This window comes from Coprococcus sp. TM115-187, from assembly GCF_027679115.1.
In the GTDB taxonomy this organism is placed as follows: Bacteria; Bacillota; Clostridia; order Lachnospirales; family Lachnospiraceae; genus Allocoprococcus; species Allocoprococcus comes.
Window position 1 is genome coordinate 1 of the sequence record NZ_JAQEKS010000002.1, and the last position, 230686, is coordinate 230686.

General features: G+C 43.0%; 202 protein-coding genes, 2 tRNA genes, 1 other RNA gene, 4 pseudogenes, 2 riboswitches and 3 other annotated features (1 of these 214 cut by a window edge). Of the genes and pseudogenes, 31 read left to right on the top strand and 178 right to left on the bottom strand.

All coding sequences use genetic code 11. From position 1 onward, the window contains the following. Positions 1–292 (bottom strand): MerR family transcriptional regulator (locus tag PGW42_RS01825; protein ID WP_270235104.1); only part of this gene is annotated, 292 nt, incomplete at its 3' end. Between the two features lie 264 nt (positions 293–556). Here PGW42_RS01825 and PGW42_RS01830 point away from each other — a divergent pair. Further along, complete coding sequence (locus tag PGW42_RS01830) at positions 557–1432, top strand: YitT family protein (RefSeq protein ID WP_117824615.1); 876 nt, start codon at positions 557–559, stop codon at positions 1430–1432. Here the strand turns inward: PGW42_RS01830 and PGW42_RS01835 are convergent. The 6 genes from PGW42_RS01835 to rho form a co-directional block, all read right to left on the bottom strand. After that, positions 1401–2294: a LysR family transcriptional regulator gene (locus PGW42_RS01835; protein WP_270202768.1), complete on the bottom strand. Its 894-nt coding sequence runs from the start codon at positions 2292–2294 to the stop codon at positions 1401–1403. The genes PGW42_RS01830 and PGW42_RS01835 overlap by 32 nt on opposite strands. Before the next feature lie 594 nt (positions 2295–2888). Then, positions 2889–3965 (bottom strand): peptide chain release factor 1, encoded by a 1077-nt coding sequence (gene prfA, locus PGW42_RS01840; RefSeq protein WP_117824617.1) that lies wholly within the window; start codon positions 3963–3965, stop codon positions 2889–2891. 14 nt (positions 3966–3979) lie between these two features. Next, positions 3980–4837: a peptide chain release factor N(5)-glutamine methyltransferase gene (gene prmC / locus PGW42_RS01845; RefSeq protein ID WP_117834252.1), complete on the bottom strand. Its 858-nt coding sequence runs from the start codon at positions 4835–4837 to the stop codon at positions 3980–3982. 5 nt (positions 4838–4842) lie between these two features. Continuing rightward, the gene (locus tag PGW42_RS01850) at positions 4843–5778 is read right to left on the bottom strand and encodes a DUF1385 domain-containing protein (RefSeq protein ID WP_008369553.1); all 936 of its coding nucleotides are present in this window, start codon (positions 5776–5778) and stop codon (positions 4843–4845) included. Positions 5779–5858: 80 nt separating this feature from the next. Beyond that, a complete protein-coding gene (rpmE, locus tag PGW42_RS01855; RefSeq protein WP_008369554.1) occupies positions 5859–6059 on the bottom strand; it encodes a 50S ribosomal protein L31 in 201 nt (66 codons plus the stop codon). Positions 6060–6167: 108 nt separating this feature from the next. Further along, entirely contained in the window at positions 6168–7493 is a 1326-nt protein-coding gene (gene rho, locus PGW42_RS01860; protein ID WP_270202769.1) for a transcription termination factor Rho, read from the bottom strand. Between the two features lie 223 nt (positions 7494–7716). Here rho and PGW42_RS01865 point away from each other — a divergent pair, with 223 nt between their 5' ends. From PGW42_RS01865 to PGW42_RS01875, 3 genes are read left to right on the top strand one after another with little or no spacing between them, the layout of a single operon-like run. After that, entirely contained in the window at positions 7717–8865 is a 1149-nt protein-coding gene (locus PGW42_RS01865; protein WP_270202854.1) for an NAD(P)-dependent malic enzyme, read from the top strand. 4 nt (positions 8866–8869) lie between these two features. Further along, entirely contained in the window at positions 8870–9871 is a 1002-nt protein-coding gene (locus PGW42_RS01870) for a TIGR01212 family radical SAM protein (protein WP_270202770.1), read from the top strand. Positions 9872–9883: 12 nt separating this feature from the next. After that, the gene (locus tag PGW42_RS01875) at positions 9884–10396 is read left to right on the top strand and encodes a DUF4364 family protein (protein ID WP_117558920.1); all 513 of its coding nucleotides are present in this window, start codon (positions 9884–9886) and stop codon (positions 10394–10396) included. 364 nt (positions 10397–10760) lie between these two features. On the opposite strand, the gene PGW42_RS01880 is transcribed toward PGW42_RS01875, so the two are convergent. The 14 genes from PGW42_RS01880 to PGW42_RS01945 all read right to left on the bottom strand — a co-directional run bounded on the left by PGW42_RS01880 (position 10761) and on the right by PGW42_RS01945 (position 25245). Then, positions 10761–11603: a sensor histidine kinase gene (locus PGW42_RS01880; protein ID WP_270202771.1), complete on the bottom strand. Its 843-nt coding sequence runs from the start codon at positions 11601–11603 to the stop codon at positions 10761–10763. Further along, positions 11596–12318, bottom strand: a complete 723-nt coding sequence (locus PGW42_RS01885) for a LytR/AlgR family response regulator transcription factor (RefSeq protein ID WP_270202772.1) — start codon at positions 12316–12318, stop codon at positions 11596–11598. Before PGW42_RS01885 ends, PGW42_RS01880 begins: the two co-directional genes overlap by 8 nt. Before the next feature lie 33 nt (positions 12319–12351). Further along, complete coding sequence (locus PGW42_RS01890; protein ID WP_270202773.1) at positions 12352–13278, bottom strand: SPFH domain-containing protein; 927 nt, start codon at positions 13276–13278, stop codon at positions 12352–12354. A 3-nt stretch (positions 13279–13281) separates the two neighbouring features. Next, positions 13282–13740 (bottom strand): NfeD family protein, encoded by a 459-nt coding sequence (locus PGW42_RS01895; protein ID WP_117558982.1) that lies wholly within the window; start codon positions 13738–13740, stop codon positions 13282–13284. A gap of 96 nt (positions 13741–13836) precedes the next feature. Continuing rightward, the gene (locus PGW42_RS01900) at positions 13837–15156 is read right to left on the bottom strand and encodes a replication-associated recombination protein A (RefSeq protein ID WP_270202774.1); all 1320 of its coding nucleotides are present in this window, start codon (positions 15154–15156) and stop codon (positions 13837–13839) included. Positions 15157–15169: 13 nt separating this feature from the next. Next, positions 15170–15787, bottom strand: coding sequence for a polysaccharide deacetylase family protein (locus PGW42_RS01905; protein ID WP_179960473.1), 618 nt, complete (start codon positions 15785–15787; stop codon positions 15170–15172). Positions 15788–16088: 301 nt separating this feature from the next. Then, positions 16089–17237: an iron-containing alcohol dehydrogenase gene (locus tag PGW42_RS01910; RefSeq protein WP_055156811.1), complete on the bottom strand. Its 1149-nt coding sequence runs from the start codon at positions 17235–17237 to the stop codon at positions 16089–16091. A 297-nt stretch (positions 17238–17534) separates the two neighbouring features. Next, a complete protein-coding gene (locus tag PGW42_RS01915; RefSeq protein ID WP_022221152.1) occupies positions 17535–18128 on the bottom strand; it encodes a flavin reductase family protein in 594 nt (197 codons plus the stop codon). A gap of 30 nt (positions 18129–18158) precedes the next feature. Then, complete coding sequence (locus PGW42_RS01920; RefSeq protein WP_022221151.1) at positions 18159–19811, bottom strand: putative manganese-dependent inorganic diphosphatase; 1653 nt, start codon at positions 19809–19811, stop codon at positions 18159–18161. Between the two features lie 97 nt (positions 19812–19908). Next, entirely contained in the window at positions 19909–21204 is a 1296-nt protein-coding gene (locus PGW42_RS01925; protein WP_270202775.1) for a GTP cyclohydrolase IIa, read from the bottom strand. A gap of 116 nt (positions 21205–21320) precedes the next feature. After that, positions 21321–22655, bottom strand: a complete 1335-nt coding sequence (locus tag PGW42_RS01930) for an amidohydrolase (protein WP_055247826.1) — start codon at positions 22653–22655, stop codon at positions 21321–21323. Positions 22656–22671: 16 nt separating this feature from the next. Then, positions 22672–23781 (bottom strand): M20/M25/M40 family metallo-hydrolase, encoded by a 1110-nt coding sequence (locus PGW42_RS01935; RefSeq protein ID WP_008369593.1) that lies wholly within the window; start codon positions 23779–23781, stop codon positions 22672–22674. A gap of 18 nt (positions 23782–23799) precedes the next feature. After that, positions 23800–24489 (bottom strand): hypothetical protein, encoded by a 690-nt coding sequence (locus tag PGW42_RS01940; protein WP_117558936.1) that lies wholly within the window; start codon positions 24487–24489, stop codon positions 23800–23802. Between the two features lie 21 nt (positions 24490–24510). After that, positions 24511–25245, bottom strand: a complete 735-nt coding sequence (locus tag PGW42_RS01945; RefSeq protein WP_118218042.1) for a DUF5058 family protein — start codon at positions 25243–25245, stop codon at positions 24511–24513. Between the two features lie 289 nt (positions 25246–25534). Here PGW42_RS01945 and PGW42_RS01950 point away from each other — a divergent pair, with 289 nt between their 5' ends. After that, entirely contained in the window at positions 25535–26221 is a 687-nt protein-coding gene (locus PGW42_RS01950; protein WP_118218040.1) for a S1 RNA-binding domain-containing protein, read from the top strand. Between the two features lie 111 nt (positions 26222–26332). Here the strand turns inward: PGW42_RS01950 and PGW42_RS01955 are convergent, their stop codons facing one another. The 10 genes from PGW42_RS01955 to PGW42_RS02000 all read right to left on the bottom strand — a co-directional run bounded on the left by PGW42_RS01955 (position 26333) and on the right by PGW42_RS02000 (position 37360). Further along, complete coding sequence (locus tag PGW42_RS01955) at positions 26333–28249, bottom strand: NAD(+) synthase (RefSeq protein WP_118218038.1); 1917 nt, start codon at positions 28247–28249, stop codon at positions 26333–26335. Positions 28250–28261: 12 nt separating this feature from the next. Then, the gene (hslO, locus tag PGW42_RS01960; RefSeq protein ID WP_008369602.1) at positions 28262–29140 is read right to left on the bottom strand and encodes an Hsp33 family molecular chaperone HslO; all 879 of its coding nucleotides are present in this window, start codon (positions 29138–29140) and stop codon (positions 28262–28264) included. Positions 29141–29159: 19 nt separating this feature from the next. Further along, the gene (locus PGW42_RS01965; protein WP_270202855.1) at positions 29160–29942 is read right to left on the bottom strand and encodes a class I SAM-dependent DNA methyltransferase; all 783 of its coding nucleotides are present in this window, start codon (positions 29940–29942) and stop codon (positions 29160–29162) included. 241 nt (positions 29943–30183) lie between these two features. Beyond that, on the bottom strand, positions 30184–30819 hold the full coding sequence (locus PGW42_RS01970; protein ID WP_117834270.1) for a lactate utilization protein: 636 nt from the start codon (positions 30817–30819) through the stop codon (positions 30184–30186). Further along, on the bottom strand, positions 30819–31844 hold the full coding sequence (locus PGW42_RS01975) for a branched-chain amino acid aminotransferase (RefSeq protein WP_008369610.1): 1026 nt from the start codon (positions 31842–31844) through the stop codon (positions 30819–30821). The genes PGW42_RS01970 and PGW42_RS01975 overlap by 1 nt, the downstream gene beginning before the upstream one ends. Before the next feature lie 155 nt (positions 31845–31999). Then, entirely contained in the window at positions 32000–32509 is a 510-nt protein-coding gene (ilvN, locus tag PGW42_RS01980; RefSeq protein ID WP_022221140.1) for an acetolactate synthase small subunit, read from the bottom strand. Positions 32510–32527: 18 nt separating this feature from the next. Beyond that, positions 32528–34258 (bottom strand): biosynthetic-type acetolactate synthase large subunit, encoded by a 1731-nt coding sequence (gene ilvB / locus PGW42_RS01985; protein ID WP_008369614.1) that lies wholly within the window; start codon positions 34256–34258, stop codon positions 32528–32530. An 88-nt stretch (positions 34259–34346) separates the two neighbouring features. Then, positions 34347–34605: a binding site (T-box leader), on the bottom strand. A gap of 80 nt (positions 34606–34685) precedes the next feature. Beyond that, on the bottom strand, positions 34686–35174 hold the full coding sequence (locus tag PGW42_RS01990) for a dihydrofolate reductase (RefSeq protein ID WP_195254756.1): 489 nt from the start codon (positions 35172–35174) through the stop codon (positions 34686–34688). A 17-nt stretch (positions 35175–35191) separates the two neighbouring features. Beyond that, positions 35192–36040, bottom strand: coding sequence for a thymidylate synthase (gene thyA, locus PGW42_RS01995; protein ID WP_008369620.1), 849 nt, complete (start codon positions 36038–36040; stop codon positions 35192–35194). A 33-nt stretch (positions 36041–36073) separates the two neighbouring features. Beyond that, positions 36074–37360 carry a homoserine dehydrogenase gene (locus tag PGW42_RS02000; protein ID WP_270202776.1) on the bottom strand — a complete coding sequence of 429 codons (1287 nt, stop codon included), beginning with the start codon at positions 37358–37360 and terminating at the stop codon, positions 36074–36076. A gap of 219 nt (positions 37361–37579) precedes the next feature. On the opposite strand from PGW42_RS02000, the gene PGW42_RS02005 reads away from it, so the two are divergent. Continuing rightward, the gene (locus PGW42_RS02005) at positions 37580–38458 is read left to right on the top strand and encodes a hypothetical protein (protein WP_270202777.1); all 879 of its coding nucleotides are present in this window, start codon (positions 37580–37582) and stop codon (positions 38456–38458) included. 425 nt (positions 38459–38883) lie between these two features. Here PGW42_RS02005 and PGW42_RS02010 read toward each other — a convergent pair. After that, positions 38884–38956: transfer RNA gene (locus PGW42_RS02010), tRNA-Gly, on the bottom strand. A gap of 260 nt (positions 38957–39216) precedes the next feature. On the opposite strand from PGW42_RS02010, the gene PGW42_RS02015 reads away from it, so the two are divergent. Beyond that, positions 39217–39289 (top strand) — tRNA-Gly (locus tag PGW42_RS02015). 190 nt (positions 39290–39479) lie between these two features. Here PGW42_RS02015 and PGW42_RS02020 read toward each other — a convergent pair. From PGW42_RS02020 to rfbA, 18 genes are all read right to left on the bottom strand, one after another. Then, positions 39480–40649 (bottom strand): M20 metallopeptidase family protein, encoded by a 1170-nt coding sequence (locus PGW42_RS02020; RefSeq protein ID WP_195254759.1) that lies wholly within the window; start codon positions 40647–40649, stop codon positions 39480–39482. 139 nt (positions 40650–40788) lie between these two features. Further along, positions 40789–42588, bottom strand: coding sequence for an aspartate--tRNA ligase (gene aspS, locus PGW42_RS02025; protein WP_270202778.1), 1800 nt, complete (start codon positions 42586–42588; stop codon positions 40789–40791). A 30-nt stretch (positions 42589–42618) separates the two neighbouring features. Further along, on the bottom strand, positions 42619–43890 hold the full coding sequence (hisS, locus tag PGW42_RS02030) for a histidine--tRNA ligase (RefSeq protein ID WP_195250590.1): 1272 nt from the start codon (positions 43888–43890) through the stop codon (positions 42619–42621). Then, positions 43875–45374: a coproporphyrinogen dehydrogenase HemZ gene (gene hemZ / locus PGW42_RS02035; protein ID WP_195501906.1), complete on the bottom strand. Its 1500-nt coding sequence runs from the start codon at positions 45372–45374 to the stop codon at positions 43875–43877. The genes hisS and hemZ overlap by 16 nt, the downstream gene beginning before the upstream one ends. 12 nt (positions 45375–45386) lie before the next feature. After that, positions 45387–46010, bottom strand: a complete 624-nt coding sequence (locus PGW42_RS02040; protein ID WP_008369645.1) for an MBL fold metallo-hydrolase — start codon at positions 46008–46010, stop codon at positions 45387–45389. Positions 46011–46016: 6 nt separating this feature from the next. Beyond that, the gene (locus tag PGW42_RS02045) at positions 46017–48341 is read right to left on the bottom strand and encodes a RelA/SpoT family protein (RefSeq protein ID WP_181988839.1); all 2325 of its coding nucleotides are present in this window, start codon (positions 48339–48341) and stop codon (positions 46017–46019) included. Positions 48342–48360: 19 nt separating this feature from the next. Further along, positions 48361–48885 (bottom strand): adenine phosphoribosyltransferase, encoded by a 525-nt coding sequence (locus PGW42_RS02050; RefSeq protein ID WP_022221132.1) that lies wholly within the window; start codon positions 48883–48885, stop codon positions 48361–48363. Positions 48886–48956: 71 nt separating this feature from the next. Then, on the bottom strand, positions 48957–50717 hold the full coding sequence (gene recJ, locus PGW42_RS02055) for a single-stranded-DNA-specific exonuclease RecJ (protein ID WP_270202779.1): 1761 nt from the start codon (positions 50715–50717) through the stop codon (positions 48957–48959). A gap of 79 nt (positions 50718–50796) precedes the next feature. Further along, positions 50797–52962, bottom strand: coding sequence for a protein translocase subunit SecD (gene secD, locus PGW42_RS02060; RefSeq protein ID WP_117823006.1), 2166 nt, complete (start codon positions 52960–52962; stop codon positions 50797–50799). 15 nt (positions 52963–52977) lie between these two features. Further along, a complete protein-coding gene (scfB, locus tag PGW42_RS02065; RefSeq protein ID WP_117558972.1) occupies positions 52978–54375 on the bottom strand; it encodes a thioether cross-link-forming SCIFF peptide maturase in 1398 nt (465 codons plus the stop codon). 115 nt (positions 54376–54490) lie between these two features. After that, complete coding sequence (scfA, locus tag PGW42_RS02070) at positions 54491–54634, bottom strand: six-cysteine ranthipeptide SCIFF (protein ID WP_008369659.1); 144 nt, start codon at positions 54632–54634, stop codon at positions 54491–54493. Positions 54635–54846: 212 nt separating this feature from the next. Continuing rightward, positions 54847–55218: a TIGR04086 family membrane protein gene (locus PGW42_RS02075; RefSeq protein WP_008369690.1), complete on the bottom strand. Its 372-nt coding sequence runs from the start codon at positions 55216–55218 to the stop codon at positions 54847–54849. 52 nt (positions 55219–55270) lie between these two features. Then, the gene (gene spoVT / locus PGW42_RS02080) at positions 55271–55819 is read right to left on the bottom strand and encodes a stage V sporulation protein T (RefSeq protein WP_022220492.1); all 549 of its coding nucleotides are present in this window, start codon (positions 55817–55819) and stop codon (positions 55271–55273) included. Between the two features lie 104 nt (positions 55820–55923). Beyond that, positions 55924–56946: an aminoglycoside phosphotransferase family protein gene (locus tag PGW42_RS02085; protein WP_117823002.1), complete on the bottom strand. Its 1023-nt coding sequence runs from the start codon at positions 56944–56946 to the stop codon at positions 55924–55926. 1 nt (position 56947) lies between these two features. Further along, positions 56948–57493 (bottom strand): dTDP-4-dehydrorhamnose 3,5-epimerase, encoded by a 546-nt coding sequence (gene rfbC, locus PGW42_RS02090; RefSeq protein ID WP_044998736.1) that lies wholly within the window; start codon positions 57491–57493, stop codon positions 56948–56950. 7 nt (positions 57494–57500) lie between these two features. Continuing rightward, positions 57501–58424, bottom strand: a complete 924-nt coding sequence (rfbD, locus tag PGW42_RS02095) for a dTDP-4-dehydrorhamnose reductase (RefSeq protein ID WP_118199006.1) — start codon at positions 58422–58424, stop codon at positions 57501–57503. Beyond that, positions 58418–59416 carry a dTDP-glucose 4,6-dehydratase gene (rfbB, locus tag PGW42_RS02100; RefSeq protein ID WP_270202780.1) on the bottom strand — a complete coding sequence of 333 codons (999 nt, stop codon included), beginning with the start codon at positions 59414–59416 and terminating at the stop codon, positions 58418–58420. Before rfbB ends, rfbD begins: the two co-directional genes overlap by 7 nt. 16 nt (positions 59417–59432) lie before the next feature. Next, the gene (rfbA, locus tag PGW42_RS02105) at positions 59433–60329 is read right to left on the bottom strand and encodes a glucose-1-phosphate thymidylyltransferase RfbA (RefSeq protein WP_270202781.1); all 897 of its coding nucleotides are present in this window, start codon (positions 60327–60329) and stop codon (positions 59433–59435) included. Between the two features lie 191 nt (positions 60330–60520). Between rfbA and PGW42_RS02110 the strand changes: the two genes are divergently transcribed. After that, the gene (locus PGW42_RS02110) at positions 60521–62815 is read left to right on the top strand and encodes a rhodanese-like domain-containing protein (RefSeq protein ID WP_270202782.1); all 2295 of its coding nucleotides are present in this window, start codon (positions 60521–60523) and stop codon (positions 62813–62815) included. A gap of 114 nt (positions 62816–62929) precedes the next feature. Here the strand turns inward: PGW42_RS02110 and PGW42_RS02115 are convergent, their stop codons facing one another. The 23 genes and pseudogenes from PGW42_RS02115 to PGW42_RS02225 form a co-directional block, all read right to left on the bottom strand. Further along, positions 62930–63838 (bottom strand): sulfurtransferase, encoded by a 909-nt coding sequence (locus tag PGW42_RS02115; protein WP_270202783.1) that lies wholly within the window; start codon positions 63836–63838, stop codon positions 62930–62932. 110 nt (positions 63839–63948) lie between these two features. Then, positions 63949–65283 carry a glycosyltransferase gene (locus PGW42_RS02120; protein WP_270202784.1) on the bottom strand — a complete coding sequence of 445 codons (1335 nt, stop codon included), beginning with the start codon at positions 65281–65283 and terminating at the stop codon, positions 63949–63951. Beyond that, complete coding sequence (locus tag PGW42_RS02125; protein WP_270202785.1) at positions 65283–66212, bottom strand: rhodanese-like domain-containing protein; 930 nt, start codon at positions 66210–66212, stop codon at positions 65283–65285. The genes PGW42_RS02120 and PGW42_RS02125 overlap by 1 nt, the downstream gene beginning before the upstream one ends. 15 nt (positions 66213–66227) lie before the next feature. Beyond that, positions 66228–67517 (bottom strand): LCP family protein, encoded by a 1290-nt coding sequence (locus tag PGW42_RS02130; RefSeq protein ID WP_243002752.1) that lies wholly within the window; start codon positions 67515–67517, stop codon positions 66228–66230. After that, positions 67510–68445, bottom strand: a complete 936-nt coding sequence (locus PGW42_RS02135) for a glycosyltransferase family 2 protein (protein WP_117555923.1) — start codon at positions 68443–68445, stop codon at positions 67510–67512. The genes PGW42_RS02130 and PGW42_RS02135 overlap by 8 nt, the downstream gene beginning before the upstream one ends. Continuing rightward, on the bottom strand, positions 68442–69791 hold the full coding sequence (locus tag PGW42_RS02140) for an undecaprenyl-phosphate glucose phosphotransferase (RefSeq protein WP_118217986.1): 1350 nt from the start codon (positions 69789–69791) through the stop codon (positions 68442–68444). Before PGW42_RS02140 ends, PGW42_RS02135 begins: the two co-directional genes overlap by 4 nt. An 18-nt stretch (positions 69792–69809) precedes the next feature. Beyond that, a complete protein-coding gene (locus PGW42_RS02145) occupies positions 69810–71603 on the bottom strand; it encodes a glycosyltransferase family 2 protein (protein WP_270202786.1) in 1794 nt (597 codons plus the stop codon). 3 nt (positions 71604–71606) lie between these two features. Continuing rightward, complete coding sequence (locus tag PGW42_RS02150) at positions 71607–74063, bottom strand: glycosyltransferase (RefSeq protein WP_118217982.1); 2457 nt, start codon at positions 74061–74063, stop codon at positions 71607–71609. Positions 74064–74084: 21 nt separating this feature from the next. Next, the gene (locus PGW42_RS02155; protein WP_270202787.1) at positions 74085–74666 is read right to left on the bottom strand and encodes a hypothetical protein; all 582 of its coding nucleotides are present in this window, start codon (positions 74664–74666) and stop codon (positions 74085–74087) included. Positions 74667–74675: 9 nt separating this feature from the next. Continuing rightward, on the bottom strand, positions 74676–75413 hold the full coding sequence (locus tag PGW42_RS02160) for an ABC transporter ATP-binding protein (protein ID WP_022221069.1): 738 nt from the start codon (positions 75411–75413) through the stop codon (positions 74676–74678). Between the two features lie 8 nt (positions 75414–75421). Then, on the bottom strand, positions 75422–76198 hold the full coding sequence (locus PGW42_RS02165) for an ABC transporter permease (RefSeq protein WP_117555911.1): 777 nt from the start codon (positions 76196–76198) through the stop codon (positions 75422–75424). Positions 76199–76337: 139 nt separating this feature from the next. Continuing rightward, positions 76338–77015, bottom strand: a pseudogene (locus tag PGW42_RS02170) (TIGR04283 family arsenosugar biosynthesis glycosyltransferase); the annotation flags it as partial. A gap of 5 nt (positions 77016–77020) precedes the next feature. After that, positions 77021–77908 carry a nucleoside hydrolase gene (locus PGW42_RS02175; RefSeq protein ID WP_270202789.1) on the bottom strand — a complete coding sequence of 296 codons (888 nt, stop codon included), beginning with the start codon at positions 77906–77908 and terminating at the stop codon, positions 77021–77023. Positions 77909–77923: 15 nt separating this feature from the next. Further along, a complete protein-coding gene (locus tag PGW42_RS02180) occupies positions 77924–78949 on the bottom strand; it encodes an ABC transporter ATP-binding protein (protein WP_117834324.1) in 1026 nt (341 codons plus the stop codon). Between the two features lie 13 nt (positions 78950–78962). Continuing rightward, entirely contained in the window at positions 78963–79772 is an 810-nt protein-coding gene (locus PGW42_RS02185; RefSeq protein ID WP_117834326.1) for an ABC transporter permease, read from the bottom strand. Positions 79773–79785: 13 nt separating this feature from the next. Next, positions 79786–80649: an ABC transporter permease gene (locus PGW42_RS02190; RefSeq protein ID WP_270202790.1), complete on the bottom strand. Its 864-nt coding sequence runs from the start codon at positions 80647–80649 to the stop codon at positions 79786–79788. 1 nt (position 80650) lies between these two features. Beyond that, a complete protein-coding gene (locus PGW42_RS02195) occupies positions 80651–81910 on the bottom strand; it encodes an ABC transporter substrate-binding protein (protein WP_117555899.1) in 1260 nt (419 codons plus the stop codon). Between the two features lie 105 nt (positions 81911–82015). Further along, a complete protein-coding gene (locus PGW42_RS02200; RefSeq protein ID WP_117822966.1) occupies positions 82016–82897 on the bottom strand; it encodes a LysR family transcriptional regulator in 882 nt (293 codons plus the stop codon). Between the two features lie 18 nt (positions 82898–82915). Next, positions 82916–83893 carry a (Fe-S)-binding protein gene (locus PGW42_RS02205; RefSeq protein WP_022221076.1) on the bottom strand — a complete coding sequence of 326 codons (978 nt, stop codon included), beginning with the start codon at positions 83891–83893 and terminating at the stop codon, positions 82916–82918. Then, the gene (locus tag PGW42_RS02210; RefSeq protein ID WP_022221077.1) at positions 83886–84569 is read right to left on the bottom strand and encodes a TIGR04282 family arsenosugar biosynthesis glycosyltransferase; all 684 of its coding nucleotides are present in this window, start codon (positions 84567–84569) and stop codon (positions 83886–83888) included. Before PGW42_RS02210 ends, PGW42_RS02205 begins: the two co-directional genes overlap by 8 nt. Beyond that, the gene (locus PGW42_RS02215; RefSeq protein WP_117555895.1) at positions 84570–85004 is read right to left on the bottom strand and encodes a C-GCAxxG-C-C family protein; all 435 of its coding nucleotides are present in this window, start codon (positions 85002–85004) and stop codon (positions 84570–84572) included. 197 nt (positions 85005–85201) lie between these two features. Continuing rightward, complete coding sequence (locus PGW42_RS02220) at positions 85202–87181, bottom strand: sodium-translocating pyrophosphatase (RefSeq protein ID WP_022221079.1); 1980 nt, start codon at positions 87179–87181, stop codon at positions 85202–85204. A 167-nt stretch (positions 87182–87348) separates the two neighbouring features. After that, a complete protein-coding gene (locus PGW42_RS02225) occupies positions 87349–88206 on the bottom strand; it encodes an aldo/keto reductase (RefSeq protein ID WP_227084492.1) in 858 nt (285 codons plus the stop codon). A gap of 308 nt (positions 88207–88514) precedes the next feature. Between PGW42_RS02225 and PGW42_RS02230 the strand changes: the two genes are divergently transcribed. Further along, entirely contained in the window at positions 88515–89642 is a 1128-nt protein-coding gene (locus PGW42_RS02230) for a glycerate kinase family protein (RefSeq protein ID WP_270202791.1), read from the top strand. 421 nt (positions 89643–90063) lie between these two features. After that, entirely contained in the window at positions 90064–91134 is a 1071-nt protein-coding gene (locus PGW42_RS02235; protein ID WP_330676970.1) for a CdaR family transcriptional regulator, read from the top strand. 198 nt (positions 91135–91332) lie between these two features. Here PGW42_RS02235 and PGW42_RS16040 read toward each other — a convergent pair whose 3' ends face one another. From PGW42_RS16040 to PGW42_RS02250, 3 genes are read right to left on the bottom strand one after another with little or no spacing between them, the layout of a single operon-like run. Next, complete coding sequence (locus PGW42_RS16040; RefSeq protein WP_334304012.1) at positions 91333–91464, bottom strand: helix-turn-helix domain-containing protein; 132 nt, start codon at positions 91462–91464, stop codon at positions 91333–91335. A 31-nt stretch (positions 91465–91495) separates the two neighbouring features. After that, a complete protein-coding gene (locus tag PGW42_RS02245) occupies positions 91496–92149 on the bottom strand; it encodes a YkgJ family cysteine cluster protein (protein WP_270202792.1) in 654 nt (217 codons plus the stop codon). Positions 92150–92163: 14 nt separating this feature from the next. Next, complete coding sequence (locus PGW42_RS02250) at positions 92164–93057, bottom strand: radical SAM protein (RefSeq protein ID WP_270202793.1); 894 nt, start codon at positions 93055–93057, stop codon at positions 92164–92166. Between the two features lie 167 nt (positions 93058–93224). Here PGW42_RS02250 and PGW42_RS02255 point away from each other — a divergent pair, with 167 nt between their 5' ends. Then, the gene (locus PGW42_RS02255; protein WP_008369771.1) at positions 93225–93671 is read left to right on the top strand and encodes a GatB/YqeY domain-containing protein; all 447 of its coding nucleotides are present in this window, start codon (positions 93225–93227) and stop codon (positions 93669–93671) included. A gap of 44 nt (positions 93672–93715) precedes the next feature. Here PGW42_RS02255 and PGW42_RS02260 read toward each other — a convergent pair whose 3' ends face one another. After that, the gene (locus tag PGW42_RS02260) at positions 93716–94015 is read right to left on the bottom strand and encodes a type II toxin-antitoxin system PemK/MazF family toxin (protein WP_022221087.1); all 300 of its coding nucleotides are present in this window, start codon (positions 94013–94015) and stop codon (positions 93716–93718) included. Between the two features lie 3 nt (positions 94016–94018). Beyond that, on the bottom strand, positions 94019–94261 hold the full coding sequence (locus tag PGW42_RS02265; RefSeq protein ID WP_044998617.1) for an AbrB/MazE/SpoVT family DNA-binding domain-containing protein: 243 nt from the start codon (positions 94259–94261) through the stop codon (positions 94019–94021). A 160-nt stretch (positions 94262–94421) separates the two neighbouring features. Here PGW42_RS02265 and PGW42_RS02270 point away from each other — a divergent pair, with 160 nt between their 5' ends. Beyond that, the gene (locus PGW42_RS02270; RefSeq protein ID WP_270202794.1) at positions 94422–95636 is read left to right on the top strand and encodes a DUF4317 domain-containing protein; all 1215 of its coding nucleotides are present in this window, start codon (positions 94422–94424) and stop codon (positions 95634–95636) included. A 177-nt stretch (positions 95637–95813) separates the two neighbouring features. On the opposite strand, the gene PGW42_RS02275 is transcribed toward PGW42_RS02270, so the two are convergent. The 5 genes from PGW42_RS02275 to PGW42_RS02295 all read right to left on the bottom strand — a co-directional run bounded on the left by PGW42_RS02275 (position 95814) and on the right by PGW42_RS02295 (position 99314). Continuing rightward, entirely contained in the window at positions 95814–96512 is a 699-nt protein-coding gene (locus tag PGW42_RS02275) for a site-2 protease family protein (protein ID WP_243006388.1), read from the bottom strand. A gap of 140 nt (positions 96513–96652) precedes the next feature. Next, the gene (locus PGW42_RS02280; RefSeq protein WP_270202795.1) at positions 96653–97357 is read right to left on the bottom strand and encodes a TVP38/TMEM64 family protein; all 705 of its coding nucleotides are present in this window, start codon (positions 97355–97357) and stop codon (positions 96653–96655) included. Between the two features lie 12 nt (positions 97358–97369). Then, positions 97370–98056 carry a TVP38/TMEM64 family protein gene (locus PGW42_RS02285; RefSeq protein ID WP_195502000.1) on the bottom strand — a complete coding sequence of 229 codons (687 nt, stop codon included), beginning with the start codon at positions 98054–98056 and terminating at the stop codon, positions 97370–97372. Positions 98057–98220: 164 nt separating this feature from the next. Then, positions 98221–98505: an RpiB/LacA/LacB family sugar-phosphate isomerase gene (locus PGW42_RS02290; RefSeq protein ID WP_082421164.1), complete on the bottom strand. Its 285-nt coding sequence runs from the start codon at positions 98503–98505 to the stop codon at positions 98221–98223. Positions 98506–98525: 20 nt separating this feature from the next. Then, a complete protein-coding gene (locus PGW42_RS02295; RefSeq protein ID WP_270202796.1) occupies positions 98526–99314 on the bottom strand; it encodes an SseB family protein in 789 nt (262 codons plus the stop codon). 180 nt (positions 99315–99494) lie between these two features. Between PGW42_RS02295 and PGW42_RS02300 the strand changes: the two genes are divergently transcribed. Further along, positions 99495–100883 carry an MATE family efflux transporter gene (locus PGW42_RS02300; RefSeq protein WP_270202797.1) on the top strand — a complete coding sequence of 463 codons (1389 nt, stop codon included), beginning with the start codon at positions 99495–99497 and terminating at the stop codon, positions 100881–100883. A 166-nt stretch (positions 100884–101049) separates the two neighbouring features. Here PGW42_RS02300 and PGW42_RS16045 read toward each other — a convergent pair. From PGW42_RS16045 to PGW42_RS02400, 20 genes and pseudogenes are all read right to left on the bottom strand, one after another. After that, positions 101050–101172, bottom strand: a pseudogene (locus PGW42_RS16045) (5-methyltetrahydropteroyltriglutamate--homocysteine methyltransferase); the annotation flags it as partial. Positions 101173–101251: 79 nt separating this feature from the next. Further along, entirely contained in the window at positions 101252–101794 is a 543-nt protein-coding gene (gene rbr, locus PGW42_RS02310; protein WP_117649977.1) for a rubrerythrin, read from the bottom strand. A gap of 15 nt (positions 101795–101809) precedes the next feature. After that, positions 101810–102426: pseudogene (locus tag PGW42_RS02315) on the bottom strand (flavin reductase). Beyond that, on the bottom strand, positions 102419–102826 hold the full coding sequence (locus PGW42_RS02320) for a Fur family transcriptional regulator (protein ID WP_117822940.1): 408 nt from the start codon (positions 102824–102826) through the stop codon (positions 102419–102421). The pseudogene PGW42_RS02315 and the gene PGW42_RS02320 overlap by 8 nt, the downstream one beginning before the upstream one ends. A gap of 126 nt (positions 102827–102952) precedes the next feature. Beyond that, positions 102953–103705 (bottom strand): peroxide stress protein YaaA, encoded by a 753-nt coding sequence (gene yaaA, locus PGW42_RS02325; protein ID WP_118217956.1) that lies wholly within the window; start codon positions 103703–103705, stop codon positions 102953–102955. Beyond that, positions 103705–104160, bottom strand: coding sequence for a thioredoxin-dependent thiol peroxidase (gene bcp, locus PGW42_RS02330; RefSeq protein WP_270202798.1), 456 nt, complete (start codon positions 104158–104160; stop codon positions 103705–103707). Before bcp ends, yaaA begins: the two co-directional genes overlap by 1 nt. A 3-nt stretch (positions 104161–104163) precedes the next feature. Next, positions 104164–104376, bottom strand: a complete 213-nt coding sequence (locus PGW42_RS02335) for a DUF6219 family protein (RefSeq protein WP_117649891.1) — start codon at positions 104374–104376, stop codon at positions 104164–104166. A gap of 478 nt (positions 104377–104854) precedes the next feature. Further along, positions 104855–105139 carry a hypothetical protein gene (locus PGW42_RS02340; protein ID WP_330676973.1) on the bottom strand — a complete coding sequence of 95 codons (285 nt, stop codon included), beginning with the start codon at positions 105137–105139 and terminating at the stop codon, positions 104855–104857. A 33-nt stretch (positions 105140–105172) separates the two neighbouring features. Continuing rightward, a pseudogene (locus PGW42_RS02345) lies at positions 105173–105346 on the bottom strand (DUF4186 family protein); the annotation flags it as partial. Then, positions 105310–105468, bottom strand: coding sequence for a DNA-binding protein (locus PGW42_RS02350; RefSeq protein WP_173826267.1), 159 nt, complete (start codon positions 105466–105468; stop codon positions 105310–105312). The pseudogene PGW42_RS02345 and the gene PGW42_RS02350, both read right to left, overlap by 37 nt. Before the next feature lie 194 nt (positions 105469–105662). Further along, positions 105663–108488, bottom strand: coding sequence for a transporter substrate-binding domain-containing protein (locus PGW42_RS02355; RefSeq protein WP_270235106.1), 2826 nt, complete (start codon positions 108486–108488; stop codon positions 105663–105665). A 146-nt stretch (positions 108489–108634) separates the two neighbouring features. Beyond that, a complete protein-coding gene (locus PGW42_RS02360) occupies positions 108635–110785 on the bottom strand; it encodes an ATP-binding protein (protein ID WP_270202800.1) in 2151 nt (716 codons plus the stop codon). Between the two features lie 146 nt (positions 110786–110931). Beyond that, entirely contained in the window at positions 110932–112776 is a 1845-nt protein-coding gene (locus PGW42_RS02365; protein WP_270202801.1) for an ABC transporter substrate-binding protein, read from the bottom strand. A 99-nt stretch (positions 112777–112875) separates the two neighbouring features. After that, positions 112876–112951, bottom strand: a riboswitch (cyclic di-GMP riboswitch). A gap of 141 nt (positions 112952–113092) precedes the next feature. Next, the gene (locus PGW42_RS02370; protein WP_117822922.1) at positions 113093–113410 is read right to left on the bottom strand and encodes a helix-turn-helix domain-containing protein; all 318 of its coding nucleotides are present in this window, start codon (positions 113408–113410) and stop codon (positions 113093–113095) included. 284 nt (positions 113411–113694) lie between these two features. Continuing rightward, complete coding sequence (locus tag PGW42_RS02375; protein ID WP_270202802.1) at positions 113695–115470, bottom strand: LPD25 domain-containing protein; 1776 nt, start codon at positions 115468–115470, stop codon at positions 113695–113697. 213 nt (positions 115471–115683) lie between these two features. Continuing rightward, complete coding sequence (gene leuS, locus PGW42_RS02380; RefSeq protein ID WP_117834351.1) at positions 115684–118110, bottom strand: leucine--tRNA ligase; 2427 nt, start codon at positions 118108–118110, stop codon at positions 115684–115686. A gap of 118 nt (positions 118111–118228) precedes the next feature. Continuing rightward, positions 118229–118466 (bottom strand) — a binding site (T-box leader). Between the two features lie 87 nt (positions 118467–118553). Beyond that, positions 118554–119096 (bottom strand): M48 family metallopeptidase, encoded by a 543-nt coding sequence (locus PGW42_RS02385; protein WP_008369795.1) that lies wholly within the window; start codon positions 119094–119096, stop codon positions 118554–118556. Further along, entirely contained in the window at positions 119087–120922 is a 1836-nt protein-coding gene (gene recQ, locus PGW42_RS02390; protein ID WP_270202803.1) for a DNA helicase RecQ, read from the bottom strand. The genes PGW42_RS02385 and recQ overlap by 10 nt, the downstream gene beginning before the upstream one ends. Beyond that, the gene (locus PGW42_RS02395; protein ID WP_008369798.1) at positions 120915–121856 is read right to left on the bottom strand and encodes a TIGR03943 family putative permease subunit; all 942 of its coding nucleotides are present in this window, start codon (positions 121854–121856) and stop codon (positions 120915–120917) included. Before PGW42_RS02395 ends, recQ begins: the two co-directional genes overlap by 8 nt. A 15-nt stretch (positions 121857–121871) precedes the next feature. Beyond that, positions 121872–123044 carry a CobW family GTP-binding protein gene (locus PGW42_RS02400; RefSeq protein WP_117555839.1) on the bottom strand — a complete coding sequence of 391 codons (1173 nt, stop codon included), beginning with the start codon at positions 123042–123044 and terminating at the stop codon, positions 121872–121874. A 201-nt stretch (positions 123045–123245) separates the two neighbouring features. On the opposite strand from PGW42_RS02400, the gene PGW42_RS02405 reads away from it, so the two are divergent. Beyond that, the gene (locus PGW42_RS02405; protein ID WP_008369803.1) at positions 123246–123668 is read left to right on the top strand and encodes a DsrE family protein; all 423 of its coding nucleotides are present in this window, start codon (positions 123246–123248) and stop codon (positions 123666–123668) included. Positions 123669–123882: 214 nt separating this feature from the next. On the opposite strand, the gene PGW42_RS02410 is transcribed toward PGW42_RS02405, so the two are convergent. The 4 genes from PGW42_RS02410 to PGW42_RS02425 form a co-directional block, all read right to left on the bottom strand. Beyond that, positions 123883–125493, bottom strand: a complete 1611-nt coding sequence (locus tag PGW42_RS02410) for a CvpA family protein (protein ID WP_270202805.1) — start codon at positions 125491–125493, stop codon at positions 123883–123885. A gap of 39 nt (positions 125494–125532) precedes the next feature. Continuing rightward, a complete protein-coding gene (locus PGW42_RS02415) occupies positions 125533–126978 on the bottom strand; it encodes a TrkH family potassium uptake protein (protein WP_270202806.1) in 1446 nt (481 codons plus the stop codon). A gap of 12 nt (positions 126979–126990) precedes the next feature. Continuing rightward, entirely contained in the window at positions 126991–128352 is a 1362-nt protein-coding gene (gene trkA, locus PGW42_RS02420) for a Trk system potassium transporter TrkA (RefSeq protein WP_117555833.1), read from the bottom strand. A gap of 165 nt (positions 128353–128517) precedes the next feature. Next, positions 128518–130593, bottom strand: a complete 2076-nt coding sequence (locus tag PGW42_RS02425) for an elongation factor G (RefSeq protein ID WP_022220725.1) — start codon at positions 130591–130593, stop codon at positions 128518–128520. Positions 130594–130777: 184 nt separating this feature from the next. Between PGW42_RS02425 and PGW42_RS02430 the strand changes: the two genes are divergently transcribed. Continuing rightward, a complete protein-coding gene (locus tag PGW42_RS02430; RefSeq protein WP_117555831.1) occupies positions 130778–131875 on the top strand; it encodes a prephenate dehydrogenase in 1098 nt (365 codons plus the stop codon). 179 nt (positions 131876–132054) lie between these two features. Beyond that, positions 132055–133368: a 3-phosphoshikimate 1-carboxyvinyltransferase gene (aroA, locus tag PGW42_RS02435; protein ID WP_195250832.1), complete on the top strand. Its 1314-nt coding sequence runs from the start codon at positions 132055–132057 to the stop codon at positions 133366–133368. A 258-nt stretch (positions 133369–133626) separates the two neighbouring features. Here aroA and PGW42_RS02440 read toward each other — a convergent pair whose 3' ends face one another. After that, positions 133627–134979: an MATE family efflux transporter gene (locus PGW42_RS02440; protein WP_195501938.1), complete on the bottom strand. Its 1353-nt coding sequence runs from the start codon at positions 134977–134979 to the stop codon at positions 133627–133629. Between the two features lie 231 nt (positions 134980–135210). On the opposite strand from PGW42_RS02440, the gene PGW42_RS02445 reads away from it, so the two are divergent. Next, positions 135211–136230: a M42 family metallopeptidase gene (locus PGW42_RS02445; protein ID WP_117555825.1), complete on the top strand. Its 1020-nt coding sequence runs from the start codon at positions 135211–135213 to the stop codon at positions 136228–136230. A gap of 140 nt (positions 136231–136370) precedes the next feature. On the opposite strand, the gene PGW42_RS02450 is transcribed toward PGW42_RS02445, so the two are convergent. The 37 genes from PGW42_RS02450 to PGW42_RS02630 form a co-directional block, all read right to left on the bottom strand. After that, a complete protein-coding gene (locus PGW42_RS02450) occupies positions 136371–137639 on the bottom strand; it encodes an L-cysteine desulfidase family protein (RefSeq protein WP_270202807.1) in 1269 nt (422 codons plus the stop codon). A gap of 273 nt (positions 137640–137912) precedes the next feature. Further along, positions 137913–139109: a glycine C-acetyltransferase gene (locus PGW42_RS02455; RefSeq protein ID WP_117555821.1), complete on the bottom strand. Its 1197-nt coding sequence runs from the start codon at positions 139107–139109 to the stop codon at positions 137913–137915. Positions 139110–139135: 26 nt separating this feature from the next. Then, on the bottom strand, positions 139136–140188 hold the full coding sequence (tdh, locus tag PGW42_RS02460) for an L-threonine 3-dehydrogenase (RefSeq protein ID WP_117555819.1): 1053 nt from the start codon (positions 140186–140188) through the stop codon (positions 139136–139138). A 271-nt stretch (positions 140189–140459) separates the two neighbouring features. Then, entirely contained in the window at positions 140460–141842 is a 1383-nt protein-coding gene (locus PGW42_RS02465) for an MATE family efflux transporter (RefSeq protein ID WP_270202857.1), read from the bottom strand. Continuing rightward, positions 141823–142323 carry a GNAT family N-acetyltransferase gene (locus PGW42_RS02470; RefSeq protein WP_008371757.1) on the bottom strand — a complete coding sequence of 167 codons (501 nt, stop codon included), beginning with the start codon at positions 142321–142323 and terminating at the stop codon, positions 141823–141825. The genes PGW42_RS02465 and PGW42_RS02470 overlap by 20 nt, the downstream gene beginning before the upstream one ends. A gap of 2 nt (positions 142324–142325) precedes the next feature. Then, entirely contained in the window at positions 142326–142997 is a 672-nt protein-coding gene (locus tag PGW42_RS02475; protein WP_270202808.1) for an HAD family hydrolase, read from the bottom strand. Between the two features lie 289 nt (positions 142998–143286). Further along, on the bottom strand, positions 143287–144087 hold the full coding sequence (locus PGW42_RS02480; protein ID WP_044998928.1) for an SDR family NAD(P)-dependent oxidoreductase: 801 nt from the start codon (positions 144085–144087) through the stop codon (positions 143287–143289). Between the two features lie 274 nt (positions 144088–144361). Further along, positions 144362–144991: a precorrin-8X methylmutase gene (locus PGW42_RS02485; protein ID WP_117555814.1), complete on the bottom strand. Its 630-nt coding sequence runs from the start codon at positions 144989–144991 to the stop codon at positions 144362–144364. Then, positions 144988–145389 (bottom strand): bifunctional adenosylcobinamide kinase/adenosylcobinamide-phosphate guanylyltransferase, encoded by a 402-nt coding sequence (locus tag PGW42_RS02490; protein ID WP_117822896.1) that lies wholly within the window; start codon positions 145387–145389, stop codon positions 144988–144990. Before PGW42_RS02490 ends, PGW42_RS02485 begins: the two co-directional genes overlap by 4 nt. Next, complete coding sequence (locus PGW42_RS02495; RefSeq protein ID WP_270202809.1) at positions 145386–145937, bottom strand: bifunctional adenosylcobinamide kinase/adenosylcobinamide-phosphate guanylyltransferase; 552 nt, start codon at positions 145935–145937, stop codon at positions 145386–145388. Before PGW42_RS02495 ends, PGW42_RS02490 begins: the two co-directional genes overlap by 4 nt. After that, positions 145925–147463, bottom strand: coding sequence for a cobyric acid synthase (locus PGW42_RS02500; RefSeq protein WP_270202810.1), 1539 nt, complete (start codon positions 147461–147463; stop codon positions 145925–145927). The genes PGW42_RS02495 and PGW42_RS02500 overlap by 13 nt, the downstream gene beginning before the upstream one ends. A 1-nt stretch (position 147464) precedes the next feature. Continuing rightward, on the bottom strand, positions 147465–148520 hold the full coding sequence (locus tag PGW42_RS02505; protein WP_117555808.1) for a pyridoxal phosphate-dependent aminotransferase: 1056 nt from the start codon (positions 148518–148520) through the stop codon (positions 147465–147467). 15 nt (positions 148521–148535) lie between these two features. Further along, entirely contained in the window at positions 148536–149498 is a 963-nt protein-coding gene (cbiB, locus tag PGW42_RS02510; RefSeq protein ID WP_117834375.1) for an adenosylcobinamide-phosphate synthase CbiB, read from the bottom strand. Then, positions 149495–150121 (bottom strand): histidine phosphatase family protein, encoded by a 627-nt coding sequence (locus PGW42_RS02515; protein WP_270202811.1) that lies wholly within the window; start codon positions 150119–150121, stop codon positions 149495–149497. The genes cbiB and PGW42_RS02515 overlap by 4 nt, the downstream gene beginning before the upstream one ends. A 34-nt stretch (positions 150122–150155) precedes the next feature. Continuing rightward, positions 150156–150932, bottom strand: coding sequence for an adenosylcobinamide-GDP ribazoletransferase (locus PGW42_RS02520; protein ID WP_117822888.1), 777 nt, complete (start codon positions 150930–150932; stop codon positions 150156–150158). Continuing rightward, positions 150929–152002 carry a nicotinate-nucleotide--dimethylbenzimidazole phosphoribosyltransferase gene (gene cobT / locus PGW42_RS02525; protein ID WP_195501945.1) on the bottom strand — a complete coding sequence of 358 codons (1074 nt, stop codon included), beginning with the start codon at positions 152000–152002 and terminating at the stop codon, positions 150929–150931. The genes PGW42_RS02520 and cobT overlap by 4 nt, the downstream gene beginning before the upstream one ends. A gap of 46 nt (positions 152003–152048) precedes the next feature. Next, entirely contained in the window at positions 152049–153431 is a 1383-nt protein-coding gene (locus PGW42_RS02530; RefSeq protein WP_270202812.1) for a cobyrinate a,c-diamide synthase, read from the bottom strand. Next, complete coding sequence (gene cbiE, locus PGW42_RS02535) at positions 153428–154648, bottom strand: precorrin-6y C5,15-methyltransferase (decarboxylating) subunit CbiE (RefSeq protein ID WP_270202813.1); 1221 nt, start codon at positions 154646–154648, stop codon at positions 153428–153430. The genes PGW42_RS02530 and cbiE overlap by 4 nt, the downstream gene beginning before the upstream one ends. A 2-nt stretch (positions 154649–154650) precedes the next feature. Then, a complete protein-coding gene (cobJ, locus tag PGW42_RS02540) occupies positions 154651–155385 on the bottom strand; it encodes a precorrin-3B C(17)-methyltransferase (RefSeq protein WP_117555972.1) in 735 nt (244 codons plus the stop codon). A 1-nt stretch (position 155386) separates the two neighbouring features. Next, on the bottom strand, positions 155387–156163 hold the full coding sequence (gene cobM, locus PGW42_RS02545) for a precorrin-4 C(11)-methyltransferase (RefSeq protein WP_117555796.1): 777 nt from the start codon (positions 156161–156163) through the stop codon (positions 155387–155389). Further along, positions 156160–156897, bottom strand: a complete 738-nt coding sequence (locus PGW42_RS02550) for a precorrin-2 C(20)-methyltransferase (protein WP_118217529.1) — start codon at positions 156895–156897, stop codon at positions 156160–156162. Before PGW42_RS02550 ends, cobM begins: the two co-directional genes overlap by 4 nt. 20 nt (positions 156898–156917) lie before the next feature. Next, complete coding sequence (cbiD, locus tag PGW42_RS02555) at positions 156918–158054, bottom strand: cobalt-precorrin-5B (C(1))-methyltransferase CbiD (RefSeq protein WP_118217530.1); 1137 nt, start codon at positions 158052–158054, stop codon at positions 156918–156920. Positions 158055–158063: 9 nt separating this feature from the next. Then, positions 158064–158591: a cob(I)yrinic acid a,c-diamide adenosyltransferase gene (locus PGW42_RS02560; protein WP_270202814.1), complete on the bottom strand. Its 528-nt coding sequence runs from the start codon at positions 158589–158591 to the stop codon at positions 158064–158066. Beyond that, positions 158581–159687, bottom strand: coding sequence for an ABC transporter ATP-binding protein (locus PGW42_RS02565; RefSeq protein ID WP_270202815.1), 1107 nt, complete (start codon positions 159685–159687; stop codon positions 158581–158583). The genes PGW42_RS02560 and PGW42_RS02565 overlap by 11 nt, the downstream gene beginning before the upstream one ends. A gap of 2 nt (positions 159688–159689) precedes the next feature. Continuing rightward, positions 159690–160727, bottom strand: a complete 1038-nt coding sequence (locus tag PGW42_RS02570) for a FecCD family ABC transporter permease (RefSeq protein WP_117834389.1) — start codon at positions 160725–160727, stop codon at positions 159690–159692. Between the two features lie 15 nt (positions 160728–160742). Continuing rightward, on the bottom strand, positions 160743–161948 hold the full coding sequence (locus PGW42_RS02575; protein ID WP_173825593.1) for an ABC transporter substrate-binding protein: 1206 nt from the start codon (positions 161946–161948) through the stop codon (positions 160743–160745). 31 nt (positions 161949–161979) lie between these two features. Then, on the bottom strand, positions 161980–164826 hold the full coding sequence (locus PGW42_RS02580) for a hypothetical protein (RefSeq protein ID WP_270202816.1): 2847 nt from the start codon (positions 164824–164826) through the stop codon (positions 161980–161982). 276 nt (positions 164827–165102) lie between these two features. Next, positions 165103–165298, bottom strand: a riboswitch (cobalamin riboswitch). 295 nt (positions 165299–165593) lie between these two features. Next, on the bottom strand, positions 165594–167294 hold the full coding sequence (locus PGW42_RS02585; protein WP_117822865.1) for a [FeFe] hydrogenase, group A: 1701 nt from the start codon (positions 167292–167294) through the stop codon (positions 165594–165596). Between the two features lie 12 nt (positions 167295–167306). After that, complete coding sequence (locus PGW42_RS02590; protein ID WP_008371805.1) at positions 167307–169175, bottom strand: NADH-quinone oxidoreductase subunit NuoF; 1869 nt, start codon at positions 169173–169175, stop codon at positions 167307–167309. Next, positions 169165–169650 carry a complex I 24 kDa subunit family protein gene (locus PGW42_RS02595; protein ID WP_022220742.1) on the bottom strand — a complete coding sequence of 162 codons (486 nt, stop codon included), beginning with the start codon at positions 169648–169650 and terminating at the stop codon, positions 169165–169167. The genes PGW42_RS02590 and PGW42_RS02595 overlap by 11 nt, the downstream gene beginning before the upstream one ends. A 253-nt stretch (positions 169651–169903) precedes the next feature. Continuing rightward, complete coding sequence (locus PGW42_RS02600; protein WP_182420262.1) at positions 169904–170827, bottom strand: LysR family transcriptional regulator; 924 nt, start codon at positions 170825–170827, stop codon at positions 169904–169906. A 62-nt stretch (positions 170828–170889) separates the two neighbouring features. Continuing rightward, positions 170890–171651: a precorrin-6A reductase gene (gene cobK / locus PGW42_RS02605; protein WP_270202817.1), complete on the bottom strand. Its 762-nt coding sequence runs from the start codon at positions 171649–171651 to the stop codon at positions 170890–170892. After that, positions 171648–172706, bottom strand: a complete 1059-nt coding sequence (locus tag PGW42_RS02610; RefSeq protein WP_055246531.1) for a cobalt-precorrin 5A hydrolase — start codon at positions 172704–172706, stop codon at positions 171648–171650. The genes cobK and PGW42_RS02610 overlap by 4 nt, the downstream gene beginning before the upstream one ends. A gap of 5 nt (positions 172707–172711) precedes the next feature. After that, positions 172712–173050: a cyclic-di-AMP receptor gene (locus tag PGW42_RS02615; protein WP_008371815.1), complete on the bottom strand. Its 339-nt coding sequence runs from the start codon at positions 173048–173050 to the stop codon at positions 172712–172714. A gap of 277 nt (positions 173051–173327) precedes the next feature. After that, on the bottom strand, positions 173328–174518 hold the full coding sequence (locus PGW42_RS02620; protein WP_101629279.1) for a site-specific integrase: 1191 nt from the start codon (positions 174516–174518) through the stop codon (positions 173328–173330). Between the two features lie 77 nt (positions 174519–174595). Continuing rightward, positions 174596–174802, bottom strand: a complete 207-nt coding sequence (locus PGW42_RS02625) for an excisionase (RefSeq protein WP_101629282.1) — start codon at positions 174800–174802, stop codon at positions 174596–174598. A 12-nt stretch (positions 174803–174814) separates the two neighbouring features. Next, positions 174815–175864, bottom strand: a complete 1050-nt coding sequence (locus PGW42_RS02630) for a replication initiation factor domain-containing protein (protein ID WP_257963366.1) — start codon at positions 175862–175864, stop codon at positions 174815–174817. Between the two features lie 566 nt (positions 175865–176430). Here PGW42_RS02630 and PGW42_RS02635 point away from each other — a divergent pair. The 4 genes from PGW42_RS02635 (at position 176431) to PGW42_RS02650 (ending at position 180413) form a co-directional block, all read left to right on the top strand. Next, a complete protein-coding gene (locus PGW42_RS02635) occupies positions 176431–176997 on the top strand; it encodes a helix-turn-helix domain-containing protein (RefSeq protein ID WP_412659886.1) in 567 nt (188 codons plus the stop codon). A gap of 411 nt (positions 176998–177408) precedes the next feature. Further along, positions 177409–177723 (top strand): hypothetical protein, encoded by a 315-nt coding sequence (locus PGW42_RS02640; RefSeq protein WP_009243730.1) that lies wholly within the window; start codon positions 177409–177411, stop codon positions 177721–177723. A gap of 81 nt (positions 177724–177804) precedes the next feature. Next, the gene (locus PGW42_RS02645; protein ID WP_101629281.1) at positions 177805–179760 is read left to right on the top strand and encodes a hypothetical protein; all 1956 of its coding nucleotides are present in this window, start codon (positions 177805–177807) and stop codon (positions 179758–179760) included. Between the two features lie 2 nt (positions 179761–179762). Continuing rightward, positions 179763–180413 (top strand): ATP-binding cassette domain-containing protein, encoded by a 651-nt coding sequence (locus PGW42_RS02650; RefSeq protein ID WP_161172319.1) that lies wholly within the window; start codon positions 179763–179765, stop codon positions 180411–180413. Between the two features lie 210 nt (positions 180414–180623). On the opposite strand, the gene PGW42_RS02655 is transcribed toward PGW42_RS02650, so the two are convergent. Further along, the gene (locus PGW42_RS02655) at positions 180624–181310 is read right to left on the bottom strand and encodes an ABC transporter ATP-binding protein (RefSeq protein WP_270202818.1); all 687 of its coding nucleotides are present in this window, start codon (positions 181308–181310) and stop codon (positions 180624–180626) included. Positions 181311–181528: 218 nt separating this feature from the next. Here PGW42_RS02655 and PGW42_RS02660 point away from each other — a divergent pair, with 218 nt between their 5' ends. Beyond that, positions 181529–182683: a double-cubane-cluster-containing anaerobic reductase gene (locus PGW42_RS02660; protein WP_055246529.1), complete on the top strand. Its 1155-nt coding sequence runs from the start codon at positions 181529–181531 to the stop codon at positions 182681–182683. Positions 182684–182747: 64 nt separating this feature from the next. On the opposite strand, the gene PGW42_RS02665 is transcribed toward PGW42_RS02660, so the two are convergent. The 7 genes from PGW42_RS02665 to PGW42_RS02695 form a co-directional block, all read right to left on the bottom strand. Next, positions 182748–184139 carry a peptide MFS transporter gene (locus PGW42_RS02665; protein ID WP_270202819.1) on the bottom strand — a complete coding sequence of 464 codons (1392 nt, stop codon included), beginning with the start codon at positions 184137–184139 and terminating at the stop codon, positions 182748–182750. A 229-nt stretch (positions 184140–184368) separates the two neighbouring features. Continuing rightward, positions 184369–185058 carry a GntR family transcriptional regulator gene (locus PGW42_RS02670; protein WP_270202820.1) on the bottom strand — a complete coding sequence of 230 codons (690 nt, stop codon included), beginning with the start codon at positions 185056–185058 and terminating at the stop codon, positions 184369–184371. Positions 185059–185263: 205 nt separating this feature from the next. Next, complete coding sequence (locus tag PGW42_RS02675) at positions 185264–186580, bottom strand: M18 family aminopeptidase (RefSeq protein WP_270202821.1); 1317 nt, start codon at positions 186578–186580, stop codon at positions 185264–185266. A gap of 26 nt (positions 186581–186606) precedes the next feature. Next, positions 186607–188043 (bottom strand): APC family permease, encoded by a 1437-nt coding sequence (locus PGW42_RS02680; protein ID WP_270202822.1) that lies wholly within the window; start codon positions 188041–188043, stop codon positions 186607–186609. A 55-nt stretch (positions 188044–188098) separates the two neighbouring features. Beyond that, a complete protein-coding gene (gene pepT / locus PGW42_RS02685) occupies positions 188099–189316 on the bottom strand; it encodes a peptidase T (protein ID WP_055157951.1) in 1218 nt (405 codons plus the stop codon). Positions 189317–189445: 129 nt separating this feature from the next. Continuing rightward, on the bottom strand, positions 189446–189991 hold the full coding sequence (gene yfcE / locus PGW42_RS02690) for a phosphodiesterase (protein ID WP_117834413.1): 546 nt from the start codon (positions 189989–189991) through the stop codon (positions 189446–189448). A gap of 114 nt (positions 189992–190105) precedes the next feature. Continuing rightward, entirely contained in the window at positions 190106–192343 is a 2238-nt protein-coding gene (locus PGW42_RS02695; protein ID WP_270202823.1) for an excinuclease ABC subunit UvrA, read from the bottom strand. A gap of 164 nt (positions 192344–192507) precedes the next feature. Here PGW42_RS02695 and PGW42_RS02700 point away from each other — a divergent pair, with 164 nt between their 5' ends. The 4 genes from PGW42_RS02700 (at position 192508) to PGW42_RS02715 (ending at position 196278) form a co-directional block, all read left to right on the top strand. After that, positions 192508–193329, top strand: coding sequence for a transporter substrate-binding domain-containing protein (locus tag PGW42_RS02700; RefSeq protein WP_270202824.1), 822 nt, complete (start codon positions 192508–192510; stop codon positions 193327–193329). Positions 193330–193350: 21 nt separating this feature from the next. After that, complete coding sequence (locus PGW42_RS02705) at positions 193351–194037, top strand: amino acid ABC transporter permease (RefSeq protein WP_055246525.1); 687 nt, start codon at positions 193351–193353, stop codon at positions 194035–194037. 15 nt (positions 194038–194052) lie between these two features. After that, complete coding sequence (locus tag PGW42_RS02710) at positions 194053–194838, top strand: amino acid ABC transporter ATP-binding protein (RefSeq protein ID WP_022220749.1); 786 nt, start codon at positions 194053–194055, stop codon at positions 194836–194838. Positions 194839–194931: 93 nt separating this feature from the next. Continuing rightward, positions 194932–196278, top strand: coding sequence for an MATE family efflux transporter (locus PGW42_RS02715; protein ID WP_270202825.1), 1347 nt, complete (start codon positions 194932–194934; stop codon positions 196276–196278). 149 nt (positions 196279–196427) lie between these two features. Here PGW42_RS02715 and PGW42_RS02720 read toward each other — a convergent pair whose 3' ends face one another. From PGW42_RS02720 to glgX, 14 genes are all read right to left on the bottom strand, one after another. Beyond that, the gene (locus tag PGW42_RS02720) at positions 196428–197090 is read right to left on the bottom strand and encodes a Crp/Fnr family transcriptional regulator (protein ID WP_270202826.1); all 663 of its coding nucleotides are present in this window, start codon (positions 197088–197090) and stop codon (positions 196428–196430) included. A gap of 486 nt (positions 197091–197576) precedes the next feature. Next, complete coding sequence (gene queA, locus PGW42_RS02725; RefSeq protein ID WP_270202827.1) at positions 197577–198602, bottom strand: tRNA preQ1(34) S-adenosylmethionine ribosyltransferase-isomerase QueA; 1026 nt, start codon at positions 198600–198602, stop codon at positions 197577–197579. Between the two features lie 19 nt (positions 198603–198621). Further along, positions 198622–201042, bottom strand: coding sequence for a phenylalanine--tRNA ligase subunit beta (gene pheT, locus PGW42_RS02730; protein WP_270202828.1), 2421 nt, complete (start codon positions 201040–201042; stop codon positions 198622–198624). Positions 201043–201154: 112 nt separating this feature from the next. After that, entirely contained in the window at positions 201155–202174 is a 1020-nt protein-coding gene (gene pheS, locus PGW42_RS02735; RefSeq protein ID WP_008371846.1) for a phenylalanine--tRNA ligase subunit alpha, read from the bottom strand. 215 nt (positions 202175–202389) lie between these two features. Beyond that, positions 202390–202610, bottom strand: a binding site (T-box leader). A 125-nt stretch (positions 202611–202735) separates the two neighbouring features. Next, entirely contained in the window at positions 202736–203569 is an 834-nt protein-coding gene (locus tag PGW42_RS02740) for a YihY/virulence factor BrkB family protein (protein ID WP_082421134.1), read from the bottom strand. A gap of 115 nt (positions 203570–203684) precedes the next feature. Continuing rightward, a non-coding RNA gene (ssrS, locus tag PGW42_RS02745) (6S RNA) lies at positions 203685–203865 on the bottom strand. An 87-nt stretch (positions 203866–203952) separates the two neighbouring features. Beyond that, entirely contained in the window at positions 203953–204426 is a 474-nt protein-coding gene (gene moaC, locus PGW42_RS02750) for a cyclic pyranopterin monophosphate synthase MoaC (protein WP_055261333.1), read from the bottom strand. Positions 204427–204440: 14 nt separating this feature from the next. Next, positions 204441–205376: an MOSC domain-containing protein gene (locus PGW42_RS02755; protein ID WP_055157405.1), complete on the bottom strand. Its 936-nt coding sequence runs from the start codon at positions 205374–205376 to the stop codon at positions 204441–204443. An 8-nt stretch (positions 205377–205384) separates the two neighbouring features. Then, positions 205385–206359 (bottom strand): GTP 3',8-cyclase MoaA, encoded by a 975-nt coding sequence (moaA, locus tag PGW42_RS02760; RefSeq protein WP_270202829.1) that lies wholly within the window; start codon positions 206357–206359, stop codon positions 205385–205387. 18 nt (positions 206360–206377) lie between these two features. Next, the gene (locus PGW42_RS02765; RefSeq protein ID WP_173825613.1) at positions 206378–207409 is read right to left on the bottom strand and encodes an XdhC family protein; all 1032 of its coding nucleotides are present in this window, start codon (positions 207407–207409) and stop codon (positions 206378–206380) included. Positions 207410–207655: 246 nt separating this feature from the next. Then, positions 207656–208000, bottom strand: a complete 345-nt coding sequence (locus PGW42_RS02770) for a hypothetical protein (protein ID WP_022220753.1) — start codon at positions 207998–208000, stop codon at positions 207656–207658. An 18-nt stretch (positions 208001–208018) separates the two neighbouring features. Next, entirely contained in the window at positions 208019–209509 is a 1491-nt protein-coding gene (thrC, locus tag PGW42_RS02775; RefSeq protein ID WP_173825616.1) for a threonine synthase, read from the bottom strand. A 105-nt stretch (positions 209510–209614) separates the two neighbouring features. Continuing rightward, complete coding sequence (locus PGW42_RS02780) at positions 209615–211933, bottom strand: VaFE repeat-containing surface-anchored protein (RefSeq protein ID WP_270202830.1); 2319 nt, start codon at positions 211931–211933, stop codon at positions 209615–209617. Between the two features lie 96 nt (positions 211934–212029). Next, on the bottom strand, positions 212030–214114 hold the full coding sequence (glgX, locus tag PGW42_RS02785; protein ID WP_243272606.1) for a glycogen debranching protein GlgX: 2085 nt from the start codon (positions 214112–214114) through the stop codon (positions 212030–212032). A 123-nt stretch (positions 214115–214237) separates the two neighbouring features. Between glgX and PGW42_RS02790 the strand changes: the two genes are divergently transcribed. Continuing rightward, on the top strand, positions 214238–215134 hold the full coding sequence (locus PGW42_RS02790; protein WP_195501973.1) for a putative ABC transporter permease: 897 nt from the start codon (positions 214238–214240) through the stop codon (positions 215132–215134). A 105-nt stretch (positions 215135–215239) separates the two neighbouring features. On the opposite strand, the gene PGW42_RS02795 is transcribed toward PGW42_RS02790, so the two are convergent. The 5 genes from PGW42_RS02795 to pth form a co-directional block, all read right to left on the bottom strand. Beyond that, the gene (locus tag PGW42_RS02795; protein WP_117555728.1) at positions 215240–216073 is read right to left on the bottom strand and encodes a PHP domain-containing protein; all 834 of its coding nucleotides are present in this window, start codon (positions 216071–216073) and stop codon (positions 215240–215242) included. Between the two features lie 152 nt (positions 216074–216225). Next, positions 216226–216936 (bottom strand): transmembrane protein, encoded by a 711-nt coding sequence (locus tag PGW42_RS02800; protein WP_008371870.1) that lies wholly within the window; start codon positions 216934–216936, stop codon positions 216226–216228. A gap of 46 nt (positions 216937–216982) precedes the next feature. Then, a complete protein-coding gene (locus PGW42_RS02805) occupies positions 216983–218026 on the bottom strand; it encodes a peptidylprolyl isomerase (RefSeq protein WP_270202831.1) in 1044 nt (347 codons plus the stop codon). Between the two features lie 113 nt (positions 218027–218139). Beyond that, complete coding sequence (gene mfd, locus PGW42_RS02810; protein ID WP_270202832.1) at positions 218140–221490, bottom strand: transcription-repair coupling factor; 3351 nt, start codon at positions 221488–221490, stop codon at positions 218140–218142. Between the two features lie 16 nt (positions 221491–221506). Then, on the bottom strand, positions 221507–222082 hold the full coding sequence (pth, locus tag PGW42_RS02815; protein ID WP_117555720.1) for an aminoacyl-tRNA hydrolase: 576 nt from the start codon (positions 222080–222082) through the stop codon (positions 221507–221509). Between the two features lie 151 nt (positions 222083–222233). Here pth and PGW42_RS02820 point away from each other — a divergent pair, with 151 nt between their 5' ends. After that, positions 222234–222665 carry an FMN-binding protein gene (locus tag PGW42_RS02820; protein WP_055246492.1) on the top strand — a complete coding sequence of 144 codons (432 nt, stop codon included), beginning with the start codon at positions 222234–222236 and terminating at the stop codon, positions 222663–222665. Between the two features lie 22 nt (positions 222666–222687). Here the strand turns inward: PGW42_RS02820 and PGW42_RS02825 are convergent, their stop codons facing one another. The 3 genes from PGW42_RS02825 to sigG all read right to left on the bottom strand — a co-directional run bounded on the left by PGW42_RS02825 (position 222688) and on the right by sigG (position 224512). Further along, on the bottom strand, positions 222688–222951 hold the full coding sequence (locus tag PGW42_RS02825) for a hypothetical protein (RefSeq protein ID WP_008371877.1): 264 nt from the start codon (positions 222949–222951) through the stop codon (positions 222688–222690). Positions 222952–223000: 49 nt separating this feature from the next. Beyond that, complete coding sequence (locus PGW42_RS02830) at positions 223001–223651, bottom strand: HAD family hydrolase (protein ID WP_117555718.1); 651 nt, start codon at positions 223649–223651, stop codon at positions 223001–223003. Positions 223652–223729: 78 nt separating this feature from the next. Continuing rightward, a complete protein-coding gene (sigG, locus tag PGW42_RS02835) occupies positions 223730–224512 on the bottom strand; it encodes an RNA polymerase sporulation sigma factor SigG (RefSeq protein WP_117822829.1) in 783 nt (260 codons plus the stop codon). 217 nt (positions 224513–224729) lie between these two features. Here sigG and PGW42_RS02840 point away from each other — a divergent pair, with 217 nt between their 5' ends. The 3 genes from PGW42_RS02840 (at position 224730) to sigE (ending at position 228117) form a co-directional block, all read left to right on the top strand. Beyond that, on the top strand, positions 224730–226349 hold the full coding sequence (locus tag PGW42_RS02840; RefSeq protein WP_270202833.1) for an MBL fold metallo-hydrolase RNA specificity domain-containing protein: 1620 nt from the start codon (positions 224730–224732) through the stop codon (positions 226347–226349). 222 nt (positions 226350–226571) lie between these two features. After that, entirely contained in the window at positions 226572–227363 is a 792-nt protein-coding gene (locus PGW42_RS02845) for a sigma-E processing peptidase SpoIIGA (RefSeq protein WP_008371882.1), read from the top strand. Between the two features lie 10 nt (positions 227364–227373). Continuing rightward, entirely contained in the window at positions 227374–228117 is a 744-nt protein-coding gene (gene sigE / locus PGW42_RS02850) for an RNA polymerase sporulation sigma factor SigE (protein WP_008371883.1), read from the top strand. A gap of 54 nt (positions 228118–228171) precedes the next feature. Here sigE and ftsZ read toward each other — a convergent pair whose 3' ends face one another. The 3 genes from ftsZ to PGW42_RS02865 all read right to left on the bottom strand — a co-directional run. Continuing rightward, a complete protein-coding gene (gene ftsZ / locus PGW42_RS02855) occupies positions 228172–229380 on the bottom strand; it encodes a cell division protein FtsZ (RefSeq protein ID WP_022220760.1) in 1209 nt (402 codons plus the stop codon). 149 nt (positions 229381–229529) lie between these two features. Next, a complete protein-coding gene (locus PGW42_RS02860; protein ID WP_173686717.1) occupies positions 229530–230288 on the bottom strand; it encodes a cell division protein FtsQ/DivIB in 759 nt (252 codons plus the stop codon). A 44-nt stretch (positions 230289–230332) separates the two neighbouring features. Then, positions 230333–230686, bottom strand: the end of a protein-coding gene (locus tag PGW42_RS02865; RefSeq protein ID WP_008371889.1) for an FtsW/RodA/SpoVE family cell cycle protein. It continues 732 nt past the right edge of the window; 354 of the gene's 1086 nt are visible here — the last part of the coding sequence; its start codon lies beyond the right edge, outside the window — the gene reads right to left on this strand; its stop codon occupies positions 230333–230335.

The window sequence follows — 230686 nt, forward strand, 5'->3', positions numbered from 1 at the left end:
TTATTATCTCAAACGGCTGTCCTTTTGCTAAAAGATATGTCTTAACATTATCAATCTGTTGTTCCAAATCATCTTTTTGTTTATGGCTGGAAACGCGACAATATCCAATTGTAATACGATTTTTAGGCTTTACATTTATTATCTGGTTGAGTTGCTCATCAGAATAATATCTATAGCCACTTACTGTAGTATGATGCGGATGAAGTTTTCCATTTGCATCCCAATTTCGTAATGTCTGAGCAGATACGCCTATAATTTTTGAAAATTCGTGTATAGAATAATATTTACTCAAAGTATCAACTCCTTTCAATAATATTCTAGTCTAATATCTTATAAAACTCAATATCTACTTATATGATTTTATAATTTATCTTTAACTGTTAATGACCTCCTCATGTTCTCTCATTTATGTCAATTTTAGCATATTTTGATTTTTTCAAGGACACAGTGTCAGTCACAATATAAGTTTTTCTTATATCGATATTCATATTATGTATTTCCCATTTACTCCCATTTCTCCTAAATTAAAGATATCGACTTATGGAGGTACTGTCCAATGAATCTTACTGAAAAAAGAAAAGAACAGATCGCTTCTGTTCTCATCATCTGTCTGGGAAATATTCTCAACGCTTTCTCTGCAAGAGTTTTTCTTCTACCCGCTGATCTTGTTGCCGGAGGCACAACCGGAATCGGACTGATCCTGCAACGCATAACCGGTATCCCGCTTTCCTCGCTGGTACTCGCTTTTAACATTATCATGCTGGTGCTTGCCTATATTTTTCTCGGGAAAAAATATACTTTTTCTGCAATTTTAAGTTCTTTTATGTATCCGATCGCACTAGAATTTTTCAATCAGATCCTTGGAGATTATGTTCTGACGGACAACCTGATCCTCTGCACACTCTTTGCAGGAATCGGAATCGGAATCTCTCTTGGGATGATCATTCGTACCGGCGCTTCTACCGGCGGCGTTGATGTTCCTCCGCTGATCCTGAATAAATATTTCCGTTTCCCGGTTTCAGTCGGTCTGTATATTATCGATTTCTTTGTCATCCTGGGACAGGCGCTTTATCAACCGGTTGACAAAGTACTCTATGCGATTTTGTATGTGATCATTTATACACTTGTCATGAATAAGCTGATCGTCAGCGGTACTTCAAGGATTGCCGTCCAAATCATCAGCAAACATTCGGATGAAATCCGCAATTTTGTACTCAGACAGATCGACCGTGGTGCAACCATCATTCCGGTTCAGGGTGGCTATCTGAACCAACAGCTGAATATGGTGCTCACTGTCATATCTAACCGTGAGCTTGTCCAGCTTGAGAAAAATGTCCACCTGATCGATCCGGAAAGCTTTATCATCGTTTCCCAGGTACAGGAAGTCCAGGGACGCGGATTTAATCTGGACAAACACTGGAAACCAGAGTAGTCAGGTATCTTTGAAAATCCCTTATTTCCGGTTCTTTTTTCTTTGATTTCAGGCAGGCAAAATACAGGCTGTCCTGCCTGGCAGGAACCAGCGGCACTGCCGTGACACCATAGTATTCCGCAAATGACTGTGGTCCGATCGCGATCCCGCTTCCGCTTTTCACCATCTTCATCACTGTATCAATACTATCCGATCGGATGACTCTCTTCCATGTAATATTCTGCTCTCCATATGTTTTTCTGAGCAGACGGTCTTCCACAGAATGCTCCAGCCCTGTGAGCATGGTATATTCCCTGCAGTCCAGAATCGAAGCCTTTCCTTTTTTACCCAGCGGATGATCCGGTGCTGTCAGTACACACTGTTTCTCACGGATCAGTTCTTTTGCGAAACAGACGCATTTTTCCATGCCAATTTCATTTTCCGGCATTCGATCCAGTGCCATATCAAGGGAACCGTCCTTGATCGCTGCATATGCATCCAGCCCAGCCTCCGTATAAAATGTCACTTCGAGCTCCGGATGCTTCTCAAAATATCCTACAATCCTTGGAAACAGTCTGTTGGAATAGACTCTGGCACCAAGTCCGATTTTTAATTTTTTATGTTCTGTTCCCGAAATCACTTCTTCTTTAAAACGACTCCAGTCTTCCAGCATTTTTTGCGCTTTTTGGTAAAAAAGATTCCCTTTTTCGGTAAGCTCCAGTCCTTTTCTTGTCCTGCGAAATACGCAGTATCCCAATTCCTTTTCCAGATTTCGGATCTGCTGGGACAGAGCAGGCTGCGAAACAAAGAGATACTCTGCCGCGCGGGAAATGCTGTTGCATTTTGCGATTTCTACGATATAAGTTAATTGTTGTATGTTCATTCAACGCCTCTGTTTTATTTTTCGGTATATAAAAATCCCCCCATACGGGACATTTCTGTTTTCTTGACCTGTATGAGGGTATCCTATTACTATTTTTAGCAGGAGTGCGTCCTGCAAGCCATCCTCTGACAGTTTCAATATTTACTTTTATAATTTCAGAAATATCCTCAACACTCATTTTCCTGTCAGCGAGAGAATATGCTACATCTTTCTTCTCGTCCATTCTTGCTTCATCATCCATAATAATTCGAAGAACATACTCACAGGCTTTCCTGTCTTTAAAAACATTCCGCGCAAGGATATCGCTCATCACAGTCAGATTTTTATCGTCTCTTTGTATCTTTCCTTATGCTTTAAGAGCGATTCATCTTTAGTCATCGGTAATTATCACCTCCTACTTTTCTGTACCCATCACTCCAAAATCATTTTACAAGAATCCACGAAAACAATCAATATACTTAGAGTATAAAATCTATACTGTGATTTTCTGAATCTTTGCTTTCTTTGTAAAGTATCACTATAAACAAAAAGGAGTATGAAAGCCTCTCTCCCAGCTTTCATACTCCCTTTAATTTCTCTATCGATTTTACCAGCTTATACTGCCTCATTCATCGATGCCAGCTTTGCTGCCTGGTCTGCTGCGATCAGGCTGTCAATGATTTCATCCAGATCTCCGTTCATAATGCTGTCCAGCTTATGAAGCGTAAGCTTGATTCTGTGATCGGTCACACGTCCCTGTGGGAAGTTGTAAGTACGGATCTTCTCAGAACGGTCTCCGGTACCGATCTGGCTTCTTCTTGCCTCAGCCTCTGCAGACTGCTTCTTCTCCAGTTCCAGTTCATATAACTTGGAACGCAGAAGACGGAATGCCTTTTCCTTGTTCTGCAGCTGTGATTTTTCAGTCTGGCTGTAGATCACGATTCCTGTCGGATAATGAGTCAGTCGTACAGCAGAGTCTGTGGTATTGACACACTGACCACCGTTACCAGATGCACGCATAACATCGATACGAATATCTTTTTCATCGATCACAACGTCAACTTCTTCTGCTTCCGGCATCACTGCTACGGTAATGGTTGAAGTATGGATACGTCCGCCGCTTTCTGTCTCCGGCACACGCTGTACACGATGTACACCACTTTCATACTTCATACGGGAATATGCTCCCTGTCCTGTGATCATAAATACAACTTCCTTGAATCCGCCGATTCCGTTTTCATTGAGGGAGATCATCTCTGTCTTCCAGCGTCTGCTATCTGCATAATGTACATACATACGGTAGATCTCAGCCGCAAAAAGGGCAGCTTCATCTCCACCTGCACCTGCACGGATCTCCACGATAACGTTCTTGTCATCGTTCGGGTCTTTTGGAAGAAGGAGGATCTTGAGCTCCTGTTCCAGCTCTTCGACTCTCTTCTTAGACTCACTGAGTTCTTCTTTTGCCAGCTCTTTCATCTCTTCATCGGATTCTTCCTCCAGAAGAGAAAGACTGTCTTCAATGTTCTGTTTACAATTTTTATATTCTTTATATGCCTCAACAATCGGGGTCAGATCATTCTGTTCTTTCATCAGCTTGCGGAAACGTGACTGGTCATTCACCACGTCCGGTTCCTGAAGCTCACCCATAATCTCCTCATAACGAATGAGCAGATCTTCTAATTTATCAAACATTTCTTTTCCTCCTGTTATTTGCTATGCCTATTGTACACGCCACATACCACACGGTCAAGACCTGCCAGATCCTTTTGCGTTGAAACCTGTTCAAATCCAGTCTCTTTCAGCAATTTTTCCACATCTGCACTCTGGTCATATCCAATCTCCATCACAAGCCAGCCGCCGTCTGTCAGATATTCCGGAACCTTTTCTGCCAGGATCCGGTAAAAATAAAGACCGTCCTCTTTTCCGTCCAATGCCTCATACGGGTCATGAAGACGTACCTCTGCTTCCAGCTCTTCGATCACTTTTGTCGGGATATAAGGTGGATTCGATGTGATCATGTCAAATGTTCCTGTAATATTTTCAAACATATCAGTCTGGATCCACTTACCGCTCACTCCCAGCTTTTTGGCATTTTTTTCAGCCACTTTCAAAGCTTCTTCTGAAATATCTGCACCTTCTATGACAATCTGCGGATTTCTCAGTTTCAGGCTGATTGGGATACAGCCTGAACCGGTACACATATCCAGCACTTTTACCGGATTTTCCTTTTTCATAAGAAGCAGTCTTTTTTCTGCTTCCTCTACAAGAATCTCAGTATCCTGTCTTGGCACAAGTACATGTTCATTGACTGCAAATTCATATCCCATAAATTCCTGAACCCCGGTCAGATGCTGCACCGGAATCCGGGTTTTTCTGCAGCTTACCAGCTCAAAGAACCGGTCTTCTTCATTTTTCGGCATTCTTTCAAAACCATCCACATAATATCTGGTCCTTGTCATGCCGGTCACATGCTCCAGCAGGATCCAGGCATCACTTTCCGGCTCCGGAATCCCCGCCGCTTTCAATTCACCTGTGGCTTTCTGATATGCTTCCTGATAGGTCACAGCTTTTACTCCTCTTCCTTATATCCGAAATTCTCTCTCAAATACGCTTTCCAGTCAAACACCGCTTCTACAGCCGCAATCCCGACCTCGATCATCTCATCGTCCGGTTCCTTTGTCGTAAGCCCCTGCAGCCAAAGTCCCGGCTTACTTAAGATACACACGACCGGATTCTCACTGCTTCCTGCCCATTTGATCAACTCATAAGAAATACCAGCAATCACCGGAAGAAGTGCAATTCTCACAATCACTCTCATCAGCGGAGATTCTACCCTTACAAAAAATAAGAGAACGATTCCCACGATCATGACAAACAGCATGAAGCTGGTTCCACATCTTTTGTGTTCTTTAGAGCTCTTTCTAACATTTTCAACAGTCAGTGGAAGTCCATGTTCAATACAGTTGATACACTTATGCTCCGCGCCATGATAGCGATACAAACGCTTAATATCGTTCATTACCGAAATTCCGCCCACATAGGCAACAAAAATCGCAATGCGGATGATTCCCTCAATGATAATCCGAACTGTATAGGAAGAAATCCATTTCTTCAGCAGATCTGACAAAAAATACGGAAGTACCATAAAAATACCGATCGCAAGTGCAAAAGATACAACCATCGTCAGCGTCATCAAAAGCTTTTCCGTACGCTCCTGCTTCTTTTCTTCGACTTCGGTCATCTCTTTTTCTTCCTCTTCCTCATAGAAGCTTGCTGACCAGGTCAAAGTCTTCATCCCCAGCACCAGAGAATCAACAAAATTAAAGATTCCTCTGACAAAAGGTAGCTTCGTAAGTGCCGTATATTTTCCAACTACACTTTTATATGTATCTGTTGTAACTTCTATCTCTCCGTCAGGCTTTCTCACCGCAACCGCATAACGGTCTTTATTCTTCATCATCACGCCTTCGATGACAGCCTGACCACCAATATTCGAAGATTTCATATTCTGTTATGTCCTTTTTAATTCATCGTATACACAAAATAGGCTGAGATTTCACAATCCCAGCCTGTTGAATTCTCTTATTACTGAATTCCGTATTTCTTGTTAAACTTGTCAACACGACCTCTGGCCTGAGTTGCTTTCTGCTGTCCTGTGTAGAACGGATGACATTTAGAGCAGATTTCTACGTGGATTTCTTTGCTTGTAGAACCTGTTACGAATGTATTCCCACAGTTGCAAGTTACAGTTGCCTGATAGTAATCTGGATGGATTCCTTCTTTCATGATTTTCACCTCTTCTTGTTTTATTCGTTTTACGCGCTTTCACGCGGCTAATATCTTTAAACAGCTATGTTAGCATAACATAGTTTTTTTCTAAATGCAAGTAATTTTCTAAATAAACTTTGTTTTTTTGACCATTTGGACAAATTCTACGTTATTTTTCGTGCGGTCAAACATATTCAGAATGCTGTCTACCGCTTCATCTGACTTCATTCCGTTTAATGCACGGCGCATAATATCCACTGCTTCCTGCTCCTCTTTCGTAAGAAGCAGATCCTCTCTTCTTGTTCCGGATTTCGGGATATCGATTGCAGGAAAGATTCTCTTTTCAGAAAGCTTCCGGTCAAGCACCAGTTCCATATTACCGGTTCCCTTAAATTCTTCGTAGATGACATCATCCATCTTGCTTCCGGTATCTACAAGTGCGGTTGCGAGGATAGTAAGGCTTCCGCCCTCACGCATATTTCTCGCTGCCCCAAAGAAACGTTTCGGCATATGAAGTGCTGCCGGATCAAGACCACCGGACAGGGTTCGTCCGCTCGGTGGAACAACCAGGTTGTATGCTCTTGCCAGACGGGTAATGCTGTCCAAAAGGATCACAACGTCCTTTTTGTGCTCAACCAGACGTTTTGCACGCTCGATCACCATCTCTGACACACGTTTATGATGCTCCGGAAGCTCATCAAAGGTCGAATAAATAACTTCCACATTATCCCCTTCAATGGCTTCTTTGATGTCGGTTACTTCTTCCGGACGTTCATCGATCAGAAGGATCAGAAGATGGATCTCCGGATTATTCTTCCTCATAGAAAGCGCCACCTGCTTCAACAGGGTTGTCTTACCTGCTTTCGGCGGTGATACGATCATGCCTCGCTGTCCCTTACCAATTGGAGAGATCAGATCCATAACACGCATTGCAGTGCTGCTCTTTCCCGCTTCCAGTCTGAGACGTTCATTTGGGAAAATCGGTGTCATATTTTCAAAGTTCATTCTGCGTCCTGCTTCTGCCGGAGACATTCCATTGATCTTGGTCAGATACAGAAGCGCACTGAATTTTTCAGACTGTGTCTTTACTCTTGTATTTCCTGTCAGGATATCCCCTGTCTTCAGGCTGAATCTGCGGATCTGCGATGGTGATACATATACATCTTCCTCGCCCGGCAGATAGTTCTGGGAACGGATAAATCCGTATCCATCCATGACTTCCAGAATTCCATTCACCGTATGTCCACTGTCGAGCTGTTCAATATCTGCGGTTCCGGCTTTTTCGGATTTTACTTCCTCCTTCGCCTCTTTTATTGAAACTTTGTCATCTTCTTCCAGCATAAGATCGATCAGATCTGCTTTTTTCATCGTTGAAATTCCGCGAAGTCCGCGCGTTTTTGCCACCTCTTTTAATGTAGAAAGAGGCAGGGACTCATATTTTTCTCTCGTCATATGTTCTATATTCCTCCTTTATTCCAATTACTTTTCTTATCCAAAAAAATATTAAACTTTTAACATTGGGAAATCTTGTCTGAACTGACTAATCTGCTTTTGATAAACCCAAGTATACAACATTTTGCACAAAATGGAAAGAAGTTTTTTGATTTGCTTTCATATCAGAAGAATGTTATCATAAAAGAGCAGCAAAACTGTAATCAAAGGAGGACGTATGAAAATGTCAGCAATTGAGCAAGCACTTGAAATGCATGAAAAATGGAATGGAAAAATTGAAACTACTGCAAAGTCACACGTAAACTCTCGTGAAGACCTCGCAATCGCATATACACCAGGCGTTGCCGAGCCATGCAAGGTCATTGCAAAGGACCCGGATGCAGCCTACAAATACACGATGAAAGCCAACACAATCGCTGTAGTATCCGACGGTAGTGCCGTTCTCGGACTTGGTAACATCGGAGCCAAAGCCGCCATGCCTGTTATGGAAGGAAAAGCAGTTCTTTTTAAAGAATTCGGCGGAGTCAACGCTGTTCCAATCTGCCTGGATACCCAGGATACAGAAGAAATTATTAAGACCGTTGTCAATATTGCACCTGCTTTCGGCGGAATCAACCTGGAAGATATCTCTGCCCCACGCTGTTTTGAGATTGAGAGCCGTTTAAAAGAACTTCTTGATATTCCTGTATTCCACGATGACCAACATGGAACCGCCATCGTCGTTTTGGCAGGTATCATCAACGCCCTTAAAGTAACCGGCAAGAAAAAAGAAAACTGTAAGATCGTTGTAAATGGAGCCGGAAGCGCCGGAGTTGCAATCACAAAGCTTCTTCTTACCTACGGATTCCCGAAGATCACTATGTGTGATATCAACGGAATCATCTCTGCTGATTCACCGAATCTGAACTGGATGCAGAAAGAGATGACCAAAGTGACCAACCTTGACCATGAGACCGGTACACTTGCTGATGCACTCAAGGGCGCAGATATCTTCGTCGGTGTATCTGCCCCGAACATTGTTTCCCAGGAAATGGTTGCTTCTATGAATAAGGATGCAATCCTTTTCGCAATGGCAAACCCGGTACCGGAGATCATGCCGGATCTTGCAAAAGCTGCTGGCGCAAAAGTTGTCGGAACCGGACGTTCTGACTTCCCGAACCAGGTCAACAACGTTGTCGCTTTCCCTGGGATCTTTAAAGGTGCATTAGAGGGACGTGCGTCACAGATCACCGAAGAGATGAAGCTTGCCACAGCAAAAGCAATCGCTGGACTTGTTCCGGATGAAGAGCTGAACGAGGACAATATTCTTCCGGAAGCTTTTGACCCTCGCGTATCACAGGTCGTAAGCGAAGCTGTCAAAGCTCTGATTTAATCTTATGAATACAAGAACCTATGATAGCAATCGCCCGCAGGAAATATCCTGCGGGCTTACTTACAAAAAAGGAACTCCTCAGCGCTGGGGAGAACGGCGCTACTATGCACTGGACTACTATCTGAAACAGAATTTCGGTGAAAAACTGTACAAGATTTCTTTAAACGGAGGCTGTTCCTGTCCGAACCGGGACGGAACCTGCGGCACACGCGGTTGTATCTTCTGTAGCGAAGGCGGATCCGGCGATTTTGCCGCTTCTTCTTCTCTTTCTGTTGCCGACCAGCTTGCCTATGGAAAAGGCCTTGTCCGCCCCAAATACAACGGACACAGCTATATCGCCTATTTTCAGGCATATACCAATACCTATGCACCAGCCTGTCATCTGCGCCGGATCTTTACCGAAGCGATTTCTGATCCAGAAGTACGCATTTTATCTATCGCAACGCGTCCGGATTGCCTTTCACCTGAAATCCTTACACTGCTTGCCGAACTAAATGCCATTAAACCGGTCTGGGTAGAGCTTGGACTTCAAACGATCCACGAACGCACTGCCAACTGGATGCGCCGTGGTTATCCACTTTCCGTCTTTGAGCAGGCGGTCCATTCCCTTCACGCGATTGGGGTACAGATCATCACCCACGTAATTTTATTTCTTCCGGGAGAATCTGAAGCAGATATGCTCGCAACCATCCATTATCTGAACGCTCTTCCGATTGACGGAATCAAGCTGCAGCTTCTCCACGTTCTGGAGCATACCGATCTGGCAGATTTTTACAGGCAGGAACCTTTTTATATTCCAGATATGAACTCTTATTTTCATCTGCTCGGAAAATGTATCGCTTCGCTCCGTCCGGATATTGTCATTCACCGTCTGACCGGTGACGGACCAAAATCTCTTCTTATCGCACCGCTCTGGACCGGCAATAAACGGTTAGTACTCAATCAGATGCAGCGCTATTTAAAAGAGCAGAATCTCTGGCAGGGAAAAGAATATACTACATTTTAAGGAGGCAGCCCTATGGCAGAAGCATTTACACTTTATAAACTCATCATTCTATACATGCTGGACAAAGTTGATTTTCCTCTGACCAACTCCCAGATTTCTGAATTTGTCCTGGACAAAGGATATACCGATTATTTCAAACTCCAGCAGGCTCTTTCTGAACTTGCGGACGGTGGTCTCATCCTGAAAGAATCCACTCACAACCGCACTCTTTTCCATCTGACGGAAGATGGGAAAGGGACGATTCATCTTTTCCAGGATAAAATCTCAAAGCCAATCCAGGACGATATTGACCACTTTTTACAGACAAAACAGTATGATCTGAAAAATGAAGTTTCCGTAAAAGCGGATTATATGAAAAATGCAGGAGAGGAATATTCCGTGCGCTGTCAGGTCTTTGAAAATCACGAACCCCTGATCGATCTGACCCTTTCTGTACCGACTGAAAAAGAAGCGGCGGCAATTGCACTCAACTGGCAGAAAAAAAATCAAGTCGTCTATGCGTGGCTGATGTCTCAGTTATTGTGATGGATGTGAATGATACGGTTCGCAAATTAAGGCTGTGATTGGACAATGATACACTTGAATCTCACGACATGAAAACTCTACGTTGTTCTTTGGGCAGATCTCAGCTACGTTCTTGAAAGCTTGCAAGCCTCATGCCTGCTCCAAAAGAGCTGAATCCCGGGCGCGGACAGAAAACAAATGGATAAGGATTCCATGTTTGTGCTATGGAGATGAGACACAAAAATTGTGGAAGCCCTTGCTGACACAATTTTCGCCTTAAGTGGCTCATCGGAATGGTCAGCACAAAGGAATCTGCTCTATTTGTTTTCTGTCCGCGTCCGACCACAACCTACAAAAAAGCAGACCGTCCCATATTCCGATCTGCCTAAATAACCACCACAAAACTGATGTATTTCCTTTCTTCTATTCCCACCGTAATTTCTCCGTGGTAACGGTTCACAAGCATCTTTGCATTATAAAGTCCCAGTCCATGCTTTTTTCCATCTTCTTTCGTAGAAAATCCTTTTTCAAAGAAATGACTGATCTCACCAAGTCCTATATTTCCGACCTGATTCTTTATCGTGAAGATAAGCTTATCATTCTGGGAATCAATTTCGATCAGTACCTGATTTTTTTCTTCAGTACAGGCTTCGTATGCATTGTCGATCAGGGTTCCCACAATCTCGATCAGATGATGTTCGGAGATTCCGGATACGATTTCTTTATTCCATACCCGGATATCGGTCTGGACATATTCCGGTGCACGGACAATTTTACTGTAAATAAACCCTGCCAGGATTTTATCGCTGATTTTCAGAAGCGGGAGATACTTTCTGCTGTCATCTTCTCTGGCGATTTCCGTAATGTATTCAGACTGCTTTGCCACCAGTTCTTCATAATTATCGATAGTTAGATGCATATTCAGGATTGCATTCAGATGATTGTCAAATTCATGCTGTTTGGCACGGATTTCTTTGACCAGTTCTTCCAGCGGAATCAGATAGTTCTGATAAAGCCGCAGTTCATTTTCCTTCTGGCGTATCAGTACATAATTACTTCTCCAGTCCACAATTCCCCATATCACAACGATCACCATCAGAACAAACATAATAAACACCCGGTAATCGAAGGTACCGCTGATCAGGAAATCCACGATCAGATAGACTGATACCATAAGTGCCGTTACGCAGAAAATACGATATAGAAATTTGCGTACCCAATCAGCCATTTAACAGTCCTCCGATCACCGATTTGTAAGTCACACCGATTTCTACCGTATCCGGACAATTTTTGATCCGGATGATCCGGTTGACGGTATCGTAATATTCAACTTCATTTTTATTGACCGCATACATCCGATGGCACTGCGCAAACATCCCTTTTGGCATCTTAAGCATCATCTGTCTGAGAGTCACATAAGGGACATCCCAGTTTTCAGTCACAAGATGCAGTCTTGTTCCTCTCGGTATCGCTTCCAGATAACGGATATCCTCGCATTTCAGCTGATAATTGATCCCGTCTTTTTTCACAACGATCACCGGTGTTTTCTCCCTGCTCTCTTTTTCCAGCACCTTCTGAACAACCTCTTCCACCTGCTCCCTGCGAAATGGCTTCATAATGTACTGGTAACAGTGCAGCTCCCGGTAAGCCTGCATTTCCATATTGCCAATGGCAGTCACCATCACGATCGGGGTAAAAGTATATTCAAACCTCTCCCGTATCTCTCTTGCGAACAAAATCCCACCGATATCCTCCCGGTCCTCGCCGCTTAGATTTACATCCAAAAGGAAAAGACCATACCGGATTTCCTGATCCAGCAGGTCTTTTGCTTCTTTCAGGGAAGATGCCTTGTGGACACGGATATCATCTGAATATGTGGTAAGAATCTCTGACAATGCCTGCAGCGAAGTCAGTTCATCTTCCAGAATCAATACATCCGTCATCTATTTGTCACCTTTCCTCTCTCTTTTTTTAATCTAATCTTCCTTGATCACTTCTTTAGCACTCTTTACAAGCCCCGCAAGTGACTGCAGTTCTGACGGAATGATGATTTTCGTTGCCTTGCCGTCTGCAGCCTTTTCAAATGCCTCCAGACTCTTGATCGTAAGCACTGCCTGGTCTGCACCCGCTTCACGGATGAAACGGATACCGTCTGCATTTGCCTGCTGTACTTTAAGGATGGCTTCCGCTTCACCTTCAGCCTCTTTGATCCTCTTTTCTTTTTCTGCTTCTGCCTGGAGGATCGCTGCCTGTTTTTCAGCTTCCGCTTTCAAGATCACAGATTCTTTTTCACCTTCTGCAACAAGAACAGTAGATTTCTTTTCACCTTCTGCACGGAGAATGGCTTCACGTCTTTCACGTTCTGCTTTCATCTGTTTCTCCATTGCATCCTGGATTGCTGCCGGCGGAATGATATTTTTCAGTTCCACACGATTAACTTTGATTCCCCATGGATCCGTTGCCACATCCAGAGATGCGCGCATCTTCGTATTGATCGTCTCTCTTGATGTCAGTGTCTGGTCAAGTTCCAGATCACCGATGATGTTACGAAGGGTAGTCGCTGTCAGATTCTCGATTGCCATGATCGGGTTCGCTACTCCGTAGCAGAACATCTTCGGATCTGTAATCTGGTAGAATACAACGGTATCGATCCGCATGGTTACGTTATCCTTTGTGATAACCGGCTGCGGTGCAAAATCAACTACCTGCTCTTTTAAGTCTACTTTTCTTGCCACGCGTTCAATGATCGGCAGTTTAAAATGAAGTCCTACACTCCATGTTGCCTGATATGCACCAAGACGTTCGATAACCAGTGCCTTTGCCTGCGGCACGATCTTAATGCAGGAAGTCAGAAGCAGTAATGCGATCACAATAATAATTACTAAAATAATAAGTCCCGTCATCTTTTAGTCCTCCTCATATTTTTTTACAATTAACTTTACTCCGGATATATTGACCACCTTCGCCAGTGTTCCGGGTTCCAGGATCACGTCATCCTGTTCGGATCTTACCGTCCACTCCGTACCATTTACCACCGCCATACCAGTCTGCCCGATGTTATCTACTTTCTGGCTGATCCGGATCGTCTTTCCGATGATTCCTTCATAGTTCGTCTTTAGACGGCGGGTGTTGATAAAACGCATTGCAAATGGTCTGGTAAATACAAGCAGTAAAATTGTCACAACAAAAAATGCAACTACCTGTCCGGCAAACGGTATATCCAAAATATTCAGGATCAGTGCCGCCAGCGCACCTCCTGCTCCCCAGATCGTCGTAAGTCCCACCGTTATGATCTCGATCACCAGAAGTGCTACCAGAAGAACCAGCCATGCAACGGTAATATAGCTGTCCTGAACTGCTCCCATATTCTTCACTCCTTTCTGCTTACAGATATGGTAGCAAAGTGTCTGTGTCAAATCAATCCCTTCTGCGCGAATGCAGTGATTTCCTGTGCGAATAAGTTACGCTTCATCCTTGATCCGCTTCATATGCGCTTTGATCGTTTGTTCGTAGCCATTATCGCTCGCTTCATAGAATACGGCATCTTTGATCTCATCCGGCAGATACTGCTGTTTTACATAATGATTCGGATAATCATGCGCGTATTTGTAACCAATTCCATGCCCCAGCTTTGCAGAACCTTTATAATGTGCATCCTGCAAATGCACCGGAACAGTCGTTTTATATTTTTTCACATTGTCCATCGCAGCAAAGACAGCATTACATGCTGAATTACTCTTCGGCGCTGTTGCCACATAAAGAACTGCCTGTGATAAAATGATCTGTGCCTCCGGCATTCCGATCCGCTCCACTGCCTGTGCTGCACTGACTGCAACATTCAGTGCCATCGGATCCGCATTTCCCACATCTTCCGATGCACAGATCATAATCCTACGGGCAATAAACTTAATGTCTTCTCCGGCATACAGCATCTTTGCCAGATAATATACGGCTGCATCCGGATCAGAACCGCGCATACTTTTAATAAATGCGGATATGGTATCATAATGATTATCTCCTGTCTTATCATATCGCACAACCCGCTTCTGTATACATTCGGATGCAACATCCAGCGTGATATGGATCATTCCATCCTCACTTCTTGGTGTGGTGAGGATACCCAGTTCCACCGCATTAAGCGCAGATCTGGCATCTCCACCGGCAAGGTCTGCCAGGAAATGCAGGGCGTTCTCCTCGATCACCGCATGATAACTTCCCATTCCTTTTTTCTCATCCTGCACCGCTCTCAGAATCAGGGTCTCTACTTCTTCCTGTGAAAGCGGACGGAGTTCAAATACACTGGATCTGGAAAGAAGCGCACCGTTCACCTCAAAGTAAGGATTTTCTGTCGTCGCACCGATCAGAATGATCGTGCCGTCCTCCACAAACGGGAGCAGATAATCCTGCTGTCCTTTATTAAACCGGTGAATCTCATCGATGAAAAGGATTGTCCTTTTCTGGTACATCCCTTTCAGTTCTTTCGCCTTATTCACCACTTCTTCCATATCTTTCTTCCCGGCAACCGTAGCATTGATCTGTGTAAATTCTGCACTTGTAGTATTGGCGATCACCTTTGCAAGCGTAGTCTTTCCGGTTCCCGGAGGTCCGTAAAAAATAACAGAACTCAGTTTATCCGCCTTGATCGCACGGTATAAAAGCTTGTCCTTTCCGATAATGTGCTGCTGTCCAACCACTTCATCCAGAGTCGTCGGACGCAGTCTGGAGGCAAGGGGCGATTCTTTCTCCTTTGTCGTCTCCCGCATATAATCAAATAAATCCATCAAAACCTCTCCTTTAATCCAGCAGCAATTCATCGACTGTCACAAATTCATATCCCTTCGCCTGCATGATATCGATAATGCGAAGTGCCGCCTTTACTGAAGACAGATAACAGTCATGTAATAAAATAATATCATTTTCCTCCGTTTCCGTCACTACTTTATTGACAATTTCTGTCTCGTTATCCGTATTCCAGTCAAGCGGATCCACATTCCATAGCACCGCAATCATGCCGGTATTCTCTTCCATCTCCTTCTTCCAGGCTCCATAAGGCGGTCGCATATATTCCGTCTTTTTTCCGGTAATTTCTTCAATCGCGGTATTGGTCTTTCCGAGTTCGCACTCTGTCATTTCCTGAGACATTTTTGTGAGATCTACATGACTGTAAGTATGATTTCCAATAATATGCCCTTCTTCAGCCTCTCTGCTCACAACTTTCGGATATTTTACTACATTTTCCCCGATCACAAAAAAAGTAACCTTCACATTCCGCCCGGCAAGCCCGTCAAGGAGCACTGGCGTACTGGAAGGATTTGGGCCATCATCAAATGTGAGGGCGATCTTGGGCTTTTCCTGATACTGCTCGTTTGTTCCACCTGCCTCATAGGATGCTTCTACCGTTTCATCATTCATTCTTATCAGTTTGATCTTTCCGTTATCGATCACTCCCCAGGTAAACAGAAGCCATGTAAAGCATAAAAAACTGATTGTTCCATAAAGCAGTCGGTACCACATACGGATATTCCTCTTTTCCCATTCTCTTTTTACTATATGCGGGAGATTCTTTTCCTATGTACTCACATTTATGCTTTCTTGCCTCCGGTACTCTTGCATTAAAAAATATATACAGGACACCAGTCTTTTCCTGTTTTCTATACTCAGATCAAAAAAGGGATATCAACCAGCTTCTGCTGACTCATATCCCCTGAATGATCTACATTGCTTTTTTATAAAGTTCAATGATATCCCTGATCGTAGACTGTCTCGGATTTGCCATAATATTTCCACTCTTCATGGCATCGGCAGCCATCAGTTCAATCTTATCTTCCGTTACACCAACATCGGCAAGATGCTGCGGAATGCCAAGATCACGAAGCAGATCTCTCGCTTCATCTACAAGCATTTCCGGTACAAAATCGATCACCGGGTCTTTTTCTTTGCTGATATAATTGTAGATTTTCTCATAACGTCCATGATCTGCAAGTGCATTATATTCCACAATCGTTGGAAGAAGAATCGCATTTGCCACACCGTGTGCCACATGGAAATAGGCGCTTACCGGATGGCTCATAGCATGGATATTTCCAAGTCTTGCCCATGCAAATGCGATACCTGCGAACATGCTTCCGGAGAGCATGGCTGCCGCCGCCTCTTCGTCCTGACGGTTTGCTACGAATCTGCGCAGATTTGCACCAATCAGTTCCATTGCCTTTTCTGCCATTGCATCAGAAAATGGAGATGCATCTCTTGAAGTGTAAGCCTCCCATGCATGGATCAGTGCATCTACGCCACATGCTGCGGCTACCGATGCCGGAGAAGTCATAACAAGCTCCGGATCCAGAAGTGCATAGCTTGGGATCAGCTCATAGCTGAACACAGTCAGCTTATAATTTCTTGCTTCATCGGTAATAACAGAAAATGCCGTCACTTCACTTCCTGTACCTGCAGTTGTCGGGATCGCAATGATCGGAACGATCGGTCCCGGTACCTTGTGTGCACCTTCATAATCTCCGATCTCTCCGCCGTATTTTGCAAGAACACCAACTGCCTTTGCCACATCCATCGGACTTCCGCCACCGAAAGCTACAATACTGGTTGCTCCTGCTTTTTTGTATGCTTCTGTTGCTTTATCTACCGTTGCAACAGATGGATTTGCTTCTACATCAGTAAATACTTCCACTTCGATACCGGAAGCCTTCACGATCTCTTCGACTTTCTCGACCATTCCGATCTTCTTCAAAACCGGTCCGGAGATCAGAAGCATCTTCTTGGAACCACTTTTTTCAAGAAGCTCCGGAAGTCTTTTTAAACTGCCTTTTCCAAAAATAATATCCTGTGGTACATTGAATGTAAAATCTTTCATCATCTACTACTCCTTTTAAATAAGAATGTGCCTCGGCACATTCTCGCGCCGAGTGCGTTGCTGAGCGCCAGTGGCGCTCGTTAAGCAACGACCGAAGCAGAGCGTAGACCGCTTGCGACATTCTTCATCTTCGTGCGAGTGCGCCTCTCCGGCACGCAGTGCCTTTTTTTCATAGGAAGTTCCTTCGGAATTTCCTATAAAAAAAGACGAGACCGCACCTTAGCAGTCTCGCCCTTGAGTTTCTACTTACACAGCATATACCCTCTGTCATTTTCTTGTCAAGAGGATTTTCTGTTTTTATTTCTTCTTTTTCTTTCCATTCTTCTTTGTCGGCTTTTTCACGCTATAGCCAAATGTTCCGAGCAACTTACCCAGACTATAATACTGTCCGTGCACATATACGATCGGATCGGTCTTTTCCAATGCAAATCGCCCTTTCTGATCCATATAGGCATCATCTACATGAACCGCTTTTACCTCGGCAAGGAAAATATGATGCGACCCCGGCGTTTCTTTTTTGACCACCTTGCACTCGATGTTGACCGGACTCTCCGCGATCAGTGGTGCGCTCACATATTCTGCCTTTTCCGGTGTCAGATGCAGCTCTTTGAATTTGTCCACATCTTTTCCCGAACGCACACCGCAATAATCCGTTGCATACGCAAGTTTTTCCGTCGTCAGATTGATCACAAACTCTCCGGTCTCATCGATCATGTGATAAGAATACCGCTCTGGTCTCACGGAAATCGAAACCATCGGCGGGTTTGTGCAGACCGTTCCCGCCCACGCCACGGTAATGATATTTGGATTGCCTTCTTTATCTGCCACACTGACCATAACTGCAGGCAGTGGATACAGCATATTTCCCGGCTTCCAGATCTGTTTTGCCATAAGCCATCTCTCCTATAAAGTTATCTGTTTTTATTTTTGCTGCAGGTAAGTTACCAGAACAGGGATCATCTGTTTCTTTCTTGATACTACACCTTTCAGGAGAATTTTTTCCGTATCTCCCGGCAGTTCAAACGCTTCAAGAACCTGTTCCTTTGCATTTTCACCACAGCAAAGGAGTTCTGTAGACTCTTCCAGAATATTAGTCATCATCAAATACAACATATGCAGTCCCTGGGTCTTTCTCGCCTCTTCCAGATATGGGATCAGACGTCCTTTCACCTCATCCAGTTCATCCTGATTCATGGATGTGATCTGTCCGACTCCAAACATGATATCTTTTACATTGAACACCTTAAAGTCCTGGAAACAGATCTCTTCTACGGATTTGCCACGCAGATTGCTTCCCGCATTGAACATCTCTTTTGCATGTTCTTCCATATCAATCCCGGCAATCCGCGCCAGTGCCTCTGCAGCCGCCTGATCAACCATCGTACAGGTTGGTGAACGGAACAGTAACGTATCCGAAATAATTGCAGAGCACAGAAGTCCCGCCATCTGTGGCTCTACCTCTACACCGCTTTCCTGATACATCTGGTAAATGATCGTAGCGGTACATCCAACCGGCTGATTCCGGAAATATACCGGTCCGATTGTCTCCAGACCGCCCAGTCTGTGATGATCAATGATCTCCTGCACCTCTGCCTCTTCAATTCCATTCACAGCCTGTGATTTTTCATTATGATCCACAAGAATCACCTGTTTTTTACGGGATGTCATAAGTCTTCGTCTGGAGAGGAAACCACAGAACTTTCCTTTATTATCCAGAATTGGGAAATCTCTGTACTTCGTCTTTGACATAACTTCTTTCACATGTTCCACATAATCATTCAAATGAAAAATCTCCAGATTATCACGGCTCATAAAATACTTGACCGGAATACTCTGGTTAATCAGCCTTGCAGCAGTAAAGGTATCATGTGGTGTCTGAATAATCACGATATCTCTCTCCTCTGCCATCTTCTTGATCGTCTTGGAAATATTGGCTCCCTGGCAGATGACCAGACAGCTTGCATCCATCTCGATCGCGCACAGCTGTGACTCATAACGGTTTCCAAGAATGACAAGATCATCCTTCTCAATAAAATTCTCCATCAGATCCGGACTGGATGCGGCAATGACAACTTTTCCATTCAGGAAATAGCCATGCTCATTCCCGGAGATCAGTGTTCCGTCCAGTGTTTTGACGATATTGCGGTACTGGGTTCTCGCTGTTGCAAGGATATTATTATCGTACACTTCCATATATGACGTAGCAATATCTCCGATAGTGATCAGCCCTTCCAGCTTCTCACCTCTTGTTACCGGCAGTGTCTTAATATTCTCATCTTTCATTCTTGCCCATGCGTCTTTAATGGACATGTGACCAGATACACCCTCAATATGACGGATATCCATATCTTTTACCTGAAGGTGTACATTGTCCAGAAGAGACGGCACACTTACCTGAAATTTATCCAGAACATACGCTGTCTCACCATTTACCTCGCCCGCTCTTTTCGCTATGTATTTTTCTCCTGTGATTTTATTTTTCAGATTTGCATATGCAATTGCCGAACAAATAGAATCTGTATCTGGATTTTTATGTCCGATCACATATACTTTCTTTGGTTTTTTCTGATCCATTTTATATTACTCCATTACTATCTCTTGTTCCTTTACTTTTCAGAATGCCATTTTTTTTACTGTTCGTCAACCCTTGTTCGGATAAAAGACCATTACACTAAATTTTAAACAATATCTCTACCAGTGCCTTCGGTCTGCCACCCGCTGCCGCTGTCTTCTTTGCATACACTTTTCCATAACCGGCTTCCATGATCTTATTCATGATCCGGCGCGCACTTCTGACCGTAATTCCCAGACACTCCGCCAACTGATGTGCATCGAAAATATAACTTTTTCTTACATCTGCAATGGCAATGATCTTCAGAATTGACGTTGTGCTGAGCCCGGTTTTTTCTGAAATTTCCTGTAGCTTCGGATCGGAAGAAATGAGCTGATATTCCAGCTGGATCTCCTTTCCAAGCGGTCCGTGCTGTGTCTGACCGGCATCAATCCAGAAAATCTCCTGCTTTGCATTTTTCAGGGAAAAATCCAGTGCACGTCTTGCGTTCATTTCCGCGTCATTCATCGTGCCTCCGGTTCCGATCCCTACATTCAGGCTGATTTTATTCTCCTCCTGCACTTTTTTTTGCAGATTCAGAAGCTTCCGCTGGTTAAATTCTTCTTGTACAGCCCCGGAATTGGAAAATACAATATATTCTCTTCTTCCTGATGCAAAAATTGCACCTTGAATCCCTTCTGTATATTTGATGATTTCTTTTTCAATATCTGCTTTTGCAAGCATACTTGAATAATAATTCTCTTCTCTGCTCTTATAATCCGTCAGCTGAAAAATCTCAACTGCTGCCTGCGCATATTCTGCTTCCTGAAGCGCACATTCATTTTTTAATTTCTCCAGTGCCACTCTCACTTTTGCCCTGGTCGGAGGCAGATAAATTGCATGGTATCCCTTTTCCTGCAGTATCTTATACACCCACCGAAGAGAAGTCAGTGCCACATTGACCTTTCCTTCATCCAGAAGCTTCATGTGCCACTCCACATACTGTTCTTCTTCCACTCCTGCCTGAAACGGACAGGAATAAATGTTTCTTGCCAGGATGTCAAATGCATCCAGCAAATCCTCAATGACCTGTTTTTCTACAATATCAATACTAAATGCATCCAGTTCAATATTACTTTTCTGCATCTGCAGAAATGCTCCCGCAATGCTGACTACCGATTTTTCCACCGACACATGTGGCCTGGTGAAATGATAGTTTCTCCCCACAAAACTTTCGATCGCACAGCCCGTAAACAGTACCGCATCACACTCCTGTTCACATTCCTCAATCAGCCGGTCACTTCGGTTAACCTGTTCCTCTTCATAAGAAGCTACTTCTACTGAACTGTCGATTTCTTTTATACTCTTCTTAACAACCTCACAAGATGATTTTGATCCGATAACTCCAACTTTCACAAATTTGTCCCCCGTATTGCGATCTTCTATCCAGAGAACCTGCCGTTGGCAGCTTCTCTCTCTATATCTGAATAATTGCTTTAAAAAAGGAACCCCTTAAACGGGATTCCTTTTTATTATAACTCAGAGCCATCAAAAACCACAAGCTTAGAATGCTCTTTTTTTAATTCCAGATAACTTTCTTTTGTCAGCGTCGGTTTGAAATTGTCAAGAATCTGTTTTGCCTTTTTTGCGTTATCATAAAGAAGATCAATGATCGTAAGCGCCATCATCTTTGCCGGAACGATATAAGCAAGTTCCGGGTCCGCAAGACGGTAATCCTTGGAGTGAAGTCCTCCGGTTATTCCCTCTGTCCAGATGTGCATACACGGCATGATCTGAGAAAGATCCCCCAGATCTGTAGAACCTGCTGTCTCATAAAGCTCTACAAATGAATCTTTTTCCGCCCCTGTATATTCGATCATATTTTCTTTATATAATGCTGAAAGCTCACGGTTGGTATTCATCGGAAGATATCCGATCTTATCGTCAATCTCGACTTTTCCTCCGATTGCAAGTGCTCCGGCTTTTAACGCACGGTTCACTTTTTTACTGGCATCCAGCATTCCATCAATTGTGAAAGCACGTACCATGATCTGCATCTTCACAACAGCAGGAACTACATTTACCAGATCTCCGCCTTCTGTAATGATTGCACTTACACGAACCTTTTCTTTCTCCTGAAAAGTCTCACGGAGTGCATGAATGTTGTTCAGTGCCAACTCTGCCATATTTAACGCATTGATTCCTTCATGTGGTGCGAAACCTGCATGCGCAGCTTCTCCGATAAATGTTACCGTCTTTGTCACAAATCCGTTGCAGTCGGTATCAATCGTGCAATGTCTGCCATTTCCAATTTCCATCATGTGACACTGCAATGCCATATCCACATCATCAAAGCCACCACGTTTTAAATATTCCTGCTTGCCGCCGTAAAAACTGATCTTATTTTCACGGATCAGACTGTCACGATAATCATAATCTACGCATTCTTCCGCAGGGATCGCAATAAAATCAACCGCTCCACCCAGTTCCTTCATCACTCCGGATCTTAAAAGACCAATCGCACATCCATACAGATCTGCAAGCTGTGCATGATGACCGCAGGCATGAACATTTCCTTCTGGCGTACTGTCCGGATGTTCTTTGCACTGGATACAGTCCAGCTCTCCGATCACGGCAATTCTTGTATTCCCTTTTTTCGGAGTTGAAACCTTACAGCCAGTATATGCAATTTCCGTCTCCGGCTCTTCTCCAATCTCCTGAAATGCCTTTATCATTCTTTCTGTAGTCTTAAATTCTTTGTAGCCAAGTTCAGGCGTTTTATATACATCATCACCAAGCTGAATGATCAGATCTCTGTTCGCGTCAATCGCGTCCAGACATCTCTGCTTCAGTTCTTCTTTTTCCATCTATGTCGTCCATCTCCTATTCTGCACCCATCAGTCTTCTCAGTACTTTTGTCACTTTCCAGGTCTCATCTGTATCAAGCGCTTCTTCTACTGTGTGTACATTGATCATTCCACATCCCAAAATGACGCTCTTATATCCGTGTCCCGCAAGCACATTTGCATCACTTCCGCCACCGATGATCATTTTATTTGCTGTAATTCTTTCTTCTGCCATTGCATTTACAGTATCCTGGATCAATTCACAGTCTTCTTCCAGCGACAGGACCGGGTAAGCCATCTCATGCTTCATCTCATAACAGGCTCCCATTTCCTCTACAGCTTCCTTGCAGCACTGTTCCATATGTGCAACCTCTGCAGCCAGCTTTTCCATACTGTGTGAACGGATCTCTGCGGTAAATGTAACCTCATCTGTTACGATGTTGGTTGCAGATCCACCTTCAATATGTCCGATATTAGAGGTTGTCTCATAATCAATACGTCCGATGTGCATCTTACTGATTGCCTTTGATGCCACAACAATTGCATTGATTCCTTTTTCCGGTTCAATTCCGGCATGCGCTTTCTTTCCTTTGAAAGTAATCTCAATCGCTTCCATTGCCGGTGCTTTGTATGCGAGAGTCTCTGCTCCACCGGTTGCATCTACAACAACCAATTCCTTGCATGGCAGCATAGACATATCCATGTGCTTTGTTCCCATCATACTAATCTCTTCGGAGCAGGTAAATACAAGATAAATATCTCTGTGCGGTACACCGCTTTCAATGATATCTTCTACCGCTTCCATGATTGCTGAAATTCCAGCTTTGTCATCTCCGCCAAGTGTTGTTGTCTTGTCGGTACTGATGATGTTTCCATTGATCACCGGATTTACATTTCTGCAAGGCTCAATCTGATCCATATGTGCTGCAAATCCAAGTGGACGTTCCTTCGTATTTCCTTTTACAAATGCAACGATATTTCTGCCGTTTCCACCATAAGCTTCCCCGGCATGATCTGACTGGAACGGAATGTTCCGTTCTCTCAGCCAGTTTTCTATCCAGTCCGCCATCTCTTTCTCCCCTTTTGACGGGCTGTAGATCTTGATCATCTCAATAAATCTTTCCTGTAATCTTTCTCTCGATAACATCGTTTTTCCTTTCCGGACTTAGTCCTCAAGCTCTTTCTTGTAGATAATCTTTCCTGCGAAAATAGATCCAAATACGGCTACCAGGATAACAACGTATGACGGTGTTCCAGGGAAGAAGGATAAGAATCCGTTTTTCATCAGCCAGTTCATTGCAAATGCAATAACTACTGCAACTACACCAAGCTTCGGTCTTGTGATTGCGAACTGTCCGAATACAGCTCCGTAAAGTGCCGGAAGAAGGAAGTTGAGGGCCTGCTTGAATCCTTCTGGCATCATACCGATAATTGCGTTTCCTGCAATTGCTCCGATTGTCAGAATCACAATATTTACGATGATCGATACAGCGATACCGATGGTTGATACAACAGAACCTTTGTCGCTTCCCATTTCAACACCTGCTGCTTCCTGTGCTACCGAAGAACATGGAACTCGCATGTTGGATGTATTTCCTGAAAGGAATGTCAGGTAGGTTCCCGGGATTCCAAGAATCGGGAAGTAAGAAATCGGTTCTACAATGTAAAATGCTCCACTTACACTGATCTGTGCAATTGTACCTGCGATGATTGCTGATACCGGCGGCATACATCCGTAAATGACCGAGATAACAAGTGCCGGTCCGAAACATGTAATGATACCTAATAACATGGTGATTTTCCCCCATTTGACAATATCAGGTATATAGACTTTGTTGTAGTATTCTTTATTCATATCTTTATCCTCTCATTCCTATTAAAATACAGTGTTCCAAATGTAACCAATGAGCATGCCTGAGAACATGGAAATTGCAAAGGCCCATTCTCTGAGCCATCCAATATTCTTTTCTTTCGCTAACTTTGTCAGGATCATCATAAGAATGCATCCTACGATTGTTGCGATTGCCGGTGCTCCGCCAAATGCAAACTGATTCTTTTCGTTGAAGAAGTTTCCTGATGCAAGGTTTGCAAATGCACCAAGCATCGCTCCTGCTGAAATGATCGGAACCATTTTGGAATTTCCTTTTGACATCAGATGGTTTACTTTATCCATCTTATCTGTGAAAAGGAGTGTGAAGATCAGCCATCCAAGTGAACCACAGATCATGGTCCATACACCACAGGCGAATGCAATCGGTGTCAGATTCTCCAGTGTAGCGCCCATTGCCTGTGCGCCAAATCCGGCTGCCATTGCTTCATAGTTAACGGATCCGATGAAAGAAAGTCTCATCCATGAAACAGGTGCTCCCATTGATACGATCAGGGAGATCATTGTTACCAGGATTACAATAGATGGTCCAATTGAGGAAATGGCACTACTCTTAATTGCCATATTGATCTTTTCCTGTTCAATTCCAATCTCTTTTGCTGCTTTGAGCGACTTTCTGAAAAACAGTACGGACTGAAAAACTACGATTCCTACTGCTATTGCGGCACTCACCCACATCAGAGGGCTGTTTGCCAGTTCCAGATAATTCACGTTTCCCTTCATTTTAAATTCTCCTTTGCCTTTTAGTTTAGGACATTATCCTTAATATGTCCTTATGTTGGTAATATACAATTTATTTTTTCTTTTGTCAACTTTTTTCACAAATTTCACTATTCAAAATATACACAAATTTTTACCACAATTTTCGTACATAATAACGATTTTTTCTCATTAAGCACAATTTAACCGTCTAACCATCTGGAATCCATACTTTTTATCTATACAAAAATGTGTTATACTAATAAACATATTGAGCATACGTTCAGAAAAATAAACTAACAGAGGTGTTAAGATGGAAAACGAAAAATTACAGGAACAGACAGAAAGCATGGCAGACTACGAAGATCATTTCGATGATGCCAATCCATGGAATGTGGTCGCACGTTATCAGGAAGAGGGAACCAATCTTCACGTAAAAGTAGAAGGAATCGTAAATGGTGGTGTCATCGCCATGGTCGAAGGACTTCGAGGATTCATCCCGGCATCCCGCCTTTCTCTTTCTTATATCGAAGATCTGGAGACTTATCTTCTAAAAGAAATTGATGTCCGCGTGATCGAAGCAAACCAGGCAGAAGGACGCCTGATCTTATCTGCACGTGAGATTTTAAGAGAACAGAAAAAAGCAGAAGATGCAAAAAAACTTGCATCTGTACAGGTTGGAAGTGTTGTAAAAGGTACCGTTGAATCGCTTCAGTCCTACGGTGCTTTTGTACGTCTCGAGAACGGTCTTTCCGGTCTGGTTCACATTTCCCAGATCAGTACCCAGAGAATCAAATCAGCAGACCAGGTACTTCACGTTGGGGACGAAGTAGATGTCAAAGTCATCGGTATCAAAGACGGTAAAATCAGCCTCAGTATCAAGGCTCTTGCCGAAGATACTGAAAACGAACAGGAGGAAGAGCTGGAACACGTAGAAATTCCGGAAACTGAAGCAATCGGAACCAGCCTTGGGGATCTGTTTAAAAATATCAAGCTTTAAAAATTATAATTAAAAAAAGGGAAGCCTGCACTTTCGCAGACTTCCCTTTATCATTGCCTGATAAGTGTCACTGACACTTTATGCGAGAATGTACCCCCTGTACATTCTTTTCTATTTTTCCAGTGCTTCCAGATCCTGCATCCAGACTGCCGCACACGCATCGCTCGGCATTCTCCAGTCTCCTCTCGGTGAAAGTGCCACCGTACCGATCTTCGGTCCGTCCGGCAGGCAGGAACGCTTAAACTGCTGTGCAAAAAATCTCCGGTAAAATGTCTTCAGCCATTTCATGATCGTCGCGCTGTCATAGATTCCTTCAAAAGCAAGCTTTGCAAGGCGGTAGATCTTCGATGGTTCAAAACCAAACCGAAGAACATAATACAGATAGAAATCATGCAGCTCATACGGACCTACAAGGTCTTCCGTCTTCTGAGCGATTTCGCCATCCTTCGGTGGAAGAAGTTCCGGACTTACCGGTGTGTCAAGAACATCCAGAAGTACCTCCTTCAGCTCCTGATCCTCACAGGTATCCGCATAATACTGAACCAGATGGCGTACCAGTGTCTTCGGAACAGATGCATTGACTCCGTACATAGACATATGATCTCCATTATAAGTCGCCCACCCAAGAGCCAGCTCCGACATATCTCCGGTTCCGATGACCATGCCCCATTCCTGGTTAGCAATATCCATCAACACCTGGGTACGCTCTCTTGCCTGTGAATTCTCATAGGTCACATCATGCACCGCTTCATCGTGTCCGATATCGTGAAAATGCACATGGACTGCATCCGCGATCGGCACCTCTTTTAAAGTGACTCCCAGCTTTTTTGACATCAGGCAGGCATTCTGATAGGTTCTGTCCGTCGTACCAAAACAAGGCATCGTTACCGCAATGATATCCTTTCGGTCTTTCCCTGCCATGTCAAATGCTTTTGCCGTCACAAGCAGTGCCAGTGTAGAATCAAGACCACCTGAAATTCCGACTACCGCTGTTCTCGAATGGGTATGCACCAGACGTTTTTTCAGTCCCATTGCCTGGATCATCAGAATCTCTTCACAGCGTTTTTCCCGCTCTGCCATATTCTGTGGAACAAAAGGTGTCTGTGCAAAATCTCTGGTAAGCTCAGTCTCTTCCATGCTGATATGGAATACTACCTTTGGAAGCCGACGTTCTTCAGTTGTCTGGAAAGTTGTATTTTTTCTCCGTTCACTTAAAAGGCGGAAAATGTCAATCTCACTGACGATCATCTCGTTGGCAAACCGCTTTGCTTCTTTCAGAATCGTCCCGTTCTCTGCAATAATATTGTGTCCACCAAATACCACATCCGTCGTAGACTCTCCGTCCCCGGCATTTGCATAGACATAACCTGCAATCAGTCTTGCAGACTGTCCCTTGATCAGTTCTTCCCGGTAACTATCCTTTCCGATCGTCTCATCACTTGCTGAACAGTTGACCAGGATGACCGCACCTTCTCTTGCCGCCTCAATGCTCGGCGGGACTGGTGACCAGACATCCTCACAGATCTCTGCCGATACGACCAGCTCATCCATCTCTGCCGCCTGATACAGGATCTGCGGTCCAAACAGGATTTCTTCCCCTTCATAAGAAATCACTCTTGCTTTTTTCGGTCCCTGACGGAATTGACGCATCTCATAAAATTCCCCATAATTCGGAAGAAATGTCTTGGTTGTAAAGCCAAGGATCCTTCCGTCATTTAATGCGGCCGCAACATTATAAAGCTCTCCATCAATTGCAAGTGGAAGCCCAACAAATACAAGTGCTTCTGTATGCCTGGTCTCTTCTGCAACTTTTGCAAGTGCTCTGCGCACCTCTTTTAACAGTATATCCTGTGTAAAAAGATCGCTGCAAGTATACCCGGTCAGGCAAAGCTCCGGAAAAACAATGATCTTTGCGCCAGCCTTCTCAGCTTCTTTCATACGTTTGCAGATTTCCTTACAATTGTGCCAGACATCCGCCACACGAATATCAACTGTGACCGCTGCAACTTTGATAAATCCCTGTTTCATGTGTTTACCTCTTTATCTTTTTGCCTGTTTTAAAATCTGTTTCAGTTCTTCTACACTAAATGTATACGCCGTATTGCAGAAATGGCATTTTACTTCTACTTCTTTTCCGTCATCGATCATTTCCTGGATATCTTTCTTTCCGATGCTGATGATGGCTTTCTCGATTCTCTCATGCGAACAATTACATTTAAACTGTGTATCCATTGTATCTGTAAATTCCACATTCAGGCCATCCAGTACCTGCTCCAGCATCTGCTCCGGTGTATGTCCGTTATCCAGCATACTGGTAACAGAAGAGATCTTCTTGATATTCTCTTCCAGTTTATCCAGCACTTCATCCGATATAAACGGCATTACCTGCACAATAAATCCACCTGCACAGTGTACAGTGTTGTCCTTGTTCATCAATACTCCAAGGCCCACAGAAGACGGAACCTGTTCGCTGGTTGCAAAATAATACGTCAGATCTTCTGCGATCTCACTTGTCTGCAGAATAGTCTGTCCAACATATGGTTCTTTCAGTCCCATATCTTTAATAACATTTAAAAGACCGATTCCAACAGCTCCTCCAACATCCAGCTTGCCATTCTTAGGCGGCATCATTGCTTCCGGATGATCGACGTATCCTTTCACGTCACCTTTTGCATCTGCAGTCACCGTAATTCCGCCAAGTGGTCCATCACCTTTGATCTGAAGCGTCAGCACATCTGTCTCATTCTTCATCATGCCTCCCATCATTGCTCCTGCTGTCAGAAGTCTTCCAAGTGCCGCTGTTGCTACCGGACTTGTGTCATGTCTCTTTCTTGCCTCTTCCACCAGATTTCCGGTTGTTGCAGCAAATGCACGGATCTGTCCGTCTCCCGCAGTTGCTCTTACAATATAATCTTTCATATAACAATTCTCTCCTGTTCTATTTTCCCTGTTCTCTTGCGATCACATAAATGCGCTCGCTTGTGTCCATCGGCGCATTCTTTGAAAATGCATCGTATGCTGTCACAAATTCCAGCCCCGACTTCCGGATCAGTTCCTTCATCTCCTCCAGCGTATACGCTCTCTGATAATGCGTCTCCTCATATTTGCGATAAAGTCCACTGTCCTTATCTGTCTCAATAAAAAGACTCAGATCATATTCATTGATCTTCTCATCGTCGTAATAATAGTTGTCCCAGATAAAACTGCATTCCTCCCGGTTCTCCGCAATTGTGCGATCCCCAAGAATCTCTTCATACTTGTAACGTGTATTAAAATCAAAAACAAAAACACCTTTCGGATCCAGATAATTGTTGACCAGACGGAATACTTCCTGAAGTTCTTCCGGCTCTGTAATATAATTGACCGAATCGCAGACACTGATGACAGCTCTTACCGTACCATACAGTTCGAACTCTCTCATATCCTGCAGAAGATACAGAATATCATGACCGGATTTGTCTCGTTTCTCCATTGCGATCTCCAGCATCTCTTCCGCATTGTCCGCACCAATCATATCATATCCTGCCTTTGCAAGCAATTCTGTCATATTCCCGGTACCGCACCCCAGATCCAGTACCAGTCCATCCATAACACCGTATTCTCTCATAAGACCGGTGAGATATTCACACCATTCTTCATAAGGAATATTATCCATGAAGGTATCATATACACGTGCAAAGCTTGTATACGCTTCCATACTCTGTTGTTCCTCTCTTTCGATTCGCCATCAATGCCCATAAGCAGCACTGACCGATGTCCACGGACCACTCCGCTGCGCATCCTGACATCCAGATTATTTTATAGTATAACACAGGATTTTCCTCTAGGAAAGTCATATTCTGATGAGAACTTTTCCCTTTTGGAATTTTCTTTACTGTTCACAGTACCTGTGACCAGTAACGCATTTTCTTTTTCAGACACAAAAAGAACCAGGGGAAATTCCCTGATTCTCTTCGTTTTTTTTAGAATCCCAGTTCTTCATTCACCAGAATCACTTTTATTCTGTTTGGAACATGGCTGAATCTCGTAATCAATGTCTGACAGCAGATACTTTTCGGAGATTTACAGTTGGAACAGACACCTGTCTTCGCACACGGAAGTCCTTCAAAACGCTGTCCGTTAATCGGAGCTGCCACATACTTTGCACGGGCATATGCATCCTCTGCACTTCTTACAATTTTATTCATACCAACAATCATCAGAACATTTTCCGGTCCGTAAGAAATAGCTGCCACACGGTTTGCATTTCCATCTATATTGACCAGTATCCCATCTTCCGAGATTGCATTACAGCTTGCAAGAAAATAATCACAGTTAAATGCCTGATGCATCATCTCTGCTTTTTCCTCCGGTGTCGCGCACAGATCTCTGTCCAGCACTTTATAATTTCCTTTATGAAGTGCTTCAGGAAGACCAATTGCCTTAATGCTCATAGACCCTCCCCAACTGATGCTGCTTCCTTCCGGAATCAGCTCCAGTGCAAGGGCAAGTGCCTCTTCTTTGGTCTGTACATAATGTCCCTCCATCTGACGGGACTTCAAATTCTTTATCACCTGCTCAGCGAGCAGATCATTTCGCTTTGTAACGAATTTATCCATTATTCAACCACCTGGATCCATCCTTCCGGTGCTTCGATGTGTCCCATCTGAATTCCGGTAAGTGTTTCATATAATTTCTTGATAACAGGTCCCATCTCATCCATTCCGCTTGGGAAGCAGATTTCTTTACCATGATCTACAATCTTTCCAACCGGTGAGATAACTGCTGCTGTTCCGCAAAGTCCGCATTCTGCAAAGTCTTTTACTTCATCAAGATATACTTCTCTTTCTTCTGTCTCAAGTCCAAGATAATGTTCTGCCACATAAAGAATAGAACGTCTTGTAATAGATGGAAGGATACTGTTTGATTTCGGAGTAACTACTTTACCATCTTTTGTGACGAAGATGAAGTTTGCTCCACCTGTCTCTTCTACTTTTGTTCTTGTTGCTGCATCCAGATACATATTCTCTGCATAGCCTTCTTCATGTGCTGTTACAATTGCATGTAAGCTCATTGCATAGTTAAGACCAGCTTTGATATGTCCTGTTCCATGCGGTGCTGCACGGTCAAAGTCTGAGACTTTAATTGTGATCGGCTTTGCGCCGCCCTTGAAATATGGTCCTACTGGTGTTACAAATGCACGGAACTGATATTCGTCAGCAGGTTTAACTCCGATAACCGGATTGCTTCCGAACATATATGGACGGATATAAAGGGACGCTCCTGATCCGTAAGGTGGTACATAAGCCGCATTGGCTTTTACTACCTGTACGATTGCATCTACAAAACGGTCTTCCGGAAATACCGGCATCTCAAGTCTTCTTGCGGAATCAGCAAATCTCTTTGCGTTCATATCCGGGCGGAATACAACGATGCGTCCGTCTTCTGTTGTGTATGCCTTCATACCTTCAAATACTGACTGGGAATACTGCAGAACACCTGCACACTCATTCAATACAATGTTGGCATCTTCTGTCAGGCATCCATCATCCCACTTTCCATCTTTGTAATTTGAAACATATCTCTTTTCGGTCGGGATATAACCAAATCCTATGCTTGACCAGTCAATCTGTTTCTTTTCCATTGTAATTCCTCCATTCCCTTGTTGCTTCTTACAGTAACATATATCTAAATTATAATTTTTGCTTCCCGTATTTTAAATCCTACGGATTACATATCGCTATTATATTACTTCTGTTTTTCAAATTCAAGAGTGCGCTCTGTTTTTTTTTGATTTTTTTATCTTTTTGGCATTGTGATCGCTTCAATCCCCACACTTCCGCCTCTTACAACTTCAATTGAATTGAATTCAGAACGTAGAAACTGGATGATCGCTGTATTTTTATGTGCCGTGTGTACAAATTCAAGAAGCACACTGTCTTTTCCATAATCACGTACCTTTGCCTGATAGGTCTGCGCGATCTGGAAAAGCTCTGTCTTATCTTCCGGTGTACAGTTTTTTACCTTGATAAACATCAGCTCCTGCATAACAACAGATACTTCTGTAAAATCAATGACTCTGATGACTTCAACCATACGGTTCAGCTGTTTTTTGATCTGCTCATAAGTCTCTTCATCACTGTTCGTCTCAATCGTCATTCTGGAGATAGTCGGATCTTCTGTTCTACCTACCGTCAGACTCTCCAGATTATAGGATTTACCGGAAAAGAGTCCGGAAATCTTTGAAAGTACACCAACCTGATTTTCCACATATAAGGAAATCCATCTTTTTTTCATTGTATTATCCATCTTCACCTCTCCTCTCCATTAATCCATCAAAAGATCTTCCAGGGTTCCGCCCGGACGTACCATCGGATAAACCTGCACTTCTGGATCCAACATGAATTCGATCAGAGTCGGCACCTTCAGTGCACGGTTTGCTTTTGCCTGTTCAAATGCTGCTTTCATCTCGGATTTTTCGGTTACACGGATTCCCTTTGCCCCATAGCTTTCTGCAAGTTTTACAAAGTCCGGCGTATATTTCGGTGGATGCTCTTCTCCACGTCTTGTCGCTGCGCCTGCACGAAGATCCGTCATAGAATAGCGTTTTCCATAGAAAAGTTTCTGCCACTGGCGAACCATTCCAAGATAGGTATTGTTAAATACACAGAGGATCAAAGGAAGTTCTTCCAGCACTGCTGTTGCAAATTCCTGAATATTCATCTGCATACCGCCATCACCGGAAATTGCAATTACCGTACTGTCCGGATTGCCAATCTGCGCTCCGACTGCTCCCGGGAATCCATATCCCATGGTTCCAAGTCCGCCGGACATATAAAGTCTGGTCTTTTCATTCACTTCCAGATACTGGGATGTGAACATCTGATGCTGTCCTACATCTGTCACAACAATCTTGTCATCCTCTTTAAACACTTCATTGATCGTCTCCAGAATATCCTGAGCCTGCATCTGGTCTCCCTTTGGTTTCATCCTAAGCGGATGCTCCTCTTTCCAGCCTTCGATCTGTTCCATCCAGCTTTCTTTTTTCTCCATTGGTTCTACATATTCCAATAATTTTTCAATTGCTTCTTTTGCATCCGCAACGATCGGAATATCTACCTGAATGTTACGTGAGATGGAGGAAGTATCAATGTCGATATGTACGATCGTAGCCTTCGGTGCAAATGCATGCAGTTTTCCGGTGATACGATCGTTAAATCTGGTCCCGATCGAGAACAGCAGATCACATTCTTCCACTGCCATATTGGATGCATATGCACCGTGCATCCCCAGATTACCGATAAAAAGCGGATGCGTTGTCGGAATCGCACCACGTCCCATGATCGTTGTCACAACCGGGATCTGGGTACGTTCTACAAGTTCGGTAAACGCCTTATTCGCTCCTGCAATATTTACCCCACCACCGGCAAGGAACAACGGTTTCTTTGCTTTTCCAAGCATCTTGACTGCTCTCTTAAGCTGTCCGATGTGAACGCCGGTACTCGGCTTATATCCGCGGATATTGACTGTCTCCGGATAATTCGGGCTTCCAAGCTCTGCCATTACATCTTTCGGGAGATCCACAAGAACCGGACCCGGACGTCCGCTGCGCGCAATATAGAATGCCTCTTTGATGATTCTTCCAAGATCTTCTCTCTTTCTTACTGTCACACCGTATTTTGTGATACTTCTTGTAATACCTACGATATCAACTTCCTGGAATGCATCATTTCCGATCAGATGTCTTGCAACCTGTCCGGTAAAACATACCAGCGGTACACTGTCATAATTTGCCGTTGCAATTCCTGTCACCAGATTGGTTGCACCCGGTCCGCTTGTTACCAGACATACCCCGACTTTTCCTGTTGATCTGGCGTAAGCGTCTGCAGCATGGACAAGTGCCTGTTCATGACGCGGAAGTACAACTTTTGTGTAATCCTGTTTGTAAATTTCATCACTGATATCAATTGTACAGGCTCCCGGATATCCAAAAAGGATATCTACCCCCTCCTCTTTTAATGCTTTTACAAGTAATTTGTTCCCTGATATTTTTTTCATAAATCTACCTCCATGAATTTTCTATACAGATGATCGCCAAATTTTTATCATAGTCATATAGAATAACAAACGCCCTAAACGGCTGACCGTTCAGGGCGAATATAAAATCCGTGTTACCACCTGTCTTCAGAGAAGCTGCTTCTCTGCTCTCACGCAAGTACAGAACCATAAAAATGTTCGATACTATTCCCCTGTAACGTAGGGTCTACGTCGAAGTCTACTTGAGAAATTCCCGTTCGGTCCGCTGCTCAAAGGCTACTTCTACAATCCCTTCATGAAGGCTTACACCGTCCGCCTTCTCTCTTTGCTTCCGGAGATTATATACTCCTCCTTGTCATAGCATTTCTTCTATTGTCTCATCGATTACATTTATTATAATGAGTGGTCTATTGATTTGTCAATGATACATTTCGCAAATTTTATTGATCTATTTTATTCTTTCATATTTTGCAAATACATACTCAAGATCGAAATATGTCTGTTCATCCGTCTCAGCTGTTTTTTGCCAATCCGGATCCTTTTCCAGATCCGGGAACCAGGTATCTGCCTCATATACATGATCTGTCCGCGTAACATACGCTATATTACAATACGGAAGCATTGCACGGTAAATACTTTCTCCGCCGATCACAAAGACTTCTCCTTTGTGCTTTTTACATTCCTGTATTGCCTCTTCCACACTGTGTACCACGATCGCATCCTTCACCTGATAATCCGGATTGTGGGAAATCACGATATTAACCCGGTTGGCAAGCGGACGCCCCTGCGGAAAGCTTTCCAGTGTCTTTCTTCCCATCACGACAATATTGCCTTCTGTCATCTGACGGAAGTATTTCATATCTGCCGGGATTCGTACAAGCAGACTGTTATTCTTTCCTATTGCCCAGTTTTTATCTGCATTTACAATAATGTTCATCGTATCTGTCTCCTTTTCTAAACCGCGATCGGAATATTTTTGATCTGCGGTCCTGTCACATAATCGTCTAATCTTACGTCATCCGGTGTAAACTGATAGAAATCTTTCACTTCCGGATTCAGCCAGAATTTCGGTGCCGGGTGCGTCTCTCTTGAAATCAGTTCCTCGATCAGCGAAATATGCCTGTCGTAAATATGTGCATCTGCGATCACATGTACAAATTCGCCCACCTGCATATCGCATACCTGCGCGAGCATATGAAGTAGCACAGCATACTGGCATACATTCCAGTTATTTGCCGCCAGCACATCCTGGGAACGCTGGTTCAGGATTCCGTTCAGTGTCAGCTTGTCGCTGCCTTTTTCTTTTGTCACATTGAACGTCATGCTGTATGCACACGGATACAGATTCATCTCATGAAGATCTTGATGTACATAGATATTCGTCATGATCCGGCGGCTGTAAGGATTATTCTTCAGATCATAGAGTACACGGTCTACCTGATCCATCATTCCCTCTTTGTAGACATGCTTTACGCCCATCTGATAGCCGTATGCCTTCCCGATCGATCCATCTTCATCTGCCCAGCTGTCCCAGATGTGACTGTTCAGATCGTGGATATTATTGGATTTTTTCTGCCAGATCCACAAAAGCTCGTCCGTACAGCTTTTGATCCCGGTTCTTCTGAGTGTCAGTGCCGGGAATTCTTTTCGCAGATCATACCGGTTCACCACACCAAATTTTTTTACAGTATACGCCGGAGTCCCGTCTTCCCATCTCGGACGTACCTTTTCTCCTTCTGTGCTGGTTCCATTATCAATGATGTCCCTGCACATCTCTATAAAAACTTTGTCTGCATAACTCATGACTGATTACTCCTTTTTCCAATGCTGTGCCTTTTAATATTCTCTGATAATGCTGCTGATCTCACTTACGATCGGCATTTCTTTTAATTCCTCCAGTGCATCCTGAAGATGGTATTCCTTGACTGCGGATGTTCCGATGACAAGTTCTGCCTTTGCCGCTTTTGCCTGTTCCTGGATCACACGTTCGATACTTACCTTATGATCTCCGAATACTTTCGCGATTGCTGCCAGTACTCCCGGTTCATTACTCACCTGCATACGGATAAAGAAACGATTCTTGACGTCCGCAAATTCCTTGATCGGAAGCTCTTTGTATGCGCTCCATCCGATTCTTCCGGTACAGTTCCATACAATATTTCTTGTAACATCCATCACATCTCCGACAACTGCACTTGCGGTCGGCAGTTCTCCTGCTCCTCTTCCATAGAACATGGTATCCCCAACTGCATCTCCGTGTACAAAAACAGCATTAAAGGAATCTCTTACGGTAGCGAGCGGATGTTTCTTATCGATCATCATCGGATAAACACCTGCTTCAATGCCATTAGATGTATTTCTCGCAATACCGATCAGTTTGATCACATTTCCCATCTCTTTTGCGTAATTTACATCTGCTGCTGTGATCTTTGTGATTCCCTCCGTATAGACATCCGAAAATTTCACCTGTGAATGGAATGCTGACGTAGCCATGATTGCCACCTTACGTCCTGCGTCCAGGCCTTCCACATCTGCCGTCGGATCCGCTTCTGCATAGCCAAGCTCTGTCGCCTTTGCGAGTGCTTCTGTGAAATCCATTCCATCTTCAAACATCTTTGTCAGGATATAGTTAGTCGTACCGTTGACAATTCCCATGATCTCATCGATCTGGTTGCCTTCCAGGCACTGCTTAAGCGGACGGATGATCGGGATTCCTCCTGCTACCGCTGCTTCAAACAGGAAATCAGCGCTACCTTCTTTCGCAGCGTCATAGAGTTCCTTTCCATATTCTGCGATCAGATCCTTATTTGCACTTACTACATTTTTCCCTGCTTTCAGTGCTTCTGTGATCATCGTTTTCGCTGGCTCAATTCCGCCCATCACCTCGATCAAGATTTGGATTTCATCATCTTCTATAATCTCTTTCCACTGATCTGTCAGCAGATTCTGATCTACACCCTGTCTTACTTTTTTCATGTTGTGTACCAGGATTTTCTTTATTTCAAGAGCGGCGCCGGTCTTCTGCTGCATCTCTTCACTGCGGCGTCCAATCAATTTATAAACACCTGTTCCGACTGTTCCAAGTCCAAGTAATCCTACTTTGATTGTCTTTGTATCTGTCATGTCTTCGCGTCCTCCTAATCTATAGTAAATCCATTTTATTCTAGCACTTTTTTGTAAATATTCAAAGAACTTTCTTGACATCTTTTGGGGACGTGATAACATTATAAATGTATGATTCTATGTATTTAAGGACGTGAATGTTAAACATAATTTTTAACATTTACATCATTTAATAAGGGAGTAGATACATATTAAAAAACCAAAGAGGAGAGATAAATCATGCAGTGCCCGATTTGTAAAAAGGATCTTGAGATCAAGAACAAAAAAATAGGCGAAAATGAAGCCGGTGAAGCAATCTACAATGAATTCGCAATCTGCCGCGACTGTAAAAAGCAGTGGAATTTAGATAAACAGCGTGAAAAGAAGAAAAAGCTTGCAAAAGAAGCATTGGCTGAAAAACCAGTTGGAGCCGATAAGGCTGCAGAAAAACCACGCAAAAAGCGTCCGACTGCCGAAGGAGAAAGAACTTCTGCCGAACGTCCAGCCCAGCCAAAGAAAAAGAAAAAACATCCGGTATCTCCGGAAAACGTCGAAAAGCGGACCGCTTCTCCTGCTAATCCGGAAGTACCGGCTCATCCGAAGAAAAAACGTCCTAACCCGGCTGCCGAAAGCGAAAGACCGGTAAGAAAACCTCGTCCGAAGACAGAAGGTTCTTCCGAAGAACAGCCATCCAGACCGCATCCAAAGAAACGCCCTGTTACTTCAGACCGTCCACTTCTCAAATATGCAGAAGGTCAGGAAGGAAGCCGGGAAGAAGTTCGTCCACGTCCGAAAAAGAAACGTCCGGAAGAAGCCAAACCGGTACACGCAATTGACAATTCCAGCACACGTATCATTTCTGATGAAGAGGATGAACTTAAAATTACGGCACCTGATTTTTCCATTCCAGAGGAGGAAAAAGAACAGACCTATTCTAATATTCCACCAAAACATGTCCGTGAAAAACGTGAACAGGAAATGCGTGAGAACTATCAGAATATGTTAGACGAAGAAGATGACGATGATGAAAGACATTTTCCTGTTGTACTTGTTGTAATCCTTATCTTCCTGATCATCGCAGCTGCTGCATTTGCAGGATACTGGTTCTTCCTGAAATAAAAAAGAATAGTTATGATGAAAGACTGGCGCGATGCCAGTCTTTTTTACGTTAGTAATGAGCCAAGGTTTCGTGTGAACACGAACCCCCGGCAAACGTACACCATCTCGCTTAGCAGCTCGATGATGTACATTCGCCAAATACAGATTTTTACACCCATGCAGATCCTTGTGCAAGCACAAATCTGCATGGGTGCCAGTGGGTATTTTACGTTAGTAATGAGCCAGGGTTTCGTGTGGCCACGAACCCCCGGCGAACATACACCATCTCGCTTAGCAGCTCGATGATGTACATTCGCCAAATACAGATTTTCACATCCATGCAGATCCTTGTGCAAGCACAAATCTGCATGGATGTGAAAATCTGTATTTGGCTCATTGTATGCACAAAAAAAGAACCACACACAACATGCAGTTCTTAATTCAAGAGCGACAGACGGGACTCGAACCCGCGACCTCCACCTTGGCAAGGTGGCGTACTACCAACTGTACTACTATCGCATTCATTATTTGTTGTTCATCAGAACAATAAATACTATACAATATATCTATCAATTGGTCAAGTATATTTTCAATTTTATATGTCGGACTTTTCTACTTTTCTTCGCCTATTATTCTGTTAAAATCATTTTTTGTCTGATTAACAGAAAACTTATTGAATCTCCGCAAAAAGTAGAACAGAATTTCTTCATTTTTTCGTTGACAATTCCTTCTTTGTACGGTATAGTAGATATTGTTCTGATGAACACAATTTAATAGATGCGATAGTAGTACAGTTGGTAGTACGCCACCTTGCCAAGGTGGAGGTCGCGGGTTCGAGTCCCGTCTGTCGCTCTTTGTGAGACTTATGATTTTCATAAGTCTCTTTTTTCATTCATGTAAATTTCTGATTAAACTCTTAATTAAATCAAAAGACCCCATTTGTCAGAGTTGTCCCAGATACACGAAAAGGGATCCGCTTTCACTTTTTTGTAAAAGCCTGATCCCTTCTTTTTATTTATTCTAACCTTATAGATCTACTCTTCTATTTTGCCAGCCAGTCCATTGCAATCTTCGCATACATGGCTGCGCCAAGCGGTAATGCTTTTTCATTAAACAGAATCTTTGGATTATGCTGTCCTTTCCATTTACTCTGATCTTCCACTCCGGCTCCGACTACAAAATAACTTGCCGGTATTTTTGCCGAAATCACGGCAAAGTCTTCGGATCCCATGACATGAAATCCACCGTTAATCGTTGTTCCCGGATTTTCAAGAGACTCAATACTTTTAATATACTCTGCATTCAGTTCTTCATTGCAAGTTACACTCGGAACATTGCTGAGTTCTTCGATTTCACATGTAGTACGATAAGCTGCTGCAACAGCCGGAACAATTTCATTGATCCTCCGGATCAGCATCGTCCTTACTTCTTCATTAAATGTCCTTAGTGTTCCCTGAAGCACGCAGCGCTCCGGAATTACATTTGCTGCATTACCAGCTGTAAACTGTCCAATCGTAAGTGCTGCCTCTGCTGATGGTGGACATTCCCTGGCGATCAGTGCCTGAAGAGCATGATAAACTTCTACACCAGCGTTGATCGGGTCAATACAGCCCTCCGGTGCAGAACCATGTCCGCCACGTCCTGTAAGGGTGATTTTAAAGCCATATACAGATGCCATGGCTTCCACACCATATCCAATCGTTCCACATGGAATTGCCGCAAATACATGCGCTGCAAAGGCAGCATCTACATGCGGATTCTCCAGGACTCCTGCTTCCACTGCTGCTTTCGCTCCGCGGAAGGTCTCCTCACCTGGCTGGAACAATAATTTGACCACGCCCGGCAGTTCTTCTTCATGCGCCTTTAAAATTTTTGCCGCTCCAAGAAGGATCGTAGCGTGCAGATCATGTCCGCATCCATGCATACAGCCATTCTTTGATGCAAATTCAAGTCCCGTTTCCTCTTCTACCGGAAGCGCATCCATATCACTTCTCAGAAGAAAACATTTATCCCCTTTTCCAATCTGAGCGATAATCACTGAAACCTCAGGAAATACCTTGTATTCTACATTCATCTCATCCAGACGTTTACTGATATATTCCACAGTCTTTGGAAGCTCCAGATCCGTCTCAGGAATTTGATGAAGATCTCTTCTCCATTTTATAAGTAGATCATTTATTTCCTGCGCTTCTTCTAAAATTTTATGTGCCATATATCCCATCCTCCTTTTATTTCAACTATCATTATTATAGAATTTCGCTATAAAAAAAGAAATGAACATTTCTTCACTTTGACAGCCAATTCTGTTTTATGTGAAAAAATGTTCATTTTTAAAAATTGAATTATAAAATTTATTCAGCGTCCGCTGTATGCTCTTCCAGCTCCAGTCCAAGCTCTTCCAGCTGCTTCGGATCGACTCTCTCCGGTGCTTCTGTCATCAGGTCAGATGCATCTTTTACCTTCGGGAACGCGATCACGTCACGGATGCTGTCCTGTTTTGCCATCAGCATAACCAGACGGTCAAGACCGTAAGCAAGTCCTGCGTGTGGCGGCACACCATATTTGAATGCATTCAGAAGGAATCCGAACTGTTCCTGTGCCTGTTCTGGTGTAAATCCAAGTACTTCAAACATCTTGCTCTGGATCTCCTGGTTGAAGATACGGACACTTCCGCCTCCGATCTCGTTACCATTCAGAACGATGTCGTATGCTTTTGCACGAACTCTTCCCGGGTCGCTGTCAATGTACTGAAGGTCTTCTTCCATCGGCATGGTAAACGGATGATGCATTGCTGTGAAACGGTTCTGTTCATCACTCCACTCAAGAAGTGGGAATTCTGTGATCCACAGGAATTTGTATTCATTCTTGTCAAGAAGTTCCATCTGACGGGCCAGTTCCAGTCTGAGTGCGCCAAGAACATCCCATACAACTTTATTCTTATCTGCCGCAAAGAGAAGAAGATCCCCGTTCTCTCCATCCATCGCTTTAATCAGTGCTGCTGCCTCTTCTTCTGTCATGAATTTTGAGAAAGAAGATTTGACAGTTCCGTCTTCATGGATTGCAATATAGGCAAGTCCTTTTGCTCCATAACCTTTTGCAAAATCAACCAGCTTGTCGATCTTCTTTCTGGCCATGCCGCCCTGCCCTTTTGCGTTGATGCCACGGACAGTTCCACCTGCTTCAATCGCATTCTTAAATACAACAAATTCGCTGTCTTTGACAGTCTCTGTCACATTGACCAGCTCCATGCCGAAACGGATATCCGGTTTATCAGAACCGAATCTGTCCATTGCTTCCTGCCAGGTCATTCTCTGGATTGGGAGCTGTACATCGATATCCAGTACTTCTTTGAACAGATGTGCAAGCAGTCTCTCATTGATATCAATGACATCATCAACATCTACAAAGGAAAGTTCCATATCCATCTGTGTAAATTCCGGCTGACGGTCTGCACGAAGGTCTTCATCACGGAAACATTTTACGATCTGGAAATATCGGTCATATCCGGAGCACATCAGCAGCTGTTTGAAGATCTGCGGTGACTGCGGAAGTGCATAGAAGCTTCCCGGATGAATACGGCTCGGTACCAGGTAATCTCTTGCACCTTCCGGTGTACTCTTGATCAGGAACGGTGTCTCGATCTCAAGGAATCCTTCTTTTGCCATGAACTGACGTGCGAGGGTAGCCACACGGCTTCTCATCATCAGGTTTCTCTGGATGTCCGGTCTTCTAAGATCGAGGAAACGGTATTTCAGACGTACTTCCTCTTTTGTCTTGGAATTCTCTTCGATTGGGAACGGAGGTGTCTCAGATTCAGATAAAATTCTGAGTTCTTCCGGTTTGATCTCAATCGCACCTGTTGCAAGATTTTCATTAACTGCACCGGAACGTTTTTCAACAGTTCCCACGATTGCTACAACAAACTCACTTCTAAGCTTTGCTGCCTTCTCAAGAAGCGCTTTATCTGTACTTCCCTCTTCAAAAACAACCTGGATCAGTCCGGAACGGTCACGTACATCTACAAAAACCAGTCCACCTTTATTTCTGTTCTTCTGTACCCATCCCATGATGGTTACTTTTTCACCGATGTTTGCCTCTGAAAGCTCTGCACACCGATGTGTTCTTTTCAGTCCTGTCATTGACTCTGCCATTCTAATTTATCCTCCTGCGTTTCTCTTTCCTTATAAATCCATAACGGAATCTTTGTAGCAGTCTGTGATATCTTCATATCCTTCTGCGATCAACTGATCCTTCTGGAATTTCTTGTTCTTCTTCATATTGACCACCAGAACCTGTTTCCCGGCTGCGCGGTCAGCTTTTGCCATCTCAAGTACTTTGAGGATGCCTTCCTTGTGCATATTCTTTTCAAGAAGATATGCTTTTTTCTGGCGCTTGGAAGGAATCTCATATCCATTTTCCAGAAGCAGCATGACAATACGCTCAAATCCGATTGAGAATCCACATGCCGGTGTGTCCTGCCCTGTGAATTTACCGATCATCTTATCGTAACGTCCGCCACCCGCAACTGAGCCACCGAATTCATCCATTGTTACTTCAAAAATGGTTCCTGTATAGTAAGACTGTCCACGTACCAGCGTCGGATCAAATTTCACTTTGAATTCTGCCTCTTTTGCACTTTCTACGCTGGAGATGATCGTTTCCATGCTGTCGGCTGTCTTTTCGTCAAGGAATCCTGCCAGCTTTTCCTTGCAGAAACGGATTCCGTCAACATCCGGGCTGATCTCATCAAAGAGTCCAAGATAAGTATCTACATTTTCTTTTGTATAACCCATCTCAACCAGTTCTTCGCCTACGCCTTCTTTGCCGATCTTATCCATCTTATCAAGGATGATAAATACTTCATCGAAATCTTCTTCCTTAAATCCACTAAATGCAGCCATCGCCTTTAAGATATTACGGTCATTGATACATACCGTAAAATTGTGGAAATCCATCTTTCCAAGCATGGTCGTAGTTGCAAGGATCAGTTCGATCTCTGCAAGATTACCCGGCTCACCTAAAATATCGATATCGCACTGCATGAACTGACGGAAACGTCCTCTCTGCGGACGGTCTGCTCTCCATACATTGCCAATCTGAAGTGCCTTAAACGGTGACGGCAGTTCATTTGCATGATTTGCATAGTATCTTGCAAGCGGAACTGTCAGGTCATAACGAAGTCCTCCGTCTACCAGATCTATCTCTTCTTTTGCCTCAGCAATTTTCAGCTTTTCCCCTCTCTTCAGAATCTTGAAGATCAGTTTTTCATTGTCGCCACCCTGTTTGCTGCACAGGTTCTCAATGTGTTCCACACACGGTGTCTCTATGGAAGTAAATCCAAATGTCTTATAGGTATCCTTGATCATCTGGATCACATAGTCTCTGATTTCCATTTCTTTCGGGAGCATGTCTTTCATGCCGGTAACCGGTTTTTTCTTTAATGCCATAACCATTCTCCTTTTCGCTCTATCATCTCATCGATACGGGAAATATATTCTCCCACATCTCTGACATTTTCTATTCTTATCAGATTCGTCATCCGCCCGTTTTTACTTCCGGGCGCCGGAATCTCATACGGAAGCACCACCTTAGTCGATGCGCCTGCACCGGCAGCAACGATGGACTGCTTTTCCTCCATAATCAGTATATTGTAAATTCCCGCTTTGTCAACCTTTGCGTAACCTACATTTTCAAAATTTCCTGCAATATTCTTCTGTCTGTAGAGATAATACGGATAAAGTCCCATCTCACCGGCCGCCTTACGTGCCATATCGATCATCTCTTCCAGCTCTCTTGCCATCTGTTTGTAATTTTGTTTTTCTGTGCTTGCAGCCCGTTCGCGTGTCAGTCTCGAACCATGTTTCATTGCAAGTGCATGGACCGTCAAACTATCCGGTGCAAGCTCTTTGATCTGACGAAGAGTATCTTCCATCTCCTCCGGATGTTCTCCCGGAAGACCTGCGATCAGATCCATATTGATATTGTCAAATCCCAGTTCTCTTGCCAGATGGAAAATGCGGACTACATCTTCCACTGTGTGACGTCTTCCAATCACATCCAGTGTCTTCTGCTGCATGGTCTGCGGATTGATGGAGATTCTGCCAACTCCATACTTCCGGATCACTCGCAGCTTGTCCTCAGTAATGCTGTCCGGTCTTCCGGCTTCGATCGTATATTCTTTCAGATGTTCAAAAGAAAAATGTTCTTCCAGAAAACTCAAAACCCGGTCCATCTGCTGTGCACTCAAGGTTGTCGGCGTACCGCCTCCCATATAAATCGCATTAAGATGCTTTTCTTTTGAAACCTCCGCAATAAATGCAAGCTCTTTTAAAAGTGCATCTACATATTCATCCATCCGATTCTGCCATTTTGCAACCGGATAAGAAGTAAAGGAGCAGTAACTGCAGGTTGTCGGGCAGAACGGAATTCCGATATAAAGACTGTATCCATTTTCATAATCCAGCTTGTCAAGCTGGGCTTTTTCCCGCTTTGCAATCTCGATACCAAGCATTGCTTTTTTCTCGCTTACCACATAGGTATCATGCATATACCGGATGATTTCTTCCTCAGAAGAACCTTCTTCCAGTCTTTCCATGATCATCTTTGTGGGGCGGACACCTGTCATATTCCCCCATGCATGTTCTTCTCCGGTCTTTTTGACCAGGGTCTGATATAATTTTTTATTGATATAACGCTTTTGTTCTCTTTTTTCGCTGATGTCTGCGATTTCAGCCTCCCTGCAATGAAAAAAGGTCCACCGGACCTTTTTATCACATGCCTGCTCTTCCAGATCTGGTTCCTCTTCTGCGGTCATCTCGATCAGAAGTTCCTGTTCTGGATCTACCTTCTGGCTGATCTCGGCATCAGGAAGAAATGACTTTACGATATGATACATGTCGTAGGTGAAACGTTCATTCTTACAGCTGATCCGAATCATTTCTCTGCTCCTCTATACATACGGGTTGTTCACTTTTTCGTTGCCAATCGTTGTTGCGCCCATATGTCCCGGGAATACCTTTGTTTCATCCGGAAGCAGGAACAGCTTTTCCTTAATCGAACGAATCAGTGCAGAAGTGCTGCTGGTTGCAAAATCACTTCTTCCGACTGAACAACAGAACAATGTATCTCCACTGAAAAGTACTCCCTCTTTTTCTACATAGTAGCATACGCCGCCCTGGGTATGTCCCGGTGTATGGATCACCCGGAAATCTTCTCCGATCAGATGAAGCACATCTCCATCATGGATCACGTCTCCACCCGGGTAGCTGTAGCCATTTGTATATACCGTTGACTCATTCATAGACGGTGTGTGAAGAAGCTCCAGATCAGATTCTTCTACGTAAACCGGCATTTCTCCATACCGGTCGATCACTTTATCGATTCCCATGATATGATCAAAATGCGCATGAGTCAGAAGAATTGCCTTAATTACAAGCTCTTCCTCTTCGATATAACCGATCATCGCTTTTGACAGGTTTGCCGGATCAACGATCACGGTCTCTTTTGTTTCTTCATTAGTAACAATGTAACAATTGGTACTGATAATTCCTGTTACAAATTTTTCGATTTTCATTTCTTTTTACCCCACTGCTCGTTCTATATCCAGCACACCGACAATCTGCCGGAGCTTTCCGATCACTTTTCCAAGCTCCTCTCTTCCCCGGACAATAAATCCGGCTTCGATTGTTGCCGTTCCCTGTTTGCTGGTTCTTACATTCATAGACTTCACATCAATATTCATCTCCGTGAACACCTTGGACATATCCATCAAAAGTCCCTGCCTATCATTTGCATACATCTTGATCTCAGCCAGATAGCTTCCGGTGTCTGTACCTTCCTCCGGTTTTTCCCATTCTGCCGGGATCAGACGCGCTCTTTCCGTTTCTGACAGATGAATGATATTGACACAGTCCGTCCGATGGATCGACATTCCACGCCCACGGGTGATAAAACCAACGATCTCATCTCCCGGCACCGGATTGCAGCATCTGGAAAAGCGCACTGCCATATCGTCGATTCCCTTGACCACGATACCACTCTTGGATCGGGTGATATGCACCTTGTTCTTTGCCGCTTCCGCAACCTTTTCCAGAACACTTTCGTCAGTCAGTTCTTTTCGGTGATCCTTACTGTATTCTTCCGCAAGACGGTTGACGATCTGACCTTCCTTCAATCCGCCATGTCCAAGTGCTGCAAGGATCGAATCCCAGTCCTTAAAGCCGTACTTTTCCTGCACGATCTGCATATATTTCGGTTTCATCAGATCCGAGAGTACAAATCCTTTTGCCTTACAGTATGCGGCGAGCATTTCCTTACCACGTACAATATTTTCTTCTTTGAATTCTTTCTTAAACCACTGGTTGATCTTGTTCTTCGCCTGGGTACTCTTGACGATACTCAGCCAGTCACGGCTCGGTCCTTTGGAGTTCTGCGAAGTCAGGATCTCGATTCGGTCCCCGTTCTGGATCTTGTAATCGATATTGACCAGCTTGCCATTGACTCTGGCACCTACCATCTTGTTGCCGACCGCAGTATGGATCGCATAGGCAAAGTCAACCGGCGTAGAACCGTTCGGCAGGTTCTTGACATCTCCGTTCGGTGTAAAGCAGTATACATCCTCTGCAAATAGATCCAGGTCTCCTTTCAGAAGATTCAGAAATTCCCGGTTGTCTGACATGTCTCGCTGCCATTCCAGGATCTGACGAAGCCAGCTCAGTTTCTCTTCTTCCTTCGCTTCAACGCTCTTCTTTCCATCTTCAGACTCTTTATATTTCCAGTGTGCCGCAATACCGTATTCAGCAGTTTTATGCATCTCTTTTGTACGGATCTGGATCTCAAACGGCTGACCGATCGAACTCATCAGAGTCGTATGCAGAGACTGGTACATATTTGCCTTCGGCATTGCGATATAATCTTTAAAACGTCCCGGTACCGGTGTATACATCTCATGGATAACTCCAAGCGCCGCATAACAGTCTTTTACAGAATCTACGATAATACGGACTGCAAACAGATCATAGATCTGATCCACCGTCTTATCCTGGTTCACCATCTTCTTATAAATGCTGAAGAAATGCTTCACACGTCCGTTCACTTCTGCATCAATGTTCGCATTCTTCATATGCGTGGAAACCTCATCCACAATCTGCTGGACAAATTCTTCCCTTTCCGTTTTTCTTGCATTGATCTGCTTTACCAGATCGTTAAAAACCTCCGGCTGGGAATATTTGAGTGCCAGATCATCAAGCTCTGTCTTGATCTTGGAAATACCAAGCCGTTGTGCGATCGGAGCATAGATATCCATGGTTTCTTTTGCTTTTTCCAACTGCTTCTCCGGTCGCATATACTGCAGGGTACGCATATTGTGCAGACGGTCGGCAAGCTTGATGATGATAACACGGATATCTTTTGCCATCGCAAGGAACATCTTACGAAGATTCTCAGCCTGGACCTCCAACTTATCCGCTGAATAGGAAAGCTGTCCCAGCTTTGTGACACCGTCTACCAGAAGAGCCACCTCATCTCCGAATTCCTGACGGATTTCTTCGTCCGTCATCACCGTGTCTTCTACCACATCATGAAGGATGCCGGCAACGATCGTCTCTTTGTCCATCTCCAGTTGTGCCAGAATGATTCCTACCCACAGAGGATGGATAATATACTCTTCTCCGGATTTCCGTGTCTGCCCTTTATGCGCATCTCTTGCAATATGATATGCTTTTTCGATCATAGAGACGTCCGCCGAAGGATGGTACTTTCTGACTCGCTCGATCAGACTTTTATAGAGCAGTTCCGGATTCTGATAATCTTCCACATCCTTTACCGCATGACCATCTACGATCTCCAGTTTTTTATGTGTTGGTTCGATCAGCATCTCCTGCTGGATTCCGATATCGTCTGCCATAGCCTTCCCTTCTTTCTCATTAGTTTCCCGGATACTGGATTACGGAATCTACTTTGTATCCTTTCAGTTTTTCCCGTCCTTTTAATCCCATCAGTTCGATCAGGCAGAGAACTTCTACAACCTCACCGCCAAGTCCTTCGATCAGTTTGATCATTGCTTCTGCCGTACCGCCTGTTGCCATCAGGTCATCTACGATCACAACCTTGTCTCCCGGTTTGATCGAACGCTTGTGGATCTCGATCTCTGCACTTCCATATTCCAGATCATACTTGATCGATGCTGTCTCGCAAGGAAGCTTTCCTTTTTTACGGATCGGCACAAATGCTTTTTGCAGATTATATGCAATCGGCATTCCAAAAATAAATCCTCTGGACTCCGGTCCGATCACGATGTTGAAATCCATGCCTTCAAGCTTATCCTGCAGTTCCCGAATGGAAAGCTGAAGCCCTTCCGGATCTTCAAGAATGCTGGTTACATCTCTGAAAATAATTCCTTTTTCCGGATAATCCGGAATGCTGACAACATATTCTTCAAGTTTTTTCATCTTTCTTCTCCACCTTACCTACAAATATATGCAATATTTATTAGTATAGCATAAAATTGCTGTTTTTCAAATTATTTATAATTTTGGATCACAATCTGTGGCGTACGGACTCCCTGATACTCATTGATATCAGGATAATAGGTAAATGCCATAACAATTCCATGCCCATGTCCGTGCAGTAGACACTCACAGGCAATATCTCCAAATTTTTCACGCACATATTCCACAAAGGTATTCACATCTCCAAAATACATGGCATCCATCCTTGTACCGTGAAGATCCTTCACCTGCAACTTCAGCACATTTTTATTCTTGCCAAGGATTCTCGCACTTTCCACCTGTACCTGTCTTTCTGCAAAGACCGGACGTGCATTTCCTTTGCCAAATGGTTCCAGAACCGCAAGCTCTCCGATAAATTTTTCATTGACACATTCAAACGGGAGCTGCATATCTATGGCAATCTTTTCATTCAGATCCTCTGGTGTGATCCCGGATTTTTCGTTAATCTCCTTACGGAACTGTTCCAGATTCTCCTCCGGCATGGAGAGACCTGCCGCCATCTTATGCCCGCCAAATTTTGACAACAGATGCTTTACCCGGTTCAGTCCTTCATACATGTGCCAGGTCTCGATCGATCTTCCTGAGCCCTTTAAACCTTCCGCGCCCTTCGTCAGCACAAAGACCGGACGGTAATATTTTTCCCGGATCCTTCCTGCCACAATCCCGGCAAGGCTTTCATGACATTCCGGCAGGTAGACCACCAGCACGTCTGCATCCTTAAGTTCACTGTTCTCCACCTGGATAAACGCCTCTTCTACCGCCTGCGCCGTCATATCCTTCCGGCTGTCATTGAGTGCTTTCAGATCACCTGCCAGCAGATCCGCCTCCGCCACTTTCTTTGCCTCCAGAAGCTCCAGGGCACGCTTTGCTGTATCCAGTCTTCCACTGGCATTCATACACGGGCCGATCACAAATCCAATGTGATACGGAGACAGCTTATCTACATTCACACCAGTACATTCCATCAGCGCCTTCAGTCCCAGATTCTCCGTCCGTTTCAGCATATCCAGTCCCTGTTTAACAAAAATACGGTTTTCGTCCACCAGATCCATAACATCACCGATCGTTGCGATTGCCACATTTTCCATCAGATAATCTGCATCTTCCGCATCTTTTCCCATGGCTTCCATCAGAGCCTCCACCAGCTTGTAAGCAACCGCAGCCCCGCACAGCCCTTTGAACGGATAAGTACAGTCCTCCTGCTTCGGATCCACAACCGCATCTGCCTCCGGCAGAATATATCTTCGTCCCGCACCAATTTCCGTATACGGGACCTCATGATGATCCGTCACCACAATCGTCATTCCCATACTTTTTGCATAGGCGATCTCCTCTGCCGCCGCAATCCCGTTATCACAGGTAATGATCGTATCCACGTCGGCCTCCAGCGCCCGGTCGATCAGGTTCCGGTTCAGACCATACCCGTCCCTCATACGATCCGGAATGTCACTGTCCACATCAGCTCCGAGCATCCGGAATCCCTCCAGAAGAATATAGGTCGACTGGATTCCATCAATATCATAGTCTCCGATGATCCTGATTTTTGCATTTTCTTTTATCTTTTCTCCAAGAACCGCTACTGCCTTGTCCATATCCTTCATCAGCATTCCATCGTACAGATCGGCGATCGTACCGTTTAAATATTTCTCGATCGCATCATCCCCGATCACATCCCGGTTTCTTATCAGGGAAGCCACTCGCGGACTGATATGGAATTTCTCACTGATATGCTGAAAATCCGCTCCTTTTCTCAGAAGTACCCAGTTCTCCATTTTCTCTTTTCCTTTCTTTGGTAGTCAGATAATACAAAGATGCCGGAGGATTCTCCTCCGACACCTCATTTTCTGTCAGTTATTTCTTTTTCGCTGCTTTTTTGCCGCCGATTTTTGTTTTCATTACATACCATAATGCACCGGTGATACATACAGATGAATATCCGCCACCTGCAATACCAACCATAAGAGGTGCTGCAAATTCTTTAATAGAGCTTACACCCATGATATAAAGAACCGCTACCATGACAAATGTAGTAAATGTTGTGTAAATACTTCTTGTCAGTGTATAAGTGATACTTCTGTTTACAAGCGCTTTCAGATCATCGTTTCTCTTCATGACCCGAAGCTCTTCACGGATACGGTCGAAAATAACGATCGTCGCATTGATAGAATATCCAAGGATTGTCAGCATACATGCGATAAATGTATTACCGACAGATGTTCTTGCAAGTGCATAGAATGTAAGCACAAATAACAAATCGTGTAAAAGAGCAAGAACCGCACTTGATGCGAAACGTACATCTTTGAACCGGAACCAGATATAGATCAGCATACAGATCGCTGAAATGATAACTGCAATGATCGCATCCTGTCTCATCTCGGAGCTTACCGTAGAACTGATATTTTCTGCTGTAATTGTCGATGTGTCTACACCAAATTTATCAGCAAGCGCATTGTTAAGTGCTTCTCTTTCGTCAAGATTCAGCGTCTGTGTCTTGATGATGATCTGATTGCTGTCTTTTACTTTCTGTGCCTGTACATTGTGATCTCCGGTCACATCTTCTACAACCGGAACGATCTTTGAATCAATCTCTTTGATCGAGTAATCTTTATCAAATGTTACGGTTGTAGCCGTACCGCCCTTGAATTCCAGGCTGTAGTTCAGCGCACCTTCACCTTTTCCCGACTGGACTCCCATTGTCACAAAACCTGCTGCGATCACAGCAATTGATATTGCAAAGAAAATGGCTTTCTTTCCGAGGAAGTCGATAATTTTTCTTTCTTTTTTGAATTTTTTCGCATAAAATTTCACATCACGAAGACCAATCGCATACAGAGAGAAAATGATGATTCTGGTAATAACAAGTGCCGTAAACATTGACACAACAATACCAAGTGCCAGTGTCTGTGCAAATCCTTTTACAGAACCTGAACCCTTGAACCAGAGAATAGCTGCAGCGATCAGAGTTGTTACGTTACCGTCAACGATCGCAGACAGTGCTTTGTGGAAACCATTCTTCAGGGAAGTCTTAACACTGATACCTGTTGTCACTTCTTCACGCACACGGGCGAAAATGATAACGTTGGCATCGACTGCCATACCGATTCCAAGAATGATACCTGCAATTCCCGGAAGGGTAAGCGTGATATTAAATGCATTTAAAAGCACCAGGATCAGTCCTGTGTAGATCAGAAGTGCAAGACCTGCTGCAAGTCCCGGAATCAGATATACGAAGCACATAAATACGAAGATGATGGCAAGTCCGATGGCACCAGCCATTAAGCTTGTGCTGATTGCTTCTTCTCCGAGCTGTGCAGCTACTACATTAGAGCGAAGTTCTTCCAGTTCCAGAGAAAGTCCACCGATTCGGATGGTAGCTGCAAGATTGTCTGCTTCTTCATAGCTTGACATCCCTGTGATAACGGCTTCTCCGCCTTCGATCGCCTGATTAACTCTTGGTGAACTGATTGTCTGTCCATCATAAATAATGGAAATCTGTTTTCCTACATTTGCTGCTGTTGCTTCTGCAAATTTGGTTGTTCCTTCTTTGGTAAGCTGCAGAGCTACGACATATTCTTTGTTCTTAGTCGTAGAGTTCTCCTGTGTCTGAGCCTCTGCATTTTTAACATCTGTTCCTTCAAGAACGGTATTGCCATCTGCATCCTGAAATACCAGTGATCCTGGTTTGCCAAGTTCTTCCAGAACTTTATTAGCATCGGATACACCCGGGATCTCGATGTTGATCCGGTCATCCCCTTCCTGATATACACTTGCTTCTGTACTGTACTGCTCTACACGCTTCTGCAGCTTGTAGATCGTATCCTTCATATCTTCTGCTGAAGGATTCTTGTCTTTTGTCTGATAGGTAATGCTGACACCACCGGCAAGGTCAAGACCAAGATTGATATTTCTTGCGGAACCTGTGTGGGAGGAACCAAATCCCTGCCAGCAGGTAAATCCAAGAAGTCCTAAAAGTGCAGCAATCAGAACAAGGCTTACTATTCCTTTACTCTTCTTCATGTCCAAGTCCCTTTCTTAGTTTTCGTCTGCCATTGCAGCCTTTATCATAATCGCGCATTCCACGCGCTTACGTTCCATCTCACATCCCAGATCATAAGAATCATTTAATCCGTCTGCATACTTGTATGCGTTTGCCATACATCCACCACTGCAGTAGAATCTTGCAAAACATTTCTTACATTTTTCTTTTGTATATACGTTGCAGCAACGGAACTCATCTGCGATCTCCGGTCTTGTAATCCCTTCGTTTACATTTCCCATCAGGAAATCTTCATCACCTACAAACTGGTGACACGGATAGAAATCTCCCCATGGCGTAACAGCAAGGTATTCGGTTCCCGAACCACATCCGGACAGACGTTTGTACAGACACGGTCCTCCTTCCAGGTCGATCATAAAGTGGAAGAAATTGAATCCTTCTCCCTTTTTATCTTTCTCGATGATATATCTTGCAAGCTTGTCATACTCATCAAAGATCTGTGGAAGATCTTCTTCGCGGATTGCATACGGATCAGATTCATCCCCGACAACCGGTTCGATCGACATCTGCTTGAAGCCAAGCTCTGCAAAGTGCTTCACATCCTCTGAAAAATCCAGATTGTTTCTGGTAAATGTTCCGCGGATATAGTAGCGTTCCTGATTACGTGAATCTGCAAGCTTCTGGAACTTCGGAACGATCAAATCATAGCTTCCTTTTCCGTTTCTGAAAGGACGCATTCTGTCATTAACTTCCTTACGTCCGTCAAGACTGATGACTACATTGTCCATTTCTTTATTGATAAACTCCTGGATGTCATCATTCAGAAGTACACCATTCGTAGTTACAGTAAAACGGAAATGCTTGTCATGAAGCTTCTCCTGTTCTCTTCCGTATGCGACCAGGTCTTTGACAACCTGCCAGTTCATCAGCGGCTCCCCGCCAAAGAAATCAACTTCCAGATTCCTTCTTGTTCCGGAATTGGCGATCAGGAAATCCAGGGCTTTCTTACCAACTTCATAAGTCATAAGCGCTCTTCTTCCGTGATACTCTCCTTCTTCTGCAAAACAGTATTTGCAGGCAAGATTGCAGTCGTGTGCGATATGCAAACAAAGTGCTTTCACAACTGTCTTACGCTTGATAACCTCCCCGATAAAAGGTTCATATGTATCAACAACAAAAAGCTGTCCATTCTCAGTCAGCTCTGTCACGTCATCCAATATATCTCTGAGTTCTTCTTCGGAATATTTCCCTTCCAGCTCATCTTTCAGCTGGTTCCATGTACTTTCTTCTTTCAGCGTCTGCACTGTCTGATTCTCGTTCATACGGTTCAGACATGCAATAACTTCGTACCCCGGCTCGTCCACTACATGAACGCATCCGCTGTTGACATCAAGTACAATATTATATCCATTGTTCTGGTACTGATGAATCACAACCGGTACCCCTTTCTATCCTTATTTTTCAAATTTTTCCTCATACGTCAAATGACAGCGGCTTTAAAGCCGCTGCCTGCTTGTCATACTTATTCACTACACTTACAAATATCTCTTATTTGCTGTGTTCGCAAGTCTGATTTCCTACTGTACAAGAAGTCTTGCATGCTGACTGACAGGATGTCTGGCATTCTCCGCATCCGCCCTTCTTTACTGTATTGTTCAGAGTCTGTGTATTCAATGTTTTAATGTGTTTCATTGTAATATCCTCCTTCTTTGCTCATTATACGATATAGTATAGCACATGTTCCTTGATACCGTCAACGCAAAAATCCAATCTGAAACAAATGGGCAAAATCCAGTTTTTCTTTACAATCCTTACATTCATGCAAGTGCCCGGAGTCATTACTGCTCCTTCCGAAGCTTCTGCTTCCCCCGGATTTAAAAATAAAAGTCCCCATCTCCGCCCCTTCAGGACACCATACCACCGAGCATTCCGCCTGCCCCACAGAGGATCCAGGCGATCATCATCTGCATTCCACCCTGCACGCTCCGGTAGATCCCTGCTGAAATTGCAAGCAGTAGCAGAAAATAGAGCATTCCAAGCATAAATCCCCTCAGGAATTTCCTTGTCTTCCCCATTTTTCCCATGGCAAATCCACCGGCAAATGTGGAAATTATGTAAACCGCAAGGATCCCGATCCGGACTGTTTTCTCGCTTAAGTCAAACTTATACAGCCCAAAGGACAGCCCGAGCAGCATCAGCATCGTAAGAAAGTAAGAAAGCATCAGTGCTTTCACAAGTCTTGTAAAACAGATATTTCCAAACAGCTTTTTTTCCATAAGAACCCCTCCTGTCCTTTTATACTATGAGAGATTCTTATGAAATATTCCTTTACTGTTCCATCTGTCGTCCCAGAAATCCTGCTGCGCAGAGTATCATCTTCTGTTCCAACTCACCGGGTTTTTTCCTGCCATCCTTTGCCAGGATCACGACAGAACCAATCGCATCTCCGGCGCAGATGATCGGACTTACCACCTGCCATTTCAGTTCTGCATTCTGTCCCGACACGATGACCGTGAACTTCCGATCCATAGAGGATGCCAGAAACTGCTCCCTTCTTGCGATCACTTCCGCAAGCTGTCTTGTGATCAGCTGTTCCTGAAATTCTTTCTTCCCCGGTCCTGCTGCTGCAATCACCTGATCTGTATCTGTGATACACACCAGATATCCAAGCGTCTGCGCCAGACTTTCCGCATATTGGTCTGCAAAATTTCCCATTTCCCCAAGCGGTGAGTATTTTTTGAGAATGATTTCTCCTTCCCGGTCGGTGAAAATTTCAAGTGCATCACCCTCACGGATACGTAGCGTGCGCCTGATTTCCTTCGGAACGACAATTCTGCCAAGATCATCGATCCGGCGGACAATTCCTGTAGCTTTCATATTGATTCTATTCCTCCTGTGTTCCACTTGTTTTCCATATTTTATTCGATATGGGTAGTATGTGGAAATACGCAGAATTTTATTACTCCGTATCCCTGAAATCTTTATTTATAATATCTTTCTTCGATCATATCCAGAAAATCCCTGTTTAAATAGTCTTCCATCTTTTTAAATGTTTCTTCGTTGCGGATCAGTCTTCCCGGCTCCTGATATTCTACCCACGCCATTGCACACCATGTAATTCCCCTGAGACACGTGATCGGAATAAAAATGTTCAGACGTTCTTCGATTCCACTCACATCAAATCTGCCATTTACCGCCTGTATATATTTTCTTGTAAAATCAGCCATCTCTTCTTCTGTCAGAATCACATCTGTTTTCCAGAAAGTTGTCGTTGGTGCAAGGAAATGCCCCAGATCCTGAACCGGATCACCATAAAGCGGCTTTTCCCAGTCAACCAGATAATTGTCTTTTCCTGCGCCATTCATCAGGAAATTTCCCGAATTCAGCTCTGTGTTAATACAGCATCTGTATCCACTATAATCCCGGATCTCATTGATCTTCTCCTGTCCCAGCTCCAGAAGACGCCGGATCTGTACTTTTTTCTTTTCTTCTCCCAGATCAGACTCGTAGTATGTCTGCACCATCTGATTACATTCATCCAGAATCGCCTGCAGTGGATTCGATGGCGATATCAGTCCATCCGTTTCTTTTACCGGAACACTGTGGATATCCGCAAGACATTCTGCCGCTTCCATCAGATTCTTCCGATAATCCAGTGCACTCCCTTCCAGAAACTCCATAACCATCACACCATACGGCAGTTCCTTCTTACTTCCATCTACAAAAACCGGCACTGGCGTCCGTCCTGAATCCGCCAGGAGCTCCAATGCATGATATTCGTATTCAATCTGATTTTCCAGATGCATCTGGCTTCCTGTATTGACACGAAGCACCAGTTTCTTTCCGGTCAGTGGGTGTACGAACCAGTAGTTGATATTATATTCGCCCTGTGCCAGTGGCTGATAGGCAATCTGAATTTCCTTCTGCTCTTCTTTCCCGATCCCGATTCCTTCCAGATAATGTTCTGTCTGTACATATTCTTTTAATCCCTGAATTCTTTCCATCTTATTCTCCCAGCCTTCCCCACTTTTTATCTTTTTCACTCATTCTGTATGGCACATCAAGCTCTGGCCATGCAACGTTGATCGTCGGATCGTTCCAGGCAATCCCGCCCTCATCATCCGGATGATAAAAATCCGTACATTTGTAGCAGAATTCTGCCTGGTCGCTCAGCACCAGAAATCCATGCGCAAATCCTTCCGGAATGTAAAACTGCTTTTTATTCTCTTCCGACAGTTCAATTCCATACCATTTTCCATAGGTGGCACTTCCTTTCCGGATATCCACCGCCACATCAAATACGGTTCCCCGGATCACCCGGACTAGCTTTCCCTGCGGATATTTCTTCTGAAAATGAAGTCCTCTCAGCACTGCTTTTCCAGAACCGGACTGATTATCCTGTACGAACTTCATCGTAAGTCCGGCTTCCTCCATATCCTTCTGATTATAAGTTTCCATAAAATATCCACGCTGATCACCATGCACCGACGGTTCGATCACGCAGAGTCCTTCGATTCCACCTGCATTTTTTTCTACCTTTATCTGTCCCATTTTCCTTTTATCCTTTTCTCTCTGCAAGAACTTCCTGCAAATATCTCTCCAGCGCATTCTTCCAGACCGGCAGTGGCTGAAATCCTTCTTCACAGATCCTTTTTCTGTCAAGTCTGCTGTTAAACGGTCTTGCTGCTTTTGAAATTCCGTATTCTGCTGTCGTAACCGGAATCACTTTTACATCTGCATATTCTTTTTCACCAAGCTTCACAGCCTGTGCGAAGATTTCTTTTGCAAAATCATACCAGCTGACATATTCTCCTTCATTAGTCACATGATAGATCCCATATCGCTTTGTCATCGACAGATTTGCAAGAAATTTTGCAAGATCTGCTGTGTAAGTCGGCGTTCCAATCTGATCACATACCACTCGAAGTTCTTTCCGTCTTTTCCCCTGCTCCAGCATGGTCTTCACGAAATTATTCCCGTTTTTCCCGAATACCCAAGCGATCCGCACAATAAAATACTCTTTCAGTTCTGCTTTCACTGCCTGTTCACCCTGTAATTTCGTTTCACCGTATCGGTTCAGCGGCGAAAACTCCTCACAATCCGATTCCCACGGTCTGCTCCCCTGTCCACCAAACACATAGTCTGTACTGATATAAACCATTTTAGCATGAATTTTCTGGCAGGCGGATGCAAGATTTGCTGTGCCCTTTCCATTAACTTCCCTTACTTTTTCATAGTTTTCCGGCTCTTCTGCCGCATCCACCGCCGTCCACGCCGCACAGTGGATCACAATATCCGGTCTAAGCTTTTTCATTACTGCCTCGACTTCGTTTCTGTCTGTGATATCCATCTTCACATAACGACCTGCTGTTTTTCTCTTTTTGCTGCCGCTTCCCGTCACTTCATATCCCCGGTTTTCCAGTTCACGTACAACATCCTTTCCAAGCTGCCCGGCAGCACCCGTCACCAAAAACTTTAGCATTTTATTTTCATTTCCTTTTCTACGATCGGTCTCCACCACTCCTGATGATTCAGATACCAGTTGATTGTTTTCTTAATTCCTTCTGCAAAAGAAGTTTCCGGAAGCCAGCCAAGCTCTCTGTGGATTTTTGACGGATCGATTGCATATCTTCTGTCATGCCCTTTTCGATCCTCCACATAAGTAATCAGCTCTTCCGGCTTTCCAAGCTCCCTGCAGATCAGCTTCACAATATCAATATTCTTCATCTCGTTATGCCCGCCGACATTGTAAATTTCCCCTTCTTTTCCGTGACGCAGGATCAGATCGATCGCCCGGCAGTGATCCTTTACATAAAGCCAGTCACGGACATTTTTCCCATCACCATAGACCGGAAGCGGCCGGTCATGAAGCGCTTCGACGATCATCAGCGGAATCAGCTTTTCCGGCAGATGATATGGTCCATAGTTGTTGGAACAACGGCTGATTGTAACCGGAAGTCCATACGTTCTGTGATAGGACTGTACCAGAAGATCTGCCGCTGCCTTGGATGCACTGTACGGACTACTCGTATGGATCGGTGTCTCTTCTGTAAAAAACAGATCCGACCGTTCAAGCGGAAGATCCCCATACACCTCATCCGTAGAAACCTGATGATAACGCCAGATTCCATATTTCCGGCACGCATCCATCAACACTGCCGTTCCCTTTATATTGGTATCCAGAAAGACTTCCGGATTTTCAATCGACCGGTCCACATGACTTTCCGCTGCAAAGTTAACTACTATATCCGGGTGTTCTTCCTCAAACAGCCGGTATACAGTCACCCGATCCGTCACAGATGCTTTCACAAAGCGGAACGCTGGATTTTTCATTGCTACTTCCAGGGTTGACATATGCCCTGCATAAGTCAGTGCATCCAGACAGATGATTTGATCCTCCGAATGCTTTTCCATCATATAATAAATAAAGTTGCTGCCAATAAATCCGGCGCCGCCGGTAACAATGATTTTCATAAACTCTCTCCCCTGTCTAAAACAGATTCTCTCTGAACTTTCCTTCTGCTATGTCATGCAAATATTGTCCATACTGATTCTGTCTGTATTTTTCACAGACTTCCAGTAGTGCGTTTCTGGAAATCCAGCCATTCAGATAGGCAATTTCTTCCAGACATCCAATTTTCCGGTGCTGATGAGTCTCTACCGTCTTCACAAAATTGGTCGCATCTGTCAGACTCTCATGGGTGCCCGCATCCAGCCAGGTAAAGCCCTGACCCAGAAGCTCTACCCGAAGTCTTCCCTGTTCCAGATAGATCCGGTTAAGATCCGTGATCTCCAGCTCCCCGCGTCTGCTTGGTTTTAACTGTCCTGCATAATCGCTCACCCGGTTATCATAAAAATACAGGCCTGTCACACAATAATTACTTTTCGGATGTTCGGGTTTTTCCTCAATGGAAACCGCCTTGCCCTTTTCATCAAATTCCACGATACCAAACCGTTCCGGATCATCCACATAATATCCAAATATGGTTGCACCGTCTCCTCTCTCCGCTGCTTTTACCGCTTCTAAAAGACGTTTCTTAAGCCCATGCCCGGCAAACAGATTATCCCCCAGGATCATTGCCGCCGCATCATTGCCAATAAATTCTTTTCCTATTATAAATGCCTGCGCAAGACCTTCCGGTCTTTCCTGCACCGCATAGGTTAATTCGATGCCGAACTGATGCCCGTCCCCGAAAAGTTCTTCAAATCTCGGTGTATCCTGTGGTGTACTGATGATCAGGATCTCCCGAATTCCTGCACTCATAAGAACTGACAACGGATAGTAGATCATCGGCTTGTCATACACAGGTAAAAGCTGCTTGGATGTCACCATCGTAAGTGGATAGAGCCGGGTTCCTGATCCGCCTGCCAAAATAATTCCTTTCATTTTCATATCCCCGTTTTTCATTTTTATCTTTTTATTCTACCACGAAACAGCAGTTAGTTTAATAAAATCTCTCAATTATACCTATAGATTTTATCTATTTCATTTTTATATATAGATTAAAACAATTATGAAATTTTTGTGAAAACTGTTACAATGTAATCGTAACCTAATTTTGAGAGTAAGGAGGAAAAATGAAAAGAAAATTATTACCAGTATTTCTGTCTTTCGCATTGCTCGCGAACGGTTCTATGACAGCTTTTGCAGCTGATTCAAGTGTTGATACCGTTACAGAAAGCGATGCACAGACTACTGTTTCTGAAGATCAGGGGAATCCAGAAGAAACTACTCAGGAAGAAGTTTCTGAAGACGAAACAGTTCCAGCTGATGAATCTGATGCTATCACAGATTTCGAAACTGCATATAAAGCATATACTTTTGGTGCAAATGTAAGCGGCCCAGATGCTATTTCAGCCGATAAAAATACCGTTGCTGTTTTAGACGTTCGTTCTTCTGCAAACTATGAGATTTCTCACTTAGAGGGTTCTTTCTCAACACCTGTATTTAATGAGGGTGGCAGTATCATCCAAACTTCTGAAGATGCTACTGCAAAAGCTTTCACAGAAACTGTAACTAATAACGCAAATTTCCAGAACAAAGAGCTTTACCTTCTTTGCAACAGTGGTGCAAGAGGGGCTCGTGCTGCTGCTGTTTTATTACAACGTGCTGGATATGATACCAGTCGTATTCATACCATTACAGGCGGAGCAACAGGCCTTGAAGTTCGTTACGCATTCCTTGGAACAAACAACACTGTAACCGGTGCTGAAGCCGTAGCTGCTGTTGATTCATCTGATGTAGTGATCATCGATGTACGTACAACAGAAAACTATACAAAGGGACATCTGAAGAATTCTATTTCTCTTCCTGTGTTCTATATTAATGAAAAAGGTGAGCAGGCAATTGCAGAAACTAATAAGGATTCTTATGCCGTTTCTTTCGCTGACTATGTAAAAGCCAACATTTCCACTTTCTCAGGCAAAAAAGTATACGTCCTCTGTAACAGCGGTCAAAGAGGTGCAAGAGCCGCCACTGCATTACTTGCAGACAACGGTGTTGACAAAAACACGATCTATACCATCACCGATGGTGCGAAAGATAAAACTGTAAACGGTGCTTTCGTAACTGTAGATGGTTACAAATTTGTATCCGGAAACGATGCCATTAACGCTGCAAAAGACGGAACTGCATACGTTATCGATGTACGTTCTTCAAAAGCACAGGCTAAAACAGGAATTCTGAAAGGATCTATTTCCCAGTCTCTGTTTGACGCCGACAACAAACTTGACACAGCTGAAGCTGAAGCACTTGAAATAGCCTTCAAGGAAGAAATTCCTTCCAAAATAACAGAAGACAAACCAATCTACATCATCTGCAACAGTGGTGCAAGAGGGGCTCAGAAAGCAACCAAACTTCTTGGAGAACTTGGCTATAACATAAGCACTAAGGAAGATGGAAAAGTATACACCATAACAAACGGTGCAAAAGGCCTGGAACTTCTGTACGCAATGTCTGGAACAGACGGAAATGCCGTAGACGGAAAAACAGCTGTTGCTGCTGTCGGAAAAGACGACGTAGTAATCCTTGACGTCCGTGCGACAGGTAACTATGGAAGTGGACACTTAAAAGGCTCTATGTCAACACCTGTATTCAATGCAAACGGAGTTGCCAAAACTACAGATGACCAGCTTTCCAAAGATTTCACAAAATATGTAACAGACAACAAAGCCACTCTTGAGAAAAAAGAACTCTATCTTCTCTGCAACAGTGGTGCAAGTGGTGCAAGAGCAGCTACTGCTTTATTAAAATCTGCCGGATATGATCTTGCAAAAGTGCATACTATCACTGGTGGTGCAAAAGATGCTGATGTAAAAGCTGCTGCAATCTATGTTTCTGACACTCATGTAATCAATAAAATGGCAGATACAAAGAACTACCTGATTCTTGATGTACGTTCTACAGCTTCTTACACAAAAGGACACTTAAAGGGATCCCTTTCCCTTCCACTTTTTGACAAAGATAACAAACTTCCGGATGATCTCGCAAAAGCATTTACAGAATATGTAACTGCTCACAAAGCAGATTTTGAAGGAAAAACAATTTGCGTTCTTTGCAACAGTGGAGCAAGAGGTGCTGCAAAAGCAACTCAGCTTCTCAAAGAAGCCGGAATCACCAACGTATTCACCATCGAAAACGGTGCAAAAAGTGAAGTGATCCAGAAGCATTTTGTAACAGATCCTGTCGCTGATCCTGATACAAAGAAAGACAACAATGGCAAAGATAACAATAAAAACCAGAATAACGGTAAAACCACTACTGCTGCTACAACAAAGACAGGAGATACCGCTCCTATCACTGCTCTCGCAGTTGCAATGCTCGCTGCTCTTGGCGCAATCATTGCATTCGGTAAGAAAAAAATTGTAAAATAATAATTATTCCCAAAAAGGTTACAAAAGCGGGACGCTGACTAAATTGCCAACGTCCCGCTTTTTCAAATCCATTCATATTCATACGATGTTCAGATCTCGTTGATCTGCTTCTCTTTATTTCTCCAGATCTCCTTCCACACACCATCTGTAGAAAGATTCGTCATAGTTCTCTGAATTTTCAAAGCCACACATTTCCATTACAAGCTGCATATAAGCTGAACGGATTCCTCCGGTACAGTAAGTAATAATATGATCCTCTTTTGAAAGTCCTGCATCTTCAAACATCTTGGTCAGATCTTCATTACTCTTTAATGTACTGTCACTGTTAAATAAATCCGTATAACGGATCTGGATTGCCCCTGGAAGATGTCCCCCATTTGCCTCCCCATACATTGTCTTTCCATTGTATTCTTTATCTGTACGGGTATCCACAATTTTACAGTCGTCATAAATCTCTTTCAGCTCATCCGTATTGATCACATGTGTTTCATCAATCGAATCAATTTCTACCGATACCGGTTTCGGCTCTGCTGCTCCTTTGACAGTCTCAACTCCTGCTGCTTTCAGTGCTTTGATCCCGCCATCTACGATTTTCACATCCTCATAGCCTGCCGCGATCAGCTCCCATGCAATCCTGCCATCTTCTCCCCAGCCTTTCTCCGCATTTGAAAAAAGCACGATTTCCTTATCTTTTGCCAGCCCAAGCTCTCCTAATCTTTCGCTCAGGCGCTTTGTATCAAGAATACATCCCCAGTTTGCATCCCCCGCTTCCCCGTCTTCGCAGGTTGCCAGATACTGCCATGTCGTTGCCACTGCACCTTTTACAGTACCTTTTTTCGCCTCATCTTCACCTCTTGCATCCACTACGATGATATCGTCCAGATTTTCTTTCACATAGTCGGCGGTTACTACATACTTTCCTTCAAATGGTTCACTGCTGTCTGATTCCGAATTCTTTGCACCACATCCTGAAAATGACGAAAGCGCAAGAATTCCTGCAAGAAATAATGCTGTTCTTTTCATAATCTTTTCTCCTCGTCTAATCTTCTTTCTTCTAACTATAACATATCTGCAATCTATTCACTAATTGATTGTCCTTATCCCGGATTAAGTATATTCATCTTTTCTATAAATCATTTTTTCAGCAGACGCATGATTTTTCTCATCGGTTCTGTTATTTTCCAGCTGGTTGAATTTGCATATATCTGGATCATTTCATCCTGCTCTCTGATCTTATCCTCATATTTCTTAAGCTGCCCTGTTTTCTGTTCCATCCGTCTGCCAAGTTCATCCAGCTGTTTTTCATAATGCGCGGTCTGCCTTCGCTGTCCTTCTATATATTCCTGCTGCTGTTCAATCGCTGCATTTTGTTTTTCAAGCTGTTCTTTCTGCTGCCCGATATACTCATCTTTCTGTCTGATAATATCTTTATAATACGCCAGTTGCTGGCTTCCTTCTTCAATTTCACTTATAAGCCATGGCGTCTTATACATATGCTCTCCAGTCCACTGATACAAATCAAAAATATCCATATGAAAATGCGCTCTTAAAGTTTCCATTGCATTCTCTTCTCTCATAGCCCTCTCCAGCATTTCCATCCCTGCCGCTTTCAGTCCTGGCTCTTTAGTTGTACATTTCATCAGCCAGAATGCCTTTTCAAATTCCAGTTGTAAATGTGATGTAGAATCCGGATTCTGAAAATCTCCCCTGAAAAACTGGAAAAAATTTTTTTCAGACATCTTTTCAATGTAGTTTTTTCGGATCATAACAGATTCATTAAATGAACGCACCGAATTTTCTCTTGTCGACATGCTGATCTGTTTTTTCCCTTTTATATCCCACTGAAACCGAATCAGCCGTTCCTCCAAAATCGTGATCTCTGACTCACTTACAAGCCGAAGCCACAGGTCATAATCCGCCAGCTGACGATACAAAAGATTGAAATATCCAATCTTGTCCAAAACGGATTTTCTGACCAGCGCCGAAGGATGACAAAGAAAATTCCCAGATTGCAGAAGCGTATGCAGATATTCGTTCTGTGTCGTACACTTTCTGTCAAAAAGTGCTGCCATATCTCTGCATTCTTCCGATATCTCATTGCCGCTCTCATCTACCAGATACACTCTTGTAAAACATGCACCAAGCATTCGGTTCTGTTCCATAACTGACACCTGTTTTTCCAGTTTATCCAGCAACCATGCATCATCGCTGTTCATAAATGCCACATAGTCTCCTTGGCAGTGATCAAGCCCCTGATTTGCCGCATAACAGTAAAACGAATTCTGATCCAGTTTAAAATATCTGATCCGTGGATCCTGATAGCTTTTAATCAGTTCTTCTGTTCCGTCGGTCGATCCGTCATCTACGATGACAAATTCAAAATCCGGATACGTCTGACAAAGTACGCTGTCAATCGCCTGTTGCAGGCAAAATCTCCGGTTATAAGTACACATCAAAACGCTAACCATTATTCTACATCTCCAACAACAGCCCATCTCCAGAATGACTGATCATAATTGTATGTATGTTCAAATCCACACATTTCCATTACCAGCTGTGTATATGCCGAGCGGATTCCTCCTGTACAATAAGTGACGATCTCATCATCTTTAGACAGTCCGGCATCCTCAAACATTTTTGTCAGTTCTTCATTGGATTTCAGATATCCTGCATCATTGAACAGATCTGTGTACCGGATATGAATTGCTCCCGGAAGATGTCCTCCCTTTGCTTCATCATACAGAATTGCTCCTTCATATTCTTCATCAGTACGCACATCCACAATTTTGTACTCGTCATAATTCTTCTGTAATTCTTCGGTTGTCATCACATGGGAATAATCAATTTCATCAATTTTTACTTCTGCCGGTTCCGGTTTGGATGCGAGGAACTGTGTCTTGATTCCACTGTCTTTCAACGCCTTCCATCCGCCATCTACCATCTTCACATCTTCATATCCGGCTGCCCAGAGTTCCCAGAGAAGTCTCGCATCATCTCCCCATCCATCTAGGGTCTCACCGATCAGAATAATTTCTTTATCCTTTGTAATTCCAAGATTGCCAAGAGTCTCTTCCAGCTGTTCCGGCTCCTGGATGCACCCCCATTTCTCATCTCCCTGCTTTCCTTCTGTAATACTCCAGTCCTGCCATACTGTAGCAATTGCACCTTTTACAGTTCCAAGGATTGCCTTTTTTTCTCCCCTTCCATCTACAAACAGCGTATTTTCATCTCCAACCTTGCTGATTGCATACTCCGGCTCAACAATCCACTCTCCTACAAAATGATTTTCATCAGATTTCTCTGCCCTACTTTCTGTCTTCTGTTTCTGTCCACATCCTGTCAGACCAATTGTTGCAACAAGCAATACACTGCATAACCACTTTGTTCTTTTTCTCATTTCCTTTTTCCTCCTCTAATCATCACCGTAATAGTAATCTTCCTCATAGTAATCCGGTGGTGCTTCTGTATCCGGCTGCTGCGGTTCTGTCACTGCCTGCGAACCCGAACCACTGTCTCCCGATGAACTGCCGGAATCCGTTCCTGCATTTCCATCTTCCGTTACTTTTATATTTGTTTCTGTATGATTTGTTTCCTCAGATGTCTTATCTTCCGATTTTTCATCCTCTTTTTCAGTTTCGTCTGCTTCCTCATATTTTCCACTGGAAAGCGCATCGTTTATTTCATCATCAATTCCTTTTACCGTCCCGGATACCTGATAATCTGTATCTCCAAACAGGAATTGATGTACCTCGGCAACATTGGATGCCAGTGTATCTGCAATTTCTGTACTTCCCACTCCAGAAAGCATTTTGGAATATCTTACATTTGGAAATCCAAGTGTTTCACCTACTCTATATTTTTGAAAATCTTTCGCATAATTCAGAATTTCAGTAAAAGAAAAATTGGTTGCAATCTGTGGAAAAACACTGTCAGCAATCTTATTGATCGTCGTCAGGTCCATCTGCTGCAGCTTCTGCATGATATTCAGAAGGACGATTCTCTGACGCACTGTACGCTGCGCGTCTCCACCATCTGTATAACGGATTCTCGCATAAGAAACCGCCTGTACTCCATTCAGATGATAGCTACCTCCGACTTCCGGCTCAATCTTCTTATAACTTTTTCCGGTTACTTCAGAAGTCTCCACACAATAATTATTCATGTGGACTACTTCTGCATCAGTCAGCTCCAGATCCATTCCTCCCACCGCATCAATTACATCGACTAAGGCATTAAAGTTCACAGATACATACTTCTCAATGTTCATATCCATGTTCTCATTCAAAAGAGCAACACCCCCATCCGGTCCGAAATAAGAATAGGCTGCATTCGCCTTATTATAACTTCCATCTTTCAGCCGCATAAAAGTATCACGGTACACCGATACCATTTTCACTTCATAAGTTTCCTGATTCAAACTTACGATCATGATCGTATCACTTCGATTTCCTTTATCTAGTGACCCATCCCTAGAATCCAGCCCGAATACTGCCACATTCAGATATCCGCTTTTATGCTCCACCTCTTCTGTAATAGACTCTTTCAACGTTTCTTTTTTTACTTCAATCTTCTGAATTTTGTTCACTTTACTGGCAGCATATCCGAATACGGCACCTGCCGCCCCCAGAACAAGTGTCAACACTACGCAAATAATCACTATTATCTTTTTCTTCCATGACCATCCTGCAATTTTTTTAAGCATCCTCATCATTCCTTCCTCTCCAGTAATTATGATTCATTGTCAGTTTCATGATGAAACTTTCCGGTAATTGTCGGTAATGTTTTCCCATCTGGTAGCCCAGATATTTGCACCCGCTTTCCACAAACAGCTGTATAATCTGCAAATATTTTCTTTCTTTTAAAAGCTTTTTCACAAGTGTGCAAATCAGGTGTATGCCTTCTTTCTCTGACTTTACTCTTTCAAATATTTCTGGATGACATGCCTGCGATACACCCTGGTCAAAATTTCTCCTTATCAGCTCTCTGTAAGTATACTCATGAGAATGAATCACCCGTGCATCTGCTTTATAAATAATCTTCCATCCATTTTGGATTGCTCCTGCTGCAAAGATCAAATCTTCATTGAAGATGGCCGGATACGGAAATCCTCCCAGTTCCAGATAGACTCCTCTCCGATAGGCAGCACACACATTGGAGCAAAAATAAGTTTTTATTCCCAGTTTTGGCAAATCCTTCTGCGATTTAATCTGGCTTTTTGGGGGATAATTGAAAACTCTCGTATATTTTTCCAACAGACCACAGTTCTGATCCGGTATCTGTCTGGCATAAGCTGCCACAGCATCCGGATGCTCATTTAATACTTCTGAAAGCTTTTCCAAAAGAAACGGATCTGCCGGAACTGCATCCTGGGTCATCATGACCACAATATCTGCATCTGACATCCAGATTCCCTGCTCTCTGGTTCTTCCATGATCAAATTCTTTTTCCAAAATCGGAATTTCTGTAACAGAAACCCGGTCTTTACAAACCGAAACATCCAGCTTTATCCCATCCCTGGTGTGTAACAGAATGATTTGCTCCGGAAGGTGCGTCTGTCTGCAGAGCCTGTACAATACTTTATGCAGTTTTTCTGTCGGTCTGTAGACCGGTATGATCACATCTATCTTCATCTTCCGTCAAAAAATCCTTTAAAAATTGTCAGAATCAATATTTTCATATCAAATACCATTGTCCAGTTCTCAATATAGTAAAGATCATATTCGATCCGCTTCTCAATGGAAGTATCTCCCCGGTAGCCATTGATCTGCGCCCATCCAGTCATTCCCGGACGTACCTGATGTTTTACCATATAACGTGGAATTTCATCCCGGAACTTTTGCACAAACTGCGGTCTTTCCGGTCTTGGTCCCACCAGACTCATCTCCCCTTTCAGCACATTAAAAAGCTGCGGCAATTCATCTATACTTGTTCTGCGGATCAGCTTTCCAACCGGTGTAATCCTCGGATCATTCCTGGTAGACCATTCTGCTTTTTCCTTTTCTTCATCCTGCATGATCATAGACCGAAATTTGTACATATAAAATACCTGGTTATGCAGTCCAACTCTTTCCTGCCGGTAGATCACACTTCCTTCCTCTGTCAAGGCAACCACCAGCACAGTAAGCAGCATGACCGGTGAAAAAAGAATGATTGCAACCGTTGCCCCAATCAGATCAACTGCCCTCTTTGCCGCCCTGTTCCGCATGATATTCAGTGGAACTCTGCGGACATGGATCACCGGAATCCCCTGCACATCCTCAATATAAGGCCTGGTAGAAATCACATTTCCAAAATCAGGAATCATTTTCGTGTGTACCCCTGCCTTCTCACAGACATCCACAATCCGCTCCAGTTTTCCATAATCCTCCGCACGAAGCGCAATCACAACCTCATCCAGTTCATTCCCCTCCAGTATTCTTTCCAGTTTTTCTTCATCTTTCAGATGGGCAAACACTTGATATCCCCACTTTGGATTCTCTCTCAGCCTGTCCATATACTGTTCTGCCATCTGACTCTCTCCAATCATCAGGATATGTTTCTGATTCAGTCCCTGCTTTCGCATTTTCCACAAAATTGTGCGAATCAGATATCTCGAAGCAAATTCCAGCGAGATGTTTATAAAGAAGAAAATACACAGCATCTGTCTTGAAAAATGCTCCTGCTTTATAAAATAAAGTACCAGGATAAAGATCATAAATCCAATTCCATTGGCACGGATGATATCCATCAGCTCCTTACGGTAACTTTTTACCCTCCTCGGCATATAAAGCTGAAAAATACTATACAAAAGCAGATATCCAGGGATTATTAAAAACAAAGCTGAAAAATACGTTTTCGCCGGCAGAACCCCTGCGTCCTGCACAAAAAGCCCACTTTTAAATCTCAGATACCATGAGAAAAAATATGTAGCACCAATGATTCCCGCATCCATACATACCTGCGCTTTATTTAACATCCGCTGATTGTTCTTTATCAAAATACCACCATCTTTTCTCTATCCATCTTCTTTTTCACGCAAAGAATAATCACACTTCACCAGCGTAAGATTAGGATTGTACATCGGATCTCCTTTTTCCATGATTTCAGACCAGTTCCGGCGTACATAATCAATCTCACACTGATATCTTCTGATCTTTTCCTCATTATCTTCTGCCCCTCTCGATCTGGATTCATAATGATACAGTTTCACATAAGGATCATACACTACAAGATATCCACATCTGCGCACCTTCAGACAAAAATCAACATCATTGAACGCCACTGCAAGTTGCTCCTCAAATCCACCCACTTCTTCATATACAGAACGCTTTACCATCATACATGCTGCGGTCACCGCTGACAAATCCTGCTGAGTACTTGCTTTGTGCATATACCCGGAATAACCTTTTGGAAGTCCCCGGAACATATTACCAGCAATTCCCCGAATCCCAACAATGACTCCAGCATGCTGCACCTGACCATTTGGATAATAAAGCTTTGCTCCGACAATCCCGACTTCTTTTCTCTGGCAGTTCGCAAGCATTTCTCCTAGCCAGTCCTTTCCAATCACTTCTGTATCATTATTCAGAAGTACCAGATATTCTCCATCAGTCTCGCTTACTGCGTAGTTGTTGATCGCCGAATAATTAAATGATCCCTCCCACTTCAGAATCCGGATCCGGTCTGACTCTATTGTTTTATAATAAGCAAATGTTTCCGCTTTTTCGCTGTTATTTTCGATAATTATGATCTCGTAATTCTTATAATCCGATCTGGAAATCGATTGTAGACATTTCTCCAAATCTTTTATATGATCTTTATTGGGAATCAGAATGGAAATCTTTGGATTCCCCTGCACCTTATACCGGACACGATAAAACCCTCTATCCAGTTCCGGTAAAACTTCTGCATGTTCACCACATCTTAGCAGATGTGCTTCTATGGCACGCTGTCCAGCCTCAAATGCATAAGTTTTACTGATTGGATTGTCCGCAGTAGAAACCTGATGTACCCTCCAATGATAAAGAATCCTCGGCACATGCGCCATTATCGTTTTTTCCACACAGCGGAAAACGAGATCGTAATCCTGTGCTCCGTCAAAATCACTTCTTAATCCACCTATTTCTTCAATTAGACTTTTTCTTATCACGCAAAGATGACAAATATAGTTATTGGCTCGCAACAGATCCAGATTAAAATCTGGTTTAAAATGCGGCTGAAAATGTTTTTTCAGATCTGCCGTCACTTTATCTTCATCTGAATAAAGAAGTCCGACCTCCGGATACTCATTCAACTTCTTTACCATCTCGTACAATGCATCCGGCGCAAGCAGATCATCTTGATCCAAAAAACCGATATATGTTCCGGTAGCTTCCTTTATCGCTGCATTTGTATTTTCAGAAATTCCTCTGTTTTCTGAAATACCGATCAGGTGAATCGCTTTTTCTTTGAACTCATCCTCTTCCAGAATTTCTTCCATTCTGTGTCTCTCTTCATCTGAAACAGTCATACATAATTCCCAATTTTTATACGTCTGACGGCATACAGACAGAATCATCTGTCTCAAAAATTCTTCCGGTGCCTGATATACCGGCACGACAATACTGATCAGGGGTGCATACGCAAATACTTCCTGCCTTTGACTTTCCAATTCCTCTTCTGTTCGTCTGTGATTCTCATACCATTTTTCATAATCAATCTTCTGAATACGGATTCTTTCTTTTAATCGTATCAGAAACTCTTTTGGTCCAAAGTACCGCAGATATACGAATCCTTTTTTTACCCGATACAGAGACATTTTATTGAACATCTCCTATCTCCTCTCCACTTTTGCCAGATGATTCAGTCCAAAATCATTATGATCCAGTGTCAGATTCGGACTGTAATATGGATCACCCTTTTTCAGGAAATCTTTCCACCTTGTCTGAAACAGATTTACTTCTCCGTGGAAACGTTCGATTTTCTCTTCCGTATCTTCATATCCTCTTGACTTGGATTCATAATGAATCAGTTCCGCATATGGATCATATACGATCAGATATCCGGCTTTTCGTATTTTCAGGCACAGATCTACATCATTAAATGCCACAGCAAACTTCGAGTCAAATCCTCCAACTTCTTCATACACCCGTTTTTTCATCATCATACAGGCTGCGGTCACCGCACTCAGATCATGGATCACCTGCGCCCTCGCAAAGTATCCCGGCGAATCTCCGTCTATGCCAAGGAATGCATGTCCTGCCACTCCTCCAAGTCCGATGATCACTCCTCCATGCTGAAGCGTTCCATCTTCGTAATACATTCTCGCTCCGACAGCACCTACATCCTCCCGCATACAATAACTCAACATTTCTTTGATGCAATCACTGCCGATCATTTCTGTATCGTTGTTCAGGAACAGCAGATATTCTCCAGCCGCATGGTCAACTCCATATTGGTTGATTTCCGGATAATTGAACCCTTCTCCTTTCCAGTACAGAACTTTAACTCTGGAATCCTCATACATGATCCTTCTGTAATCTTTAAAAGTTCTTTTTTTCTGGCTGTTATTTTCCACAATAAGGATTTCTATATTCTCATATGTATTTTTCTCCCGGATCGACCGCAGACACTTGATCAGATCATCGGTATGATCTTTGTTCGGAATAATGATTGATATCTTAGGCGTTTGTTTCACCGGATATTTTGTCCGGTACATTCCCGGATACTTCGTTGGAATGACTTCTGCTTCAATTCCCATTCTTCTGTAATGCGCTCTTACCGCTTTTGCACCTGCATCCACAATATAGGATTTATTGTCTGCACTGCCTGCTGTAGATCCTTCGCATGCTCGCCAGTGATATAGGATTTTCGGTATATGCCGGATCTTATCGGTTTTCTCAACACACCGGAGTACAAAATCATAGTCCTGTGCACCATCGTATTCGCCGTTCAACTTTCCTGCCGCCTGATATAATTCCTTTTTAACAACCACCAGATGACAGAAATAATTTGTTGTACAGAGCATATCCAGATTAAAATCCGATTTAAAATGAGGGAAGAAATACTCTTCTCCATCCATTGTAATCTTATCCTCGTCCGTATAAATAAGCTCTGTATCCGGATATTCATTCAGCTCTGCCACACACTCATACAATGCGTCCGGTGTCAGCAGATCGTCATGATCCATAAAAGCGATATAATCTCCTGTTGCCATATCCAGTGCCACATTTGTATTGTCTGAAATATGCAGCTGTTTTTTATTATTCTTCACTTGGATCCGGCTATCCTTCTTTGTATACTCTTTCAGAATTTCTGTAATCGGTGAATCTTCCCCACTTCCATCTGAGAGGCAGAGTTCCCAGTTCTGATAGGATTGTCTTCTTACAGAATCCAGCATTTCCCGCAGATATTCTTCTGGTGTCCGATAAAGGGGAACAACAATCGAAATCTTTGGCATCCGGGCAAACTTCTTTCTCTTCTGCTGATACAGCCTGATTTTGGACGGCTCATGTCTTCGCAGCCATTCTTCATACTCAGTACCGTTTTTTCCACTTAATTTGTCACCAACCCTTATAAATGCCGCACGGACTCCAAACTGACGATAATAGATTCTGACTTTGCGAAGATCATCCTGCATTTTCTGGCGTCTCAGTTTTCTTTTAAGATTCATTGTCTCTTCCGCATGCCTTTCGTCCTCTTCAAAGCACACTTCTAATTTTCGCGGAACGACTTCCTCATAAAATGCCTTAAATCCGACAATTTCTTCTTTTTTACATTCCGGATACTCCCGCAAAACATCCAGCCGCCGTACTTTTTCTTCTTTCATCTCCAGCTCATTCTGATTCTCATCTAAAAACCGGATTGATGCATTTTTCCTGTTATAATACCATCCCTCGATTGAGAAGCCTTTCTCTTCCATATTCACTTTATCAATACTATTTGCCTGCCATTTTTCCAGTTTTTTCAACTCACTGACTGCAAATATCTTCATCTTTTCTTCTTTTCCACGGTACGACTGTGCTACCTCCAGTCTGGATGCCTCTCTCCAGTCTTTCGGAAGATGTACCCAGAAAAAAAACTGTTTGGTAATAAGTCTTTTTTTTATCTTGCGGAATTTCATTGGGTGAAGACGAATTCCATCCATTGTATAAAACATTTTCTTACCATCCAGCCGGATCTCAATCCGGTTTCCATCCGGTCTGTTTTCCAGAAAATATCCTGTAATAAGCAATCTGTCTTTTTCTCTTACATGAAATCGACATGCCACAATATAAAAAGCATTTTCCATTTTCAAGTCCTCTCTTCCATACTATCTGGAAAATAACCAGTTCAAAAACTGAAAGAAAACACAGATGTACGATACTAATAACATAAATACACAAAATGTTTCTATATCAAACCGATATGTAACCGTCTTTAAAATTAAAGTTCCTTCACTTTCTTCACTATTTATTTTCAAATTTGTTCCTTCTCCTGATGTTTTTTCTGCATAAAGTGCAAGAAAATCTTTCTCAAACACTACTTTATACGCCTTCCCTCTGCATCTGCTGACCGTATCAAACGAAAATTCATTGAATTTGCCCGTTTTGATTTCTCCTGCTTTCTTCACAGATTTTGCAACAATTCCTCCATTTTCACAATCCTGAAGATAAACTCGAATCTCTGCTTCTGGATCTTCCTGCAAATTCTGACATTTCACCTGAATTCCATCCAGCGAATCTTCCTCACAGATAAACTCCTGTGCTATCTGACTCTGTGATCCGTCCAGCATGATATACTGATCATTTTCAACCGTCCGGTCATAAATCGCATGGGTCTTATGAATATGTCCATAAATAAATGCAATCAGAATCAGTATAATGACTGCTGCCATCTTTTTTATTTTTTTCATTTTTCCCTCTTATTCTGCTTCCTGATATTCTCTGCACAACTCATCTGCATCCCCAATACTACGAACTCTTCCATGTTCCAGCCATACAATCCGGCTGCACAGATTTCTCACCTGCTCCATATTATGCGAAACAAACAAAATCGTAGCCCCATTCTCCTTCATCCGGTTAATTCTTGCTTCACATTTCTGCTGAAAATGGAAATCGCCTACCGATAATACTTCATCCACGATCAGAATATCCGGCTGTCCGATTGTTGCTACCGCAAACGCGAGACGCGAAAACATTCCCGATGAAAAATTTTTCACCGGTACATCCATAAACTGGTCCAGTTCTGAAAACTCTACAATCTCTTCATAGTGCTCCTCCAGATATTCCCTGGTATATCCAAGCAGCGTCCCGTTCAGAAATACGTTCTCCTTCGCAGTCAGGTCAAAATCAAACCCTGCTCCCAGTTCGATCAGCGGCGCGATCACACCGGAAGTCTTAACGCTGCCACAGGTTGGTTTCATGACACCGGCAATGATTTTCAACATCGTACTTTTTCCACTTCCGTTTACACCGATCAGTCCCAGTGTTTCTCCTTTATAGACTTCAAACGACACATCCTGCAGTGCCCAGAAATCCTGATAGGTAATCTTTTTCTTTACTCTCTGTATAAAATATTCCTTAAATCCATCAAATTTCTCTGATGCCAGACTGAATTTGATGGAAACATCTTCTACTTTTACAATTACTTTTTTCTCCATCCTTACTCCTACAAATCAAAGATAAAACCATCCTGATGCTTATAAAAAACCCAGCATCCCACTCCAAGACACAGTACAGCTTCTGCTGCTGTCACCAGAAGCATCACCAGACCTGGAAGTATGCCATAGATCACAACATTCCGGAACATGATCAGAATACTGGTCAGAGGGTTTATCATTACCAGATGGTATAACCATTCCGGCAGAATCGACATTGGATAGATAACCGGTGTCAGATACATCAGCACTGCCATCAGCACCGAATACAAGTGCAGAACATCCCTGTATTTCACCGCAATCGTCGCCAGAATCAGTCCAATCCCCAGAGCCAGAACCACCAGCAAAAAAAGTGGCACAACTGAAAGAAGCATTGTCCAGTGAAGTTCCGCACGCATACCGATCATAATCAGAAATAACGCTGCACAGGATGCCATCAGATTGATCAGACTGGAACACACCCTTGACATCACGAATACATATTTCGGTACATACACCTTCTTTATCAGAGATGCACTCCCGATAATTGCTGACATTGCATTTGTCGTAGCGTCATTGAAAAAGTTAAAAATAACCTGCCCACATAACAAATACAACGGAAAATTCTCTATATCAAATTTAAACAGATTTGAGAAAACGATGGATAAAACCGTCATCATAAGAAGTGGATTCAGCAGTGTCCATAAAACCCCCAGTATGGAACGCCGGTATTTCACCTTCACGTCTCTTGAAACCAGTTCTTTTAAAAACGGCTTAAATTTGACAAAATTTTGAATATAAACTGACATATTTTCTTCCCCTTTAAATTATAATTATATTATTTTTTCAGTCTTTATTCAATCAAATCCCTTACACTTATCATTGATTTTCTCTATTTCTTTTATTGATTTTCCGAATAAGTAAAGGAGTCTGCATAAAGCAGACTCCCTAACGGACATCCTTATATAATTTTGCAATCTCTTCTGCCGGAACACCATCCCGGTACATGGCTCTCAGCCGGTTCATAAGCCACATTACTTTCAGCTTTTCGATTGTATTTCCGCCAAATCTTCTGTCTGAAGTATAAATCCTGTGTCTTGTCATCCCAAGCGGAATCCCTTTTTCTTTGAGGATCAGTGAAAACTGATAATCCTCCAGAATCGGCATCTCTGGAAATTTTCCCACTTCAAAAAACAACTTCCGGTCAATAAAAATCCCCTGGTCTCCAAACATTACTTTTCTGTCTTTAATCCTGTGATTGGAGATCACCCTGCAGGCGAACATAAAAAAGTTATATGAATGAAATGCAATTCCAAAACACCCTGCCCGGTATTTTTTCATTACAGTCTCAATCTCTTCTAATGCTGTAGGTGGAACTTCACTGTCGCAGTGCAGGAAAAAAAGTACATCTCCACTGCTTTCTTCCGCTCCCATGTTCATCTGCTTTGCCCTTCCTTTCGGGGACTGAATCACCGGATACTGGTCCTTCAAAAGTGCCAGTGTTCCATCCGTGCTTCCCCCGTCTACAAACAGAATCTCACATCTTTCATTCAGCGGCTCCAGTGTCTCCATCAGCCTTTCAATTGTCGATTCTTCATTGTATGTTGGTATAATAATTGATATTTTCATCTCTACTTCACGGTTTCAATTTCTACGTTCATCCAGGTATCATACAGATTTCTCCGGAACTCGTCCGCATCTCTGATCACCGGGATCTTGAGGGTGCAGTTCTTTTTCGCTTCATCCTCTGCCAGAATCATTCTTCCCTTTGTAAGCTTTTCTGTTGACAGCTGCATGTCCACTATCTGTGTCTCAAAAAGTTCCGGATGCATCATGTAAGCCGCAGCGATCGCATCCCAGTTATAATATCCGGGAATTCCATATTCATCCCAGTTATTGTCAAACCAGTAATCCGTCTCATTCTTGATCAGCCTTACAACTCCCTTACTCAGATCCGAAAGTTCTCTTTCATACTCTTCTCTTGTAAAAAGTACCTTCAGGCAATTATTACCCGTAATAACCGCAACATCCGTTCCACTGGTAAGTGTCGCATAAGTTGCCAGCGGATCACAGGAGAAATTAAGTTCATCCATTTCCCGCTTTGCAAAGATCAGCGGTTCTGTTGTTCCTCCCATCAATACGATACTCTTCACCTGATGAAAAAACTCAAGATTGTGTTTCCAGGCTCCATAAAGATTTGTCACGGAACCCGTCACCAGAATTTCCAGCTCCCCGGCATATTTTTCTGCCATCTCGGCAAGATAATGTGCCGCTTCCCCTTCGGTTTCTCCCGGTGCCGCTCCACCTTTGTAAACACGCAACTCGTCATGCCCGATTTTCTTTACAAACTTCTTTGTATTTTCGTAAACCTTCTCCAGCGTATTGTTCCCATAAGTTGTCGTCACTCCCAGAACCTCTGCTTCCGGATCCCCCAGAAGATACAGCAGTGCCAGTCCATCATCTACATCACACCCGTTAATTCCAAACGTACAGTCACAATCATGAATTATTTTTCGCATACCATTCTCCTTTTATCACTTCTGAAACAAAATCCCCTGTCTTTCATCAATTTTGATGCCAACCAGTTCTCCTGTTTTTACCCCCAGTTTCATCCAGTCACGGTGAAGCAGCCATACTGTCAGCTTTCCATCTGCATACTTCAACAGGATTTCTGCTGTTTCCCCCTCAAACATAACTTCTTCAATCTGATACATTCTTTCCGTCTCATCTACAGTCAGCGTGATCGCCGATGGTCGGACCATCAGCTCATACTCTCCTTCTGCTTTCTGCGTCTCAAATGAAACTGCCCGGCTTACGAATCTGCCATTCTCCACTTTCCCCAAAATATAATTTGTCTGTCCCATATAATCTGCCACCGCTCTGGACTCTGGATGGTAAAATATCCTCTCCGGCTTATCATACTGAAGCACTTCTCCAGCTTTCATCAGAGCGATCCGGTCAGACACCTTCATTGCTTCTTCTTTATCATGCGTGACCATAACGACCGTAAGCTCCATCTCATGATGCAGCTTTCTTACCAGATCTGCCATCTCGCACCGCAGATTCTCATCTAGGCTTGAAAATGGTTCATCAAGAAGAAGAATTTTCGGATCTGCCGCAAGCGCTCTTGCCAGCGCGACCCTCTGACGCTGTCCACCGGACATTTCCTGGATCTTACGCTTCTCAAATCCTTCCAGCTGAACAACTTTTAACAGTTCTCCTACCCGCGCCTGCTTATCTTTTTTCGGGATTTTTTTCAGATCCATCGAAAAACTGATATTCTGTTCTACTGTCATATGCGGAAACAGTCTGAGATCCTGAAAAACAATCACGGTTCCTCTTTTTTCCGGTGCAAGATTTGTAATCGATGTGTCATCGATCCGGATATCCCCTTCCTGCGTTTCAAGAAGACCTGCAATGCTTTTTAACAGTGTTGTCTTTCCGCAGCCTGAGGCGCCAAGAAGCGAAATAAATTCTCCCGTTCTAATCTCCAGATTTATATTCTTCAGTATTCTTATCTTTTGTAAATCTACACAAAGTTCTTTAATTGTAAGACTCATGTGCTCCTCCTGCCTAATAATATTCTACTTCCTGTGCCTTTGTAAAACGTCCCACGATCCATTCCAATATTCCAAACACCAGAAGCATGATCACCAGGAATATCACACTGTAAATGCTGGCAAAATTACGTTCTCCGCTTCCGAGATATGGAACCATGACGATCGCAAATGTTTTGACATTTCCCCCGCCGATCATCAACGTCAGGAAATACTGACTGAACGAAACAACAAATGCCATCGAAAACGCAGAAAGCATGACCGGAAACAGATTCGGAAACGTCACTTTAAAAAACGCCTGAAGCGCACCAGCTCCCAGAACTCTTGCCTGTTCCTCCAGCTTTACCCCTATCGCTCTTGTGCCATCCTGCATCAGTGTCACTGCATATGGAAGGGAGCAGATCAGATGGACAATAATAACCCCCAGAACAGTTCCGCTAAGTCCACACTTAATAAATGTAATCTGAACCCCCATTGCAAATACGGTTCCCGGAACAAGAAACGGAAACATCGCGATAAATGAAAACAGCCTCTTTCCAAAAAAATCATAGCATTCCAGTGCCCTTGCCGCCATCGTTCCAATCACAACCGACAGGAAAGCAACCGACGCAGATATAAAAAGGCTGGATGTACAAAGCCACGCAAACTGCTGTCGGTTTCTCAGTATTCCCTTAACGGCTCTCATAGAAAATTTCTGTGGTATGAGCGACGGCCACGCCCATCTCTCAGTTCCCACCCAGACAAGGATTGTAAGGATCGGTACGATAACCAGGAAAATAAAATTGCCTATGATCAGGCCTTCCCAGATGTTCTTTTTTCTTTTCATCTTCCTGTTCCTCCTAACCTGCCAGCTTCTTCGTGCTCCGGCGAAGTAATATGTAATATAAAACTGCTGCAATCAGCGCGATCACGATCAGGATTCCATTGATCGCCATCGCATACGGTCGCGCCCGCAGATCCGGCTTGGTATATTCCAGATAAGCCAGAACCGGCAGCGCCTTTGGTGTCGTTGCTCCAAGTATGAACGGCAGCTCATATGCTCCAAGTGCAAATACAAAGATGATCAGGAAACCACTGAGCACTGTATTCATACATAAAGGAAGCGTTATTTTCATGAAGGTCTGAAGTTTATTCGCTCCAAGATTGGTCGCTGCTTCTCCAAGACTGCCATTGATATTCGCCATCAGAGCAATCACAAAATAGATTATGAATGGAATTTCCTTCCACAGATAGGCAAGAATTACACCAAGTCCATATCTGTCATAGATCAGCATCGGAAACTGCTGCTGATCCGTAATCAGTCCTGCATTTGCAAGGATTCTCGCAAGGATTCCATTTTGCGAAAGAATATTTACAATAAAGAGTGCCACAACAACATGGGGAACAATGATCGGAATCTGAACAATCCGCATAATGATTCCGCGCACTTTTCCGGCACTCACCAGAACTGCACACAGAAATGTTCCTGTTACTGTGGCAAGAAAAGCCGACATAAATGCAATGTACAGACTATATTTTAATGACTGCAAAAGATCCGGCCTTGTCAGTACCTCCTTATAATATTTCAGCGTCGGTTCCGTTAACCCAAAAGCTGGAATCACCCCTAAACTTTGGATGATTCCAGTTCCCAGACCAATAATAAAAACTACGCCTAATATAAGTTGCGGCACCAACAGTATATAAGGTGTCATTTTTTTCTTCATTTTATTTTCCTACTACTTCCTCTGCCCAGATCTCTTCGATGATCGGTACAAGTGCGGAAGGCATTTCCGGAAGACGTTTTGATAAAAGTTCATCCTGAGAGATTGCTCCCTTACCGATTTCAACTTTATCAAATGCTTCTTTCTGTGTATCGTTTAATTTGTTGTAATCTACAACCGGAATGGTACGGATCTCTGTGAAACGATCTGCCTGTACTTCCGGATCCATCATCTCGTTGATTGCTACCTGGGCTCCTGCTACGTTTCCTGAATTTGCTGCAATTGCAATGTAATTTGTATTTCCAATTGTTCCTTTATCGAACTGGAAGGATTGAGATGTTTCTGTGTAAGTACCATTTTCAATATTGGTAGCTGTTGAATATGCACTGTAAGAGATATCCATTACAACTTCTCCGTCAGAGTACATATTGGTCAGTGCCGTAGAATCCTTCGGGAAAGTCTTTCCTTCATTCCACAGGTATGGATTCAGTTCACGCAGATATTCAAGAGCTGGCTCAATTGCTGCTTTTACAGTCTCTTTATCAGCTTCCATATCCATAAACTGTTCATATCCGCAGATATCGTAAATCACATTACGAACAAATGCACTTCCTGTAAAGTCAGGTAATGCAGGATAAGTTACTTTTCCTTTGTTCGCTTTGCAGAACTCCATGAACTCATCTGTGTTTGTCGGAAGATCCGGTGTTACTGCTGTATCTGCGATCATAACAAGCTGTGCTTTTCCGTATGGAGCTTCATATCCCTCAATCGGAAAGCAGAAGTCTGCATTTGTCTCTTCATCATCTGTATCAATATAAGACTGGAAGTTCGGAAGTTCTTCTGCAAACGGTCCGTAAAGCATGTTGTTTTCTTTACAGGTCTTGAAGTTTTCTCCATTAATCCAGATCATATCGATATCGCCATCTTTTTTATCTGTTGAAATTTCACCGGAAAGCTGACTTAAAATCGCATCAATATCCATCGGTACACGTTCCAGTGTGATGTCATATTTTTCTTTCAGACGCGGTGCATAGTAGTTATCAAGCCAGTCATTTAAGCTATCATCTCCGCCCCATCCGTAAAATGTAACGGTTGTACCCTTGGCTGCATCCACCATTTCATCGAAGCTCATATCCTCTACGGCTTCGGTTGTCTGCTTGGTTTCTTTGTTGTCTGCTTTTTCTGTCTTTGCGCTGTTTCCACATGCTGTTAAGGAAAACGCCATCACAGTACTTAAAAGCAGCGCTGCAATTCTCTTTTTCATTAAAATTTTCCTCCTTCATTTTCTCCGTCCTTCATTATAACAAATTATTAACAAAAAGCACGCTGTTTTTCATTCCTGCTTTGTTGTTGCCCCTCAACACTTCGTTTAGCTATTGTATTTTTCTATATACTTATAGAATTTTTCTACCGATGATTCCATTGCTCTGTCCTTCAGCGTAAGAAGACCGATTTCCCAGATCATATCATCTTCTGCGAAAGGAATCATGACCAGCCCCTCTGTATTCATATCTTCATGGACAAAGTCAATCGTCACAGAAATCCCTCTCTTCAGCCGGCACATTTTATAGCAGAGATCAAATCCATTTGTCTCAAATACAATATCCGGTTCAAATCCCCGGTTCCAGCATCTGCTCTGAATAAACTCATTGAGTTTAAAACTGCTGTTTTCAAGATAAAGAGGCTCGCCTTCCAGATCCAGAATAGTTGCTTCTCTTTTTTTCGCCAGAGAATGTCCTTCATAGACCAGAAGCCCCAGACTGCATTTTTTTAAACTTTTCATATCAAAACAATCTCCTGCAAATGGTCCGATCGACAATGCCACATTCCCTTCTTTGTCAAGCAGCATTTTCTCTACGATCCGATCCGGATATTCCATATAAGAAAATGTCACATTCGGATATTTCTTCTGAAATTCCAGAATACAGTCTGGCGTCAGGTAACGCAGGATATCATAGGCAACCAGAAGTTCTACTGTCCCTTCCTCACTCGCACGTATCATATCAATTTCTTTTTTCAATTTGTCATATTCGCTAAGAACCGTATTTGCATAATCATACAGCCTCTGTCCGCTCTCTGTCAGTTCTATTCCGGAGGCAACCCTGTCAAGCAACGTACATTCCAGTTCATTTTCCAGATTTTTCAGTACACGGCTGAGTCCCTGTGGTGACATAAAAAGCTCTTTTGAAGCCCTCGCAAGACTTCCTCTTAGACAAATCATCCGAAATTCCTCTAATTCTTTAATCGTCATTCTTTTCCCACGACTCCCCTATTTAAATTTACATTTTGCCCGATTCAAAATAGGTGTTTTCCCAAGAGGTACCTTTTCATCGATTCCCATAATAAGCGGTAGCAAATGCTTTGCATCTTCATATCCTCTCCTTCTGAAACTACAGATGCACGAAGCACAATATGTATAAAGTTCCGGCTCCCTCGATGCTTTTACACGGTCTGTCAGTGCCTGTGCCACATCCGCTTCTTTTCCAGCTGCGCATCCACCAAGCCCGCAACACTGTACATCTCTGAATGCATCTTCTACCTTTCCGACAAGGAATGGCTTCATATCATATTCAAACTTTCTGTCTTTTCGGTCCGGACATGGATAATACATTGGAATCCTTTCTTTTTGATAAATATTTCCAATTTTAAGCTCTGCCATTTTTTCGTAAACACTGATAATCTCCGCATCCAGTCGTCCTTTTAAAAAATAATAGCAGTTCGGACATGCCATGATCACCTGTTCTACTCCTGACTCTTTTAATTTCCAGTTGATTCGCTCAATGATCCCCGCTGCCTCTGAAACAAGTCCCAGTTCTTCAATCGGTTTCCCACAACAGTCATATACAACTCCCACATCATATTTTGCGAATTCTTCCACCAACTTATCTGTCGTTTTCGGAAAAAAAGACGGAAAATTACATCCCGTAAAAAAAACTGCTTTCTTTTTTGAATGGCGGTAATTTGCAAATTTATACGGATTCTTTTCTAAGAGCAGTCCGTCATATGAATTATCAAGAAGCTTCCCACCTCCGTCTTCAACCAATTTTCTCCGACTGTCAAGTGCAATCTCTTTTCCATCAATTCCTTTTGGACAGACACACCCGCAGGTTCCACACAAGAAACAATGATATGCCAGCTCCGGTTTTTCTTTTAATACCGGCAGATCAATTCCGTATTTTTCCAGAAACAGACAACTTCTGGTACATTTTCCACAATGGATACATGCATCCAAATCCCACTTATTCATAATTTTTATCCAGCTTTCCTTTCAGTCCCAGTTCCAGATAATCAATCGTAATTGGACAGTTACAAATTGCTCCCTTTTCAATATCCTCATACAGGTGGTACAAATCTCCCTTATCATCCACATCATAATACATCTGACCTACCGCCGTAGAGAGCTTCTCATTTCTCATGTGCTGTAAGGTATCATAAATAACTGTATTCGTTCCGTATCGTTCAATTTTCCATATAGAATCATATTCTTTTTTCATTCCGATCAGATAGTACCCTCCATCAAATGTAGGATGAATCACAATATCTTTTCCCCCAAGATTATCAAATGCATTTTTCAGTGTTTCCGGATGAATCTGCGGAATATCTGTCCCGATCAGAATTACTTTCTCATACCCCATTCTCAGTACGATTCCAATCGCATTCTTCATCCTTTCACCAAGATCATCACCAAATTGTGGAAGACATACTGTCTCATTATCAAGAACTTGCTGTAGCAGCTTCTTTTCATCCTTTGGTGTAAAAAACACGAAAATATCCGCATCCACCTGCTTTGCTTTTTCATATATATCCTTTACAAAGCAGGCATGTAGACGCGCGCACTCTTCCCCAGTTAGAAAAGGCATCAGCCTGGTCTTTGTCTGTCCTGGTATCGGCACCCTCGTAAATAAAATAAGTGCATCTTTCATCTATAATATTTCCTCCAACATTTCAATCACACTTTCCACTACTTTAGGACAAAAATCCAGCATTCTGCCACTCGAAAGTGCTTCTTCAAGCTGTTCCGGAAGCGATACATCATAGCCTAATAACTCTTTGCAACTGTTTGTTGCAAACTTTTCCAGAAACAATGCTCTAAATTCTGCATATTTGTTCATCATTTCTTCTTTTTGCCGAAGCAGAGTATTCACATCCCAGTGTCCATATTTTAATCCAACAGCCATGATTGCTCCGGTAAATGCACCGCATGTATCCCCATGCATCATTCCACCTCCAAAACAAGCCGAGACTTTATTCGCCATCTCTTCCGTAATCCCAAGTCTCTCTGCGAAATAAGACAGAACGACCTGAGAGCAATCATATCCTTTTATAAATTTTTCCCGAATCATACTTTCTTCTATCATTTTTCTCTCTCCTTTGTCATCTTACATCACTTTTTCATTCTAACATCAAACCAGTCCTATTTCTATAGATTGTCTTATCGTATTTAACTATAATTTGCTTGTCTTATTTATAAATCAAATAATTCGTGCCTTTTACAAAAAAATCCCTCATCTGCGGTTTCCCGCAAATGAAGGATTTCTTTTACTTTATTCAATTCTTACAGTAATCCACCGATTGATAAGAATAACGGTGCAAATACAAGTGAAACGATTGTCATAAGTTTGATCAGGATGTTAATAGACGGTCCTGATGTATCCTTGAACGGATCACCTACTGTATCACCAACAACTGCTGCTTTGTGAGCTTCGCTTCCTTTTCCGCCATGATGTCCTGTTTCGATGTATTTCTTAGCATTATCCCATGCTCCACCAGCGTTGGACATGAAGATTGCCATAAGTACACCTGTAACAAGTGCTCCAGAAAGTAATCCACCGAGGGATTCCACGCCAAGAACGATACCAACGATCAGCGGTACTACGACTGCCATCACACCCGGAAGCAGCATTTCGTGAAGAGCTGCTGTAGTAGAGATTGCAACGCATGATGTATAATCCGGTTTTTCTTCACCTTTCATGATGCCCGGTTTTTCACGGAACTGGCGTCTTACTTCTTCGATCATCTTGTATGCAGCCTTTGATACAGACTCCATAGTAAATGCGGAGAAGAGGAATGTAAGCATACCACCGATAAAGATACCGATGATTACTCTGTAGTCAAGAAGGTTGATCGCTTCAAGACCAACTGCCTGTGCATAAGATACGAAAAGTGCAAGTGCTGTAAGGGCTGCTGATCCGATTGCGAATCCCTTACCCATAGCTGCAGTTGTATTTCCTACTGAGTCAAGCTTATCTGTGATTTCACGAACAGATTCATCCAGTCCTGACATTTCTGCGATACCACCTGCATTATCTGCGATCGGTCCGTATGCATCAACGGCAACTGTGATACCTGTTGTAGAAAGCATACCTACTGCTGCAAGTGCGATTCCGTAAAGTCCTGCAACTGAGTAAGATACAAAGATACCTACACAGATCAGGAGAAGCGGGATTGCTGTAGATTTCATTCCTACTGCAAGACCACTGATGATTGTAGTAGCTGCACCAGTCTCTGACTGTTCTCCGATTCCCTGAACCGGTTTGTAGTCTGCTGATGTGTAGTACTCTGTGATGTTACCGATGATCACACCGACAACCAGACCTGCGATAACAGCAATAGCTGCACTCATCTTTCCGAAGAGTACATTACTCAGTACAAGTGCTACAACAATAACTACGATAGAAGCTGCATAGCTTCCCTTTGTAAGAGCTTTCTGCGGATTCGAATTCTCATCACCTTTTACAAAGAAGGTTCCGATGATAGAAGCGATCAGACCACATCCTGCGATCGCAAGCGGATAAAGAACTCCGGATACAGCTCCTGCTGCTGCTCCAAGAGTCAGTGCTGATACAAGTGAACCAACATAAGATTCAAAAAGGTCTGCTCCCATACCAGCAACGTCACCTACGTTATCACCTACATTGTCAGCGATAACAGCCGGGTTACGCGGATCATCTTCCGGGATACCTGCTTCTACTTTACCAACAAGGTCTGCACCAACGTCTGCTGCTTTGGTGTAGATACCACCACCAACACGGGCGAAAAGTGCGATTGAAGATGCACCAAGGCTGAATCCAGAAAGCACATCTACGTTCTTTGTAACAATGTACACAAGGCTTACGCCAAGTGCTCCAAGACCTGCTACGCACATTCCCATAACGGCCCCGCCAGAAAAAGCAATTGATAATGCTTTATTCATTCCGCTTTCTTTTGCTGCGTTAGCAGTTCTTACGTTCGCTTTTGTAGCGACTGTCATACCACAGTATCCTGCAACTGTTGAGAAAAGTGCTCCAATTACAAAGCATACTGCTGTTACCCAGCTGATACCAAATCCGATCAGTACAAAAAGCACTACTACAAAAATGACCAGAATCTTGTATTCAGCCATGAGGAAAGCTCTTGCGCCCTCCGCGATTGCGCCTGCAATCTCTTTCATGCGGTCCGTACCTGCATCCTGTTTTCCTACTTTACCAGCAAGATATGCTGCAAATAATAAAGCAATAACAGCTGCAATCGGGACCAGATACATGTAATTATTCATTTCTTGTTCCTCCCTGAATTATTGTACCTCTAAAGACAATATCATAAAAAGAACAAGAATGCAAAACAATTTTTTAAATTTTCAATAAGTTTTATTTTGTTTATCTATAAGTGTGGTCTTTCTCTATTTTTTTAATTTGTATCTCACCGTCCACATTCCATTGGGATTTACACAATATCAAGATATATTTTTTTCCGAGGTGCCGGAAAAGCAGCATCTAATCTGGCATATTCCTCCACTGTCAAATGAACCTTTCCTGCCTCCAAGTTCTGCAGTACATGTTCTGCCTTTCCACTTCTTGGAATGGCAATCACATTTTCCTTATACAGAACAAATGCCAGAAGCACCTGCATTGGTGTAATTCCATGAATCCGCGCTACTTCCTTCACTGCACTGCTTTGCAGAAGATCTTTCTGCAGATCCCCTGCCTGCGCCAGCGGACAGTATGCCATAAGTGGCACATTGTGTTCTTTTAACCACGGAAGAAGATCGAATTCTACTCCTCTGGAGCCCAGATGATACAGCACCTGATTCACCACGCAATGATTTCCATTCGGCACTGAAAACAATTCTTCCATATCGTCTGTATCAAAATTCGATACTCCCCAGCTACGGATCTTTCCTTCTTTCACAAGCTGTTCCATGCATTCTACCGTTTCCTCAAGTGGAATTCCTCCTCTCCAGTGTAAAAGATACAAATCCAGATAATCTGTCTGTAGATTTTTCAGTGTCTGCTGCAGACTTTTGAAAATTTTTCTTCTTCCGGCATTATGCGGATATACCTTCGATACAAGAAATAACCTGCTGCGGTCATACCCTTGGATTGCTCGTCCGATCAACTGCTCTGATCTTCCATCTCCATACATTTCCGCTGTATCGATCAATCGTATTCCCGCATCAATTCCTGCTCTGAGTGCCGCTGTCTCTTCCGCGTCTTTGCTCCTATTTTCTCCAAGAAACCAGGTTCCCATTCCAAGTCTTGGCATTTCCATTCCATTACTCAGTTTTATCTCCTTTTTATTCATGATTTCCACTCCCTGCATTTTGTTTTTCTGTTCCTTACTGTCTGTTTTTACTATCTTATGATATGAGTGTCAAAAATAAATTTTGCCACTCACTGATGTAACCGGATTGCTCCATTGCTATGCAATTCCCGCAATCCTCGAACACCTCATATTATAGGAAAAATCCCACTTTTTGCAAATGTTATAAGGGACATATTTTTATGTTTATTTATTCTTTTTATTATTTCTTATAACATTCTTTTTTCCTTCAATCCATGATACACTGGATTTATCATAAAATAAATTCAATGATAAGGAGATTAGAAATTATGAAAGTTGTAGTTGCAATTGATTCATTTAAAGGAAGTCTCACTTCGATTGAAGCCGGAATGGCTGCAAAGGAAGGAATCTTAAAAGCACACCCGGATGCGAATGTTGTCGTAAAACCACTTGCAGATGGTGGTGAAGGCACCACAGATGCCCTGATTGCAGGACTTGGTGGTGAGCGTATTGATCTTACAGTGACTGGTCCTCTTGGTACTCCGGTAAATGCACATTACGGATATCTGGCAGAAAAAAATACTGCCATCCTCGAAATGGCTGCCGCTGCCGGAATTATCCTGGTAAGAGAATCTGAAAAAAATCCACTTACTGCAACCACTTACGGTGTCGGTGAAATGATCGCAGATGCCATGGAACGCGGTATCCGCAATTTCATTATTGGAATTGGTGGAAGCGCAACAAATGATGGTGGAATTGGAATGCTTAAGGCACTTGGCTATCAATTTTCCGATGAAAATGGACAGGATGTCGGCGAAGGCGGACAGGCTCTTGAACGGGTATCTTCTATTATAATAGAAAAAGCTAACCCAATTCTCAAAGAATGCAATTTTCATATTGCCTGTGATGTAACTAATCCACTTTGCGGAAAGAACGGAGCTACCTATATTTATGGTCCGCAAAAAGGTGTCACACCGGAAATAGCAGAAGAACTGGATCAGGCAATGAATCATTATGCTTCTGTTACCTCCAAATTTCTTCATAATGATTATGCATCTGCAGAAGGTGCTGGTGCTGCAGGTGGTCTTGGCTTTGCATTTCTCAGTTATTTAAATGCTACGCTGACTCCTGGAATCGATCTGATTCTTAACGCTGTCGAACTGGAAAAAGAATTAGAAGACACAGATGTCACTGTTACCGGCGAGGGACGCCTCGATCACCAGACCGCTATGGGAAAAGCTCCTGTCGGTGTGGCAAGACTTGCAAAAAAATACGGCTCCAAAGTCGTTGCTTTTGCCGGAAGCGTCACCCCGGAAGCAACAGTCTGCAATGCGGCCGGAATCGATGCATTCTTCCCGATCGTCCGTGGAATCACAACACTAGACGAAGCAATGGATCCCAAAAAAGCAAAATCAAATATGGCAGCAGCTGTGGAACAGGTATTCCGTCTGTTATAGTTTTAATATTATTTACAAATTTCAGAGAGTGTTTTTGTATAATTTTTACAGAAATACTCTCTTTTCTTTATGATTTTCTTCTTTTCCTACACTGACCATCAACAACACAACGATCTACGACCTGACAGATCTTCATTTCAACATGATATTTTTCTGTCAATCTATACTTTTTCAGCAATTGTTTTATTTCTTATTTTGAAATCTTTCATTCATATATTGCATTTTTGTGAATCATATACATTTTCCAGTTCTTCTTTTATGCAATCTTCCTCTTGTACCTTTCCACCTTGTTCCTCTCTCCAAATAATGCTACAATTCTTAAATAAGTGGTAATGATACCGTTCTCTTTATCCTGTTAAATGCTGGATAAGCATCTGCATCATTCCCGCAACTTCTTTTCCAAAATCGGAGGATATTTAAAATGAAGTTAGACAAATCACTCGCCTTTCAGGTAGTAAACACGATCAAAGACACCTGCGGACAGGATATCAATTTTATCGATAAGCAGGGAATGATTTTTGCAAGTACCAACGCCGACCGGATTGGTACGTTTCATGCCATCGGTCACAAAGCCGCCCAGACAGAACAGACAATCGAAGTTTTTTCAGATGATGATTTTCCCGGAACACAAAAAGGAATCAATATGCCACTCTATTATCACGGCAGTTTTCTTGCAGTGATCGGAATTACCGGAGAACCGGACCAGGTCCGCCAGTACGTCCATCTTGCCGACCGGATTACCCATCTGCTGATCCGTGAAAAAGAGCTGAACCGACTGAGCCGCTCTCTGGAAGATAAAAAACACTTTGTTATCGATGCCCTGATCCGGAATGAGATTGCTGATCCGGATTATCTGGACACCTGCCTTTCGGATCTGCAGGTAAATCCAGGGACAAAGAAACGGCTTCTGATCATCCAGTCATCACCGGATGGACACAACAACTCTTCTTCCCTTGAACAGAAGATCATCGGACTTTTCGGCACGCTTGGTATTACTCTTTATACCTTTTATTATCCAAATGAATATCTTGCCGTGCTGGAAAACTCCGGCAAAGCCGCTCTCTATCAGATACTGGCTGATTTTACCGCAAACTGTGGAGCTTTGCTCTCCATTGCAGTCGGAAAGAAATGTCAGCTTTTCCAGCTGTCTCTTTCTTACCAATCTGCACTCACTGCGCTGAAATACTGCCGGAGTTCGGGAAACGGGATTGCTTTTTTCGATGATATGACACTGGAAATTCTGCTCTCTTCCATCTCGGAGCAGGAAAAAAATGCTTATCTGCAAAAAACGATCTCTGCACTTTCTGATGAAGAAAGAAATCTGCTTCAGACTTACTTTGAAGCAAATATGTCTCTTCTCGGAACCAGCCAGAAACTGTTTCTTCACAAAAACACAGTGCAGTACAAGCTGAATCATATTTACCAGAAATGTGGGCTGAATCCGCGTGTTTTCAAGGATGCGGTGCTTTTATATCTTGCCTTGCAGTTGTGATATTTTTAAATCCCAGACACGGATTCCTGTGCACACATCTTCCATATCCTTGTACAGGTTTGCCTATATAAGAAAATATTCTTGACAGATAAGTTTACTTACAGATTTTCGTCAAAAAACAGGACAGCCTTTCCTTCACCCTCACAACGGGTATTAAAAAGTCTGTCCTATCTTTTTTTATTCTTTATTTCTCATCAGCTATTCATCATACTTTGCTTCCACGCCATATTTCTTCATCCTCCGCCAGAGCGTCGTCGTACTGATCCCCAGCTCTTTTGCCGCAAGGTTCCGGTTTCCGTGACACCTTTCCAGAATTTCTGACAGATCAATACTCCCTGGCTGCCGATTATTTCAATTGTATTTAGCAATATGCCTTTTTTGCCTCGTCCATTCTCCGGAAAAACTCACTGTAAAATTCTTCCGTCTGATACGGAGTAAGGTAAAATCTCTGCAGTACATCCATGTTGACCGCTTTCGCACTCTCCGGATGTGCTGCAATGTATTCCTGTAACTGAATCAGTAATCCATGCCATCTGGCAATATACGTTTCATACTTTTTCAGTTCCGGTGTATCAAGCCATTTTTTAACCTTTACTTTCGCCCGGTTCTCTTTCTGACATTCATGTACCTGAAGAAAATAGCGGAAACCATTTTCCTCATAATATCTTCCAAGCGGGAAAAGCCTACAGATTCCCGGACGAAATGGATGAATCCCACATCTTCCTTCCTCTGTCAGAAAACCACAGCCATCTTCCGCTCCTGCCATCTTCAGATTCGGCAAAATGATTCCGTCTACCACATTCAGTTCAATCTTTCCTGCAAGCAAAGTCTCAAAAGCCGCTCCTGTTCCCCTGCTGATCCGGACAATATCCAACGGATCCAGCACAATCGAGCTTCCCATCCCCGTACAACAGGCGTGGCATCCCTCACAATCGCCACAGTTCGCTTTTACCAGATCATTGCTGGTATATAATTTTCCATCTGAAATTTCTTCCATTGTCACCTGTCTTTTCATATCAATCTCCTTTCCTATACTCCTTCCAGTGTAAACGGTGGAATAAAGCTCTCCTTTGCCGTATCCCCTTCCTGTATAAACGCCTGCATCACACCAAGCGAGATCGCATAGTCCACCAGTTTCTCATACGCATACTCTGGCACTTTCCGGTTCAGCTCCGGATATTTTACCGCATCCAGACTCTCCAGTGGCGTATACTGGCTCATCAGGCTCATATAAATCCGGTTTCCATAAGTCTCATGCAAATATTTCACCACTCTTTTTCCATCCGCAAGACATCCCGGCAAAAGCAGATGACGCACGATCACGCCACGCTTCATCATTCCGCACTCATCAAATGCCGGCTCTCCTGTCTGTCTTACCATCTCAGCAAGAGCCGCCTTCGCAACCTCCGGATAATCCTCCGCCATCGAATATTTTTTCGCATGATCTGTATTTAAATATTTGAAATCCGGCAGGTAAATATCCACCAGACCATCCAGCATTTTCAAGGTTTCCACTCTCTCGTAACCGCCCGTATTATATACAATCGGCAAGTACATTCCCTGCTTCTTTGCACTCTGAAGCGCCCGGATGATCTGCGGCACAAAATGCGTCGGCGTCACAAGATTGATATTATTCGCACCTTTCCCCTGCAGTTCCAGAAAGATCTCCGCCAGCCGCTCTTCTGAGATCACTTTGCCAACCTTGCTTCCCGCAATCTCATGGTTCTGACAGAACACACATCTTAAAGTACATCCCGTAAAAAAGACCGTCCCTGATCCTTCCTTTCCGGAAATACAGGGTTCCTCCCACATATGAAGCGCCGCTCTCGCCGCCCGGATCTCCCCTGTCTCTCCGCAAAAACCTGTCTTCCCATTCTCCCTGTCCGCCTCACACATCCGCGGACATAATGTACAGCCACTCATCCTATCGCTTAACCTCTCATCTATCCCTGATTCATTCCTCTCAGTATACCGCACTTTTTGAAAAATAGCCACCCAAGTTTTCCTCTTCCAGAGATTGAAAATTCTTTCCCCATCTGCTACAATAAAGTGCAGACAGGCATTTTGCCTCAAGTTTGGAGGAATATACAATGAGTAAAATTGATGAAGTAAGAAGCGCTATGGTCGCAGCCATGAAAGCAAAGGATAAGGACACAAAAGAGACATTATCTGCTCTTCTTGCAGCCCTTAAGAACAAAGCCATCGACAAACGTGCCGATCTTACCGAAGAAGAAGAAGTTCAGGTTATCTTAAAAGAGATCAAACAGACAAAAGAAACTCTGGAGATGACTCCTGCTGATCGTACAGACATTATTGAAGAATGCGAGAAACGTATCGCTGTTCTTGAGCAGTATGCTCCGAAGATGATGGACGAAGCTGAGATCAAAGAAGTAATCGCAGGTGTCCTTTCCGGTCTTGGAATTGATGCTCCGACACCAAAGGATAAAGGACGTATCATGAAAGAACTGATGCCGAAAGTAAAAGGAAAAGCTGACGGAAAGCTTGTGAATGATATTCTCACAGGAATGATGGCTTAATAGCAGATATTATGAATGCAGGGTTCCGGATTGGTTCCCTGCATTTATATATAGTCGAATATACTCTGTATTGCGTCTGTTACATTAATTACATCTGCCATTTTTACACGATCTATTATTTTATACCCCCTGACTCTCAAGTCTAACATTTTCATTTGTTCACATTGGATATAACCTTTATTTTCATCCATTTCAACATAAATGTGAAGTGGGCTTTCTGTACTCTCTCCTAATATTGGACAGCCAATTATTTCTCCCGACTGATTAAAAAAATTTTTACTTGCAACAAATACAGGATCCTTAATTTTTTCCACTTTTAAAACAGCCCCCTGCTGTATCTCCATTTTCTACCACACCTCTCTTCCTTCCGGCTTATCCCATTCATATTCTCCATCAAGATTTAACTTACCACCAAACTTTTCAGCTCTTTCTTCTAATTTTTGATGCCTGAAGGTCTTAACAAGCATAATCATACCATCCGATACTTTTACTTCCAGCATATCATTTATTTCTACATTGGCCTCTTGTAAAATATCTTTTGGAAGTCTGATTCCCTGACTATTTCCCCATGCTTTTACCTGTGTTTGCATAAAATTCACCTCCATATAATGTATATACTTAGTATATACATTATTCTGAAAATAATCAAATAATTTTCTCTCCTAATCACACTCTTCCTCAAAATATGTTATAATTCATAAGCATCAGTCTTTTACAAAATCACAATTACCAAAAGGGGATTTACTTACTATGAATAAAAAAGAAGTTACTGAAATCAAAAAACAGTTCACCCCATCCAACTGTGCGATCACCCGCATCTGCGGATGCTATGTAGATGGTGAAAAAGAGAAAAAAACGGAGATGAAAGATGCTTTCCTTTCTCTTCCGGAAGAGGAAATGTTCAAGTATTTTGACATTTTCAGAAAGTCCTTGTCCGGTACGATTGGAAAAAATCTTCTGAATATGGAATTTCCTCTGGAGACCGAATCGGAAGGTGGTACACAGGAATTTCTTCTCAAATTAAGAAACAGCCGGCTTACTGACGACGCTCTTCTGGAAGAATTCTATAATCGCGTCATCGATTCCTATGATTATGCCGAGAACTATCTGATCCTGCTCGTCCATGCAGCCTACGATATTCCGGGAAAATCAACGGACGGAAGTGAAATGTTCGATGCATCCGATGAAGTCTATGATTACATCATGTGTACCTTCTGTCCGGTCAAGCTTTCCAAGCCAGGACTCAGTTATCACGCAGAAGAAAACAGCTTCCATGAGCGTATCCGTGACTGGATCGTAGAGATGCCGGATGCCGGTTTCCTCTTCCCTGCTTTTAATGACCGCAGCACCGATATTCACAATCTGCTTTATTATTCAAAAAATGCAGAGAATCTCGGAAACGGTCTGACCGATCTGCTTCTTGGATGTGTTCCGCCACTCACCGCCGGAGATCAGAAAGAAACTTTCCGTACACTGATCGAAGAAACGCTCGGTGATGACTGCGACTACGATACAGTCAAAAATATCCACGAAAACTTGAATGAAATGATTGAACAGAATTCTGAAAATCCGGAACCACTCGCCCTTGACAAAGCAGAAGTTAAATACCTCCTTGCAAAAAGCGGTGTCGAAGAAGAAAAATTGGAAACATTCGATACGCAGTACGATTCCGCTGCCGGCAAGCACGGTACACTCCTTGCCTCCAATATTGCAAACCTCAAAAAATTCGAGATCAAAACTCCGGACATCACCATTCAGGTAAACCCGGAATGCGCAGATCTTGTAGAAACACGTATTATCGATGGTCAGAAATGCCTGGTCATTGTCGTTGACGACCGCGTTGAGATCAACGGAATCAGTGCAAAGACTGCCGTATCCGGAGGACTTCCAAAGTCTTCTACCCCTGATGCATCTGATGAATCCAAAAGCGATACATCCGAAAATGAAATGGATGTTCCATTCTAAATGCCTTACATATTATTACAAAAGACATTTTTATTGATTATCTTTCGTAATATTTCCTTATTTCTTTTCAATTTTACAATGTATACGAAAAATGCAGGTAATCCTCTCGACTACCTGCATTATTCTATACGCATTTTTTCATTCTCATTTACTACAATTCCCGTTTTTCATCTTTTCCTAAATCACAGTTCCTCCACCGGTCGTCACAAATCCAACTCTCAGAATTGCTTTCACAAAACTCCACATTCCATTGATTACTGCAGAATTCAGCAGACTGATCGGCACATCCAGAATTCCTGTTCCAAGTAACAGAAGCAGAATCCACATACTATACGGTCGGATCTTCCAGTAAAACTCTGCTACCCTCGGAAAGATCTCAGCAAGAATATTCGATCCGTCAAGAGGCGGAATCGGAATCAGATTGAACACACCAAGTCCAATATTCAGCACTGCTCCATAATAAGTAAGCACATAAAGATAATTCAGAATCAACCCACTCGATCCGTACTTATACAAAAGCCCGTGCAGAATCATACAGACAAACGCAAGCAGGAAATTCATGACTACTCCCGCTGCTGCCACAAGAATCGTATCTCTTTTTTTATTCTTATAATTCCTGGTATTGATCCTTACCGGCTTTGCCCATCCCACATGAAAGACAAGCAGACATAACGTTCCCCACACATCCAGATGCTTAAATGGATTCAAGGTCAGTCTTCCGTCATATTTTGGTGTCATATCCCCGAGTTTATATGACACATATCCATGTGCAAATTCATGCAACGAAACTGCAAGTAATGTAGCAGGCGCAACGTAGATTAAAGTCTGGAAAAACTGATACATTGCCCTGGTCAGTCCTATATTCTGAAACAGCATAACATCCTCCCGATTTTCTTAGTAACGTTTATTATAGTCCCAAGAGAAAACGGATTCAAGAAAGATTATGTAAATTTTTTCTAAAGATTGTACAGAAAAAGTCATTATCCCATCCATAGATAATGACTTTTTTATACCATTTATTTTGCTTTTTTATTCTGTCTGTCCATGTAGATCTTTCTCCCCATAAAAATCAGTGCCGACAGAGCAAACAGGATCAGCAGTCCTGTCACCAGAAGCTTCGCTCCTCCTGTCAGCATTCCTCCAACATAAGAATATACAATCGTTGCCGGAAGCTGTCCCACACCAGTTGCCACAAAAAAAGATATAAACGACATCGAAGTAAGTCCTGCTGCATAACTTACAATATCAAACGAAACAAACGGAAGCAAACGACAGATCAGAACTGTATTCTTTCCATATTTTTCAAAAAATGTATCTATCTGCTGCATTCCAGCTTTACTCGTAAGCTTTTCTGCCACATCACGTCCAAGTATTCTTGCAATGAAAAAGCATACCGCTGCTCCTGCCATCGCACTGCTCCATGACAGAATAACTCCCTGCCACCATCCAAAAAGATTCGCATTTGCAAATGTAATCAGAAATGCCGGAAGTGGCGCTGCAATCGACTGAAAAATCATAAGCAAAAATGAAATCAATGCCGCATATGCCCCATAAGATGCTACAAAGTCTCTGACCACTGCAAAATCTCCACTAGCAAACATCTTAAATACCTGATTCATCACATGTTTTACGGACGGAAATACATAATAACTTCCGATTGATACCATAATCAAAACGATCACTACTATTTTCCCCACCCAAATATTTTTCTTTTTTTCCATACCATTTACTCCTTATTCCTTATTTTCTTCCAGTTCATCTTTCAGGTAACGTTTTTTCAGGATTATCCCGATTATCGTGACTACAACTGCCAGCACTACTGCTATTCCAATATAAAGCAACCTATTCTCCTTATCCGCAAGGCCTGCTGTACCAACCGTATACATCGCTGTACCAGGTAGCATAAATATCAACGAACCAATTGCATACGTACTAAAACGGATATCTGTAATACCATACGCAAAATTCTGCAGATTAAATGGAAATACCGGAACCAGACGTGTAATCATAAGAACAAATAATTCATTACAGCCAGTATCGTCAAACAACCATTTTTTCAAGATACGGTTTTTTGCAACCACTGGTCCAATACTGTCTTTCAAGAAAAAACGTCCTGCAATAAATGCAAGAACCGCCCCGATCGTTGTTGCCAGAGAACAACAAATCGTACCGATTACTGGTCCAAAGAGAAGTCCTGCCAGTATCGCAAACGTCACTCCCGGAAGCGCAAGCACCACACACCCAACAACTGTCAATACCATATACACTAGAATTGCCAGAGGAAGATTATTCTGCACTATCCGCTTCATAAATTCAAGATTTTCTGCAGTACTTATGTAAGAAGACCAGTCAAAAATATGATTCAGGATCACAATCAAAAGGATGATTCCCCCAAATATCCATAGCTTCTTGTTTTTCATCTCTTTTTCCTTTTCCCCTTTTTGAATTTTGCTATCTAATGTTATCACATTTTCCCTTCTATCTCAAATACATTTATACTATAATTGTATATCCTTATCGTGTTTTTCTATAGCAAAAAGCAGCCCTTGATGGACTGCCCTTTACGCTTTCTGAATAATTCAGATTATTTACCTTCTTTTTCGTATTCTGTAATTCTTGCCACCTTTGGCATAGAACGGGATTCCGGATCGAAAGTTACGCTTAAGTACTCTTTTACGAGGCATTTTGCGAGCTCAATTCCTGTAACCTGTGCACCAAGTGTGATAATGTTAGCATTGTTACTGAGCTGTGCTCTCTGAGCCTGATATACATTGTTAACCAGTGCTGCATAAGCTCCCGGAACTTTGTTGGCAGCAATGCTTACCCCGATACCTGTTCCGCAGATCAGGATTCCTCTTGCAATTTTCATTTTTTCTTTTTTATTTTCGATTATTCTTGTGTTTTATTTTCGTTTTCTTTCGTTTCTGCCGGTTTTCTCTTTATCTGCAACTGCAGGTTCACCCCAAACGGATTGACTGCAACGCCAAATGCTTCCGGTGAAAGAATTTCCGGAATCTTACTTCCTTCTACAACAGCGGTTTTCAATGTCACACCCTTGTTCAGGTTCTGGAATTTCTTAACTTCCTGCACATCCGTAAAGATTGGCTGATACACTTTCCCATCTTTCTGTTTCAGAATCGGAATTCCTTTGTCCTCCTGAACAGTCACAATATAACGCCCCTCCTGATAATGGGCAAGCATTTCTTCGTTCAGTTCTTTTAACTCATCCGTCATCTCCGGTTTATCCGGCTTTCTCATCTGTTGCATAAAATACGCTGCAGTCAGCACCAGTTCCGGATTCTCTACACGTATTTTTCCTTCTGGCAGTTCTTCATCCTTCGGTCTCGTGATCAATTCGTCAAGCTGCACAGTAATCTGTCCGTCCAAACCTTTGTCCACCAGAATACAGTTGACTCCCATCGGAAACAGCCCGGTAAAAAATGACAGGCGGGAATTTTCATCCACCTTGACAAGCTGCATTGGATTTCCTTCCTTTTGAAGCTTCATGGCCTCTTCTTTCGCTTCCGCTTCTGTGTAGTAAAGAAGGATCTCATCATCAAATGTCTCCGGGTCGCAGACCACATATGGCATTCTTGTACAGGATGACATCAATACATAAATTGCCTCTGCAGTACGCAGTTTATTTAAAGTTTCGATTTTCTGATTTGTATTACTCATTCTAGTATATCCCTTTCCTCTTTCTCCATATAACAAGAATTATACCCGTCTGTCCGAAAGAAGTCAATTTATACTCCCTTATTCCGCTTGATTATCTTCGTATTTTCCTATATCATATGTGTTTATGGGTTGTTTTTACAATGTTTTTACTCTTTTATCAGAGAAGAAAGGAATGAGAAAATGAATCAGGAAAATACATCTGCACCTGCAGAAAATAAAATGGGTACCATGCCCATCGGAAAACTATTATTTAATATGTCTCTGCCTATGATGATTTCCATGCTGGTACAGGCTTTGTACAACATCGTAGACAGTATTTTTGTCGCCAAATTATCGGAAAATGCACTGACCGCCGTTTCACTTGCCTTTCCACTCCAGACACTGCTTATTGCAGTTGGAACCGGAACAGGTGTCGGCATGAATGCACTCCTTTCCAAATCACTTGGAGAGAAAAATTTTAAAAAAGCAAATGCGACTGCAAGCAACGCTGCCGTTTTATATTTTTTCAGCTATCTCGTATTTTTCATTCTTGGCTTTACGATCGTCCGTCCTTTTTACGCAAGTCAGATTGGAAATGCAGACCAGGAAATCATGGAACTCGGAATCGAGTACTTAACCACCGTCATGATTTTCTCTTTCGGGCTGCTTGCACAGGTCTTCTTTGAGCGTCTGCTCACTTCAACCGGAAGAACCATCTTCAGTATGACTTCCCAGCTGACAGGTGCAATCACCAATATCATTCTTGATCCAATCCTGATCTTCGGACTTCTCGGAGCTCCGAAAATGGGTGTGACCGGAGCTGCTATTGCAACCGTGATCGGACAATGCGTTGCCGCACTTGTCGCCGGATTTTGTAACCACCGGTACAATCATGAAGTAAAACTGAAGTTTCATGGATTCAGACTCGATTTCCATATTATTGGCACCATTTATGCAGTTGGAATTCCAACGATTATTATGCAGTCCATCGGATCGGTTATGACTTACTGCATGAACTGCATCCTGATCGAGTTTTCATCAACCGCAACTGCTGTATTCGGCGTTTACTTTAAGCTACAGAGTTTCTTCTTCATGCCTGTATTCGGTCTCAACAATGGGATTACTCCGATCATTGCCTACAATTATGGTGCCGGTCAGAGAAAACGTATGCTCAAGACAATCAAGCTCAGTATGCTGGTTGCCTTCTTCCTCACCTTCATCGGATTCCTCTGCTTTGAAGGAATCCCACAGATACTTTTGAGTCTGTTCAATGCATCGGACGAGATGCTCACCATCGGAGTTCCTGCCTTGCGGATCATCGGAATCCACTATCTGATCGCATGGTTCTGTATTGTATCAGGAACAGTATTTCAGGCTCTTGGAAAAGCATTTTTCAGTATGATCGTCTCCATTATGCGTCAGTTATTTGTACTGATACCTGCCGCATATATCCTTGCAAAGCTTGGCGGTCTTCATGTGGTGTGGTGGTCATTCCCGATCGCGGAGGTCATTTCACTTATGGTATCCTCTTTCTTCCTGGTACGAATCAACCGGACGATCATTTCCAGAGTCCCAGAGGGAAAACTTTAGTAGAACTGTGCTCGGATAGTTCCTCTGATAGCGAAAAAGAAGATTTTCACGTGTCGATTCAGATCCGCGAAAATCTTCTTTTTATTTTAACTTTATCTTACATAAATCCCTGTATGGATTCGTCCTCGCAAGCCCAATCTCAGCCGCTTCACCTGTAGGATATTGCTTTTTCTTCCAATTCCGGTCTCTTGGTTGTGATAAGTCCAAGAACAACCTTCTTATCTCCTGAAACCTTTGCAAGTGGTGCAAATCCACTGGATCTTTCATCATCATACTCCAGATAATATGCGTAGAACTAACAAAGTCTCAACCTATCATTACTGCTTTTTTGAATTAATCACTTTCTTCTTCGTAATAATCTCATCCCCTTAATAATTCTCTTCATGTACTTCAAAATAGCTCTGTGGATGATTACATACCGGACATACTTCAGGTGCCTTAGTTCCTACCACAATATGTCCGCAGTTACGGCATTCCCATACTTTAACTTCACTCTTTTCAAAAACTTTAGCAGTTTCAATATTCTTAAGAAGTGCACGATATCTTTCCTCATGGTGCTTCTCAATTTCACCTACTGCCCTGAATTTTGCTGCAAGCTCAGGAAATCCTTCTTCCTCAGCTGTTTTAGCAAAGCCTTCATACATATCTGTCCACTCATAATTTTCGCCTTCTGCCGCTGCCGCCAGGTTTTCCTTTGTATCACCAATTCCTGCTAATTCCTTGAACCACATCTTTGCATGTTCTTTCTCATTATCTGCGGTTTTTAAAAACAATGCTGACATCTGCTCGTAGCCTTCCTTTTTCGCTACAGAAGCAAAATAGGTATACTTATTTCTTGCCTGTGATTCCCCTGCAAATGCCTCCTGTAAATTTTTCTCAGTCTGTGTTCCTACGTATTTGTTTGCTGCCATTTCTTTTTCCTCCGTTTACTTTACTATTTTTTCAAAATCTGATGCTGGGTGCTTACATAAAGGACATATAAAATCATCCGGTAATTCTTCTCCTACATATTCATATCCACAAATTCTGCAACGCCATATTGTCTGCCCATCCTCGGTTTTTCCGACTGCCTGTGGCTTAGGTTTAATATTATTCTGGTAATAATCATATGTGACAGAAGGAACATTACTTAAAACTTCCATATCTGTTATCTCACCGATAAACATTGTATGTGATCCTAAGTCCTCCGTTTTATTAACTGTTACAGAAATGTATGCATTTGTACCTTCTGTAATATAATAAATACCATTTGTACCCCTAGCACACTTTTCAAATGCTTCAAATTTATTGGTATCCCTTCCTGATTGGAAGCCAAAATGTTTGAACAATTCAAACTGTGCCTTCTGACTTAAGACTGATACTGTGAATTTTCCAGTTCTCTGAATCATGTCATGCGTGTAATTTGCTTTATTGACGCAGATACTTAACTGGTTCGGTTCTGAAGCTGCCTGAATGGCTGTATTAATAATACATCCATTGTCTCTTCCCTGGCAGTCAGTACAAACAATCCATAACTCAACTTATACATTGCTTTCCTATCCATTTTTTTCCTCCTTTACCTTCTCCCTGCATTTTGGGCAAATACCTTTAAATGAAATATCATAATCCAAAAATTCGATTCCATGAGTGTTATGAATTCTTTCCAGTAAATCCGGTATTTCATCCATATCCACATCTGAAACCTCACCGCATTTTACACACCTGACATGGTAATGATTTTTCAATGTAAAATCGAACCTATTCGTTCCATCCGGAACTTCAACCTTCCTTAGCGAACCCTCATCTACCAATATATCAAGATTTCTATATACAGTTCCTTTTCCGATTGCAGGATATGCTTCTTTTATAAATTCGTACACTTCATTTGCTGTAACATGTCTTCTCATTTCGTATACGGCATTTCTTACAAGATCTTTTTGAATGGTATTTCTCCTACTCGTCATCAGTCCTCCTTGTTAGGATTTATTCTTAATAAGGATTGTATATCATTATTATTCTATTGTCAATAAAATTAGTAATAATTCTCATTATTATAAAAAGATGCCCGTGCTGAGCATCTTTAATCTAAATCATTGTTCTATTTTTCGTTCAAAAACATATTCAGTATCTGATGATAAATCAGACCGGAATGAATAACCAAGTCTGTCGAATTTCTTAATATCCTCAGGATTTTCAATACTGTTTTCAGCCATGAACCTAACCATTTCACCACGAGCCATCTTAGCATATGTACCTTTTGTCACCAGTTTATCTCCTGATAATTCACAAAATGTAATCGTAATGTATCTATCCCGTTGTGTCAGATATTTTTCTATACATTTAGAGTATTCTTTCGATGCCAGATTGATTATAACCCTGCTGTTATCAATCACTGAGCGGTACAATAAATCTCCCCAATACTCATATAGATTTTTTGTTTCTCCTATTCCAACCTTCGCCTGCATTTCCAAACGATAAGGCGTCACACCATCTCTTGGTTTTAACACACCATAAAATGCAGATATTATTCTCAAATGATTTTGCACATACTCGAACTGACTGTCCTCCAACACGGATGGTGCCATATATTGAAAAGCAATTCCTTCATATGATAAAACAGCCGGACTGAGCATCTGATAAAGATTCATATTTCCCAATCTATTGAAATTTTGTTCTGCAATCTTGTCATTACATTTCCAAATGCCTTTCAGTTCCTCTTTTGACTTACTTTTCAACCAACTTTGTATCTCTGTCGTCTTTTCAATAAATTCAGGCAATGCATCCGGTTCTATACTGTCAGTATCTGTAATCATCTTTTTAGCAGGGGATAATATTATCTTCATTAATCTAATTCCTTAAGCATATTTTCAGGGTCATCTGCAGCCTTGACTTTATCATTTGCCTTTATAATAACCCCTTGTTCATCAATAAGATATGTGGTTCTTACTACTCCCATAGATACTTTGCCATAATTTTTCTTTTCTTTCCATACATCATAAGCTTCAATAACTTTTCGCTCTGGATCTGCTAAAAGTGTAAATGCCAATCCATATTTTTCCTCAAATCTCTTGTGAGACTCTACAGAATCCTTACTGACTCCAAGAATAACTGCATTTTTTTCGGTAAACTGAGGGTATCTTTCGGAAAAACCACATGCCTGCTTCGTACATCCCGGTGTATTATCCCTTGGATAAAAATACAAAATCACTTTTTTTCCTGTATAATCCGATAATCTATGTATTTTCCCATTTTGATCTGGCAACTCAAAATCAGGTGCCTTAATTCCTACTTCCAACATTATTTATTCCTCCCTGTCTGTAACTTTCTCTTTCTTTGCCTTTTCTTTCCTATTCCCAGTAATCATTTTATGACCTGTATATATCGCCATTACCATACATAACATAGAACTTAAAGCAAAGTATTTATGACTTGATTTTAGCTTTTTATATCCAGTGTAATAAGTCCCAAACATTGTAATTAATGCTCCAACTGACCAATATTTATGTGCTTTCATGTAATTCCTCCATTTTTTCAGTGTATTCAATTGTAATTATACTCTACCACATTCCTATGTCAATTTGATAATAGCGCATTCCTATAAAATTTTCAGAATATCATGGTTAAATCTATGTATTGTTATCCTATAATTTTTCTTTGAAAAAATCTAACCAAAAGCTTACCTTCAGAAAATTACAATTTAATCTCTTTGCCATCTAAGATGCTCATACAACGCTGTCATGAATGTCCATTTATTCCGGTCACAAACTGGTTTCTCAAAAGAAGAAAAAAATCACTGAATCAAATAATAGTGAGAATAGTTAAACAAAAAAACTGAGCTTTATTCATCAAAGACAAAGTTGCTGGAGAATATTTTTCTCTCCAGCAACACTTTCTTCATCTTTAAGCCATTGAAACACAATACTGTCCAATCAACTTCGTCCAACTATTATATTTATTCTTTTCACACACCTTTCGGCAAATTTCATTTTCCATCAGTACACAGAACTGAACATCTTATCATAATCAAATGCCCAAACAGCACCATTCACATGGTTTTCCACTGCTTTCTGATCTATGTGCTTTAAGCGTGTGACCATTTTTTCAATTTCTCCATTTCCCAAGTTACCGATATTTTTACAGATAAACCGAAAGAAATTCAATGTTGCATATTCGTCATGCCAATGGAACTCTTCTGGATTGTTTTTAATTTTACTGGCTCGCTGCTGTTCTTTGATTATCTGAGCAGCTACACCTTTCATCGAATCTTCGTATCTCATATTATTCACCTACTCTTCCTCAACGCCCAGTGACGGATGTCCACGTATTAGTGTCTGCTTGCCATCATTTGCTATATACGCCGGAGCTTCTCTCTTTGCGATAAACTCCTTTGCATGTTGTCTGATTGTATCCAATCCTTCTTCGTTTATGTAATCAATATCCTTCTGCTTCAGATGGAAACTGCTTCGAAACTTGGAATTATCCAGTCGTTCAAATAACTGCCGACACGCATCACTCCCGGAATTCTATTTTCAGAGCAGAGTACCTGCACCCGTCGTTTCGACAGTCCCCATTTTTCAGCTGTTTGACTGATTGAAAGATATTCCATGCCTTCATCTCCATATTTTAGTGAATTCACGATCAATCATATTTCTATTTTTAAATTATAATCATAAGTGCGAATAAAGTCAATTTCAGCTACCACCTTAGTATTCTTTCTCTTCATCTTCTAACATATCTACTCAGCTAATTGAAGCATACTTATTTCAAGAAAAAGAGCATATGGATTTGATTCCATACACTCTATGTTACATACCTTAAAATCGTTTTTATAACTTCATCAATCACAATCGGCTTTGACAAATGTGCGTTCATTCCTGCATCCAGTGATGCCCGAACATCTTCTGCAAATGAATTAGCTGTCATTGCTATAATAGGAATATTTTTTCCATCCGGTCTGTCATTCATTGCCCTGATTGCTTTTGCTGCTTCATAACCATTCATTTCAGGCATCATGATATCCATCAGAATTACATCAAATGTGCCTTCCGGATGATTTCTGAAAATCTCAACAGCATTCTTTCCATCCACAACTCTTTCTACATTCATCCCGAACTCTTCCAACTGCACGGCAGCAATCTCTGCATTCAGTTCATTATCCTCTGCAAGAAGGACATTCACACCTGTAAGATTTACCTTTTCAGAAATACCTGTGTCTGACTTATTACATTCCTTATCTGTAATTTCCAAAGGAATATCCACAGTAAATGTGGTTCCCTCATGCTTTTTACTCTGCACGGAAATGGTTCCACCCATCATATCTACATACTTCTTTACGATAGTCATCCCCAGTCCAACTCCATGGTACTGCGTTCTCACATCGGAATCTTCCTGTGCAAATTCCTCAAAAACTTCTTTTGTAAATTCCTCACTCATGCCACTACCAGTATCCGAAATGCGGTAACGCATATTTATATATCCATCCCCGCCCTTTTCCTGACACCGGGCTTCAAATGTAATCGTCCCTCCATCCGGAGTGAATTTCACGGCATTGCTCAGAATATTGACCAGCACATCACGCAGGCGTGCAGGATCCGCAAGTACATTTGGAATCTTTGCTTCTTCACGCTGAATCTTAAAGTTGATATCCCTGTTCGTAAGAAAGCCTTTTGTAATATCCAATGCAGAATCTGTAATGTTTCTCACATCCGCCGGTACCGGATTGTATTTCACTTTTCCACTTTCGATGCGGGTCAGATCTAATATATCATTGATCAGCGACAGTAAATGCTCTGAGCTTTCGTCAATCTTTTCCAGACAATTTTTCACTTCGTCTGACGGATTGTTTTTCATTGCAATACCGGTAAATCCTATGATTGCATTCATCGGTGTCCTCATATCATGGGACATATGTGACAGAAATGCTGTTTTTGCCTTGTTTGCAGCCTGTGCATGCTCTGCCAGTTCCGCCATTTCCTCAGCTTTCTCCTGGGCCGCCTTCTGAGCTTTTTTTCTTGTATTGAGATGCATCAGTGTCACAGCCATAGTAGTCAGCAGCCCTCCAAAAATAAGAAGAACCCAAACAGTAACAACAGGATGCAGACGTATCCAGTCAACAAATGTCAGCTCTGTTGCTTTGTATGTGGTATACTGTGCTGCAAGATCTTCAACGAGATTTTTTGGCATGGCATACATTGATTTCGTCAGAATACCAGCCAGCGCATGGTTCTCAGTTGATGAAATTACCATGCGGTAGGTGAATGTAGGCTGTTCCAGCAGAGTATATGTCATGGTGCCCGTAGTGTCACTGTTCACAAACGCCTGTGCCATGTAATAGTAGACGAAGGCAGCATCTGCTTTACCCTCACGAACAGCTTCCATCATTTCCTGTCGGGTACTGCACATCAGTTTTTCTGCACCGGGTGCCATTGCATCTGCAATTGAATTTGATGCTGTCTGGTCAACAGTAGTAACAACATTAATTTTTCCATCAAAGTCACGCCGTGTCACCCTTGCCAGCTGCATCGTAATGAAAGGTGCAGTAATCCCCCATTTTTTCGTCTCAGCATAATTATCTGTTTCCAGGCGTGCATCGATGCTCATATCTGTGGTTTCCGTATTTTTCTGATAAGCAATATACTCATCTCTGGTAGCAGGTGTAAGAAACTCATAGGAAATCCCGGCATAGTCTGCAATTTTCCGGAAGTAATCCGGGATAATACCCTTCATCTCACCATTTTCATTATAAGAATATGGATAACGGGTCGGATCACACAGAACATGAAGCGGGTTGTCCTTGGAATACTGTGAAATAATACTTTTTTCTTTCTCCGTATATTCCAGATTCTTAGTTTCGATGCTTTCATAATTTTTATTATAAAGTGTCGTTTTCCAGTCACCCTCAACCGCATTCATCTGATCGATCGCATAATTGATCTCATTCAGCAATTCTGTATTGCCCTTTTTAACAATGACATAGAAATCGCTGCTGCCAAATTTCTCCACGATTCGCTCATTGTTTGTTTTTCTCAGAGAACTGGTAACAATCGCATCAACTTTTTCGCTCTGAAGGGCTTCATCCATTTCTGTGGTCGTATCAAAATAAGATGGAACATATGTAAATCCTTTGTTGTCTGCAAAATCCGCAAACTCTTCATTCCGGGTGTTTCCGTTCAAAAGCGCCACACGCATACCGTTGTAAGTGCTGTAATTGCCGTCCACAATCGTGCTGTTGTCACTGCGGACGGTCAGCATCCCATAATTGGTTCCGATTGGACGTGAAAAATCAAACTTTTCTTCTCTTTCCGGTGTTTTGCGGGCAGATGTTACCATGTCAATCTCGCCATCTTCAAGCATCTGCTGCATATCATCCCAGCTCTTATCATATCCGACATATTCGTAATCTACATCCCAATAACGGGCCATCAGCCGAAGAAAATCATAGCCATACCCGTTGCGGTTGCCTTCTTCATCCATCACATGATAACCATCCATGGCAAAGAAACCGACTTTGACAGTTTCATGCTGCGAACTGTCCTCGGCTGCATATGCAGTCTGGGGAGAAAATATCATACACACGCATACAAAAACCAGTAACACTGCCACATATTTCTTTGCTCTCGAAATCATATTAAATCTCCTGTCTGTCTGTCTGTCTGTCTGTCTGTCTGTCTGTCTGTCTGTCTGTCTGTCTGTCTGTCAAATATATTTCTCTATACATCTCCTTGTCAACCTCCTAGTGTAAGAAAATTGCACTGCCGCATCAAATCCATTTGTCACTGTTCAGTGACCTGCGGTTCGGTACCCCCCCCACCAGATTTTATACTTCTGATTGTTTTTTCCAGCACCTTCATCTCAACCGGTTTTGAAATATGTGCATTCATACCGGCTGCCAGAGAATGCTGAATGTCCTCTGAGAATGCATTGGCAGTCATGGCAATGATCGGAATCTTCTTTGCCAGTTCATGGGAACTTCTGCGAATTGCCTTCGTTGCCTCATAGCCATTCATAACAGGCATCTGCACATCCATCAGTATCATGTCATAATCACCTGAAGCAGACCATTCAAATGCTTTCAAAATCTCTTCGCCATTTTCACAGATGGTACATTCCGCACCTTCCATCTTTAACAGTTCCGTCAGGATCTCTGCATTCAACTCATTATCCTCTGCACACAGGAATCTCATTCCCTGCAGGATATTTCCATCCTGCTCATCTGTTTCTTCTTGTGCCGCCAGAGCAACCGTTCTATCCTCTGCAATTTTCAGATCCAAGAGAACCTCAAAATAGCTTCCCTGTCCCAATTCACTCTCCACATCAATGGTACCTCCCATTGCCTCAACCAGGTTCTTAGTAATCGCCATTCCAAGTCCGGTTCCCTGTATTTTGTTTGTAAGGGAACTTTCCGCACGGGTAAACGCATCAAAAATTGTATCCTTGAAATCTGACGACATTCCCATACCATTGTCACAGACTAAAAAGCGGTACTTTGCATAGACAGATGACTTTGTCTCACATTCTTCTACAAAGAACTGAATTTCCCCACCTTCCTGGGTATACTTCACTGCATTGGAAAGCAGGTTGCTGAAAATCTGCATCAGGTGAACCTGATCCCCATTCACCCACTCATGCTGAATATTTTCTTTTATGATTGTAAGGGTCTGCTGCTTTTCATTTATTTGAGAATGAAATATAGTGTCGAGTTCCTGCATAAAATCCAGAATAGAAAAGTCAGAATACTTGAAGACTGTTTTTCCTGCCTCAATCTTACTCATATCCAGAACATCATTAATAATTCCTAACAGATGCTGTGATGAAATATCTATTTTATCTGCATACTCTATAACTTTTGCTTTATTACCTGCATCATGTCTGATCAAAGATGTAATACCAATGATTGCATTCATAGGTGTGCGAATATCATGTGACATATTAGACAGGAAATCCGTTTTCGCCTTATTTGCATTTTCAGCTGTCTGTAAAGCCTCTGTTGCAACGTTCTTTGCCTTTTTCAGTTTTTGATTGATTACTTCCATTTCCTTCATTGTCTGCAAATGAAGTTCATTCTTTCTTTTTTCATATTCTGCTTTTTGATCTGCAAGACTAAGTCTGGAAATACTGTAGAATAATCCGGCAAAAAGTAAAAGTATAAAACCTGCCATGAGTATTGTTGTAAACAGCACCGTTTTCTGGTAATCCATCAGCACATTGTCAACAACTCCCTTTGCCACAATGCATACCAAAATGGTGTTGTTGCTTTCTATCGGGCAATACCCCAGATAATAGGGGTTCTGTTTTCCCAAAAGTGCAACTCCGGATTCTCTGTTATCAAACTTCTTTTTGAACCAATCAGCCTCTTCTTCTGTAATGGCCTGTTCCCCTTTTAAATGTTTTAACAAAGAATAATTACGCAGGTATTTATCTCCACTCTGGTTCGTATACGTAATATTTCCGTCATTATCCAGCATGAACAAATATGCTTTTCCGTCATAACCTTTCAGTTTTAACATGGAATCCAGTTTCGAATGATCATACACAGTTCCAATTGCCGTATAAGTTTCCCCATTGATCGTATATTCCTGACATGGAATTGCAACCAGATAACCGTCTTTTTTCTTCTGATCATAATCAAGACGCACCAGTTTTCCAATATTGTATCCATTCTTTAAGTCCAGCAGAAGTTTACTTGGCATATCAATCCGCATTTTTGTTCCACCTGCTGATATTGCCTGACCATTCTCCTGAATGAATATAAGGGTACTTTCCGATTCTTTTTCCCATGCCTCAAAGAAACTTTTGTTCACATCCGTTTCAAGAGACAGCCCCCTCTCATGAAGTAAAAATTCCTCAACCAACTGCAGCTGGCTGTAGTATCCACTCACCTGAAGATCATAGGTCTGCTGTATCTGTTCAACAACAGCTCCCATACTGCTTTTTCCATTTTCGCTGATATACTTGCTAGACTTGCTTATAAGATACTTTATACAACCTAAGCTTAAAAGAATAATAAGTAGTATAAGCAACAGCCTAGTTATTTTTTTTCTTTTATTTACCGTTTGTTCTATCTCCACTTTTACTGTTCAACCTCTATATAGTCTTCCGGTGCTGACGGCTGCTGTCCTTTTGACATTGCTTCGGTCCATGCACTTGATAATGTGGTATCTTTAAGCTGTTCAATCTCACATTTCGGATTTATTTTTTTCAAAACAGACATTGTGGTGTCTGTAAGAAGAATCGAGTATTCCTTTTCTTTGTCTATTTTCTTATCATTAACTGTTAAGTCCTTTAACGAAAATCCACTTTCCTCTTGACTGACGATCATTTTCATACCGGATGCAATTGGTAATTCGTATTTATTGGTTACGTAAAAATTCTCATCCGCATCAGCGAGATAATTTTCCACGAGTTCATAAACCTGTTTACCATTGATTTTTGCAACATATAATGCTGTATCTGAACTCTTCGCTGTCATCATGCCAACCCGGCTGCTGGTGCATTCTCCTTTGTACATAGAGGAAGTGAAATAATAATATGGTGCCAGAGCCAGCTGTGCATCATTTTCTTCTCTGATCGTAGTTAAAATGGAAGATGCTGCATCACGGCCACTTCTATCGTTCAGTGAAATGGAATATTCATTTTCAAAATTCACCGTTGCTTTTTCTTCTGGATCTTTACGATTCATTACACTGCGAAAAGTATCATAAGCCTGTGTCTCATCCATTTCCCCTGACAGTAATCCGTGAACAGCCTCAAGACCTGCATCAAATGATTTTTGTGCAGAATATCGGATATAAACAGCATTATTATTAATTTCCTCTTCCAGTCCAGGCACATCCTGCATCATGGTTGGAACATCTGTATTCAATGAAATAACGCCGCTTCCATCCGCAATCAGCTTTTGCCCCTCTTCTGAAATCATACAATCCAGCACATCCAGTGCAGTATCCAGTTTCTCCCGGTCTTTTTCCAGGTTTTTGTTAAATGCAATGTTTAAGGACGGAGTCATGTACACATAGGATTCATCCGATGTCTGTGAAAAATAAGGAATACGGATCAGCTCCGCATCCATCTGTTTCTGCAGCTGCTGCATAACCGTCGGATGTCCATGAAACATTGCTGATTTTCCCTCGACAAACATCTGGATTCCTGTATCGACGTCAATATTGATATCTTCTTTACCAAAGTGCGAGTCTTTCAGAAACTGACTGGTTTCTGAAAAAATACGTTTCCATAATGCATCATCAAACTTTACTTCATCCGCTGCAGTTTCTGCACCGTTTCGCCATTCAATACCATCCAGGCTTGTAAACTCACCGATTGCCGCCGCCTGGATGATTTCATTATTAGACCAGTCTTCCCCAAGATCCATGCAATACGGTTTTATGCCATTATCATAAAACTGCTGACAGGCCTGTACATACTCCTCATAATTTTCCGGAATCTTAATTCCATACTGTTCAAACAGTGTTTTGTTGGCAATGATCGTCTGCGGAATACCACAGATTGGCAGCCACTGGATTTCATCCTCCGCATTCTTATAATATTGCAGCGCATAAGAATAGTACTTGGAAACAACATCATAAGAAGCAAAATCCATAAGATAAGGCTGTAAGTCCTGTGCATCTGTTCCAGAGAATCGACGTACTGTTATGATATCCGGTAATTCATCATGTTCTTTAAAATAACTGTATAAATCGGTATCATTGTTACCAATAATAAATTCAATATCCTGTTCAGGAAACTGTTCATGGATATAGGGTGCAATATTTTTCATCAAACGATTTTCCCACAAATAAACGGTAAGATGATCATCGTTTTTAGATACTTCTTTCTTTGACTGTCCACATCCAGACAAGACAGCAGCTGCTACAAGTACACCTGACACCACTGCTATCAGACAACGTTTTGCCTTTTTCATACTTTTATTTTCCTCATTCTTTCCTGATAAAATCATTATTGTCACGTCTATGAAATAACACCGCAAAAAAACACTGTCAGACAGACAGTGCACCTCATTTCATGCAACTGGCTGCCATTTTACAGGCCCTGTAGCTTTGCGTCCCAGACTTTCATCTGGTTTGCCGATTTCCTTATTATAGATATAGCTTTTAAACTTATGCCAAAAAAACTAATTTTATTATACTTTAACGTTCTACTATGCACAAGAAAAAAATTACCGTTTTAACGTTCAAAAACAAAAAAAGAACAGCCGATATATACATCGAACCGTTCTCCTACTTCCGAAGTCCACGCAGCATTGACATCACTGTTTCCTGCTCATTTGTATTCAGATCGTTCCATATCCTTAAAACTTCTTCCTGCTCTTCTGTCAGATTCTCTGAATTACCTTCCTGAAAAAACTGCGATAATGTCACGCCCAAAGCTGCACATATTTTTTCAAGTGTGATCAGCGACGGCAGGTTTTCCTGCGCCATGATTCTTCCCAGTGACGACTGGGAAATTCCCGACAGCTGCGATAATCTGTATTTACTGATGTCACGCTTTTCACATAAAGATGTTATTTTATCCGCAATATACTTCTCTATCTGCAAGTAACTATACCTCATTTCCGCTATTACATGTTCTTATTGTACCTGTAATAATGAAAAAATATTAGTAATCAACTTTGCAAGTATTCATTCCCATTATAGGAAGTATACCGGTAAAAAAATATAAAGATACTTTCGTTTCCGCAAAAGTCATTTTCGCTTATATCTATTTTATAATATCATAGCAAGTTACGTTTGTCACATAAAAGTTTGAAGCACAAATCATTCAAGACAAAAAAGCCGGAAGCCACGTTGTCATCCGTGACCTCCGACTCGTTCTGCTTATTCTACACCGTCCTTACACCCAAATCAGCTCCTCTCTCCGGCTTATCTTTTCCCTGTTTTTCCTGGATGATTCTCTTATTGATTTCCAAGCGTTCATGGATCGATAGTTTCTTCTCTTTTCCTATCATTGTCTTTTTCTCTGTTATTGCCTTTCTTTCAGCTTTCCCCGCATCCTTAACTACTGTATTTGCTTCAACGCCAGTTCTTGGCACAGCTACTCTGCTCTCATTTTTCTCTGCTACCTGCTGTTCTCGTCTCTCCTTCACACCTTTTTCTTCCAGGCTGCAAAAGCTCTGCAAATACGGCAGTACATGATTCTGCATATCTGTCAGATCTTCCATATACTTCTGATACTCTTCATTACCTTTTCCTTGCTGATAACTGATCCAGCTTTCATCTGTCAATTTCATTTCATTCTGCATCTTTAACTGACTGATGATACCGCCGTTTCCGGTGCCAATATCTATCTTACCTTGAAAATGATGCAGCATCTTGTCACCCTTCTCAGCATAATATACTGTAAAAAACATCTGTGCTGTCGTCTTTGGTTCGTTGGTGTTTAGATCACGATCTGCATACCAGGCTTTGTCCTGTTCTACGGTTTTGGAATCCAAATCAGATAATTTCTGGCATCTTGGATTTCCCAGCTCACTTTTCTCACAATAATTCACATACACCATTGGTTCCATATCCTTTGGAAGTTCAGGTTCATAGGCTTTCAGTCTTTCAATCAATACACCTGCACGCACAGACTGGTCACATTCTTCGTCTACGATATCCTTCAGATACGAAATATAGGAATGAATATTTCCACTTCGTAAATCCAGCATTACTTCCTGTACCGTATTTTCTCCCAGCTCCACATTATCCCGATACTCATACGGATCAAAAGCTTCTGCAATCTCATCCAGTGCCTCTGCCAACTGTTCCGTGTTCATCTTCTCTGGATACATTGCTTCTCGAACATCCCGCATCGGAACGTACTTATAGTCAGGTAATGCTTCATGAATTTTCTCAATTCCTTCCCTTACCAGTGCAAGTTCTCCATAAAATCGAACATCGTCCATCAGATTTCCAAGTACTGTATTTCCTTTTACAATTGCAAATTCAGCTTCATCATAGTAACTGTCTTCCGGATCACGATAAATAATTACTATCGAGCATCCAAGATATGCAGTTTCTGGATTCTCCCTATATTTTTCATAGATTGCAGCTATCTGATTAACATCAGTACTCTTTTCATAATCGCCCATATCGTGGAACTCGTCGCATTCTGTGGCAAAATATTCCAAATAAGGCTCTTTCTTCGGTGGCATATTGTTGAGGACGTTATCAATCATATTATAATTTGCCTCTTCCAGTTCCTCCACCGCTTCTTCAATAGGAATTTCATCATTCTCATAAACGCCACCATCCATCAAGCGGAAATCTTCATCGTAAAAGGAATAATCATATCCTTCTTCTGTTCTCTGAATAGCAAAATATCGTTCTCCTACCGCATATGACAGTTCACTAAGAACCTGTTCTTCCAGATTCAAGAAAGAATCCAGCTGTTCAAAACTGATACTGTCTACAAAATGAGCAATTACTTTTTCCCCGTCATTCAGAACTACGATATCACTGACAGACAGAGAATGCCCACGGAAGTCTTTCGGTCTGTCAATGTTGAACCTTTCAAAAATAATGTCCTTCTTGTTCCTAACAACAGGTTTGCTTCTTTCAAAGAGTGAATCTATGGATATTTCTGCATTATAAAATGACGCAGATAATGTTTTCACTACCTACGCCATTTCTCATTACATCTTTGAAATATTTACTCCATTTTCTTTCAATCTTTACTCCAAATTTACTCCATTTTAAAAATCTGTTACGATATTTTGCGGTATTCTACGATACCTTTTCTTTGAAGAAAAATGTCCGTAAACCTTGATTTTAAGCGAACTTTTCAATATTCTCAAGCACTTTATCCTGTTGTGAGATTTTCTTCTCAATTATTTTTGAACAATGTTTATGATCTTCTTCGGAACGTAAATTTCTTTTACGATATTTCCTGTAAGCTTATCAGCAATTGCTTCTTTTCCGGCAGCGATTGCTTCTTCTTTTGTAGCCTCTGCGGAAATCTTGATGACTGCTCTTGTTTTTCCATTGATCTGTACCGGAATTTCGATTTCATCATCTTTCATGGCTTCTGTATCGTATTTTGGCCATCCGGCACGGAATACGCTTTCTTTGTTGCCAAGTTCTTCCCAGATTTCTTCTGCCATATGTGGTGCAAATGGTGCCAGTAATACAGCAAGGGTATCCAGAGTATCTCTGTCTACTCCGCCTTCCTTCTTAGCGATCGCAACCAGTGTATTTGTATGCTCCATGAATGCAGAAATAACGGTATTCAGGCTGAAGCTTTCCAGACGGGTTGTGATATCATAAACCAGTTTATGACGTACTTTGATCATCTCTTTGGTTGGTTTGATATCTTTATCCTTGCTGTCCATAAGCAGGTTCCAGAGTTTCTTAAGGAAACGGTATACACCATCGATTCCTCTGTCATCCCACTCTGCATCCAGTTCCGGTGGTCCTACGAAGAGTTCATACATTCTTAAAGAATCGCATCCATAATCTCTTACAAGATCATCCGGAGACACGACATTTCCTTTTGACTTACTCATCTTGATACCATTCTTACCTGTGATCATTCCCTGGTTGAACAGTTTGATAAACGGCTCATCAAAATCGATCACACCGATATCGCAAAGGAATTTAGTATAGAATCTTGAATACAGAAGATGAAGTACTGCATGTTCTACACCACCGATATACATATCTACCGGAAGCATTGCATCTGCTTTTTCTCTGGATACAAGTTCTTCGTTGTTGTGATTATCTACATAACGCAGGAAATACCATGAAGATCCAGCCCACTGCGGCATGGTATTTGTCTCACGTTTTGCCGGCTTTCCACAAACAGGACAGGTTGTATTTACCCATTCATCGATTCCCGCAAGTGGAGATTCTCCTGTTCCTGTCGGTTCATAAGATTCTACATCCGGCAGTCTCAGCGGAAGCTGATCCTCCGGTACCGGTACAGCGCCACATTCCGGACAATGTACGATCGGAATTGGTTCTCCCCAGTATCTCTGACGGGAGAATACCCAGTCACGCAGCTTGTAGTTTACAGTTGCACGTCCGATTCCTCTTTCTTCGATGATATGTGGAGCTTCTTTCTTAAGGACAGAGCTTTCCATGCCATTCCATTCTCCGGAATTGATCATCGTTCCGGAAGCCTCTGTGTAAGCTTCTGTCATATTTTCGATTTCTTTACCGTCTTTTGCAATAACCTGGATGATCGGGATGTTGAACTTGGTTGCAAATTCAAAGTCACGGTCGTCATGAGCCGGTACACACATGATGGCTCCTGTACCATAATCAGCCAGTACATAATCAGAAAGCCAGATCGGTACCTTTGCTCCGTTCAGAGGGTTGATCGCGTAAGTTCCTGTAAATACACCTGTTTTTTCTTTGTCCTGCAGACGGTCTACATTAGACTTCATAGAAGAATCGAAGATATATTTTTCAACTTCTTCTTTGTGTTCCGGTGTTGCAAGCTCTGCTGCAAGCTTATGTTCCGGTGCAAGTACCATGAAGGTTGCCCCATGAAGCGTATCTGGTCTTGTTGTGTATACAGTGATCTTATCTTCTCTTCCTTCAACCGGGAAATCTACTTCTGCACCGTAAGATTTACCGATCCAGTCTGTCTGCATCTTTTTAACTTTTTCCGGCCAGTCAAGCTTATCCAGGTCATTTAACAGACGGTCTGCATATTTTGTGATACGCAGCATCCACTGACGAAGGTTCTTCTTTGTAACTTCAGCGCCGCAGCGTTCGCATTTTCCGCCTACAACCTCTTCGTTTGCAAGACCTGTCTTACAAGACGGGCACCAGTTGATCGGGAATTCTTTTTCGTATGCAAGTCCTTCTTTGAACATCTTTACAAAGATCCACTGTGTCCATTTGTAGAAATCAGGATCTGTTGTATTGACTTCCATATCCCAGTCATAAAGCGCTGAGATTTCATTGATCTGACGTTTGATATTCGCGATGTTTGCTGCTGTCGATTTTGCAGGATGGGTTCCCATCTTGATCGCATAGTTTTCAGCCGGAAGACCGAATGCATCCCATCCCATCGGATGAATGATGTAATATCCCTGAAGCAGTTTGTAACGGCTCCACACATCGGAGATAACATAGCCTCTCCAGTGTCCTACATGAAGACCGTTTCCTGACGGATACGGGAACATGTCCAGACAATAATATTTCTTTTTCGGGTTGCCGTTTTCATCCACTTTCGGATTAACCGGATTTTCAGCCCATTTTTCTTTCCATTTCTTTTCGATTGCCTTATGATTGTAAGGTACTGCCATTTTTCTTTCCTCCTGGTATTGTTTCAGTATGAAAAAAAGTGTCTTAACCTTTTATTTAACAGGAAATTCCATCAGGATTTCCTGTTAAATAAAAATCTTCCGCCTCTTTTGATAAATTCAAAGAGACGAAAGATTAAATTCCGTGGTACCACTCTTCTTCGCCGCATCCCGGTAACATAACTTGCGGTGCAGCGCACTTGTGATTCTATAACGGGAATTCCCGCTTCTGCCTATCTGAAAACCGTTCAGCAGAAGAACTCAAAGGCGAGTTCAAAGATCTGATCTGCTGCCTTGCACCGCCCGGCAGTTCTCTGTACAGACTCTAATCTTTTACTGATCCTTATCCTTGTTTTTTTCATATACCTTGTTATTATAAAAATAAATACAAGTTCCGTCAAGAGATTCTTGATTGTTTTCTACGAATTCTTGATTATTTTTACCATTTAAAATTGATTTCCGTTATCTCTCAGCCATTTTCTATATTTTTTATAGTCCGGCATCCACGTCGCCACGACCTTCCAGAATGCAGCGGAATGATTCATTTCTCTACGATGTGCCAGCTCATGCACCACAACATAATCCAGAACTCCCGGCGGCATCAGCACCAGCTTCCAGTTGTAATTGAGATTTCCCACGCTGCTGCAGCTTCCCCACCTGGTCTTCTGCTCCCGGATGGAAATACGCCCATAGGTCACACCCATTTTCCGGGCATAGTATCCGGTCCTTGCACCTAATACTTCTCTTGCAAGATTCCGGTAATATTTCTTTTCTGCTTCCGGCATCTCTCTCTTTTCCTGCCGCTTCATTGCATTTTCCTTCTGAAGCTTCACCTTCTGCCGGATCCAGTTCTCTTTTTCCAGAAGAAACCGGTCAATCCGCTTTTTCTCACAGGAATAGGGTGCACGGACCGTCACCTTTCCTTCCCGGTCAACTTCGATTCCAATACTGCGCCTATCTGACCGGATCAGATGATATTCTATGTCCACGACCGGATCACCTCCAGAAAGCGCTCTCCATATTTTTCAAACTTGAACTCTCCCACACCGGAAACTTTCAGCATAGCATTCTTATTTGTCGGTTTTTCGATACACATCTGCACAAGGGTCTTATCGGAAAATACAATATAAGGCGGAACTTTTTCTTCTCTTGCTATCTCTGCCCGCAGGGCGCGCAGGATTTCAAAAGACTCTTCCTGCTCTTTATTCAGGACCAGTCCGGCCGTTTTCTTCACTTTTTTCTTCGGTGTTGTCTTCGCCTCTTTCTCCGGTTCTTTTGCCATCTTCATTGTAAATGTCTCCTGCCCTGCAATCAGTGCTTCCGACTTTTCAGTCAGCTTCACAATCATATAAGAATCCGGCGTGGTCTTCAGATATCCTTCTGCCAGAAGCTGGTTGAATATCTGCCTGAGCTTCCACGATGGCGTCTTAGAAAGTACCCCGTAAGCCGGACTGGCACCCATGCCATACTGCCGGATCTTCGCATTATTTGCTCCATGCACCGTATCCAGAATCACATTAATTCCATAACGCTGATGACTTTCTTTTACACACATGACAAGTATCCTTGCCTCTGCCGTCATATCCACGGTATCAAACTGCGTCTTACAGTTTGAACAGTTCCCACAGTAATTGCTTCCGTATTCCCCAAAATACCGCAGAATATAATCACGTAGACATTCCTTTGTAAAACAATAATAAGTCATCTTTTTCAAACGCTCCTGATCCCGCTCCATCACGATCCGGCGCGTCAGTTCATCCAGTTCCTGATTGTCGCGGTTGTTCTCAATGAACATCTGGTTTGTGATCACATCCTGTCCGCTATATAAAAGCAGGCACTCCCCCGGCTCACCGTCTCGGGCGCAGCGTCCCACTTCCTGATAATAGGACTCCAAATTCTTCGGCATATTGTAATGTACGACAAAGCGGACATTGGATTTATCAATTCCCATCCCGAATGCATTCGTCGCCACCATGATCTGCTTCCGGTCATAAATGAAATCATCCTGATTATCACGCCGCTCCCGGTCTGTCAGTCCCGCATGATACCTGGTCACGGAAAACCCATCCATTTCCAGGAGTGCACAATTTTCCTCCACCTGCTTTCTGGTCAGGCAGTAGACAATCCCACATTGATCCGGATGCTCCTCAATAAATGCTTTGAGTGCGGCATATTTATTCTTTGGGAACTGTACCGCAAGGAACAGATTCGGTCTGTCGTAACCTGTCATTACTACTTCCGGATCCTCCAGCATCAGGATATCGATCATATCCTCTCTTACTTCTTTCGTCGCTGTTGCAGTAAATGCACTCACAACCGGCCGCTTTGGAAGATACTCTACAAACTCCGTGATCTTTAAATAACTTGGCCGGAAATCCTGTCCCCACTGAGAAACACAGTGCGCTTCATCGACTGCGATCATAGAAATATCCACGCTCATAGCAAAATCCATAAACTCTGCAGTCTCCAGCCGCTCCGGTGCCACATAGATAATCTTATATCTTCCTTCTTTTGCAAAAGCAAGTGCCTTCCGGTACTGCCCCATAGTCAGGGAACTGTTCAGATAGGCTGCATGAACCCCTGCCTGGTTGAGGGATGCCACCTGATCCTTCATAAGAGAAATAAGGGGAGATATCACAAGTGTAATACCTCCCATCATCAGAGCCGGAATCTGAAAACAGATGGACTTTCCGGCTCCCGTTGGCAGTATGCCGAGTACATCCCGGCCGGACAGGATTGCATCAATCAGTTTCTCCTGTCCCGGTCGGAATCCGTCATAGCCAAAAAATTGCTTTAATACTTGAAATTTATCCAAGATATACTACCTCTTCTTCCGGTTTTTCTGCGGATTCCATCTCCAGCATATAAAGAACCGGCTGCTTTGGAACCATCGGACGGTACGCTTCGTACTCGAACTTGACGGTTACTTTTTTCCAGCTTCTCTGTGTGATCTGCGCTGCCCTTCCAAGATTACATGGATATCCATAGAAACGGATATCATCTGCGCAGCAGGTCATGATCTGTCTTCCCGGAATCAGCATATTTGCCGGCATTCCCTTCGGACGGAAAAGCTGTGCAAGGAAGGTGATCTTCTTGTGCTCGTAGCGCTCCGGATGCTCATATGCATCCACATACCAGGTACCAAAGTCCACATCATCAATGAAGATATGGTCTGCTTTCAGATCATATGGCAGATCCTCTTCTGTCTGCGGGATAATATTGCCATCCACGCCTTCAAAGATCAGCTGTGCCTGCGGGTTCTGGATCTTAAGGGCACGTCTGAACGCACTTCGGTCTGTATTTTCCCCACAACGGTTGATGATGATCAACTCAGATTCAGTAAGCTGGTTCATCAGCATATTCCGCATATTCTTCAGGTACATGTCCAGCGTCTCACCGCTAACCGTTGAGTACACACCCTGAATCTCCCAGTTGCGTGGAAAATCTTCATCCAGGATTTCCTGCAGATCCCAGGTTCCATTGTACTCAATGATCACCTGGACCGGATGATAGATCTTCTCACAGTTTTCAAAGAAAGTTTTATTTAACTTTTCTCTTTCTTCTATATTGAAGAGGAACAGTCCGTTCTCATCCAGATATTTTTCCGAGTACTCTTCCTCTCCCTCTTCACACTGCAAAAGCAATGTCGGACCTTCTTCGATCCATTCCTGCTTCATCAGTGTGTCCTTGATAAATGTTGTTTTTCCACTGTCCAGAAATCCTGTACAGATATATACCGGTGTTGTCATCGCCGCTTGCTCCTCCTAGATATGGAATAACTTAATCAGATCCTCTTCTTTGAGATCTGTTCCGATCACGCATACACGTCCTGTGTAATCAGCCTGTCCCTCACGGACTTCATATTCTTCCGGAACCATATCAAACTGCTTCCAGGAACCGTCTGCCATCTGGATAATTCCTTTGGAACGAAGTACGGTTCCGTAAGCATCTGTCTCAGATAATGCTTTCAGCAGGTAATCCAGTTCTTCTTCTGTATACTTATGAGCAGTCTCCTTGCCCCAGCTCGTAAATACTTCATCTGCATGATGATGTCCTTCGTGTCCGTGGTGATGGTCATGGCATCCGCAGGTGCAGTTCTCATCATGTTCATGATGATGCTCATGCTCTTCATGGTCGTGATCATGATGGTGTTCATGGTCATGATCGTGGCATCCGCAGGTGCAGTTCTCATCATGTTCGTGATGATGCTCATGCTCTTCGTGATCGTGATGATGGTCGTGATCATGATCATGACCGCAGCCACATTCGTCATCATGATGATGGTGATGTTCGTGGTCGTCATGCTCATGTGCATGTTCTTCCAAGATACCTTCGATCTCAGCGCCATGCTGCAGGGCATGCAAAACGGCATCTTTTCCAAGTTCTTCCCAAGGTGTGGAAATAATGGTTGCCTCTGCATTTTTCTCACGCAGCATATGCACGCACTCTTCTACCTTTTCATCTGTCATCATCTGGGTACGGCTGATAACGATCGTAGATGCATGCTCTACCTGGTTATTGAAGAATTCTCCGAAGTTCTTGAGATAGATCTTTGCTTTCTTACCGTCAACAACTGTGATTCTTCCGTCAATCTCAATATCTGCCTCATCTTTGACACCCTCGATTGCTTTTACAACATCAGAAAGCTTTCCAACTCCTGAAGGTTCGATGATGACACGATCCGGTGTATAATCTGCAAGTACTTTCTGAAGTGCTTTACTAAAATCCCCCACCAGTGTACAGCAGATACATCCTGAGTTCATCTCTGTGATCTCAACACCTGCATCTTTTAAGAATCCGCCATCAATACCGATCTCCCCAAATTCGTTCTCGATCAGGACCAGTCTTTCTCCCGGAAATACATCCTCGATCAGTTTCTTGATGAATGTTGTCTTTCCTGCTCCCAGGAAACCAGAAATAATATCAACTTTCGTCATTTTTCGTTCCTCTTTTCTTATTATTATAATTTCATAAATTAGCCTTTTCTAACTGCAAATTGTTTCCGAGCTATATCGTATCACATTTCTTTAAAAGATGCAAATAAATAGCTTGTTAATGCATTGTGATTAGTGTATAATAGTTTTATAAAATCTCGTACTTTTTTAGTACAAATTCATAAACAAAGGAGACTTGATAATATGGTTAATTTATTGACAGGCCCAAAAGGAAGCGGAAAAACCCAGCAAATGATCGAACGTGCTAACGAAGCTGTAAAGACATGTGAAGGAAACGTATTCTTCATCAAGAAGAGCCACAGAGATACATACAGCTTATCTTTCAACATCAGAGCGATCTGCATGGATGACTATGATGTAATCACCAATACCGATGAATATCTTGGATTTATTTACGGTATGTTAAGCGCAGACCATGATATCAAAGCAATCTTTATCGACGGTATTTTAAAACACGCCGACATCACACTTGAGAACATTCCTTCTTTCATCGAAACGCTGAAAAAGATCTCCAAAGAAAATGATGTAGATTTTTATGTCAGCATCAGTGCAACGAATGAACAGCTTGGTAATGTAGATTTTGAAGATTGTACACTCCTTAACTAAGATAGACATTATCCAAAAGGAGGGATGAAGATTTTCTGTAAATCTTCATCCCTCCTTTTATGGTTTTCCAAATGTGACAGAGCACATTCTTTTTATGCTATGATACCAGGGTCAAAAGGTCAGAAAGCCGATGCAAGCTTGCTTGCAAGAGGATTTTTGCACTCTCGCAATCTGGTATCAAAGGGGCAAAATACCTTTTGACTCCAACATCATGCTATTTCAAAGACAAAACCGTATTTGCCTTATCCCCTTTTGCATACTCCAGTTTTACATCATCTCCCACATTGTACTTGATGATCTCAATAAAATCGACTACCGATACATCAAAAATCTCATCTGATCCTTCCAGCATAATGTAGTAATGAGAATCTCCATCTATAACGCCCTGGGCGATTTTCGTGATCTTTCCTTCGATCGTGCCGGTATCCATCTTCACTTCTTCTTTTTCCTTGATTCCATTGGTAAGAAGCAGATTATTGTAGGATTCTTCACATGCACTTACCGTGTCCCCGATCGCTACAACCTGGTACTTCTGGACATTGACCATTGCATACTTTTTCACAAGTCCTGCATCATCCTTAAGTGCCATAAAGTAAGTCGGCTCCCCGGAAATGTTAAGCAGCAGCGGGAAAGTCGCCCGATACTTCAGGTTCTGTACCTGTCCTTCTGCCGATGCCATCGCAGAATCCTCGATCGCACCTGCCACCGGATAATACTTTGTCTCCATAGTTCTCTGGTTCATCAGAACAAATCCCACATTGGACTGGTCACTGTTTACAGAAGTTACTCCCGTGTACACCCATACATCATCATCAATCGCCAGATAATTATATCCGTTTGTTGTCTTCAGACAATCTTTCTGGCTGAGTACACTGTTAAAATACCCATGCTTTAACGTGCCATAATAATCATAAAGCTGTACCAGAAGATCTGCCGAATAGGCTCGGTCGATCCATTCCGGGACTTCATCGATCCTGTAGTCCTGCATTTCGCCGGTGATCGCATTGCAGAGCACCACATGCCCTACCGTTTCTCCTCCGAAAAGACCGATATTATACTTTTTGACCGGTGCTACCCAGTATGGAACACCATTATCATCAATTTCAAAACTAAGGTTTCCGTAAATATAAGTCGGATGCGCAAAACGAAGATGACGGTAAATATTTCTTCCAAAATGCTCGCTGGTCGAATACTTCATTCCCTGCTCCAGCTTTACCATCTCCGTTGTCTGACTTGCCATATCGATCCGAATATATGCAGGAAGTCCATCTTTCCGATTGGTAAACCATTTGATCAGATTCGCATATTTCAAAGGTGACACACGGACCGGACGATCCTTGTAGTTGATCTGACTGTAGATATCGTCCACCTCAAACTGGGATACCATATCTGACATGCTTCCCATCTTCCGGTCTCCTAAAAGCTGAGCAGACTCCTTATCCAGAAGCGGGATCTGGTCAAAAGAAAGTTCCTCGATATCTTTTGTAAATTCACCCTCTTCTACCTTCAGAAGCTGTTGGTATTTCTTCGCATTCACAATCGGTGAAGAAAGAATGGTTCCGGCCAGATAAATCACTAACAAAAGAATAAAAAGACGGACACACCATTTGAAACCTTTGGATTCTTTCATCTCCTTCAGATCAATCGCTCCGTATCGCAAGCCTTTTTTTCCTGCAAGCACAAGACCGACCGCAAGCACCAGAACAAGCACAAAATACCACACTCCGGAAGAATGGATATTAAAAGCCGGCAGTGATACATAATACCAGATTCCTGCTGCCACTAAAAACAACATAAAACTGATTGCTATATTTTTCTTTTTCATAAATTCTCCTTTTCATCGTTTTGTCTTACCAAAGCTGTCTTAGAATTTTCTACTCCAAAGTGACGGCGAGAACAGCATCAGGAACGGGAAGATCTCCAGTCGTCCGATCAGCATATCCACGCAGAACACAATCTTCGAGAAGTCTGAGAACTTCGCAAAATTTTCCACCGGTCCTACCAGATTCAGTCCCGGTCCTACATTATTAAGTGTAGTAAGCACTCCGGTAAATGAAGTAGTAAAATCAAAGTTATTGATCGAGATCAGAAGCACGGATACGATCAGGATTAGTATATACGCAATAAAGTATACATATACCCCCCGCATCGTCTCTTCTTTCACTTTTTTCCCATTTACTTTTACGATATTGACTGCTTTCGGATGGATCATAGTTTTCAGCTCCCGGCGGATGCTTTTTACCAGGATCAGAAGTCTTGATACTTTGATACCACCGCCTGTTGAACCGGCAGAAGCACCGATTACCATCACAAGAAGCAGAACACATTTGGAAAGCTCCGGCCACTTGTTGAAATCTGCCGTCACAAATCCAGTTGTCGTGATCACGGATGCCACCTGGAACGCCGCATAGCGGAATGCCTTTAAAAGAGAATGATAACCTCCGGCGATATTGCAGGTGATCACAACGGTTGCTCCTGCAATGATTCCCAGGTAAGCACGCAACTCCTCATTCTTAAATACACTCTTAAATTCTTTCAAAAGCAGAAAAAAATACAGGTTAAAATTGATACCAAACAGGATCATAAATACGGTGATCACACCATCAATGTAAGCACTGTTGAAATGTGCCACACTTGCATTGTAGCCGGAAAATCCTCCGGTACCGGCAGTACTGAATGCATGTGTCACTGCGTCAAACAGGTTCATCCCTCCTGCCAGAAGAAAAACTACCTCAATTGTAGTCAGTGCAAAATACATTCCATACAGGATCCTTGCGGTTCCTCTTGCCTTTGGAACCAGTTTATCTGCCTCTGGCCCCGGAACTTCCGCACGCATCAGATGCATGGAATTCTTCTCATCCAGAGAGGTAAGTACCATAACAAATACCAGCACTCCCATTCCACCAACCCAATGTGTCAGGGAACGCCAGAAAAGAATTCCTTTCGGAAGTCCTTCAATCTCAGTTAGGATCGTAGAACCTGTCGTCGTAAATCCGGATACTGTTTCAAAAAAAGCATCCACATAGCTTGGAATACTTTTGCTGAGTACAAATGGAAGTGCACCTGCAAGTGACCAGAAAATCCAGGCCGTTGCAACAATGATCAGACCTTCTTTGGCATAAATCGTCATGTTCTCCGGGCATTTTCTGCCAAACAGCAGATAAATTGCCGTCAGGATCGCAGCTGTAATCAGAAAATAAACCGATGTGTGCTCGCCATAAATAATTCCAACCATCATCGGAAGCAGCATCAGCAGTCCCTCTACTCCCATCATCTTACTGATGATATAGCGTATCATTTTCACATTCATTTCTTTTCACCCCTATTGCTCAGCCAGAATATCTGTGATATCCTTAACTTTCTTCTGGGTCGTAACGATTACAACACTGTCGCCCACCTGAATGGATTCATCCCCGTCCGGAATAATAATCTGCCGTTTTCTTCCGATACATGCGATCAGATTGTTCGGCTTCAGTTCCAGATCCTTAAACGGTATATCTGTATATTCTGTTTTTTCTTTGATAATAAATTCCAGTGCTTCTACTCTTCCGCCAACCAGCTGATACATAGATTCAACATTGACATTCTTGAGAGAATTCTGGCGTGCACGCACATAACTCATGATCGCATCTGCTGTTGCAGTCTTTGCCGATACAATCAGATCGATCCCAAGTTCCTCGACAAGCTGGGCACGTCCGTCTTCGTTGACCTTTGCCACGATCTTGTCCACACCTTTTGTCTTTGCAAAAAGTGCAAGGATAATATTCTCCTCATCCATACCGGTCAGACTGACCAGGGCATCTGCCTGTTCAATTCCTTCTTCAATCAAAAGGTCATGGTCTGCGGCATTCCCACAGATGATCGTCGCTTTCGGAAGCTGGTCGCAGAGATCTTCGCATTTCTTCCAGTCCTGCTCAATGATCTTAACCTGCATACCAAGTCCTAAAAGCTGTTTTGCCAGATAATATCCGACTTTTCCCCCACCACAAATCAGAATATTCTTCGGCTCTTTCCGCTTTCCGATCAGATGGAAAAATTCTTCAATATATTTGTGGGATGCAACAATATGAAGCCGGTCTCCATCATGGATGACAAAATCACCATTCGGGATGATCACTTCCGATCCACGTCTTACAGCACATACCAGAACTTTGATCTGGAACTTGCGATAAAGCTCAGCAAGCGATACTCCGCCCAGATGGCTTCTTTCTTTGACAATGAATTCTACCAATTCGACTTTTCCCTTCATAAAAGTCTCTACCTTTGCAGTATCCGGAAGAAGGATCGATCTGGAAATCTCAAATGCAGCCATAAGTTCCGGGTTGACAGCCATACTCAGTCTTAAGTCCTCTTTCAAAAGATCGATCTGCTGATAATAGATCGGATTCCTTACACGGGCGATCGTGTGCTTTGCCCCCAGTCTCTTTGCGAGTAGGCAGCTCAGCATATTCAATTCGTCTGTCGATGCACATGCCACAACAAGATCAGCGCCCGGCACTCCTGCTTCTTTCTGCACTTTCGCATCTGCACCATCTCCGGTAATGCAGAGAATATCAAGCTGATTCAGTGCTTCTTTTAATTTTCCCTCATTCTGGTCAATCAAAACCACATCGTAATTTTCTTCGGATAACTGTATGGTCAGTTTATGACCAACCTTCCCGTCCCCAATAATTACAATTTTCATTTTTCTTTTCCTCTACTTTTGCTCTTAATACTAAGCCTTTAATACTAAAATTGTATAAAATACCAATGGGACAGCCGAAGCTGCCACCATCATAATATGTATACCACTTTTAGTACGAAAGTACAATAGAAAAAACCGGGATTTTCTCCCGGCTTTTCCTTATTCTTATTCTTCAGCTGCACGCTTTTCAATTTCTTTTTCCTGTACATCTGCCGGAGCCTGTTCATAACGGGCAAATTCATACGAATAGCTTCCTCGTCCACCTGTCATAGAACGAAGTGTTGTGCAATATCCAAACATGCCTGTCATCGGTACATCCGCTTCAATTACCTGATATCCGCCTGACTGTGGATTCATTCCAAGAACACGGCCACGTCTCTTGTTCAGATCTCCCATAACGTCTCCGGTATAATCATCCGGAACGGTTACTTTCACAGATGCGATTGGCTCAAGAAGAACCGGTCCTGCTTCCATAAATCCTTTCTTAAATGCCTGGATCGTCGCAGTCTTAAATGCCATTTCAGAAGAATCTACCGGATGGTAAGATCCATCATACAGGGTTGCTTTCACGCCAACTACCGGATATCCGGCGAGAGGTCCTTTTAATACAGATTCCTGCAATCCTTTTTCAACCGCCGGGAAATAGTTCTTCGGAACAGCACCTCCGACTACTTCTTCCTGGAATACATACGGTGTATCCAGATCTCCGGATGGTTCAAAACGCATCTTAACATGTCCATACTGTCCATGTCCTCCGGACTGTTTCTTATACTTGGTATCTACATCCGAATTCTTGCGGATCGTCTCACGGAACGCAACTTTTGGTGTCTCCAGTCTGATTCCGACTTTGTAACGTTCTGCCAGCTTGCTTGCTGTCACTTCCAGATGCTGGTCACCCATTCCATAAATCAGTGACTGGCGGTTCTCACTGTCATTTACCACTTTCAGTGTCACATCCTCTGCCATCATCTTCGCAAGAGCCTGTGATACCTTGTCCTCATCACCTTTGTTATTCACTACATACTTCATATATGTATACGGTTTGGAGTATTCGGTTCTTCCATAAGATACCGGTGTATTTTTTGTTGAAAGGGTATCCCCTGTCTTTGTACTTGTCAGTTTTGCAATCGCTCCGATATCACCTGCAAACAGTTCCTGAACTTCTACCGGTTTGTTGCCGGATAAGGTGTAGATCTTGCCGATCTTTGCTTCTGCATCTGACTCCGGATTGTAAAGGACATCATCCCCCTTTAATACACCGGAACATACTTTTACAAAAGAATATTTTCCGATAAACGGATCTACCATGGTCTTGAATACATATGCGGTCTTTGCGGCTGCAAAATCATGATGTGCTTCAAAGATCTCATTGGTCTTACGGTTGATACCTACGCATTCACGGTATTCCGGACTTGGGAAAAATCTTACGATATCAGACAGTAAGTTTGCAACACCCTGTGCCTGAACATTGGATCCCATTGCTACCGGAACGATATCTCCGTCCATAACTTCTGTTCTCATGGCAGAGCGGATCTCTTCAACCGAGAATTCATCTCCCTCAAAATAACGTTCCATAAATGCTTCACTGGTCTCTGCCACTGCTTCAAGAAGCTTCTCTCTGTAAATCTGCAGGTTCGGCAGACAGTAATCCGGAATCTCACACTCTTCTCTCTGTCCAAGTCCGGTGTATCTTCTACCTGCATTCTTGATAACATTGACATAACCTACTAATTTCTCGTTCTCACGGATCGGTTGGAAATGTGGTGCGATCACTTTACCGTATCTTGCGGTCAGATCTTCAACAACCTGACGGAAGCTGGCATCATCCACATCCATCTCAGTAACATAGATCATACGCGGAAGATTATACTTATCACAGAGTTCCCATGCTTTCTCGGTTCCTACCTGCACACCGGCTTTTCCGGAAACAACGATAACAGCTGCATCGGCTGCGCTGACTGCTTCTTCCACTTCTCCGACAAAATCAAAATATCCAGGTGTATCAAGGATATTAATCTTTGCTTTTTCCCATTCAATTGGAATCAGACTTGTGCTAAGTGAGAATTTACGTTTCTGTTCTTCTTTATCAAAATCACTGATCGTATTACCGTTCTCAACAGATCCCATACGATTTGTTGCTCCAGATACATAAGCCATCGCTTCTGCCAGACTGGTCTTTCCGCTTCCCCCATGTCCTAAAAGGACCACGTTTCTAATTTCATCCGTTCTGTAAACCTTCATGCTTGCTGCCTCCTTGCTAAAGTTTCTCATGGATATATTGTACTAAACTTTCTATAAAAACACAACTATTTTATAGAATTTCAACAAAAACTTTCACTTTTACGCTTTAAAGTATTGCTTTATTGACAGATAGCCTGTTTTCCTATATTATGAAAGGTAGACTATCACGAAAGGACGAAAGATTATGAAACAGAAAAAAATCGGATTTATCGGACTCGGACTCATTGGGGGCTCTATTGCAAAGGCGGTCCGGCGATATTATCCGGATTATGAGATTGTCGCTTTCGACAAGAATAGAGAAACTCTGGCACTTGCCACACAAGAATCCATCATCAATGTGGCCTGTACCTCAATCGATGATAATTTCCGAGGCTGCAACTACATCTTCTTATGTGCCCCGGTCGCTTTCAATACTGCATATTTAAAGCAGATGATGCCTTACCTGCATGATGATATGATCCTGACTGACGTCGGAAGTGTCAAAACTCCGATCCATGACGAGATCATCCGGCTGGGACTGGAGGATTACTTTATCGGAGGACACCCGATGGCCGGTTCCGAAAAGAGTGGTTTTGCCAATTCCAAACCAATCCTGATCGAGAACGCTTACTTTGTTCTCACCCCTTCCGCCAAAGTAGCGAAAAAAAAGGTGGATGCATACGCATCCTTCGTAGAATCCTTGCGTGCACTTCCGATCGTACTGGATTATCATGAACACGACATCGTCACCGGCACGATCAGCCACTTGCCACATATCATTGCCGCAAGTCTGGTCAACTTTGTCAGAGACACCGACACCAAGGATGAGCTGATGAAAACCCTCGCCGCCGGCGGCTTTAAGGACATTACGCGAATCGCCTCTTCCTCACCGACCATGTGGGAACACATCTGTGCACAGAATCAGAGTAATATTTCCCAGATCCTTGGAAATTATATCGAAACATTAAATGAAGCGAAAAAACTGGTTGATGCCGGAGACTCCCAGGGAATCTACGATATGTTCGACCATTCCCGGAACTACCGCAATTCCATGCCAAACGGTTCTGCCGGTCCGATCAAGCGTGCATTCGAGATCTACTGTGACATCCCGGATGAAGCCGGTGTGATCGCCACCATTGCGACCATCCTCGCTTCTAATGCACTCAGCATTAAGAACATCGGAATCGTTCATAACCGTGAATTTGAAGAAGGCGTACTCCGCATCGAATTCTATGACAGCATCTCCTGTGAGAAGGCAGTAGCACTTTTGCAGAAGCATCGTTATATTGTTTATGAGCGTTAATAATTAAATAATGATACCAGGGTCAAAAGGTCAGAAAGCCGATGCAAGCTTGTTTGCAAGAGGACTTTTGACACTCACATCATTAAATGCAAGACAGTCCAAAAAATCTTTTCAGAACTTTGTGTAAATTGGTCACAATGCTTGAAAATAGAATTTTACGAATGAGAGGTTACTATATTATGCAAATCCAACCTGTTAAACAGCTTCGCGGGGAAGTATCTGTTCCCGGCGATAAATCCATCTCCCACCGTTCTATTATGTTCGGTGCACTGGCAAAAGGAACTACTGAGATCACACATTTTCTTCACGGTGCCGACTGCCTCTCTACCATCGGCTGCTTTCGTGCCATGGGAATCAATATCGAAGACACACCTGACCGTATCCTGGTTCACGGCAAAGGCCTTCACGGACTTTCCGAACCTTCTTCTTTTTTAGATGTGGGGAACAGCGGAACCACCACAAGACTGATTTCCGGTATTCTTTCCGGTCAGCCGTTTGCCACCACTCTTTCCGGCGATGCTTCCCTGAACTCCCGCCCGATGAAGAGGATTATGGAGCCTCTTGGAATGATGGGCGCTGATATTTTAAGCCAGAATGGGAACGGGTGCGCACCACTTTTGATCAACAGCCATCTTTCTGCCGGTCAGAATCCATCCCTGCACGCAATCCACTATCACTCAAAAGTAGCTTCTGCTCAGGTTAAATCTTCCGTACTCCTGGCAGGACTTTATGCAGACGGATTAACCCTGGTTACAGAACCTGTACTTTCCCGTAATCATACAGAACTGATGCTGAATGGCTTCGGTGCCAACGTACAGACAGAAGTACATTCTGATGGCAGTGCAACTGCATCTATTCTCCCATGTGAGGAATTATATGGACAGAAGATCCTGGTTCCCGGAGATATTTCTTCTGCTGCTTACTTCATCGCTGCTGCCCTTCTGGTTCCAGGTTCTGAACTTCTGATAAAGAATGTAGGTACTAACCCGACACGTGCCGGAATCCTTGAAGTATGCAGGGCAATGGGGGCAGACATTACCTATCTAAATGAAAATCGTGACAGTGGTGAACCAACTGCCGATCTTCTTGTACGTACAAGCACTCTTCACGGAACCACCGTAGAAGGTGCAATCATCCCTACACTGATCGATGAGATTCCGATGATTGCAGTGATGGCTGCTTTCGCCGAGGGAACTACGATCATCAGGGATGCTGCCGAATTGAAGGTCAAAGAGACTGACCGTATCAAAACAACTACAGAAGGACTTCTTGCCATGGGCGTTGATGTAACACCAACCGACGACGGCATGATCATCCGTGGCGGTAATCCGGTTCATGGAGGACAGATCAACAGTTATCTGGATCACCGGATCGCAATGGCCTTTTCCATCGCAGCCCTTGCCGCCGAGGGAAATACTGAAATCCAGGATGGTCAGTGTGTAGATGTATCTTATCCTTCATTTTTTACGGAACTTCATTCCCTTTCCCTGTAATTTCACGCAAAAATATAAGAAAGAATGTGCCTCGGCACATTCTCGCGCCGAGTGCGTTGCTGAGCGCCAGTGGCGCTCGTTAAGCAACGACCGAAGCGGAGCGTAGACCGCTTGCGACATTCTTCATCTTCGTGCGAGTGCGCATCTCCGGCACGCAGTGCCTTTTGTTTCATAGGAAGTTCCTTCGGAATCTCCTATGAAACAAAAAAAGAAAGCCGCACACTACATAAGTAGTGTACAGCTTTTTTATGCGCCCTGTCACTGTTTCTCTAATCCGTGAATCCAGTCTGTCTTAAGAAACAGAATCAAAAATATCACCGAACTGATAAACCAGGTAAGTGGATATGCCCAGTAGATTACATTGATCACCGGAATAATCCTGATAACAATACTAATATAGGTTACCCGGACTCCACACCATACAATCATCATAACAAACATCGGAACAATACTTCTTCCCGCCCCTCTCTGAATTGCTGCCATACAATGCGAGAACGCAAGCAGACAATAGAAAAGAGCGATCGTATGTGCCTCTGCAATTCCATATTCAATTGCTCTTTGATCTCCTCCAAACGCAGCGATCAGGTATGGTGAAAAGAAAAAAACTGCTATTCCGATCACTTCTGCTATCCCGATTCCACAAATGGTTCCAAACAATGCCCCTTTTTTTGCCCGGTCATACTCTTTTGCTCCCAGATTCTGTCCAATAAACGTCGTGAGTGCCTGTGAGAAGCAGGTAACCGGAATAAATCCAAATCCTTCAATTTTGGAATATGACCCACATCCGGCCATTGCCAGAGCCCCAAACTGATTAATATTCGACTGTACAAATACATTTGCAACCGCAATAATTGAATTCTGGATTCCTGCCGGTATTCCGTTTACCACGATCAGCCGCAGCATATTCCCATTCATCCGAAGTTCACGAAAAGATAACCGGAACGCCTCTGGTTCCCTACGCAGTTTTCTGATACACAGAACCGCACTTAATATCTGTGAAACAATCGTTGCAAAAGCTGCTGCACCTACACCAAATCCTAAGCCTCCGATCAGCACCAGATCCAGAATCACATTCAGACACGCTGAAATGATCAGATAGATGACCGGACTCTTACTGTCACCAAGTGACTGCAAAATCCCCATTCCAAAGTTATAAATTACAAATCCAAGTGAACCTGCAAAATACACCCTGAAATAAACCAGTGATTTCGGCAGTACCTCTTCCGGCGTACCAATCAGTTTTAAAATCTGCGGCGCAAGGATCAACGCGGCAACCGTAAGAAAAATTCCACATACGCCACCAAATGCCAGTGCCGTATGGATTGCTTTTTTCAGCTTTTCATATTCTCCGGCTCCAAAATACCTCGCAATGACAACACCGGCTCCCACGCCAATTCCCCCAAAAAATCCTACCATCAGGAATATCAGATTCCCTGATGAGCTGACAGCTGCAAGTGCATTATTCCCAAGAAAATTTCCCACGATCAGCGAATCCGCCACATTATACAACTGCTGGAATAAATTCCCCCATAGAAGCGGAATCGCAAACATAATAATCTTTTTCGGAATAGATCCCGTTGTCAGTAGATTAGCGTTTGACGTTTCCCCCATAATTAACCTTGTCCTCCTATAATATTTTAAGTCTATTATACTCCTGATACGGTTAATTCACCAGCAAATATATCGGAAGCAATATTTGATTCTTTTTTAATAAATCATAAATCTATTTTTTCATCAATTATTATAACCTTTTTAAATTATCCTTCAATGTATATTGCATTTTCCATCCTCTTCCATTAAACTATTATGATATATACTATAAATTTTTTGGGGGAATTTTCTATGCAAAATTATCTTGAATTTATCGGAAACGAACTGAAAGCTTTAACTTCTATTCCAAGCCCATCCGGTTATACCAAAGATGTGGCTGCATACCTGATGAAGACTTTATCAGATATGGGATATGAACCACAGCTTTCTAACAAAGGCAACGTATTCGTAACGATCGGCGGAGAGGGGAATCCGCTGGTACTTGCAGCACACGTTGATACCCTCGGTGCCATGGTGCGTTCTGTCAAAGCCAATGGAAGACTGCGTCCGACTACTCTCGGTGGACACCAGTGGAGTACCGCTGATGGGGAAAACTGCACGATCCACACACGCGACGGACGCGTTTATACCGGTGTAGTACTAAATACTGAACCTTCTGTTCATGTTGCAGATTCTGCTGTTGAGACAAAAGAAGAAAATATGGAAATCCTTCTGGACGAAAATGTGGACACTAAAGAAGGAACTCTTTCACTTGGCGTACAGCCTGGAGATATCATCGCCATGGACCCGCGTACCCAGATCACACCGAGCGGTTATATCAAAAGCCGTTTCTTAGATGACAAGCTTTCTGCTGCCATCCTTCTCGGTCTGGCAAAATGCGTAAAAGATGAATCTATTGCGCTTTCCCGCAAAGTTTCTCTCCTTTTCACTGTATATGAAGAAGTCGGACACGGCGGAAGTTTTGTTGCCGAAGATACAACAGAGATGATTTCTGTTGACATGGGCTGCGTCGGATCCGATCTCGGATGTACCGAACGCATGGTATCTATTTGCGCAAAAGATTCCGGCGGTCCTTACAACTACGACGTAACATCCGCTCTTGCCGAAACTGCAAAAGAAGAAGGATTGGATTATGCGATCGATGTGTATCCGCATTACGGTTCTGATGTAGAGGCAACTCTTCGGGCAGGATATGATATCCGTCATGGTCTGATTGGCCCTGGGGTGTATGCATCACATAACTATGAAAGATCCCATATGGATGGGGTAAAGAATACGCTTTTGTTGTTGAAGAAGTATATTCAAAAATAAAAAGTATAAATAGCTAACGGTCAAAAATAAAACATCTGCGATATGCATACCGCAGATGTTTTATTTTTTCAATATTAGTCATATTTTTCTTAAGTCCGGTAAATGCAAGTGCCTCTTCTACCAGTTCTTTTCTCTTTTTCTTATCTTGTCATGATCTGGATGATCGTTTTATCCGTCTCACGCATTCCCTTCTTTGCAAGCTCTCCGATATTACGGATCGTGTTTTCTACACCTTTTTCTACAAGTCCGTCTCCGCCATAGAACTGCTTTCCATTTTTCTGCATCTGAAGTCCCAGAAGCCCTGCTTCTACAGCTGATGCGATTTTTGCCGCGCAGCTTGCCTTCGCTCCATCACACACAACACCTGAGTTAATGGCAACTGCATTTACAATTACATGAGAAATCTCATATGCATGTCCGCCATACAGATAACAGATTCCGGCACCTGCACCACATCCTGCACTGATCGCGCCGCAATATGCAGACAGTCTTCCGATTCCTGTCTTCATATGGATTGTGATCAGATTTGACACAACCAGCGCGCGGAGCATCATCTCTTTTGAGACATTCAGCTCTTTTGCATAGACGATCACCGGAAGAGAAGTTGTCATTCCCTGGTTACCGCTTCCCGAATTGATGACAACCGGAAGTTCACATCCGTTCATTCTTGCATCCGATCCGGCCGCTGCCATCGCTTTCGCACGGTTATGTACACTGTTTCCATATGCTTCCATCAAAGTCTTTCCAATGGCAGCTCCCCAGTTTCCTGTCATGCCCTCTTCGGCAATTGCCCAGTTATAATCAATCTGTCTCTGCAGAACTTCCTCTACGTCTGCAACGTCTACGCAGTCTGCGAATTCAATGATCTTCTCCACAGTCAGAAGAGAACGGTCCGTCGCACAGCTGGATCCCTGCTCTTCATATGCTTTTTCTCTGATGATCTCATCATCTTTCTTTACACAGATCACATTGGTGTGAAAACCTGCGATCTCTACGTATCCGCTGTGTCCGCCTGCACATACCTTGATCTGGATGTCGAAAATATATTCTTTATCGGATTCCCGGATTGTCATCGGCATAGTATCCAGCATCTTTTTCATTTCTACTTTCTGTTCCCCTGTGATCTCTTCCAGAATTTCCAGTTCTTTTTCCGGACATCCGGCTACAATCCCTGCACAGACTGCTGCACCGATTCCGCGAAGTCCTCCTGTGCACGGTACAACGACACTTTTTACATTCTTAATAATATTTGCACTGACATTTACTTCTACAGATTCCGGTTTTTCCCCAAGAGCCTGAACTGCAACTGCTGCCGCGTAAGCTACTGCAATCGGCTCTGTACATCCCATCGCCGGAAGCAGCTCTTCCTTTAAAATTTCCACATATTCATTGTATATTTTTTGTTCCATCTTTTGTCTCCTCTGTCAGATGACACCCCATTCATCTTTTTATGGTTCCCTGTTTATTTTATAGTATTCCTGCCTTTCCCACAAGCTTTTTCTCTCTATTTTTTCAGGGTTTACAGAGTTACCACGATTACATTCCAAAAATATTCTTTTATTTTTTAATGCCTCTGAAAATTTTCCCGTAACAATATTTTTTAGTCAAATTTTTCTGTTACATCATCACAAAATGCCGGGCAACATTTTATACTGTCCGGCATTTTTCTGTCCTGTAGCAATTTATTTTCCAATCTCTTCTCTGGTCTCTTTAAAGCATTTGATAATGAAATCAATATCTTCTTTTGTATGGCTCGCGCATACCTGTGTGCGGATTCTTGCTTTTCCTTTCGGTACAACCGGATAAGAGAATGCAACCACATATACCCCTTTTTCCATCATTTTCTTTGCATATTCTCCGGCAAGTCTTTCATCATAAAGCATAACCGGTACACATGGATGGGTTCCTTCGATGATATCAAATCCGTTTTCTACCAGCTGCTTGCGGTAGTATGCGGTTACTTCTTCCAGATGGTCACGAAGCTCGGTGCTTTCTTCCAGCATATTGAACATCTCAATACTTGCTCCTGCGATTGCCGGTGCAAGAGAGTTGGAGAACAGGTACGGACGGCTTCTCTGACGAAGCAGATCGATGATCTCTTTTCTTCCTGATGTATATCCACCGGAAGCCCCACCGAGTGCTTTTCCGAGTGTTCCTGTAATGATATCCACTCTTCCTTCTACGCCACAGTATTCGGAAGTTCCTCTGCCGTGTGCTCCTACAAATCCCACTGCATGGCTGTCATCCACCATAACCAGTGCGTTGTATTTATCAGCAAGATCGCAGACACCTTTTAAGTTACAGATGATTCCATCCATTGAAAATACACCGTCTGTAGCGATCAGTTTGACTCTTGCTCCTGCTGCATCTGCAGCCTGAAGCTGTGCTTCCAGATCTTCCATGTTATTATTTTTATAGCGGTATCTTTTTGCCTTACAAAGACGAACTCCGTCAATGATGGAAGCATGGTTCAGTTCATCACTGATCACTGCATCCTCTGCAGTCAGGATTGTTTCAAAAAGTCCACCATTTGCATCAAAGCAGGAAGAATATAAAATCGTATCATCTGTTCCCAGAAATCCGGAAATCTTCTTTTCCAGTTTTTTGTGGATGTCCTGTGTTCCGCAGATAAATCTGACAGAAGCAACCCCATATCCTTTTTCATCATAAGTTTTCTTCGCTGCATCGATCAGTCTCTGATTGTCTCCAAGTCCAAGATAGTTATTGGCACACATATTAAGAAGCTCTCTTCCGTCTTCCATTACAACCTTTGCGCCCTGCGGAGATACGAACGGTGCTTCCCCTTTGAAAAGACCATCTGCTTTGATCTGTTCTACTTCTTTTGTATAAATACTTAAAATATCATTTTTTCTTGCCATTTTATTCTCTCCTTCTTCTGCTTTTCCTAATCGTTAATATGTGCCCAGTCAAGGATCACCTTTCCTGACTGTCCTGAGATCATTGCCTCAAATCCTTTTTCATAATCGCGGATATCAAAATGGTGTGTGATGATCGGTGAAATATCAAGTCCTGCCTGAATCATCGTAGACATCTTATACCAGGTATCCCATACTTTTCTTCCATAAATTCCGCGGATATTCAGCCCATTGAAGATCACCGTCTCAAGATCTACGGTTGCATCCTGTCTCTGCAATCCGAGAAGTGCGATCTTTCCACCATGTTTCATGTTATGGATCATATCAGAAAGTCCCGGCTGGCTTCCGGACATCTCAAGTCCGATATCAAAGCCTTCTGTCATTCCGATCTCATGCATCACATCCGTCAGTTTTTCCTGTGTCAGATTAACGCATCTGGTCGCACCCATTTTTGCTGCCAGATCCAGACGGTACTGGTTCATATCCGTGATTACCACATGTCTTGCTCCTGCAAATTTTGCGATCGCCGCTGCCATGATCCCAATCGGCCCTGCACCTGTGATCAGCACATCTTCACCAAGCATGTCGTAAGATAATGCAGTATGGGTTGCATTTCCAAATGGATCAAAGATCGCATATAATTCTTCATCAATTGCCGGATTGCACGGCCATACATTTGAAGCGGGAATAACCAGATATTCTGCAAACGCACCGTTCCGGTTTACCCCAACACCTTTGGCATCTTTGCAGTTCTCTTTGTGCCCTTCCAGACAGTTTCTGCATTTTCCACAAGTGATATGTCCTTCACCGGATACCAGATCGCCCACCTTGAATCCCTGTACACCTGTACCGACTTCTACAACTTCCCCGACATATTCATGTCCTGCGGTCAATCCGATCGGAATGGTGTGCTGTGCCCATTCATTCCACTGGTAAATATGTACATCAGTACCACAGATTGCATTTTTATGGATCTTGATCTTTACGTCATTTGGTCCTACTTCAGGAATCGGTACTCTTTTCATCCAGAGTCCCTGTTCCGGTTTTTCCTTTACAAGCGCCCACATTTTATTATCATTCATCTTCATTACCTCCGCATGACACATATGTCCGTTCATTACGGACTTTTTATTATTTTTGTCTTTCTATACTTAGGATACCCTATTTTGCCTCTCTTTTCAATCTATATTTCCGTGATACACAAACATTTTACACATTCATGTTTTTGTATCAGATACAAACACATGTGTCTTTCTATTGCAAGCACATTTATTATATATACACAAAAACAGACAGATAAATCTGTCTGTTTTTCACAATGCCCTACTGTCGATTTTCACAATTTCGTTCTGTTTATAACAATCTTTTTTCCTTCTGATGTACCCTTTTTCTCACAAAATAGAAGCACACGACCTGAAGTACAATGGTAATGATCCATGACACCGGATAGGATACAAAAAGTACGGATAAAGATCTGTGGTTCGGAAAAATTCCAAATACCCACACAATTCTTGTTCCCACCGTTCCGATCACTGAAAGCACCATCGGGACTGCTGAATATCCCATTCCACGAAGCGCACCCGGAAACAAATCCATGATCCCACACAGGAAATAAGTGATCGATGTATACGCCAGGATTTCCATTCCGCAGTTGATAACCTTTGGATCTGAAGTATAAACTGTCAGAATCTGCGGTCCGAAGCTATAGGCAAGACCACCAAGCACTGCCGCGATCGATATAGACAGAATCACACAGTCACGCAGCACCTTATCCATTCGTTTCAGCTTACCCACACCATAATTCTGACTGGTAAAACTCATACATGCCTGGGTGATCGAATTCACTGACATATAAAGGAACCCAAGTATATTGTTCGCTGCTGTATAGCCTGCCATCGCAATCGATCCAAATGAATTAACCGAAGACTGCAACAGTGCATTGGACAAATTGATGACCGTACTCTGGATTCCCGCCGGAACTCCCACCTGGAAAATCTGTTCCATGTAGGCACCATTGATCTTCAGTTTGGAGAAACGAAGCTGATAACTTCCTTCCGACCGGTACAGACAGGTCAGTACGAGCACACAGGAAATCAGCTGTGAAATAATTGTTCCAATTGCAACCCCGGCAACTCCCATATGAAAAATAATAACCAGCGTCATGTTCAGCGCGGCATTTGCAATTCCGGAAATGATCAGGAAGATCAATGGTCTTTTTGTATCACCAATCGCCCTTAAAATGGCTGCTCCATAGTTATATAACATAAAAAATGGCATTCCCATAAAATAGATCCGCATATATAAGGCAGACTGCCCGATCACATCATCCGGCGTTCCCATAATTTCAAGCGCCCACTTTGCAAGAAGCACCCCGATAACTGCCATCGTAATTCCACTGATCAGCGCAAGTGTGATCGAAGTATGTACTGTTTCCGACATCTCCCGGTCTTTGCCCGCTGCATAAAATCTGGCTGCAAGAACATTGGCGCCAAGCGAAATTCCGATAAACAGGTTCGTAAACACATTGATCAGTGCTGTTGTGGAGCCGACTGCGGCAAGTGCCTGACTTCCGGAAAATCTTCCAACCACGATGATATCCACCGCATTAAACGCAAGCTGCAGAATTCCGGAAACCATAAGCGGCAGGGAAAAAGAAATCAGCTTGTCCATGATGGAGCCGTTGCACATATCAATTTCAAACCTATTTTTTTTCACATTATTCACCCAGCCCTTCATCAAATGTAAGTCTCATCTGATTCCAGACCACGTTTCCATGTACTGATTCTGAGACACCTTCATTTTTGAATCCAAACCTGGCATAATAAGATATCAGCCGGTCCTTGCAGGTAAGGACAAGTCCCTTTCTTCCCTGCTCTTTTGCATCTGTAATCGCTCTTTTGATCAATTCTCCTGCATATCCATGTTTCCGGTAAGACGGCAGCGTATTTACACCAAAAATCATCTGCCAGTCACCTTTTTCATCATGCATTTCCGCTTTTTCATACATTTCGTCTGTCAGATCTTCCTGATTCGTCACCATACCGTCCACGAAGGCGATCAACTTCTCTTCTTCAAACATCAGCCAGAAATGATCTTTATAAAAAGTAAGTCTCTTTTCAAATTCTTCTTCTGTTGCCGCTTCTGCTGCCGGGAAACACGCTGCCTCCACACGGGCAATTTCTTTCAGATCACTCAGATCTGCTGTTCTTATTCTCATCTTTACTCTCCCTCTTTTCCTAATATTTTCAGCATTTTTTCTACATTTTCGCTGGTCCATGCCGGAAATTCCAGTACCGCATCCGGGATATCCTGCCTTCCGGAATCCGGGTTGTGGAACCAGATACATTTCATACCGGCTGCTCTGGCAGCTCCTCCACCGTTAGTCGAATCCTCTACTACCAGACAGTCCTCCGGCTCCATTCCCAGTTTCTCTGCCGTTACAAGGAAAGTATCCGGTGCCGGTTTTGGATGCTCTACATAATCTCCACTCATGACCACTGTAAAATATTTCTCCATATCCAGAGACTTTAATGCATCTTTGATCGCATAAGCCGGAGAGGAAGACGCTACTGCAAGCAGATATCCTTCGTCTTTTAACTGCTTCAATGCTTCTTTGATTCCCGACATCTCCGGAAATCCTTCTGCCTCTGTAATCTGCGCTTTTTTCTCTTTCATGAGCGCATTCATCTTATCCACATCATCAAAAACCGGCCCATAATTCTCATTGATCAAATCCATGAAGAATCCACGAGTAGAACCGATACACGGAAGGTAGACCTCATAGTCAAGATCGATTCCGTTCTTCTCTTTTAAAATTTCCTTCCAGCAACGATAGTGTAATGGTTCTGTGTTGATCAGAACACCGTCCATATCAAAAATAACTGCTTTCATATCTTTTTAGCCTCGATTAAATGATTTAAATTTTCTTTTCATTCTTATTTTGAATGACGTTTTTAAAGATGTCAAGACAGAGAAGCTAAAAAGAATGTGCCTTGACACATTCTCGCGCCGAGCGCAGTCGCTTGCGACATTCTTCATCTTCGTGCGAGTGCGCATCTCCGGCACGCAGTGCCTTTTGTTTCATAGGAAGTTCCTTCGGAATTTCTTATGAAATAAAAAGAGAGCGACTGTACGATTCAAAAAACGCACAGGCACTCTCTTTGGTTTTTATGGATTTTTCTTAAGGTCTCTGTCCCATTCCACCTTCTAAGGTGATCGTCTCTCCGTTCATATATTTGAAATCCGGTGATGCAAGCTGTACGCATGCACGTCCGATTTCTTTTTCTACATCTCCGTAATGTCCAGCCGGCGGCATCTTTACATTTGCCTTAAATGCTTCCGGATAAGCTTTCTGAAAATTCTCAAGCTGTGCTGTCCATGCGAGCGGGCATACGATATTGACATTGATTCCGTCTGGTCCCCACTCTGTTGCAGCGACTCTGGAAAGTCCACGAATCCCTTCTTTTGCCGCTGCATATGCGCACTGCCCGTAATTTCCGAAAAGTCCGGCGCCTGAAGCAAAATTGATAACAGATCCCTTTGTCTCTTTCAGGTACGGATAGCATGCCTGCATATAATAGAATACCGCATATACGCCGGAATACATTGCCAGATTGAACTGGTCTGTTGTATGATCTGCGATCGTAACACCGGATGCGGATGCCTGTGCATTATTGATCAGGACATCAATTCTTCCGAATGTGTCGATTGCCTGCTTTACTACGTTCTGTACTGTTGCTTCATTATCAGCCCCCGCGCTGACATCAGCCTGTACAGGTAATACTTTGATACCATAGAGTCTCTCCAGTTCTTCTTTGGCATCTTCGAGTTTCTTTACATTACGTCCGGTAATTACCAGATTCGCTCCTTCTTTTGCGTAAGCTGTTGCGATTCCATATCCAATAGATCCACAGCTTCCATCACTTAATACGGCTCTTCCGCCGCCTGTGATAATTGCAGTCTTTCCTGTTAAAAATCCCATAATCAGTTTCTCCTTCCTGCTATCCTTCAACTAGCATACGATTATAATAGCAGAGTTCAGGTCGGAATTCAATACGGAATTGCGTCTATTTTCTGACAATATAGTTAATTTTTTAATTATCGCAAATACAGTTAGAATACAAAAACCTCATTAAATAAGGGTTGTTTATTATATAGATACCAGGGGCAAAAGGTCAGAAAGCCGATGCAAAACGCACGTAGCAATCTGGTATCAAAGGGGGCAAAATACCTTTTGACCCCAACATTTTATATATCTACAACATATACAATAGTGCATTGCAGATACATGCAGCAATATTGCTGCCACCTTTTCTGCCTCTTGCTACGATATATGGCGTGTCTTTCAGTGAAAGGATTAACTCTTTAGACTGGACGACATTTACGAATCCTACAGGAACTCCGATGACAAGTTCCGGGGTTAATTTGCCATCCTGGATCAGTTCATAGAGTCTTACAAGGGCTGTCGGGGCATTTCCGATGGCAAAGATGATTTTTTTATCAAGGGCGGCTGCTTTTTCCATGCTTGCCACGGCACGCGTGGTTCCGTTCTTTTTGGCAGTTTCTGCTACATCTTCATCGGACATGAAGCAAAGAACTTCGCCTCCGTATTCCGCAAGCTTCCGTTTGTTGATACCTGCTTTTCCCATCTGGGTATCGGTTACAATGACTGCACCATTCCGGATGGCATCCAGCGCTTTTTCTACTGCACCTTCTGAAAACATCAAGTTCTTGGCATAATCAAAATCTGCGCTTGTATGGATACAGCGTTTGACGATCGGTTCTGTTCCTGGGATCAGATGCGTATCTCCCAGTTCTTCTGTTATGATCTCAAAACTGCGTTTTTCTATTTCTGCAGGTTTTACATTTTCCAGTTCTATCTTCACTTGGTATCTCCTCCTTTGATCGTCACACCGATCCCGCATACTACCCGGTCTACCTGATCTGAATTTGCCGCAAGTACGGTACAGATCCTTCCGGTCAGTTCCCTGTATCTGCGCTCAAATGCGTCTATCGGAACCAGGCCATAGCCAATCTCCTGTGTCACAATTACAATATCCGGACACTTTTTTGTTAGTTTCGATGCGAAATCAATTGCTTCTTTTTCCGACCAGTTTTCTTTTTTTATCATGCTCTGGATATATTTTTCAAAATGAAAGACTCCTTCTGCCGCAAAAATATTATCTCCTTCACATAGTTCCCCATCCGTCCAATGAATGTATGGGTTCTGCTTTTTTGCATACGCAAGCTTCCCCTGGTATGCACCGCCGATTATCATTTTCATTTTTTTATGTCTTTCCTTTCAACCGGAATTCCGTACACAACTTCTGTCACCAGATCTGCCATCTCTCCCATCCGAAGATTTACGTTTCCGAGAAGCTTCAGATATTTTTCCATCTCCGGATTGTCTGTCATGCTGTCTGAAAACACTTCATTTGTAACAACTACCAGATCATCACTGACCTTCTGTAGCTTATGGATCCCTGCCAGAACGAACTCTTCTGCATTTTCACCTGCTCCTGACGGATCGTACATTTCATTTGCCACAAGATTGGACATACATTCCAGAAGAACACTTCCTGTCTCTTTTGTCTGCAGGACTTCCGCAGCTTTTTTAAGATCCGTATAGCATTCGATCGTTTCAAACCCTTTGCCTGCACGAAGTCTTCTGTGACGTGCAATTTTCTCTTCCGTTTCCTTCCCGAAAGGCATCATAGTTGCTATATAGTAGCGTTTTTTGTTTCTTTTTGAATAGCTGGCATACTCCATAAGCTTCTGCTCTGCATATTCGGATTTGCCACTTCCACTGCCACCTGTGATCAGATGAAACATTCTGCTGCATTTCCCTTCTCGATAATCTCATATATTTTCTTCATATCCATATTCTCACGAACTGCATTTGCAAGAATCTGATACTGCTTCTCTTTGTAAGCATGGTAGTCCATGGAGTGCATGGCTTCCTCGCCGTATCCTTTTTCTTTCAGAAGTGCCCCGATCAGTGCATCCGCTACTTCCCGGTCATCAAAAATCCCATGTACATAGCAACCGTACACATTCTTCTTCTGCGCTCCGTCCCACCGGCTCTCACCTGTCACCTGATCACAGATCTGTACCAGCATCTTATGATCTGCAGCATCTTTATCTGAAAAAATAGTTTCCCCCATATGGATCTCATATCCATCCAGCTTTGCACCGGACATTGCTTTTAAGATTCCGGTAACTTCTCCGAACTTTCCGGTAACACGGGTTCTTCTCTTGGTATTTTCAAATACAGTAACGGCAGGAAGCAGCCCCATCGCTTTTATGGTTCCACCACGTTCTACCCTTTCCGGATCACAGATCTCTTCTCCCAGCATCTGGTAACCGCCACAGATACCAAATACCGGTTTCCCTGATGAGGCATGGCGCAGCACTTTTCCTTCCAGTCCGCTCTGACGAAGCCACAACAGGTCTTCCATCGTATTTTTACTTCCCGGCAAAATTACCAGATCCGGATTCCCGAAATCTCCTGCCTTTGACACATACCGGAGAGAAACTTCTTCCCTGCATTCCAGTACTGCAAAATCTGTGAAATTGGAAATACGCGGCAGGCGGATCACTGCAATATCCAGAAGTGCCGCCTTTTCTTTCCGGTCAAACCTTTCTGACAGACTATCCTCATCATCAATATCCGCATAAATATATGGCATCACGCCACATACCGGTATCTTTGTCCGCTCCTCCAGCATCCTGATACCTGGCTCCAGAATTTTTACATCCCCACGGAACTTATTGATCACCGTACCTTTGATTCTTGCCCGCTCTTTTTCTTCCAGCAGCATAACCGTCCCGACGATCTGCGCAAACACACCACCACGGTCAATGTCTCCTACAAGAAGAACCGGTGCATCCACCAGCTCAGCAAGTCCCATGTTGACAATATCATTCTGCTTAAGGTTTATTTCTGCCGGACTTCCCGCGCCTTCTATGACAATCACATCATACTTTTCTTCCAGTTTATGATAAGCTTCTAAAATAGCCGGAATATATTCTTTCTTTTTACGGAAGTATTCCATCGCCGGCATGACTCCCGCAACTTCTCCGTTTACAATTACCTGACTTCCTACATCGGAGGTCGGTTTCAAAAGAATCGGGTTCATATAAACTTCCGGCTGGATCATGGCAGCTTCTGCCTGCATGACCTGTGCGCGTCCCATTTCCAGACCATCTGCCGTGATAAAAGAATTGAGTGCCATGTTCTGTGACTTAAATGGTGCAACCCTGATTCCATCTTCCTTTAAAACACGACAGAGCCCTCCCGCAAGAAGGCTCTTTCCGACATTTGACATGGTTCCCTGAATCATAATCGACTTTGCCATATTAAAATTCTCCCTGACCTGCATAGAGGATTTCTCCCAGCGCATCGATCAGCTTCTGGTTGTCTCCTCTCTGCCGCATACAAACACGATAATATCCTTCTCCGAGACCTTTGTAATTGCTGCAATCCCGAATCAGGATCTTCTGTTTTTTCAGTTTCTCATATAAATTTATACCGCTTCGCATCAGAATGAAATTGGCATCTGACGGATAATGGGTAATTCCCAGCTTGTTCAGTTCATTTTCCATCCAGATTCTTTCACGGTTCGTAAAATCACAGGTCCGTTTCACACGCATCCCCTCTTTTAAAGATGCCATGCCTGCCACCTGTGCCGGTATCGATACACTCCATGGCTGTCTGGACTGTTCCATCTTCTCCAGAAATTCCATATCCGAAGTAACGGCATACCCGATACGGATTCCCGGAATCGCGTGCATCTTAGTCAGTGAACGGAGGATAAATAAAGTTCTCCATCTCTTGGTATCTGCAAGAATGGATGCCGTAGCTGCATTTTCCGCAAAATCAATAAAACATTCATCCAGCACCATCCGGATTCCGTAAGTCTCACATCTGGCAAGAATCTTCCAGAGCATGCTCCGGTCGATCAGCTTTCCGGTCGGATTATCCGGTGAACATAAAAATACCATATCGATATCTTCATTCAGAAGATCCAGAAAATCTTCTTCCAGCTGAAACCCAGTCGCTTCTCTTTTCTTATAATAACAGATCTCGCACCCGGTCGCACGCAGTGCCTGTTCGTATTCCGCAAATGCAGGAACCGGTATCAGCGCCTTCCTTGGGCAGTCCGCAAGCACTGCCGTAAAAATCAGATCCGCCGCCCCATTTCCACAGATAATATGCTCAGCCGGAACTTCCAGTCTTTTCGCCAGAGCACTTTTCAGTTTCCTGCAACTGGCATCCGGATAATTTCCAATCTGGTCCATTGACTTTCTTGCCGCTTCCACTACAGCTCTTCCAGGTCCGAACGGATTCAGATTCACGGAAAAATCTGTCATTCCTTTGTGTGTATAAATATCTCCACCATGTACATATTCCATAACCTTTTATTCCCCTTACATCAGTATCATACAATATTTCAGTAATCCAAAGACAAGAAGTGTCAGAAGTGCTGCTCCGTCCATCAGATTTCCGGCTCTTAAAATATCTTTCGGCTCGATAGGACGCACATCATCTCCAATTGTCTCTTTCGGATATAATTTTCCAAAATAATAGGCATCTCCGGCAAGCTGCACCTGAAGTGCACCTGCACATACCGCTTCTGTCTGTGCGGAATTCGGGCTGGCATGCTTTCGCCTGTCTCTTTTCCAGACTGCCCACGCCCTTTTATAATCCATCCTGAAGATCCATGCACTTGCGATCATCAGAAGTGCTGATATCCTGGACGGAATATAATTCCATACATCATCCATTTTAGCCGCAAACCGACCAAAATGTAAATACTTTTCATTCTTATATCCTACCATAGAATCCATTGTATTAACAGCCTTATAAAAAAATCCAAGTGGTGCCCCACCGATCAACATAAAAATGAGCGGTGCAATCACTCCGTCTGATGTATTTTCGGCTACCGTTTCTACCGCTGCCTTTGTCACTCCGGCCTCAGAAAGATTTCCGGTATCCCGCCCTACGATCATCGATACCGCATGTCTTGCCCCCTCCAGATTGTGGTTTACGAGCTGTACATAAACCTTCCGGCTTTCATCTTTCAGGCACTTTCCGGCAAGAAGCTGATAACACCAGAAGGTTTCCAGTGCAAATCGAAGCCAGAAGCTGACCTTTCCTGCAAGATACAAAAGTCCCCACGGAATTCCAATGGATACCATAACCACACCAAACCACAGAATCCCCCCTGCGATTCTCTCTTTTCTTTCTTCATTTTTGCAAAATTCGCGCAGCCATTTTTCCAGCATCGAAATCCACTTTCCAATGATCCGCACCGGATGATAAAGCCATACCGGATCCCCGAAAACCGCATCCAATGCCATTCCTGCTATACATGCCATCAAAGAACTCATATTTCCTCAATCTCCTCAAACTGTCTGTTTCCCTGCTGCCATTTTTCTTCTTCAATTTGAAAATGAAAACCTTTTCCGTTTTTCACCTGCCAGTGGTAAAATTCTTTCTTTTCCGGATCAAACGCTTCCATCACCGACATGATCGTCCCCCCATGAACCACAAAGGCAATCTTCTTCCTTTTTCCCTTTATCATCTTTTCCATCATCTCTTCAAATCCGCAGACACATCGTTTCCGGAACTCCATCGGATCTTCTCCTCCCGGAAATGCCTTTGTACCTCCAGAATCAATCCAGCTCTGATACTTTGGATTCCCAGTCAGCTCCTGATAATTCTTCCCCTCAAAAAGCCCAAAATCGCATTCCCTCATCTTATCACAGACAACCTGCTCCGCTCCCGGGAAAAGAATCTCTGCCGTCTGCCTGCACCTCCTGAGCGGACTGACAATCACAAGCTCCGGCTCCCACTTCGCACGTCCATTTTTCTTCCCGTATCGTCCGTTTTCTTCTTTTTTCAGAGCATACTCCGGAACGCACTCTGTTTTTATTTCTTCATCCGTCACCCCTATATACCGTTTTTCCAAATTCCCTTCCGTCGCAAAATGCCGAATCAGTCTGACTTCCATCTTCTATATGTCTCCTCTTCCTTTTTCTGCTTTTTCATTGGATTCCCTGCACAATCAATCCCCCGACTAATAATGCCAGCTCACAAATCTGCAGAAAGTATCCCGCCAGATCCCCGGTAACGCCTCCAAACTGTTTCCTGCTCATCCGGTAATAATATCCAAATACTGCTCCTGCAATTATAAGAAGTACCACCATACCAACCGGCGAGCAGATATACAAATATCCTGCCACCAGGATCAGGTATACGATCATTGTGAACCTTACTGCCTTTTTCTGTGCTCCATCCTGGAAAGTCTTCACAAGACCACTTCCTCTTGCTGCCGGAAATGTCATTACAGCAAGCCCACTGAGAGCTCTTGAAATTACATATCCTGCTGCTACTACAGGAAGCATCTCCGTCCGGATTTCACTCCATACGCCAAGGCTTCCGGTAAAATAACAGCAGATTCCGATGACCGCAAAAGCACCGTTATGCGAATCTTTCAGGATTTCCAGTTTCTTTTCTTTATCTCCCCAGGATCCAAGTGCGTCCATCGTATCCATAAATCCATCCAGATGGATTCCTCCACTTACAAAAACTGGTATCAATGTCATGACCGCAGCAAACATCAATCTTCCACTGTGTACTTTTGAAAAAATATTTCCATCAAGAAACATTCCTGCCAGATAAATGATTGCTCCGGTCACAACACCGATCAGCGGAAAAAAACACATCGTATATTTCATATTTTCCTTGTTCCACTCAATGCGCGGCATCGGTATTTTGGAATACATAGAAAACGCAATGATCATCGGTTCTAAAAACTTCATCTTTCTTCCTTCCCATCCAGTACTTCATACTGCTCTACGTGAATATCATCAAAAGTTCCCATTTTGCGGTACACCTGAAGTCCCATCTCAAGAAGCGGCATCGCTGCCACTGCTCCTGTTCCTTCCCCCAGACACATACCACATGTGAGAAATGGTTTTTTTTCTAAAGCATCTAAAATCTTTCTTGACGCAGGTTCATCAGACAAATGGGATGGTAAAATATATCCTGCACATTCCGGAACCATCCGTACCGCCACAAGTGCAGCCACTGCAGAAATAAAGCCATCTATCAGCACCGGAATCCGGTAGATCGCCCCACCAAGATATACACCTGCAAGTCCTGCTATGTCAAGTCCTCCAACCTTGGAAAGTACATCGATCGCATCTGTCTTATCCGGCTGCATCCGCTCAACCGCTTCCCGGATGACCTGTACCTTCTTTCGCAGACCTTTTTTCGTCAGACCTGCCCCCTTTCCTGTCATGACCTTCGGATCCTCTCCGAGCAATACAGAGGCAACCGCACTGCTGGTCGTTGTATTTCCAATCCCCATTTCACCTGTCGCAAGAATTTCGTATCCCGCTTCGGCACACTTCTTTACCATCTGAATTCCAACTTCTATCGCCTCAACTGCCTCTTCTCTTGTCATCGCCGCTTCTTTTGCAAAATTGTGTGTGCCATACATCACTTTGTATTTTTTCTTTGTCACAGACGGCACATCTGTTGCCATCCCTACATCCACCGGGAAAAGATCTACCTTTGCCTCTTCTGCCATGATGCAGACGCTTGTCTCTCCTCTTGTAAAATTATCCGCCACGATTGCCGTTACTTCCTGACCGGTCTGTGTCACGCCTTCTTCTACCACACCGTTGTCCGCGCACATAATGATCAGCCCGCGCTTTCGCAGTTCAAAATCTGAAGTCCCCTTAATCCCGGCAATCTGGATCACCGCATCCTCCAGACTTCCCAGGCTAAACAGTGGCTTCCCTACCGTCATCCAGTGAGCCCGCGCCTCTTCCATTGCATTTTCATCAAGTGGTTTTATTTTCTCTTTCCATCTGGTCTCTTCCATCTGTAAGTCTAATCTCCTGTCTTTTCGATTTGTCTTTGTCAGCTTTTTACTTGCTTCTGTAGGTTCTACACGCTTCTACAAAGCGTTTGGCCACTTTGGGGTTGGAATAAAAGTATAAATGCGGAAATCCCGCAAACAAATTCCCCTTCATATGAACAGCCTGCCATTTTCTCACACCATCCGGCTTTACGGCAAGTGTATCCTCTCCGTTTTCCGTAGAATCCCAATAATGGAACTCATGCGCCCGGATCTTCTCTCCCTTTTTCATATACACTCCGTTCATTTCCGCAGTCAGCTCAATGTATCCGAATCTGGTAAGTCGCCCTTTTTTGATCCCTTTTCCCGGAAGTGCCCCCACCATCGGATAGTGCTTTCCATCTTCCCCTTCCAGCTCTTCTGTCAAATATAAAAATCCTCCACATTCCGCAATACATGGAATTCCATTTTCAATCTGCTTTCTTACATCTTTTCGCATAGCTCTGTTTTCTGCCAGATGTTTCGCACAAAGTTCCGGATATCCACCACCAAATAAAAGTCCGTCTAAATGTTCCGGAAGCCTTGTATCCTCCAAAGGACTAAACGGAATGATCTCACATCCAAGCTCTTTTAAAAGCTCCATATTATCCTTATAATAGAAACAAAAGGCCAAGTCACGCGCTACGCCGATACGCACTTTTCGTCCGGCCTCTTTCTGTCTTGCCTTCACCGGATGATACTCCATTTCTTTTGCTTCCCAGGCAATTTTCAGCACCGATTCCATATCAAGTGTCTCTGTCAGAATCTCTGCTGCCCGGTCAATCTGTTTTTTCAGGTTCCCTATTTCCTCCGGAAGCATCAGTCCCAGATGCCGACTCTCCAGATGAAAAGCATCCTCCTCCGGCACATAACCAACCACCTGAACCTGGAATCCCATTGTCTGCAATCCCTCTTCGATCATCTTCTTCATCTTCGGATACAGCATCGGGGAAATCCGGTTCAGAATGATTCCCCGGATATTACTGTCATTCCGGTATTCAATCATTCCCTTCAATACTGCCAGGATTGTCGATGCCATACCTCTTGCCGGAACAACCAGGATTACCGGAAGTCCCAGGGTTCTCGCAACGTCATAAGTACTTGCCTGATCCGAATCCAGACTGATCCCGTCATAGTACCCCATCACACCTTCTGTCACCACAAGCTCCGCGCCTTCCGCATGATGCATAAACCGCTCTTTCAAGCGCTCCCGGTCACAAAAATACAGATCCAGGTTCTCGGAATCAATTCCCAGCACCTCCCGGTGAAACATAGGATCAATATAATCCGGTCCGCATTTGCAGGCGCGTACCTTCTTTCCGGCATTTTTAAATGCTTTCATCATTGCCATTGTCACCGCTGTCTTTCCACTCCCACTGGCAGATGCCGCGATTACAATTCCGGGAATTTTCATTCTGTATCTCCTCCGTCTGAAATAATATAAATCGGATTTAACCCGGTCATCATGTGATATCTTCCAAGTTTCTTTGACTTTGCCACATTCAGTTGTATGATTTCCGGATCTGCAAGCAGTCCTTCCTCCATCGCCTCCATCGCTTCCTTCACGGTTTCCAGCGAAATTGCATTAATCACGATACGGACGTCCGGATTTTTTTTCTTTATGCACTGAATAATTTCTTTTAACTGTCCTGTACTGCCTCCGATAAAAGCATGGGTCGGCATTTCCAGTGCTTCCAGTGCTTCCGGTGCAACTCCTTCTATCACCTGAATCTGGTCTGTCCGGAATTTCTGCATATTCTTCCTGATCAGCTCTGCACCCTCCGGATTCTTCTCTATTGCATAAACGCGGAGATTCTCTCCCTGAAGAGCAGCCTCTATAGACACCGAACCGGTTCCGGCCCCCACATCATATATTACTGCATTCTTTGTAAGCTTCAATTTTGCAATGCTGACTGTCCGCACTTCCTCCTTCGTCATCGGAACACTTCCACGGATCAGCTCCTCATCTGCAAGATGAATTCCTGTTCTCTTTTCCGGCTTTGGATTCTCGATCAGAATAGTGGTAAGATCACCAAAATCTTCTGCCTGAAGCTCGTTTCCTTTTTTGATCACAATCTCTTCATCCGGATAAGACAAATGATTTCCAACCGAAACGGTTACTTGTTCCAGATGGTAATATTTCAGTTTTTCGCAGATCTCTTTTCCCGCACTTTTTCCAAGGATCAGAAATGTCTTTTCATGGTTTGCAACTGCATAGATAAAATTCTGACTTCTTCCATGCATGCTGATGATCTTCGCATCCTCCCAGCTCTTTCCGACCCTTGCCGCAAGATAGATTACCGAGGAAATTCCCGGAAAAATCTGCACTTCATATCCGTCTTTTTTCAGAATATCCGCCAGCTTTTTTGCCCCGCTGTAAAATCCGGTATCCCCGGAAAACAGCACCGTACATCTGGTCTTTTTCTCCTGCTCATCCAGGATCGCTCTGATCTTTTCCGGCAGATACTCTGCATAGCAGCATTTCTTTTTTTCCCGGAATCCTTCCAGCATCCGCATGGCTCCGATCAGCACATCACTTTCCGCAATGATCTTTCTGACCTCTTCCGTAAGCGTTCCTTTACTTCCCATCCCGATTCCGACAAGATTTACCCGGCATTTTCGGTTTTCCACAGTTATTCCTCCAATCGATAGCCTCTCGGTGTCACCATTTTCCCATCCACATTTCTCGTCTGGCTGTTGCCGATATAAACGGTTGTAAACATATCGACCTCCGTATCCTTCAGCTCAGAAAGTGTCAGAATATGTGCATCTTCGCCTTCACGTCCGATGTTCCGCACATAACCGCAGACTGTATCCGGGCTCTGGTACTCCAGAATATACTCGCATGCCTTTTTCAGGTAATCTGCCCGTTTCCGGCTGGACGGATTATACAGACAGATTACAAAATCCGCCATCGCAGCTCCGCGGATCCTCTTTTCAATCTTCTCCCACGGTGTCAGAAGATCACTCAGACTGATCACTGCAAAATCATGCATCAGAGGTGCACCAAGAACTGCCGCTCCGCCATTTGCCGCCGTGATTCCCGGCACGACCTCCAGCTCCACCTCCGGGTAGCCCTGTCCCATCTCATAGAGCAGACCTGCCATTCCGTAAATTCCGGCATCCCCACTGCATACCATAGCTACCGTTCTTCCTTTCATTGCCTCATCCATTGCCATCTCACAGCGGACCACTTCCTGCCGCATTGGTGTGGAAAGGTACTTTTTATCCGGAAATCTTTCCCGTATCAGTCCTGTATATACGGTATATCCGATAATAACCTCACTTTTTTCCAGTGCCGTGGACGCCTGGTATGTCATTTCTTTCTCAGCACCCGGTCCAAGACCGATTACATAGACTTTTCCAATTTTACACATTTCCTGCACCTTCTTTTCCTTTGCCCTGTCTGAACTCTGTTGTAAACTCCGGATGATACAAAAGTGACCGTTCATACTCTCCGCCAAGCACCTCACCAACCACGATCAGTGCTGTCTTTGTAATTCCATTCTCCTTTGCTGTCACCGCAAGATCCTTCACCTTACATCTGCACACCTTTTCATCCTCCCATGTTGCCTTGTAGACAATCGCAGCCGGAGTCTCCGGCTGATAACCGCCTTCGATCAGACGCTTTGACAATTCTTCCAGCATCCCGGTACTCAAAAAGATGACCATCGTTGCCTGGTGCGCAGCGAAACTTTCAATGGATTCTTTTTCCGGAACCGGTGTTCTTCCTGCCATCCGTGTGATCACCACAGACTGTGAAATCCCAGGAAGAGTATATTCTGCATTCAGTGCAGATGCCGCTCCGCAAAAGGAGCTGACTCCCGGGCACACTTTATAAGAAATATTCTCCTTTTCCAGCAAATCCATCTGCTCTTTGATCGCACCATACAGACACGGATCACCCGTATGCAGCCGGACAACTTTTTTTCCCTGCTTCTCTCCGGAAATCATCACTTCCGTCACTTCTTCCAGCGTCATCTTCGCACTGTTGTAGATCTGACAGTCCTTCTGACATACGGTAAGAAGCTCCGGATTTACCAGTGAACCGGCATACACCACTATATCTGCTTCCTCCAAAAGCTTCTGCCCCCGTACTGTGATCAAATCCACAGCACCGCTTCCTGCTCCAACAAAATGAATCATTTTTCTTTCTCCTTTGCTATTACAATTGAAAAATATCCCGCATCTTCCGGTATTTCTTCTGTGCGTTTGTAAATTTTTTCTCCATCCATTCCGCAGTTCATGACCATTTTCGCCTGCTGTCCTTCCTCTTTCAGAACAGCTTTGACCTGCGCCATCTTTTTCCCGGTCTTCATAAGAACCTTCGTCCCCGGAAGCTTCAACTTTTCTTCAATTCCATAGGACACCGGAAAAACATGCAGCTCCTGCCGGTTCTCCACAAGCGAGATCTCCAGCCTTGCTGCCGCAGCACAAAAAGACGGAATCCCGGAAAAGATCTCCCCCTGATATCCCATCTTTTTCAGTCTTTTATAAATATAAATTCCTGTCGAATACACGGTCGGATCTCCAATCGTCAGAAAAACCAGATTCTTTCCTTTCTCCAGAAGCTCTGACGCCTTTCTTGCACCCGCATCGTGTATCTCTTTCAATAGCTTTTTTTCCTTGATCATTGGCATGGGAAGATACAGCCGCAGCTTCTTTTTCGTCTCCGGCTCTGCCTCACACGCAATCCGATATGCCAGACATTCTTTTGCAAATGTCTCTTCTTCCCCCTCTTCCAGTTCCGGTTTCTTTAACTCCGGACTGCCAATTGGAAGTACCAATACCTGACACGCCTTAATCGCACGAATTGTCTTTATCGTCATCAGTTCCGGATCTCCCGGACCTACACCCGCAAGGTCAAATCTTCCTGCCATTTTTTGTCATACCTTTCTACCTATCCGATCTTTTCCCTCAGTTTGTCCACAAGAGATGTCTTCCCAAGAACCCCGAGTTCATCCGAAAACATCAGCGCCCCGACCTTCATCTTCTCGCCGGCACGCTTCGCCAAATGATACTCGATCTTCTCCATCACGGTCCGCATCGTCTCTTCCAAAAGTCCTCTTTCTTCCAGAATGTCCAATGCTTCCTTCGTCGTAAAACACTTCATCAGAGCACAGACTGTCTCACGGTCTGCCCCTGCCATTGCCGCATGGACGGCAAGCACTTCCATTCTTGCATCTGCCTGTCTGGAATGGGTATTCATTACACCTGCCGCGATCTTGACCAGCTTTCCGATATGTCCTACAAGCAGCAGTCCGTCCATCTTCAGCCGCACGCCGTCATCAATCGCATCCCCGATATAATTGCTGCATTTCACCGCAAGCTCCTGGTCATACCCAAGTGTCTGCCTTAAAAAATCATTTCCATAATTTCCCGGTGTCAGATAACAATACCGGTGACCTTCATCACGAAGCATCTTCATTTCCAGGAAAATAGTCTGCGTCAGTGCCTGTTCACTCATCGGTTCTACGATTCCTGATGTTCCGAGTACCGAAATCCCACCTTCGATCCCAAGTCTTGGATTAAACGTTTTCTTCGCGATCTCCACGCCCTGCGGAACATAGATCAGAACGTCCGCGCCACCATCCCAGTCATATTTCTCAATCTGGCTTTGCACCGCTTCCCGGATCATCTGCCGCGGAACCTTATTGATCGCCGCTTCCCCTGCTTCCTGCTCCAGCACCTTCCGGGTGAACCGCCCCACTCCGATCCCACCATCTAAGGTCATTCCTTTTTCCCTTTTTTTCGTGACCTTGGCGTAAACGAAGATCCCGTTCGTCACATCCGGGTCATCTCCGCTGTCCTTCTGAATGGCACAGCTGACAGATTCATTTTCTCTTTGGATCTTTTCTACTTCCAGATACAGTTCGATCCCTTTCGGCGTCATAAGAGATACCTGGCGGATTTCCTCCCCGGAAAAGAGCATTGCCGCTGCCGCCTTTGCTGCTGCCGCAGCACAGCTTCCTGTTGTATATCCACACCGCAGTTCTTTTTGATTTTTCCACACGACCTGCATCTTGTCCATTTCCATTTCATCTCCTTAGTATTCGATGCCTTTCCTTGCCCGGATTCCTTTTTCAAAAGGATGCCGTACCATCTTTACTTCCGAAATATAATCTGCCAGCTCCAGAACCTCATCTGACGGATCCCGTCCGGTCAGAACCACTTCCAGATTGTCCGGTCTGTCTTTTAAGAACTGCACCGCCTCTTTATTCGGGATCAGTCCATACCGGTATGCCGCCATAAATTCATCAATCACAAGCATATCATAATCCCCTGTACTGATTTTTCTCTGGATCGTATTCCACAGCCTGCCATACATCTCTCGGACTTCTTCCTGTTCCTTTTCGGAAAGTGTCTTAAAAAATCCATAGCTTTTTTCCAGATGAAGTACCTCGATCTCCGGGATCCGATCCAGGATCTTCAATTCTCCCGAAAATTCATTTTTTAAAAAACGGGCAAACAGAACCCGCATACCACTTCCAGCTGCGCGAACTGCAAGCCCCGTTGCCGCCGTCGTCTTTCCTTTTCCATCTCCACAGTAAATGTGCAAAAGTCTATTTTTCATATGATTCCAGCTTTCCCATTTCTTCTGCAAATACAAGCAGTTCTTTCATCTTCCGGTTGGTTGTCCCAATCACAATTCCTGCATTTATCACCTTTTTACACTGCCTGATCATCTGCTTTGCCCGTTCAAATGCACGGTCGCTTACCGGTTCAAATGGCTCTTCTTCGATTACGCTGACCGCCAGATGTTCTGCCAGATGATAGTCAATATCATTAGTATACAGGATTCCTGCCGAAAATGGAATCTTTGCTTTCTGAAGGTTCCGGTAAACAGGGATTCCACTGCCTCCGGAAGAGATCACAAATACTTCTGCCTCTCCCTCCGCCTTTGCAAGCTCCACACTTCCGAACACAGGATCAAAATGCCCGTTGTCGATCTCATAAAGTTTCTGGATAAAATCTTCTTTAAAAATCGCCTCCGGCTCTCCATAACCGAAAATTGTATCTCCTTTAACGCACAGGATCTTATCCGAGATCTTCTGCGCCAGATCGATCTCATGAAGTGACATAATGACCGTGATCTGCTTTTCTTTCGCCATATTTTTCAAAATAGTAAGCAACTCCAGCTTATAACGGATATCCAGAAAAGAAGTGGGTTCATCCAGGATCAGTAGCTCCGGTTCCTGGCAGATCGCTCTTGCCAGAAGGATCCGCTGTCTCTGCCCGTCACTGATCGCCTCAAAACTTTTTTCTGCGTATTCTGTTGCATGGACAATTTCCAGTGCTTCCTGTGTCTTTTTCTCATCTTCTCGCGTTAATATCCCGAGCCGTCCTGTATAAGGATACCGCCCTGCTGCTACGACCTCATAGCAGGTCATCAGCTCCGGCTTTGCCCGCTGTGTCAGTACCACTGCCATCTGCGTTGCAAGCTCTTTGTAAGATAAGTCTTTCAGATTCTTTTCACCGATCGTCACCTTACCTCCAATGAGCGTAAGCTGCTTGGTAATACTTTTTAAAATCGTAGATTTCCCGGAACCGTTTGGTCCGATCAGTGTCAATATCTCACCTTTTTTAATCTCTGTACAGATATCATGGATCAGTACATTTCCATGATATCCGACAGAAAGATCTTTCATCTGAAAATAGCTCTCACTCATATTTATTTCCCTTTTCTTCCTTTTATCATCATGAAAATTACGATCGGTGCACCAAAGATCGAAGTCACGGTACTGATATTCAGCTCCAGTGGTGCAAATGCCATACGCGCGATCAAATCACATCCCATACAGAACACCGCCCCGCCAAGGAATGTTGCCGGTATCACAACCAGCGGTTTTGCCGTCCCGAGAAGATGCTTGATCAGATACGGAACTGCGATTCCAACGAATGAGATCGGCCCTGCAAATGCGGTCACACATGCGGAAAATACACTGGAAAGCAGAATCAGAAGCACCCGGAACACACGGATATTGACCCCCATACTCTGCGCATACATTTCTCCCAGCTGATACGCTCCGATCGGCTTTGACAGGAAAAAGGTAAGGATCAGTGTGATTCCTACCATAAGCGCTGCTACCTTTACATTGCTCCAACTCATACCGGAAAAGCTTCCCTGTGACCAGCCATGCAGATTCACGATATCTGAATCCTCCGCAAAAGTCACTACAAAATCAGTTACTGCCGAGCAGATATAACCGATCATGATTCCGCCAACCAGAAGAGTTGCCATATTCCGGATTTTTCTTGCAAGAAGCAGGATAAATCCAATTGAAAGCATAGATCCGATAAATGCTGCAATGATCAGTATATAAGATGATACCAAAGTGTAATATTTTAAAAAGATGATCATCGCCAGAGCGACCATCATCTTTGCACCCGAAGAAATCCCCAGTACATACGGTCCTGCGATCGGGTTGGAAAAAAATGTCTGCAATAAAAATCCGGAAAGGGCAAGTGCCCCTCCCAGAATCCCCGCCATCAGGACACGCGGAAGACGGATTTTCCAGATAATATTCATCTGCACCTGTGTTCCTTTTTTCAGAAACAGGATCCGTAAAATCTCAGGAACCGAGATCTGTACATTTCCGGTATTGATGTTCAGCACTACGATCATGCAAAAAAATGCTGCCAGCACCGCAAAGACTCCCATATATCTTGTATTCCTTTTCCAGTTATTTTTCATTCCTGCCTGTCCCATTTTCTTCTCCGTTTTCTATTTTACATGGTATAAAAATGTCATCTTGCTTTCATCGCCGCCTGTCAGCATCAGATTCATATCCGTGATCAGTTCCCCAACGATATCGGTTGCCTGATACAGATATTTACCGGTACACCATACATTTCCTTCTTTGACTGCTTTGAAATCAGAAAAAAGTGCATCTTTTTCTTCCAGATCTTTTACACTGTTGATTGGATTATCGATACTTGAATTATAAATCAGATAATCTGCATCCGCCGCCTGTGCGTAAAACTCTTCCATTGTAAGTTTTACTGCTGAAGTATTACTGTCATCGCCAGTCAGATCATCGAATACATATCTTCCACCGGAAAGTTCGATCATTTTCGGAATATAATCATCACTTCTTCTTACTACCACCGTTCCGTCACTGCTTACATAGAAAAATGCAACTGTCTTCTCGGTATTCTTAAAATCTTTGAGCGCATCGACATTTTCCACCTGCTTTTCAAAAAATGCATCCGCTGCATCTTCTTTATTCAGCATTGCTGCATAAAGTTTGATCCATTCAGTTCTTCCTAGAGGATGCGATTCATAGCTGGACCGGTCGATCATCACCGGGATATCCAGAGATTCGATCATCTCCTGTACCTTCGGTGTGTGAAGGATCATGGTCGATTCGATGGCAAGATCACAGTCTTCGTCTACCAGCATCTCATAATCCGGTTCACTGTATTTCCCTGCAAATTTCATTTTCCCGTCATCCATCGCTTTGACTGCATTTTCAATATACCATCCGGAAGCCTGGGTACCTGTCATTGTGATATTATCCAGAGAATCGATCGCATTAAAAAGTGCCATTGCAGATGTCGCCGCAAGATAAATATGATCCAGCGGCTGCTGAAGGATCACGTAATCCTCCTCGGCTCCATCCGGCACATCCTGATTTTCCGGGACGACCAGAAATTTTGCATCGTCTTTGATATCGATCATCTTATAGCCGTCTTTGTAGTAATATACCTGAAAACCTTCGGCATATTCCAGATCCATCGCGGATTCATAAGTGAGTCCGTCAATCTCCGGACCTTTTTTTTCTTTGGCACTTTCTTTCGTACTGCTGCTTTCTGTTTTTTTTGTATCTGTTGTATTCTTTTTCGTCTGCCCGCATCCGGTCAGTGCTGCCGTCCCAAGCAGCACTGTACTCAAAAGAATGCACCCCAGACGCATCGTTCTCTTTTTCATTTTCTACCTCTGTATCCAAAAAAGAATCTACCTAGTTTTTTGCAGAAGAATCTGTACTGTCTGTCTGCGCGAAAATTGCCTCGTAAACCTTGCTCCACTCTGCTTTTGCATCATCCTTTTCCTCATCTGCTGACCGGTCAACGATCATCGGAACATCCAGAAGAACAAATTTTTCTGCCAGCTCTTCGTATCTCTTCTGCTGATCTTCTACCGACATTTTCTTCTCATTCTTTTCATCCGGAAGAATTTTATTGGAAAGGATTGCAAGATCACACTTACTCTTCATCAGTTTTTTATTTTCCGGTTTCTTATAGGTTCCTGCATAAATGATCTTCTTAGCTTTCATTGCTTTTGCAATGCCTTCTACCTTACAGTTCTTCTGTTTTACCCCTACTGATGTAATCTGGTCTGTTGCATTCAGCTTATCCAGGATTTCCAGTACTTCCTCCGAACCTACATATGCAGACTTCTTTGGCTTCTGGATCACGATCATTTCTTTATCCAGACCTGCCGGAATTTCTGCGTCTTCCGGGACGATCAGATAACGGACGATCTTTGCTTTGTAAAGCGCAAGCTGTTCTTCCTGTGCCGGTGTCAGTCCGGAATCTGTATCTTCTTTTGTATCCTTTGTCTTGGTCTCTTTTGTATCCTCATCTTTTCTCTGATCGATTTCTAAAAGAGTGATTCCCTGATCATAATGATAGATCTTGAAGTACTTAGCATGCTCTACCTTTGTCTCAGACTGATAAGAAAGTCCCATGATTTCCGGCGCTTTCTCATCCAGTGTATCTGCACTTAAATTGGTCTCCCCACTTACTGTAGTTCCGTCTGCTTTTGCTGCAGCACTTAGGTAAATGAAAATCGAATAGCTGATTTCATGCGCTGTTGACATCTTGGTTGTCATACCGATGATCGTATTGTTCTTGTTCAGTTCTACCGGAATGACAAATGTAGACGTACTTCCGGTTGCTGTCGGATAATAGGTATTTCCATTCGCTTTTACATAGCCATAAGAACTACTGCTAAATACAATGGTAGCATATGCCTGACCGCCTGTCACGGTAATCTTGGTACAACTGATACTGACCTTTCCGGTTCCACCTGACCAGGAAAATTTATCCGGTGTATAGACACCGTCTGCAAGTGTTGTTGCACTGTTTACACGGGCAGTTCCACCATTTAAATCTGCCTCGTATTTGGATTCTTTGTCCGGGGTCTGGTTTGTGCCTGTGCCTCCGGAAGTGGTGCCGGTTCCAAAGTTGGTGTTCTGGCTGGTGTTATTTCCCTGGTTGGTGTTGCCATTATTTCCAGTAGTTCCATTTGTGGAATTGCTATTGTTCAGATTCTTCATGCCTGCTGAGGCGAATGTCAAGGTACGGTCATACCATACTTGCTTTTTATGAGAAAATGCTGCCACTGAAATTCCTGTGTCTAATAAAGAAACCGGAATCGTATAGGTATACATACCATTTTTGTCCACAACATAAGGAATCCACTTGGACTTATCTGCAAGTGCTGCTTCTGCACTTGTTCCTACATACAGATAATCATATCCTGTACCACTGAGTGTAATTTTTGCAGTCATCTCTCCATTTTTTGATGTTAAGATGCAATCCGTAACTTTAAACATGGATGAACTTGAAGTTACGTTTACTTTATAAGAGCCATCACTTACCTGAACATATTTGGTCATTCCTTCTGTCTTGAATGTTAATGTACGATCAAACCATTTACCACCTTTTTTCCCATGTGCTGCAATCTGAATCCCAGTATTCATGCTTTCCACCGGCACTGTAAATACACATTTTCCTTCTACAATTTCTTTAGGCGCAATTAACTGATCTTTTGAAGCTTTTTCAGCATCCTTAGCGGTTCCCACGTATAAATAATCATATCCTGTTCCACTAAGTGTAATATCTGCCTGCATCTTGCCACAAACAGATGTCAACACGCAATTTACTACACGAAACATTCCACTAGCTGAAGCTGCATCAACATCTACTACATACTTTCCAGTATTCAGTACGTTCTTGTCCTCATTTTCCGGTTTCTGGTTTTCGCCACTTCCGGTACCCGGTTTGCTCTCTCCTAAATTGCCCCCCTGCTCAGGATTTTCTGTGTCGTCTTTTTTATTTTCTGCTGACGATGAAATATGAAGCGTGTAATCTCCGTCTTCTTTCTTACTCACCCAACCTTTCTTTTGGCTATGCGGTACAAAGGCAACATCCGTTCCATCTGCTGACAGTGGAAGTTCAAATGAAAATAAATACCCGTTGCCTGTTCCTGTTCCAACTATCGCCTTTTCTTCTTTCCGTTCAACTGTATCAGCTTTACTTCCAATATAAATTTTATTGTAAGTTGTATTCTCTGTTTCTATCGAAACTTTCAGGTGATCATTTTCTTTTACAACAGAAGACGATCCAACCTTAAACATTGCAAAATCACTGATAACATTTTTCTCTTCCTGCGTATTCACTTCTCCAGCATTTTGCGCCGTTTCTTCCGACTTAACCTTCTGCTCCTCTGCAGCTTTCTCTTCGCTCTTTCCGTCTTCGCCCGCTTCTTTCTTCTCTGCCTCAGTTACATTCCCTGTTTCCGCATTTTCTTCTGCTTTCGGCTCTTCCTGACTCTTCTGCTTCTCGTCCGTTCCCTGTCCGGCAGTCGTTTCTTCTTCCTGTTCAGTCACTTCTTCATCCGGCTGACCTGCTGCGTCTGCCGCACCGATTTTTCCGTCTGTTACTTCTACGGTCTGCTGACCTGATTCTGTATTTTCTACTCCTGCCACTGCACTGTCCTCAGCGTAAGCATAAGAAACCGGTGTAACCGACATTGCAACTGCCATGAAAAGTGCAAGAAATTGTTTTGAATTCCTCTTCATAATCCAACTATTCCTCCTGATGTCCTGATCTTTTGTCGCTCGACAGCTCGATGATGTACATTCGCCAAATTCAGTTTCTCGTGCAAGCATAAATCTGCACTTGGCTCATCGTATGCAAAAAAAATCTGCTTCCTTTTTCCTGAAAGCAGACTTCACCTACACCCTCTGCCATCGGAACTCTTTTCCGTATATATGGCAGCACAAAAATCTTGCTTTCATACTCAGTATGAAGCAAGATATCATTTCTTTGTGTATGTAAACGCGCTTTCATCGGAAGCAATTTACTCTCTTTCAGCAGGTCTCCTGGCTTATGGATCTTAACAAAGCTGCACCTTCTCACATTTTTTATGCAATGGCTTGCCGCCGCTTTGCTCCTCATTTACAGTGACCGGATCGCTCAGGACTTTCACCTGATTCCCTTTTAAGCCGACCAGAAATTCTTCTGCCTAGCACTGAAAAAGTTTCTTTATTTATTCTTACTCACTATAACAGATATATTTCTTCTTGACAAGAGTCATCTTTCCTGGTTTATTTCCCTATTTTTTCCAAACTCTCCATTAAAAATCCCGGAAGTTTTTGTTCCAAAATCGACACCTTAATGACTATATGTTTATCATAATTTCATGACCTACTTCATTTATATATAGAAAGCGAAGGGGATCGAAATGAGAAAAAAGTGCCAGTGAATGTATGGAAATACTCTGAAATAAGACAATGCAGCCGCCAGATCGACGACTGCATTGTCTTATACTCTTTTTCGTACAATTTTATTTTTTCGCTGCCTCAAAATTACGATGAAGTAATTCGTGGGTCTTTCCTTTCAGAAGTTCATCATATAATGACAGGATCAGCGGATTCTCATTCGACTTCTTAATCTGCGTATTGATATCGGTATCATACAGACCTTTGCTTCTGGCTATCCTGCTTCTCGGACCTGCCGGGACTGGCTGTCCGCCACCCATGATACATCCGCGCCTGCATGCCATAACCTCAACAAAGTCGTAATGTACCTCGCCCTTCTGGATCTTCTTCATCAGCGCATCTGCATTTCCAAGTCCACTGACAACAGCTGCATGGATAGTACGTCCGTTGTAATCAAACTCTACTTCTTTCAGTCCTTCTTCTCCACGAACTCCACTGAATTTGATCTTATCCATTTCCACACGGTTATGTCCTTCACGAAGGCGCCTGAGTACGGCTTCTGTCACACCACCGGTTACTCCGAAGATCACACCTGCACCAGATCCGATACCAAACGGCATATCGGATGCTTCTATCTCCAGATTTTCAAAGCGGATACCGGATTTCCGGATCATTGTAATCAACTCTGTTGTAGTCAGTACATAATCAATATCCTGTTTTCCATTCGTGGAAGATTCCGGTCTTAAAATCTCTTCTTTCTTTGCAGTACACGGCATGATCGATACAGAAACGATTCTCTTTCCACCATTCTTTTCCGGATCCTTATAGTATTCACGGATCACAGCACCAAACATCTGCTGCGGTGAACGGCAGGTTGACAGATTTTTTGCCAGATCCGGATAACGGTTCTCACAGAATTTTACCCATGCCGGACAGCAGGATGTAAATAATGGGAGATTTTCTCCGGATGCAAGTCGTTCAAGAAGCTCTTCAGATTCCTCGATCACCGTAAGGTCTGCACCATAAGAAGTATCATAAACTTCATCAAATCCAAGGCGGTGCAACACATTGACGAGTTTTCCCATCACATTTTCCCCTCTTGGAAGGCCGAACTGATCGCCGACTGCGACCCGGACTGCCGGTGCGATCTGTGCGATCACCTTTGTATTCTTATCTGCAAGAAGATCCCAGATCACTTCGATATTGGTATTGATACTGATCGCACCTGTAGGACAGACAACCCTGCACTGTCCACAGTTTACGCAGTCTGTCTCTGCAATCTTTTTGTTAAATGCCGGTGTTACCAGAGCCTTTGTTCCCCGGTATGCAAAATCAATCGCATTAACAGACTGTACATTGTCGCACATACGGACACAGTCACCACAGAGAATACATTTATTCGGGTCACGCACGATTGACGGTGAACTGAAATCCAGTGGATACTGTTCTTTTGTATTTTCAAATCGGACGGTTGTGACGCCCATACGGTGTGCCAGCGCCTGAAGCTGACATTCTCCACTCTTGATACAGGTTGTACAGTCTCTGCAATGTGCAGCAAGTAAAAGCTCCAGAATCATCTTACGATATTTCATAAGACGCGGAGTATTCGTGTAAATGACCATCCCATCTCTTGGCGGTTCTGAACAGGATGCAAACGTCTTTCCTCTCTCATCTTCTACGGTACACAAACGACAAGCTCCATACACAGACAGTTCTGAATGGTAGCAGAGTGTCGGTATATCTATATCTGCATTACGGATGACAGAAAGTACATTCGGCTCATCTGTAAACTCTACCTTCCTTCCATCTATTGTCATATATCCCATGACTCATTCCTCCTATTTCTCGATATGAATTGCTTTAAACGGACACTGTTCCATGCAGGCTCCGCACTTGATACATTTCTCCTGATTGATATGATAAGGAGATTTCAGCACGCCTTCAATTGCACCTGCCGGACAGTTTCTTGCACACTTCGAGCAGCCCTTGCATATCTCCGGATCGATCTGGAATTTACGCAGATTTGAACAGACACCTGTCCGGCAGCGTTTCTCGTTGATATGTTCCAGATATTCCTCTTCAAATGCATTCATGGTACTGATAACCGGTTTCGGTGCGCTCTTTCCAAGTCCGCAAAGCGCCGTACTCTCAATCATATCTGCCAGTTCACGAAGCTCGTCCATATCGGATGGTTTTCCGTTTCCTGCTACAATACGCTCCAGGATTTCAAGCATTCTCTTTGTACCTTCACGGCAAGGAACACATTTTCCACAGCTTTCTCTCTGTGTAAAACTCATGAAAAATCTGGCAACCTCTACCATACAGGTATCCTCGTCCATGATAACCAGACCGCCCGAACCGATCATTGCCCCGATCTTCGCCAGTGAATCAAAGTCCATCTTACTGTCCAGCTGATCCTCGGTCAGACATCCACCGGACGGACCACCGATCTGTACTGCTTTGAATTTCTTGTCATTCTGGATTCCACCGCCGATGTCATAAATAACTTCGCGCAATGTAATTCCCATTGGTACTTCGATCAGTCCTGTATTTCTTACATTACCGGTCAGTGCAAATGCTTTCGTTCCGGGACTCTCTGGTGTACCGATTCCTTTGAACCAGTCTGCACCATTTGTTACGATCATCGGAACATTGGCATAGGTTTCTACGTTATTAAGAACAGTTGGTCTTGCCCATAATCCCTGCTCTACTGTACGTGGCGGTTTTACTCTCGGCATTCCACGTTTTCCTTCAATGGATGCCGTCAGTGCGCTGCCTTCTCCACAGACGAATGCACCTGCACCACGGTTGATATGTAAATGGAAACTGAAATTGGTTCCAAGAATGTTGTCTCCTAAAAGTCCGATTGCCTCTGCCTGGCTGATCGCTGTCTTCAGTCTTTCAATCGCAAGCGGATATTCTGCACGTACATAGATATAGCCTTCCTGTGCCTGTACTGCATATGCTGCGATCATCATGCCCTCGATCATACGGTGCGGATCACCTTCCATGATACTTCGGTCCATAAATGCACCCGGATCACCTTCATCACCATTGCAGACCACATAGCGGATCTTTTCTTTCTGGGAAGCAACCTGCTGCCACTTTCTGCCGGTGCGGAATCCGGCACCTCCACGTCCACGCAGATTCGAATCATAGATTGTCTGGATCACTGCTTCCGGTGTCATCTCAAAGAGTGCCTTTTCGATTCCGGCATAAGCACCGACTGCAAGTGCACCCCCAATATGCTCTGCGTCGATATGTCCGCAATTCTTCAGTACCAGTCTGGTCTGCTTTGCGTAGAACGGAATCTCTTCCTGTGACGGATAGGTCACTCCATCCATCTTGTAGAGAAGTCGCTCTACCGGTCTGCCACCCAGGATTGTTTCGTTATAAATCTCTTCGCAGTCTTCCAGTTTTACTTTAATATATAAATAATTATATGGCTCAATTCTTACCAGAGGTCCCATCTCGCAGAAGCCATGACATCCACTCTTCATAACCTTTGTATGTGCGATTTCTTCCCCGATCTTTACTTCTACCCCTGTATGATCTTTTGTCAGTTCTTTTAACTTTTCATAAATCTTGCCTGATCCACTTGCCAGACATCCGGTTCCCCCGCAAACCAGTACTCTGCAGTCAGCCGATTGTTTTTTCTGACATTCAATACGATATTCCTTCAGTTCCGTTCTGTTTTCAATTTTCATTTTCTTCACCTCTCAGTTCTTCAAGAAGTTTGATTACCTTCTCCGGTGACATCTTCGGATGTACTTCATCATTAACTGTGATCGCAGGTGCAAGTCCACAGGCTCCAAGACAGGATACAGTCTCTACTGTAAAAAGCATATCGTCTGATGTATGCTTGTGCTCATTTAACCCCAGCTCTTTATACAGCGCTTCCAGGATCGGAATGGATTTACGCACATGACAGGCTGTTCCGTCACAGACCTTGATCACATACTTTCCTTTCGGTTCAAATGAAAAATTCTCATAAAAGCTTGCCACACTGTACGCTTTTGCCTCTGTAATCCCGATCTGTTTTGCTACATAGGTAAGCAGTTCCGGTGGAAGATAACGGTATTCCTCCTGAATATCCTGAATGATCGGTATCAATGAGCGTTCCTCCCTTGTATGCATGGCAATGATCTCATCCGTTTTCTGATAATAAGATGCATCTAACATTCCATTTCCTCCTTCGTCATATTGTACATTTCCTTCTTATTATTCTATCATTTTTATGACATTATAACATATATCTATAGTTTTCGTTTATACATTTCATATATGATAGCTATATATTTTCCAATATATAATAATACAAGAATCAAAAGTATTAGTATTTATGAATAGACGGATAAATGTGTACCCAGCTCATAAAATACACAAAAAGAGCAGAATGGATATATCTTGGTCCGATATATCATTCTGCTCTCATTTACATCATTTCACGGATTGTTTCTTTTAAATGCTCAATAAATTCTCTTTCGTACAATTTTTTCTGATAACCCTTTTTGTAGATCAGCACATCCCGGATCATCTGTCCGGAAAATCCGGCATGCTTCTGCACCAGATTGTAGTTTTTCCTTAATTTTTCCGGTACTGGCGATACCCACATATAACTGTTTTTTACTTCCCGCAAAATATCAAACTGGCTTCCCCTTTCAAAAATATAAATTTTATTATGTGGATGAAGCGACTCTCCATTCTCACTCAGCTCGGTGTATTCTCCGGTCGGAAGTTTCCAGTCCCCATGCAGGATTTCCACACCATCTTCCAGTTCTTCTCTTGTCTTTAACTCCCTCTTTGCAAGATCTCCATCCGCAGAAGTTAAGATCATATACGGAAGCTCTGCCAGAAGTTCTGCATCCAGCCCTTTCAGATCAAGAAGCGACTGAAAATAAGGTTCATTCTCGCACAGATACCGGATGATTCCCATGGAATACCCGTTCTGCAACACATTTTCAATGGCATGCATAGAACTGTTTTCCTGAAATTCTGCTTTGATCGCCGTTTCCTTGCTCTGCATTCCGATAAACTCTGCAAATGCACTGGAAATGTAACTTGCCCTCGGAACAGTAATCTTAAATGAGAGATTTTCTTTCCCCAGATCACTGCAGTCCCTTTTCATTTCCTCTATTTCGTAAATGATCCTTTTGGCATACTCCAGAAATTTCTGTCCTTCTCTTGTCGCCTTAACTCCCTTTGACGACCGCTCAAAGATAGAAATTCCAAATTCCCGCTCCAGATGCTTGATCGCTTTACTAAGATTTGGCTGCGCCACATAAAGTTCCTTCGCCGCCTTTGAGATTGATCCACTCTTATCGATTTCAACTACATAATGCAAATCTGTCAGATTCATCTTCCCCATCTGCCTTTCTGATCTCTGACTTTATCTCCCCATAACTATTTTCTGAACTTTTATTACAGATTCTTTTCCAGCCATTTACAGACTTCTGAAAATGTTCTCCCTGTTTCTTTTGGTCTTCCTACCGCAACAAGAACTGCCCCTGTTTCCTTTGCTGCCTGTACCTTTTCTCCAAAGCCTCCGGCTTTTCCCGATTCTTTGGTCACAAAATATTTTGCGCCTGTCTGATGGATCGTAGCCACGTTCATCTCCTTTGAAAATGGTCCCTGCATTGCAATGAGATGCTTTCCTTCAAAGCCAAGCGCGACCGACTCCATAACCGCCTGCTCCGTAGAGAGGACTCGCGCAAAGCAGCGCTCTTTATACTCCGTAAGCTTTGTATATTTTATCAGTTCCTTGCTTCCGGTGGTAATCAGGATCTTTCCTTCTGTATTTTGCAGATATTCCACCGCATCTTCAACCGACTGCGCCCAGATCACCCTATCCGCTTCATCCGGCACTGCTTCCATCTTCTCCCGCAGGCAACGCAGATACTGCACACCGGAGATTTCGCAGGCCCTCCTTATCTCCCCAGTCACAAGCTGTGCGAATGGATGAGTTGCATCGATCACCAGATCGATCTGCTTTTCCTTTATCATCTCTGCCATCTGCTTCTGATCCATACGCCCAAAAAAGACTTCCGCATTCTCATGCTCTCCGGTACATTCTTTTCCATATTCGGTTGCGGCACTGACATAAACTTTTACATTTCTTCCATCTAGAAATTCCGTAATCCGCCTTCCCTCCGTTGTCCCTGAAAATATTAAAATCTGCTTCATATTCTGATCCTTACCTTCTTTTCTGCCACTGCTATTGTCACCCGATTCATGCACTGCTTCGGCATCAGAAGCCTGCCATCCTCTCCGGCTGCAAGGATCGCCGCCCGCTCACAGACATTGTCCACACCCGTGACCTTCCTGACAAACTCCGAATGGGAGCTGACACATTTAACTTTTCCCAACTCTTCTGCTGAAAACGTGTAAAATGGAAGCTTCCACTTTGCCGCATAAGAAAGTAATCCCTCTTCTTCTTTTTTCAAATCAATACTGTCGATCTCAATGACTTCCTTTTCTGTAAATCCAAGGATCTTTTTTGCCTCATTGACCGCGCTTTGGATTTCTTCTTCGGAAATCCCTTTGCGACATCCGATTCCCAGCACCAGGTTCTTCGGCGGAAGATCCAGAATCGTCTCTTCTTCCCGCCTTTCACCACTTCTTCCTGCAATCCGGATTCCATATGGATAGTTTCTGAGAAACTCTTCTGTTTCACATAGCTTTAATTCCTCCGGAAACTTTCCTTCTACTGGAAATACACTGTAAAGTCCAATCTTATTCCCATCCAGAACCACAGCTGAAATCTCCTTTGCCTTTTTCCGGTCTGTCAGTACCAGACCATTGCTTTTTGCAAATACATCTACTGCAAACTTTTGTTCTACATCCGTTGCTGTAGTAAGTACTGCCTGCGCATTTATTTTCTCCGCGATTTCCTTTGCAAGCTCTACAGCTCCGCCCACATGTCCCGACAGGAGCGGAATCACATAGCTTCCTTTTTCATCCATCACCAGAACCGGCGAATCGGTAAATTTGTCTTTCACATGAGGGGCGATCATCCGCACTGCGATTCCTGCCGCCCCGATAAAAAACAAAGCCTTCTCTCCCCAGAGGCTGCCTATCCAGCTTTTCTTATCTTCCGGAAAAGCATGAAATCCGTATAATCTGCAAAACCGTGTCAAAGTATACACTTTGACACGGTATCCGCTTTGTATGAAATTCTCTCTGACTTTACAGGCCATCTGACAGCCTGCATCTGTAAAACTCAAGATTACAATTTCCATAAACTTTAGTATTTCTCCATCTGCTCCACGTTCAGTACAAAAATCGTACTTCCGCCTACCTGCACATTGATCGGAACGGACGGTGCTGCGCTCATGCTGCTCTGTCCTGAGATCAATGCCGGGTTTGCATAAGTGATCGTCTTTCTTTCGCCAGAATTCTTCTTGATGATCTTCAGTGCCTCTGCTACCTTCTCATCATCCACTACAACCATGATCGTGGTGCTCTTTTTCTTCAGAAATCCACCGGTTGTAGCCAGCTTTGTTACCATGTATCCGGCAATATTCAGTTCCTCTATCGTCTCCAGTTCATCATCCTTATGCAGGATCGCCATAATCATCTTCATACAAAAACCCTCCTGTCTTATCTGGCTTTTGATGCCAGATCCCTTTTTCTTTTATTTTACCGCATTTACCTGGAAAGGTAAACGAAAATGTTGCATTTTAAAAGATTAATATAAACTTAATATAAATTTTTGATTATCTTTTCATATCTTCTTAAATGTCCGCAAAGCCTTATTTTATCAGCTTTACGGGCATTTCTCTTTTCGGCTGATACTTCCAAACAGCTACGTTTCATCACGTTTTCTCACGGTCAATCGTGGTAAATATCGTGGTAAAACTTTAAGCTATCATGCTTCTTAATTCTGCCTTGACGTTCTCTATGGACGCATGGGCGTACAGGTTCAGCGTGATACTGATGTTTGCATGTCCCATGATATACTGTAAACTCTTAGGGTTCATGTTCCTGTTCGCAAGTCTGGTACAGAACGTATGACGCAGGATATGGGGCGTTATCTTTGGTAAGCTGTCCTCATGGCTCTTGTTATATTTCTTTCTCAGATTAGCGAAAGTAGAAGTATAATAGGCATTCGTCATAGGAAAGCCTTTCCCGTTCAGAAAGAGGAAACCACTGTACCCGTCTATCTCTGTCGGCTCTGCCTTTGCCTTGTTTGCCATGACACGCTCAAATGCCTGTTTCACTTCCTCACTCATGGGAACATCACGCACACCGCTTTTTGTCTTTGGTGTTTCGATATAATAGCCCGTTTCCTTGCTGGATAATAGCTGGTGGTCTACATGGATAACGCCGTTTTCAAAGTCTATATCCTGCCTTGTCAGTCCGCACAGTTCCGAGATACGAAGCCCTGTCTTTAACAGTATTACGATTGCGTCATAATACTTTTTATATACCCTGTCCCTGCTGGCAAAGGACAAGAGCCTTTCTTCCTGTTCCTCGGTCAATGCCTGCCGTGGTGTCCTGTCGTCCTCTATGACCTCATTCAGCTTGAAATCAAAGGGGTTCTTCCTCACGAGGTCGTCCGCTATGGCAATGCGGAATGACGCATTTAACGAGCGTTTATAATTGCTTATGGTCTGATAAGCATAGCCCTTGTCTTTCATGCGTAACGCCCATTCCTTAGCGTCTGAAAGGCGTATGCTGTCAATGCTCCTAGCCCCCAGTATATCGCCCTCTAATGTCCGCATGAGCTTTTTCCTGCCCTGTCTTGTGCTTTCCTTTACGTTGGCTCTCTGGGCGTTCTGTTTGGCGTATAGCTGGCACAGCGTCATTTTTCCGCCTGTTGTGTCGATACCGTCCTGTAAATCCCTTTGTATCTCCGTTTCTAATTCCCTTAGGGATTTCCCGTCCCTCTTGCCTTTAGGTACGAGGTCTGTCGGCACAAGTTTCCATGAATAGGCATACCTTGTCTTTCCTGCCTTGTCCACATATTTGTATAAGTATCTTCCGTCTGCTCGCTGGCTCTCTCCTGTCTTTAAGAGGCGACCTTTACTGTCCCGTCTTTTTTCCGACATTTCTTATCTGCTCCTTTCGTAAGAAAGAGCCTTGATATGACTTACTGAAATAATATCACATACAAGGCTCTTTTGCATTAGATTGCGTCTGTTTTATCCATAAATTTCTCAAACTGTTTTTTCTTAATCAAGATACGGTTGCCGTTCATCACATACCAGTCGCCGTGTCGGTTTTCTTCTACCAATCGGCGTAGCTTGTTCTGTCCGATTGTGAAGTATCTTGACGCTTCCTCAATGGTAAGGGTGTATTTTTCCCATACAGGAATATCAATCTTTTCGTTCATCATGCCACCCCCCTACCTGTTCTTTGTGTCATACTGGACGTAGGGTATCAATTCTGTCCTGTCTATCCGCTGTAAATGGGCGGTCAGCTTGCTGGAAAGGGAAGTGCTGTACCTTGCCTTATCTACCATATCCCCGACACGTTCCAGCCCACCTAAAGCGTCATGGGATTCGAGGAAGTAAAAGCCTTTGACAGCGGATATGACACCACCCTCTGTAAGCCACTGTTGCGTTTCTTCAAGGGAATTATGCGGTGTGGGTACATGGAGTTTTAAAAGTTCCACAGCCCCTAAAAAGCGTTGCCAGAAACGGCACGTTTTCCACCTGCTCTTGTTGCTCTCATTCCTGTTTGCTACGACAAAACGCAGGTTGTCCGCCAGCAGTCCGAAAGCCAGTTCCCCAATCTCCAGCGGTCTTGCCTGAAATGCCATAGCAAAGGCATGAGCCTTTTCATCACGCAGTTGCATTTCCGTCCGTTTCCAACTCCCGACTTCATCAAGCGTCCTGTTGTATTTGCCGCACACTTCCTTGTCCTTGTCATAAAAGCGGTAGGAAAGCCCCGATTTTCCAGCCCCGATATAGACGGTCTTTGCGGTGTCAAAATCATCAAACTTGCTCTCGTCAAAATGGTAGCCCTCACTGTTGGCGATAAATTCCTCTTTTTCACATTTCTTCTTTATCTGCTCTATGGTAAAGAACGGCGTTTCGTTCCTGTCGTCAATGGCAACGTCCAGCCTTGTGAAATGGTAGTTTCCAGCCCCATATCTCCTTTCACAGCGTCCGAACATATCCCCAAAGGTCAAGCCGTTGTTATCGAGGATACGGAAAATATCATCACACCCCCTGCCTGTCATCACGAGATAACAGCCCAGCCCTTGTGGGTTGTCCTCTGTCTTTTTTGCGTCGCCCGATACATAAATATCTCCGATTTCCCAACGCGCCTGATACGTCTTAAATTTGACCGTTGCAGGATAGACATTAAAAATATCGGTCGGCAAGCATAAAATGTGCCGTATCACATCTTCTGCCGTTGCCGTATCAAAGACAATGCTGATGTAATCAATCTTGACGGATAAATTTTCATGTGTTGCGATAGTGCATTACTCCTTTCGTACTCCCCGTTTTTTTGCGGGGTAAAAATCGTGTTTTGTCCTTTATTTATCACAGTTTCTAGGTACTATGACATGTATGCGCAGGGCGGTGTTACATATACGCCCTGTACGGAACGCCTACGGCGTTCCTTTTCTTCCTGCACCAGCCCCGTTCTTAACGCTCACGAGCCTTTGGGAGGCTCGTGGCTAAACGGGGCAGGCACAGGAAGAAACACCGTTTTCGGTCGGATAGTCCATGCCTATTCATGCTATCAAAGCGAAAATAACTCTTTTCTATGCCTACTCAAGCGTGTGATTGACCTCATTGTGCTTAATCACTATATCCTCCATGATAATAACGCCGTTAGAATTACTTGTCAAGAACTTTTTCTTGACTTTTTCGGCTATAATAAGTATGATAGGCTTATAAAGGAACGAAAAAGCCGGGAAAGGAAAAGATATAAGAAGTTATGGAGCATGACACAAAGAAAATAAATTTTTTAGGGGAGAACATACAGACCATAAGAAAACACAGGAAAATGAAACAGCAGGAGCTTGCGGACGCCATCGGTATCAATATGCAGAGCCTTTCTAAGATTGAACGAGGGGTAAACTATCCCACCTTTGACACGCTGGAAAAGATAATGGACGTACTGGAAGTAACACCGAATGAATTGTTGTCGGGAGAATGGAAGTTTGTCCAACAGGCGGAAAAAGAGGTATGCAAGTTTTTACGGACGGAAGAACGCCTAAATGCAGAACTGAAACACGGACACTATGATAACTTCTTTGACAGTGAAGAAGAATGGCTAGAGTATGAGTTGGAGCAGTTGCGGAAATACATCACAGACTATATCAAGGGAGAGGACATACAAGCGTCCGACCTTTACCCTATCAAAACATTTATCCAGCACTTGAAATTTCAGAAAGTATTAGACCGTTATGATGATTTATACAGCATGGATATGTTCGGGGAAAGCACAGACGGACACAAGTACGGTACACCTTATCAGGTTGTAAAGAGGATAAATCCCAACTCAAAAGAAGATATGGAGCTGTTGCGGGAAGTCTTAAAGGACAGCCATTTTGACAACGGGGACGAGTAGCCTTTTTCCTCTTGCAAAAAGATACAGCAAACAAAAAGCCCAGATCAAGAGTGCAAGCACCACTTCTAAAGAAGTGGCAGGCTCTTGACAGGGCTTTTTCTTTTCTGTTTATGGCAGACAAGAGAAAAAAGGATAGCTATATTGTATAGTTTCTCTAATAATTTTAGAGCAATGAATTTATCACAGGTACTTCGTCTTTTCATTGTAAAAGTACAATCGTGGAAAGCACTAATATTGGCACTTTGATTTTGTGCATTATGCACAAAATATGATAGCAACAAAGAGGTCATATATAAAATAGAAACAAAAATAACTTGACATTTAATGAAATATATGTTATGTTGAGGTTAGTAAAAACAGTACGTGACATAAAACTATCAAAAAGTAAAAAAGAGAAAGGAGGTTTATCGAATGAGAGCAAAGAAGTTGAGAACGAAAGTAGTTGGTCTTGTAGCAGCAGTTATGGTTGTCGGCGCTCCACTTACAGCGTGGGCTATTGATGTAGCGGGTGGAGATTTGTACTACAATGGAGGGCAAACAGACACCATTGTATATTCCGAAATTGGGCGTAAAGCAGGTATTAGTCGCAACTACATGGTAAAGGCAACTGTAAAGGTCGGCGGAGATACATATACCAGTGGATTCAAGTCAAACTACGCTTACAAAGATGCAAAGAGAGTTTGGTGGGCGAACGAAACATCTTATTATGATTATTATCCATATTAAGTAAAATAGTTCAAACACCTAGGGCGGGGCTATTTGTCCCGCCCTATTTTATACATTTCTTCAAAGAAAGGGGCGTATGTTATGAAAAAATTTTTAAAGATTTTTATTTTCCTTGAAGTCATACTCTTTGCATATATTTTTAATACTTCTATTTACAACATTTATGAAAAGAATAACATTGCTACTGAGAATTTAAAAGGGTATGTTTTAGAAGAAACATCGCCAGAAATTCTCGACAAATTTTATACAATATTTACAGAAGAATATTCTCAAAATAAATTAGAACTCATTAACAATACGCTCACTTCCACAGATAAATCTGTTTATGATTTATATTGCTATCCATTAAATGAGTTTACACAAAAACAGCCTATATCTTCCTCTATTTTGTTTCAATATCATGAATTGCAAAAGGAAGATTTTTTAGATAGTGTTGGTGTATTCTATACAGATTTACCAGCTAACGCAATTAAAGAGATAGCTTCTCAACTGTCCGTCGCAATAAATAACTTTGAAAATGACGCTATTCCGTATAGTATGGTATTAGAATTGAATCTTCTGAATTTTGTAATCTTATTTATTGTACTTCAAATCATATACTGTATTTATACGTCTTATAGTTTGAAAAAAATAGGTATTAAAAAAAGCATGGGCTTTTCTACTATACATATTTTAAAGGAGCAAATTACCAGTGTAATAAAATATTTTGCTGTAATATGTTTAGTATTACTGTTCTTGCTAAATTTATATTACGCATTAACAAACAGATATGATTTTTCTTATTTAGCAACAAGTGTACTGTTCTTTATTGGTGTTTTAGCTATAAATATACTTTGTGTTTTAATTACAAGTATTTTAATTAAGTTTGTTTCTTTAGAGGCAATGATAAAAAATAAGACTTTAAATAGCGGCACAAATATTGTAGTTCAGGCTATAAAAATAATTTTTTCGGTAATAATCGCTATCACTATTATTTCATTGCTGAATCAGGGGAACTCATTTAGACAAAGCCAACAAGCTGTTTTAGATTATAAGTATCTGGACGGATATTATACCGCTAATGGTTTTAATTCATCGGAGTATGATTATGCGTTAGCAAACACAGACATATTAGAAAAATATTCTGAACAAACATTAGAGATGTATAATCATAACCATTCACTACTATGTGATTTTAGGACAGACGGTGGTTTGCAGACATCACGCCCCTATTATGAACAACAGCTTGTTATTGCAAATAGAAATTATCTGAATGAATTTTCAAATATCCAGCTCAGTGGAAAACCATTGGGAGAAGATATATTTAGTGAACCAACAGTATTAGTTCCACATAAATATAAGAATGATGAAAATTCTATTAGCGAATATATTAAGCAAGAATATTTCCGATTGATGAATTACAATCAATTTTATGGAATACCGGGAGAAGAAAAAACTATTGATAAATTTAATGTTGTTTATATAGACGATGATTCTACGATAAAAGTCAATACAGAAAATGGTTTTTCGGATATGGCTAATCCTGTTATCATTGTTGATACGGGCAATTTTGCAGGACTTTACTATTTGGATTCTTTAAATACAAGGTGTTTATTTTTTCAAATGGAGTCAAGAGAAGATTTTTCTTCTTTGTTATCAGAATATGATTTAGAGCAATTAGTTACAGCTGGAACATTACTTACACCTTATTTAATGCAACTTGAAAATGTGACATTCGTTCTTAAAACACTCACTATGTTTACGATTGTCTTTATAGTGTCTTTACTGTTTATTTTGTATATTTCAAATTATGTGGACATTTTTGTAAATCGAAAGAGATATGCGGCAAAAGAGATTTTAGGATTCTCTCATTTTAGGACACTGAAAAATCGGTATATTTTTTGGGGAATCGAAATAATTATATCAGGCGTATTAACTGCTATAAATTATTATTTTGCTTGCCTTTTTGCGATTATACTTATTGACTACATATTCTGCGAATTGCTTTATAGAATTTATATCTCAAACGCTTTATATGAGATTGAAAAGGGGGCATAAGTATGTCATTGATTACATTAAAGAACGTCAAAAAAGAATATGGGAAAAATCAGGTTCTATTTGAAAATTTATCTTTAGAAATAGAAAAAGGCGAATTTGTGGGGCTTGTAGGGAAAAGCGGGGCAGGTAAAACGACACTTTTAAATATAATAGGATTGATTACTGATATATCCGAGGGAATAATCACTATTGATAGTCATAAAAATTTGTCCATGAACGGTAAAAATGCTATGATTTTGAGAAGATATACAATAGGCTATCTATTTCAAAATTATGGACTAATAGAAGATGAAAGCGTGTTGTGGAATTTAAAATTAGCTCTTGAATATAAAAAAGTAAAAAAAGAAGAAAAACTGAAACTAATCAATAAGTATTTAAAGCAATTTGAGCTAAGTGACATGCTTAACAAAAAAGTATATCAGTTAAGCGGTGGAGAGCAACAGCGAATTGCAATTATTAAATTGATTTTGCAAGGAAGTCAGATTATATTAGCTGATGAACCAACTTCTGGACTTGATAAAGAGAACGAATTGATAGTGATGAAACTTTTGAAAGAATTAAATGAAAAGGGCATTACTATAATCATGGTCACTCACAACATGAATTTGTGCGATTGTTTTTCCAGAGTTATAAATGTAGAAAACTTTAGATAGTTTGTTAAAGGGAGATACGCGGTTTTATTATACGTGCAATCTCCCTTTATATTTCGTCATATCAAGACTCATATTCAATTATGGTAAATTCGTGGTAAAACACTTATTTTTTCAAGTGATGAACAGCCCTTAAATGCTGTATTTATGCGGATAATCGGATTTTCTATATCAAGTTTAGTTGAAATCCAAAACGAACTTTAACTTTGTGCATTACCTGTTACAATAATCTTCTTCAATCCTGCCATCCAGTATCCGGATCACCCGGTGTGCCTGACTGGCAATCTCTTCATCATGTGTGATGATAATAACCGTTCTGCCTGACCTGTGCAGTTCTTTCAGGATTTCCATGATCTCCTGTGTTGATTTTGTATCCAGATTGCCGGTCGGTTCATCGGCAAGAATGATCGGCGGTTTTGCGGCAACCGCTCTTGCCACCGCAACTCTCTGCTGCTGTCCTCCGGACATTTCATTCGGCTTATGCTTCATCCGGTCTTCCAGACCGACACTTTTCAGGGCTTCCATCGCAAGTTGCTTTCTCTCATTTTTTGACACCCCGCGGTATACCAGCGGAAGCTCTACGTTTCCAACTGCATCCAGATTACTGATCAGGTTGAATCCCTGGAAAATGAAACCGATCTCTTTATTCCGCACATCTGCAAGCTGATTATCTGTCATACTCGCCACATCCTGCCCGTCCAGAACATACTTGCCGGAAGTCGGTGTATCCAGACAGCCGAGCATATTCATCAGCGTTGATTTTCCCGATCCTGAATGTCCCACAATCGCAACCAGGTCTCCTTTTTCGATATCCAGATCGATCCCGTCAAGTGCACGGACTTCATTCTCACCCGGATTGTAGATTTTCTTCATATTTTCTATATGAATCAATGCCCCCATAAATGTTCTCCTTTTCTTTTCGCTCTACTTTACGTTCCTGTTTTCAATATACCTTATTTTGAATCCAATCACAATGCTATCCTCCTGGCATCATGAATTCTTAAGAATTTCCATTGAAAACATCTTTAAATTTCCTTCTTTATAAAAAAAATCAATTATACATCTCGTTTAAAAACACTTATGATAAAACTATCATTTCTAAAAAAGGAGATCTGAAAATGACCAATTTAAAATTACCGGAAGATTTTGAAACCTATCCGGAAGCAAGAAAGAATGCTTTTCTGAAAATGAAAGAGCTGAAGGAGTCCGGGCGCAGAATTGTCGGAGTTTTCTGTACCTACACCCCATGGGAACTGATTGAAGCTGCAGACGCAGCTGCAGTTGTACTTTGCGGGATCGGAGATGACAATATCCCGATTGCAGAGACCAGACTGCCACAGAACCTTTGTCCTCTGATCAAGGCAAGCTACGGTGCCGCCCTCGCTGACCGCTGTCCATTCTTCTATTTTTCGGACATGGTGCTCGCAGAGACAACCTGCGATGGAAAAAAGAAAATGTATGAACTGATGTCCGAGCTTAAGCACTGCCATATTATGCAGCTTCCGCCAGGAAAAACAGGCCGCGGTGCGCTGGAATTCTGGAAACAGGAGGTAATCAGCGTCAAAGAAGATCTGGAGGATTTCTATCACATAAGGATCACAGATGAGCAAATCCGCAAAGCAATCCATCTTCGCAACCGGGAACGCAAGGCCGTCCTTGACTTCTTTGAGATTGGACGCTTAAAACCGACTCCGATTACCGGTTATGAGATCAATACGGTTATTTCCTCGAACGAATTCACGGTTGATCTGGAAGAAAAAATCAAATACCTGGAACACCGTACCGCTGAGCTTAAAGAGCTTTATGAAAAGGAATATAAAGGCAAACCATCCCGTCCGAGAGTTCTCATTACCGGATGTCCGACCACCGGCGTGATCGACAAAATTGTACGCCAGATTGAAGAACTCGGAGCAGATGTTGTCGGCTTTGAGAACTGTTGCGGTCCACGTGAGAAAAAAGATCCAATTGATGAGACAAAGGATCCAATCACTGCAATCGCCGAAAAATATCTTCGTGTAAACTGTTCGGTCATGAGTCCGAACCCGGGACGTCTCGAGGCGCTTGATGCCCAGATTGATGAATATCAGGTAGATGGTGTCGTTGAGGTCCTTCTGCAGGCATGTCATACCTTTGCCATTGAGTCCGATGCGATCCGCACCTTTGTCACCAAAGAAAAAGGACTTCCGTATATTGCGATCAATACAGACTATTCTTCTGGTGACCAGGCACAGATCAATACAAGACTCGGGGCATTTATCGAAATGCTCGGTTAAAAGAAAATCCGGTGATCTTTCCTTCGATCACCGGATTTTCTTTTTCTCTTTTTGGCAGAATCATTTAAGCTTCTCCTTTTCCTTCAACAAGGCTGTTCAGCTTCTTGTTAGCCAGGAAGATAAGTGCTGTAAATACTAACATAATGACTGTGATTCCAACAAATACAGGGAACACATCAAATTTTTCAATAAATGCCTGTACAAACGGGCTTAACTTGTTCGCCCCAAATGTAGAAATTGCGATAACTCCCATCAAAAGTGAGAGATATTTCTTCGGCGCATACTTACTTACAAATGCATTACGCAGCGGTGAGAAACACATCTCTCCGATTGTAATAACCGTTACAAACAGGAATGGCCAGAAAACGCTTGCTTTTACAGAAGCATCTGTGCCAACTCCGCGAACCAGTTCACATACAACCATTACTCCAAACGCAAGTCCTACAAAAAGGAAGCCAAGTGCTACTTTCTTAAACATATTCATATCGCCCTGCGGACGCTCTGCAAGTTTCTTCCAGATGGCTGCCATCACACCACCAAGAACGACACACAAAAGTCCGTTCCATGTAGTAGTAACCCATGACGGCGGAATGTCAAAAGAGCCAATACTCATCTTCACATAATCGGTCATATAAATGACAAGCGCAAGATCCTGCTGATAGTAGAACAGCCAGAAGATAACGGAGAGTGCCGATACAAGGATGATCGCTATCATACGGTTTCTTTCCAATTTTGTAAGCGGCTGCTTGTCGTTCTTCCCATCGTCTTTCTTTTCGGTAGACCCGATCACATTTCCATTCTCATCCGTAAGATACTTGAATGGTTTCACACCCTGTCCCTGAAGATTTTTCCAGTTCAGCACAAACCATGCCAGACCAACGATGCACCAGATCGATGCCACAAAGAAGCACTGACGGAATCCAAGCACATCGCCTTTTTTGAATAAGTGGAGATACAAAAATCCGGTAAGCAGTGAACCTACGAAAGCTCCAACATTTACATAAGAATACTGAATGGAAAATGCAGCATCCAGAAGCTCTTTGTTCTGATATTGTCTTCCGATCAGAGCGTTTAAGTTTCCTTTGAAAAGACCGGTTCCAATCGATACAAGAATGATCATCAGATTGACCATTCCCGGACCTGTTGCCTTCCAGCCTACCAGATATCCGATTGCCATGATAATATATCCCAGAGAGATCGCATATCTCGCTCCCAGCCATCTATCAGAGATAATTCCTCCGATCAGCGGTGCCATGTAGGTGTACGCTGTCAGATTCGCTGCCATTACTGCCGCATCTGTTCGCTCAATACCAAGACCACCCTGCAAAGTTGCAGTGATCAGGAATAACAGCAAGATTGGCTTTGCTCCGTAAAATGCCAGGCGTTCAAACATAAACGTGATACAACAGGCATAAAAGCCTTTTGGATGTTTTTCATTAGTCTGTGCTTTTCCCATTACTTTTTATTTCCTTTCTTTTTTTGGCGACTGTCGACAATCGTCATTTTTTATAAATAATATAACATAACAGCATCACTTTTTCAATACAACTCATATCTTACACTCTTTTTTTGTTATAATTCAACAAAACACAGCAAAAAAAGATGTGGAATATTACTATCCACATCTCTTCATTATTAATATTTATCCATTTACTATCTAAACTGTAACCTTTCCTCTCTGTATCCTAGACAAGAAAATCAAATGAAAATCTGGAATCCTCTTCCGACAATCCCTGCTCTTTCAAAAGCCTTCGGATCGTTCTCATGTAATGTTCGGAAAGAACCTGACAGATCTTCTCCTTGTTCTTTTCCCTGCAGGCATCCACCAGTTCTTTATGAATCGGATACTGTCTTTCTACCACACGCTTTTTATCCGTGCTCAGGCTGAAGCCCGTAACAATATTTCCATAATTCAGCTCTTTCCATGCTTTATAGAGCCTTGTCATACCAGTCATCTCTACAAGCAGTCCATGCATCTGGTTATCATAGACAAAAACCTGGTCAAACTGCTCTTCATCCAGTTTTTTCATTTTTTCCAGCACTTCTTCCATCCGGCAAATGGTATCCTCCGGAACGTTTCCGCCCATCAGCTTCACTGCCATGGTTTCGTAATTCGCCCGCATAAGGTAAATTTCAAATGATTCTTCCAGTGTAATTTCTTTTACAGAGCATCCTGCATTTCTTACATATTCTATAAGTTCTTCATTTTCCAGCTGTCTAAGTGCCTCACGAATCGGAGCCCTGCTCGTCTTAAATTCCTTTGCCAGATCCTGTTCCACAATCTTCTGTCCCGGCTCCAGCTCCTGGTAAATGATCCTCTTCCGGATAATATCTGCAATATTTTCTCTTAGTGTTCGATATATTAATTCTGCCATTCCTTTTACCCAACCTTGTTACTCATTCTCTGCCATTTCTGTGATCTGACACCATAATTATTATAACAGGACATTTTCTTTCCTGTCTATAAAAAATTAGAATGCACTCTGAATTTTATTTTTCTATCGTTCCTCGAAATACGCCTTCTTCCAGATTCAGAAAAACTTGCAGAGAGTTCTTCCTGAACTCCATGCAAATACTTCTTTAAACAATTTCAAACACACCATCGCCTGCTGCCTTGATATGACAGCTGTAAAATTCTTTGGATGCCTCGATCAGATAACCGGTATCCTTTACACCGGAAGTCTCATAAGCCGAATGCATTGCGAGCTGCGGAAGTCCGATATCCACGGTATTCATGGATACCTGCGCCATTGCAATATTTCCCAGTGTACTTCCACCTGCCGCATCCGAACGGTTGGCAAAAAACTGCACCGGTACACCTGCCTTTTCACAGATTGCCTTGAAAATCGCAATACTTACTGCATCACTGGTATATTTCTGACCGGCATGAGATTTGATCACGATTCCTTCGTTCATATAGTTACAGTTATTTACATCCGTCTTCTGCTGATAATTCGGGTGTACTGCATGTGCATTATCACAGCTCAGCATAAAACTTCCGGCAACTGCACGATAGAAATCTTCCTCATCTTTTCCCAGTGCCTTGTTGATCCGACAAAGCACATCCGACAACAGTGTCGATGCTGCTCCCTGCTTGGTTCCTGATCCAACTTCTTCATTGTCAAAGCAGGCAAATACATTGATATTCTTTTCATTTTCTCCTGTTAGGAAACCATTCAGTGACGCAAACGCACACTGCAGATCATCCAGCTGTGGGCAGGATAAGAATTCCTTCTCTCTTCCCCATACAGATGGCTCCATCCGGTTATACAGGAACAGATCCATACCATAAATCTTCTCTTCTTCTACACCAAGCTCTTCTGCGATCAGTTTTTTCATCTCACCTGGTTCTTTTGCCGATCCGGCAAAAACCGGAAGCATGTCTACCTGTTTGTTGATCGCACGACCTTCATTGACTGCGCGGTCCATATGGATTGCAAGGCTTGGAATCATCAGAAGATCTCTTTCTACCTTGACCAGTCTGGTCTCCATTCCACTGTCCGTCTTTACAATTACGCGCCCTGCTACCGATAACGGACGGTCAAACCAGGTAGAGCAGATCATTCCGCCATAGCCTTCTGTATTCAGAACGGTGTATTTTTTCTTCACCTCTATCTCTGCATTCTCTTTGATCTTAAAGGTCGGTGAGTCACTGTGGGACGCAGTTACATGAAAGCTGTACTCATCCAGTTGGTTTCCGACTTTAAATGCAAGAATGCTGGAATGGTTGCGGGTCACATAATATTTTCCGCCTTTTTCTATTTTCCATTTTTCCGACTCTTTCAGCTCCTGAAATCCTTCTTTTGTAAGAATATCCCGGATTGATTTTACTGCATGGAAAGCAGTCGGCGAGTTCTTTATAAATGATGTGAGTTCTTTAATTGTCTGGTTATCCATAATGTTCCTCCTGGCATTTCAGCCCTTTATTTTCCAGATTCTTTTGCACGTTCACGTTCGGCAAGCTTCGGCATGATAATTCCAAGTGCAGTCAGCACTACCGGTGTGATCACATTCATTGCAAAGGTAAATGGATCTTTGTTATACATTCCCATTATACAACAGATCAGTGTCACAAATAAACACCATCCTCCGAAGAAGTATGCGATCTTCTGATTTTTCACAAAACGGTATTCTGCCGGAATCCGGTCATATGCCTTACGAAGCGCAATGTAAGCCACAAATACCCAGGTATAACGAAGCGGCATACATACGGAATTCAGCCTGGTAAGCTGCTGGAGAACCGCTGCTGCTCCCGGAAGGAAGGTCTGCACTACGATGATTGCCCCTGCAAGCACCAAAACCAGTTTAATACCATTGGAATACGCACCATATTTATTCTTTTTACGAAGCCCTGAAGGAATATACTGTGCCGTTTTTTCGTTATCCAGAAGCATACGCAGCGGTGCATCGATACTCAGGATCAGAATTGAAAACTGTCCGATCAGGTTACAGAGTGCATAGATGATCAGGAAAGTATCTCCAATGTGATAGTACTCACCCAGTTTCTGGAATGCCCAGTAAGAACCATTTGCCGCATAAGAATTAAAAGATTCTTCACTGGCGTTAATTACCACCGGGTCAAACATTCTTCCCATCGCGATCGTTCCCAGCATTGCGCATACCAGTACCATAGCAGTCATTGCAATGATTCCTTTCGGGAAGCCTTTGCTTGGATTTTCTACTTTATTTACATAAGGCGAAATTTTTTCACATCCTCCGACTGCAAATACAAGGATTGAAAGCGATGAAAAATATCCGATATTAAAGTTCGGAATCAGATTCTTCAGGCTGAAATCAATCGTTACATAGTCTGCGCCCGGATTGATCGCCGGTGCTGCAAGCATCATGATAATATATAAAATCGACATTACAAACATACTGGTCCCGGCAAGAGAAAGCAGCTTTTTCAGCGGATTCATTCCTTTACTCGCAATGAAACATCCGATCAGGAATACCCCCAGTGTTGCCATCTGTACGCCAATCGTCGGGAATGTATCATAAGTCTCTGCGTTACGGAATACTGCCCAGCTGAGGGCTTTCAGGCTTCCGCTTCCTTTGCTGGCAATGTACGTAATATGGCATGCCCAGTAGGTCCAGCCTGCATAATAGGCTACCTTCGGACCTATTGTATCGTAAACCCATGAGTTTACACCGCCACCGCTGTTTTTAAAAGCCGATCCCAGTTCCCCAACCATCAGTGAATACGGAATAAAATACAGCACAAACATCATAACCCAGCTTAGTATTACCTGAATTCCGTTAAAATAGATGAATCCGTTCAATACATTTCCAAATCCCCATACTGTTGAAAATGCCATAAATGCCAGCGTCACCACTGTGATTTTCTTATTATCAGACATAATTTTACCTCTCTCGTATTTTCATACATTTCCTTTAATTCTATTAAATTTCCCTTTATTCTGCAAACTGTCTAATGATGTCTTTTACAATAAGGACTGCTTTATCCATTCCTTCTACTGTGATATGCTCAAATACGCCATGGAATGCATGTCCGCCCGTTCCAAGATTCGGACACGGAAGTCCTTTGAAGCTGAGTCTTGCGCCATCTGTTCCCCCACGGACCGGTGACACGATTGGTGTAATACCTGCATGCTCAATCGCTGCTTTTGCGTAATCGATCAACTGCATGCACGGTTCAATCTTTTCGCGCATGTTGTAATAAGATTCCACAATCTCAACTTCCACTTTTCCTTCGCCGTACTTTTTATTCATCTCTTCTGCGATATCACGAAGTTTCTGTGCTCTTGCGTCAAAAGATCTGCGATCAAAATCACGGATAAAATATTTCATCTTAGTCGTTGTCACATTTCCCTGCACGCTGACCAGATGATAGAATCCTTCATATCCTTCGGTTGTCTCCGGTCTTTCATTTACCGGAAGCATCTGGTGGATCTCGGTCGCAATGGTCTGTGAATTAACCATCACGTCTTTTGCTGATCCCGTATGTACGCTGACACCGTGAATGGTGATAAATGCAGTAGATGCATTGAAGTTCTCGAATTGAATCTCGCCTTCCTCATCACCGTCCAAAGTGTAAGCATAGTCAGCACCAAAACCTTCTACATCAAAATGCTTTGCTCCTCTTGCAATCTCTTCATCCGGTGTAAATCCGATGCAGATCTTTCCATGCGGAAGTCCTTCTTTGATGATCTCTTCTGCCACGGTAAGAATCTCTGCGATTCCCGCCTTGTCATCTGCCCCAAGAAGTGTGGTTCCGTCAGTTGTAATAAGAGTTCTGCCCTTTAATTCTGCAAGGTACGGGAACTCATCTACTTTCAGAATATCTCCGGAACCTTTCAGGACAACGTCCTTCCCGTCATAATTCTCAATGATCTGTGGCTTTATATTTTCCCCTGATGCATCTGCCACAGTGTCCATATGCGCAACCAGACCAAGCGACGGCTTGTCTTCGCATCCAGGAGTTGCAGGGATGTGTCCATATACATATCCCTTGTCGTCCACTCTTGCATCTGCGATTCCAAGACCTTTCATCTCTTCTACAAGCATTCTTGCCAGTACCAGCTCTCTGTCTGCTGACGGGACAGTATCGCTTGTCTCATCACTGGTTGTCCATACCGGAACGTAGTTTAAAAATCTTTCGTAAGCTCTCATATTGTTAGGTTCTCCTTTGCTTTTCTTAGTTTCATTTTATTACATAAATTGTCGGATGTACATTGGCGAATGTCGACAATTTATGGGGTTTTATTTTGTTCAATATTTTCTTGTTCTTTAGTAAAATAACTACAACATCAGTTCGTGGTAAACTTCGCCGTATAGGTTTTTCCATTTCGCGATACCGTCTTCCAGGATCATGTAGCTGTGGGCGCTGTTTTCTTTTGGGATGGAAACGGAACCTGGGTTGAGGTAGAGGTTCTCATTTCCGAATGGTTCCCAGGCCGGTACGTGGGTGTGACCGTGGAGGAGAATATCTCCTGGCTGCATTGGGATTGGGGTCATGACGTTATGATGGTGTCCGTGAGTGGCGTAAATAATCCTGTTGCCGCACGGGATCACTGCATAATCTGCCATGATCGGAAAATCCAGTACCATCTGGTCTACCTCTGTGTCACAGTTTCCACGTACACAGAATAATTTCTCTTTGACTTCATTTAACATTTTAATTACCTTTTTGGGTTCGTATTCCAGCGGAAGATCATTTCTTGGTCCATGATACAGGATGTCGCCCAGAAGTAACAGTCTGTCCGGACATTCTTTTTTCATCGCATCCAGCATTTCCAGACAATAATATGCGGATCCGTGAATATCTGATGCAATCATTAGTTTCATAACGTTCGTCTCCTTTTCTTCTATCTTTTTGGTAAATATTTCTGTTTCTGTAAATCTTTCATAATTATAAATAGGGGGATTGCGTAGCAATGGAAATGGAGCAATCTGGTATCATCATAAATATTCTGCCGTGACAGATTTCTCACTATTTTTCATCTCAGACGGTGTACCGGCAAACAGCAGTCTTCCTCCGGCATCTCCGCCTTCTGGTCCTAATTCTACCACATAATCAGCGGATTTGATAAATTCTATATTATGTTCGATAACAAAAATGGAATTCCCTTCATCCACCATCTGGTTCAGAAGCTTTAACAGACTCCGGACATTCTTGATATGCAATCCGTTTGTCGGCTCATCAAGAATGAAAATACGGTCTTTACTTCCGAGATAGGAAGCAAACTTCATTCGCTGCAACTCTCCGCCGGATAAAGTAGAAAGTGCCTGATTCAGGTGCAGATAAGAAAGTCCTACTTTTTCCAGAGGCTCCAGCGCTTCGCTGATCTTTGTCCCCCTGAAGAATTCCCCTGCCTGTGCAACAGTCAAATCCATCACTTCCGCAATATCCTTTCCATCTACTTCGTATTGCAGAACTTCTTTTGAATACCGAAGTCCTTTACACACATCACAGGTCGTCTCGATGTCATCCATAAATGCCATATCCGATACGATCACTCCTTTTCCCTTACATGCCGGACACTTTCCTGCGCCGTTAAAAGAAAACAAAGATGCCTTCTGACCGCACCGCTTTGCAAATATTTTCCGGATTTCATCTGCGACTCCCAGATAGGTCGCCGGAGTGGATCTGAGACTTGCGCCTGCAGCGCGCTGGCTTACAAACACTACATCCTCTCCCATACTGCGGTAAAAGCTTTCCATCAGAGAACTTTTTCCGGATCCGGCAACACCAGCAATCACAACCAGATTTCCTATTGGAAATTCGATAGTAATGTCCTTCAGATTGTGAAGATGGATATGCTCCATCCGCCATATTCCTTTCGCTTCCCTTGCCTTTGCTTTTAGAGAAGTAGTAAGCCGCATCTCTTCTCCGGTCGGCGTATCACTCTTTAAAAGTTCCTTATAACTGCCTTCAAATAAAACTCTTCCACCGGCCATTCCCGGTTCCGGACCCATTTCCACAATGTGATCGGCCATCTCGATCATTTTCCGGTGATGCTCCACCAGAACAACCGTATTTCCACCATCTCTCAATTTTTCCAGTGCACGGCGCATCCGCTCAATATCATGATTATGAAGCCCTGCACTCGGTTCATCCAGAATATACAACAAATCAGAAAGCGAGGAATTCAGGCATTTTGCAATCTTGCATCTCTGGATCTCTCCACCAGATAAAGTAGATAACCCTCTGTCCAGAGACAGATATCCCAGTCCGATATCTATAAGTGCAGACAGTTTGGTATGCAGTGTATCCTGAATATCTTTTGCAAGCGGATCTTCTATTTGGTCAATCCACGCACGCAGCTCGGATAATGGAAGTTTTATTACATCTGCAATATTTTTCCCGTCAATTTTGCAGGACAACACCTTCTGATTCAATCTTGCCCCATTACACTCCGGACAAACTCCATGACTGGTGATCGGATCCAATAACTCCCTGTGAAGTTTTCCTTCTTCCGAATTTAGGACACTGCGATACATCCGATGCACAAGACCTTCATATTTCGCAGTTTTCGGCCAGCCTTCTGGCGGGTTTTTAAGACGTATCTGCGGTGAATATAAAAACTGTTCCAGTTCTTCTTCGGAATAGTCTTTAATCTTCTTGTCCAGATCAAACAATCCGCTGTTTGCATAACGGATCCATCTCCACTGCCCCGGCTCAAATGCCACATAATGGATCACTCCGGCATCATTCAGACATTTATCAAAATCTACCAGCTTGTGTACATCCAGATCTGTCACTTCCCCAAGTCCGTTACACCGCAGGCAGCATCCCTGTGGATGATTGAAAGAAAAACTGTCCGAATAACCGACAAAAGGCTGTCCCACTCTTGAAAATAAAAGTCTGAGAAGTGCGTAGGTATCCGTATAGGTCCCAACTATTGATCGCTGATTCGGAGCCGGCTTTTTCTGATTGATCACAATTGCTGCCGGAAGATTCTCGATCCGTTCCACATGCGGTCTTCCGTATTTTGGAAGATACTGCTGTACAAAGCTTGGAAAAGTATCGTTTAACTCCCTGCGCGACTGCGCCGCAAGAGTATCCAGAACCAGCGAAGATTTCCCGGAACCTGATACTCCGGTAAATACTGTGATCTGATGCTTTGGTATCCGGATAGATACATTTTTCAGGTTATTCTCCGTCGCATGGTGAACAATAATCTCATTTGCTTCCATATATTTATATTCCTCTGTTTTACTCTTTCTACAGTAATTTCTGTATTTCTTATTGTATCTTTATCAAAAAAGAAAGTAAATAGCAAGTTTTGGTTGACTTTAGCGTGGTAGATTGATAATATAGTGACGTGACATTTTTTGAAATTATATGAGGAGAGATTATTATGAAAAAAATAACAGCACTTGCACTTACTTCAGCAATGGTATTATCCCTTGCAGCATGCGGAGGTTCTTCCTCTGACACCAAGAAATCCGACAGCTCAAAAAGCTCATCTAAAAGTGATATAGAATATGTTCAGGATAAAGGAACTCTTGTAGTCGGAATCACCGATTTTGAGCCAATGGATTACAAAAATGATAAGGATGAATGGATTGGTTTTGATGCCGACATGGCAAAAGCATTTGCAAAAAGCCTTGGCGTAGATGCCGAATTTGTAGAGATTGACTGGGACAATAAAGTCATGGAACTTGACGGAAAGACAATCGACTGTGTATGGAATGGTATGACACTGATAGATGAGGTTACAAGCGCAATGGCTTGCACAGCCGCTTACTGCAACAATGCACAGGTTGTCGTTGTTCCTTCTGATAAAGCAGACAAATATCAGGACAAAGACAGTCTGAAGGATCTTTCTTTTGCAGTTGAATCCGGAAGTGCCGGAGAAGAAGCTGTAAACGGAGAAGGATATGACTACACTGCGGTTTCTTCACAGTCTGATGCCCTGATGGAAGTTGCAGCCGGAACCTCTGATGCAGCAGTCATCGACCTTCTGATGGCCGGTGCCATGGTCGGAAAAGGTACCGGATACGAAAATCTGACTCATACAGTTGAGCTTACTACCGAAAAATATGGAGTTGGATTCCGCAAAGGTTCCGACCTTGCAGACAAACTGAACGAATTCTTCAAGACAAGCTACAATGATGGTTCTATGAAGAAATGCGCTGAAACCTATGGGGTTCAGGATGCCATTATTGAGCAGAAATAATATTTAAGGCAGGAACTTTTTATGGATCTGATTATGAAACAAATGCCGGTCGTAGTGTCCGCACTGAATGTCGGCTTTTTACAAACTTTAAAATTATTTATTGTGACGCTGGTCGGCGCCCTTCCTCTCGGACTGGTCATTGCCTTTGGCTCCATGTCTCATTTTAAGCCTCTTAGCTGGCTTGCGAGACTGATCGTCTGGGTGATCCGTGGTACCCCGCTGATGATCCAGCTTCTGATCATCTACTATTTCCCCGGGCTGGTCTTACATAACCCGATCTGGGGTGGTGGTGAAACAGGACGATTCCTTGCAGCAGCCGTATCTTTTATCATCAATTACGCCTGTTATTTTTCAGAAATCTACCGCGGTGGAATCCAGGGTGTTCCGGAAGGTCAGAAAGAAGCCGGTCTTGTACTTGGCATGACAAAGCATCAGATCTTTTTCAAGATCACACTCCTTCAGATGATCAAACGCATTGTACCACCGATGTCAAATGAGATCATCACCCTGGTAAAAGATACTTCTCTTGCACGTATTATCGCGCTGCAGGAGATCATCTGGGCAGGACAGGCATTTATGAAAGGCTCACATGGCATCTCCGGTGCTATCTGGCCGCTGTTCTTTACCGCTGTTTATTATCTTATTTTCAATGGTATCCTGACCGTTCTTCTCGGACGCCTTGAAAAGAAACTGGAATATTTCAGATAAGGAGAATTCAAATTTATGCCAATCTTAGAAGTAGAACATATCAGTAAATCTTTTAATAAAACTCCTGTCTTAAAAGACGTTGGATTTAACCTGGAAAAAGGACAGGCTGTTTCCATCATCGGATCTTCCGGAAGTGGAAAGACAACGCTTCTCCGTTGCCTGAACTTTCTGGAACATCCGGATAACGGAATTATCCGGGTAAATGGCGAAACACTTTTTGATGCCTCTGTCCCGGCAACCACTCAGGAATCCGTGATTCGTAAAAAACGACTGCATTTTGGTCTGGTGTTCCAGAACTTTAATCTGTTTCCGCAGTATACCGCTCTGGAAAATGTAATGCTTGCCAAAAAACTTCTCGCCGCAGAGCAGCCGGATTTTAAAGAAAGAAAACGTGAAATCCTGACCGCCATCGAGGTACAGGCAAAGGTTCTTCTGACACAGATGGGGTTGGATAACCGGATGGACAATTATCCGCATCAGCTTTCCGGCGGACAATGCCAGCGAGTTGCTATTGCAAGGGCACTTGCCCTGCAACCGGACATCCTCTGTTTTGATGAACCGACTTCTGCACTGGATCCGGAACTGACCGGAGAAGTATTAAAAGTTATCCGCGAGCTTGCCGACCAGAATACGACGATGATCATTGTAACCCATGAGATGGCATTTGCACGCGACGTTGCCGATCATGTGATCTTTATGGACGACGGACGCATCGTTGAACAGGGTGATCCGCGTCAGGTGTTTGAAAATCCAAGTGAAGAGAGAACAAAACAGTTTCTTTCGCGTTTTCATGAAGGATAACATGCATTTTTACCGAACCTCATTTTCATTGACTTTCCCTCTGCCGCACCTTATACTTAAAAGTAATGACTTAAGAAACGGGGGAAATATTCTATGTCAAAATCTTCAGCCAAACTGATGACCGAAGGCTCCATCTGGAAGCGTATCGTTGCTTTTGCGATCCCGCTTTTTTGGGGAAACCTTTTTCAGCAGCTATATAACACCGCCGACTCTCTGATCGTTGGAAATTTTCTTGGAAGCTCTGCGCTTGCCGCTGTCAGCTCTTCCGGTAATCTGATCTTTCTTATGGTCGGTCTTTTTAATGGAATCGCCATCGGATCCGGTGTCATCGTCGCCAAATATTACGGTGCCAGAGACATTCCGAATCTGCAAAAATCCATCCATACAACCGTTGGCTTCGGACTGATCTGCGGCGTGATCCTTACCATCGTCGGTATCATTGCCGCACCACAGATCCTGGTACTTATGGGAACACCGGAGGCGGTACTTCCAAACTCGATTACTTATTTCCGGATCTACTTTACCGGCTCACTTGCCTTTGTCATGTACAACTTCTTTGTCGGCATTCTGCAGTCCGTCGGTGACAGTACCCATCCTCTGATCTACTTAATCGTTTCTTCGGTAACGAATATCATTCTTGACCTTGTACTGATCGCAGGTCTTGGATTTGGTGTAGGTGCTGCCGCTTTTGCAACTGTCATTTCACAGTTTTTAAGTGCTATCCTCTGTATGGTGCAGCTGCTTCGCAGTCCGGAGGAGTTTCGGCTTCATCTGAACCGGATCAATCTGGATTCCTATATGCTCCGCCAGATCATTTCTTATGGTCTGCCAGCAGGACTCCAGAACTCGATCATTTCCCTGGCAAATGTATTCGTCCAGGCAAATATCAACCAGTTTGGGGAAATGGCGGTTGCCGGATGTGGGGCTTATATGAAGATCCAGGGATTTGGGTTCCTTCCGATCACCTGTTTTGCTCTGGCACTTACTACTTTTATCAGTCAGAATCTGGGAGCAAAAGAATATGACCGTGCTAAAAAGGGCGCTGTATTCGGTGTGATCTGCTCTCTTACGATCTCTGAGCTGATCGGTATCTGCGTGCATTTTACCGCTCCACAGCTTCTGTCTGCTTTCAGTTCCACCGCAGAGGTTATCCACTACGGAGCCATGCAGGCACACACGGACACCTTTTTCTACTTCCTGCTTGCTTTTTCACACTGTATGGCAGGAATCATGCGCGGAGCCGGTAAATCCACAGTCCCGATGTATGTTATGCTGGTATGCTGGTGTCTGATCCGCGTTTCTTATATCGTGATCATTTTAAAATTCATCCCGTCCATTCAGATGATCTTCTGGGCTTACCCGATGACCTGGGCGCTCAGTTCCATTGCTTTTCTGATTTATTTCCTAAAGTCAGACTGGATACACGGACTGGAAAGATAAATTCCACAAATTTATACTTGACTCATCGTATACAAAAAACCATTACAGGATCTGATGAAATCACATCTCTCCTGCAATGGTTTTCTTTTATCCTAACCCACATACAGTTTCTCACTGCTGTATCCGTTTTATTTCCATTATTCATCCATTCATATTTCCGTTTCGTCAAGAATACGGAAATGTTTCCTGTCTACTTCGATCAGCCTATCTTTCTGCATCTTCCCAAGCTCATTTGACATCGCAGACCTGTCTACATTCAGATAATCTGCAAGCTGCTGCCGGTTGAACGGGATATCAAATTCTTTCTTCCCGTTTTCCATAGCCTGATAAGACAAATACGACAGCAGTCTTCCCCGGATCGATTTTGATGAAATATGAAAAATCCGTTTCGACAGACGGAGATTCTTCTCTGCGGAAAGCTTCAGCAGATTTTCAATTAACGTATGATGAAACACACACGAATTGGAACAGACTTTCAATATCCTTCCCACATCAAGAAACAAAATTCTTGCCTCTTCTGCCGCAACTACATTGACCATCAGCTTCTGCCCCGGAATCGCTGCATATGTTTCTGCAAAAATCTCGCATCTTCCGGCCCGGTCCAGAATGCTGTGATTCCCCCAGATATCATCATTCTCAATGAACACGCTGCCGGAAAGAACCACGCCCATTGAAGTAACCTCATCCCCGGCATGGTAAATGATTTCATCTTTTTTATAAGTCTTTTCTACCGGATTCAGACAGTTCAGCATCTGTCTGGCGTCCTCCTTCGTGACGCCCCGGAAAATTGCTGCCTCCTCAAATATGCCCATTTTCTGCTACTCCTCAATTCTCAATGCATTTCTGTCCGCTTTTTAACCAAATCAAAAAGCAAAACAAATTACGAATATCCACCTGACTTTATTTCCCAAAGTTATTTTTTTCGTTTCTTTCTCTGATATATTCTGCTTAGTCCATCCTCTGTCTCCTTTTGCAATCTTGTTTTTATAGCCTTTTTCGTCTTAGTATGTGCCCGAATTGCTCCATTATTATATAATTCATACTTTTGATGCTTACATCATCTTACTATATTTTTGCAAAATCGGCAAATCTGTACTGTTTATCTCTGCCAGATAAAACAACATTCTCTATAGACATTCATTCAATAAGATTTTTAAACTCAATCATTTCCAACCTATACAAAAAACGGAGAACAAGATTTTTCAAAGTTGTACATGACTTGAACAATCCCGTTCTCCGGTTAATATCTTATGATTTCCTGTTCCCTGACATAACCTCACATTTGCCAGATTCTGCGTCTATTTTATAAACATCGCATCCCCAAAGCTGAAGAATCGATATCTCTCTTTAACTGCTTCTTCATATGCCGCAAGCACATGCTCTCTTCCGGCAAGCGCACTTACCAGCATGATCAGCGTTGACTCCGGTAAATGGAAGTTCGTGATCAGGCAGTCCAGTACCTTGAATTTATAGCCCGGATAGATGAAAATCTCTGTCCATCCACTACACTCTTTTAACTTTCCGTTTTCATCAGCCGCAGATTCTACGGTCCGGCAGCTTGTCGTTCCGACGCAGATCACCCGGTGTCCGCTCTCTTTCGCACGGTTGATCTTTTCTGCCTCAGATGCCTCGATCCGGTAGAATTCCGAATGCATATGGTGATCCAGAATATCATCCGCTTTTACCGGACGGAAAGTTCCAAGTCCGACATGAAGCGTTACATGCGCAATCTCCACACCTTCTGCTTTGATTTCTTCCAGAAGCTCCGGTGTAAAATGCAGTCCTGCCGTCGGAGCAGCCGCAGATCCAGAATGCTTTGCATACACGGTCTGGTAACGATTCTTGTCCTCCAGCTGATGGGTGATGTAAGGCGGAAGCGGCATCTGTCCAAGCTGATCCAGAATCTCTTCAAAAATTCCTTCGTATTCAAAATGGATCAGACGGTTTCCTTCCTCTACAACCTCCAGAACTTCCCCTTTCAGAAGACCGTCCCCGAAGCTGACTCTTGCTCCGGGTTTCATCTTCTTTCCTGGTTTTACAAGTGTTTCCCAGACATCATTTCCTTTTCGTTTTAAAAGAAGAACTTCGACTTTTCCGCCGGTTCCTTCTTTTTCACCGATCAGTCTTGCCGGGATAACCTTGGTATCATTGATCACAAGGCAGTCTCCCGGTTTGAGATAATCTTTGATTTCACGGAAAATGTGATGACTGGTTGCACCGGTTTTTTTATCAAGAACAAGCAGTCTGGAACTGGATCTGTCTTCAAGCGGATCCTGCGCGATCAGCTCTTCCGGTAAATCAAAATAAAAATCCTGTCGTTTCATTCTTTTGACCTCTTTTCGCCTACTTACGAAGCTCGATACCCATTTCCTCCAGTGCCTTTAAGATACGGTTCATAGCAGCTGAAATGTCAGCTTCTTCCAGAGTCTTATCTTTTGCACGGAATGTGATAGAGTAAGCAACAGACTTGAAGCCTGCCTTGATCTGAGCGCCTTCATAGATATCGAACAGCTTATAGCTTTCCAGATAAGCGCCACCCTTGTTCTCGATCACTTCTTCAACCTGTCCTACCAGGATGGATTTTGGCATTACCATACTGATATCACGGCTGACTGCCGGGTATTTTGCAATTCCTTCGTATTTTCTTTCAAATGTTGCAAGCTCTGTGATCTGTGGCATATCAATGACAGCAACGTATGCTCTTTCACCGATTCCATAGATATCAGCAACTTCCGGATGAACCTCACCCATGTATCCGACAACCTTTCCATCGTAAACGATGTTTGCCTGACGTCCCGGATGAAGGAAGTTCTTTCCTGCATTTGGATCATAGGTTTCTTTCTTATGAAGTCCGACTTTTTCAAAGAACTCTTCTACAACACCTTTCATACTGAAGAAGTCTCCATCTCCGTACATTCCAAGTGTAAACTGCATTCTTTCGTCCGGCAGTTCTGTCAGTGGAAGTGCCTTTGGAAGATAAATATTTCCAAGCTCGTACAGACGGACATTTTTATTTCTTCTGTTGTAGTTTGTTGCAAGAGATGTCAGCATACCATTCAGAGATGTTGTACGCATGACACTGTAATCTTCTCCAAGCGGGTTCATGATCTGGATTGCCTGACGCATCGGATCATCCTTGTCGAGGAGGAGCTTGTCAAATACCTTCGGGCTTTCAAATGAATAAGTCATTCCCTGGCTGAATCCACAGAATTCTGCAATATTTCTTGCTACTTCTTCCACACGAAGCTTGAAAGAAAGCTTACCAGTTGTAGCTTCACCTGTAGGCAGTGTAGTCGGGATATTATCATATCCGTAGAATCTTGCTACTTCTTCCGCAAGATCGGCGATACGGAATAAGTCATGACGGAAGGTTGGTGCGATCACTTCTTTTGCTTCTGCATCATATTCCAGGTCGATCTTTTCAAAATATTTGATCATATCTTCTTCCGGGATGTCTGTTCCGAGAAGTGCATTGATCTTGTCGGCATCAAATGGTACACGTACAGGTTCTTTTTTCTTGCTGTATACATCAACCATTCCTCCGACAACTTCACCGGCTCCCATTTCTTCAATCAGCTGGCAGGCACGGTTGATTGCATCCTCTGCATTATTCGGATCCAGTCCCTTTTCAAATTTACCGGATGCATCGGTACGAAGTCCGACTTTCTTGCTGGATTTACGGATGTTGGTTCCATCGAAGCATGCAGCTTCAAATAACATGGTCTGTACATTGTCAGTGATCATGGAATTTTCGCCACCCATGATTCCGGCAATACCTACCGCTTTTTCGCCATCACAGATCATCAGAACAGAATCATCCATTTCTCTTTCCTGACCATCCAGTGTTACGAATTTTTCTCCTTTATGGGCATTGCGGACGATGATCTGATGACCTGCGATGGTATCCAGATCATAAGCATGCATTGGCTGTCCGTATTCTTCCATTACATAGTTTGTGATATCAACAAGGTTGTTGATCGGACGGATTCCTACGGAAGAAAGTCTTCTCTGCATCCATTTCGGTGAAGGTCCGATCTTGATATTTTTTACGACTCTTGCACAGTAACGTGGGCAAAGGTCTGTATTTTCTACTTTTACTTTGATGTAATCATTGACATCTTCATCATTTCCGGTTGATGTTACAACCGGTGGCTTGAATTCTTTGCGGAATGTCGCTGCAACTTCTCTTGCGATACCAACCACGCTGAAGCAGTCTACACGGTTGGAGGTGATCTCATATTCAAATACGACATCATCCAGTCCGAGTGCCTTTACTGCACTTTCTCCGACAACTGCGTCATCATCAAAAATGTAGATTCCATATTCCGGTGCTTCCGGATACATATTTCTGTCTGAACCAAGTTCTTCGATCGAACACATCATTCCGTAGCTATCGACTCCACGGAGTTTTCCTTTTTTGATCTTGATTCCGCCTTCTACTCTCTGCCCAGGCTCATGTCCGCCCGCAACGCGTCCGCCATCCAGAACAACCGGTACCTTGTCTCCTTCTTTTACGTTCGGAGCACCTGTAACAATCTGCACCGTCTCTGTTCCTACATTTACCTGGCAGATGATCAGTTTATCTGCATCCGGATGTTTTTCAATTTTCTCAATCTGTCCTACTACGATCTTGTCCAGATCAGCATCCAGCTTTGTAAAACCTTCTACTTTTGTTCCGGAAAGAGTCATTGCATCTGTATATTCCTGCGCTGTTACGTCAAGATCCGGAACATACGCTTTAATCCATGATAATGAAGTATCCATTTTATATCTCCTTCTGATTTGTTTATATATTTCTCTTATTCAGTCTCCAAAATCCAGCATCTTTCGATGCTGCCGCAGCTCTTCGCACTGCTCTCTGATTTTGTCGTGCTCACTAGAACTGTTTCAGGAATCTGATATCGTTCTCGTAGAGGAGGCGCATGTCGTCGATCTCGTATTTGAGAAGGGCGATCCTTTCAAGTCCTACTCCGAATGCAAATCCAGTGTATTCTTCCGGATCGATTCCGCACATTTCGAGTACGTGTGGGTGAACCATACCACAGCCGAGGATTTCAATCCATCCTGATCCTTTACAGAAACGGCAGCCTTTTCCGCCACACTTGAAGCATGATACGTCTACTTCTGCACTTGGCTCTGTGAATGGGAAATGATGCGGACGGAATTTTGTCTTGGTATCTGGTCCGAAAAGTTCTTTTGCAAATACTTCCAGAGTTCCCTTTAAGTCAGCAAAGGAAATATTTTTATCGATTACCAGTCCTTCGATCTGATGGAAGGATGGTGAATGGGTTGCATCCACTTCGTCAGAACGGAATACTCGTCCCGGTGCGATCATACGGATCGGGAGCTTGCCCTGTTCCATCACACGTGCCTGAACCGGTGATGTCTGGGTACGAAGCACGATGTCTTTGTTGATATAGAATGTATCCTGTTCATCTTTTGCCGGATGATCTGCAGGAATATTCAGTTTTTCAAAGTTGTAAAGGTCATATTCTACTTCCGGTCCTTCCACAACTTCGTATCCCATACCGATGAAGATACGCTCTACTTCTTCCAGAGCGATCGTATTCGGATGACGATGACCTACTGTATTTTTCTTGGAAGGAAGTGTTACGTCAATAACTTCCTGTTTTAATTTTTCTTCACGGATTGCAGCATCCATTTTCTTCTTTGTCTCATCAAGAAGTTCTTCGATAGCAGCTCTTGTCTCATTCACAAGCTGTCCTACCTTCGGACGTTCTTCCGGAGCTACATCTTTCATTCCTTTTAATACGGCTGTCAGTTCTCCTTTTTTACCAAGGAATTTGACACGTACATCATTTAATTTCTCCGGTACATCAGAAGCCTGGATCTGCTTAATGGCTTCCTGTTTGATGCTCTCAAGTCTTTCTTTCATGATATCCTCCTTAAAACTTGTTTTGGCTATTCATTTGCGACTATAACAGGAAATAAAATTTCCTGTGGAAGAAAAAAGAATGTGCCTTGGCACATTCTGGCACCTGCGGCGATCGCTTGTGACATCTTCCTTATACGCCGCAGTGCACATCCTCGCGGAGCGTTTTTATATATTAGGAAAGAACACTTTCCTAATATATAAAAAAATCGCCCCTAAAAAGGGACGAGATAAATCGCGGTACCACCCTGTTTCCTGCTATTTGAATAACAGGCACTCGGACTGCGTAACGTGCAGGGACGTCGTTTTCTACTTTATTTTCAAAAACGCAGCTCACGTGGGAAATTCGTTTCCTGCCTGAACCGGGGAGAACTTACAGCCGGGGATTCTCCTTCTCTGTCGGAAAACAGTTCACTACTTACACGGTCATTGCTTTTATTATATGTCATATACTTAATTATTGTAACATATGATTTTTTTATGTCAAGCGGTTTTATCTGATAGATTCACCGTTTATCTACGCAAAAATCATATTCCGGAACCTGGATGCTGCTTTTTGCAGAACTAATCCTTTTCCAGGATATCCCTCTTTGCATCTACCCAGATACAGTTAATAAGCCCTCCCAGCAGCATCACATACATACAAAAATACAGCCACAGCATCACAAGAATGATCGCCGTCATACTTCCGTACAGACCGGAAAATCCTTTGAAGATTGTCAGATACATTGAAAAAACAAACGAGATCACCAGCCATCCCAGAGAACAGAAAATAGATCCCAGAATCAAATCCCGGAACGGAAGCTTTCGGTTCGGCAAAAAGTGATATACCAGAAGCGAAATTCCAGTCATAACAACAAATGAAATCACTGTTCTCAAACGCATGATCATATCCGTCGTCTCCGCAAGAAACGGAATTTTGTGATATATAAAAATACTGATATTATTACCAAACACAGAAAGTACCAGAGCCATCACGATCGCTGCAATGAACAGGATCGTATAGATGGATGCCCGGATTCTTAAAAATACATAATTTCGTGTCTCACGAAGCTCATATGCACAGTTCAGTCCTGTACTAACCGCAAGTACTCCTTTACCTGCTGACCACAATGCTACAATCGCAGTGATCGGAATGACCGTTTTCGACTGGTTATATACTTCATTTACAATGCCAACCATAAAATCCTGCATATTTGTCTCCGGAAACAAATTTACCACTGCAGTCATAACATCTGCTTTTGTCACCGGAGTATATTGTATGATAGCAAGAAGCAGCAAAATAATCGGGATCATACTCAGCACAAAAAAATAAGCAGACTGGGCCGCGTATGCTCCCACATGCTTTTGTGACACCTGCCCTGTAATTTCCCGAATCTTGTTTATCGTTTTCATCATATAATAACTCCATTTATCTTATCGGCAGTTTCATTTTTCAAAATAGTTTATCACATTTTCACTTCTTTGAAAACCCAAAAAAACAGTTGCTCTCGCAACTGTCCTTTATCTTTTGTAGTCCCCCGAAATGCCGTTTTCCGTTTTTTGACTCCTAGCACTCCGCTAGGTGGGCGACCGCATCTGCTTTTCTGCCTTCCCCTGCGCAATGAGGGCCTGACATATTACAGAGATATAAGAATCCCGTTTAAAGTATTGTAGGTTCAAAAATACGGAAGTCTCGAACATTCCAGGTTTTCTAAAGCCTATTATAGACCATCAGCCGTGTTTTTTCAACTGTTAATCGTTGAAGATATTTACTTTTTTTACCAGAAATTAAAATACGTTTAACGTACCCATTTCCCGCTTTTTCCACCGGACTTTTCAAGCAGATGGATTTCTCTGATCTCCATTCCCCGGTCAACCGCCTTGCACATATCATAGATTGTAAGAAGAGCGGTATTTACCCCGGTCAGTGCTTCCATTTCCACACCGGTCCTGCCAGTACATGCCGTGTGGCAGATTGCCCGGATCCCATGCTCTTCTTCCAGATATTCAAAATCAATCTCGACTTTGGTAAGGTTTAACAGATGGCACAGCGGAATCAGTTCTGCTGTCTTTTTTGCACCCATGATCCCGGCAATTCTTGCTACGCCAAGAACATCTCCTTTTTTCATGCTGCCTTCCTTTACTTTCTGAAAGCATTCTTCCGACATGCGGATCACCCCTGATGCAAGTGCTTCTCTTTTTGTCTCAGCCTTTGCCCCCACATCTACCATCACTGCATTACCATCTTCGTTAAAATGTGTAAATCCACTCATGATTTTTAACCTCTTTATTTTCTGGCACATTCGCCTTCTGTTCCCCGGAGGATTCCAAGCCCATGTCCAAGTTCAGGAAGCAGAAACTCCAGTGCTTCCTGTACTGCTTTGGGACTTCCCGGGAGATTGATGATCAGCGTTTTTTTTCGGATACCTGATACAGCTCTGCTGAACATAGCACGCTTTGTGATCGTCATCGAATAATTCCGGATTGCCTCTGCTATTCCGTTTGCCATCCGGTCACAGACATTTACCGTCGCCTCCGGTGTCCGGTCCCGCTCGGAGAATCCTGTTCCTCCAGTGGTGAAGATCACATTAAGCTGTCTCTGATCAGCCAGTCTGATCAGCTCTTTTTCCAATTTTTTCTGCTCATCCGGTAATAAAATCGTTTCTTTAATATCATATCCGGCATCTTTCAACATTTCGACAATCATGGGGCCGCTTTTGTCTTCTCGTTCTCCGGCAGCCCCTTTATCACTTAAAGTAATAACTGCCGCTGAAAATGGACGGTCACTTTTCACCTGTTCCATGACAACTTCATCTCCTACCTTGATATGACCTCCGGTGACGACTTCTGCAAAAACGCCCTCTCTTGGCATAATGCAGTCACCCATTCTCTTATAAATCTGACAATGACTGTGGCATTCTTTTCCAATCTGTGTCATCTCAAGTACCACATCTCCGATATGAAATCTTGTTCCAACCGGAAGCGCGCGAAAATCAAATCCTTCCACGATCAGATTTTCACCAAATGCACCATACGCAACTTCTGCCCCTTTTGCACGAAATTCCTGAATCTTTTCATCGGAAAGCAGACTGATCTGACGATGCCATTTTCCACCGTGCGCATCTCCTTCAATCCCCCAGTCCATTTTGACCATGGCTTCACGAACCTCATGTTTTTCGGTTCCTCTTTTTTCACTGATGCAGATTCCCTTCAGTCTTCCCATTTTTATGTTTATCCTCCGATCTGTGACATATTTTTCTGTTCTGTAATAAAATTCTGCTCCTCAAAATGATGCATCTTCGGTTTTCCACGGATCGCCTGTTCGAGACATTTCCGGATTTCTTCTTCCGATCCGTGTCTTGCTGCCTCAAAAACGGAGATAGTATCTGCATAGCACAGACACGCTTTTAACTTTCCGGTTGATGTCATCCGGATCCGGTTACATCTGTCACAGAATTTTCCATGCAATGCACTGATCAGACCGATTTTCCCCTGAAAACCAGGCAGTTGATAATACACAGCAGGTCCGTTCCCAAACCGTCCCTCTAACGGATAAAACTCTCCTTCTATTCCATAAGCTTCTTTCAGTTTTCCAAGCACCCAGGCACCGGAAATGCCATTCTCTGCTCTTCCCTGTCCAATCGGCATCAATTCAATAAAACGGACATCCAGCTTGTTCTTTTTCGCCAACTCTGCCAGACTTTTCCATTCCTCCTCATTGACTCCTTTTTGCAGGACCGTGTTGATCTTTACCCGGATCTCGCTTTTTTCTGCCATGAAAATGGATTTTCTGACTCTTTCCAGTTCATCTGCCCCGGTAATCTCCTGATATTTTTCCGGAATCAGTGTATCCAGACTGATATTCACCGCATCCAGCCCCGCTGCAAGAAGATCTTCCAGATTCTCACCCAGAAGAACCCCATTTGTCGTCATTGTTACTTCTTCTGTGCCCGGAATCTGCCGGATCATCCGGATCAGATCTGCGCATCCTTTTCTGACCAGAGGCTCCCCTCCGGTAATCTTAAACCTGGTAATCCCGATCCGGACAGCCTCCCTGCAGATTCGTTCAATCTCCTCATAAGTCAGGATTTCTGACATAGGAATCCACTTTGCGCCATCCGGCATGCAGTACCTGCATCGCAGATTACAGCGGTCTGTGATTGAAATTCTCATATATTCAATTGTTCGTCCATAAGAATCTCTCACAGCCTTTTCCATCCTTTCTTAATTCCAGAGTGGTTCCAGTAACACCTCGATCGTACCGCCGCAGACCATGCCTTCTTCCTCCGCATCATCTCCGGTCATATCCACATATTCTGTCTTTAGTCCTGTATTATTTTCATGCATCATGACTCTCGCTTTTCTTAAAACCTCTGCCTCCATACAGCCGCCTCCGATGGTTCCAACACAGCTGCCGTCTTCCAGGATCAGCATCTTGGATCCCACATTTCTTGGTGCAGAACCCTTTCTTGTAATGATCGTTGCAAGCATCTTCTTTCCCGGATGAACGATATCCAGGATTGCTTCCAGCAAGTCTTCCGGATAACCGCAGACTCTCTTGTTCTGATTCTTTACTTCGATGATTTCCGCCATGATCGCCACACCGATCTCCTCCGGTGTCTCAGCACCGATGTTCAGACCAATCGGACTTTTTATCTCGCCGATTACTTCCTGGCTGCATCCTTTTTCAATCAGATTCTGCTTTACCATCGCACTTCTTCGCCGGCTTCCGATCATTCCGATATAAGCATGTTCCTTCCCAACGATCTTCTCCAGACAAACCTGATCATATCTGTGACCTCTGGTCAGTACAACAAAATACGTATCCTTGTCTCCTTCGATCTGATCCAGGGCATCTTCAAACGGCTGGCAGATCACTTCCGTTGCACCCGCATTTCTGGCATGATCGGCAAACTGCGGACGATCTTCAAGAACCGTGACTTTCCATCCAAGCATAATCCCGATTTTGATCACCGGCACCGATACGTGACCACCGCCACAAATGACCAGATGCTCCTGCCCTCCAATTATATCACAAAACACCTGCTGCTCTCTGATTTCATAAAGTCCACATTTTTTCAAGTCTCCTGATTCTGAAAAATGTTCTGAAAAGAAACCATTTTCTTTACTTTCCCAGATTATTTTTTTCTCCGCCAAAATTGCTTTTTCTCCGGCTGCGGATCCTTTTGCCACTGTCAGAAGAACGTAATCCCCCGGCTTTGGTAAATCTTTTAATATCTCAAATACATTTTCCATCCAATCTCATCTACCCTACTACATATTTATTCAGTCTGTCAAATGCTTCTTTTAATACGGTTCCATCCTGAAACGGATCGGAATCTTCCGGCATTTGATCTCTCGCATGACGTTTTCTTTTATCCACATCACATTTTCTCTGTCATACAATACTTTTATTGTAACAAATTTTTCCGTCAAATGAAATAAGAAGGTGCAGCTCTTTTTGTCTGCACCTTCCCTTTTCCTTTATTTTGTGATCTGATTTTAAAAATATTTTGCATTCAGCTTTTTGACTGTCCATGCAAACCATACCAGTACCGCAAGTACCAGTACTAACATCACCCAGAATAATTTTCCTGTACTCTGCACGTAAGTATTATACAGATCTTCTGCGCCGTACAGGATCAGCACAACCGCAAGCACAAGAAGCTTCGGTCCTGCTGCTGCCCTGTATGCTTCCTTATCCTTACACTTCTTTATATTCGTATCTTTTGGTACAAGAATTGATGTATTGATGATTCCTTTGAATTTAAGCTGAAACCATGCATACAGGCTATACAATCCCGCTCCAATACCAATAATCCCGAAAATTCCTTCCATTCCGTTCATTCTTTTGCCTTCTCCTGTTTATTTTACGCCAAGAATATTCTTAACTGTCTGCTCCATCTGATCCACATCACATTCCGTATTGTGACGGATCTCGGCATTCATGATCTCTTTGATGGCATTCGGAATCTCTGTACCGGATACTTTCTGAAGCTCCTCGATCAGTTTGAAATCATCCTGTCCTTTATACTTCGGATCGATCGCTGACATAACGCTTCCTGCAAATTTATATGGACTTGCTGTGGATGCGATTACTGTCTTTCTGTCATCTTTACTGTCTTCTCTGTAAGCTTTATACACCGTTGCAGCTACCGCCGTATGGGTATCCATTACATAACCGGTATCTTCATATACATCATGGATTGTCTTTGCGACCTGCTCTTCTGTCGCATATCCTGCCGCAAAATCAGCCAGGTTTGCTTTCATCTCACCTGTAATCGCGTAACTTCCCTTTGTCTTCAGCTCAGTCATAAGATCCGTATCTTTTCTTGCATCTTCTCCTGAGATCTTGTAGATCAGACGCTCTAAGTTGCTGGAGATCAGAATATCCATGGACGGAGATGTTGTAAGAACAAATTCACGGTTACGGTCATAAGTTCCTGTCTGGAAAAAGTCATAGAGAACTTTGTTCTCATTGGATGCACAGATCAGCTTTGCAATCGGGATTCCCATATTCTTTGCGTAGTATGCAGCCAGAATATTTCCAAAGTTACCGGTCGGTACAACTACATTGATCTCTTCATCTTCCGCAATCTCTTCATTCTGAAGAAGCTTCGCATAAGCATATACATAATATACAACCTGCGGAACCAGACGTCCGATATTGATAGAGTTGGCAGATGAGAACTGGTAGCCTGCTTCATTTAACTCTTTTTCCAGCTCTTTGTTCTCGAACATTGCCTTCACACCGCTCTGTGCGTTGTCAAAGTTACCGTGGATCGCAACAACAGAAGTATTGTCTCCTTTCTGTGTTACCATCTGCAGCTCCTGTACTCGGCTGACTCCGTTCTTCGGATAGAATACGATGATCTTGGTTCCTTCTACATCTGCAAATCCTGCAAGTGCAGCTTTTCCTGTATCCCCGGATGTTGCAGTCAGAATGACGATCTCATTCTTCACCTGATTCTTCTTTGCAGAAGTAGTCAGAAGGTGCGGAAGAATGGAAAGTGCCATATCTTTGAATGCGATCGTTGCTCCGTGGAACAGTTCCAGATAATAAGCATCCTCCACCTTCGCAAGCGGTGCAATCTCTTCGGTATCAAACTTACTGTCGTAAGCCTTTGCGATACAGCTCTTCAGCTCTTCTTCTGTAAAGTCTGTCAGGAATTCCTTCATAACTGTATATGCGATTTCCTGATAGGTCATCTCTTTGAGCTCACCAAGCGACACCGGAAGCTTCGGAATCGAAACCGGTACAAATAATCCGCCGTCATCTGCCAGCCCTTTTAAGATTGCCTGGGAAGCTGTTACTGTCTTTTCTGCATCTCTTGTACTCTTATAAAGTAAATTCATGGTTCTCCACCCTTCTTATTCTTTCTGATTCACTTCAGCAATCTACTAAAGTATTTTCCTATTTAGCGATTATAGCATAAGAACCTTTCAAGTGCAATGCCATCCTTATCTGCGTTTCCACTTTCGTCCACACATCCGGCTCAGAAGAAAACACAGGAGCAGTGCCCCGGTCAGAATAACACCGATCAGAAATATCAGAATCTTTACATAAGATCCATCTCCGGTTGCAACCGTCTTTGCTTTCTCAGTTTCCTTTGGCTTTTCCGGACTTTCCGGTTTTTCCTCTTCTGCCGGCTTTTCCTTTTTATAGGTTACACTCTGTCCTTCGTCCTCCAGATCTGCGTGCGCTGCAACCAGCTTTTCCTCCAGATACACTTCCTCAAATACAACAACCTGTTCTCCTTTAAGCTTCGTTGCATCAAACGTAAATTCCATCTGAATTTCTCCGAAATCTGTATCCGGGATCAGCTTTTTCTCTGCGGTCACTTCTTTTCCATCCTGAAGAACCGGCTTTTTGGTCTCCTTATCCATTAATGTGCCTTTAACTACATATTCTTTTCCAATCTCCAGATTTTTCCATTTTACCTGATCTATGACCGTTACCTGTTCTGTCCGTTTCCCGTTATGCGTTCCCGTTTCCCGATCAGATGCTCTTGTCCCGATCTCCGGTACGGGATGTTCATCATTTGTCAGTGTGCCCAGATCAATTACTCGCATTTCCTTTGTTACTTCCACCTCAAACGCAGGAATCAGCATCCGGTCTTCATTATTTTTACAAGACAGTTCTTCCACCAGATACGTTCCGTAAGGAAGCGCTCCTCTTGTATTATCCGGAGTTCCTTCCCCAAACCAGATCCCATCTTCACTTGTCTTCCCCTCATTCGTGTTGACGGTATGTGGATTCCAGTACGCACCGGTCGAAGCCTCCCCGTTTTTATCCGTCAGGATCACATGGCTCTCCCCAGTTGCCTGCGATGTGATCCGAAATGGGATATCCGCCAGTCTTTTCAAGGTTTTATCTGCCGCTTTCACCAGCTTTAAGTCCCCACGGATGAGCTTTTCCTTTATTTCCACTGGATTCCATATTTTCAGGGCTTTATAGCTTCCATTTTGCTCCGTTCCAGTCCTGATACAATGTGTAACGGTGTCCACCAGATACCCTTCCGGCGCATGCATCTCCCATACCGTAATCGTTCCAAGCGGAAGCTCGTTATTTTCAAAAAACGGATCTCCGCTGATCAAGTGCGCCTCATCCATCCGGACCACACCATCCGCATCCGACTTCAGCTTCCAACTCCTGAGCGGCACCTTCACACCGATCTCATTTTGATTGTCAAAAATGCTATCAAAAAATGCCACATGAAATTCAGCTCCCGCAAGAGAAAGTCCTGCCTGCGCCTGCCCTTTCCCTGTTTCCGCATCCTGCTTCCGGATCAGGATTTCCACCTTTGTCTTTTCCGGTTCATCCTGACACTCATAGGTCACGGTCTGTCCGGCATTCACCGTGATCTGCCGCAGCTTTGTGTCCAGTACATAGCCTTTCGGTGCTTTAGTCTCTTTGATGTCATAGGAACCCTCCGGCAGATTTTCTGCCTTCCCATATCCTTTCTTGTCTGTCCGGATTACGCAGACTGCCTCGGATGTCCCACTTTTACAGACGGTATACTCTGCCCCTTCCAGTGCGTAGAGCTGATTATCAGCCGTAATCCCTGACCTTGCAGAGCTCTTCATGATCTCCAGGCTTCCGTTATGGGTTGTCTTAAAAAGATATATCGTTGATCTGGATTTTGCCACAAGCTGTGAAATCTGATTACCACTCGACGGAATAGATGCCGAATGCCAGAACCGGTTATCGTTGCTATTATCTCCCCAGAAAAATCCGATATGGCAGTCTGCATCTTCTTCATCCCAGGAAACCGGCTCAAAATAGATCACATCTCCTTTTTGCGCTTTTCCGCCCGCAAGCAGCTCCTCAATGGTGTTGTAATGATAGGATTCCACGGCATTGTCTGTCATCCAATGAAACCAGTTGCTCGCATTGACCTTGCCGCCACGGAGACTTCCTTTGTCAATTCCTGACAGATCCGCTCCACATTTTTCCAGAACATAAGCGACAAACCCGGTACAGTTCATTGCCCCATTTCCACCGTAAGCTCCGTTCGGACGCATGCAGTTCTCTGCTGTCAGAGGATATCCGCTGTAAGGCGTTCCCAGATAATAACCGTCCTTTTCGTGTTTTTTTAACTCCTCAAGCACTTTTCCTGGCTCTGCTCCTAATTTTTCATCAAGTTTTACAATCGTTTCTTTCTTTGCGATTCTCTCTGCTGAGTTTGCAGATACGACAGGCATACTGCTGCCCGACAATGATACTACCGCCAGAATCACACTTAGTATTCCGGCAAAATGATTCTTCATATATTTCATAAAAGTTTCTCCTTCTGCCTTTTCAGGTCAGAAAAGAGAATATAAAAGACGAGTACCCTTACTATAAAGGAAGAGTACCCGCTTGTCAATAGTATTTTATTGTTGATCTGCCTCCAGAACGATCACACTTCTCGGTCCCACAAGAATTCTTTCCTCCGAAATCCGTACCGGATTCTGATAAATTTCCTGCTTTTTATCTCCAGTATTTGCCGCCACATGCCAACTATATCCGCCCGGAAGTTGTGGAAGTTCTACCCAGACACCTTCCCAGTATGGATTCATCAGAAGATACACACAGTCTTCTTTTGCCATTTTGTTATCATATCCGGCAAACATGACTGCCGCCGTCCGGATCTCCGGTCTGGAAAAATCCAGTTTCCACGGCACTTCACCGTGAAAGCTGATCTCCGGAAATCCAAGACTGCTCGCCCCTGCATCTCCTGTGATCGACGGATGCCGTTTCCGAAATGCCGTCATATAAGCACAAAAATCAAATACATCCTGAAACTTTTCTTTTCTTGTCCAGTCCAGCCAGGAAATCTCGTTATCCTGACAGTAGGCATTATTATTCCCGAACTGAGTATTGCCAAACTCATCACCTGCAAGGAACATCGGTGTCCCTCTGCTGCAAAGCAGGACCGCAAAAGCATTTTTCATCATCCGGTGGCGCAGTTCAACAACCATCACCTGATCAGTGTCCCCCTCTGCCCCACAGTTCCAGCTCCGGTTATCGTCACTTCCATCAAGATTTCCCCATCCATTAGCCTCATTATGCTTCTGGTTATACGAATAAAGATCATACAGGGTAAATCCATCATGGCAGGTCAGGAAATTCACAGAAGCATGTTTTCCGCGGATTCTGGTATCATAGATGTCCGGAGAACCGGCAATTCTCTGAAGCGCTGCTCCTGCTGCCCAAAGTCCCCCTTTTAAATATTCCCGCACGTCATCCCGGTATCTTCCGTTCCATTCTGACCATCTGCGGAATGCCGGAAAACTTCCGACCTGATAAAGTCCGCCGGCATCCCACGCCTCCGCGATCAGCTTTGTGTCTGCAAGCAGCGAATCATAGGCAAGATTCTTTACGAGTGGTGGATTTTCCATCGGTGACCCATCCTCATTTCTTCCCAGGATCGAGGCAAGATCAAACCTGAAGCCGTCCACCCGGTACTCTGCCACCCAGTATCGCAGACAATCCTGGATCATTTTGATCACCACCGGATGATTACAATTCACAGTATTTCCACAGCCACTGAAATTATAATATTTTCCATCGGGTGTCAACATATAATAAATCTGATTGTCAAATCCTTTAAACGAAATAAACGGTCCGCATTCATTTCCTTCTGCCGTATGGTTAAACACCACATCCAGGATTACTTCAATCTGGTTATCATGCAGTTCCCGGATCAGTTCTTTTAATTCTACTCCTTCCCGGTTGTATTCCGTTGATGCTGCATAGCTCGTATTCGGCGCAAAAAAGCTGACTGTATTATACCCCCAGTAATCAATCAGTTTCTTTCCATCAACCTCACGGCTCCCCTGCAGTTCATCAAATTCAAAGATCGGCATTAGCTCCACCGCATTAATCCCCAGTGTTTTCAGATAAGGAATTTTTTCTTTGATTCCGGCAAAGGTTCCAGGATGACGGACACTTTTGTCCATCTTCGTGAATCCCCTGACATGCATCTCATAGATGATCAGTTTTTCCATCGGGATCTTATCCGGCTTTTCACTGCCCCAGAAGAAATTATTCCGGACTACTCTGGCACGATATCCCCCTGTATTTAGTGCTTTTCCCCATACACTCTGTCCGGTAACTGCCTTTGCATACGGATCCAGTAAAATATGCTTTTTATCAAACAGCAGACCTTCCTTTGGTTTCCACGGTCCGTCCAGCCTGTACGCATATTCAAATTCTTCAATATCCAGTCCGAATACCATCATGGAAAATACATCCCCGATCCGGCAGTTTTCCGGAAATGGGATCACCGCATAAGGTTCCGGTTCCTTTCTGTGAAACAGAAGAAGTGCACATGTCACTGCCCCTTTTGAATGCACTGTAAAATTAACTGCCGACTGAAATGCAGTCGCACCCTCATCACGATACAGCCCGGGACAGATTTCAAATCCATTTACATTTTCTGTCGGAACCCATCTTGGCATCATTTCTTCCAGCATTTTACCAGCTCCTTCCATGTCATGTTTTCAGTATAGCACATTTTTCCGTTTACACATCTTTCCTTTCTGTATATAATATAAAGGATTACATATTTTTTTGCAGCAGACTCAAGGAGGTTTTTTATGACTGCACAGCATCTATATTATTTATTTCAGTGCTTCTTTATATATGCCTTTTTAGGCTGGTGTACAGAAGTTGCGTTTGCCGCTTTTAAAGAACATCGTTTTGTCAACCGTGGATTCTTAAATGGCCCGATCTGTCCGGTATACGGTTTCGGCGTGGTTGCAGTCATTCATTTTCTGACACCGCTTCGTTCCAACCTGCTCCTGCTATATCTCGGAAGTGCTATTCTTGTTACTGCAATCGAATGGCTGACCGGGTTCATTCTCGAAAAGGTTTTCCATAACAAATGGTGGGATTATTCTAATATGCCGCTCAATCTGAATGGATATGTGTGCCTTTTGTTTTCTCTGATCTGGGGAGTGTTCTGTGTTTTCATCGTAGATGTATTCCATCCACTGATTGACACACTGCTCTCACACATTCCTTTCCTTGTCGGTATCATTCTTGTATGTATTCTGGTGATTGCCGGACTTGCCGATCTCTATGTAACAGCATCCGGTATCCTGAAGCTCAACAAACGTCTTGAAAAAATGCAGGCCATTGCAGACGAACTTCATCAGATTTCCGACAAGCTTGGTGAATCAATCTACAAGCGTACCATTACAGCTATGGAAAAACAGGAAGAGTTCAAAGATACTGTATCTGAGAAGCAGGAAGAATTTAAATCTGCTATTTCCGAAAAACAGGAAGCAATTTCAGACACCCTTGCCGATGTTTCTGACGAAGTAAAAGAACAGATTACTCTTCTTCGCAGAAGCTACCTGGAAAATGTCAAAGCAACTTCTCATATGCAGAAGCGTATCATGAAAGCTTTCCCGAAAATGCAGAGCCGCAACTACAAAGAATCCTTTGAAGATCTTAGAAACAAACTGAAGGAAATGTCTCTCAAAAAATAACAGGCTGTAAAAAATCCATCTGGTTTTCTTTTAAAAAAAGAAATCAGATGGATTTTTTATCTTTAAAATTATGATGTGAGTGTCAAAAGTAAATTTTGCCACTCACTAATGTTTCCTCTTGATCTTGTCCAGATACGGAATCTCGATTGGATCGATTGCATCAAGTGGCTGTTCTTTATTGATCTTCTTTTTGCGTGTGTGCTTTTTCAGAAGTGCACCACCCCGGTTATAAAACCAGAAAGAAAAGATCAGAAGTTTATTGAATTTTCCAATTTTGTCTTTTGTCGTCTTCGTGTAATACTCCCCACCGGACTGGATCTCTCCTTTTTCCCTGATCTGCCGGATCAGATCCAGCTCTGTCTCAATCCGTACCGGAAATTCCGTATACCCCATGCCGACGCAGTCCAGCTTATGCGCATCACTTCCTCCGGTCCCCGGTTTTCCATATTTTTCAGCAAGATACTTCGCCCCTTCATTGGACTGTGGTGGCTCACATGCATTGAAAGTCTCTATAAAATCAAATTTTTCAATCAACTCCGGAGATTTCTGCCATCTTTTCGTATTCGTAAAACTCAAATACTTTTCCCCACACGGATGTGCCGGTCCACAGATTCCTCCATTGTGATGCACAAAATCAATCAGCAGCGAAAGCGGAAGCCCTCTCAGCTCCAGAAGGCGCATCTTTACTCCCTGTGGCATAATGATCAGAATGTGCCCCGCATCCAGTGTATCATACTCTATTCCTTTCAATACGACAAAATCTTTGTATTTTCTCCCTTTGATCGTATTCTTCCAATGCCGATATCCATTATAGGTGTCATGATCTGTAACCAGCATTCCGCCAATGCCTTTAGACTGCAGCTTTTTAATAAATTCTTCAATCGGCACTTTGCTGTCAATTGATCCTTCTCTTACATGACAATGCATATCTATCTTCATATTTTCATCTCCAGATCTTATATCGTTGATACTATTTTTATTATACCTCTTTTTTTATAACGCTGCAAGAAATACCGGTTTCTTCCAGCCATTCCTGATCAGATACAAAAGAGGATGTATCACATTCTGATACATCCTCTCATCCATCTTATCTATTCTTCATCCTCGTCATCATCATCATCCAGATCGATCAGCATGGTTCTTGCCATCTCTATTTCTTCTTCTTTTGATGTTTCTTTCTTGATCGCATTTGCTCTTCGAACCTGCTTCTTGTTGATCTCACTTGACTTCATGATAAACTGGATCACGATTCCGATAAATGTAATCACAATCGAAATGATCCACATGAAAATCACATTTTTCAGACCTGCCAGATCATAGATCATCATTCCTGCTCCAAAACCGCCTGCTAATGCCGTCGCAATAATCACAAACGGTTCAAACCAGATCATCGCAAGGATTGCGAAAATCAGTCCGACTGCTCCGCAGACTGCCAGCATGATCCAGTTTCCCGCATTTGTAATCGCAAGTACTGTGCCAGCCATTCCCAGAAAGCATACCCAGAAAGCTCCGAATTTCTTAAATACACTGTTCAGTATTGCAAAAACCAAACCCGCAACACCGGCTGCGATCAGTACCGGAACAACTTCCAGTCCCATAAGATATGTCACGGCAAATCCAAGCAATGCCCCTGCAACAAATCCAATCACTGCATTCCAGACACGGATCAGCTTCAAACCTAAAATTCCAATGAAAACCGATATAACAATTGATACCGCCGAAACAATCACGGCTTCTTTTCCTGCTATAAATACCGCACTGTTTCCCATGATATCCTTCAATACTATACCTATTGATTCCATCCTAATCTCTCCTCCTGTCGTACTTTCCTGTTGTTAAGTCAGACGCTTATTTTGATGAAGAGTCTGAAGATGTATCTGTATCTTCGGTCGTGCTCTTAACCGTTACGCCCTGATCAGCAAAACTGATCGTATTCCATACTTTTTTATGTACTTTAATATCCGTTTTCTTTTTCCATTTCTTACAAATTGACTGATACTGGTCACTCTTTCTCTGTGATACAATGGACTCTTTCTTGGTATCCGTTGCATCACGGTCAAGAAGGCTGACTACTTTTGCAACATAATAGCCATTGTCTGCTTCGATCACGTCTGTTACTTCACCTTCTTTTAACTTATCAGCAGCTTTGATCAGATCTTCGTTTGGCGATGTCGTATCCGAGTCAAATGTCAGATCGGTGACTGATGCACCTACTGCTGTTGCAAATACAGAAAAATCTTCTGCCGAAGCCGCATCTTTCTGGAAATCTTCTGCTTTCTTTTTCACTTCTGCTTTTTCGTCATCTGACATATCTGTCGAATTTCCATCACTGCCCTTTGTCTTTGTAGAGAACAGCACATACTGCATTTTCTTCTGTGCTGCTTCCTCATCGGATACATTCGTATCTACATCCGCAGTCATGGCAGTTTCCATCTTCTTCTGAAGTGTCAGAAGTTCCAGTACTTTCTTTACCGTCTTTTCATCGCCCGATACTGCATCTTTTGCAGCACTGTCATTGCTGTCAGTAAATTTCTTCGCAGCATCCTCGATGCTTTTTTCCTCATCATCACTTAGCGAAACTTTATAATCATCCTTGTGCTCATCCAGAATATACATTTCTTCCAGAGAATCCATGATTGAATCCTTATAATTCTCTTCGTAAGTCTTTCCGTCTGTAACTTCTTTTCCCCAAAAATCATCTCCCAGATAACTGCTATATGTTGTTTCAAACTGCGCCTGCTGATATCTTGCAAAAAAGTTCGCCACATCTGCAGTCACTTTCTCATCTCCGACTTCTACCACTGTATCCTGTCCGTTAAACTTGCTTCCACATCCGTTTAAAGATGCAATGCAGGCAACTGCCAGTATACAGGCAACCACTCTTTTTTTCATTTATAAAATTTCCTCCTTGATCTTCTCTCCATTGTACACACTTCTTCACTATGCACTCGTATAGTATATCTTTTTTTTACCTTACTGGCAATCTTTTTCATAAAAAATACACATTATTCTTCAACAAGTCCCTGTATATCTTCGACAATTTTTCCTGCATTTTCAAGAATCTGCTCTGCTTTTTCTTTTTTATTTTTCCGAAGTTTACAATAAATAAAATATGGATTTTCTGCATCTGTCTTAAATGTCAGTTCTCCCTTATATTTTGCCAACAGTTCCGGAATCTTTGCTACATTTACCCTTGCCTTCTCATACATGGTAAATTTGTATTCATCGCCTTTTTGCTCTACCGAAATTACATAAGCCGCATGTGCTTTCGCCTTCAGCTGCGCGATCATCAGAAGCTGCTGCACCTTACGTGGTGGATCGCCGAAACGGTCAATCAGTTCTTCTAGCATATCTTCCTGTTCTTCTTCTGTCTCAATTGCTGCGATCCGTTTATAGATATCCAGCTTCTGATACTCATTCGGAATATAAGATGCCGGAATATAAGCATCAATATTCAGATCCACGGTTGTCGCATAGGTTTCTTCCGGGATCTCTCCCTTCAGGTGACGGACTGCCTCACTTAACATCTTACAGTAAAGATCGTATCCCACTGCATCCATATGTCCATGCTGTTCCTCCCCAAGCAGGTTTCCTGCCCCACGGATTTCCAGATCCCGCATGGCGATTTTTACACCAGAGCCAAGATCTGTAAACTCACGAATTGCCGAAAGACGTTTTTCTGCAACCTCCCGGAGCATTTTGTCTCTTCTGTACAAAAGAAATGCATATGCCATACGGTTCGATCTTCCAACTCTTCCACGTAGCTGATAAAGCTGGGAGAGTCCCATCCGATCTGCATCATGGATGATCATGGTATTGGCATTGGAAATGTCAAGACCGGTCTCGATGATCGTCGTCGATACCAGAACATCAATTTCTCCATTGATGAAATCGTACATAATATCTTCTAACTTGTGTTCCCGCATCTGCCCGTGTGCATATGCCACATTTGCATCCGGCACAAGTTTCTGGATCTTCGCTGCCATTTCAGCTATATCCTGGACACGGTTATAGACATAGTACACCTGTCCCTGGCGGGAAATTTCTCTTTCGATTGCCTCCCGGACCATCTCATCATTCTCCTCCATCACATAGGTCTGGATCGGCATCCGGTCAATTGGTGCTTCTTCCAGCACACTCATGTCACGGATTCCGATCAGACTCATATGAAGCGTTCGGGGAATCGGTGTTGCCGTAAGTGTCAGAACATCAATATTTTCCTTCAGCTTTTTGATCTTTTCTTTATGCTGTACTCCAAAACGCTGTTCCTCATCAATGATCAGAAGTCCCAGATCTTTAAATGCCACATCCTTACTCAATACCCGGTGGGTTCCGATGATGATATCAACCTGTCCCTTTTTCAAATCTTCGATCGTTTTTTTCTGTTGTGCAGGTGTGCGGAAACGGCATAACAGATCCACCCTTACCGGAAATTCTTTCATCCGTTGCACAAAAGTGTTGTAATGCTGCTGTGCAAGAATCGTAGTAGGGACCAGATAGACAACCTGCTTGTTCTCCTGCACTGCCTTGAATGCTGCCCGGATTGCAATCTCTGTCTTTCCAAATCCCACATCCCCACAGATCAGACGGTCCATGATCTTTGGACTTTCCATATCCCGTTTTGTTGCCTCGATTGCAAGCTGTTGATCCTCCGTTTCCTCAAACGGAAACATTTCTTCAAATTCTTTCTGCCAGACCGTGTCCTTTTCATAGACAAATCCTTCTTTGGACTGCCGTACTGCATAGAGTTCCACCAGATCTTTGGCGATCTGCCAGACTGCTGTCTTTACCTTGCTCTTCGTGCGATGCCATTCCTGTCCTCCAAGTTTGTTAAGTTTCGGCTTTTTAGCATCTGCACTGGCATACTTCTGGATCTGGTCAAGCTGTGTGGCAAGAATATAAAGATTTCCACCATCAGCATACGAAATCTTCATATAATCCTTTGTCACCTTATCAACTTCTATCTTTTCAATTCCCCGGTAGATTCCAAGTCCATGATTCTCATGCACTACATAGTCTCCCGGTTTCAGATCCGAAAAGCTGCTTATTTTCTGTCCATCATAACTTTTTCGTTTCTTTTTCTTCTTTGTCTTTCCAAAAATATCTGACTCAGATATGACAATAAATTTAATCATCGGATACTCGTATCCGACTTCTATATGCCCGTAGCATACCATGATCTCCCCTGGATTCACTTCACGTTCCTGATCCTCACTGTAAAAACTGCTCAGATCATAATCACGTAGATCCTCTGCCAGACGTTTTGCCCTTGTTCTGGACCCAGAAATCAGAACCGCCCGGTATCCGTTCCTTTTCAGTCTTTTGAGATCCTGTGTCAGCATCTCAAAGCTGCTGTTATACGGGTTAACGCTTTTTGCCTGGATCCCAAACCGCTTTTTCACAAAAAATGGCTTACATTTCATTTCCAGAGCACACATCCCGATCATACAGAATTTATTCAGAAATTTTATAATTTCATCAGTCGTAAAAAATTCCGGAGCTTCTTCCATTTCCCCGGTCCTTTCCATTTCTTCTGCACGGTTCTCTCTCGCTTTTTCCACTTCATTTTCTGCCAGACGCCCTTTTTCCAGAAGCCTTGCTGGTTCATCCAGGAACACCAGTGTGTCCTTCGGATCAAAGTAGTTGATAAAAGAAACTTTCCGGTCACTTCCCAGTCTGTCATCTGCCGGATAAATAACGATCTGTTCCAGATTCTCTACAGATCTCTGGCTGTCCACGTCAAAAGTCCGTATTGAATCCACTTCATCTCCCCAGAATTCAATACGGATCGGCAATTCCTCGGTAAGTGGGTAAATATCAATGATTCCACCACGAACTGCAAACTGCCCCGGACCATCCACCTGAGCTTCCCTGTCATATCCAAGTTTTATGATCTTCTCCTTCAGCGATTCAAATTCCAGCGCCTCCCCATTGGAAATGGTCAGAATGTCCCCTTTTATTTCTGCTTCCGATGGCAGTTCATCCATGAATCCGTCAATCGTTGTAATGACCGTAACCTGACTTTTTGCCTCCATCATCATCTGCAAGGTTTCCATCCGCTGTTTGACCAGCTGTTTTCCGTGGATATCTGCCTGATAAAAAAGGAGATCCTTTGCTGGATAATAGCTGGTATTTTCATTTAAAAAACGATATTCTTCGTATATTTTTTTTGCTTTATCTTCACTGGAAAGAACGATCAATGTATGCCCATAATCTTTTCCAAGCGCATACATCAAATGCGTTTTCTGTGATGTCACACACCCGGAAAGAAGCAGCATGCCCGGTTCCCGTCCACGCTCTTCACAGATTTCTTCAATCTCTGCCAGTTCAGATAAAGGAGCCGTAAGTGCATGCATCGCTTTTTGCCTCCTCTTATTCTTTCTTTTTCTGGTTATATTCGTTCATTGCCTGATCGATTGCTCCCTGCATGATCAGAGCAGAAGCTTCACAGGCAAGATCATATCCTTCTTCCATAAGTACACGGTCCTCTTTGGAAAATTTTCCAAGAACATAATCAGCAAGATCATATCCTTTCGGTTTTTCTCCCACACCTACCTTGATCCGTGGAAATACACTACTTCCTAAATTGGCAATGATATTTTTGATTCCGTTATGTCCACCGGCACTTCCTTTTCTGCGGATCCTGAGTTGTCCGACTTCCAGACTGATATCATCATAAATTACAAGAAGTTCTTCTTCCGGATCGATCTTGTAATATTCCACTATACTACGGATACTCTCTCCACTCAGGTTCATATAAGTCTGCGGCTTCACAAGAAGCACTTTCTGTCCCTCGATCACTCCTTTTCCGATGAGGGCACGGTGTTTTTTAGTATCGACTGCTATCTGGTATTTCTCCGCCAGGCGGTCCACCACATCAAATCCAACATTATGTCTTGTCCCCTGATACTTTTCATCCGGGTTTCCAAGTCCTGCAATTATAAACATTCTATTCACCTCTGCTTTTTCTCTTTCCTGATTCTACTAAATCCTTTCTCTTTTGTCACGCATTTCTCATGCATAAACTATTTTTTCTTTTCATATAGTTTATTAAGCGGCATAACCTGCCGAAATTCCATACTGCCTAAGGAGGTCCTTTATGAATTCCAAAACAAAAATCATCGTACTTCACATGAAAGAAATTATCTATACTGTTATTTTTGCCACTTTAGGTATTCTCATCCTCTGCCTTTTATTCTTTATGTTCTCCGGAGACCGGCATTCCTCTGTATCCGACAAAAAATATACTCCCGGCGTTTATACCTCTTCTTTTACACTCGGAAATGAAGATCTGGAACTGGAAGTTTCTGTCTCTGACACCTCTATCAATTCCATCCGCATTTCCAATCTAAGTGAGACGGTAACTGCCATGTATCCTCTTCTTCAGCCATCTCTTGAGAATCTGGCTGACCAGATCTGTAAATCCCAGTCCCTTGATCATCTTACACTTTCAAGTGACAGTCCCTATACTTCTCAGCTTCTTCTCAACACCATCCGTGATGCGCTCAAAAAAGCTGCGGCAACCAACTGATGCCGCAGCTCTTTTCCTTTTATTAACCTTCCACGATCAGATACTGTCCGTTCGGAAGTGCGAATACTTCTGAAGCCTCTTCCAGCTCTTCATCACTCATACCACTGATGTCCGCTCCGCTTTCATCCAGATAATCTCTCACATCCTTGATAGAATCTACAACAACCGCCATACAGTCTTCCAAAAACGCTTCTGCCTCTTCCAGTGTCTCTGCAACCGGCTCATCAAAAAGCTGTGACTGCATATTCAGGAATGTCTGCAGACATTCTTCATCATACTCATACATACAGGCAACCCTCCCTTATCTTTCTCACAGAAAAATTTTCTCATCTGAACTATAAATAGTTAAGCAATTCTTCAGCATGTGCAATTGTTGCATCTGCTCCTGTCTCCACAAGAAGTTCTTTGGTCCGGAATCCCCATTCTGCTCCGACTGTAAACATACCGGCAGCCTTCCCTGTCTTCATATCTACATCCGAGTCTCCTATGTATATTCCTTCTTCCGGCGATACCCCTAATTTATCAAGTATCCACAGAAGTCCTTCCGGATCCGGTTTCTTCGGAAATTCACCCGACTGCCCCTGAATATGGTCAAAATATCCTTTTCCAAATGTACTTTCCACTACATCGATCGCCTGCAAATGTGGTTTGTTGGAAAATACTGCAATCTTTATTCCCTTCTTCTTCAGTGAATCTAACATCTGAACAACACCATCATAAGGACGTACATGGTACATACAATTTTCTCCAAAGATTCTGCTGTACACTTCCATACCTTCTTCAATCCTCTTAAGCTCTGTGTCTCCGGACGCACGAAGTGCACGTTCCATAAGGCATCTGGCTCCATCCCCAACGAAGCTTCGGCACTGGTCTTTGGTAATCGTCTCAAGTCCCATTTCTTCTAACGTCTTATTCGTTGAATAAGTCAGCGAATCCAGCGTATTTGTCAAAGTTCCATCCAAGTCAAAAATACACGCTTTATACATTGCTATTCTCCTGTTCTTCTGTTCTATGATTATAATAGTATGAACCTTGACAAATTTCAACTGGAAATCTCTATTTTTCTATTCACTTCGCAGATATTGTCGCATAGCCCTGAGTGCATTCTTTTCCAGGCGGCTTACCTGTGCCTGTGAGATTCCGATTTCTTCTGCTACCTCCATCTGCGTTTTTCCTTCAAAAAAACGAAGTCTGATAATATGCCTCTCCCTTTTTCCGAGTCGGTCCATTGCCGCCTGAAGAGACAGCTTCTCCACCCATCTGTCTTCTTTGTTCCTTTTGTCACTGATCTGGTCCATCACATACATAGCATCTCCATTGTCATTATATACCGGCTCATTTAAGCTGACCGGCATCTGGATCGCATCCAGCGCATAGATGATCTCTTCCTTTGCGATCCCGATTTCCTCTGCAATTTCCTGAACAGTAGGTTCTTTCTGGTTTACTTTGACATAATTTTCTTTCGCGTAAATGGCTTTATATGCCGTATCACGAAGTGACCTGCTAACACGGATCGAATTATTGTCCCGGATGAACCGCCGGATTTCTCCAATGATCATCGGTACCGCATAAGTTGAAAATTTTACTTCCAGCTCCGGATTGAAATTATTGATTGCCTTGATCAGTCCGATGCACCCGATCTGAAACAGATCATCCGGATTTTCACTGCTTCCCGAAAAGCGTTTGATCACACTGAGTACCAGACGCAGATTTCCTTTGATATACTGTTCTTTTGCCTCCTCATCCCCCGCTTTGATCTTCTCAAAAAGCACCTCTTTTTCCCTGTCGCTAAGCAGGGGAAGCTTTGCTGTATTTACACCACAGATTTCTACTTTATTAAGTACCATCTCAATAAACCTCCAAATCTTTACTGGTATAAATTTTTCTCAAAACTGTTTTTATTTATTCGATTCCCACTAAAATATTAAAAATATCGCTCCTTGACTTTTCCCATACTCTTCTGAAAGAATATACATCTTAGTAATATTGTCTGATTTTCTATCATTTTTCTTTAAATTATAGTATAATATACTAAAATAATTTTTACGCAAAGGGGTTGAGTATATGAAACTTACTTTTATCGGTGCCGCCCATGAAGTAACTGGAAGCTGCCATTATCTTGAAGCATGTGGAAAACATATTCTAATAGACTGTGGACTGGAACAGGGACCTGATCTGTATGAGAATCAGGAAATCCCGATCAATCCTTCCATGATCGACTATATCCTCTTAACACATGCACACATTGACCATTCCGGCAAGATTCCTCTGCTTGTAAAAAATGGTTTTAAAGGAGAAATCATCTGTACATTCGCCACCTCTGATCTGTGCAGCATTATGCTCCGTGACAGTGCACATATCCAGGAATCCGAAGCAGAATGGCGGAACCGGAAGGCACTTCGTTCCGGTGCTCCGCTTTACGAACCACTTTATACTGTACAGGACGCCATGAATGCAGTCGCACTTCTTGCGCCGATCGATTATAACCAGACGATCCAGCTCTGTGAAGGAATCGAACTTCGCTTCACAGATGTCGGTCATCTGCTTGGTTCTTCCTGCATTGAAGTCTGGATCACAGAAGACGATGTAAGCAAAAAAATCGTATTTTCCGGAGATGTCGGAAATATTGACCAGCCGATCATCAAAGATCCGCAGCATGTGGATACAGCCGATTATCTTGTCATCGAATCCACCTACGGAAACCGGGTCCATTCTACTGTAAAACCGGATTATATTAAGGAGCTTACCAGAGTCTTGCGCGAAACCTTTGCCAAAGGTGGAAATGTAGTCATTCCATCTTTCGCAGTAGGAAGAACCCAGGAGCTTTTATACTTTATCCGTGAGATCAAAGAAAATAATCTTCTGCCGGAATATCAGAATTTTGAGGTTTATGTAGACAGTCCTCTGGCGATTGAAGCAACCAACGTTTTCCAGAAAAATGTACAGTCCTGCTTTGATGAGGATGCAATGGCTCTGATAAGTAAAGGAATCAACCCTCTTCTTTTCCAGGGACTGAAAACTACGATCACCAGTGAAGAATCTAAAATGATCAACTTCAATGACAAACCAAAAGTAATCATCTCTGCTTCCGGAATGTGTGAAGCCGGCCGTATCCGCCATCATCTGAAACACAACCTCTGGAGAAAAGAATGCACGATCCTCTTCGTAGGCTATCAGGCAGTTGGCACTCTTGGCCGCAAGCTTGTCGAAAGCAAACCGGAATCAGTCCGGCTCTTTGGCGAAAATGTAGAGGTTAATGCCCGTATTGAAGTCCTTGCAGGGATCAGCGGACATGCCGATATGAATGGTCTTCTGAACTGGATTGATGGATTCAAAGAGAAACCATCCCACATCTTTGTTGTACATGGAGAGGATTCGGTTACAGATTCTTTCGCTGCTACCATCACAGACCGTTTCGGCATTCCGGCATTTGCACCATACTCCGGAGGCTGTGTTGATCTCGCAACCGATACCATCCTTTCTGAAGGTATCAGGCTTCCGAAAAAAGCAGTTGAAAAGCCGGCCAAAGCACGTGCTCTTACTGCATTCAACCGCGTGGTTGCGGCAGCCAAACACCTCATGGATGTTGTGCTTAAAAATGAAGGTCTTGCAAACAAAGATCTTGCAAAATTCGAGTCACAGATCCAGAATCTTGCCGACAAATGGGATCGTGACGACAGATAAATACCGATCTTATCTTTCCAGAGACCGGCTTCCGACAAGGAACGCCGGTCTTTTCCTGTCTTTTTCGACAATTCTTTAAAAAAATCCAGCATTTCAGCATGTCGAATAAAATTATTCTGTTTTTCCCATCTTCTGACAAAATCTGAAACACATCTTTTCTATAATAAAGCATGCTTAAGTACCAAATCTATTTAGCAGCTAAAGAGAAAGAAGGATAAGACTATGCAGTATGAAGTATATCTGGATGTATTGTTTCTGGAAAATATGATGATGGATTTTCTGATTCTTCTGGCAGTAAAAAAAGTATTTCCATGTTCTGCCACTTATGGAAGTCTTCTTGCCGGTTCCTTTACCGGTTCACTACTGACCTGTGCCATTTTATTTTTTCCATGCCCGGTATGGACCCGCTATATCCTGCTGTTTTTCCTGGTAAATTCCTGTATGACAGTGATCGGATTGAAAATCCGGACATTTCCCGTTTTTTTCAAAGCATGGATTCTGCTCTATCTTGCAAGCTTTCTTCTTGGAGGTATCATGAGTTGGCTCCGTCTTTATTTTGGAAAATTTTTCCGGATCATATCTTTTCTTTTCACCCTTGGCATCTGTGGTTTTTTTCTTTTATATCATGGACTTTTGTTTCTAAAGAAACTATGGAAATCACAAGATCATAGTTTTGATGTGATTTTAACTGTAAATGGAAAAGATTTTCATCTGAAAGCCTTTCTGGACAGTGGTAATCATCTTTCTGATCCACTGACCGGAAAGCCGGTTCATATTATCAGCAAAGACGCCTGTCAGAAGATTTCTTCCCAAATCTCACCTGGAAGACTCCGGTACATCCCGTACCGGACTATACAGAAGACGACCAGTATTCTTCCTGTTTTTTCTGTCAAGAAGATGAGAATAACAGGAGAATCTGAATTTTTGATCCAATCTCCACTGATCGGTATTTCCGAACAGAAGAATTTTGGAAACGGAAAATATGAAATGCTATTGCATCCTGAAGATTGTTAGGAGGATTATAATGATGATAAAAGTTGCTGTTTCAGATTGTTTTAAATTGAAAATGATTCCCTCTTTCCGCAGTGTTTTCTTCCCGGAAAAGCAGGAAATCCATTACATAGGAGGGACAGATATCCTGCCGCTCCCACTTAGCAGTGAAGAAGAAGGTCATGCCATTTCCCTTCTCGGAGGCGGGCAGGATGAAGAAGGAAAAAAGCTTCTTATTGAACATAACCTGCGTCTGGTTGTATATATAGCGAAAAAATTTGACAATACCGGTGTAGGCGTAGAAGACCTGATCTCCATCGGCACGATTGGACTGATCAAAGCAATCAATACCTTCAATCCAGAGAAAAATATCAAACTTGCCACCTATGCCTCCCGTTGTATTGAAAATGAGATCCTCATGTATCTGCGCCGGAATAACAAGACCAAACTGGAGGTCTCCATCGATGAACCGCTCAATGTTGACTGGGATGGAAATGAGCTTCTTCTCTCCGATATTCTTGGAACTGAAGAAGATACCATTTATCGTGATATGGAAACCGAAGCAGAACACAAACTTCTTGGGAAAGCCATCGGACGGCTTTCAAACAGGGAACGGGTAATCGTGCAGATGCGATTCGGACTCGGAACCCCCGACGGGGAAGAAAAAACACAGAAAGAAGTGGCCGATCTTCTTGGGATCTCCCAGTCTTACATATCAAGACTTGAAAAGAAAATTATGCAGAGACTGCGACGCGAAATGGTACGCTATGAACAGTAAATTATGAAAAACAGGGAAACAGTAATTTCTTACTGCTTCCCTGTTATTTCATTCTTATTTCTTGAAGAAATCCGGAATCTTGATAGACTGCTCTTTCACCTTGCTCTGTGGAGTTCTTGCACTCTGAAGCGGTGGTACCTGTGTAGTCTGCTGCTGTACCGGTCTGCCTCCGTATACCGGTCTTTCTACATTGCTGTATTCTCCCGGATTAAACTGTGGACGTGAAATATTGCTTGCTCCCATTCCAGATCCACCGTTCATCATAGCTGCTTTATGTTCCAGTCTTGACTGAAGCTTGCTCTGTGTTCCACCTACATTGTGAAGACCTGTTGCGATAACTGTGATAGTTGCTTCATCTGACTTGGAATCATCATACATTGCACCGAAGATGATGTTTGCATCTTCACCTGCAAGATCCTGTACATATTCTGCTGCATCACTCGCATCCATAAGTGTGATGTCACCTGAAATGTTGATGATAACGTGAGATGCACCTGCGATGGTTGTCTCAAGCAGAGGGCTGGCAACTGCCTGCTTAACTGCTTCAAGAGCCTTGTCATCACCTTTGCCCTGTCCGATACCAATATGAGCAATTCCTTTATCTGTCATAACTGTCTGTACATCGGCAAAGTCAAGGTTGATCAGTGAAGGTACATTGATCAGGTCTGTGATACCCTGGATACCCTGCTGAAGAACTTCATCAGCTTTCTTAAGTGCTTCCGGCATAGTTGTTCTTCTGTCTACAATTTCAAGAAGCTTATCATTCGGAATAACGATAAGTGTATCTACATTTTCTTTTAATTTTTCGATTCCGGCAAGAGCGTTGTTCATTCTTGTCTTGGATTCGAATTTGAAAGGCTTGGTTACAACGCCAACAGTAAGTGCTCCCTGCTCTTTGGCAATACGCGCAACAACAGGAGTTGCTCCTGTTCCTGTTCCGCCACCCATACCACAGGTAACAAATACCATATCAGCTCCCTTGAGTGCTGACTGGATCTCTTCGGCACTTTCCTCAGCTGCTTTTTCACCGATCTCCGGTTTAGCCCCTGCACCAAGACCCTTTGTAAGCTTGTCTCCGATCTGCATAAGAGTCGGAGCTTTACATAACTGAAGAGCCTGTTTATCTGTATTGATTGCGATAAATTCAACACCTGCAATCTGTTCATCGATCATGCGGTTGACTGCATTGTTTCCGCCGCCACCTACACCGACTACAATTATTTTAGCTGCTGCTTCTGATTCATTTGTTTTAATTTCTAACAAGAGTTTCTCCTCCTTCGTCACCTTATTATATTATACACCCTAAATGTCAATATGCGCTTAGTTATACATAAGACTATAATATATTTTTTTCCGAAAAATATCAATAGAATTTTGTATATTTTCCTATTTTTTTATTCACTTGACACAGATTATGTTCCAAGGTCCGGAATCACATCTTTTTCGAAGGTAATTGTAATATTATCTGTGTTAAAATTTTCCAGATACAGGGTTCCTCCCTGATCTCCCAGCTTCTCAAGGATCGGCGATATCTGCATGATCCGTTCTTCCAGATTCGTGTGCCCGACATTGACACATTTGTTTCCAAAAAAAAGATACAGATCTGAACCGGAACAAACAATCTTATCCGGCGCGAGATCACATTTTTTCAGTGTCATCGTCATATCCAGAAGGTTCCCAAATGCTTTTTTGTTCGCCTTGCTGACCGGAAGTGCTTTGTAAAGCTGTACTTTCTTTACTTCCAGCCCTTCAATGCACGGGATTCCATCCCACAGCTCCTTTGTCTTTGCAAGTACGATACCATCCTTGTCAAAATAAATACATTCATCACCTGACACGATATAACCGGCCACACGCTTCTCTTTGATCGTCACCTTCACAGTCCACGGATTCTTCATCGTCACATTTGCCTCTTCCATTGCCGGAAGCAGCTCGTGATTCATCAGGTGGTTCCTGATCATCACATACAGAGAATTGGAAGACCAATTATCATCCTGCACCCAGTCTGCAATCTCCTGTCTGCTAAGATACTGATTTCCTGATACTTCGATTTTCCGCACTTGAAAGAGTAAAAGAAACGTAATCATAGCTATGCAAACCAAAATAATGACCAGAATGGCTTTCATGGCAGTCTGCTTTATGATTCTCTTTTTCCTTTCTTTCTGTATCATCCCATCAGGCATCTTCCTCCTTCCGTCATTTGTATATCTCCTGTTTAGTCTACCACTTGTGACACACTTAGCACAAGTCCCATTTCAATTAAAAGAAACATCACCGATGTTCCTCCATAACTGATAAAAGGAAGTGTAATCCCCGTATTCGGAATTGTGTTCGTCACAACTGCAATATTTAAAATAACCTGAATCATCATATGTGCCATCGCTCCGGTCGCGATCAGCGCACCAAAAAGATCCCTGCTTCCGGATGCGATCAGGAAAAAGCGCCAGATCAGAAGCAGAAACAGAAAAACGATAATCCCAGCACCTGCGAGTCCAAGCTCTTCACAAATAATTGAAAAGATCATATCATTCTGTGCCTCAGGTACAAATCCCAGCTTCTGCACACTGTT

Bases quoted from the DNA above. Each gene is read 5' to 3' on its own strand.
- PGW42_RS01830 (WP_117824615.1), top strand. From the start codon at position 557: ATGAATCTTACTGAAAAAAGAAAAGAACAGATCGCTTCTGTTCTCATC.
- PGW42_RS01835 (WP_270202768.1), bottom strand. From the start codon at position 2,294: ATGAACATACAACAATTAACTTATATCGTAGAAATCGCAAAATGCAAC.
- prfA (WP_117824617.1), bottom strand. From the start codon at position 3,965: ATGTTTGATAAATTAGAAGATCTGCTCATTCGTTATGAGGAGATTATG.
- PGW42_RS01850 (WP_008369553.1), bottom strand. From the start codon at position 5,778: ATGAAATCTTCGAATATTGGTGGTCAGGCTGTCATCGAAGGCGTGATG.
- rpmE (WP_008369554.1), bottom strand. From the start codon at position 6,059: ATGAAAGAAGGAATCCATCCAGATTACTATCAGGCAACTGTAACTTGC.
- rho (WP_270202769.1), bottom strand. From the start codon at position 7,493: ATGACGAGAGAAAAATATGAGTCCCTGCCTCTTTCTACATTAAAAGAG.
- PGW42_RS01865 (WP_270202854.1), top strand. From the start codon at position 7,717: ATGTCAGCAATTGAGCAAGCACTTGAAATGCATGAAAAATGGAATGGA.
- PGW42_RS01870 (WP_270202770.1), top strand. From the start codon at position 8,870: ATGAATACAAGAACCTATGATAGCAATCGCCCGCAGGAAATATCCTGC.
- PGW42_RS01875 (WP_117558920.1), top strand. From the start codon at position 9,884: ATGGCAGAAGCATTTACACTTTATAAACTCATCATTCTATACATGCTG.
- PGW42_RS01880 (WP_270202771.1), bottom strand. From the start codon at position 11,603: ATGGCTGATTGGGTACGCAAATTTCTATATCGTATTTTCTGCGTAACG.
- PGW42_RS01885 (WP_270202772.1), bottom strand. From the start codon at position 12,318: ATGACGGATGTATTGATTCTGGAAGATGAACTGACTTCGCTGCAGGCA.
- PGW42_RS01890 (WP_270202773.1), bottom strand. From the start codon at position 13,278: ATGACGGGACTTATTATTTTAGTAATTATTATTGTGATCGCATTACTG.
- PGW42_RS01895 (WP_117558982.1), bottom strand. From the start codon at position 13,740: ATGGGAGCAGTTCAGGACAGCTATATTACCGTTGCATGGCTGGTTCTT.
- PGW42_RS01900 (WP_270202774.1), bottom strand. From the start codon at position 15,156: ATGGATTTATTTGATTATATGCGGGAGACGACAAAGGAGAAAGAATCG.
- PGW42_RS01905 (WP_179960473.1), bottom strand. From the start codon at position 15,787: ATGAATGATGAAACGGTAGAAGCATCCTATGAGGCAGGTGGAACAAAC.
- PGW42_RS01910 (WP_055156811.1), bottom strand. From the start codon at position 17,237: ATGAAAGATTTTACATTCAATGTACCACAGGATATTATTTTTGGAAAA.
- PGW42_RS01915 (WP_022221152.1), bottom strand. From the start codon at position 18,128: ATGGCAAAACAGATCTGGAAGCCGGGAAATATGCTGTATCCACTGCCT.
- PGW42_RS01920 (WP_022221151.1), bottom strand. From the start codon at position 19,811: ATGGATCAGAAAAAACCAAAGAAAGTATATGTGATCGGACATAAAAAT.
- PGW42_RS01930 (WP_055247826.1), bottom strand. From the start codon at position 22,655: ATGGAAAAAGAAGAACTGAAGCAGAGATGTCTGGACGCGATTGACGCG.
- PGW42_RS01935 (WP_008369593.1), bottom strand. From the start codon at position 23,781: ATGTTATCGAGAGAAAGATTACAGGAAAGATTTATTGAGATGATCAAG.
- PGW42_RS01940 (WP_117558936.1), bottom strand. From the start codon at position 24,489: ATGAATAAAGAATACTACAACAAAGTCTATATACCTGATATTGTCAAA.
- PGW42_RS01945 (WP_118218042.1), bottom strand. From the start codon at position 25,245: ATGAAGGGAAACGTGAATTATCTGGAACTGGCAAACAGCCCTCTGATG.
- PGW42_RS01950 (WP_118218040.1), top strand. From the start codon at position 25,535: ATGGAAAACGAAAAATTACAGGAACAGACAGAAAGCATGGCAGACTAC.
- PGW42_RS01955 (WP_118218038.1), bottom strand. From the start codon at position 28,249: ATGAAACAGGGATTTATCAAAGTTGCAGCGGTCACAGTTGATATTCGT.
- hslO (WP_008369602.1), bottom strand. From the start codon at position 29,140: ATGAAAGATTATATTGTAAGAGCAACTGCGGGAGACGGACAGATCCGT.
- PGW42_RS01970 (WP_117834270.1), bottom strand. From the start codon at position 30,819: ATGGATAAATTCGTTACAAAGCGAAATGATCTGCTCGCTGAGCAGGTG.
- PGW42_RS01975 (WP_008369610.1), bottom strand. From the start codon at position 31,844: ATGGAAAAGAAACAGATTGACTGGTCAAGCATAGGATTTGGTTATATC.
- ilvN (WP_022221140.1), bottom strand. From the start codon at position 32,509: ATGGATAATACAATGAAAAAAAGATGGATTTCCTTATATGTGGAAAAT.
- ilvB (WP_008369614.1), bottom strand. From the start codon at position 34,258: ATGAAAAAAATATCAGGGAACAAATTACTTGTAAAAGCATTAAAAGAG.
- PGW42_RS01990 (WP_195254756.1), bottom strand. From the start codon at position 35,174: ATGAACATTATTGTAAATGCAGATAAAAACTGGGCAATAGGAAAGAAT.
- thyA (WP_008369620.1), bottom strand. From the start codon at position 36,040: ATGAGTTATGCAGACAAAGTTTTTATAGAGATGTGCAGGGACATCATT.
- PGW42_RS02000 (WP_270202776.1), bottom strand. From the start codon at position 37,360: ATGACAGATACAAAGACAATCAAAGTAGGATTACTTGGACTTGGAACA.
- PGW42_RS02005 (WP_270202777.1), top strand. From the start codon at position 37,580: ATGCAGTGCCCGATTTGTAAAAAGGATCTTGAGATCAAGAACAAAAAA.
- PGW42_RS02020 (WP_195254759.1), bottom strand. From the start codon at position 40,649: ATGGCACATAAAATTTTAGAAGAAGCGCAGGAAATAAATGATCTACTT.
- aspS (WP_270202778.1), bottom strand. From the start codon at position 42,588: ATGGCAGAGTCAATGACAGGACTGAAAAGAACACATCGGTGTGCAGAG.
- hisS (WP_195250590.1), bottom strand. From the start codon at position 43,890: ATGGTTATGGCATTAAAGAAAAAACCGGTTACCGGCATGAAAGACATG.
- hemZ (WP_195501906.1), bottom strand. From the start codon at position 45,374: ATGATTCGGATCAGCTGTAAGAATGAACGTTTCACCTACGACATGTAT.
- PGW42_RS02040 (WP_008369645.1), bottom strand. From the start codon at position 46,010: ATGAAAATCGAAAAATTTGTAACAGGAATTATCAGTACCAATTGTTAC.
- PGW42_RS02045 (WP_181988839.1), bottom strand. From the start codon at position 48,341: ATGGCAGACGATATCGGAATCCAGCAGGAGATGCTGATCGAACCAACA.
- PGW42_RS02050 (WP_022221132.1), bottom strand. From the start codon at position 48,885: ATGAAAAAACTTGAAGAATATGTTGTCAGCATTCCGGATTATCCGGAA.
- recJ (WP_270202779.1), bottom strand. From the start codon at position 50,717: ATGGAGAACTGGGTACTTCTGAGAAAAGGAGCGGATTTTCAGCATATC.
- secD (WP_117823006.1), bottom strand. From the start codon at position 52,962: ATGAAGAAGAGTAAAGGAATAGTAAGCCTTGTTCTGATTGCTGCACTT.
- scfA (WP_008369659.1), bottom strand. From the start codon at position 54,634: ATGAAACACATTAAAACATTGAATACACAGACTCTGAACAATACAGTA.
- PGW42_RS02075 (WP_008369690.1), bottom strand. From the start codon at position 55,218: ATGGAAAAAAAGCTGTTTGGAAATATCTGTTTTACAAGACTTGTGAAA.
- spoVT (WP_022220492.1), bottom strand. From the start codon at position 55,819: ATGAAAGCTACAGGAATTGTCCGCCGGATCGATGATCTTGGCAGAATT.
- PGW42_RS02085 (WP_117823002.1), bottom strand. From the start codon at position 56,946: ATGGAAAGAATTCAGGGATTAAAAGAATATGTACAGACAGAACATTAT.
- rfbC (WP_044998736.1), bottom strand. From the start codon at position 57,493: ATGGGACAGATAAAGGTAGAAAAAAATGCAGGTGGAATCGAAGGACTC.
- rfbD (WP_118199006.1), bottom strand. From the start codon at position 58,424: ATGCTAAAGTTTTTGGTGACGGGTGCTGCCGGGCAGCTTGGAAAGGAT.
- rfbB (WP_270202780.1), bottom strand. From the start codon at position 59,416: ATGAAAATCATTGTTACCGGCGGCGCCGGATTTATTGGCAGCAACTTT.
- rfbA (WP_270202781.1), bottom strand. From the start codon at position 60,329: ATGAAAGGAATTATTTTGGCAGGCGGATCAGGAACCCGGCTCTATCCA.
- PGW42_RS02110 (WP_270202782.1), top strand. From the start codon at position 60,521: ATGAAAAGAAAATTATTACCAGTATTTCTGTCTTTCGCATTGCTCGCG.
- PGW42_RS02115 (WP_270202783.1), bottom strand. From the start codon at position 63,838: ATGAAAAGAACAGCATTATTTCTTGCAGGAATTCTTGCGCTTTCGTCA.
- PGW42_RS02120 (WP_270202784.1), bottom strand. From the start codon at position 65,283: ATGGTTAGCGTTTTGATGTGTACTTATAACCGGAGATTTTGCCTGCAA.
- PGW42_RS02125 (WP_270202785.1), bottom strand. From the start codon at position 66,212: ATGAGAAAAAGAACAAAGTGGTTATGCAGTGTATTGCTTGTTGCAACA.
- PGW42_RS02130 (WP_243002752.1), bottom strand. From the start codon at position 67,517: ATGCTTAAAAAAATTGCAGGATGGTCATGGAAGAAAAAGATAATAGTG.
- PGW42_RS02135 (WP_117555923.1), bottom strand. From the start codon at position 68,445: ATGAAGATAGATGTGATCATACCGGTCTACAGACCGACAGAAAAACTG.
- PGW42_RS02145 (WP_270202786.1), bottom strand. From the start codon at position 71,603: ATGTTCAATAAAATGTCTCTGTATCGGGTAAAAAAAGGATTCGTATAT.
- PGW42_RS02150 (WP_118217982.1), bottom strand. From the start codon at position 74,063: ATGGAAAATGCTTTTTATATTGTGGCATGTCGATTTCATGTAAGAGAA.
- PGW42_RS02155 (WP_270202787.1), bottom strand. From the start codon at position 74,666: ATGAAAAAAATAAAAAAGATGGCAGCAGTCATTATACTGATTCTGATT.
- PGW42_RS02160 (WP_022221069.1), bottom strand. From the start codon at position 75,413: ATGGAGAAAAAAGTAATTGTAAAAGTAGAAGATGTTTCCATCAAATTC.
- PGW42_RS02165 (WP_117555911.1), bottom strand. From the start codon at position 76,198: ATGTCAGTTTATATTCAAAATTTTGTCAAATTTAAGCCGTTTTTAAAA.
- PGW42_RS02175 (WP_270202789.1), bottom strand. From the start codon at position 77,908: ATGCGAAAAATAATTCATGATTGTGACTGTACGTTTGGAATTAACGGG.
- PGW42_RS02180 (WP_117834324.1), bottom strand. From the start codon at position 78,949: ATGAGTCTTACAATTAAAGAACTTTGTGTAGATTTACAAAAGATAAGA.
- PGW42_RS02185 (WP_117834326.1), bottom strand. From the start codon at position 79,772: ATGAAAAGAAAAAAGAACATCTGGGAAGGCCTGATCATAGGCAATTTT.
- PGW42_RS02190 (WP_270202790.1), bottom strand. From the start codon at position 80,649: ATGAAGAAAAAAATGACACCTTATATACTGTTGGTGCCGCAACTTATA.
- PGW42_RS02195 (WP_117555899.1), bottom strand. From the start codon at position 81,910: ATGAAAAAGAGAATTGCAGCGCTGCTTTTAAGTACTGTGATGGCGTTT.
- PGW42_RS02200 (WP_117822966.1), bottom strand. From the start codon at position 82,897: ATGACGATTAAAGAATTAGAGGAATTTCGGATGATTTGTCTAAGAGGA.
- PGW42_RS02205 (WP_022221076.1), bottom strand. From the start codon at position 83,893: ATGAATAAGTGGGATTTGGATGCATGTATCCATTGTGGAAAATGTACC.
- PGW42_RS02210 (WP_022221077.1), bottom strand. From the start codon at position 84,569: ATGAAAGATGCACTTATTTTATTTACGAGGGTGCCGATACCAGGACAG.
- PGW42_RS02215 (WP_117555895.1), bottom strand. From the start codon at position 85,004: ATGATAGAAGAAAGTATGATTCGGGAAAAATTTATAAAAGGATATGAT.
- PGW42_RS02220 (WP_022221079.1), bottom strand. From the start codon at position 87,181: ATGAATAATTACATGTATCTGGTCCCGATTGCAGCTGTTATTGCTTTA.
- PGW42_RS02225 (WP_227084492.1), bottom strand. From the start codon at position 88,206: ATGAATAAAAAGGAGATAAAACTGAGTAATGGAATGGAAATGCCAAGA.
- PGW42_RS02230 (WP_270202791.1), top strand. From the start codon at position 88,515: ATGAAAGTTGTAGTTGCAATTGATTCATTTAAAGGAAGTCTCACTTCG.
- PGW42_RS02235 (WP_330676970.1), top strand. From the start codon at position 90,064: ATGAAGTTAGACAAATCACTCGCCTTTCAGGTAGTAAACACGATCAAA.
- PGW42_RS02245 (WP_270202792.1), bottom strand. From the start codon at position 92,149: ATGAAAAGACAGGTGACAATGGAAGAAATTTCAGATGGAAAATTATAT.
- PGW42_RS02250 (WP_270202793.1), bottom strand. From the start codon at position 93,057: ATGAGTGGCTGTACATTATGTCCGCGGATGTGTGAGGCGGACAGGGAG.
- PGW42_RS02255 (WP_008369771.1), top strand. From the start codon at position 93,225: ATGAGTAAAATTGATGAAGTAAGAAGCGCTATGGTCGCAGCCATGAAA.
- PGW42_RS02260 (WP_022221087.1), bottom strand. From the start codon at position 94,015: ATGGAGATACAGCAGGGGGCTGTTTTAAAAGTGGAAAAAATTAAGGAT.
- PGW42_RS02265 (WP_044998617.1), bottom strand. From the start codon at position 94,261: ATGCAAACACAGGTAAAAGCATGGGGAAATAGTCAGGGAATCAGACTT.
- PGW42_RS02270 (WP_270202794.1), top strand. From the start codon at position 94,422: ATGAATAAAAAAGAAGTTACTGAAATCAAAAAACAGTTCACCCCATCC.
- PGW42_RS02275 (WP_243006388.1), bottom strand. From the start codon at position 96,512: ATGCTGTTTCAGAATATAGGACTGACCAGGGCAATGTATCAGTTTTTC.
- PGW42_RS02280 (WP_270202795.1), bottom strand. From the start codon at position 97,357: ATGGAAAAAAAGAAAAATATTTGGGTGGGGAAAATAGTAGTGATCGTT.
- PGW42_RS02285 (WP_195502000.1), bottom strand. From the start codon at position 98,056: ATGAAAAACAAGAAGCTATGGATATTTGGGGGAATCATCCTTTTGATT.
- PGW42_RS02290 (WP_082421164.1), bottom strand. From the start codon at position 98,505: ATGAAAATTGCAAGAGGAATCCTGATCTGCGGAACAGGTATCGGGGTA.
- PGW42_RS02295 (WP_270202796.1), bottom strand. From the start codon at position 99,314: ATGAGTAATACAAATCAGAAAATCGAAACTTTAAATAAACTGCGTACT.
- PGW42_RS02300 (WP_270202797.1), top strand. From the start codon at position 99,495: ATGAATCAGGAAAATACATCTGCACCTGCAGAAAATAAAATGGGTACC.
- rbr (WP_117649977.1), bottom strand. From the start codon at position 101,794: ATGGCAGCAAACAAATACGTAGGAACACAGACTGAGAAAAATTTACAG.
- PGW42_RS02320 (WP_117822940.1), bottom strand. From the start codon at position 102,826: ATGACGAGTAGGAGAAATACCATTCAAAAAGATCTTGTAAGAAATGCC.
- yaaA (WP_118217956.1), bottom strand. From the start codon at position 103,705: ATGAAGATAATATTATCCCCTGCTAAAAAGATGATTACAGATACTGAC.
- bcp (WP_270202798.1), bottom strand. From the start codon at position 104,160: ATGTTGGAAGTAGGAATTAAGGCACCTGATTTTGAGTTGCCAGATCAA.
- PGW42_RS02335 (WP_117649891.1), bottom strand. From the start codon at position 104,376: ATGAAAGCACATAAATATTGGTCAGTTGGAGCATTAATTACAATGTTT.
- PGW42_RS02340 (WP_330676973.1), bottom strand. From the start codon at position 105,139: ATGAGATACGAAGATTCGATGAAAGGTGTAGCTGCTCAGATAATCAAA.
- PGW42_RS02350 (WP_173826267.1), bottom strand. From the start codon at position 105,468: ATGGAATATCTTTCAATCAGTCAAACAGCTGAAAAATGGGGACTGTCG.
- PGW42_RS02355 (WP_270235106.1), bottom strand. From the start codon at position 108,488: ATGATTTCGAGAGCAAAGAAATATGTGGCAGTGTTACTGGTTTTTGTA.
- PGW42_RS02360 (WP_270202800.1), bottom strand. From the start codon at position 110,785: ATGGGAGCTGTTGTTGAACAGATACAGCAGACCTATGATCTTCAGGTG.
- PGW42_RS02365 (WP_270202801.1), bottom strand. From the start codon at position 112,776: ATGAAAAAGGCAAAACGTTGTCTGATAGCAGTGGTGTCAGGTGTACTT.
- leuS (WP_117834351.1), bottom strand. From the start codon at position 118,110: ATGGCAGTACCTTACAATCATAAGGCAATCGAAAAGAAATGGAAAGAA.
- PGW42_RS02395 (WP_008369798.1), bottom strand. From the start codon at position 121,856: ATGACAACACCGGTATATATCTGTACAGGATTTCTGGACAGTGGAAAA.
- PGW42_RS02400 (WP_117555839.1), bottom strand. From the start codon at position 123,044: ATGACGAAAGTTGATATTATTTCTGGTTTCCTGGGAGCAGGAAAGACA.
- PGW42_RS02405 (WP_008369803.1), top strand. From the start codon at position 123,246: ATGGTTAATTTATTGACAGGCCCAAAAGGAAGCGGAAAAACCCAGCAA.
- PGW42_RS02410 (WP_270202805.1), bottom strand. From the start codon at position 125,493: ATGAAAAAGAAAAATATAGCAATCAGTTTTATGTTGTTTTTAGTGGCA.
- PGW42_RS02415 (WP_270202806.1), bottom strand. From the start codon at position 126,978: ATGAATGTGAAAATGATACGCTATATCATCAGTAAGATGATGGGAGTA.
- trkA (WP_117555833.1), bottom strand. From the start codon at position 128,352: ATGAAAATTGTAATTATTGGGGACGGGAAGGTTGGTCATAAACTGACC.
- PGW42_RS02425 (WP_022220725.1), bottom strand. From the start codon at position 130,593: ATGAAGGTTTACAGAACGGATGAAATTAGAAACGTGGTCCTTTTAGGA.
- PGW42_RS02430 (WP_117555831.1), top strand. From the start codon at position 130,778: ATGAAACAGAAAAAAATCGGATTTATCGGACTCGGACTCATTGGGGGC.
- aroA (WP_195250832.1), top strand. From the start codon at position 132,055: ATGCAAATCCAACCTGTTAAACAGCTTCGCGGGGAAGTATCTGTTCCC.
- PGW42_RS02440 (WP_195501938.1), bottom strand. From the start codon at position 134,979: ATGGGGGAAACGTCAAACGCTAATCTACTGACAACGGGATCTATTCCG.
- PGW42_RS02445 (WP_117555825.1), top strand. From the start codon at position 135,211: ATGCAAAATTATCTTGAATTTATCGGAAACGAACTGAAAGCTTTAACT.
- PGW42_RS02450 (WP_270202807.1), bottom strand. From the start codon at position 137,639: ATGGAACAAAAAATATACAATGAATATGTGGAAATTTTAAAGGAAGAG.
- PGW42_RS02455 (WP_117555821.1), bottom strand. From the start codon at position 139,109: ATGGCAAGAAAAAATGATATTTTAAGTATTTATACAAAAGAAGTAGAA.
- tdh (WP_117555819.1), bottom strand. From the start codon at position 140,188: ATGAATGATAATAAAATGTGGGCGCTTGTAAAGGAAAAACCGGAACAG.
- PGW42_RS02465 (WP_270202857.1), bottom strand. From the start codon at position 141,842: ATGAAGGGCTGGGTGAATAATGTGAAAAAAAATAGGTTTGAAATTGAT.
- PGW42_RS02470 (WP_008371757.1), bottom strand. From the start codon at position 142,323: ATGAGAATAAGAACAGCAGATCTGAGTGATCTGAAAGAAATTGCCCGT.
- PGW42_RS02475 (WP_270202808.1), bottom strand. From the start codon at position 142,997: ATGAAAGCAGTTATTTTTGATATGGACGGTGTTCTGATCAACACAGAA.
- PGW42_RS02480 (WP_044998928.1), bottom strand. From the start codon at position 144,087: ATGGGATTTTTAACAGGAAAGACTGCAATTATCACAGGCGGCGGAAGA.
- PGW42_RS02490 (WP_117822896.1), bottom strand. From the start codon at position 145,389: ATGAAAATGATAATCGGCGGTGCATACCAGGGGAAGCTTGCGTATGCA.
- PGW42_RS02495 (WP_270202809.1), bottom strand. From the start codon at position 145,937: ATGTTTCATCTGATCACAGGTGGCAGTGGAAGTGGCAAATCCGAATAT.
- PGW42_RS02500 (WP_270202810.1), bottom strand. From the start codon at position 147,463: ATGGCAAAGTCGATTATGATTCAGGGAACCATGTCAAATGTCGGAAAG.
- PGW42_RS02505 (WP_117555808.1), bottom strand. From the start codon at position 148,520: ATGGAATATGTACATGGTGGAGATATTTATACACACAAAGGAATGACA.
- cbiB (WP_117834375.1), bottom strand. From the start codon at position 149,498: ATGAGTTCTTTGATGGCATGTATAGCAGGAATGGCATTGGATGCGGTT.
- PGW42_RS02515 (WP_270202811.1), bottom strand. From the start codon at position 150,121: ATGGAAGTCAGACTGATTCGGCATTTTGCGACGGAAGGGAATTTGGAA.
- PGW42_RS02520 (WP_117822888.1), bottom strand. From the start codon at position 150,932: ATGAAGTTTTTAGAACCGATGATCATTGCGTTTTCTATGTATTCCAAA.
- cobT (WP_195501945.1), bottom strand. From the start codon at position 152,002: ATGGAAGAGACCAGATGGAAAGAGAAAATAAAACCACTTGATGAAAAT.
- PGW42_RS02530 (WP_270202812.1), bottom strand. From the start codon at position 153,431: ATGAAAATTCCCGGAATTGTAATCGCGGCATCTGCCAGTGGGAGTGGA.
- cobM (WP_117555796.1), bottom strand. From the start codon at position 156,163: ATGATTCATTTTGTTGGAGCAGGAAGCGGTGCTGTGGATTTGATCACA.
- PGW42_RS02550 (WP_118217529.1), bottom strand. From the start codon at position 156,897: ATGGCAGGAAGATTTGACCTTGCGGGTGTAGGTCCGGGAGATCCGGAA.
- cbiD (WP_118217530.1), bottom strand. From the start codon at position 158,054: ATGGAAATGGACAAGATGCAGGTCGTGTGGAAAAATCAAAAAGAACTG.
- PGW42_RS02560 (WP_270202814.1), bottom strand. From the start codon at position 158,591: ATGAAAAATAGACTTTTGCACATTTACTGTGGAGATGGAAAAGGAAAG.
- PGW42_RS02565 (WP_270202815.1), bottom strand. From the start codon at position 159,687: ATGAGTGAGAGCTATTTTCAGATGAAAGATCTTTCTGTCGGATATCAT.
- PGW42_RS02570 (WP_117834389.1), bottom strand. From the start codon at position 160,727: ATGGGACAGGCAGGAATGAAAAATAACTGGAAAAGGAATACAAGATAT.
- PGW42_RS02575 (WP_173825593.1), bottom strand. From the start codon at position 161,948: ATGAAAAAGAGAACGATGCGTCTGGGGTGCATTCTTTTGAGTACAGTG.
- PGW42_RS02580 (WP_270202816.1), bottom strand. From the start codon at position 164,826: ATGAAGAGGAATTCAAAACAATTTCTTGCACTTTTCATGGCAGTTGCA.
- PGW42_RS02585 (WP_117822865.1), bottom strand. From the start codon at position 167,294: ATGGGATATATGACAATAGATGGAAGGAAGGTAGAGTTTACAGATGAG.
- PGW42_RS02590 (WP_008371805.1), bottom strand. From the start codon at position 169,175: ATGAAAATTGAAAACAGAACGGAACTGAAGGAATATCGTATTGAATGT.
- PGW42_RS02595 (WP_022220742.1), bottom strand. From the start codon at position 169,650: ATGTTAGATGCATCTTATTATCAGAAAACGGATGAGATCATTGCCATG.
- PGW42_RS02600 (WP_182420262.1), bottom strand. From the start codon at position 170,827: ATGAATCTGACAGATTTGCATTATGTAGTTGAAATCGATAAGAGTGGA.
- cobK (WP_270202817.1), bottom strand. From the start codon at position 171,651: ATGAAGCAGATTTTAATATTTTCAGGGACAACGGAGGGAAGGCGGATT.
- PGW42_RS02610 (WP_055246531.1), bottom strand. From the start codon at position 172,706: ATGGAAATTGTAATCTTGAGTTTTACAGATGCAGGCTGTCAGATGGCC.
- PGW42_RS02615 (WP_008371815.1), bottom strand. From the start codon at position 173,050: ATGAAGATGATTATGGCGATCCTGCATAAGGATGATGAACTGGAGACG.
- PGW42_RS02620 (WP_101629279.1), bottom strand. From the start codon at position 174,518: ATGTCGGAAAAAAGACGGGACAGTAAAGGTCGCCTCTTAAAGACAGGA.
- PGW42_RS02625 (WP_101629282.1), bottom strand. From the start codon at position 174,802: ATGAACGAAAAGATTGATATTCCTGTATGGGAAAAATACACCCTTACC.
- PGW42_RS02635 (WP_412659886.1), top strand. From the start codon at position 176,431: ATGAAACAGCAGGAGCTTGCGGACGCCATCGGTATCAATATGCAGAGC.
- PGW42_RS02640 (WP_009243730.1), top strand. From the start codon at position 177,409: ATGAGAGCAAAGAAGTTGAGAACGAAAGTAGTTGGTCTTGTAGCAGCA.
- PGW42_RS02645 (WP_101629281.1), top strand. From the start codon at position 177,805: ATGAAAAAATTTTTAAAGATTTTTATTTTCCTTGAAGTCATACTCTTT.
- PGW42_RS02650 (WP_161172319.1), top strand. From the start codon at position 179,763: ATGTCATTGATTACATTAAAGAACGTCAAAAAAGAATATGGGAAAAAT.
- PGW42_RS02655 (WP_270202818.1), bottom strand. From the start codon at position 181,310: ATGGGGGCATTGATTCATATAGAAAATATGAAGAAAATCTACAATCCG.
- PGW42_RS02660 (WP_055246529.1), top strand. From the start codon at position 181,529: ATGACCAATTTAAAATTACCGGAAGATTTTGAAACCTATCCGGAAGCA.
- PGW42_RS02665 (WP_270202819.1), bottom strand. From the start codon at position 184,139: ATGGGAAAAGCACAGACTAATGAAAAACATCCAAAAGGCTTTTATGCC.
- PGW42_RS02670 (WP_270202820.1), bottom strand. From the start codon at position 185,058: ATGGCAGAATTAATATATCGAACACTAAGAGAAAATATTGCAGATATT.
- PGW42_RS02675 (WP_270202821.1), bottom strand. From the start codon at position 186,580: ATGGATAACCAGACAATTAAAGAACTCACATCATTTATAAAGAACTCG.
- PGW42_RS02680 (WP_270202822.1), bottom strand. From the start codon at position 188,043: ATGTCTGATAATAAGAAAATCACAGTGGTGACGCTGGCATTTATGGCA.
- pepT (WP_055157951.1), bottom strand. From the start codon at position 189,316: ATGAGAGCTTACGAAAGATTTTTAAACTACGTTCCGGTATGGACAACC.
- yfcE (WP_117834413.1), bottom strand. From the start codon at position 189,991: ATGAAACTAATGATTGCATCAGATATTCACGGATCCGCATATTATTGT.
- PGW42_RS02695 (WP_270202823.1), bottom strand. From the start codon at position 192,343: ATGGAAGCAAATGAGATTATTGTTCACCATGCGACGGAGAATAACCTG.
- PGW42_RS02700 (WP_270202824.1), top strand. From the start codon at position 192,508: ATGAAAAAAATAACAGCACTTGCACTTACTTCAGCAATGGTATTATCC.
- PGW42_RS02705 (WP_055246525.1), top strand. From the start codon at position 193,351: ATGGATCTGATTATGAAACAAATGCCGGTCGTAGTGTCCGCACTGAAT.
- PGW42_RS02710 (WP_022220749.1), top strand. From the start codon at position 194,053: ATGCCAATCTTAGAAGTAGAACATATCAGTAAATCTTTTAATAAAACT.
- PGW42_RS02715 (WP_270202825.1), top strand. From the start codon at position 194,932: ATGTCAAAATCTTCAGCCAAACTGATGACCGAAGGCTCCATCTGGAAG.
- PGW42_RS02720 (WP_270202826.1), bottom strand. From the start codon at position 197,090: ATGGGCATATTTGAGGAGGCAGCAATTTTCCGGGGCGTCACGAAGGAG.
- queA (WP_270202827.1), bottom strand. From the start codon at position 198,602: ATGAAACGACAGGATTTTTATTTTGATTTACCGGAAGAGCTGATCGCG.
- pheT (WP_270202828.1), bottom strand. From the start codon at position 201,042: ATGGATACTTCATTATCATGGATTAAAGCGTATGTTCCGGATCTTGAC.
- pheS (WP_008371846.1), bottom strand. From the start codon at position 202,174: ATGAAAGAAAGACTTGAGAGCATCAAACAGGAAGCCATTAAGCAGATC.
- PGW42_RS02740 (WP_082421134.1), bottom strand. From the start codon at position 203,569: ATGATGAAAACGATAAACAAGATTCGGGAAATTACAGGGCAGGTGTCA.
- moaC (WP_055261333.1), bottom strand. From the start codon at position 204,426: ATGAGTGGATTTACACATTTTAACGAAGATGGTAATGCAGTGATGGTA.
- PGW42_RS02755 (WP_055157405.1), bottom strand. From the start codon at position 205,376: ATGGGAAGACTGAAGGGAATCTGCATCAGTGAAAAAAGAGGAACCGAA.
- PGW42_RS02765 (WP_173825613.1), bottom strand. From the start codon at position 207,409: ATGGAAAATGTATTTGAGATATTAAAAGATTTACCAAAGCCGGGGGAT.
- PGW42_RS02770 (WP_022220753.1), bottom strand. From the start codon at position 208,000: ATGAACGGAATGGAAGGAATTTTCGGGATTATTGGTATTGGAGCGGGA.
- thrC (WP_173825616.1), bottom strand. From the start codon at position 209,509: ATGAATTTACTTTATAAGAGTACAAGAGATGCAGAAAAGACAGTAACA.
- PGW42_RS02780 (WP_270202830.1), bottom strand. From the start codon at position 211,933: ATGAAATATATGAAGAATCATTTTGCCGGAATACTAAGTGTGATTCTG.
- glgX (WP_243272606.1), bottom strand. From the start codon at position 214,114: ATGCTGGAAGAAATGATGCCAAGATGGGTTCCGACAGAAAATGTAAAT.
- PGW42_RS02790 (WP_195501973.1), top strand. From the start codon at position 214,238: ATGACTGCACAGCATCTATATTATTTATTTCAGTGCTTCTTTATATAT.
- PGW42_RS02795 (WP_117555728.1), bottom strand. From the start codon at position 216,073: ATGAAGATAGATATGCATTGTCATGTAAGAGAAGGATCAATTGACAGC.
- PGW42_RS02800 (WP_008371870.1), bottom strand. From the start codon at position 216,936: ATGGAATCAATAGGTATAGTATTGAAGGATATCATGGGAAACAGTGCG.
- PGW42_RS02805 (WP_270202831.1), bottom strand. From the start codon at position 218,026: ATGAAAAAAAGAGTGGTTGCCTGTATACTGGCAGTTGCCTGCATTGCA.
- mfd (WP_270202832.1), bottom strand. From the start codon at position 221,490: ATGCATGCACTTACGGCTCCTTTATCTGAACTGGCAGAGATTGAAGAA.
- pth (WP_117555720.1), bottom strand. From the start codon at position 222,082: ATGTTTATAATTGCAGGACTTGGAAACCCGGATGAAAAGTATCAGGGG.
- PGW42_RS02820 (WP_055246492.1), top strand. From the start codon at position 222,234: ATGAATTCCAAAACAAAAATCATCGTACTTCACATGAAAGAAATTATC.
- PGW42_RS02825 (WP_008371877.1), bottom strand. From the start codon at position 222,951: ATGTATGAGTATGATGAAGAATGTCTGCAGACATTCCTGAATATGCAG.
- PGW42_RS02830 (WP_117555718.1), bottom strand. From the start codon at position 223,651: ATGTATAAAGCGTGTATTTTTGACTTGGATGGAACTTTGACAAATACG.
- sigG (WP_117822829.1), bottom strand. From the start codon at position 224,512: ATGGTACTTAATAAAGTAGAAATCTGTGGTGTAAATACAGCAAAGCTT.
- PGW42_RS02840 (WP_270202833.1), top strand. From the start codon at position 224,730: ATGAAACTTACTTTTATCGGTGCCGCCCATGAAGTAACTGGAAGCTGC.
- PGW42_RS02845 (WP_008371882.1), top strand. From the start codon at position 226,572: ATGCAGTATGAAGTATATCTGGATGTATTGTTTCTGGAAAATATGATG.
- sigE (WP_008371883.1), top strand. From the start codon at position 227,374: ATGATGATAAAAGTTGCTGTTTCAGATTGTTTTAAATTGAAAATGATT.
- PGW42_RS02860 (WP_173686717.1), bottom strand. From the start codon at position 230,288: ATGATACAGAAAGAAAGGAAAAAGAGAATCATAAAGCAGACTGCCATG.